This window comes from Cyanobium sp. LEGE 06113 (assembly GCF_015207615.1).
Map to the genome: position 1 here is coordinate 498682 of NZ_JADEWM010000001.1, position 221177 is coordinate 719858.

The following is a 221177-nucleotide window of genomic DNA, read 5'->3' on the forward strand; positions in this document are numbered from 1 at the left end:
CGCCGAAGCGCCCCTGGCGGCTGGCCAGCAGGGCCTGCTCGAACAGCCGCTCGTGGGCGGCGGGATCCGGCTCGGCACCTGCGGCCCCTGCACTCCCCAGCCAGACCAGCAGCACCAACCCGGTGGCCAGCAGAAGCCTCGACAGGCGGGTAGCGAGGGCTCGCCAGCTCATGCGATGGCGCCCTGGGCGTCGAGATGGGCGCGGCCGGCCGGTGTGAGCAAGCGCCCCCGGGGGGTGCGTTGCAGCAGGCCCTGCTGCAGCAGGTAGGGCTCCACCACCGCCTCGAGGGTGGCGGGGTCCTCGCCGAGGCCGGCGGCCAGGGTGTCGAGCCCCACCGGGCCGCCCCCGTAGGCCTCCAGCATCAGCCGCAGCAGGCGACGGTCGTGGGCATCGAGGCCGCGGCCGTCGACGCGGTGCAGGCTGAGGGCCTGGTCCACCAGGGCCGCCGTGATCAAGGGCTCACCGTTGACGGCCGCCACATCCCGCACCCGGCGCAGCAGCCGGTTGGCGATCCGCGGCGTGCCCCGGCAGCGGCGGGCCACCTCCAGGGCCGCCTCGGACTCGAGCTGCAGGCGCAGCAGCCCGGCCGCCCGCTGCACGATCGCCTGCAGGTCCTGCAGGCCGTAGAACTCCAGCCGCTGGATCAGGCCAAAGCGATCCCGCAGCGGCGAACTCAGCGAGCCCGCCCTGGTGGTGGCCCCCACCAGGGTGAAGGGCGGCAGCGGCAGGCTGCGGGTGCGGGCGGTGGTGCCCTTGCCCACGGTGAGATCGAGGCGGAAGTCCTCCATGGCCGGATAGAGCAGCTCCTCGGCAACCCGGCTGAGCCGGTGGATCTCATCGATGAACAGCAGCTCGCGGGGCTGCAGGTTCACCAGCAGGCCCACGATGTCGCGGGGGCGCTCCAGGGCCGGCGCGCTGGTGATGCGGCAGCGCACCCCCAGCTCCTCGGCCAGCACCAGGGCCATGGTGGTCTTGCCCAGGCCCGGGGGGCCGTAGAGCAGCACGTGATCGAGGGCCTCGGCGCGGGCCTGGGTGGCCTCGATGGCGATGCCGAGCACCTGCTTGAGTTCGCCCTGGCCGATGTAGTCGGCCAGGCGACGCGGCCGCAGCGAGTCCTCGCGGGCCTGGGGAGCCTCAGGCGCAGCCTCGGGCCGGGGGGCAGTCTCGGCATCAGCCTGGGGATCCACCAGCCGCTGCCCGGAGCCGGCGCCGCTGCGGCGGCGATCCTGGCCCTGGGATCCGGAGGAGACGATCGCCATGGCTGGAGGGTACCGGCCCCGCCCAGCCGCTGTGCCGCCTGGGGTGCCCTGCAGGGCACCTAGGGTCGGCAGTGGAGCAGGCGCGCAGCGAGAGCGAAACCATGGCCAAGGGCGGCACCAAGAAGCTGGCCGCCAGGGCCCAGCGGGATGCGGCTCGGCGCCTGCTGGCCGACAACCGCTTCGCCCGGCACCAGTACGAGATCCTCGACGACCTCGAATGCGGCATCGAGCTGCTCGGCACGGAGGTGAAATCGGTGCGGGCGGGGCAGGCGAACCTGCGCGACGGCTTCTGCCTGATCCGCAACGGCGAGCTGCAGCTGCACAACGTGCACATCTCCCCCCACAGCCATGCCGGCGCCTACTTCAACCACGAGCCGCTGCGGGTGCGCCGCCTGCTGGCCCACCGCCGCGAGATCGAGCGCCTGCGCGTGGCCCTGGAGCAGAAGGGCCTCACCCTGATCCCACTCAACCTGCACCTGCACGGCTCCTGGATCAAGGTGTCCCTGGGCCTGGGCAAGGGCCGCAAGCTGCACGACAAACGGCAGGAGGAGCGGCGCAAGCAGGAGGCCAAGGACACCCGCTCCGCCATCGCCCGGCTCTAGGCGCCCGGCTGGTTCGGCTCGTCGTCGCCGTTGGGGGTCCCGACGGGAGGGGGGGGCTCCCGGAGCAGCGGCGGCCCGCCGTCCGGGGGGGCCTCCGGTCGGGCGGCTGGAGGGGCCGAGCGCGGCGGCGGGTCCGCTGTCCCGCCAGGCTCCGGTGCTGCTTCAGGGGTCTGGGGAGTGGTGGGCTCCGGAGGGGCGCTGGGCACGGGCAGGTCGGCCCGCAGCGACAGGGTGATCAGGGCCGGAGCGACTCCCTCATTGGTCACCAGCAGCTGAACCGGGGAGGCCTTCTGGGCAGGCAGGCTCACCACCCGCAGCGGGCCCTTGGGCTCCAGCAGCGTGCCGTCGGCGCCGAACACGCTCATCGCCATCAGGGGCGAGCCGTTCACCCCGAGCACCAGGCGCTGGCCCGGGGTGAGCCGCACCGGGAACAGCCGCGCTCCACCGGCCTCCACCGAGGCCGAGATGGTCTGGGTCTGCAGGGGCCGGGCTTCGATCGCTTCGATCTGCATGCTGCCGAGGATCTGCTCAGCGGCGGCAAACCAGAGCTGGCGGAACGGCTCCGGTGGGATTCCCGAGTCCTGCCGGCCCCGCAGCAGGTTCTGGGCATTGCCCGACACCAGCTGACGCAGCACCTGGGGGCTGATCCCCTGGCTGGCCAGGCTCTGCTGGCGCCGTTCCCAGTCGGCGTTGCTGTAGCCGCCGAGACGGCGACGGATTCCCAGGGGCAGTTGCTCCACCCGGGCCAGCCACTCCTCGGCCAGGTCGTTCCACACCTTGCGCAGGGGCGCGTCTTCCAGGGAGTCGCTGGGCGGGCGTCCACCCCGCTCCGGGAACTGGGCCAGCAGGCTGGCATCCACCAACTTCAAAAACCAGCTGCGATCCACCTGCAGGGCGCGCAGCCGGTTGAGCAACTGCTGGCGCTGATCCACCTCTCCAGGCGGAAGGCTGCCGCTGGGCAGCTGCAGGCCCGCATCCGGGACCGTGGGCGCCGCCTGGCGGCCGCGGCTGAGCCACCACCAACCGAGCGCCGTGCCGATCACGGCGGAGAGCACCAGGGCCATCACCACTGGCCAGAGGCCACCCTCGGCGGCCTCATCCCTGGCCTCACCCCGGTTGCGGACAGGGGTGGCGGGCACGGGGGAGCGCAGGGGCGGCAGATCCGGCGGAGCGGCAGGGGCCGCAGAGGCGGCAGCGGCAGCGGCGGCAGCGGCGGGGCTGGCCGGCTGCCGCACCGGCGGCGGCACCAGCACCACGGTGCGGTCGGCCCTGGCCACCGGGCCGGTGGACTCAGGCATGGCCAGGGCCTGAAAGGCCGTGAGCGCCTGGCTGGCCGACGCGAAGCGCTGATCCGGTTGGCGCTGCAGCAGGCGTTGCAGAGTGTTCTGCAGGTCCGGCTCGGTGCTCAGGGCCGCGGGCATGCGCCACTGGGCCGTGACCGGATCCAGCAGGGTGGCCGGCGCATCGCCACTCAGCAGCACCAGAGCCGTCACGCCGAGGGCATGCAGGTCCATCCAGGCCTCGGGCCTGGAGCTGTGGGCCAGCTCCGGCGGCGCATAGCCGGGAGTCACCACCACGCCGCCGGCCACCAGCCCGTAGTCGAGCAGCACGGGCAGGCCGTCGCTGTCGCGGCGCAGCAGGTTGGCCGGACAGAGATCGCCGTGCACCAGCTCCTGGCCATGCAACACCGCCAGCACGGGCAGCAGCTGGCGCACCAGCAGCAGCACCTCGCCGGCACCGAACACCATCTGCCGCTCGGCCCGCACCTCGATCAGCTGCTGGTAGGTGCGCCCCCCCTGCCACTCCCGCACCAGCCAGAGGGCGTCGCCGTCCTGCACCGGGCTGCCCAGCCGCGGCACCTGGGGGTGGAGCACCCCCTGCAGCCGGCCCCAGCGGGCCAGGGCGGCGGCCTGGTCGATGCTGGGCTCCAGCCGCCGCAGAGCCACCAGGCCATCGCCGGCCAGCTGGTCGCGGGCGCGCCAGAGGCTGCCCTGGGCTCCCTGGCTGAGGCATTGATCCAGCCTGTAGCGATCGCCGATCAGCACACCCGGCTGCGCGGAAGGAGCGGAGTCAGGAGGCATCAGCCGGCGGCGGCCAGGGCCCGCTCAGGTTGCCGCAACCCCTTGGTGGCGAGCCACTCCCGGTCATAGAGCCGGGAGCGGTAGCGGTCGCCGCTGTCACACAGCACGGTGACGATCGTGTGGCCTGGGCCGAGGCGGCGGGCCGTCTCCACGGCCGCGGCCACATTGATGCCCACCGACCCCCCCAGGAACAGGCCCTCCTGCCAGAGCAGGCCATAGATGGTGTCCAGGGCGGCCTGGTCGACGATGCGCACGGCGTCATCCACCGGTGCACCCTCCAGATTGGCGGTGATGCGGCTGTTGCCGATCCCCTCGGTGATCGAGCTGCCCTCGCTGCGCAGCTCGCCGCTGCTGGCCCAGCTGTAGAGGGCGCTGCCCTCCGGATCGGCGAGCACACAGCGCACGGCGGGCTTGCGTTCCTTCAGGTACAGGGCCACGCCGGCGTAGGTGCCGCCCGTGCCGGTGGCCGCCACCCAGGCATCCACGCGGCCTTCGGTCTGCTCCCAGATCTCGGGGCCGGTGGAGCTGTAGTGGGCGCGGCGGTTGGCCAGGTTGTCGAACTGATTGGCCCACACCGCCCCGGGGGTTTCGGCGGCAATGCGGCCCGAGAGCTTCACGTAGTTGTTGGGGTCGCGATAGGGCACGGCGGGCACGGTGCGCACCTCGGCCCCGAGGCTGCGCAGCAGGCCGATCTTCTCGGCCGACTGGGTGTCGGGAATCACGATCAGGGCGCGGTAGCCGCGGGCATTGCAGAGGTGGGTGAGGCCGATGCCGGTGTTGCCCGCCGTGCCCTCCACCACGGTGCCCCCTGGCCGCAGCAGACCCTCCTGCTCAGCCTCCAGCAGGATGCCCAGGGCGGCTCTGTCCTTGACCGAGCCGCCGGGATTCATGAACTCCGCCTTGCCCAGAATCTCGCAGCCCGTGAGCTCACTCAGGGCACGCAGGCGGATCAGGGGGGTGTGGCCCACCGCCCCGACAAAGCCCTGAGTGATCTGCCCCATGCCGTGATCGCCGCGTGGCGGGATCGTAGGCAACCTCCCTAAGGTCGGGCCTGCACCCGGCACTCCCATGACCACAGGCCTGCCGGCCAGGCTCCGTGAGGTGCGTCAGCACAGCCTGGATCTGATCGCACCGCTGCAGCCGGAAGACCTCTGCCTGCAGGGCATGGCCGACGCCAGCCCGCCCAAGTGGCACCTGGGCCACACCACCTGGTTCTTCGAGACCTTCGTGCTCCGGCCCCAGCAGGCGGCAGGGGCGGAACTGGGCTTCACGGCGGCGCCCGAGGCCTGGGGCTTCCTGTTCAACAGCTATTACGACACGATCGGCGAGCGCCATCCGCGGCCCGAGCGGGGACTGCTGAGCCGCCCGCCGATCGAGGCCGTGCTGGCCTGGCGGCGGCAGGTGGATCAGGCCCTGGAGAGGCTGCTGGAGCAGCTCGGGCCCCTGGAGCAGGAGCCAGGCCCGGACCCGTCATCCAGCAGCCACGCACTGCTGGAACTGGGCCTGCAGCACGAGCAGCAGCACCAGGAACTGCTGCTGATGGACCTCCTGGACGGCTTCAGCCGCAACCCGCTCGAACCCAGCTACGCCGCCGTACCCGAGGAGCGCTTCCGCGCCGGCTGGCTCCCGGGCGGCGATGCCGGCCCGGCGCCATCCGGCTGGCTGGAGCATCCCGGCGGGCTGCTGGAGATCGGCCACGACGGCGCCGGTTTCCACTTCGACAACGAGGCGCCCAGGCATCGCCAGTGGCTTGAGCCCTTCGCCCTCGCCGAGCGGCTGGTGACCAACGGCGCCTACGCGGCCTTCATCGCCGATGGGGGCTACAGCCGAGCGGAGCTGTGGATGAGCGAGGGCTGGGCCCTGGCCAGGGCCGAGGGCTGGCAGGCCCCTCTCTACTGGCGCGACGGCACGGCCGAGCCCTATGCCTTCACCCTGGCGGGCCCGCAGCCGCTGCACCCCGAGGCGCCCGTGCGGCACCTGAGCTGGTTCGAGGCCGACGCCTTTGCCCGCTGGGCCGGGGCCCGCCTGCCCACGGAGGCCGAATGGGAAGCCCTGGCCGGGCACCTGCCCCAGGCCCATGGCCTGCTCTGGCAGTGGACCGCCAGCCCCTACCGCCCCTATCCGGGCTTCCACGCCGCCCCGGGAGCCGTGGGCGAATACAACGGCAAATTCATGAGCTCCCAGATGGTGCTGCGCGGCAGCTCCTACCTCACGCCGCCGGGCCATGCTCGACCCACCTACCGCAATTTCTTCCCGCCGGGCTGTCGCTGGATGGCCTCCGGCCTGCGGCTGGCCCAGGACCGCCCCGAAGCCCGCCCCGACCTGGCCAGCCCGCCCGATCACCCCAGCCCCTTCAGCCCCTCAGCCGCGTGACCGCACCGCCAACCGCCCCCGCCAGCCGCACCGCCAGCCGCACCGAACTGATCGACCTGCACCCCGAACCCGCCGACATGGTGCGCCTGGTGAGTGAGGGGATGGCCCAGCAGCCGCGCCAGCTGCCCGCCTGGCTCCTCTACGACGCCGAGGGCTCCCGGCTGTTCGAGGCGATCTGCGCCCAGCCCGAATACAGCCTCACCCGGGTGGAAACGGCCCTGCTGGAGAGCCGGGCCGCGGAGCTCGCCGCCGCCCTGGGCGAGGGCGTGCTGGTGGAATTCGGCGCCGGCAATGCCCGCAAGGTGGCGCCGCTGCTGAAGGCGCTGCGACCGCCGGCCTACGTGCCGATGGACATCAGCGCCAGCCACCTGGCCGGCGCCTGCGAGGCTCTGCAGGCCCAGCACCCGGCCGTGCCCGTGCTCGGCATCTGCTGTGACTACAGCCTGCTGGCCCAGCTGCCCGAGCACCCCCTGTTGCAGGGCCAGCGCCTGCTGGGCTTCTACCCGGGCAGCTCCCTGGGCAACTTCAGCCCCGACCAGGCCCGGCGGCTGCTGGAGCAGTTAAGCCGGCTGCTGGGCCCCGGCAGCTGCCTGCTGATCGGCATCGACCAACCCAAGGACAGGGCCCGGCTGGAGGCGGCCTACAACGATGCGGCCGGGGCCTCGGCCGCCTTCGGCCGCAACCTGCTGGTGCGCCTCAACCGCGATCTGGGCGGCACGTTCGATCCCGGCGCCTTCGCCTACCGGGCCCGCTGGGAAGCCGACCACAGCCGCATCGCCATGGCCCTGGTGAGCCAGCAGGAGCAGGAGGTGCAGCTGGCTGGCCGCCGCTGGCGGTTCGGGGCGGGCGAGGAGCTGATCACCGAATACAGCGTCAAGTACAGCCCCGAGGCCTTCACCGCCCTGGCGGCAGCGGCGGGCTGGCGGGCCGTGCGGCGCTGGAGCGACCCCGCCGGCGACCTGTCGCTGCACCTGCTGGTGCCGGCGGCGGCGGGCCGGGGCGGCCCCCAGGGAGCAGACTCGGCGTGGACTGCGCCAGTGCAGCGGGAGAGCTGACCATGAGCCGGGAAGAACAGCGGGCGGCGATGCGCCAGGTGCGCGAAGAGCTGGTGGGCGAGCTGGAGGAGCTCTACCGCCGGGCCTTTGACAGGATCGGCGACGCCAGCCTGGGGGAAGGGGCCGTGGCCCGCCTCACCCAGTTGCTGCTCTGCTCCCGGGAGGCCGCGATCACACCCCTGCAGCAGGAGATCGAGGCGCCGCTGCTCACCACCCCCGCCGGTGAGCCCACCCCGGTTCAGCCGCCGCTATGAGCTGGCTGGAGGATCTGGAGGCCCGGCTGGAGAGCCAGCTGGAGACCTTTCTGGCCGCCAACCCCGAACAGGAAGCGCTGCTGCGGGATCAGAACGACCGCGACCAGCGCCGCGACCTGCTGGCCCAGCGCCGGGCCCTCCAGAGCCAGGCGGAACGCCAGCGCCGGGGGCTGCTGCAGCTGGCCGAGGAGATCCGCTCCTGGCAGGCCCGCATCCTCAAGGCCCGCTCCGCCGGCGCCGACGCGCTGGCGCAGCGGGCTGAGGCGCGGGTGGAGGCGCTGATGCTGCAGGGTCGGCGCCACTGGGAGGAACTCGCCGCCCTGGGCAGCCGCTTCGCGGAGATCGAGCAGGGAATCGCTGAGCTGGCCGCCCGCCAGAGCCAGGCCCGCCGGGCCGCCGGCGGCGCCGACCTGGAGCAGGACTGGGCCGCCTTCGAAGCGGAGCAGGACCTGGAGCGCCTGCGTCGCCGCCAGGGCTGAGCGACCCGCCTAGGCCTGGTTACCGGCTCAAGCCTTTGGGGCGGGGGGCACCAGGCTGACGCCCTCGGGTGGCGGGGTGGGATCCGGATCGGCGATCAGCATGTGCTGCAGCACGATCTCGGGGCGTTCGCTGTCCCGCCAGCGGATCCGGTAGGCGGGCATCTTGGTGCCCCGGCTGGTCGTCTGTTCGACCGGCTCCATCACCCAGCCGCGACGCGAGCGGCCCTGGGGGTTGCGCTTCACCACCGCATCTGCGTGCTGGAAGCGAAAACCGACGCGCTCGCCACTCATGGAATCGCTGCCCCCATTGGGGAAGATTGCCTACCGTTCCAATTATCTCATTGCGCCTCGCCGCTCAGGCATCCTCGCTGTCTCGGCTGCGCTGCAACTCGGGTCGTAGCAGCGGAAAGGCGATCACATCGCGGATCGAGGCGCTGTCGGTGAGCAGCATCACCAGACGGTCGATGCCGATGCCGAGCCCGCCGGTGGGGGGCATGCCCACCTCCAGGGCCTGGAGAAAGTCCTCGTCCACGCCCTGGGCCTCCAGGTCGCCGGCGGCCTTGCGCAGCTGCTGCGCCTCCAGCCGCTGCCGCTGATCCACCGGGTCGATCAGCTCACTGAAGGCATTGGCGGTTTCCCGGCCCACGATGAACAGCTCAAAGCGCTCCACCAGGCCCGGCTTGCTGCGGTGGGCCCGGGCCAGGGGAGAGTTCTCCACCGGGTAGTCCAGCACGAAGGTGGGCTGGATCAGGCTCTCCTCCACCCGCTGCTCGAAGGCCTCCACCAGGAGGCGGCCCACTGAATCGGCCAGGGCCGGCACCTCGAGGCCCTGGGCGGCCATGGCGGCGGCGGCCTCCTCCCGACCGCTGAACAGGCTGAAGTCGAGCCCGGTGGCCTGCTGCACGAGCTCATGCATGGTGGCCCGCCGCCAGGGGGGGGTGAGGTCGATCGTGCTGCCCTGGTAGGGGATCACGGTGCCGCCGCACACCTCCTGGCACACATGGGCGATCAACGCCTCGGTGAGCTCCATCATGTCGGTGTAGTCGGCATAGGCCTGGTACACCTCCACCGAGGTGAACTCCGGGTTGTGGCGGGTGCTCACCCCCTCGTTGCGGAAGATGCGGCCCAGCTCATAGACCCGCTCGAAGCCGCCCACCACCAGGCGCTTCAGGTGCAGCTCCGTGGCGATGCGCAGGGTGAGCGGCAGGTCGAGGGTGTTGTGGTGGGTCTCGAAGGGGCGGGCATCGGCGCCGCCGGGCTGGCTCTGCAGCACCGGGGTCTCGATCTCGAAGAAACCGCGCTCGTCGAGCCAGCGGCGCAGGGCGCCGATCGCCCTGGCCCGGCGCCGGAAGGTCTCACGGGTGTGGGGGGAGACGATCAGATCGAGGTAGCGCTGGCGGTAGCGCTTCTCCACGTCCGCCAGGCCATGCCACTTGTCAGGCAGGGGCTGCAGGGCCTTGCAGAGCATGGTCCAGCCGGTCACCTTCACTGACAGCTCGCCGCGGTCGGTGCGGCGCAGGCTGCCCTCCACGCCGATCAGGTCGCCGGCATCCACCAGGGAGGTGAGCTGCTGGAAGGCCTCGGGATCGCTGGCCGCCAGGGTGGCCTTCTCGATGAACAGCTGAATCGGGCCGCTCTCATCGGCCAGGGTGAAGAAGGCGAGCTTGCCCATCACCCGGCGGGTCATCACCCGCCCGGCCACACACACCGGGGTCCCATCCTCGGCGCCATTGGCCAGGTCGGCGTAGGTGGCCTGCAGGTCGGCCGTGCGGTGGGTGGGGGCAAAACGCAGCGCATAGGGCCCCTTGCCGAGCTCAGCCAGGGTGTGGGCCTTCTCCAGGCGGGTCTTGCGCAGCTCCGACAAGGGGATGAAGATCTCAGCTGGCAGCCATCCTGCAGGAGTGGAGCCCAGCTGCGGCTGGGCTCAGCCCGCGGCGCTGAGGCCCACGTCGCCAAGGCGCTGGGAGGCGTAGCCGGTGCCCCGCACCGTGAGGATGAGCTCCGGGTTGCGGGGATCGGGCTCCAGCTTGCCCCGCAGGCGGGCCACGTAGACATCCACCACCCGCAGGTCCGCGGCGCGGCGGGGCGGATAGCCCCACAGCTGCTCGAGGATCTCGGCCCGGGGCACCACCCGGCCGGGTTCGCGGAAGAGCAGCTCCAGCAGGCTGAACTCCGTGTAGGTGAGGGCGATGCGGTCGCCTTCGCGGGTCACCTGGCGGCGGTTGGTGTCCACCACCAGGTCTCCGAGCCGCAGCACGCCGCTGCCGCTGGGCAGCTCCCTGGGCTCACTGGCGGCCGAGCCCCGGCCCACCCGCCGCAGGATCGTGGCGATGCGCGCCTCGAGTTCCTTGGGGCTGAAGGGCTTGGGCAGGTAGTCGTCGGCCCCCAGGTCGAGGCCGGACACCCGCTCGGCGATGGCATCGAGGGCCGAGAGAAAGATGATCGGCACGCACGACTCGGCCCGCAGCCGCCGGCAGACGGCGAAGCCGTCGAGCTTGGGCAGCATCACATCGAGCACCACCAGATCGGGCTGCTCCTGGTGGAAAAGCGTGAGGGCCTCTTCGCCGTCCTCAGCACAGAGAACGCGGTAGCCCGCCAGCTGGAGACGCATCAGCAGCACCCGCCGCACGGCCGCCTCGTCGTCGACTACGAGCAGCGTGGCCTTGGGCTCCGCTGGCGTGATCGACATGTCCGCGGAGGGCATGGGCGCAGCGCCTGGGGATGAAGAATCGCAACCATACCCCTGAGAGAGGCGAAAGGTCATCCCCCAGATCGGCTCCGGCAGTTCCGTTCTGCCCAGGCTTAAGCATTTCTGCAGAAACAGACAGAAGGGGGCGCTGCTGCTACAGGGCTCAGGGCCAGCGGGACGCCGCGTAGCGGTCCCACTCCTGCCGCGCCGCCGCCAGGGCGGTGTCGCTGTCGCTCTGGCCCAGCATGGCGCGCTGGAGCTGGGTGTAGACGATGGTCTGCAGTCGTTTGATGCCCGGGATCGCCGGCACCAGCACCTGGGCCCGCTCCAGGGTGGTGGCCGAGAGCAGGCGGGCGTTCTCCACCAGCTGCTGTTCGGCGGGGGCGCCACTCTCCTGCTGGCGCAGGCTGGCCTGCAGCCGTTCCAGGGCCGCGACGGCTGAGGGCAGCACCCGGGCCTCCTCGGCAAAGCGGTATTGGTTGTCGGCGTTGGTGAGAAACAGGCCGAAACTCACCGCCGCCGCCGCCATGGCGCTCTGCTTCGGCACCACCAGATTCATCACGGCCACGTTGGCGGCGCCATCGGCGCCGGTGAGGGGCGCGAAGGGGCTGGTGCGTGCGGCGATGCCGGGGGCGTTGGTCTGGAGGTTGCGCAGGAAATCCGGCCCGGTGGACACCTGGGCGAGATCGCCCGACTGGTAGAGCTCGATGGCGCGGCGGTAGCCCTGGCTCACCACCTCGCGGGGCAGCAGACCCCGGCGGTAGAGATCACTCCAGAACGCAAAGGCCCGTCTGCCGGCGGGGCTGTCGAAGGCGGCCCGGCGGCGGTCATCGAGCAGCCGCACACCCATCTGCACCATCGACTCGAGCAGCTCGGCCGAGTCGTCGGGCACCACGGTGGTGAACAGGGCATAGCGGCCCGTGCGGCGCCGCACCGCCTCGGCATAGGCGGGCACCTGATCCCAGCGGCTCGGTGGCGCCGGGTAGCCAGCCTGCTGCAGCAGCTCCCGGTTGGCCATCGTGATCCGGGCCGTGAGATACCAGGGAATGGCGAACTGGCTGCCGTCCTGCCGGCCCGCCTGCCAGATCCGTGGCAGGTAGCGCTGCTCGGCCCCCGCCGGCAGCACGGGCTCCAGGTCGAGCAGGCCCCCCTTGCTGGCCAGGTTGGCCGCGAAGGGGGGGTTGAGGTTCACCAGATCCGGAGCGGTGCGGGCGAACACGGCAGCCAGCAGCTTGCGCTCCACCGAGCCCCAGGGCACATCGGTCCAGCGCACCCGGATGCCGGGATTCTGGGCCTCCCAGGCCGCGATCACAGCCGCCAGGTAGTCGTTGAAGCGCGGGGCCAGATCCAGGGTCCACACGTTCAGCTCGCGCCGGCCATCGGGGCCGACTCCACCGCCGCCGCGGCCGCCGCAGGCCCCCAGGGCTCCGCTGAGCCCGGCCGAAGCGCCGGCCATCGCCAGCAGTCGCAACAGCTCTCGCCGCCTCAAGGCCATCGGGTTCCGCCTCCCATCACGTCACTGCGCAGTCCAGGAACCTGCAGGCGCCAGAGCAGCAGCTGCAGGGAGCACAGCATGGGCGCCAGCAGGGCGGTGAGCAGGGTCTGGGCCATGAGCACGTGCAGGGGAGCCGCGCCGAGCTGGCCCGCCAGGTGCTGCTGCAGCATCACGCTGAGGCCGAGCAGGGCCGTGCCGAGCAGGGCCAGCAGGCCGAGGTTGAAGCTGCGCTCCAGCCGGGGATGGCGGCGTCCCAGCCGACCCCACCACCAGCCCAGCAACAGCAGCGCCGGAATCTGGCTCACAGGGCCGAGCTGCAGGGCATCGAGCATCAGGCCCAGCATCAGCCCCGCCAGCATCCCCGACCAGGGCCCATCCACCAGGGACCAGGGCAGCAGCCAGAGCACCGCCCAGCTGGGACCCACGCCCGCCAGCTGCAACAGGGCCGGAGACCCCAGGCTGAGCAGGGGCACCAGCAGCAGCGTGGCGGCGCACCAGCGCTGGCGAGCCAGGCCGCTCATCGGCCGGCCTCCGCCCGGGCGCCGCTCACTGCGGCCTCACCTGCACCCAGTCCACCGCGTCCAGGGGGGCGCTGAGCTGCACCACGGCCTCCGGGGCCGGCACCGCGTCCTCATCCACCGTCTGCACCACTCCCACGGTGAGGTTGGGGGGCACAAGGGTGCTGGCCGGGGAGGTCACGATCACATCACCGGGCCGCACCGTGAGATCCCGATCGATGAAGCGCAGCACGGGCCTGGGGGTGCCGAGGCCCACCAGCAGCCCATGGCGCCGGACCCGGGCCACCCACACCCCCACCCGGCTGCTGGAATCGGTGAGCAGGGCCACCGTGGCCGTGCTGGGTGTCACGCTGACCACCCGCCCCACCAGACCGCCCGGGGCCACCACCGCCTGGCCCGGCGCCACCCCCTGTAGGGAGCCCCGCCCGAGCACCAGCTGGCGCCACCAGCCACCGGCGGTGCGGGAGATCACCGGGGCAGGAATCGCCTTGCCGCCGGCCTGCTGCAGATCCAGCAGCTCCCGCAGCCGCAGGTTGTCCGCCTCCAGCATCGAGAGGCGGGTCTGCTGGTCGAGCTGCTGGGCCGACCTGATCCATTCCCCCTGGGCACTGCCCGGCCAGAACGGACGGCTGAGCAGGGCATAGGCATCGCTCAGCCCAGCTCCCTTGCTGAGACGGACCCCCACCAGGGCCAGCAGCAGCAGCCCCCAGGGCCAGAAGGCCCTAAGCCGGCGCAGCGGCGGCAGTCGCGGCTGGCGGTCCGACGGCATGGAGCTCAGGCCGCCATGCGCACGAAGTCAGGAGTGTCCAGCACGCGCTCCAGGCGCTTGTAGTCCTCCAGGACCATGCCGCAGCCCATCACCACACAGAGGAGCGGGTCTTCGGCGATGTGGGTGAGGATGCCCGTCTCGTGGCTGATCAGGTCGCTGATGCCGCGCACCATGGCGCCGCCGCCGGCCAGCATGATGCCGCGATCAACGATGTCGGCCGCCAGTTCCGGTGGCGTGCGCTCCAGGGTGCGCTTCACGGCCTCCACGATCACGTTGAGGGGCTCGGCCATGGCCTCGCGGATGTCGCCGGCCCGCACATTGATGGTGCGGGGCAGGCCGGAGAGCAGGTGCAGGCCGCGCACGTCCATGGAGGTCTCGTCGTGCTCGTCGTCGGGGAAGGCCGAGCCGATCCGGATCTTGATGTCCTCGGCGGTGCGCTCACCCACCACCAGGTTGTGCACCTTCTTGAGGTACACGCCGATCGAATCACTGAGTTCATCGCCCGCCACGCGCACCGATTCACTCAGCACCGTGCCGCCGAGGCTGAGCACCGCCACCTCGGTGGTGCCGCCGCCGATGTCCACGATCATGGTGCCCACGGGCTCGGTCACCGGCAGACCGGCGCCGATGGCGGCGGCCACGGGCTCATCGATCAGGTGCACCTCGCGGGCCCCCGCCAACCCCGCTTCGCGCACGGCGCGGCGCTCCACGCCGGTGACGCCGCTGGGGATGCCGATCACCAGCCGCGGCGCCACGATGCCGCGGCCCTCGTTGCCCTTCTGGATGAAGGTCTTGATCATCTGTTCGGCGGCGTCGAAATCGGCGATCACGCCGTCGCGCAGCGGCCGGATGGCCCGGATGTTGCCGGGGGTGCGGCCCAGCATCAGCTTGGCCTCATCGCCCACCGCCAGGGGCACACCGCGCTCGAGATCCAGGGCCACCACTGAGGGCTCCTGCAGCACAATGCCCTTGCCCGACACATACATCAAGGTGTTGGCCGTGCCCAGATCGATGCCGATGTCGCGGGAGAACTGGAAACGACGAAAGAACACGGACATCTGTTGAGGCAGCCCCGCATCATACGGGGACCATCGGGGAGCGTTACAGCCGGCCCCCAGGGTGGAACTGAACCGCTGAGGGCGCCTCAAGGGGTGCCGCATCATTGATCCAATCGACCAAGGAGACCCGCTATGGGCGTCAATTCCATCACTCTCGTCGGCCGTGCCGGCCGCGATCCCGAAGTGCGCTACTTCGAGTCCGGCAGCGTGGTGGCCAACCTCACCCTGGCGGTGAACCGGCGCAGCCGCGACGACGAACCGGACTGGTTCAACCTCGAGATCTGGGGCAAGCAGGCCCAGGTGGCCGCCGACTATGTGCGCAAGGGCTCCCTGCTGGGGATCATCGGCAGCTTCAAGCTCGACCGCTGGACCGACCGCACCAGCGGTGAGGAGCGCACCAAACCGGTGATCCGGGTGGATCGCCTCGAGCTGCTGGGCTCCCGCCGCGACGCCGAGGGCGCCATGGGCGCAGGTGGCGGCAGCTTCGGCGGTGGGGGCGGCTACGGCGGTGGCGAACCCAGTGAGGAGGAAGTGCCGTTCTGAACGCACCCCAGTGCCCCCACGGAGGGGGCCCGACCGGGGCGCCAGACCGACGAAGCAGCTCAGTAGCGGTAGTGCTCGAGCTTGTAGGGCCCTTCCACCGGCACGTTGATGTAGGCGGCCTGCTCGGCGCTGAGCTCGGTGAGCCGGGCGCCTATCTTCTCGAGGTGCAGGCGGGCCACCATCTCATCGAGGTGCTTGGGCAGCACGTACACTTCCTTGCCGTAGTGGTCCCCCTTGGTGAACAGCTCGATCTGGGCCAGCACCTGGTTGGTGAAGGAGTTGCTCATCACGAAGCTGGGGTGACCGGTGGCGCAGCCCAGGTTCACGAGCCGGCCCTCAGCCAGCAGGATGATCCGGTTGCCGCTGGGCAGCAGGATGTGATCCACCTGGGGCTTGATGTTGTCCCAGCTGTACTGCTTCAGGGACGCCACATCGATCTCGTTGTCGAAGTGGCCGATGTTGCAGACGATCGCCTGATCCTTCATGCGGATCAGGTGCTCGTGGCGGATCACCTGGAAGTTGCCGGTGGCGGTCACGAAGATGTCCACGTCGGCCACCACGTCGTCGAGGCGCACCACGCGGTAGCCCTCCATGGCCGCCTGCAGGGCGCAGATGGGGTCGATCTCGGCAATCATCACCGTGGCACCGAGGCCTCTGAGCGACTGGGCCGAGCCCTTGCCCACATCGCCGTAGCCCATCACCAGGGCCACCTTGCCGGCCACCATCACGTCGGTGGCGCGCTTGATCGAATCCACCAGGGATTCGCGGCAGCCGTAGAGGTTGTCGAACTTGCTCTTGGTGACCGAATCGTTGACGTTGATCGCCGGGAAGGGGAGTTCAGCGGCCTTCTGAAGCTGGTACAGCCGCGCCACACCCGTGGTGGTTTCCTCGGTGACGCCCTGGATGGCGGCATGGATGCGGGAGTAGAAGCCCGGCTGGGTGGCGAGCTTCTGGCGGATGCTGTTGAAGAGAGCGGTTTCCTCTTCGTTGGAGGGGTGATCGAGAACGGAGGGATCCTGCTCGGCCTTGGTGCCGAGAATCACCAGACCGGTGGCATCGCCACCGTCGTCGAGGATCATGTTGGGCGTGCCGCCATCGCCCCACTCGAGGATGCGGTGGGTGAAGGCCCAGTACTCATCGAGGCTTTCGCCCTTGTAGGCGAACACAGGCACGCCGCTGGCGGCGATCGCGGCGGCGGCGTGGTCCTGGGTGGAGAAGATGTTGCAGCTGGCCCAGCGCACCTCGGCGCCGAGGGCCGTGAGGGTGTCGATCAGAACGGCCGTCTGGATCGTCATGTGCAGCGACCCGGCGATGCGGGCGCCCTTGAGGGGCTGCTGGGCACCGAAGCTGCGGCGCAGGGCCATCAGGCCCGGCATCTCCGTTTCGGCAATGGCGATCTCCTTGCGACCGAAGTCAGCGAGGTCGATGTCGGCGATCACATACGACGATGTGGTCTGCAGCGTGGGCGCAGTGGGGGTGGCCACCATGGTTGGGACTCCTGAAGAACAGCTCACTCCCGGCTGGGAGGGCATGGATGGGGAAATATCTGCAGAGACGCCGAGGCTTCGGGCTCGCTTGAGCGGCAATCTACAGACAGCTTCCGGATCCGCGTGAGCCCCTCCAGCCCGCCCTGGCGCCGCCAGCAGCTCGCCGATGCCTGCGCCACCCGGGCCCTGGGGGCGGCGCTGGCGCTGTGGCTGAGGCCCACGGGCCCGGGGGGGCTGGCGGCCCAGGCGCCGATGCTGCTGTTGCAGGGCGACCTCGGCAGCGGCAAGACCTGCCTGGTGCAGGGCCTGGCCGCGGCCCTGGGCATCGACGAACCGATCACCAGCCCCACCTTCGCCCTGGCCCAGCACTACCTGCCGCGGGGAGCCGATGCAGCGGCGCGGCCGCTGGTGCACCTCGATCTGTACCGGCTGGAGCAGGCGGGCGCGGCGGATGAGCTGCTGGCCCAGGAAGAGGAAAGTGCGCTTGAGCTGGGCGCCGTGCTGGCCGTGGAATGGCCCGAGCGGCTGAGCCTGCCCCCCAGCGAGGCCTGGTGGCTGGAGCTGCAGCTGCTGGATGGCGCCGACCCCGAGGCCGGGCGCCAGGCCCTGCTCTGGCGCCCGGCCAAGGCTCGCTAGCCCGACCTGAGCCCGGCTCTGCCGATCAGTGCGCAGGCCCGCTCTGCCGAGCCGCCAGAAAGGCCTCCACCTGAGCGGCAGTGGGCTGGGGATCGATGGCGCCGGCCCCCTGGCACACCAGGCGCCGCAGCCGCTGGCGAAGCGCATCAGCTGCTCCACCGCCAGCCCGTCCTGGCCACCCAGCAGATCAGGCCTGGCCACCAGGCCATGCAGCAGCCCGGCCGTGAACGCATCCCCGGCCCCGGTGCTGTCGAGCACCGGCACCCGGTAGGGGGCCATGACGCCACTGGATCGTCCCAGGCACCAGCGCAGCGGCGCCGCCCCATCGGTGACCACCACGGCCGGCTGTTGGGGCAGGGCCGCCCGAACCTGCTCTGGATCGGCACTGCCGAACAGCCACTGCGCCTCTTCGGCGGCGCACTTGAGCAGGGCGGCCCGCTGCAGCAGGGCGAGCATGGCAGCGGCCTGCTCCGGCCTGGGAGCCGCATCCGGCGGCGCCGTGTCATCCCAGAAGGTGGGTCGCCAGTTGACATCCACAGCCAGGGCCACGCCGGCGATTCCGGCCTGCTCCACGGCGCGCTCCAGGGCCACCGCGGCGCCGCCGGCCAGGGGCAGGGTGCCCACCAGCAACCAGCTGGCCTGCTGCGGCAGGGTGCCGGCCTGCAGGGCCTCGTCGGCGAAGCCATCGCCACGGTTGCCCGCGAAGCCACCGAACTGGCGCTCGCCGGCCAGGTCACGGCGCACCAGCACGATGCGGGTGGGCCGCTCGGCATCCCACTGCAGGCCGCTGGTGTCCACGCCCCGGGCCCGGAACAGCGCCGCCAGGGCCTCGCCAGCCGGGTCCCGGCCCAGCCGGCCCAGGAAGGCCGCCCGGCTGCCCAGGCGGGCCAGGGCGCAGGCCACGTTGGCGGGGGCGCCACCGAGGCGGTCGTCGCAGTCGCCGGCAGGGGCGCTGGCGTGATCGCCGCCCAGGGGGCCCAGGCGATCCACCAGCGCCTCGCCGAGGCAGAGCACCAGCGGTGGTGAGGCAGCCATGGGGGCGGGGCCAGCTCCCCCCAGGCTGGCCCAGGGCCGAGCCGGCGTCAGCCGGGCTCCACCAGCCCCCGGGCAAGCCGCTCCTGCAGGGCGGCAATGATGCGGGCATTCGCCGCCGGGAAGGGAAAGTCCGCCAGCTGCTCCGGCCGCACCCAGCGCAGCTGCTGGCTGGCCAGGGGCTGGGGCTCGCCACTGCTCCAGCGGCAGAGGTGCACCACGAAGCGCAGCCGCTTGTGGCTGTAGGCGTGCTCGAGGCGGATCAGCTCCTCACCCACCTGCACCTCGATGGCCAGTTCCTCGCGCAGTTCGCGGGCGATGGTGGCCGCAATCGCCTCGCCCGGCTCCTGCTTGCCGCCGGGAAACTCCCACAGCCCCCCCAGCAGTCCCTCCGGCAGGCGCTGATCGATCAGCACCCGGCCGTCGGCGTCGAGCACCACCCCCACCCCGATCACCTGGAAGGGCACGGTCTTGGCGGCATCCTTCACGGGGAAGCGGGCGGGATCGCCGGCAGCGTAGGCAGCGCAGTGGCCCTGCCAGGGGCAGACCCCGCAGCGCGGTTGGCGGGGGGTGCAGACGCTGGCGCCCAGGTCCATCAGGGCCTGGTTGAAGGCGCGGGGATGGCGGCGATCCAGGAGGGTGTGGCTCAGCTGCCAGTACGCCGCCTGCTGGCGGGCCGGGGGCTGGGGAGAGGCCAGCAGCCGCGCCAGCAGCCGCCGCACGTTGCCGTCCAGGATCGGGTGGGGCAGGTCGTAGGCCGAGGAGAGGATGCTGCCGGCGGTGCTGGGGCCCACCCCCGGCAGCGCCAGCCAACCCTCGAGCTGCCGCGGCCAGGGGTCCTGGGGGGCTTGTTTCAACAGCAGCTTGGCGCCCTGGTGCAACCGTCGCGCCCGGGCGTAGTAGCCGAGGCCCTGCCAGAGCAGCAGCACCTGATGCTGCTCGGCGCCCGCCAGGGCCTCCAGGCTGGGGAAGGCCGCCATCCAGCGCTGCCAGTAGGGGAGCGCCACCTGCAGCTGGGTCTGCTGCAGCATGATCTCGGCCACCCAGATCCTCCAGGGATCGAGGGTCTCGCCGGGCTGGGGCGGGCGGCCATCGGCATGGAGCTTCCAGGGGAGGTCATGGCGTCCCTCCAGGCGCCACCAGGCCAGCAGCCGGCTGCGCAGCAGCGGCGCCTGGCCGCTGAGCCGCTCCGTGGCCGCCTCCAGGCTCCACGCCACCGCCGAGCTGCCAGCCCCCATTCCCTGCTTCCCCCTACCGCGCCTGCTGGGAACTGGGAACAGACGCCTCCCGGTAGCGCTCAGGATCGGCCAGCAGCCTGGCCAGATCCGGCACCAGCGCCAGGGTTTCTCCGGTGCGCTGACGCAGCAGCCGGGAGTGGTAGGCACCGGGCTCCACGCCCTGGCGACGCCAGCGCAGCACCTGCCAGTCGAAGCCCAGCAGGCGATAGAGCAGCGCCTGCAGCCGCAGGCCCGGGGTCAGGGCGGCAGGCCGCTCACGCCGGCCGATGGGACGGCCGAGCTGGGCGGCGGTCTGGCGCAGCTTGCGCGGAAGCCGCTGGCGCAGCTGCTCGGGACTGAGCGATTCGAACAGGCGGATCAGCCGCTGGTGCTCCGGGGTGAGGGCGTTGTAGCGATGGCGGCTGCCGCGGTGGTTGTGGCTCACCACCCGGATGCCGGCGAGGTCTGGCGTGAAGACGAAACGGCCGCCCAGGCGCCAGGCACGCAGCAGCCAGTCGCGCAGGGAGGTGCGCCAGAGGCGGCTGGAATGGATCCAGGGGCCGACGCGGCGGGCGTAGGCCGTGCGCACCAGCCAGAAACTGCTGGGGTCGTAGTAGAGGTCTTCGGGGCGGAGCAGCAGGCGCAGATCCCTGAGCTCGGGGCCGATCGTGAGGCGCTTCATGAACACCGGCCGAATCGAACCATCGGGCGCTTCGTGACAGGTGGCCAGCTTCAGGGCCGGCGCCAGCAGCAGGTCGGCGCCGCTCTGCTCAAGCCGCTGCAGGCCCAGTTCCAGGTGATCCGGCAGCAGCAGGTCGTCGTGGTTGAGGAAACACACCACCGGCGCCCTGGCCAGGGCCAGCCCGAAGGAATTGGGACCCGACTGCTCCCCGAAGCGCTCGCTCAGGTTGTAGTAGCGCAGGCGGGCATCAGCCAGCTCAGCGAGCATGGCGCCCGTGTCAGGCGCGCAGCAGTCGCCCACCACCACGGCCTCCCAGTCGGCACAGGTCTGCAGCTGCAGCGCCCGCAGGGTGCTGCGCAGGGCATCCACCCGTTTGTAGGTGGCGATCACGAAACTGACGCGAGCGGCCGGGGGCAGCACGGCGCTCACAGGTAAGCCAGCAGCATCGAGATCAGGCTGCGCGCCTCATTGGAGAACACGCCCTGGCGCTTGAGCAGCCGCTCGATCTGGCCGAGGGTCATCCAGCGCAGTGATGGCGAGCTGGGCAGCGCATCGTCCTCCGCCATCAGGGCGATGCTGTAGCGGGCGACGGAGCGGTAGAAGCGCCCTCCCTCATCGGAATGGAGGCTGCTGAGCAAGGGGGTGGCCCGCCCCAGGAGCTCCCGCAGCACGAGCTCCTCAGCATCGAGTTCCGGCACCGGCGAGGGGGCTCCGCCGGCATCCTGCAGGGCCGGGCCGTACTGAAAACCCTCGCGGAAGCCGATCTCAGCGCGGCAGCGGAACAGCAGGTGCAGCACTCCGTTGACGTGGCGCCCCAGCAGCACCGCCGTGCCCTGGCGCTCCTGAGCCACGATCGGCTGATCCCAGCTCTGCACCTCGCGTTCGCTGGAGCGCACGGCCACCTGGCGCACATCGAAGCTGCCCGCTGGCCCCAGCAGGCGCGGCTGGCGGCCCTCCAGCCAGTCCAGCTCCCGATCCAGCGACACGGTGCGCACCTGGAAGGGGTAGGCCTGGCGCAGCTGCTCCAGCGCCGCCAGGATGGTCAGCTCGCTGCTGTGGGCCTGGCCGGCCGGCGCCGCGTGGGAGCCCAGCAGGCTCTCACCGATCCCCCCCTGACCGTGCCAGCGGCCGAAGGGCACCGAGCCGCCGGCCAGCAGCGACCAGTCGGAGCTGGCCAGCACCGAGCGGGCATCGGTGTTGATCTGGAAGTCGGTGCCCAGCAGGGCACACACCTCGGGTACCGGGGCCCAGTGATACCCCTCGGGCGTGTCGAGGGGCAGCTCCGGTGGCACTTCCACCGTCATGTTGCGGTTGTACTTGCCCAGGAAGCGGGTGCCCTGCTCGGATTGCAGGCTGTCGGCATGCACCAGGGCGGCCGCATGGCCGGTGAAGAAGTCGAGAAAGGGGGTGGCCTTGCCGTGGTGCAGGCGCTGGTAGTTGCTGCGGGTGGCCTGCACCGAGGGAGCGGCCTGACAGAGGCCGATGTTGCCCGGTTCCGGCTTGGCCTGGATCAGCAGATGGGGCACGCCGCCGCGGCGCTGCAGCAGAAAGCCGAGGATGCCGATCTCAGGCTGGTTGATCAGGGGCTGGCGCAGGGTGACGCCGGAGCCGGTTTCGGCCTGGACCCCCACGATGCTGAAGAAGCCACCCGAGTGGTGCTGCAGGGCGCCACCGCTGTAGTGCCACTCCCGCGACTGCCGCCAGGGGATCTCCTCCACATCCATGTCGCAGAGCCGGCGGCGATGGTCCAACCAGGACAGCAGCGACTCAGGCGGCATGGGCAGCGACGGGGACCGGGGGGCCGCAGGGCTTCGGGGCGACGCTAACCCTGCAGCTGACGAGCTCAGCAGCAGCCGAGCTCAGCTGGCCACATAGGCCTCCACGGCGCTGCCCAGACGGCGCAGGCCGGCCAGACCATCGCGCTCGAGGTTGCGCACGCGGTCGCGGCTGATGCCCAGCACGCGACCGATCCCGGTGAGGCTCATCGGCTCAGCCATCTCGGCCGACGCGGGATCGATGCCGTAGCGCATCTTCAGCACCCGGCCCTGCAGTTCAGGCAGCTGCTCCAGCAGTGCCCGCAGGTCCCCCTTCAGGCACTCTCCGTCCACCCGCTCCTCCGGCAGCTCCCCATCACCGGCCAGCAGGTCGAGCAGTTCCGTGTCCTCGCCGTCACCCACCTTCGTCTCCAGGCTCACCGGCTGCCGCGCCCGGCACAGCAGGTCCTTCACCTCCTCCTCCGGCAGCTCCACAAACACCGCCAGCTCGCTCACCGTGGGCGTGCGGCCCAGCTCCTGGCTCAGTTCCCGCTGACCCTTCTTCAGTTTGTTCAGCGTTTCGGTGATGTGGATCGGCAGCCGGATCGTGCGGCTCTTCTCCGCGATCGCCCGCGTGATCCCCTGCCGGATCCACCAGTACGCATACGTACTGAACTTGTAGCCCCGCGTCGGGTCGAACTTCTCCACGCCCCGCACCAGGCCGATCGTGCCCTCCTGGATCAGGTCCAGCAGCTCCATGTTCCGCTTGGTGTATTTCTTCGCCACGCTCACCACCAGCCGCAGGTTCGCCGCCACCATCCGCTCCTTGGCACGGCGGCCCGCCTGCAGACGCTTCTTCAGCACCGGCAGGCTCAGGCCCGCCGCCGCCGCCAGCTCCGGCCGCTCCGGCGCCGTACCCCCGGCACGCATCGTCAGCTCCTGTTCGATCTCCTCCAGGGCCATCAGCTCCTGCACCTGGCGGCCCAGGGTGATCTCCTGCTCATGGCTCAGCAACGGCACCCGGCCGATGTCCCGCAGGTAGCTGCGCACCAGGTCGGCGCCACCAGGCAGAGCAGACCCATCGGCAGCGGCCACGGGCAGGGAAGGCATGACGGAGAATTGCGAAACAGTTCTGTTTCGTAAACCTACCATCCTTTTCCCGGCCTCCTGCAGCATGGGTCCATGGCCCGAGAGCGCTTGCAGAAACTGATCGCGGCGGCTGGACTCTGCTCCCGCCGCCGGGCCGAAGACCTGCTGCGCGCCGGCCGGGTCCAGGTGAATGGAGCCACCGCCCGGATCGGTGACAGCGCCGATCCCGGCAGCGATCGGATCGCGGTGGATGGCGAACCCCTCGCCCCCGCGGCCGAGCCACTGCTGCTGCTGCTCAACAAACCGGTGGGCGTGCTGTGCAGCTGCAGCGACCCCCGCGGCCGCCCCACCGTGCTCGAGCTGCTGCCGCCAGAGCTGCGGCGGGGCCGGGGCCTGCACCCGATCGGCCGTCTCGATGCCGACAGCGGGGGGCCCTGCTGCTCACCAACCAGGGCGCCCTCACCCTGCGGCTCAGCCATCCGCGCCATGGCCACCGCAAGCTCTATCGGGTGCAGGTGGCGGGCCGACCCAGTGGGGCCACCCTGGCGCGCTGGGCCGGGGGCGTGCCGCTCGATGGCCAGGCCAGCCAGCCGGTGGGCGTGCGGGTGCTGCAGCACAGCGCCAGGAGCACCGGCCTGGAACTGGAGATGGGCGAGGGACGCAACCGCCAGATCCGGCGCACCGCCCAGCTGCTGGGGCACCCGGTGCTGGACCTGCAGCGCATCGGCATCGGTGCGCTGCGGCTGGGCCCGTTGCCGGAGGGAAGCTGGCGAGCCCTTGATCGCCGAGAATGGGACGCCCTGGTCGCCCCCGAGTCCTGAGCCCGCCATCAGCGCCCCGGCCCCCTGCCACCACGCCTCCAGCGGCACGGCCCATGCCCTTCCGGTGGCTGTGGCGCTGGCGGCGTCGGCGTGCGTCCCCCGCCAGTGCTCCGGCCAGGGAGGATCCGCTGGTGGCGGCAGGGCGTGCCCTGCGGCAGCGGCGCGAGGAACGCCAGCTCAGCCTGCGCCAGCTGGCCCTGGACACCCGCATCAGCACACCGGTGCTGGAGGCCCTGGAGCGCGGCTGGCGCGATCGCCTGCCCGAGGCCGCCTATCTGCGCACGATGCTGCCCCTGATCGAGCGGCATCTCGAGCTGCAGCCAGGCAGCCTGGAGGGGGTGCTGCCGACCTCGGCCGACCGGCTGCCGCCGCAGGAGCAGCCACGCGGGCTACTGCAGCGCTTCACGCCTGGCTCGATCGATGTCTTCACCACCTGGCAGGGCACCCTGCTCTACGGCGTGCTCACCCTCGGGCTCGTGTATGGCCTCAACCTGCAGCAACGCCAACTCGCCCAGGAGGGGCTCCTGGCCGTGAGCCCCATTCCGCCGCTGCCGATGCAGGAGCAGGGCGGCAAGCAGGGCAGTGACCAGGCCCTGCTCGCCATTGTTCCCAGCCTGCGGCCGCTGCAACAGGCCGGGGCGGGGCAGGCCCTGGCCCTCTGGCGGCGCCAGAGCCAAGCAGCCGCCCCACCGCAACAGGCCATCAGCCCACGGGGGGCCCTGGTGGTGACCCTGGCCGCGCCGGCCAGCCTCAACCTCGAGACCGCGGGCGGCGGCAGCACTGAGCTGAAGGCCGCCAGCGGCCGGCTCGAATTCAGCCTCAGCGCCCCCTGGACCCTGCGGATCACGCCAGCGCCCACCTCGCCTGGAGCTGTGCAGTGGCTCGGTCAATCGCTCCGCGCCAGCCCGGGCGAGCCGGGCCGGTTCCAGCCTCAGGCGCGCTGATAGCGGTGGGCCATCTCGCCCAGGCCCTTCAGCGGTCCGGCGAGGCTGGCCACCGGCTGGTTCAGCCGCCAGGTCCAGTTGCCGGAGGTGGTGCCTGGGGTGTTGAAGCGGGCGTGATCGTCAAGTTCGAGCAGGTCCTGCAGGGGCGCCACGGCCAGATCGGCCGGGCTGGCCAGGGCGGCTTCCAGCAGTTGCCAGGCCGGGGCGGTCACCGCCGCGCCCAGGGCATGCTCCACGCGCTGACGCGAGTCGTGGTCGAGGTCCTGCCACCAGCCGGTGGTGGTGGGATTGTCGTGGGTGCCGGTGTACACCACCCAGTCTGGGCCTTGGATGTTGGCGGGCAGGTAGGGATTGTCGCCATCGCCGTTGAAGGCGAACTGCAGGATCTTCATGCCGGGCAGGGAGAAGCGATCCCTGAGGGCCTCCACCGGCGGGGTGATCACGCCCAGGTCTTCGGCGATCAGGGGCAGATGACCATCGCGCAACTGGCCCTTGATCCAGCAGCGCAACCACAGCAGCCGCAACAGCAGGCTGCCCGGCGACCAGCGCCAGCACCCGTTCTCGGCGGTGGGATCGCCGCCGGGCACGCTCCAGAAGGCCTGCAGGGCCCGGAAGTGATCGAGGCGCAGGCGGTCGAAGAGCTCGAACTGACGATCCAGCCGCGCCATCCACCAGCTGAAACCACTGATCAGATGCCGGGGCCAGCGGTACACCGGCGTGCCCCACAGCTGGCCCGTGGCGGAGAAGTAGTCGGGCGGCACGCCGCTCTGCTGCTCCAGGCCACCCCCGCTCCCCAGGGAAAACAGCCAGGGGCGACACCAGACGTCGCTGCTGTCATGGGCCACATAGAAGGGCAGGTCGCCCACCAGGTCGAGGTCGCAGCTGTGGGCGCGCCGGCGCAGGGCCTGCCACTGGCGTTGCAGCTGCCACTGCAGCAGCGCCTGCTCCAGGAGCGCGCCGGCACCATCACGATCCAGCTGGCGCAGGGCCTGGGGCTGACGCCGGGCCAGCGGCTCGGGCCACTCCCACCAGGGGCGGCCGCCCTGCTGTTGCCGCAGCACGATGAAGCGGCAGTGATCCTCCAGCCAGTGGCGCTGGCTGTGGCGCCAGCTCGCGAACGCCTGCTGGGCGGCCTCGTCCTGCTGGGGCCAGCGGCGCGCCAGGGCGGCGGCCAGGGCGGCGCAGCGCTGGGGCATCACCTCCAGATCGAGGCGCTCGGTGCTGGCGTTGCCGGGCAGCGCCTGGCGATCGGCCTCCGTGAGCAGGCCCTCCTGCACCAGCTGGTCCCCATCCAGCAGCCAGGGGTTCAGGGCCGAGCCGCTGGGGGAGCTGTAGGGCGAGCCCGTGCCGTCGGTGGGGGCCAGAGGCAACAGCTGCCACAGACCGATGTGATGTTCGGCCAGGAGTTCGATCCAGTGGTGGGCCTCGGCGCCGAAGCTTCCGCAGGGGCCGGGCCCGGGCAGGGCCGTGGGGTGGAGCAACACACCACAGCGACGCCGGGCGGCGGAGAGAACCTGACTCACGCTGAGGGCAACCGGTAGCGACTCACGATCTTCTTGGCGAAGGCCGGGATGTGGGCCTCGGCCTTCTCAGGATGATGGCGTCGCACCCAGAGCGCGTTGCGGGTGAAATGGGAATCGATCGAGAAGCGGCCATACTCCAGGCCCTTCGGACCGAAGCGCTGCACGAACCCCCCGATCACATCAGCGAGCCAGCGCGGCAGCTTCACGGCCTTGTCGTAGGCCTCGATGCCCTGCTGCACGGCGGCGCGGCGATCGCCGCGGCTGGTCACGGGGGCCACCTCGAGCTCCGGCTCCACCAGGTCAAGCAGCCGCTGGCCCAGGGGGTTGCGCACGGTGATCCACTGCCGCCCGAAACTGGCCCCCATGTAGCCCACCACCAGGTCGCGCCGGCATTGGTGTAGTCGAAGCAGCTCAGGCAGCTGGGGGCGAACACATCCTTGAGCTTGGGCGTGTCGAGCCCGAAGAAGGGCACGGTTTCGGTGCGGCCGTCGCTGTGGCGGAAGTGGATGCGGAAATCCTGCATGAACTCGTAGTGCACCACCGTGTCGGGGGAGCTCACGGTGCTCTCCAGGAAGGTCTGCAGGCCCTCGCGGGACACGTTGTCGACGCAGGGCAGACCCAGCACGTAGAGCTCATCGAGGGGAAGGGTGGGCTGCACGGCACGCAACGCCTGGATCTGGCAGCCCACGCCGATGGCCAGCAGCCGGCGGATGCCACTGCCGGGCAGCTGCTCGAGCACCTCCAGGTTGGGCGAGAGGGTGGGCTTGTTCACCCGGGCGCTGAGCACCTCCTCGGGCGTACGGGCCAGGCGCGGCACAGGGGTGAAGCGATCCGTCTCGCTCTGGCCCACGCAGAGCACGGCGTCCACCAGCCCGGTCTCCAGGGCGCGCACGCCGATGCGGCTGACGATGCCGGTCCACTGGGCCCCCTCCAGGGGCTGGCGCAGGCGGGCGCTCAGCATCCGCTGATGCACGCCGAAGTAGAGCTCGTCCTCGTTGTCGAGATCCCGGCTGCGCCCGTGGGCGGCGGCCTCCATGGCCTCGAAGCGCTGGGTGAGGAAGGCGCAGCTCTGCCGCACATAGGCCACCCAGCGGCTGTCGCAGAGCCCGCACTGGCTGCAGAGCTCCTTGGCGGGATACACACTGCCCTTGGCAAGGGGACGGGCCCGTTCATGGGGAGCCAGGGAGCCGCCAGACGGGGATGGGGAACGGGCCGGCAAGGCAGGGCCTCTCGCTGGTGCTCAACCTATCGGGTGGGGCCCTGCAGAGGGTGAGTCAGAGTGGACGACCAGTGATGAGCGGGCGCCCAGCGATCCCGATGCCCCCCAGCCCCAGGTCCCAACCGGCCCCATCCCCCGCCCAGCGGCGCAGCTCCCCCCTGGGAGGCATCAAGCTTTTCGCCTGGCTGCGACCGGTCGTGCTGCTGCGCTTCGCCCTTGTGGGTGTGGGCGCCGCGGTTGGCCTCGCCCTGCTGGGGGTGCTCTGGCCCGAGTCAGACCCGAGCGGCGGCTCCGAGGCGCCTGACGCGCTCGCCGATCTGGCCAAGCCGCCCAGCCGCGCCGTCACGGTGCTGGTGATCGGGGTGGACGCCGATCAACTGCAGGACCCCAACAACAAGGCCGCCCCCGCCGGAGCCGCCAATGCCGACGCCCTGCTGCTGCTGCGCGTCAACCCCGGCGGCCCCCTGCAGGTGCTCAACCTGCCCACCGCCCTGGCGGTGCAGCTGCCCGGCAGCAGCGGGCTCAAGTCGCTCGGCAGCCTCTACCGCCAGGGCGGTGTCGCGCTCACGGCCGACGCCGCCCGCAACCTGGTGGGGCTCGCCAGCACCGAACCGGATCGCTATCTGGTGCTGAGCCGCGGCGCCCTGCGCAGCCTCGTGGATGGCCTCGGCGCCCTGGAGGTGAATCCCGGCAGCACCATGGTCTACGAGGACAAGCGCCAGGGACTCAAGATCGACCTCCAGAGCGGCGTCCAGCGGCTCAAGGGCGCCAAGGTGGAGCAGCTGGTGCGCTACCGCGACCCCAGCCGGCCGATCGAGAGCCGCAGCGCCAACCAGGAAGCGGTGATGCGCAGCCTGCTCAGGGAGCTCAACACCCCCGGCCGCAGCCAGGACATCCCGGCCCTGGTCCAGAGCCTCAGGGGTCAGGTGGAGAGCAACCTCACCCCCGCCGAGGTGCTCAGCCTGATGGCCGCCACCCTGAAGCCGGGCCAGAGCGTGAGCTTTGCCACCGTGCCCCTGGCCCCTCCCCCCAAGGATGCGGCCAAGGACGGCAACAAGGCAGCGGCCGGCGGATCAGACCTGCGGCAGGTCGCCAAGTCGGCGCCCAGTGACCTCTGGCCCCCACCGGCGGCGACCGCCGCCGGCTCCTGAACGCCTAGCCCAGCTTGGTGCAGGCCAGGCGAAGGGCCAGGGCCAGATGGCGCCCCAGGTCATGGGAATCGGCAGCGGCGGCGGCAGCGGTGCTGTCCAGGGCCCCGAGCCAGGGCAAGGCCTCGCGGCGACGGCGCTCCGGCTCCCAGGGCAGGCCCCACTGCACCAGGCCGGCCAGGGGCACCGCTGCTGGCGCAGCAGGGGGCGGATGGCCGCCGGCAGCCCACTGCGCAGCTGCTCGGCGCCCAGCACCGCCACCGTGGGCTGGCGCCAGGCCCCCAGGGCCTCGGCCCAGCAACTGCCGTTCTCCAGGCTGAACCCCGGATCGAGCCGCAGCGGCACCAGCACGGGCCCTGGCGCCGACCGATCAGATGCCGACTGGTTCATTGGCGACGGATCCATTAGCGAGTGATCGAACGGGGGCTCGCCGGCCAGCAGGGCGGCCAGTTCCCCGGCGGGCTCCCCACAGCCGGGCCCCTCAACCAGGCCCGGTGCGGCGCTCGTGCCCAGACTCGCCCCCAAACCCGTGCCCAGGCCAGCCCCCAGCACCCTCGCCAGGGCTGGAGCCGCCTGCTGCAGCAGGGCGCACACCGACTCGGGCGGGCCGGCCGCCACCAGCACCAGTCGGGGCGGCAGGGGCGGCAAGCCCAGAGCTGAACCCCGCTCCCCGGAGTGGAGCGCCTCGGAAAGCGTCATGGTTGTTTGCAGTTGTGGGGACCGGCTCGCTTCTACCATCAGACTTGAGCCGACGCGTCTGCGCCCGCCGTGACCAGTTTCATCACCGCCGATCGGCTGGCACAGGAGCGCACCGGCACCGAAGCCGCCCACGACACCAGGCGGCTGCGCCTGTTCAGTGGCACCTCCAACCACGACCTGGCCCGGGAGATCGGCGCCTATCTCGGCGTGCCGGACGGTCCGCGGGTGATCAAGCGCTTCGCCGACGGCGAGACCTACATCCAGATCCAGGAGTCGATCCGCGGCTGCGACGTGTTCCTGGTGCAGCCCACCTGCGCCCCGGTGAACGACCACCTGATGGAGCTGCTGATCATGGTGGATGCCTGCAAACGGGCCTCGGCCCGGCAGGTCACCGCCGTGATCCCCTACTACGCTACGCCCGCGCCGACCGCAAGACAGCCGGCCGCGAATCGATCACCGCCAAGCTGGTGGCCAACCTGCTCACCAAGAGCGGCGTGGACCGGGTGCTGGCCATGGATCTGCACTCCTCCCAGATCCAGGGCTACTTCGACATCCCCTGCGACCACATCTACGGCTCGCCGGTGCTGGTGGACTACCTGCGCACCCGCCATCTCGACGAGATGGTGGTGGTGTCGCCGGACGTGGGCGGCGTGGCCCGGGCCCGGGCCTTCGCCAAGCAGATGGACGACGCCCCCCTGGCGATCATCGACAAGCGCCGCGCCGCCCACAACGTGGCGGAGAGTCTCACCGTGATCGGCGATGTGGCCGGCAAGACCGCCGTGCTGATCGACGACATGATCGACACCGGCGGCACGATCGCCCAGGGCGCCCGGCTGCTGCGCCGCAACGGGGCTGCCCGGGTGTTCTGCTGCGCCACCCACGCCGTCTTCTCCCCCCCGGCGGTGGAGCGGCTCTCCGAGCCTGGCCTGTTTGAGGAGGTGGTGGTGACCAACAGCATCCCCCTGGCCGAGGAGCGCCACTTCCCCCAGCTCCGGGTGCTATCGGTAGCCAACATGCTGGGCGAGGCGATTTGGCGCATCCACGAAGAAAGCTCCGTGAGCTCGATGTTCCGCTGACCACTCCTGCCGTGGCCCCGCCGCCCCTGAAGCGGGGCAGCCGGCTCAAGGCCCTGCTGCCGGTGAGCCTCAACGTGCTCCTCGCCGCGGTGGTGGGCCTGCCGATCGGAGCGGCGGCCCGCAGCGCCACGCCCCAGCCTCGCCGTATCGGCGTGTGGCTCACCAACAGCCCCAGCACCCTCTACTACGACGGCGCACGCATCGATCGGGCCGTGGACGATCTGGCCAGGAGTGGCTTCACCACCCTTTACCCGAACGTCTGGAGCCGGGGCACCACGTTCCACCGCTCGCGCCACGCGCCGATGGAACCGGCTCTGGCCAAGGCCAACCCCAACCTCGATCCGATCTGCCGGCTCACCCGCAGCGCCCGGCGGCGCGGCATGGAGGTGATCCCCTGGTTCGAGTACGGCCTGATGGAGCCGGCCAATGCCGCCATCGTGCGGGAGCGGCCGGAATGGGTGCTGCAGCGCCGCAACGGCAGCACGGGCGTGGAGATGCACGGCACCACCATGGTGTGGCTGAACCCGGCCCACCCGGGAGTGCGCCAGCGCTTTCTCGGCCTGATCACCGAGATCGTGCAGCGCTGTGACGTGGATGGCATCCAGCTCGACGACCACTTCGCCTGGCCGGTGGAACTCGGCTACGACCCCTACACCCGCCAGCTCTACCGGGCCGAGAAGGGGGTGGAGCCGCCCGCCAACCACACCGACCGATTCTGGATGAAGTGGCGCCGCCAGCAGCTCACCAGCCTGCTGCGGGAGCTGCGGCAGCAATTGAATGAGCTGGATGCCAGCTCGGGCCGCGGCCGGCTGGGTCAACCGCCTGAGCGGGTGATCAGCCTCTCGCCCGGTCCGTTCCGCTTCGCCTACAACCGCTGGCTGCAGGACTGGGAGCTGTGGTCGGTGGGCGAGCTGGTGGACGACCTGATCGTGCAGAACTACGCCTACTCGGTGCGGGGCTTCGCCAAGGATCTCGACCAACCGGCCCTGGTGAAGGCCAAGGAGTGGGGCATGCCTGTGGAGATCGGCATCCTGGCGGGCTTCGGCGGCCGCACCCCCAACATGACCACCCTGCGGGAGAAGGTGAAACTGGCCACCGCCCGGGGCCATGGCGTGATCTATTTCTATTGGGAAGGGCTCTGGGGCGTCCACGCCGGCCCGGAGGGCGGCGCCTCCCGCAAGGCGGCTTTCCGCAAGCTGCACGAGGAGGTGAACCGCAGGGGCCGCTGATCAGTGCGGCAGGAGCCAGAAGCGGCTCAGCCAGCTCAGGCAGCTCCCAGGCACTGCTCCACCACCTCGCGGCTGTTGGTGGACAGCTCTGACGCCGCCAGGCTCTCGAGGGCCTGGCGCATCTGGCCGCCACGGCCGGGGCCATAGCTCTGCCAGCGGCTGAACACCTTGGCCAGGCGCGAGGCGGTGATCGGGTTGCGGCGGTCGAGGGCCGCGATCTGGCTGGCCATGAAGCGGTAGCCGCTGCCATCGGCGGCATGGAACACGGGCGGGTTGCCGGCCAGGCCACCGAGCACCGCCCGCACGGAGTTGGGGGCTGCCGGATCGAAGCGAGGGTGCTGCAGCAGCCGTTGCACCCGCTCCAGACCATCGGCGAAGGGGGCCGAGGCCTCCAGGGCAAACCAGGCATCCAGGATCACGGGCCTGGACTGCCAGCGCTGGTAGAAGGCGTCGACCGCCTCCTGCCGCTCGGGAATCTCCCGGGCCTGCAGGGCCCGCAGGCCGGCCCGCGCCAGAGTCATCGAGGGGCCATCCACGGCCGCCCGGGCCGCGGCGATCACCGCGGGATCCCCGGCCGCGGCGCGCCAGCTCCAGATCGTGCCGGTGAGCATCCGGGCACCACTGCCGTCCGGCCAGTCCAGACTCCATTGCGGGGTGCAACGCTCCAGGGCCGCCTGCAGGGGCGCCGCCAGGGCCGCCCCGAACAGGCTCCTCAGGGCCTCCAGGGCCGCAAACAGGGCAGGCGGATCGGGCACGCCTGGGCCGTCCTCGAGCTCCGCCAGCCCCGGCTGGGCCAGCAGCATGGCGCGGCTGGCCTCCGAGAGCCGCGGGTCGTGCAGGATGCGGGCAAAGGCCGTGATCAGGGCATCCTCCAGACCGCCATCGGGTTGGCCAGCGGCCCGGGCGAGCACGGCCTGGCGCAGCAGCCCCTGGCCGGCATCCCAGCGGGCGAAGGCCTCGCTGTCGTGGGCCAGCAGGTGCACGAGCTCGCTGCTGGGGCGGCCGATCTCCAGCTTCAGCGGCGCCGAGAACTGACGCAGCAGCGACAGGGCGGGGGGGTGGGCCTGGCGCGGCAGGCCCACCAGACGCAGCCGCTGCTGCTCGGCCTCCACCACCAGCAGGCGGGTGCCCTGCCCCCAGCTGAGGGGCCGCTGGGCCGCAGCCGCCGTGGCCTCGTCTTCCCCTTGCAGCCGCACGGTCAGGGGCTCCCCGGCCTGATCGATCAGGCCCAGGGCCAGGGGAATCACCAGGGGCTGCTTGTCGGGCTGGCCAGGGGTGGGAGGAGTGTGCTGCCGGATCACCAGCTCCAGCTCGCCCCGCTCGCCGTCCCAGTGGCGGTGGATCTGCAGCACCGGCGTGCCCGCCTGGTGATACCAACGCCGGAACTGATCCACATCAAAGCGGGCCGCCTCCGGGGTACCCGCGGCCCAGGCGGCTTCGGCGGCATCCTGCATGGCCTGCACGAAGTCGTCACAGGTGGCGGCGGAGCCGTCGTGGCGGCTCACGTAGAGCGCCATTCCCTGCAGGAACGTCTCCTCACCCAGCAGGGTGTGGAGCGCCCGGATCACCTCCGCGCCCTTCTCATAGATGGTGGTGGTGTAGAAGTTATCGATGGCCTGGTAGGCATCGGGCTGCACCGGATGGGCCGTGGGGCCGGCATCTTCTCGAAACTGGGTGTTGCGCAGCATCGACACGTTTTCGATGCGGTTGAGGGCCGCGCCGTGCAGATCAGCGCTGAAACTCTGGTCCCGGAACACCGTGAGGCCCTCCTTCAGGGAGAGCTGGAACCAGTCGCGGCAGGTGATGCGATTGCCCGTCCAGTTATGGAAATATTCATGGGCCACCACACTTTCGATTCGCTCAAGCTCAGCATCCGTGGCCGTTTCCTGATCCGCCAGCACCAGCTTGGAGTTGAAGATATTGAGGCTCTTGTTCTCCATAGCGCCCATGTTGAAGTGACGCACCGCCACGATGTTGAACTCATCGAGGTCGTACTCGAGCCCATAGCGCTGCTCATCCCAGGCCATCGCCCGCTTCAGGGAGGCCATGGCATGGGCCGTGAAGGGGCTGTCGCCCGCCTCCACATGCAGCCGCAGTTGCACCGTGCGGCCACTGGCGGTGGTGAAGCACTCGCGCACCTCCTCCAGCTGGCCCGCCACCAGGGCAAACAGGTAGGAGGGCTTGGGGAAGGGGTCGTCCCAGATGGCGTAATGGCGCCCGGGCTCGCCCGCCAGCGCGCCGCCCTCCACGCAGTTGCCATTGGAGAGCAGCACCGGGCAGGCCAGCCGATCGGCCTCGATCCGCACCTGGAAGCGGCTGAGCAGATCGGGGCGGTCGGGGTGATAGGTGATGCGGCGGAACCCCTCGGCCTCGCACTGCGTCGTGAACAGGCCACTGCTCACATAGAGCCCCTCCAGGGTGGTGTTGTGCTCGGGATGGATCCGCACCAGGCTGCGCAGCACGAAGGGGCGCTGGGGCGGTTGCCGCAGCACCAGGCCGTCGTCCAGAAGCCCATAGGCCGACGCCTCCAGGGGTTCGGCGTCGAGCTGGAGCTCCAGCAGCTCCAGGTCCAGGCCGCGCAGCTCCAGCGGCCCTGGCTCTGCGGCTGGGTTGGGCCGCAGCGCCAGGCGGGCCTCCACCTCGGTGTGGTCGTCGAACAGCCGCACCGTCAGGTCGGTGCGGTCCAGCAGGCAGGGGGCGGGGCGGTAGTCGCAGCGGTGCACCGTGGCCATGGAACCGGGAGACGGGGGGAGAGGGAGGAGCTGGCTGGGGATCAGTTGGCGGCGTCGCCGGGAGGGAGGGTCGCCGGCTGGGGCGGCGGCGGAATCGCCTCCGATCCGGTGACCCGCTGCACGGCCGCCTCCACATCACGGCGCACCGACTCGGGCAACTGGTCGGGACAGACCTCAGCAGCCCCCAGCACAGCCGAGTTGATCGAGCCCCGGCGCAGCTCATCAAGGCTGAGGGGCTGACTGCCCAGCTGCTCAATGGCACTGTCGTGCTCGCCCCGGATCACCCGGGCGATCGTCTCACCGGCAATCACCACGGCCTTGTCGAAGGGCACCTCTGCCACCAGGGCCACACAGACGTTGAGCGCCGCGATGCGGGTGTAGAGCAGCATGTCGGCCTCGGTGGCCGCAGCGGCCTGAAGCGGACGGGGCGCGGCCAGCAGCGCCAGCAGCGGCAGGGCCAGGAGCCCGGCGCGGCCCGATCGGCAACCCACAAGCAGCACGCACTGAGAATCAACCCATGCTGCATCACCGCTGCGGCCAGGGGCCTCAGATCTTCGGCGGCGTCTCAGCTCTGCAGCAGCTCCCCGGCCGGCTCCAGGTGCAGCTCATGGTGGTTTTCAGCGATCTCCAGGGCCCCATGACGCCAGGAGTAGATGGAGCGTGAGCGGTAGCGGTCCTGGTCCACGAGGCGAATGTGCTCGAGGATGGTCCAATCGCCATAGTGCGACGTGAAGATCAGCTCGTGCTCATCCACCTGCCGGATCAGGCTGGCGGCTGAACTCTGCTCCGCCGCACTCTCCTGCAGATAGCCGCTGCTGCGCTGCAGCTGGTGGCCACAGAGCACGGCCTCCATGGTGCCGGTGCGGGGGTACTGGGGCTTGCGCTCAAAGAAATCGAACTCCTTCTCCGGCCACCAGGTGAAGCGGTAGGCCGCATCCCCATCCAGAGGCGAATCAAAGGCCTGCACCCGCAGCATCATCTCCACCAGCAGGGTTTCGCCATCCGCGAAGAAATACACCCGGCGCGACTTCCAGAGTCCGAGATTGCGGGCAAACCAACGCTTCAGGTTGCTGTCCAGCTGGATGCGGGGCGGCGGGGTGCTCGGCATGGGTTCGGTGGCTCCGGAGGAGGCTCTCCAGCAAGGGGGATGGCTGTGGCGTCCTGGGCACAGGGGCATCCTGGGCACGGACCTTGAACCCAGGAGGTGCCAACACGCGGCAGGCCCTGCCCTTGTCCTAGCCACGCTGAGCCGCCACCGCCCAGACGCCATAACGTGGGAGCTGTGAACGAGGACTCCACGAGCACGGCCACGGGCGCGGGCACGACCACAGGCGCGAGCGCGACCCAGGTGGGCCCCCAGGTGCTGAACCTGCTGCTTGTGGCCACCGGCCAGCAGCTGGCCAGTGCCGATCTGCGGGCCCTGCTGCAGGTGCTCAAACGCGACGATCTGGGCTTCGAGGTGAAGCTGGAGATCGCTGATCCGCGCCGGCAGCCGCAACTGCTGGAGCTGCACCGGCTGCTCGCCACCCCGGCCCTGGTGAAGCTCTCCCCCGCGCCCCGCCAGGTGTTTGCCGGCAGTCCGATCAGCCCGCGGCTGCAGAGCTGGCTACCGCGCTGGCAGCAGCTGGCCGTGGTCAACGACCTCGGCATCAACCGCGGCAGCCTCGATCTCGAGGCCAGCCGCTCGCGGCGGGAGCTGCAACTGGAGGACCAGCTGCTGGTGATGCGCCAGGAGAACGAAACCCTGATCGAGCGCCTGGGCATCCAGGAACGGCTGCTGCGAATGGTCGCCCATGAACTCCGCACCCCCCTCACCGCCGCCAAGCTGGCCCTGCAGAGCCACCAGCTCGGCCAGATCGATGAGCGCCGCTACCAGGAGGTGGTGCGCCGCCGTCTCGATGACATCGAGGCCCTCTCCAAGGATCTGCTGGAGGTGGGCACCACCCGCTGGGAGGCCCTGTTCAACCCCAAGCGCCTGAGCCTCGGCAAGCTGGCCGCCGAGGCCATCCTCGAACTCGAGAAGCTCTGGGTGGGCAAGGCGCTGCGGCTGATCACCGACATCCCGGCCGACCTGCCGGACGCTACGGCGACGAGCGGCGGCTGCACCAGGTTCTGCTCAACCTGCTGGAAAACGCCTTCAAGTTCCCCTTCGGGGGGGAGGTGAGACTGACCCTGCTGCACCGCACCCAGCAGTGGCTGGAGGTGAGCGTGGGAGACAGCGGCCCTGGCATTCCCGCCGCCCAGCAGAAGCAGATCTTTCTCGACCGGGTGCGGTTGCCCCAGACCGCCGACACCACCTCCGGCTATGGCGTGGGCCTGTCGGTGTGCCGCCGCATCGCCGAGGTCCACGGCGGCCGCATCTGGGTGGTGTCGGAGCCGGGGGAGGGGGCCTGCTTCCACGTGAGCGTGCCGGTCTGGAGCGGGCAGGACCAACCTGCCTTGACGAAGGGTCACCCTGGCCCGTAGCTTCCTCCCATCAGCACTGCGGTTCAGAAACCGGTTCTGCCGTTGCTTCTGCTGTGGCCTCGCCCCCATCGTCTAGAGGCCTAGGACACCTCCCTTTCACGGAGGCGACAGGGGTTCGAATCCCCTTGGGGGTATTGATTCATGCTGCTGGGCAGCATGGAAGGTTGTGGGCTTGGGGATCGGAGTTTGAGCCGAGATGGTTCCACCCATCCCATAGAACTACAGCCCTTGGTTTGGCTTTGGGCTGCTTCAAGTCTGTCCAGCTCAGGTATGGCTGCATCGATTCCAACCCGATCGGGAGACACCGGATGGATCACGGGGCCGGTTGATCACACCAGAGGGTGACTCCCGCTGATGCGTTACTCCCAGCTCTGAGCAGAACACTCAGTTGATGGCGGCCCGGCGCATCGCCTCCAGCTGGACGCCGCGCAGGTTGCTGGCCAGGTCCTTGCGCAGGCGCTGCTCGATCAAACCCAGCGGCATGCCGGGCCGGCCCTGCACGATCAGCTCGTAGAGCAGGCTGCTTTCCGGGATGCTGCGCCCGGATTCCTGGCCGATCCGCCAGACCCCCTCGAAGCGCCGGAAGTCGCCCTGGCGCATCGCAAAGCGCAGCTCGCCGGCTTCACGGTGTTCCACCAGTTCCAGTTCCACCTTGGCACTGAAGCGCAGGCCACAGAACTGCTGGGTGCCCACCTGCTCCAGGCAGACCCGGTTACCGCGGCGCCAGAGCTGGCGGGAGCTGGCCAGGTTCGGGATGAAGCTGCTGAGGTTGGGATAGTCCGTGAGCACGGCCCAGAGGCAGTCGGCATGGAGCGGCAACCGCAGCTGCACAGCCAGGCGGCGGGTGCCGTTGGCCAGATACTCCATCTCCTGCTGGATGGTGTCGAGGCGACAGCTGCCCGTGTCGGCGGAACTGGTGGCAGGGGACCCGGTGGCGGAAGACATCGAACCACTCACCTCGGGTCCGGCAGCCACGGGAGTTGCGGCGAGAGGCGATGCCAGGCGCTGCGCCAATGGAGTCGGTGTGTGCTGCATCACAAACCTAAACGCAATCTCCTGAGATCGACGATCCGGTGTGTTTCCTATGATCAGCCGGATTTTTGCCAGGGCCCAGCCATCATGCGTGTTTCAACGGGCAGTGCCTCCCAGTCCGACAGCCGCATGGTGAGCGTGGTGGTCGAGGCGTTCGGCATCGGCCGCCAGCGCCAGGCCGAGCGTCGTTTCACCGTGCCCTTCGCCCAGCTCCAGACCATCTTCCAGACCATCGCCCGCCAGGGCGGACGGATCAAGGCGGTGGAGATGGCGGATGGGCTGTCTGCCGCCCCAGGCGACGCCGCCTCGGCTCCTGCCGCCGCAGCGGCCCCTGCCCCAGCCCCCAACCCCTCGAAACCAGCTGCCGTGTCCCACGCCGCCGTCCCGGTCAACCTCTACAAGCCCAAGGATCCGTTCGTCGGCACCGTCACCGAGAACTACAGCCTGCTGGCCGAAGGAGCCATCGGCCGGGTGAACCACATCACCTTCGACCTGGCGGGCGGCGATCCCCAGCTCCACTACGTGGAGGGCCAGAGCATCGGCATCATCCCCGACGGCACCGATGCCAAGGGCAAGCCCCACAAGCTCCGCCTGTACTCGATCGCCAGCACCCGCCACGGCGACAACATGGAGGCCCATACCGTGTCGCTGTGCGTGCGCCAGCTCCAGTACGAGCTGGACGGCGCCACCATCAACGGCGTCTGCTCCTCCTTCCTGTGTGACATCGACCCCGGGGCCAAGGTGAGGATCACCGGTCCGGTGGGCAAGGAGATGCTCCTGCCTGAGGATGAGGAGGCCAACGTGATCATGCTGGCCACCGGCACCGGCATCGCGCCGATGCGGGCCTACCTGCGCCGCATGTTCGAGCCGGCTGAGCGGGAGAAGAACGGCTGGCATTTCCGCGGCAAGGCCTGGCTGTTCATGGGCGTGCCCACCACCCCCAACCTGCTCTACGACGCCGACTTCGAGCACTACCTCAGCCAGTTCCCCGACAACTTCCGCTACACCAAGGCGATCAGCCGCGAGCAGAAGAACAGCAGGGATGGCCGCATGTACATCCAGGACCGGGTGCTGGAGCATGCCGATGAGATCTTCACCATGATCGAAGATCCCAAGACCCACGTGTACATGTGCGGTCTGCGCGGCATGGAGCCGGGCATCGACGAGGCCATGACCACCGCTGCCGCCGCCAAGGGCATCGACTGGAGCGAGCTGAGGCCCCAGCTCAAGAAGGCCGACCGCTGGCACGTGGAAACCTACTGACCCAGGTGCCCGCCAGCAGGCGGGCTTTTTTCTTGTTCGCTCACAGAGCGGATCACAAAGGCACCTCTGGTCTGGGCTTTGCCGCTGGCGCCGTTAAACCAGAGGGATCACTGGGTGCTCCATGGCCGCCGTTCTCACCAATCCGCTGCGGGTCGGCCTGCGCCAGGAGCGGGTCATCGCCCCCCAGATCATCGTGATCTTCGGGGCCAGCGGTGATCTCACCCACCGCAAGCTGATCCCGGCCCTGTTCGAGCTGCACCGCCAGCGGCGCCTGCCCAGTGAGTTCGCCGTGCTCGGCTGCGCCCGCCGCCCCTGGAGCGACGAGGAGTTTCGCTCACGCATGGCCAGCTCCCTCAGCGACGTGATCGCCGAGGACCCCGTCGCCTGGGAGAACTTCGCCGCCGGCCTGTTCTATGAGTCGGCCGACCTCTCCAACCCCGCCACGATCGTGACCATGGGGGAGCGGCTCGAAGCGATCGACCGGATGCGGGCCACCCGGGGCAACCGCACCTTCTATCTCTCCGTATCGCCCGCCTTCTACGGCAGCGGCACCCGCGCCCTGGCCGCCGCCGGCCTGCTCAGCGACAGCGAGCGCAGCCGCGTGGTGATCGAGAAGCCCTTCGGCACCGACTACCCCAGCGCCCAGGAGCTGAACCGGGTGGTGCTGGGCTGCGCCAAGGAGAAACAGATCTTCCGGATCGACCACTACCTGGGCAAGGAGACCGTTCAGAACATCCTGGTGCTGCGCTTTGCCAACACCATCTTCGAGCCGATCTGGAACCGCAACTACATCGCCAACGTGCAGATCACGGCCGCTGAAACCGTGGGGGTGGAAGAGCGGGCCGGCTACTACGAGACCTCAGGCGCCCTGCGGGACATGGTGCAGAACCACCTCACCCAGATGCTGGCGCTCACCACCATGGAGCCACCCGGCCGCTTCGACGCCGAGGCGATCCGCAACGAGAAGGCCAAGGTGCTGCAGGCCGCCCACCTGGCCCATGAGGATGAGCCCTGGAAGTGCTGCGTGCGCGGCCAGTACAGCGCCGGTGGCAGCCGCAGCAGTCCGATTCAGGGCTACCGCGAGGAGCAGGGTGTGGATCCGAACAGCACCACCGAGACCTACGTGGCCATGAAGCTGTTCATCAACAACTGGCGCTGGCAGGGGGTGCCCTTCTACCTGCGCACGGGCAAGCGCCTGCCCAAACGGCTCTCCGAAGTGGTGCTCACCTTCCGCAAGGCTCCGGTGCACCTGTTCGATGCCGCCGGCGCGCCCCCACCCCCAACCAGCTGATCCTGAGGATCCAGCCCGACGAGGGCGCCGAGATCAAGTTCGAGGTGAAGTCTCCGGGCTCCGGCATGCGCAGCCGCCCGGTGGACATGGCCTTCAGCTACGACGAGTCCTTCGGCGAGCCGAGTGATGAGGGCTACGTGCGCCTGCTCGCCGACGCCATGCTGGGGGAGCCCACCCTGTTCACCCGCAGCGACGAAGTGGAAGCCGCCTGGAGGCTCTACACCCCGCTGATCAAATTGATCGAGGATGCGCCCTGGCAACTGCCGGTGCAGCCCTACGAGGCCCGCACCTGGGGTCCGGCCGCCGCCGACAACCTGCTGGCCGAGGACGACCTGGTGTGGCGCCGCCCCTGAGCCCCACCCCCCGCTCAGCTGCGCCTCGCCTGTGACAGCTCCCGTTTCAGCCTCCACCGCCACCTGCTGATGTCCCCCCAGCTCACGCTTCAGGTCCCCACCGCCCTGCCGCCCGCCGATGTGGCCAGCTACCTGGAGCACCTCTGGGGAGAGGGGCTGCAGCATGCCAGCGGAGCGCCCACCTTCAGCCTGGTGGTGTACGAGCCCTCCTGGCTGCAGCAGCACCTGATCCGCACCGGCCGCATCCCTGGACCGCTCACCGGCCTGCTGGACCCCAACCTGATCGAGGCGGCCAAGGCCGCCGTGCCCGATCTGGACCTGCCCTTCAGCACCGCCGTGATGGACCAGCGCCTGGCCTGGCGCCTGGGCCAGCAGGCCGGCAGCGCCAGCGCCGAAGACCAGCGCGGCCAGTTCGTGGACGGGGCGATCAGCGCCCACATGCCGCGGCGCCTGATCACCCTGGCTCCCACCCTGGAGGAGTCGAGGCCGCTGGAAACCCTCGTGGCCGCCTACTGCCCCCTGCCGGAGGAGGGCGGCGGCGGCTCCGCCTGCGGCGATGTGGTGGTGCTGCGCGGCGGCCGCGAGGTGCTCAAGCAGCAGCTGGATCTGGTGCTGCCCCTGATCGCCGACGACCTGCCCTGCTGGGTGTGGTGGAACAGCAGCCTCGACGAGGCCCCCGAACTGCTGGAGGCCCTGGCACCGCCCACCAGGCGCCTGGTGGTGGACAGCTCCCTGGGCCGGCCCCGGCGCTGCATCGACCTGCTGGTGCAGCGGATCGCCGCCGGCCAGGCGGTGAACGACCTCAACTGGCTGCGGCTGCGCACCTGGCGTGAATCCCTGGCGATGGTGTTCGATCCGCCCTCGCGCCGCAATGCCCTCGACCACGTGGTGCAGCTGGACATCGATGTGGAGGGCGACCACCCGCTCAAGGGGTTGCTGTTGGCGGCCTGGCTGGCCGACCGGCTCGGCTGGGAGCTGGTGGAGTCCTACGCCGTGCCCGTGGACGGCTGCGGCAGCGGCGCCCATGAAGAGGGGATCGGCGCCGAGTTCCGCCGCAGGGATGGCTCGCCGGTGCAGTTCCGGCTGATGCCTGTGCCGGTGGGCAGCCCCAAGATCCATCCCGGCGCCCTGGTGGGCCTGCGCCTGATCTGTGCACCGGAAGGGCGGCCGCCCCTGTGTGTGATCCTCTGCTCCGAATCCGGGGGCTGCATGCGCCTGGAGGCCGGAGGCATGGCCTCGATGGAACTCGAGGAAGACGTGGTGCCGCTCCCCAATGAGAGCGAGGAGGAAGAGCTGGCCCGGCTGCTCTCGGGCGGCCACGACACCACCAACCCGCTGCTGGCGGCAGCGGCGCCGATCGCCGCCCGGCTGCTGCCCGCCTGAGGTGCCCTGTCTGATCGCCGCGCCCAGCAGCGGCAGCGGCAAGACCCTGCTGAGTGTGAGCCTGGCCGCCCTGGCCCGCAGCCGGGGCCTGCGGCTGCAGCCCTTCAAGGTGGGGCCCGACTACCTCGATCCGCAGTTGCTCAGCCGGGTGAGCGGCCTGCCCTGCCGCAACCTCGACCCGCTGCTCTGCGGTGAGCGCTGGCTGCAGGACAGCTTCCAGTGGCATGGCAGCCGGGCCGACCTGGCCCTGGTGGAGGGGGTGATGGGCCTGTTCGATGGTCGGGGGTCGAGCAGCGAGGGCAGCTCCGCGGCGGTGGCGGCCCTGCTGGATCTGCCCGTGGTGCTGGTGGTGGAGGCCTCCCGCCAGGCCGGCTCCCTGGCGGCCCTGGTGCGGGGCTTCCGCGACCACGGCCCGCCCCCGGTGCGGCTCGCCGGCGTGGTGCTCAACCGCGTGGGCAGTGCGCGGCACCGTCAGCTGCTGGCCGAGGCCCTGGAGGCGATCGAGGTGCCGCTGCTGGGGGTGCTGCCCAGCGAGGAGGCCCTGGAGTGGCCCTCGCGCCATCTGGGGCTGCTGACGCCCGATGAAATTCCGGACCTGCCGGAACGCGAGCGGGCCTGGTCCGCCCTGGCGGAACGCCATCTCGATCTCGACCAGCTCTGGCCCCTGCTGGCTCCGGTGCAGCCCCTGGCCAGGGCGGTGGATCCGATCGCCACCCTCGTGGCCTCCGAGCCCGCCCGCTCTCGGCTGCAGCAGCCAGGCGCCTCCTCGCCAGAGCCGCTGCCGATCGCCGTGGCCCGGGATGCCGCCTTTCACTTCGGCTACCCGGAGGCCGAGGAGCTGCTGCGCGCCTGGGGCCTCGAACCCCTGCCCTGGAGTCCCCTGGCCGATCAGCCGCTGCCGCCAGCCTGCCGGGCGGTGCTGCTGCCGGGGGGCTACCCGGAACTGCACGCGGAGGCCCTGGCGGCCAGCCGGCGCAGCCTCACCTCGCTGCGCCAGGCCGCCGCGGCCGGGATCCCGATCGCCGCCGAGTGCGGTGGGCTGCTGCTGCTGGGCCGGAGCCTGCTGGATCCCCAGGGCCGCTCCCATGCGATGGCGGGAGTGCTGCCCTTTTCGGCGCCCAGCGGCAGCCTCAGCCTCGGCTACCGCGAGGCCACGGCCCACACCGATGGACTGCTGGTGCGCCGCGGCGAACGGCTGCGCGGCCACGAGTTCCATCGCTGGCAGCTCCAGGATGTGGCCGACTCCGGCGCTTTATGGCAGCTTGAAGGCTGGGGTTGTCCGAGCCGGAGCGAAGGATGGTCAACAGCAACGCTGCACGCCAGCTGGCTGCATCTCCACTGGGCTGGCTGCCCGGCGATTCCCGCCCGGATCGCCGCCGCAGCCTCGAACGCCGTGCCGGTGCCGACCAGCGCCGCTTCATTCACCCTGGCGCACAGCCCCAGGGAATCGCCCTTGAGCGCTGGCGGCTGAGCGTGGAAGGGAAGGTGCAGGGTGTGGGCTATCGGGCGGCCTGCTGCCGCCAGGCCCAGAGCCTCGGCCTGGCGGGCTGGGTGCGCAACCGCTCCGACGGCCGGGTGGAGCTGGAGGCCGAGGGCAATGCTGAGCAGCTGCAGGCCCTGAGGCTCTGGTGTGAACGGGGCCCGTCCCTGGCCAGGGTGGGGCGGGTGACGACCCTGCCGATCGGCCTCACCGGCACCGACTGGTTTGAGGTGCTGTCCTGACCAACCTCACCACGGGGCACTTGCTGGGGGAACTCTCGGCCTTCGGGCTGGCCCTGGCCATTTCACCTCTGCACATCGGCTTGCTGCTGCTGCTGCTGCTCGGCGAACGCCCCCGGCTGCGGGGCGTGGGCTTCGTGCTGGCCTGGTGGGCCACCAGCACTCTGGTGGTGGCCGCCCTGCTCACGGTGGGCCATGGGCTGCTGCTCACCATGGAGAAGGGCACGGCCCACCGCACCGGCCTCGACCTGCTGGCCGCCGGGGCCCTGCTGGCCCTGGGCCTCAAGGAGCTGCTCAACCGCGGCGAAGAGAACGCTCCGCCTGGCTGGGCCGACAAGCTGGAGCGCTTCTGCGCCCTGCCCCTGCCCTTGCTGCTGGCCCTGAGCATCGGGTTGCAGATCATCAGCCCGGACGATCTGTTCCTGTTTGCCAAGACCGCCGGCAGCCTGCTGGAGGCCGGCCTGGCGCCGGGCCAGGAGGTGGTGGGCACGCTGCTGTTCAGCCTCGCCAGCAGCCTGCTGCTGCTGCTGCCGCTGCTGGCCCTGCTGCTGCTGGGCAGCGAGCGGGTGCTGCCGCTGCTGCGGGGAGGCAAGGCCTGGCTGCTGGCCAGGGGCGATGCTCTGGTGGGGCTGGTGAGCCTGGGCCTGGCGCTCTACCTGGGCTGGCAGGGGATCGAGGGGCTGCAGCTCAGCCTTTAGGAGCTGGAGAGCCACTGCTGCCAGAGCCGGGCATCCCCGCCACCTCTACCGCCACCACCACCACCGCCACCGCCGGCCACCAGAGCCACCCGCTGGCTGGCGCGGCTCACCGCCACGTAGAGCAGCTGGCGCCGCAGCAGCGGATCCCCAGGCCAGAACACGTCGCCATCCACGAACACCTCGGCGAAGGTGCTGCCCTGGCTGCGGTGCACGGTGAGCACGGCGGCCGGTCCGAGTGCGGCGAAGGCATCCCGCAGCAGAAAGAAGCGCCGCCACAGGGCGCGGCCCGCCTGCTTGTCGGCGCTGCGGGCCTGCTGCCGCAACGTGGCCAGCACCTGCTCGATGGCGGCGCGCCCGGCCGTGCCGAGCGGGGGAAGCAGGCGCAGGTTGAACTGGCTGTCGCCGCTGTCCACCGCCGCCATCAGGGTGTCCACCACGGGCACCGCCAGGCCCCCGCCCAGATCGGCCGAACTGAGACCGAACTCGCCCAGATCACAGCGCTCCGGCGTCACGTCGCGCACCAGCAACTCCCGGTTGGAGCCGAGCACCATGTCGGGCTCCTCGGCGGTCTCATCGCCCTCGCGGCAGGCTGGCGCCATCACGGCGCTGCGGGTGATCAGCACCTCGCCGGGCAGCACCGGCAGCTGGTCGGCCATGGCGCCATGCAGGGCGCGGCGGGCGATCGGCACCAGCTGCTCCAGGGAGCGATTCGTGTAACAGAGGATGCGGGCCAGATCGGGGTTGTCGGTGGCGGCGCTGCGGCGCAGGGCGTCCTGGGCCGCCTCCAGCCACTGCTGGCGGGGCAGCAGCGCCACCTCCCCCACCGCCGTGCGCACGGGCGGCAGGGCGGGGGGCTGGCGCGCGGGCAGCCGCTGCTCCCGGATGCCCTGGGCCAGCTGCAGCACCGGCCCCTGATGGCGCACCACTTCGGTGAGCTCCGCCGAAGTGGCCCGCCCCAGGCTGAACACGGGGCTGCAGGGCTCCCCCACCGGCGGCAACTGGGCCGGATCGCCCACGAACACCAGGCGGGTGCCGAAGGGATGGGCGCAGCGCAGGCTGATCTCCAGCAGGGTGCTGTCCACCATCGAGGCCTCATCCACCAGCACCAGGCCCAGGTGCTCGAGGGCCGCGGCGGTCTGCTCGGTTTCCTCGCAGCGCTCCCGGTCGCCCTGCCGCTTCAGGCGCAGGCGCAGCAGGCGGTGGATGGTGGAGGGGTACCAGGTGGGCTGGAGGGCGGCCCGGCCCAGGTGGTGGCGCAGCACGCCCACCGCCTTGTGGGTGGGGGCCACCACGGTCCAGCAGAGCTGCTGGGCCTCCACCAGCTGCAGGAACGCCATCGAGAGGAAGGTTTTGCCGGTGCCGGCGTAGCCGCTGAGCACAAAGGGCCGGCCCTCTGCCGGCTCGGCCAGCCAGGCGGCGAAGGCCGTGCAGGCCGCCTGTTGCCCCGCAGTGAACACGGTGCCAGGGACCGGCGGCTCAGCCGGGGCGGGAGGCTGGCTCAACCGAGCCCAAGCCACACACCCCAGGCGTGGGCCAGCTCCAGGGGCGAGCCCAGCAGCACCAGCCCGGGCAGAGCGATCGCCGGGCCCAGCAGGCTGCCCACCAGCACCTCCAGGCGGGTGTGGCCGAGGTTTTCCTTAAGCGGTCTGCGGCTCGAGGTTGGGCTCAGTGTTGAGGAATCGGCATCGGCGCTGCCGGGCTCAGGCGGCCAGAGCGCCTCGGGCAGCTGGTTGACCCGCCCGGCGGTGAGCCCGGCGGCCCGCCGCACCCCGGAGGCGTCGTAGAGCACCACGAAGCAGAGCGCGGCCGCCAGGGCGAACAGCGGATCGGCAAAGCCCTGCTGCCAGCCCAGCGCCGCCGTGGTGCCCGTGAGCAGGGCGGAATGGCTGGAGGGCATGCCGCCCGTTTCGAACAGCACGGCCGGGCGCCAGCGCCGGTGCAGCACCAGCTCGATCAGCAGCTTGGACGCCTGGGCCAGCCCGCAGGCCACCAGCCCCCACCAGAGGGTGCTGTTGGCGAGCAGGGCCGCCAGGGGCTGGGCATCGTGGAGCGCCGCCAGAGGCATCTCCATCATCGGTCGCGGCTGGTGATGTAGTCGGCGAGGGCGAGCAGGGGGGCCGCCTTGCCCTCGGCGGCGAAGGGCTCCAGGGCGGCCTTGGCAGCGGCCACCAGGGCTTCCGCCCGCTGGCGCGACTCCTCGAGCCCCAGCAGCTTGGGATAGGTGGTCTTGTCGGCGGTGAGATCCTTGCCGGCGGTCTTGCCGAGCACGTCGCTGCTGGCGGTGACATCGAGGATGTCGTCGATGATCTGGAAGGCGAGGCCGATGCCGCGGGCGTAGGTGCGGAGGGCCCCGAGCAGGGCTGCGGGAGCGCCGGCGATCAGGGCGCCGCTGAGCACGCAGGCCCGCAGCAGGGCGCCGGTCTTGTGCAGGTGGATGTACTCCAGGGTGTCGAGGTCCACGTCCTTGCCCTCACACTCCAGATCCACCACCTGGCCGCCCACCAGGCCCGGGGCACCGGAAGCCAGGCTCAACTCGCCCACCACCCGCAGCAGCTGCTCGGCCGGCACCTGGGGACTGCGCAGGGCGACCATCTCGAAGGCCCGGGTGAGCAGGGCGTCGCCGGCCAGGATCGCCTTGGCCTCGCCGTACACCTTGTGGTTGGTGGGCCGCCCCCGGCGCAGGTCGTCGTCATCCATGGCCGGCAGATCGTCATGGATCAGCGACATGGTGTGGATCATCTCCAGGGCGAGGGCCGTGGGCATGGCCAGGGCGCTGTCGCCACCGGCCAGCTCACAGGCCGCCAGGCAGAGGATCGGCCGCAGCCGCTTGCCCCCCGCCAGCAGCGAGTAGCGCATCGCCTCCCGCAGCGATTCGGGTCGCTCCGGCCCCAGGGACGCCTCCAGGGCAGTCTCCACCTGCAGTCGCGTCGCCTCCAGATAGGCCGGGAAATCAAAGCTGCCCGCCTCGGGGCCTGCACCGGTGCCGTCGGCGGGGCTGCCAGGGGTCGTGCTCACCGCCGCGGTCATGGGGAGATGGGGACTGGGAGCGATTCTCTCAGGTGAAGCCCCATTCCCCAGGCCTGGCGGGTCCAGGCCACACACATGGCAAGACCGGTGGGACCTGCCGTGCCGCTGCGGGACACTGGAGGACGCTGCCCGATGGACCACTCTGCATGGATCTGCCCCGCCTCCTCGATGTCAGCACGCGCCGGCAACGGATCGCCAGTGCCGCCGCCCAGGCCGTGCGCGACCACTGGGTGACCCTGCATGACGGGGCCGTCACGATCCCGGCCGCGCCGCTGGCCCAGGAGCTGCTGGTGTACCGGGTGGACAACGGCCGGCTGCTGGCTGATCTGGAGGAGCAGCTGGGCGGCGAGCCGGGGGCCCTGGCGCGGCTGCACGCCAGCGAGGACAGCATGGAGACCCAGACCCTGCTGCACGGGCTGCTGGTGACCAAGGCCGGCGACAGCCGCGGACCGATCCTGCAGGAGCTGCAGCGGCTCGCCGTGCAGACCGAGCCACTGCTGGTGGACAACAATGGGGTGGTGATCAATGGCAACCGGCGGCTGGCGGCGATGCGCCGTCTGCTGGCCGAGGATCCGCAGCGCTACCAGCGCTTCCACACGCCGCTGGTGGCGATCCTGCCCCCGGGCGTCAGCCGGGCCGACCTGGAGTTTCTGGAGGCGAGCCTGCAGATGGCGCCGGACACCAAGCTGGCCTACGGCTGGCTGGAGCGGCGCCTCAAGCTGCGGGAACAGCATGCTCGCCTCGGCCTGGCCGACGAATGGATCCAGGAGGCCTACCGGCTGGCCGATCCCGCCCAGCTGGAGCAGGAGCTGGCCGAGCTGGCCCTGGCCGAGACCTTTCTGGAGCAGTTCCAGGGGCAGCCGCGCCGCTATTCCAGCCTGGAGGATGCGGAGCCGTTGATCATGGGGCTGAGCGCCCAGCTGCCCCTGCTGCCAAAGCGGCTGCGCCCCTGCTGGCAGGCGCTGGGGTTCCTGCTGATCGACCGCCGCGCTGAGCTCGATGGGGGCATGGCCAAGCACTTCCCTTTCACGGCTCCACCAGTACCGCTATTCCCCGCCGAAGCGCTCTCACGGCTCGCCCAGGAGTGGGGGATGGAGCGAGAGTCCAGCGGGGACGAGCAGAACAGCAGTCCGCTGCTGGCGGTGGCTCCGCCGCAGGCCCAGCTGCGGGCGCTGGCGACGGCGACGGCGGACGGAAAAGACCGCAGCGCCAGGGCCAAGGAGCTGCAGGACGTGCTCGACACCCTGCGGATGCAGTGCCGGCAGGGTCAGACCCCCCAGCGGCTGCTGATCAACCTGCGCAACAGCCGTAAGCTGCTTGCCCGGGTGACCCCCGACCAGCTGAGCGCCGAAGAGCGCAGCCGGCTGCAGGGGGAGCTGGCGGCCATCGCCGCCCAGGGGGTCCAGCTGCTCGGGCCGGCCGGCGCCGACTCCATCGAGGCTCAGCCACCCTTACCTGGCTCCAGGCGCAAGCGCTCCCTGTGGAAGCGCCTGCTGGGGCGGGTGCGGGGTGGGCGGCGCTGACCGGCTCAGGGCACCAGATCACCCAGCCCATGCTCGAGCCCATGGCGGCGGCACCAGGCCACCACGGTGTTCACCAGCAGCATGGTCACCGTCATCGGGCCCACTCCCCCCGGCACCGGCGTGATCGCGGCGGCCAGGGGCTCCACCTCCTCAACGATCACATCGCCGCAGAGGCCGCCCTCAGGCCGGCGGTGGATGCCCACATCCACCACCACCGCGCCGGGCCGCACGTGCTCGGCCCCGAGCATGCGGGGGCGACCCGCCGCCACCACCAGCACCTCGGCCTCGCGGGTCAGGCTGGGCAGGTCACGGGTGCGGGAGTGGGCCACGGTGACCGTGGCATCGGCGGCCTGCAGCATCAGGGCCATGGGCTGGCCCACCAGGATGCTGCGCCCCACCACCACCGCCCGCCGCCCGGCCAGCTCCACGCCGGCCCGGGCCAGCAGGGCCATCACCCCGGCCGGGGTGCAGCTGCGCGGGCCGGGCTCCCGCTTCAGCAGGCGACCGAGGTTGAGGGTGTGCAGACCATCGGCATCCTTGGCGGGGTCGAGGGCCATCAGCAGGGGCGCCGCGTCGAGGCCGCCGGGCAGGGGCAGCTGCAACAGGATGCCGTCAACGGCCGGATCGGCGTTGAGGGCCTCGATCCTGGCCCGGATCTGCTCCGCTTCGGTGGCCGCCGGCAGGTGCGCCCCGAGGCTGCGGATGCCCACCCGGCCGCAGGCCTTCTCCTTGTTGGCCACGTAGACGCCGCTGGCCGGGTCATCGCCCACCCTGAGCACCGCCAGGCCGGGGGGACGTCCGAGACGGGGCTGGTGGGCGGCGATGGTGGCGGCGAGCCTCGTTTCGATCGCGGCGGCGAGCTCACGCCCATCGAGACGGGTGGCCATGGATCGAGGGGGCTGCGCAATCCCCAGCTTGCAATGCTGGCGCCCGAGCGGCCCTCGCTAGCGTCGAAGCATGCGTGGCCGGCTGTTGACGATCCAGATCCCCGGCCGGGTGCGCAGCCTGTGGCGCCAGTGGCTGCGCACCGAACGCCCGCGCCAGCCACCCGCCTGCTGGCGGGGTCAGGACAGTCTCGCGGTGCTGATGGTGTGTGCCCTGGTGGCGGTGCTGAGCAGTTGGTCGTGGCTGGCGGAGCCGAGCCTGCGCCCAGGCATGCTCGCCCCGTTCACGGTGCAGGCGCCCGAATCGGCCGAGGTGGTGGACAGCACCGCCCTGGAGGAGCGGCGCCAGCAGATGCTGCCCCGCACCACCGTCCAGGTGGTGGATGAGGAGGCCAGCCTGCGTCTGCGCGCCCAGCTGGGCGAACAGCTCAAGCTGATGCAAGACCAACTGGCCCGCGCCCGGGACCGGGTGGAGGCCCTGCCGCTCAGCGACCAGGAACGCCTCTGGCTGCGGGGGCTCAGCCCGGCCCAGCTCACCGCCTGGCAGGCAGAGGTGAGCCGGGCCCAGCTGCGCATGCTCAGCCAGGGGCTGGCGCCGGGGGTCTCCGAAGGCCAGCTGCTGGAGGCCGCCTCCTTGCAGCTGGATCAGCTCACCGGGCTGGGGCGCAACCTCGGCGCCCGGCTGGTGGTGCAGAGCCTGCAGGGCCAGACCAACCTGCGCAGCGACCCAGCCCTCAGCCAACGCCGCATCGAGGCGTTGATCAGCCAGCAGGGCATCCCCACGATCAGCGTCAGCAAGGGCGACCTGGTGGTGCGGCAGGGGGAGGTGATCAACGCCCAGGTGTTCGACGTGCTCGACCATTTCGGCCTGGTCAACCGCCGGCCCAGGCCGCTGGTGTGGCTGAGCCACTTCCTCGAGAGCCTCGCCGTCACCGGCGCATGGTGCTGCTGCTGCGCCGCTGGCGCTCCAGCCTCGAGCCGCGCCAGGCGATGCTCGCCCTGGGCACCCTGCTGGCGGTGCAGGGGGTGCACCTCTGGCTCGGCCCGGGCGCCAGCCCGATGGTGCTGCTGGTGCCGCCCACCCTGCTGCTCGCCCAGGGCCTCGGCACCGCCAGCGGCCTGGCCTGGTTGGCGGCGGCCACCCTGCTCTGGCCGGTGCCGATGAGCGGTCTGCTGGGCCTGCGGCTGCTGCTGGCGGCGGCCACGGCGGCGGTGGCGGCTGTGACCGCCGGCCGCCAGCGCAGCCGGGCCGAGCTGCTGCAGCTGGCCGTGCTGCTGCCGGGCGGGGCGGTGCTGCTGCAGTGGCTGCTGCTGCAGGGCCGGGGCCAGCCGGGGCAGTTCGACCTGCTCAGTGAAGCTCTGCTGCTGGCGGGGCTGCTGATGGCGGGCCTGCTGCTGGCGCCCCTGGTGGAGACCTTCTTCGGGCTGATGACCCGCACCCGGCTGCTGGAACTGGCCGACCTGGAGCGCCCGCTGCTGCGCCGGCTCTCCTGCGAGGCGCCCGGCACCTTCGAGCACACCCTGATGATCGCCGGCCTGGCCGAGGAGGGGGCCCGCAGCATCGGCGCCGACGTGGACCTGGTGCGCACCGGGGCGCTATATCACGACGTGGGCAAGCTGCACGGCCCCCAGTGGTTCATCGAAAACCAGGAGGAGGGAGCCAACCCCCACGACACCCTCGATGATCCCTACGCCAGCGCCGCCATCCTGCAGGCCCATGTGGATGAAGGCCTGAAGCTGGCCCGGCGCTACCGGCTGCCGCGGCCCCTGGCTGACTTCATCCCCGAGCACCAGGGCACGCTGAAGATGGGCTACTTCCTGCACCATGCCCGCGAACGCGACCCCTCGGTGCGGGAGGCCGATTTCCGCTATCGCGGCCCCACCCCCCGCAGCCGCGAAACGGCGATCCTGATGCTCGCCGACGGCTGTGAAGCCGCCCTGCGCTCCCTGCCGCCCGGCACCAATGAACACGAAGCACGCGCCATGGTGCGCCGCATCCTCGAAGCGCGGCAGCGGGACGGCCAGCTGGCGGGCAGCGGCATCAGCCGCGCCGAGCTGGAGCTGCTGATCCGGGCCTTCGTGCGGGTGTGGAAGCGCATGCGCCACCGCCGCATCCCCTATCCGATTCCCGCCCGCAAGGCCTTCAGTGCCTGAGGGGGAAGAAGGATGACGGCACTCAGCTTCGTGGAGCTGCAGCGGCAGCTGCAGCCCTCCTGGGGCCACACCACCGGCGGCATGGGCCCGGAGGTGGACGTGCTGCTGGTGCCCTCGCTCTCGATGGACCAGAGCCAGATGGCCCTGGTCACCGGGTCGCACCACTACGAGGAGCGCCAGCTGTTCGCCCTGATCGGGCTGCGCCACCCGGGGGTGCGCATGGTGTATGCCAGCAGCAAGCCCCTGGCCGAGCTGGTGGTGGATGCGGTGCTGGAGCTGCTGCCGGGGGTGCCCACCTCCCACGCCCGCCGCCGCCTGCACCTGTTCGACACCGACGACGCCTCGGGCCGCCCCCTCACCGCCAAGCTGCTGGAGCGGCCCGCCCTGCTGGCCCGCATCGGCGAACTGCTGCGGCCGGGCCGCAGTTTCATCAGCTGTTTCGTGGTGAGCGAGCTGGAACGGGAGCTGTCGGAGCGCCTGCAGGTGCCGCTGCTGGGCACCTCCCCCCACCTGCTGCAGTGGGGCAGCAAGGCCGGCAGCCGTGCCCTGTTTCGGCGTTGCGGTGTGCCCCACCCGGCCGGCAGCGAGCTGGTGTTCGACCTGGCCAGCCTGGCGGAGGCCACAGCCGAGCTCTGGGAGCAGCATCCCGAGCTGGAGCGCTGCGTGGTGAAGCTCAACGAGGGCTTCAGCGGCGAGGGCAACGCCCTGCTGGAGCTGGCCCCACTGCAGCTTCAGGAGCACTCAGCGCCACAGCGGCGGCAGCTGCTGCGCCGGGCGCTGGAGCAGCTGCCGATGCCGGCGCCGGCCTGGCGGGAGCTGATGGCCCGCCAGGGCGCCCTGGTGGAGGTCTGGCTGCAGGGGGGAGAGGCCCTGCGCTCCCCAAGCGTTCAGGGGATCATCCATCCGGGGGCGGACGGACGCCCCGGCGCCGTGGAGGTGCTCTCCACCCATGAGCAGGTGCTGGGGGGGCCGAGCGGCCAGACCTACCTGGGCTGCAGCTTCCCCGCCAGCGAGGACTACCGCCGCGAGCTGATGGCCCATGGGCTGGCCATCGGCCGGGCCCTGGCGGCCGAGGGGGCCCTGGAACGCTATGCCGTGGACTTCATCGCCCGGCGTTTCGGCGCACGATGGGAGCTGCAGGCGATCGAGATCAACCTGCGCCAGGGGGGCACCACCCACCCCTACATGGCCCTGCACGCCATCACCAGCGGCCGGCTCGACCCCGCCGACGGGCTCTACCGCTCCCCCACCGGCGCAGCGCTGCACTACCGGGCCACCGATAACTTCTGCGCAGCCCAGCTGCGCGGCCTGCTGCCGATCGACCTGATCGACATCGTGGCGGAAGCGGGCCTGCACTACGACCCGGCCCAGCTGCGCGGCAGTGTGTTCCACCTGCTGGGCTGCCTCTCGGAGTACGGCAAGCTCGGCATGACCTGCATCGGCCGCAGTGCGGCGGAGGCGGAAGCGGTGTACCGGGCCACCGAGCAGCGGCTGGTGGAGGCCGCCGCTGAGCGCCATGGAGGCTGGGTGCCGGGGGGCTGAGCCTCAGCCGCGGCGGCGCTGGTGCCAGGCCCAGGCGTCGGCAAGGATCGTGGCCAGATCGGAGCGCTGCGGCGTCCAGCCCAGCTCCGCCATCGCCAGGGAGGCATCGGCCACCAGCTCGGCGGGATCCCCCGGGCGGCGGGGCGCGTCCACAACCTGCAGGTTGCAGCCGGTGAGCTCGCAGGCGGCGTTGATCACCTGCTGCACGGAATAGCCGCTGCCGGTGCCGAGGTTGTAGGTGTGCTGGCCGCCCTGGGCGAGGAGCCGCTCCAGGCCGAGCACATGGGCGGCGGCCAGGTCGCCCACGTGGATGTAATCGCGGATGCAGGTGCCGTCGGGGGTGGGGTAGTCGCGGCCGAACACCTGAAGGCCCGTGCGGCGGCCGGCCAGGGCCTCGAGCACCAGGGGGATGAGGTGGGTTTCGGGGTCGTGGTCTTCGCCGATGTCGGCGGCGGGATCGGCACCGGCGGCGTTGAAGTAGCGGAAGATCACGCTGGGCTGGCCGTAGGCGGCGCCGAAGTCAGCCAGCAGCTGCTCCACCATCCACTTGCTGCGGCCGTAGGGGTTGATCGGCGCCTGGGGGCAGCGCTCGTTGATTGGAATCTGATCGGCAGCGGGGATGCCGTAGGTGGCGCAGGTGGAGCTGAACACCAGCGGGATCGGCTGGCCGCGGCGCTGGGCCTCGGCGTGCAGCGCTTCCAGCAACACCAGGGTGTCGCCCAGGTTGTTGCGGTAGTAGCGGGCGGGATCCACCACGCTCTCGCCCACGTAGGCGTAAGCGGCGAAGTGGAGCACGGCCCGCACCGGCCCAGCCGGCAGCTGCGGATGGGAGCCCTGCAGCAGGGCATCGAGCAGGGACCGATCACCCAGCTGCCCCATCGCCAGGGGCACCTGCAGCACCTGCTCGGCGATGGCCCGGTGGCCATACACCAGGTTGTCGAGCACCAGCACGGGCTGGCCGGAGCGCTGCAGGGCCCGCACGGTGTGGCTGCCGATGTAGCCGGCGCCGCCGGTCACGAGGATGGTCATGGCCCCGGAACGGTCAGTTGGTCGCAACCTACCCAGGGGGCATCGATCAACAGCTGGTCCGGACCGCCTTCCCCCTGAGAAGATGCAATCACCCGGCCGATCCGGCAGGATTGCTGGCGCGGTCCATCCTCAGCAGGAGACGTTCTCGATGGCCCCGTTCCCGGGTGCTTCGGCTTCCAAAATCCGGCCCCTGCCCCAGCTGCCCGACTGGGTGAACTGGCTGCAGGCGGGCAGCACGGTGCTGCTGGCCGTGCTGTTCCTGGTGATGGTGGGGAAGACGCGCCAGCAGGGCGTGCAGATCCTTGAGTTGCAGGAACGCCTGCAGGGGCTGGAAAACAGCCGTGCCCTGGATCGCACCACCGGGCTGGAGGAGCAGCTGCGCTCCACCGTGGAGCGGCTGCAGGTGGTGGAGCGCAACTCCTCCCGCATCGAGGTGCTCAGTGCTGAAGCCGCAGCCCTCAAGGCTGAACTGGGCCGGATCAAACAGAGAGCCGCCCCCAGCTCGACCGCCAGACCCACGGCACCGCCGCCGCCCGTCACCCCCCCGGCCAGCCCGGAACCGGCGGCACCGGAAACGCCCCAGCCCTGAACGCCAGGCTCGCCTGCCTCAGCCCTTCACCGCATCGCCACTGGCACTGGGCAGGATGTAGCGCTGCAGGCCGATGAACAGGGCCAGCACCGGCAGGATCGACACCACCGCCCCCGCCGCCACCAGGCGCCAGTCGAGCGAGAAGCTGCTGGCCAGCTGTTGCAGGCCCAGGGGCAGGGTGTAGAGGCTGGGCTCATCGAGGATCACCAGGGGCCAGAGGAAGTCGCTCCAGGTGCCGATGAACACGAACATCGCCAGGGTGATCAGATCGGCCCGGGCGGCTGGGATCATCACGTTCCACCATTCGCCGACGGGCGTGCAGCCATCACTGCGGGCCGCCTCCTCCAGTTCCACCGGCACGCCCAGGAAACTCTGGCGCAGCAGGAAGATGCCGAAGGCGGTGGCGGCCTGGGGAATGATCAGGGCCCAGAGGGTGTTGCGCAGGCCGATCTGCACCATCAGCAGGTAGAGGGGGATCATCACCACCTGGAAGGGGATCAGGATCGTGGCCACCACCAGGGCCAGCACCAGGCCCCGGCCCGCGAAGCGCAGGCGGGCCAGGGGGTAGGCCGCCAGGGAACAGAACAGCAGGTTGGCCAGCACCGCCAGGGCACTCACCACCGTGCTGTTCAGCAGATAGGTGAGCATGGGGTTGTCGGCGAACAGCCGCCCGTAGGCCTCCAGACTGGGTTCGGCGGGCAGCAGGGCCGGCGGGCTGGTGAAGATGTTCTCGGCGGGACCCTTCAGGGAGGTGCTCACCAGCCACAGCAGCGGCACCAGCATGGCCAGGGCCACCAGCAGCAGCAATCCCAGCTGCAGGGCGGAGGTGAGCAGCGAACGGCCCTGGCCGGCAGAGGTTGAGCCCATCGCCTACACCCTGGGCCGATCGGCCAGGGGCAGATCGCCGAGCTGGGGCAGGGGCGCCTTCTGGGGATGGAGCGGCTGGCTCTGGCTCCCCGACACCAGCCGGTTGAGGGCATTCACGAAGGCCTGGGCCGAGGCCACCACGATGTCGGTGTCGGCGGCATGGCCGGAATAGAGCACCCCGTCATGCCGCAGCCGGATCGTCACCTCGCCCATGGCATCGATCCCCTCGGTGACGCTCTTCACCGAGAACTCCACCAGGGCATTGGGCACCCGGGCCAGATTGTTGAGCGCCTGGCACACGGCGTCCACCGGTCCGGTGCCGATGGCGGCCTCGCTGATCTCGGCGCCGTCGGCGGTGAGCAGGGTCACAGTGGCGGTGGGCTGCAGGCCCGTGCCACAGCTCACCTGCACGCTCTTGAGGCTGAAGCGCCCCTCGTCGTACTGCTGCACCTGCTCGCTCACGATCGCCTCGAGGTCGCGGTCGGTGATCTCGCGCTTGCGATCGGCGAGCTCCTTGAAGCGGGCGAAGGCATCGTCGAGATCATCCCGGTCGAGCTCGTAGCCCAGCTCCTCCAGGCGGGCGCGGAAGGCACTGCGGCCGCTGAGCTTGCCCAGGGAGAGGCGGTTGTCCGCCAGGCCCACGGTGCGGGCGTCGATGATCTCGTAGGTGAGCGGGTTCTTGAGCACGCCGTCCTGGTGGATTCCAGACTCATGGGCAAAGGCATTGGCGCCCACAATCGCCTTGTTGGGCTGCACCGCCATGCCGGTGAGGTTGCTCACCAGCCGCGAGGTCTTGGTGATCTCCACCGTGCGCACCGCCGTGAGCGGCTCGCCGCTCTCGGCCGGGCGCCCCAGGAAGGGATTGAAGTAGGCGCGGCGCACATGCAGCGCCATCACCAGCTCCTCCAGGGAGGCGTTGCCCGCCCGCTCACCGATGCCGTTGATCGTGCACTCGAGCTGGCGGGCGCCGTTCTTGACGGCCTCGAGGAAGTTGGCCACCGCCAGGCCGAGGTCGTTGTGGCCATGCACGGAGATCACGGCCTGGTCGATGTTGGGCACGTGGGCGTTGATGCCGCCGATCAGCTCGCCGAACTCGGCCGGAGTGGTGTAGCCCACCGTGTCGGGAATGTTGATCGTGGTGGCGCCGGCGGCGATGGCGGCCTCGATCACCTCATACATGAAGGCGGGGTCGCTGCGCCCAGCGTCCTCGCAGGAGAACTCCACGTCGTCCACCAGGGAGCGGGCATAGTCCACCATCTCGGCGGTGATCGCCAGCACGTCAGCGCGGCTCTTGCGCAGCTTGTGCTCGAGGTGGATGTCGCTGGTGGCGATGAAGGTGTGGATGCGGCGGCGGGCGGCGGGGGCCACCGCATCGGCGCAGGCCTTGATGTCGCCGGCGGCGGCGCGGGCCAGGCCGCAGATCACCGGCCCCTCGGCGCTGCCGACGCTCTCGGCGATGCGCTGCACCGCGTTGAAGTCGCCGGGGCTGGCGAAGGGGAAGCCGGCCTCGATGATGTCCACACCGAGGCGGGCCAGCTGCTGGGCGATGGCCAGCTTCTCCTCCAGGTTGAGGCTGGCACCGGGAGACTGCTCGCCATCGCGCAGCGTGGTGTCGAAGATCAGGACACGGCCTGGGTCGCGGGCCATAACGGCGGCTCTATCCGTAGTGACTATGAGTTAATGCATTGTATGGGCTGGCAGGGCGCCGGCCCCCTCAGTTGCGCAGGAACACCGGCTGCTGCAGTGATTCGGCCTTCTCCAGCACGGGCCGCAGGCTGGACAGATCCACAAACCCGTCGGCGGCATTGCGCAGTTCCCGCGCCACCATGCCCTCGGTGCTGATCAGGGTGATGCGCAGCCCCTGGGCCCGCAGCACCTCCACCAGCCGGTCGAGATCGCGGCTGCCGCTGAGCAGCCACACCTCATCGGTGCGCGGCGCCACCATCATCAGATCCACGGCCACCTCCACGTCGAGATTGGCGCGCACGAACTGCTTGGGCTCCGCAGGCCGTGGCTCAAGCGACCTGGGTTCGGCAGGCCTGCGCGGGGAGTCCGGGGGCGTCAGCTCCCGCAGGGGCCGGGTCCGCACCGTGAACCCCAGGCTGGTGAGGGCATCGCGGAAGGGGCGCTGGTCGGAGGGGTCCTTGAGCCCCGCATACCAGAAGGCACCCGCCAGCTCCAGACCCGCTTGGGCCGCGGCATGCACCAGCAGCCGGCGCGGATCAAAGAACCAGCCCAGCTTCTGCTGGGCGTAGAACATGCTGTGGCCGTCCACGGCCAGCACCAGCTGCCGCAGTCGCGGTTCAAACCGGGCGCCGAGCGGGTTCTCCATCAAAAAACCCTAGGACCGCTGAGAGGGGTGCAACAGAGACTGCATCTACAGTGCCAATCTCGCAGTCAGGCCATGGCCACTGGGGAACTGGCCCTTGTTCTGCACGCGCATCTGCCCTACGTGCGCTCCAGCGAGCCGGGCTCCCTGGAGGAAGACTGGTATTTCGAGGCCCTGCAGGAGTGCTACCTGCCGCTGCTGGCCAGCCTCGAGGCCGGTGCGGCCGATCCGGCCCAGCACCCCCGGCTCACCCTGGGGCTCTCCCCCACCCTGCTCAGCCTGATGGCCGATGGCGAGCTCAATGCCCGCTTCAGCGGCTGGCTGGCTGTGCGCCTGCGGCTGCTTGAGCACGCGCCCCGGCACTTGCGCGGCGCCGCCACCGCTCTGGCTGAGCAGCTTCAGGGTGTGACTGCGCAGTGGCAGGCCTGCGGGGGCGATCTGGTGGCCCGCTTCCGCCGGCTGCAACAGCTGGGGGTGCTCGACCTGATCACCTGCGGCGCCACCCACGGCTACCTGCCCCTGCTGCGGCAGGTGCCGGAGGCCGTGCGTGCCCAGCTGATCAATGCCGTGCGCGAGCACCGGCGCCAGCTGGGGGAGGCCCCTCTGGGCATCTGGCTGCCGGAGTGCGCCTACTACGAGGACCTCGACCGGCAGCTGGCGGCCGTGGGCCTGCGCTATTCGGTGCTGGATGGCCACGGCCTGCTGCACGGCCTGCCCCGCCCGCGCTACGGCGTGTTCGCCCCGATCTGCAGTCCGGCGGGGGTGGCCTTCTTCGGCCGCGACGGCAACGCCACCTTGCCGGTGTGGAGCGCCCGCGAGGGTTACCCCGGCGACAGCGTCTACCGGGAATTCCACCGCGACCTCGGCTGGGATCTGGACGAGGACCTGCTGCGGGGCGAGGGCATCACCAGCCGCAGGCCCCTGGGCCTGAAGCTGCACCGCGTCAGCCAGCGGGGCAGTCGCCTGGATCAGAAACAGCCCTACGAGCCCGCGGCCGCCCTGGAGCAGGTGGAGGAGCATGCCCGCGACTACCTGCGGGGCCGCAGGCGGGAGCTGGTGGATCTGGCGCGGTCGATGCAGCAGACCCCGCTGTTGGTGGCGCCCTTCGATGCGGAGCTGTTCGGCCACTGGTGGTTTGAGGGGCCCCAGTTCCTGGCCGGCCTGTTCCGCCAGGCCGCCGCCATGGGCGTGCAGCTGGTGACCCTGCGGGAGGTGCTGGCCCAGGCACGGCCGCTGCAGGTGGTGCGCCCCTCCCCCAGTAGCTGGGGGGAGGGCGGCTATCACAACTACTGGCTCAACCCCGCCAATGCCTGGGTGGTGCCGCAATGGCAGCGCGCTTCTCGGGCCATGGTGCGGCGCGTGGGCCAGGGGGTGGGCAGCCAGCTGCACCGCCAGCTGCTCACCCAGGCGGGGCGGGAGCTGCTGCTCGCCCAGAGCTCCGACTGGAGCTTCATCCTGCGGGCCGGCACCACCACCGAGCTGGCGCAGGAGCGGATCGAACGCCACCTCGACCGCTTCTGGCGGCTGCTCAATGCGATCGAGAGCGGCGCCGAGCTGCCACCGGGCTGGCTGGAGGCGGTGCAGCGCGAGGACGCCCTGCTGCCGGAGCTGAATGCCGCCGACTGGCTGGCCCCGCCAGGCTGAAGGGCCCAGCTGAACGACCGGGGACCTGTTAGGGGCGCAGCAGGCGGGCGAGCAGGGCGAGCTCCCGCCCCTGCAGGTTCATCAGGCCCAGCCGCACGCCCGGGGGCGCCGTGAGAAACAGACGCACCATGGCCGCCACCAGCTCAGGCACGCTCAGGGTGTTGGTGAGAAAGCCATGCCACTGCTCGTTGGGCAGGGCGAAGAAGGTGGCGAAGAACTGGCGCAGCCGCTGCTCGGGGAAGCGCATCAGTTTCTCCAGGCCGAACTGATACAGCGCATGCTTGCGGCGCAGGGGCTGGGACCAGAGGGCCTGCCAGCCGGCGGCCGCCAGGCTGGCGGGGGAGGCGGCGGGATCGGCCAGAGCCCCGGCCAGGGCCTGAGCCAGCTCGGGAGCCCGGCGCAGCAACGCCCCCACCAGGTAGCCACTGGCCGGATGCACCATGGCGGCCGCGCCGCCGAAGGCCAGCAGGGGCTGCTGCAGATCCGGCAGCGGCAGGTTCATCGGAAACAGGCAGAACTCCTCGTGCTCCACGGCACGGATGGCCAGGCCCCGATGGGCCAGGCGCAGCTGCAGTCGCTGCCGCAACGTGTCAAACGACAGCGGCGGCGCCAGGGCCAGGGAGGTCTCTTCCACGAAGTGACGGCCGTCGCCCAGATCCATCGCGTAGAGAAACGTGGGCGGCTGCTGGCGCTGCTCAAGGGGGAGATGGTCACAGCGGAAGTCCATCAACACGAACTGGCCGGGCTCCACCGGGGGAGCCGTGAACCGCCCCACCACGCCATAGGCGGCCTGGCCGGCCACCGGTCCATCGCTGGGGCGACCGATCAGGGCGCTGCCATGGCCGCTGGCATCCACCACCAGCCGCGCCCGCAGCACCTCACCGCTGGCCAGGGTCACCACGCTGCAGCTCCCCGGGGGGGCGCCGGCACGGCCCGGCTCAAGGTTCTGCGCGACCTCAACGGCCACCGCCTCACCGCGATGCCAGGGCACGCCGCCGCGGCGGAGCTGCTCCAGCCAGTGGTGTTGGAGCTTCTGCTTGTCGAACAGCCCGTAGTCACGCCTGTGCGGCGTGGGGGCGTTGGCGGAGTCGGCGGCATCGGGGGATCCGGGGCCGAAGTAGCTCACGGTGTGCTGCCAACGGTGCTCCAGCAGGTGCCCCAGCCCGAGCGCATCCACCTCATCGCCCCAGACCCCATAGGTGTTGGGCCAGGCGGCCTGGGGATCGCCGGGGCAGAGCAGCGCCACCGCCACCCCCTGCTCGACCAGCGCCGCAGCGATCGCCAGGCGGCCGGTCCAGCCCCCAGCACCAGCACCTCAGCGCAGAGGGCGCCCTCGGCTGGCTCCGCCGCCAGCGGTAGAGCCATGGCCCCCAGCATCAGGTCAGCTCCTGGTCGCCGCCCTCTGATTCAGCAGCGTCCACCAGCTCGGAAGCGGCGTCAGCAGAGGTGGCCTGCTCCGTGCCGGGCTCTGCCAGCTCCTCCTCGTCCTCCAGGGCGGGAGGCACCAGCACCATCTCCACGAGGCGGTCGCCCCGATCCAGCCGCTGCAGCCGCACGCCGGTGGCCGCCCGCGACTGCTGAGGGATGGCATCGGCCTCGGTGCGCACGATCACCCCTCGCTCGGTCACGAGCAGCACCTCCTCGCCGGCTCCCAGCACCTTGAGCCCCACCAGCACGTCGCCATCCACCCGGAACTTGATCGCCCGCAGGCCCATGCCGGCCCGCTTCTGCAACCGGAACTGATCCACAGGCACCCGCTTGCCGAGGCCTCCGGCGCTGGCCACCAGCACCCAGGGCCCCTCACTCGGAGCCACCTCCACCGGCAGGTCATCGGCCGCCGGCTCCTCGTCGCTGCTGCTGTTGGCCACCCGGTCAGCCAGTTCGGCCGAGAGCACATCCATGCTCACCAGCTGGTCGCCGGCACGCAGCTGCATGGCCCGCACACCGCGCGCCGTGCGGCCCAGCGGGCGCAACTCCTCGTCGCTGAGACGGAAGTGGATCGTCATGCCCTTGAGGGAGCCGATCAGCACGCTGTCGCCAGGCAGGGCCAGGCGCACCCAGCGCAGGTCATCGCCGTCTTCCAGCGAGATGGCGATCAGGCCATTGGAGCGGATGTTGGCAAAGGCGGAGAGGCGGGTGCGCTTGATGTAGCCGCCACTGGTGAGCATCACCAGCACGGCATCCTCGGTAAAGGCACTCACGGCCTGCAGGGAGGTGATCTGCTCCTCCCGCGGGATCGGCAGCATCTGCACGATCGGCGTGCCCTTGGCCGCCCGGCTGCAGAGGGGAACCCGGTAGGCGGGCACCGCGTAGACCACACCGCGGTTGCTGAACAGCAGCAGATGGTCGTGGTCGTTGCAGCTGATGAACAGCTTCACGGCCTCCTCGCCCTGAGTGCGGGTGCCGGCCTTGCCGCGGGTGCCCCGGCTGGTGGCCTCGAACTCACTCACCGGCATCCGCTTGAGGTAGCCGGTTTCGGTCAGCAGCACCACCGAGCGTTCGTTGGCGATCAGGTCGATGTCTTCCAGGCCACCTTCGAGATCGAGGATCTCGGTGCGGCGCGGCGAGAGGTAGCGGCTGCGGATCGCCCCCAGCTCCGAGGTGATGATGCCGAACACCCGCTCGCGCCGGGCCAGGATGTCTTTGTAGTCGGTGATCTTGGCGAGCAGATCTTCGTGCTCCAGCCGGATCTTGTCGGCCTCCAGGGCCGTGAGCCGGCGCAGTTGCATCTGCAGAATCGCGTCGGCCTGAATCTCCGTGAGGCCAAACTGAAGCACCAATTCGGCACGCGCCGAGGCCGTGTCGGCGGCCGCTCGGATCAGGGCGATGATCGCATCGAGGCTGTCGAGAGCAATCAGCAGGCCGAGCAGGATATGGTCGCGTTCTTCTGCCTTGCGCAACAGGTATCTGGTGCGCCGCTCAATCGTTTCGACTCGAAAATCGAGGAAAACCTGCAACATCTTGTGCAGGGTGAGCACCACTGGTTCACCCTTGACCAGGGCCAGCATGTAGGCACTGAAATTATTCTGTAGTGGCGTGAGTTTGAACAGATTGTTGAGCACAACCTGGGGGTAGGCATCGCGTCTGAGCTCAATCACGATGCGCATGCCATCGCGATCCGACTCATCCCGGATGTCCGAGATCCCCTCCAGCTTCTTGTCGTTGACCAGTTCGGCGATCCGCTCGATCAGCGACGCCTTGTTGGTCTGGAAGGGCAACTCGGTGATGATCACCGCATCCCGGTCAGGACGTCCTTTGACTTCCAGCGTCTCCACCGAGGCGACACCGCGCATGGTCACCGAACCGCGCCCGGTGGTGTAGGTCTCGCGGATGCCGCGGCGGCCCAGGATCTGCCACCGGTGGGGAAGTCCGGCCCCGGCACGATGGCCATCAAGGCCTGCTCGCTGAGCGCAGGATCCTCGATCAAGGCCAGCAGGCCATCGATCAATTCAGTGAGGTTGTGGGGCGGGATGTTGGTCGCCATGCCCACGGCGATCCCCGTGGACCCATTCAGCAGCAGCTGGGGAATCCGCGCCGGCATCACCGTGGGTTCCTGCTGGGAACCATCGAAGTTGTCGGCAAAGTCAACCGTCTCGGCTTCGATGTCCTCCAGCAGAGCGTCTGTGGTAAGGGCCTGCAGGCGTGATTCGGTGTATCGCATGGCGGCCGGTGGGTCACCATCCACCGAACCGAAATTGCCATGCCCATCCACCAGCGGCATGCGCATGTTGAAATCCTGGGCCATGCGCACCAGGGCGTCGTACACGGCCGTATCCCCGTGGGGGTGGTACTTACCGAGCACCTCACCCACCACGCGGGCGCATTTGCGGTAGGGGCGGTCGCTGGTGAGACCCAGTTCGTACATCGCATAGAGAATGCGGCGATGCACGGGCTTGAGGCCATCGCGGGCATCGGGCAGGGCCCGGCCCACAATCACGCTCATCGCATACTCCAGGTAGGAGCGCGACATCTCGTTGCGAAGGTCCGTCTGGATGATCCGAGAATCACCGTTGGAGCCGGAGTCACCGGAGTTGTTCGGTCCGGTGGGATCCGCCATGCAGAGCAACCTTCAACACCCCCCATCCTATCGACAGCTGTGCCCGCTGTTCCGGGGCCCCGCCCGCCGCTGAGGCCACCGACCCCCGCCGCTGAGGCCACCGACCATGGAGCCACCGATCCGAAGCGAAGCCCAGCTGCAGCAGCGGCAGCAGCGCGGCGACCTGCGGGTGCGCCGTGCCAGCGCCTACCGCCGCCTGGTGCGGCAGGAGGGCCTCGAAGCGGCCTTTGCCAGCACCGATGTGGTGGTGGCCGCCGATGCGGTGTTCACCGACCAGGCGTCCCTGCACCTCTCCCTGGGCCCCAGTGATCCGCCGATCCGGCTGCACAGCGTCCAGTTGGGCGGCGTCAGCGGCCTGGCCAGCGGCGGCAGCGGCGAACTGGTGCTACCGATCGGCGGCGGCCTGGCGGACCCCGACCGGCTCAGTGGTGCCACCGTGCTGGATCGATTGCTGGCGGGGCAGACCCTCCCCCTCGATGCCAGTGGCGAGGCCACACCCCTGCACCCCAGGCGGGAGCTCCACACCGACCTCAACCTGGAGCGCATCGGTGCCGGACGTCTGCTGCTGCACCGCGCCATCGTCGAAAACGGCGTGGTGGCGGTGAGCAGCGCCCCCGGGGTGTGCCACAGCCCCTTCGGCCCGCTGCTGGGCCCCTTCACCACAGGCCTGTACAGCTGCGGTGGCGCCGGCAGCATCGGCCTCACCATGCCCGCCCTGAGCTTGCTTGGGCCGGGCTCCCCTGTGCTCGTGGCCGGCAGCATCGGCTGGGTGATGGGCAGTGGCAGCGGCCACCAGCCAAGCCCGCGGCGCCAGGCCAGCGGCCATGCCACCACCCCCGGAGCCGCCGTGGCGGTGGCGGTGGATCTGCATGGCCTCGATCGCCGCTGGCTCCGGGCCGCTCACTTCGAGGGCCATGGCGGTGCCCTGCTGGTGGCGATCGCAGCTCCGGTGCCCCTGCTCCACCTCAATGGCGCCCGCCAGGCTGCGGCCGGGGCCTCAGAGCTCGCGGCCACGGTGCTGGATCTGGCCTTGCCCAGGCGGGTCAAGCCGGCCTTCGGGCGCGTCAGCTACGCCGAGCTGACCCAGGGCAGCTTCCGGCTGCGAGACCGCCCCGTGCGCTGTGCGCCGACCCACAGCCCCCGCCTGGCCGAGGAGATCGCCCAGCAGCTGCTGGAGGCCCTGCAGGCCGGCCGTTTCCCGTTGCGTCTGCCCAGCCGGGCCCTGGGCAGCCGATCCGCCCAGCTGCCGCTCGATCCCTGATGTCTGACCACCACGGCAACCACGCTTAAGCTCCCCCCCACCACGATCACCGCACGGTTGCCGGAGGGCCATGGCTGAGGAGAACAAGACTGGGCAGAGCGGGGCTGAGCAGAGCGGGGCCGCAGACAGCTCGGCAGAGACGATCCCGCAGCCGCCTCAACCCGAGAGCCCCCCGCCTGCCGAGCCGGCGGCCATCCCCCCCGATGCGGGCGTCACCGCGGCAGCTCCTGGGGTGTCCCCGGAGCCCAGCCCCGCACTCGATCCCAGCATCGCCGCCACGATCACCGTGCCGCCGCTGGAGGGCGCGGACGCCGACGGCGCTGAGGGGGGCGAGTGGGCCCTGCTCAGCGGCAAACTGCAGGACTGGCTGGCCAGCGGCGAGCTGCAGCGGATCTGGCAGCAGTCCCGCACACCCCTCACGGCCCTGCTGGCTGTGGTGGCGGTTGTGCTGGTGCTGCGGATCTACGCCTCCCTGCTCGGCGCACTCAACGGCCTGCCCCTCGTGCCCGGCCTGCTGGAGCTGGTGGGGGTGATCTGGGTGCTGCGCAAGGGCCTGCCCAAACTGCTGCGCAGCAGCGAGCGCCGCGAGCTCGTGGCCGGCCTCAGGCAGCGCTGGGAGTCGTTCCTCGGCGGCGGCTGAAGGCCTGCCTGGCGGCGGCTGAGCTCGTCAGACCACTTGATAGCTTGACCCCAATACGTCAGTTTCCGGTGGACATCCAGCTGGGCCGCTCCCGAACCCTCCGTCGCGCCTACGGCATCGACGAGATCGCCCTGGTGCCCGGCGGCCGCACGGTGGACCCTTCGGTGACGGACAGCAGCTGGACTCTGGGGGGGATCAAGCGCGACATCCCGATCATCGCCAGTGCCATGGATGGCGTGGTGGACGTGGGCATGTGCGTGGAACTGACCCGCCAGGGGGCCCTGGGCGTGCTGAACCTCGAAGGGGTGCAGTGCCGCTACGACGACCCCAACCCCGTGCTCGACCGCATGACGGCCGTGGGCAAGAGTGAGTTCGTTGGGCTGATGCAGGAGCTCTACAGCCAGCCGGTGCGGGAAGACCTGATCCGCCGGCGGATCAAGGAGATCAAGGGCCAGGGCGGCATCGCCGCCGTGAGCGCCACCCCGGTGGCCGCCATCCGCTTCGGCAAGGCGATCGCCGAAGCTGGTGCCGACCTGTTCTTCGTGCAGGCCACGGTGGTGAGCACCGAGCACGTGGGGCCTGAGGGCCAGCAGACCCTCGATCTCGAGGCCCTCTGCCGCGACTTCGGCGTGCCGGTGGTGATCGGCAACTGCGTCACCTATGAGGTGGCCCTGAAGCTGATGCGGGCCGGCGCCGCCGGCGTGATGGTGGGGATCGGGCCGGGTGCGGCCTGCACCAGCCGCGGTGTGCTCGGCATCGGCATCCCCCAGGCCACGGCCGTGGCCGACTGTGCCGCCGCCCGCGACGACTACGCCGCCGAGACGGGCCGGATCGTGCCGGTGGTGGCGGACGGCGGCATCGTCACCGGCGGCGACATCTGCAAGTGCCTGGCCTGCGGGGCTGACGCCGTGATGATCGGCTCCCCCATCGCCCGGGCCAGCGAAGCCCCCGGCAGGGGCTTCCACTGGGGCATGGCCACCCCCAGCCCGGTGCTGCCGCGGGGCACCCGGATCCAGGTGGGAACCACCGGCAGCCTCGAGACGATCCTGCGGGGTCCGGCGGGCCTCGACGACGGCACCCAGAACCTGCTGGGCTGCATCCGCACCTCCATGGGCACCCTGGGGGCCCGCACCCTCAAGGAGATGCAGCAGGTGGAGGTGGTGGTGGCCCCGTCCCTGCTCACCGAGGGCAAGGTGTACCAGAAGGCCCAGCAGCTGGGCATGGGCAAGTAAGTCCTATCTTGAAACCGTGGGGGCTTCACAGCTCGCACACTCCTCACACCCTCCGGCCCGGCACGTCCGGGCCTTCTGTCCTTAACGCCCTGCAACGCTTGTCTGGCCTCGTCAGGGGAGATCAGACGGCCCTTGCTAGATTGCAGAAACCCGATCACCACAAGGATGTCCAGCGCAGCCGCCGTTACCGACGCCTCCTTCGAACAGGACGTGCTCAAGAGCGACGTGCCCGTGCTGGTGGATTTCTGGGCGCCCTGGTGTGGCCCCTGCCGGATGGTGGCGCCGATCGTGGACGAAATCGCCAAGGAGTTCGAGGGCCAGATCAAGGTGTTCAAGCTCAACACCGACGAGAACCCCAACGTCGCCAGTCAGTACGGCATCCGCAGCATCCCAACCCTGATGGTGTTCAAGGGTGGTCAGAAAGTGGACACGGTCGTGGGGGCCGTCCCCAAGACCACCCTCTCCGGCACCATCTCCAAATACCTCTGAAGCGGGCCCGCTTCGAGCCCCTCAGGGGCCTCGCCCCTGTGTTGAGTTCCAACCCATGAGCGGTTCCGGGCCCATCCAGCCCGCCACCAGGGCCGGTGGCCTGAGCCCCCTGGATGCGATCGCGGCCGTGAGCCGGAACCATCCCCAGCGGCGCCTGATCGACCGGGCCCTCGTATCCCTTCTGGACATCTGCCGGCAGGAGCAGGAGCCCGAGGCCTGGCGCATTGTCGAAGGCACCCTGGCTGACATCAGTGAAGCCCTGGCGGTGTTCCGTCCTCGCCGGGATGTGCGCAAGGTGTCGGTGTTCGGCTCTGCCCGGACCGAGCTGGATGATCCCAGTTACCAGCTGGCTGAGCAGCTGGCCGAAGCCGCCGTGGCCTCAGGGTTTGAAGTGATCACCGGCGCCGGCAGCGGCATCATGGAGGCCGCCAACCGGGGCGCGGGCTGTGAGCGCAGCATCGGCCTCAATGTGGACCTGCCCTTCGAGCAGCATCCCAATCCGATCGTGAGCAGTTGTGACGGACGGCTGCTGCACTTCCGTTACTTCTTCACCCGCAAGTTGTTCTTCCTGCGGGAGAGCGATGCCCTGGTGGTGCTGCCCGGTGGCTTCGGCACCCTCGACGAGCTGTTCGAGTCGCTCACGCTGATCCAGACCGGTCGCACCCCTCCGATCCCGCTGGTGCTGCTGGCCGCCCCGGACGACCCCTTCTGGCTCAGCTGGCAGGAGCACAGCCTCAACGCGATGCAGGAACGGGGGCTGATCTCCCCGGAGGACACCTCCCTGCTGTTTCTCACGGACAGCGCCGAGGCGGCCATGGCCCAGATCGAGCGCTTCTACCGCCGCTTCCACGCCGCCACCCTGGAGCGGGACCGGGTGGAGCTGCTGCTCAACGCCTCCCTCACGGCGGAGCAGCTGCGCCAGCTGAACCTCAGCTACGACGACCTGGTGGACCAGGGCAGCATTCAGGCCGCCGAAAGCATCGATCAGCGCGGCTTTCTGCGGCCCTGTCTGCGCTTTCATTTCGACAGGCGGCGGATGGGGCGGCTGTATCAGCTGATCGATAGCCTCAACGCCATGGACGTTCCCTCAGACCTCCCGGTGGAGCTGCCGAGCCAGGAGCCGGCATGACCCGCATCGGCCTGATCGACTACGGCATGGGCAACCTGCACTCGGTGCAGCGGGGCTTCGAGCGCCTGGGGGCCGCCGTGGTGCCGGTGCAGGCCGCCGAGCAGATGCAGGGCTGTGACGCCTGGTGCTGCCGGGCGTGGGGGCCTTTGATCCGGCCATGGAACGGCTGGAGAGCAGCGGGCTCGCCGCCGCCACCCGCCACTGGTGCGGCGCAGGACTCCCCCTGCTGGGCATCTGCCTGGGCCTGCAGCTGCTGTTCGAGACCAGTGACGAGGGCCGTTCCCGGGGCCTGGGGCTGATCCCCGGCCGGGTGCGGGCCCTGCCCCGCAAGCCGGGCCATCCGATCCCCCACATGGGCTGGGAGCCGCTGGTGCCAGGCCGGGCCAGTCCGCTCCTGCCCGCCGAAGCCCCTGAAGCCTGGGTCTATTTCGTGCACTCCTACGCCGCGGATCCCCTGGACCCGGCCTGCACCACCGCCTGGGTGAGCGTGGCGGGGGAGCTGGTGAGCGCGGCGGTGTGGCAGGGAGCGATCGCCGCCTGCCAGTTCCACCCCGAGAAGTCGGCGGAGGCGGGCGAGGCGATGCTGCGGCGCTGGCTGGAGTGGCTGGAGCAGGCCCGTGGCGTGGAGCGGACACCGTGAGCCTGCGCCTCAGCGGCGGCCGCAAGCTCGAAAGCCCTCCTGGAGCCAAGGCCCGCCCCACGCCGTCGCGGGTGCGGCAGGCCGTGCTCAATCACCTGGCCCCCGAGCTGGACGGCTGCCGCTGGCTTGATCTCTGCACCGGCAGCGGCGCCATGGCCTGCGAGGCCCTGCAGCGCGGTGCCCGGCTGGTGGTGGCCGTGGAGCAGGATCGCCGCCTGGCCTCCCTGGCCCGGCGCAACCTGGAGCTGGTGCTGGGCGGTGTGCCCGTTGTAGAGGGCGGGCCTGAGCCCGGCATGGGCCGGGTGCAGGTGCACTGCTGCGAGGTGGTGCGCTGGCTGCAGCGGGGCTGCCAGGGCCAGCCCTTCGACCTGATCTACGCCGATCCGCCCTACCGGGCCGGGCTGTACCCAGCCCTGGCGCAGGCCATCTCCAAAGGGGGGTGGCTCAGCGGCCACGGCAGGCTGCTGCTGGAATGCGCCAGCGACGATGCACCTGCCGTGCCACCGACATGGAGCCTTGATCAGCAGCGGCGCTACGGCTCCACCAGCGTGATCATCCTGAGGCCCTGGGGCCCGTCAGGCGTCGAGGGCGCTGCCGCGGCGGTATTGGTTCCAGGCGGCCACGAACAGACCCAGCAGCGTCACGGGGACCAGGCCGAGCACGATGCCGCAGAGCAGGGGTTCGATCATGGGGACGCGCAACAGGCCTCAGTCCACAATCTTCCCATGGGCAGCGCCATTGTTGGGGAAGGCAATGGCAACGTTGATCCTGCCTCGCCACTCCCCTAGACCCGCTTTCCTGTCCTGCAGCCCCCACCCGCCTCGATGACCGGCCAGATCGCCCAACCCGCCATCCCCCGGGGCCTGGTGGCGGCCCTCGTGCTGGCGGCGGCGGCGGCCTGCGTGGTGGTGGCTCTGCTGGTGCTGCCGGCCTCCAGCCGCGACCCCTACACCCGCCAGACCCTGGAACTGCGCGGGTCGGTGGAGCACGGCGCCCAGCTGTTCAGGCTCAACTGCAGCGGCTGCCACGGCATTGCCGCCCAGGGCCTGGTGGGCCCCGACCTGCACGGCGTGTCCCAGCGCAAGAACCAGCGCCAGCTGATCCAACAGGTGGTGAGCGGCCGCACGCCGCCGATGCCGCGCTTCCAGCCCGAACCCCAGGCCATGGCCGACCTGCTGGCCTACCTGAACGGGCTGGTGTGACGCAGCCCCCCGAGGCGAGCCCTCCCCGGCAGGGGATCTCGCCGCTGGCGGTGGTGCTGGTGGAGCCTGCCGGCCCCCTCAACGTGGGCAGCGTGGCCCGCCTCTGCGCCAATTTCGACGTTCAGGAACTGCGGCTGGTGGCCCCTCGCTGCGATCCTCTCGGCGAGGAGGCCCGCCGCATGGCCGTGCACGGGGTGGCCCATCTGGAGCGGGCCCGGGTGTTCCCCCACCTGGCGGCAGCCCTGGCCGACTGCCACCGGGTGGTCGCCACCAGCGGTCGCGGCGAGGGGGAGCCCCTGCCGCTGCTGGGGGCCATTCCGGCCCTGACCTGGCTGGCCGATGGGCCCGCGGACAAGCTCGTGGCGCTGGTGTTCGGCCGGGAAGACCGGGGCCTCAGCAACGATGAACTGCTGCAGGCCGGCTGCCTGCTGCAACTGGACACCGCCACCCCCTACCGCTCCCTCAACCTCTCCCATGCGGTGGCGCTCGCCCTGCAGGCCTGGCGGGGCCTCGGCGGAACCCCGGCGGCAGGCCAGCCCAGCCGGGAGCCCTGCCGGCGCGGCGAGCTCGAGGATCTGCTCAGCGATGCGGAGGCTCTGCTCCTGGCCGTGGGCTTCCTCTACCCCCACACCGCCCGGGCGCGGATGGCCAAGCTGCGGGCCCTGCTGCAGCGCGCCACCCCCAGCAGTGAAGACACCGCGCTGCTGCGGGGGATGGTGCGCCAGCTGCGCTGGGCCAGCCAACAGGGCGCCATCCCCCCGGCTGGCAAGGGCGGGCCAGACCCCTAGCGTCGGGCCACCCGTTCCGAACCGCGTTGACTGCTGGCCGACCCCCCCAGGCCCCCCGCGCGGGGTGGGGACAACCGCTCCGGCTGCTGCTGCGGCTCACCGTGATGGGAGTGGGTCTTGGAATTCTGGCCGGCACGGGCCTGAAACTGCTGGCCCCCTACGTGGTCAACGGCACCCTGCCCGTCTTGATCCCGAGTGGGGGCTCAGCCCCTGGCGGCTCTGCCACCACGCCAGGCGCCCTCCCGGCGGGCGCACCACCAGCCGGGAAGGCGCTCAAGCCGGGACGCTTCCAACCGAAGCAGGAGCTCACCGCCCTCAGCAAGAGCTGGGCCCAGCTGGCGGCGGCCCAGAAAGGTCTGCAGGCCAGCGGTTTTCTGCTGGTGCTGGACGATGGGCGCTTCGCCCAGCTGGCGGCGGATCAGCCCCTGCCGGCGGCCAGCTCGATCAAGACACCCATCTTGCTGGCGGGCCTGGAGGACGTGGATGGCGGCAAGATCCGCTGGAATGAGCCCCTGCCCCTCACCAAGGAGCTGGTGGGCGGCGGTGCCGGCTGGATGGCGAGCAAGCCCGTGGGCACCCGCTTCCCATTCTTCGAGGCGGCCACCGAGATGATCCGGGTGAGTGATAACAGCGCCACGAACCTGCTGATCAAACGGCTGGGGGGCAAGACCAGCCTCAACACCCGCTTTCAGGCTCTCGGACTGCCCGCCACAGTCGTGAACAACTGGCTGCCGGATCTCGATGGCACCAACACCACCAGCGCCCGGGATCTGGCCCGCTCGATCGCCCTGGTGGACACGGGCGAGAAACTGAGCCCCCGGGCCCGGGATCTGTTTCGCGAAATCATGGCCACCTCCCGCACCGACACTCTGATCCCCCTGGGCCTGCTCCAGGGCCTGGGCAAGGACGCATCCGATCCCGACAGCGAACTGCTCAGCTTCGGCGTGACCGCCTACAACAAGACCGGCGACATCGGCATCGCCTACTCCGACGCCGCCCTGATCCACCTGCCCACCGGCCAGCGCGCCGTGGCCGCCTTCATGGTGAAGGGGCCGTTCAACGACCCCCGCTCCGCCGATCTGATCCGCTCCATGGCCGCTGAGGCCGCCAAAACCCTCGTGGGCCGCCGATGACGATGACCTCTCTGATCCGTTCCCTGCTCACCGTCAGCAGCGCCAGCGCCCTGCTCCTGGGGGCCGCAGCACCGGCCCCAGCTCCAGCCGCCCCAGCCCCAGCCGCTCCTGCGGCGGCGGAGCCCCCCCGGCCCATGCTCCGGCCCCAGACCGTGGCGCCGCTGCCGGGCGGCCTCGATGCGGTGCTGGTGGTGAACGACAACAACCCCGAACTGATCACGGGGCCCGGCATCCTCATCTCCACCTTTGCGGGCAGCGAGCGCTCCGTGCAGGAGGCCCACCTGGATGTGCCCCTCAGCGGCCGCTTCGACCTGTTCAGCCACCACGTGTATGCCGGCAAGCCGGAAGCCCTCGATTCCACCCTCTGGCTGGCGGTGGTGGCCGAGCCCCGGGGGCCGGCGCCGGTGACGCTCACCCTGTTGGGGGGGTCCACCGCCCTCTCGCAGTCGCTCGATCCGGCCATGGCGGGGGCGCCGTTCCTGCCCCTGCCGCCGCTGCTGGCGGAAACCACCAGCCCGGCCTATGCAGGCCCTGGCAGCCGGGTGGCCACCGAGCTGCTGGCGCGCACGGTGAGCCCGGAGATTCCGCGCCAGTGGACCCTCCCCGCCGGCAGCCCCAGCACCCTGCTGGTGCTGCCCCTGCCCGTGCGCGGCCTCGATCCCCTGCTCAACGGCCGCAACCTGCAGCTGCGGCTCCAGAGCAGCGGCCCGGTGAGCCTGGCCACCCTGGCCGCCTTCGGCCCCAACGACACCCCGCCGCCGGCGGACACCTGGGCCAGGCTGCTCGATGGCGGCCTCAGCCCCAAAGAGCACACCCCCACGCCCCGGGGTGCAAAGGGCCGGATCATCTATTCCCGCGTCGCCGGGGTGCAGATCGGCAGCACCTGGCGCGGCACCATCACCGATCCCGGCCAGCGCTGGCTGAGCACCTCCTCTGCGCCGATCTCCTGGCCGATCGCCTCCCTGGAGCGGGGCCGCCTCGGCACCGACCAGATCCAGACCGCCGAACTCAAGGCCTTCTACCCGGGCACCGCCTGGGCCGCCCACGGCAACTACGGCGTGGAATACGACATCACGCTGCCGCTGCGCAACACCAGCCCAGACCAGGTGACACTCCAGCTGGCCCTGGAATCGCCGATCAAGGGCGACCAGGCCCAGGGGGGCCTGCGCTTCAACGTCACCCCCTCCAGGGCGGTGATGTTCCGGGGACCGATCGAAGTGAGCGGGCTGGATGGCCCGGGGGGCCGCCCCAGCAGCCGCCGTCGTTTTCACCTGGTGCAGCGGGCCGGCGAGGAGGGTCCGGCCCTGGGCACGGTGAGCCTGGCTCCTGGGGCCCAGCGCAACCTGCGGGTGCGCCTGATCTACCCGGCCGACGCCACCCCGCCCCAGGTGCTCAGCCTGTTGCCTGTGAAACAATCCCCTCCGACCCCAGCCAGCAGCCAACCGTGACGCAAGCCCGCAAGCGCCGGGTCTTCCCCTTCACCGCCATCGTGGGCCAGGAGGAGATGAAGCTGGCCCTGCTGCTGAATGTGATCGACCCGCGCATCGGCGGCGTGATGATCATGGGCGACCGGGGCACGGGCAAGAGCACCACGATCCGGGCCCTGGCCGATCTGCTGCCCGGCATTCCCGTGGTGGAAGGCGACCCCTACAACAGCTCTCCGGAGGACCCCGACCTCCAGAGCGCTGAGGTGCGCCAGCGGGCCGAGGCCGGCGAGCAGCTGCCGGTGGAGCAGCGCCAGGTGCCGATGGTGGATCTGCCCCTGGGGGCCACCGAAGACCGGCTCTGCGGCACCATCGACATCGAACGGGCCCTCAGCGAGGGGGTGCGGGCCTTCGAGCCCGGCCTGCTGGCCAAGGCCAACCGCGGCCTGCTCTACGTCGACGAGGTGAACCTGCTCGACGACCACCTGGTGGACGTGCTGCTCGATTCGGCGGCCTCGGGCTGGAACACGGTGGAGCGCGAGGGGGTGAGCGTGCGTCACCCCGCCCGCTTTGTGCTGATCGGCTCCGGCAACCCCGAGGAGGGCGAGCTGCGGCCCCAGCTGCTGGATCGCTTCGGCATGAGCGTGGAGGTGCGCACCGTGCGGGATCCGGAGCTGCGGGTGCAGGTGGTGGATCAGCGCACCGCCTTCGACCAGGACCCCGATGGCTTCAACGACGCCGTCCAGGCCCGTCAGGAGGCCCTGCAGGCCAGGGTGGTGGAGGCTCAGCAGAGGCTCCCCCAGGTGCGCATCGACGATGACCTGCGCATCCGCATCTCAGCCATCTGCGGCGACCTCAACGTGGATGGCCTGCGCGGCGACATCGTGACCAACCGGGCGGCCAGGGCCCTGGCCGCCTTTGAGGGGCGCACCGAAGTGGACGACGATGACGTGGCCCGGGTGGCGGCCTGCTGCCTGCGCCACCGCCTGCGCAAGGACCCCCTGGAACAGATCGACTCGGGCGATCGGGTGGTGAAGGTGTTCTGCAAGGTGTTCGAGCGGGCCGAACCGAGCGACCGCAGTCAGTTCGAACTGGCCCTGGCGGCCTAGGCGGCCGCGGCTGTGCGCATCCTCGGCATCGATCCCGGGCTGGCCAGGGTGGGCTACGGCGTGATTGATGTCGAGGAGTCCGGGCCGGCAGGGCAGCCCAGGCAGCAGCTGCTGGACTGCGGCATCGTGCGCACGGCCCCGGGGCGCAGCGAGGGCGAGCGGATGGTGGAGATCGCCGGCGATCTGAGGCAGTTGCTGCGCACCTGGCGGCCCGATCTGGCCGTGGTGGAGAAGTTCTTCTTTTACCGCTCCAGCACCACGATCGCCGTGGTCCAGGCCCGGGGCGTGGTGATCATGACCCTGGCCCGTTTCCGGGTGCCGGTGGTGGAGCTGCCGCCGATGCAGATCAAGCAGGCCCTCACGGGCCATGGGCATGCCGACAAAGCGGAGGTGCTGGAGGCCGTCATGCGGGAGCTCGGCCTGGAGACTCCACCCCGCCCGGATGATGCCGCCGATGCCCTGGCCGCGGCGCTCACCGGCTGGTTCCAGCGCTGAGACGGCCGGCAGATGCAGCAGCCCCATGGCGCCGGCAAAGAGACTCTGAGGGCGAGCTTCCGGGTGCGCCGCCGAGAGCTGCTGGCCGGCTGCGGCGCAGGGTTGCTGCAGCACCTGGAGGTCCTGCTGGCCCAGGCCGGCTCCTGGCCGCAGGATGGCGGAGCCCCTGTCCTGGCAACGAGGCGGGGCCGGCTGGGCCTCTACTGGCCCCTGGCGGGGGAGCCGGACCTGCGTCCCCTGCTGACCACAAGCCCCACCTGGTGCCGGCACCTGGCCCTGCCGGCCATCGCCGCCGGCCGCCTCGACTACCGCCCCTGGCAGCCGGGGGAGGCCCTGGCCGCTGACGCCTGCGGCATCCCCGCACCGCTGGAGCGGGCGGGCAGGCTGGAGCCCGAAGCCCTGGCGTTGCTGCTGGTGCCGGCCCTGGCCATCGACAGGCAGGGCGTGCGGCTGGGCTATGGCGGCGGCTGGTACGACCGCCTGCGCGGCCAGGAGTGCTGGCGGCGGGTGCCGGCCCTGGCCGTGCTGCCCTCCGGCTGCCTGTGCGACCAGCTCCCCAGGGATCCCTGGGACGTGCCCCTCGATGGCTGGCTGACGGAGCGGGGCCTGCACTGGCTGGGCAAGACTGAGCCGGCTGCTCCGCATCTGGACGGTCACGACAAACCTTGACAAAGCCTCGGCAGGCAGCTCATCTGCCGGAGGGATTTGCGAAGATCTCGCCAGCGGCCACACCGAATTCTGTGACTTTGTCTGTGAAGCTGTCTGCCCCCGCCACAGCCCCGAGTGCCGCCGATCGCGTCCTCGCCTCCGAGCTGGCTGGTCGGGGTGATACCCACGACGCCCTCTCGATGATGGTGAGCTCGATGGTGCGGATGGTGCAGGCGGGCCAGAGCCGCGACAGTCGCTGGCAGGATTCCTGACCTCGTTGTTCCACGCCTTCAGCCCCCATGCCACTGGACCCCATGGCTGCTGCCTCTGAGCTTCGTGTCGCCCGCTGGCGAGCCAGCACGTCGCTGTCCTGCCTGGCTCCCGCGCTCGCCGCCGCCACGGCCCTGGTTCTGGGGGCGGCCAGCAGTGCTCCGCCGGCCAGGGCCCACGCCATCGAGAGCAGCCTGGATCGGGTCCAGGCCCTGAACAACGACTTCCTGCTGGAGAGCCGCTTCGGCACCGGGGAGCCCGCCGACGACGCCATCGTTCGGCTGATGCCCCCCGGCGGCGAGCCCATCGAAGTGGGCCGCACCGATGGAGAGGGGCGCCTGCGCTTCAGCCTGCCCAGCCAGGCCAGCCCCGACTGGGAGGTTCAGGTGGACCGGGGCCCGGGCCACCGCGACTATCTGGAACTGCCGGGATCCCAGACACCGCCGCCCGGCCTCGAACCCAGCGCCCCAAGCCGCCCGATCCGTCCGCTGGCGCTGCGGCCCTCCACGGGCTGGCTGCTGGGCATGAGCGCCATCGGTGGGGGCGCAGCCGCCATGCTGGCCCTGCGTCGCCGCCGCTGACTGAATGGCCGAGCCCACCCCCGGGGCCACGGGCAGCCCCGCCCTCGATCAGATCGTGGCGCGCCTGGCCGGCACCACCGACCCCAGGCGCCGCTACGAGTACGTGCTCTGGCTGGCCAAGAAGCTCGAGCCCCTGCCGGAGGCCTTCCGCACCGACGCCTTCAAGGTGAAGGGCTGCGTGTCCCAGGTGTACGTGGTGGGCACGCTCCAGGACGGCCGCCTGCACTGGCAGGGCGACTCCGACGCAGCCATCACCAAGGGGCTGCTGGCGCTGCTGATCCAGGCCATGGAGGGGCTCACCCCCGAGCAGGCCGCCGCCATCGATCCGGGCTTCATCGCCGCCACCGGACTGCAGGCCAGCCTGACGCCCTCGCGGGCCAATGGCTTTCTGAACATCCTCAAGCTGATGCAGGCCCAGGCCGGAGCCCTGGGGGCCTGATTTCTAGGATCCCTCTTTCGCAGCGCACGGCATGACCATCGGCATCGGCTTGCTCGGTCTGGGCACGGTGGGAGCCGGTGTGGCCAGCATCCTCAGCACCCCTGAGGGCCGCCACCCCCTGGTGGCCGACCTGCAGCTCCGCCGCATCGCCGTGCGCGATCTGGAGCGGCCCAGGCCCCTCAACCTGGCGCCAGGGCTGCTCACCACCTGCCCCGAGGCCGTGGTCGATGATCCAGCCGTGGACATCGTGGTGGAGGTGATCGGCGGCCTGGAGCCGGCCCGCAGCCTGATCCTGCGGGCGATCGCCGCCGGCAAAGCGGTGGTCACCGCCAACAAGGCCGTGATCGCCCGGCATGGAGATGAGATCGCCGCCGCGGCAGCCGAAAAGGGGGTGTATGTGCTGATCGAGGCGGCCGTGGGCGGCGGCATCCCGATCATCGAACCGCTGAAGCAATCCCTGGGCGGCAACCGCATCCAGCGGGTGAGCGGGATCATCAACGGCACCACCAACTACATCCTCAGCCGGATGGCGGCCGAGGGGGCCGCCTACGGCGAGGTGCTCGCCGATGCCCAGCGGCTCGGCTACGCCGAGGCCGATCCCGCCGCTGACGTGGAAGGTGGCGATGCCGCCGACAAGATCGCCATCCTCACGCGCCTGGCCTACGGCGGCACGGTGCCCCGCCCGGCCATTCCCACCGAGGGCATCCACCAGCTCGACGCCCGGGACGTGGACTACGCCGCCCGGCTCGGCTTCGTGGTGAAGCTGCTGGCCGTGGCCCAACGGGTGGGGAGTGAGCCGCCGAAGCCAGCCGACACCACCGCTGCGGGGCTGCAGCTCGATGTGCGCGTGCACCCCACCCTGGTGCCGCGGGGCCATCCCCTGGCGGGCGTGAACGGGGTCAACAACGCCATCCTGGTGGAGGGCGACCCCGTGGGCCAGGTGATGTTCTACGGCCCAGGGGCCGGAGCCGGACCCACTGCCTCGGCCGTGGTGGCCGACATCCTCAACATCGCCGGCATCCGCCAGGCCACCGGCGGCGGCTCGGGAACCCAGGGCGGCGGACTGGATCCCCTGCTGGCAGCGGGTAACTGGCGCCAGTGCTCCCTCGTGGATGGCGCCCTCACCACCCACCGCAACTACGTGCGGCTGCGCACCAGCGACCAGGCGGGGGTGATCGGCCAGATCGGCAGCTGCTTCGGCCAGGCCGGCGTCTCGATCCAGTCGATCGTCCAGTACGCCGGCGAGGGTTCCGGTGCTGCGGGCGAGGCAAGCAGTGCCGAAATCGTGGTGATCACCCACGAAGTGCTGGAGGCCCGCTTCCGCCACGCCCTCGATGCCATCGAGGCCCTGGCCGAAGTCCACCAGGTGGCCGCCTGCCTGCGCACCCTTTAGCCCCCGGCTGGGACAGGGCGGCTGATCACGTCAATCAGACACGCCAATGCCTTGCCCCTGGCGTCGGGTGGGGTCGAGGCGCCAGAGTGCCCGCATCCAACGAGACCCTGAACGGCACAGCTGGCCCCAGTTGGCTGACATCTCTTTGATCCGCGTCTCCGCACCCCAGCAGACGTTTGTATCACCACAAACATTTCAACCTGGACCCGTTTCGGAGCATGGGCCCAGTTCCAACCCACAGGCCCAGCGTTTCCAGTTCCAGATCCTGACGTCACGTCCCCTATGACGGCCATCTCCTGCCTCAAGCCAGCCACCATTCCCCATCAGGGGGAATGCGTTCAGCTTGATTTCGATGAGCAGCTCTACCAAGTGATCGGCGTGGACGATCGCCACGACCGCTGCTGGCTGCGGCGCTGGCCCCTGGCCCGCCACGGTTCGGAAGTGTTTGAAATTTCCCTGCAACAGGTGCGTCCTGCCAGGCCCCACCGCTCTTGAATGAGCGCCGACCGTCGACGATCCGTGTGACCACAACGCTCTGCAGCGGAGCCAGCGCTCCGCCGCTGCCCTGACGGTGCCGGCCCGAAGGATCCGTGCCATGCCCCAACGGCTCTGCAGCGGGCTGCTGCAGGCCTGCCTGGCCGTGGCCATGGCCGGCTGCCTGCCGCAGCAAGGCGGGGCACCGGGGGCAACAGTCCGCCCCGAGGACACGCCCGATCGCCTTGTGGTGGCCAGCAGGAACCGCGTCGACACCGTCGACCCTGCCGGCGCCTTCACCTTCGGCGCCATGCAGCTGCTGAGCGCCCTCGGTGATCCGCTCTATGCCGTCAGTGACACGGGCGAGCTGGAGCCGAGGCTGGCCCTGGCGCCGCCGCAGCTGAGCGCCGATGGTCGCACCGCCACCATTCCCCTACGCCGCGGTGTGCGCTTCCACGACGGCACCCCGTTCGATGCCGCGGCCATGGTGTTCAGCCTTGAGCGCTTCCTGGCCATCGGCAAGCTCAGCTACCTGCTCGGCGACCGGGTCAGCGATGTGCGGGCTCTGGACTCCCACACCCTGGAGTTGGAGCTGCGCCAGCCCTTCGCTCCCCTGGCGGAACTGCTCAGCGCCGTGGCCCTCACCCCGCTCTCCCCCACCGCCTACCGCCAGCACGGCGACAGCCTGCTCAACGAACGCTTCGTGGGCACCGGCCCCTACCGGCTCACCTTTTTCAGCAAGCAGCAGCAGCGGCTGGAGCCCTTCGAGGGCTACTGGGGTGAGCAGCCGGCCAACGACGGCCTTGACCTGGTCTCCCTCAGCAACTCCACCGCCCTGTTCGGTGCCCTGATCAGTGGCGAAGTGGACGTGCTGCTCTCCACCAGCCTGGAGATCGACCAGCAGGCCGCCCTGCGCAGCCGCGCCCGCCGCGGCGAGCTGCAGGAGAGCAGAGGGCCGGCACTGGAGATCAGCTACCTCACTCTGCTCAGCGACCAGCCCCCCTTCGACGACCCCAGGCTGAGGCAGGCCCTGGCCCTGAGCCTGGATCGGGCCACCATCAGCGAGCGCGTCACCCTGGGCCTGCGCGCTCCCCTGCGGGAGCTGGTGCCGCCCAGCCTGCCGGGCTCCGATCCCACCGCCTGGGTGAGTTACGACCCCGAGCGCGCCCGGGAGCTCTACCGCCAGGCGGGCTACTGCCAGGGCAAGCAGCTGCCCCTGCCGCTCACCTTCCGCTCCAACATCCCCAGCGACCGCCTGTTCGCCCTTACCTGGCAGGCCCAGCTGCAGGAGGATCTGGGCGATTGTGTGCGGCTGGAGGTGAGCGGCATGGAATCCACCACGGCCTACCGCCAACTCGGCGAGGGGGCCTTCACCCTGATCCTGCTCGACTGGATGGGCGACTTCCCCGACGCCGACAACTACCTGATCCCCCTGCTGGCCTGCAGCCAGGAGGAGGGGGAGCGCTGCCTCGAGGGCGCCAGTGCCGCCAGCGGCAGCTTCTGGGCCCATCCAGGGCTGCAGCCCCTGCTGCGCCGCAGTGAGAGCAGCCAGGGCGAGGAGCGCCATGCCGTGCTGCAGCGGATTCAGCGGATCACGGCCGCCGCCAACCCCTACGTGCCCCTCTGGCTGGTGTCGCCCAAGGCCTGGGCCCAGCCTGGGGTGAGTCAGCCCCGCTTCGACGGTTCCGGGCGCCTGCTGCTCCAGGCCCTGGCGCCGGCGGGGGCTGGGCCCGTGGGGGCAGCCCGATGAGCCGCCGCCGCGCCCTGGTCCAGTACGTGGGAGCCCGGCTGGCCCTGGCCCCGGTGATGCTGTGGCTGATCGCCACCCTGGTGTTCCTGCTGCTGCGGCTGGCCCCCGGCGATCCGATCGACGCCCTGCTGGGCACCCGCGCCCCGGAGGCGGCCCGGGCCGCTCTGCGCAGCCGCCTCGGCCTCGACCAGCCGCTGCTGCACCAGTACGGCCACTTTCTGGGCGATCTGCTGCGCGGCGATCTGGGCGACTCCCTCACCAACCAGGAGCCCGTGAGCGGCGTGATCGGCCAGACCCTGCCGGCCAGCCTGGAGCTGGGCAGCGTGGCCCTGCTGCTGGCGGCCGTGGTGGGCCTGGCGGTGGGCTTTTCCGGGATCGCCCGGCCCGAAGGCAAGCTCGACCTGGCCGGCAGGCTCTACGGCATCGGCACCTATGCCCTGCCCCCCTTCTGGGCGGCCATGGTGGTGCAGCTGGTGTTTGCCGTGTGGCTGGGCTGGCTTCCGGTGGGCGGCCGCTTTCCCCCCACGCTGCTGCCGCCGGAGGGGAGCGGCTTCTATCTGCTCGACAGCCTGCGCAGCGGCCTGGCCAGCGGCCAGTGGCAGGCCCTGCAGGGCACCCTGCGGCACCTCACCCTGCCGGCCGGCACCCTGGCACTGCTGCTGAGCGGCATCTTCGCCAACGCCCTGCGCCTCAACCTGCGCCGCAGCCTCGGCAGCGACTATGTGGAGGCAGCCCGCAGCCGGGGCCTGGGAGAGGCGCGGGTGATCCTGCGCCATGCCCTGCCCAATGCCCTGTTACCGGTGCTCACGATCACGGGCATCACCGTGGCCTCCCTGATCGGCGGTGCCCTGCTGATCGAGGTCACCTATTCGTGGCCCGGGATCGCCTACCGGCTGCAGGAGGCGATCAGCCAGCGCGACTACCCCCTGGTGCAGGGCATCGTGGTGGTGGTGGCGGCCCTGGTGGTGCTGGTCACGGTCACCGTGGACGTGCTGGTCGCCCTGCTGGATCCCCGCATCCGCTTCTGAGCCCCTGAGCTCAGGGGCTGTGGATGGCACGGCGCCAGCGCTCGGCCTGGTCTGGATCGAGCACGTAGCCCGTGATGCCGTTGTGCACCCGCCGCTGGGGGGAGAGCAGGGAGGGGTGCTGGGTGCTTTCCAGGAACTCGATCGTGAGCGCCAGCAGCAGCTCCTGCACCCGCTCGGGCTGCTCCCCCACCAACTGGTCACCGAGGCGGAACAGCGGCTCGTTCTGCGCCGCCAGCCGCACCGGCGAGAAGTGGCTCCCCCCATCCACCACCACCAGGCGACTGCGGGGATCGCTGCTTCCGTTGAACAGGCCCAACTGCTCGGTCACGGGCGGGGTGACCAGATCGAGGCTGCCGCCCACCACCAGCACCGGCACGGCCAGATCGGCCAGGCCGCGGCTGGGCCACAGCAGACTGCCGAAGCCGTTGAAGGTGATCACCCCACGCAGGGGGATGGCGTCCGGCAGCGACGAACCACTCACCGGAAAGGAACTGCTGGCGCCATCGCCGGTGATGTCCGGGAGCTGGCACTGCAGGAGGCGCGAGAGGTTCGTCACCGGCAGGGAGGAGAGGGCCTGCTGACAGCGCTGCCGCAGCCCCTGCTCGGGCACCAGGCCCGCCGCCATCAGGGCCGCCAGGCCACCGAGGGAGTGGCCGATCAGCACCAGGCCGTCCTCCCCTGAGGGCTGGGGACCGAACGACGGCAGGCTGCCCTCGCGGCGTGCCGTCAGCACGGCCTGCAGATCCGCCAGCCGGTCGGGCAGCGACTCCGCTCCCGGTGGTGGGCCCTCCCCCCTCAGGGAAGCCTGCACCGCCTGCTCGTCGCTGCCGGGATGTTCGATCACCAGCACCGGCCAGCCCCGCTCCGCCAGGGCCGCCGCCAGCCAGCTGAGCTGCTCGGTGTTGCCGCCCAGCCCGGGCATCAGCAGCAGCCAGGGGCCCCGCTTGGCCCGGCGAGCCGGCCAGAGCTCCAGCGGCAGGGGCTCGGAGCGGTGGGCCACGGTGAGCTGAATCTGCTGGGGGGCCCCGAGCTGCTGGCGGCCGATCAGCAGGCTGCGGGAGCTGCGCCTGGGCAGCGGCAGCTGCCGCAGCCGCTGGATCGCCAGCTCCTGGCCCTGGAGCTGGCGACGCCAGTCAGCTGCCAGGTCCAGCAGGCCATCGATGCGCAGATTCAGCCTCTCTGGAGGCAGGGCCTGCAGCAGGTCGAGGGTGGTGATCGTGCTCTGGCGCTCCAGCAGCTGCTGCAGGGTCTCCAGCAGCAGCACGCCGGTGTTCTCGCCGGCGGCGGTGGTGATCAGGCCCCCCACCTCGCGCAGCATCGGCTCCCCGGTCCAGCTGCTCAGCAGCTGGAGGCCGAAACCACGGTCCCGCAGCAGAGGGGCCCGCAACAGCCTGATCAGCCCCTGTCTCGACTCGGCATCGAGCAGATTGAGCCAGAGACCGAGGCTGCCGCTCTGGCCATCCGGCTGCAGGGTCCAGGCCGCCAGCTCATCGAGATCGATCGGCAGCCTCAGCCCATCCAGTTCCACCACCACCTCCCCGGAGGCGCGCACCGGCTGGGGGGCGAGGGCAGGCACCAGGAGGGGGGGGAGCAGCAGCAGACTGGCCAGCAACCGCGGCAGGCAACGAGCAGGTGATGGCAGAGGCCGAGGGGGCAACGGAGGGGACGCCGCGGCGTCGGGGCTGGTGGTTCCAGTTTCCCGCGCCGCTGCGCGAAGTGGCCTGGGTGCGGCTGGTGGGATCGATCGGGGCCGGTGGCGTGCTCTATCTCACACCGATGGTGTTTCACCAGCAGGCCTTCAGCGCCGCCAGCGTCACCCAGGGGGTCGCCCTGGCAGCCCTGGCGGGCACGGGGGGGCGTTTTCTGAGCGGCTGGCTGCTGGATCGCGGCCTCAACTGCTCAGTCCCCGTGCTGCTGGCGGCCCTCACCGCCCTGCTGGCCGATGTGCGCCTGCTGGGAGCCCTCGACCTGCCGGCCTACCTGCAGGGCCAGCTGCTGATGGGCGTGTCCATGGGCCTGTACTGGCCGGCGATTGAGCTGGCCGTTCCCCTGAGCTGCCAGCAGGGGGCTCACACCATCCCCTCGGCCCGTGGCTATGCCCTGGTGCGGAGCGCCGACGCCGCCGGCATCGCCACCGGGGCACTGCTGGGGGCTGGACTGGCCGCAGCCGGCCAGTTGCGCTGGATCTATGGGGTGGACATGGTCTGCCTGGCGGCCATGGCGCTGCTGCTGGTGCTGCGACCGCTGCCCAACCCGAAGCGGCGCGCCGTGGGCAGTGGCCTGGAACTCGGCAGCGGCTGGTGGCGGCCACTGCTGCCGGTGCTGGCCGTGGCCCTGCTGGCCACCGCCCTGCCCGCCCTGATGCAGAGCGCCCTGCCCCTGGACCTGGTGCGGGGCGGCCTGGAGCGCCAGGCGCTGCCCGAGAGCGTGGGGGCCCTGTTGATCGGCCTGAAGCTGGGTCTGCTGCTGCTGATCCAGTGGCCGGTGGGTCAGGCCCTGGCCCGGCGCCCCGTGCGGGTGGGGCTGGGGCTGAGCCTGGCGGCCTTTGCCCTGGGCACGGCCCTGCTGGGGGCCTCAGCCCTCAGCGGGGCCGGCCTGGTGTTGGTGCTGCTGGCCCAGATCCCGCTGGCCTTCGGCGAGGCCGCCTTTCTGCCGGTGGCCAGCGAGGCCGTGGTGGAGATCACCCCGCCCCAGCACAGGGGCCTGGCCATGGCCCTGTTCTCCCAGTGCTTTGCCCTCAGCGCCCTCACCGCTCCGCTGCTGGCGGGTCTGGCCCTGGATCGCCAGGGTCACGGCGTGGGGGTGTGGTTCACGGCGGCAGCCCTGTGTCTGGGGGGCCAGCTACTGGTGCAGAGGATCAGGCCGAGGTCTCTGGTGGCTGCCTGAGGGCCCAGGCCTCATGGGGCAGCGGTTCGGTGCCGTACTCCCAGTCGTCGTAGTCGGGATCGTTGCGGATCTTGCGGTGCAGCTCCTTCTGGGCGTCGAAGTTATGGGGGTGGTCGGCGGGGAGATCTGGAGTAGGGCCGGCAGGTTGGGCCTTCTCGGGGGCCGCCTCGCCCGGACCTGATGTCTGGCTCATGGTGTCCTCCGTTGGGGGTCTTGATTCTGACCGATGCCAGGCCCTAGGCCCCCCGCCATGGAGGCTGCCTGGGGGTGTGCATCAGCTCAGACATTGAACAGGAACTCCATCACGTCGCCCTCGACCACCACATAGTCCTTGCCCTCACTGCGCAGCCAGCCCCGGGTGCGGGCCTCCGCCAGGGAGCCGGCCTCCAGCAGCTGGCCGCAGCCGATGGTCTGGGCGCGGATGAACCCCCGCTCGAAATCGGTGTGAATCACTCCGGCCGCCTGGGGGGCGGTCATGCCGGCGGTGATCGTCCAGGCGCGGGTCTCCTTCTCGCCGCTGGTGAAGTAGGTGCGCAGGCCGAGCAGCGAGTAAGTGGCGCGGATCAGGCTCTGCAGGCCCCCCTCGCTCACCCCGAGGCCCTCGAGGAATTCGGCGCGATCCTCCAGGGGCAGCTCGATCAGCTCGGCTTCCACCTGGGCGGAGATGCGCACGGTTTCGGCGCGCTCCCGGGCGGCCAGGGCCACCACGGCCTCCCCATGGACATTGCCGCCGGCGAGATCGTTCTCGCTCACATTGGTGGCGTAGATGATCGGCTTGGCACTGAGCAGACCGAGCGGTTTGACCAGGGCCAGCTCCTCAGCGCTCAGGTCGAGGTTGCGGGCGGCCCCTCCGGCCTCCAGCTCCGCCTGGATGCGCGCCAGCACGGCATCTTCCTGTTGGGCCTCCTTGCTGGTGCGCACCTGCTTCCTGAGCCGTTCCCGGCGCTTCTCCACCTGGCTGAGATCCGCCAGCCCCAGCTCGAGATTGATCACCTCCGCATCCCGCTCCGGCCCCACCGAGCCCGACACGTGAATCACGTCGTCGTCCTCGAAGCAGCGCACCACGTGCACGATGGCGTCCACCTCGCGGATGTTGGCCAGGAACTTGTTGCCGAGCCCCTCCCCCTGGCTGGCCCCCGCCACCAGGCCGGCGATGTCCACGAACTCCACCCGCGTGGGCACGATCTCCTTGCTGCGGCTCAGCTGGGCCAGCTGATCGAGGCGTGGGTCAGGCACTGACACCACGCCGCTGTTGGGCTCGATCGTGCAGAACGGATAGTTGGCCGCCTCCGCCTGGGCGTTGGCCACCAGGGCGTTGAACAGGGTGGACTTGCCCACGTTGGGCAGCCCGACGATTCCGGCTTTGAGCATGGGGGAAATCTACGGGCCGCAGCCCGGCCCCCTCGGCCGCGAGACTGGGGGCAGATGCTGGCCAGGCCGATTCCGATCCTTACCCCCCGCCGGCCCAGGACTCCGGCCGACTCCAATCCCTCCACCGACGCTCCAGAACCAGCTCAGAACGGCGATTCAGGCGCCCCTGCCCCGGCATCCAGATGGTGGCAACGGCGGCGCCTCTGGGCTGTGGCCGGCGTGGCCATCGTGCTCGTGCTGGCGGCGGGGGTGGTATGGCAGCGCCAGCGCAACGCGGCGTCGGCCAACCTTGAGCCCTACACCGTGCTGGCCCAGTCCGGTGACCTGCCCGGCGTGGTGAGCGCCTCCGGGGAGCTGGAGGCCGTCAAGCGGGTGAACGTGAGTCCCAAGCGCCAGGGCGTGCTCCAGGAACTGTTCGTGGAGGAGGGCGACCAGGTGCAGGCCGGCCAGGCCCTGGCCCGCATGGACAGCGGCGATCTCGCCGACCGCCTCAATGAGCTCAGGGCCCAGTTGCAGTCGGCCCAGGCCCAGCTGATGCGCAGCCGCAGCGAACTGGAGCGCAACGAAAAGCTGTTCGAGGAAAACGCCATCAGCCTCAGCGACTACAACACCGTGCGCAGCACCTTCCTGGTGGATGAGGCTGCCGCTGAAGCCGCCCGTCAGCGCCTGGCGGCCCGCAAGGTGGAGCAGGCCGACCTGATCGTGCGCGCCCCGTTCGCCGGCGTGATCACCCAGCGCTTCGCCGATCCAGGCTCCTTCGTGACCCCCACCACCGCCGCCTCGGCCACAGCAGGCGCCACCAGCTCCTCGATCGTGGAGCTGGCCCAGGGCCTCGAGGTGGTGGCCAAGGTGCCCGAGAGCGACATCGGCCGCATCCGGCTCGCCCAGCAGGCCAGCGTGCGGGTGGATGCCTTCCCGGACCGCCGCTTCGAGGTGGTGGTGAAGCGGATCACCCCCCGGGCGGTGAAGCTGAACAACGTGACCTCCTTCGACGTGGTGCTGCGCTTCCTCGAGCCCCAGCCCGATCTGCGCATCGGCATGACCGCCGACGTGGACTTCAGGACCGGCCAGGTGCAGGCCGAGACCCTCGTGCCCACCGTGGCGATCGTGACCGAGGACGGCCGGCCCGGCGTGCTGCTGGTGGACAAGGATCGACAGCCGCTGTTCCAGCCGGTGGAACTGGGCATCAGCGGCGGCAAGGACACCCAGATTCTCTCCGGCCTGGAAGCCGGCACCAGGGTGTTCATCGACCTGCCCCCCTGGTCGAACAAGCAGCGCTGAGGGCGCGGCCCGCGTGGGCTCAGGCGTCCTGGCCGGTCAGGAATTGCCGCGCCGCCGCCACGATCCGGCCGCTGGCCTGCCCGTCGCCGAAGGGGTTGTGGGCCCGGGCCATCGCCTCATAGGCCGCCGCATCGCTCAGCAGGGCTGAGGCCTCTGCCAGGATGTCGCTGCTGGCGGTACCGATCAGCTTGGCGGTGCCGGCCTGGATCGCCTCGGGCCGTTCGGTGGTGCGGCGCAGCACCAGCACCGGCTTGCCCAGGGCGGGCGCCTCCTCCTGCAGCCCGCCGGAATCGCTGAGCACCAGAGTGCAGCCCCGCATCGCCGCCACCAGCTCGTCGTAGTCGAGCGGTTCGGTGAGGAAGGCCCGCGGGTGAGTACCCAGCAGCTCCTGCAGCGGCTCCCGCACCGTGGGGTTGCGGTGCAGGGGCAGCAGCAGGGCCGTGTCGGGGAAGCGTTCCAGCAGCGCCAGGAATCCCTGGCCGATCTCGCGCAGGCGTTCACCCCAGTTTTCGCGCCGGTGCACCGTGGCCAGGATCACCCGCTGCCCTTGCCAGTCGAGGCCGTCGAGCCCATAGGCCGGGGCCCGCTCGGCCATCTGCAGCAGGGCATCGATCACGGTGTTGCCCGTGGTGAAGATGCGGCCCACCACCCCCGAGGCCCGGCAGTTGGCGGCCGCTTGCTCGGTGGGGGCGAAGTGGAGCTGGGCCAGCTGGGAAATCAGCCGCCGGTTGGCCTCCTCCGGGAAGGGATCAAGGATGTTGTCGGTGCGCAGGCCGGCCTCCACGTGCCCCACGGGGATCTGGCCGTAAAAAGCGGCCAGGGCCGAGGCGAAGGCGGTGGTGGTGTCGCCCTGAACCAGCACCAGATCGGGAGGGTGCTCGGCGAACTCCCGTTGGAGACCCTCGAGGGCGGCGCAGGTGATGTGGGTGAGGGTCTGCTGCGGTGCCATCAGGGCCAGGTCGCAGTCGGCCGTGAGGGCGAACAGCTCCATCACCTGACTCACCATTTCGCGGTGCTGGCCGGTGAGCACCACCCGGGTGCGGAAGTCGTGGGCCTGCTGGAACGCCAGGATCACCGGGGCCAGCTTGATCGCCTCTGGCCTGGTGCCCAGCACGATGCTCACGAGGGGCTTGGTCAAGGCGGGTCTGCGGACGGCGGGATCCTAGGAAGGGGCCCTCCAGCGGCCAGTCAAACCGCCCTGCGGGCCTCGATGCACGAAGACCCCGACGTGACCTGATCGGCGAGATCCGCGACCGCGAGACCCTCTCCACCGCCATCGAGGCCTCCCACACGGGCCAGTTGGTGTTCGGCAGTCGCAAGCGCTGCTGGCTGTGGTATCCCAGAGCCTGATCAAGACCAGGGAGGGGCAACACACCGCCTACCTGGACATCCTGCTGAACACTGATGCCTGCAGGGATGACATCCAGCGCGGCGAACTCGATGCGATTGAGGAGATCATGAGGCGTAGCCGCTTCGGCGGCATGCAGACCATCAACCAGTCGCTGCTGGATCTGGTGAACGCCGGCAGGGTGGAGGAGGGGCCTTCAGGGGTAGAACCTGACTCCGGCTCAGCCCATGGCCAGCCTGGCCAGCAGCAGCACCGTCAGCCCCACAGACAGGCCGAGCATGGCCAGACGTCCGTTCCAGATTTCGGCCTGGGGGGTAAAGCCACGCCGCCAGGCGTTCAGCTCGGTGGGGCTCACCGGCTCATGGTCGGGCTCGCTCGGCTTCAGCGCATGGCCGTCCTGAACGGCGGCCTCGACTTCCGTGCCCACCACGGCCCCTGGCTCGCTGTCCATTTCAGCGTCTGCGGGGGGCATTGGAAATCCACCGGTTGCTGTTCAGAATAGGGCTGTTGTGTTGACGCCCTGTCTCGCAGCCTCCAGGCTCCACTCTGCTCAGAAACAGGCCGCAGCTTCATAGAGCCTGTCCGCCTGCTCGAGGGGCCAACGGGCCGACACACCGAGGTTGGCGCAGCTGGTCTGGCCCAGGTCCAGGCGCTGACAGGCCGCCACCCCGATCATGGCGGCGTTGTCGGTGCAGAACGGCAGGGGAGCCACCCGCCACTGGAGGCCATCGCGGCTGGCCCGCTCCTGCAGCAGGGCCCGCAGCCGCCGGTTGGCGGCCACGCCGCCCACCAGCACCAGGGTGCCGAGGCCCAGGTCGCGGGCACAGCGGCAACTGCGCTCCACCAGCACCTCCGCCACCACCTGCTCGAAGCTGGCGGCCAGGTCGGCCAGCGGCAGCGGCTCTCCGCTCTGCTGCAGCGACCGCACCAGCCGCAACATCGCCGTCTTGAGCCCGCTGAAGCTGAAGTCGTAGGGGTGGTAGCCGCCCTCAGGCCTCGACACCCTGCCCTTGGGCAGAGCGAAGCGATGGGGATCCCCCGCGCCCGAGACGGCCTGAATGGCAGGTCCACCGGGATAGCCCAGCTCCAGCAGGCGGGCCACCTTGTCGAAGGCCTCGCCGGCCGCGTCGTCGTGGCTGCGCCCCAGCCGCCGGTAGAGCCCTGGGCCGCTCACCTGGATCAGCTCCGTGTGCCCGCCGCTGACCAGCAGCACCAGGTAGGGACCTGGCGGCAGCGGATCGCCGAGCTGCACCGAGCAGAGATGACCCTCCAGGTGATGGATGCCCAGGAAGGGCCGGCCATGGAGCCGGGCCAGGGTACGACCGGTGAGCGAGGCCACCAGCAGGGCCCCCAGCAGCCCAGGTGTGGCGGTGGCGGCGATGGCATCCATGGCGGCGGGGCCAAGGCCGGCCTGGCGGCAGACCCGATCGATCAGGGCGGGGAGGGCCTCCACATGGCGCCGCGAGGCAATTTCGGGCACCACGCCGCCCCAGCGGGCATGCTCCTCCACCTGGGAGGCCACGGCGCTGGCCAGCACCGTGCGATCGCGCACAATCGCAGCCGCTGACTCGTCACAACTTGTTTCGAGGGCCAGAACCGTTGGCATGGCGCCCGGGGAGCTCCCCTACTGTCCGCGAGTGACATCCTGCCCTGCGGCCCCACGCCGATGCAGGGCTCCGCAGGGCACTCTTCCCGGCTTCTACCCAGGCTTTCCATGCGACGTCTTCTCCCCCGCCTGTGTGCGGTTCTGCTCTCGGCCTTTCTGCTCATCGGCCTTGCCCCCGTGGCTTCGGCCGCGGAATCGGTGGCCGGCCTGACCCCCTGTGCCGAGAGCCCCCGCTTCCAGCAGCGGGCCTCGGCTGCCAGCACCGACCAGGCCAAGTCCCGGTTCAACGTGTACAGCCAGGCCCTCTGCGGCGATGACGGCCTGCCCCGCCTGATCGTGGATGGCCGCTTCAGCCACGCCGGTGATTTCCTCATCCCAGGCCTGCTCTTCCTCTACATCGCCGGCACGATCGGCTGGGCCGGCCGCTCCTATCTGATCGCGATCCGCGGCAGCAAGGACGCCACCATGCGTGAGATCCAGATCGACATGCCACTGGCGTTCAAATCCACCCTCGCCGCCGCTGTCTGGCCTCTCGCTGCCTTCAGTGAGTTCGCCGGCGGGAAGATGATTGAAGCCGATTCCAAAGTGACCGTTTCCCCCCGCTGATTCCTGGAACCATGAAAAAATTCCTCACCACCGCCCCTGTCGTGGCCGCGATCTGGTTTACCTTCACGGCCGGCCTCACCATTGAGATCTTTCGCGCCTTCCCCGACCTGATCCTTCATCCGCTCTGAAAGCGAACCTTCAGCCCCTCATGGTCTGACCTTCAGATCCTTTAACGGCCCTCCGGGGCCGTTTTTTCATGACGGCGCTCGTTGGGTGCCGGGCCGTTGGCGTGTTGTCCCCTGGGGTGCAAGCACCACCGCCGCATCAGCCGGGGCCAGGCCAAGGGCCGCCTCCAGCTCAGCCACGGCCGCTTCAAGGTCGCCGTTGACCAGCACCCCATCGAACTCCTCCTCAGCGGCCAGTTCCACCGTGGCCCGCTGCAGCCGGCGGCGGATCGCCTCCTCGCTGTCGGTGCCCCGCCCACGGATGCGGCGCTCCAGCTCCTCCAGGGAGGGGGGCTTGATGAACAACTGATAGCCAGCCTGGAAGGTCTGCCGCACCTGGCGGGCCCCCTCCAGTTCAATCTCCAGGAGCACGGAGCAGCCTGCCTCCAGATGCTCCTCCACCGGCCGCCGCGGCGTTCCGTAGCGGTTGCCGGCAAACTCGGCCCACTCCAGAAATCCCCCCTCCTGCACCAGCTGCTCGAAGCGCTCGCGGCTGAGGAAGAAGTAGCTGCTGCCCTCCTGTTCGCCGGGCCTGGGGGGCCGGGTGGTGGCCGACACCGACAGCCAGAGTTCGGGATGGCGCCGCAACAGCTCGGCCACCAGCGTGCCCTTGCCCACCCCGCTCGGACCGGTGATCACGGTGAGTCGGGCCATGGAACGCGCGCAGGCAGGGCTGCAGAGTAGAAGCCACACGCGGAAGGGCTGGAGCGCAGCCATGGCGAGCCTCCAGGCCCAGGACGTGACCAGCCTCAAGGCGGTGCTGGCCGAATGGCGGCGCCTGCTGCTGCCCAGCCGCCTGGAAAAAGCCCAGCAGGCCGGCCCGGGCACCATCCAGCTGGGGCTGCGCCACCTGCAGGGGATGCAGTGGCTGGAGCTGAGCTGGCAGGCCGAGGCGGCCCGGGTGCACGCCATCGCCCCCCCGCCGCGCCAGGGTGAGGGCAGCACCCTGGCCCAGCAGCTGCAGCACGGGCTCGGTGGACTGGCCCTGGTGAGCCTTCAGCAGGTCGGCTGGGAGCGGGTGCTGGAGCTGGGCTTCGCCCGCCGCCCCGGTGAGGCTCCGCAGCGCTGGCTGGTGGCTGAGCTGATGGGCCGGCACAGCAACCTGCTGCTGCTGGAGCCCGATGGCGACGGCCGCCAGGTGGTGGCTCTGGGGCGCCAGGTGAAGACAGCCCAGTCGCGGCTGCGGCCGATCGGCACCGGTGATCCCTACCAGCCACCCCCGCCCCTGGACGGGGCCCCGCCCAGCCGCGCCGAGAGCTTCGAGCGCTGGCGCCAGCGCGTGGCCCTGCTGCCCCTGCCGCTGGAGCAGGCCCTGCGCAGCGCCTACCAGGGCATCAGCCCGGCCCTGGCCCGCCAGCTCGCCCCGCCGCAGTGGCTGCAGCAACCTGTGACCGAGCTGCAGAGTCACCAGTGGGAGCTGCTCTGGCAGCGCTGGCAGCTCTGGCTGGCGGCGGTGGAGGCCGAGCGCTTCTGCTGGCAGGGCGACGCCGAGGGCTACCGCTGCTGGAGCGCCGAGCCCCATGCGCAGCCACCAGCCAGCGCCGCGATGCCGATCAACCGCGGCCTGGCTGCGTTCTATGGCCGCGCCCTGGCCCAGCAGAGCCTGAGCCAGCAGCGCCGGCAGCTGCAGCAGCAGCTGGAGCGGCTGCTGCGGCGCGAGCAGCAGCAGGCCGGCAGCCAGCAGGCCCTGCTCGATGCCGTACCGGAGAGCGACGCCCTGCAGCTGCAGGCCGATGCCCTGCTGAGCCAGTTCCAGCCCAGCCGCAGCTGCATCGACACCGCCCAGAAGCTCTACCGCCAGGCCCGCAGGCGACGCCGCTCCGTGGCGGCCATTCAGGAGCGGCTGGCCTGGCACGGGCAGCGCCTGGCCTGGCTGGAGGCCAGCCTCACCTACCTCGACCAGGCAGAGGATCTCGAGGCGCTCCAGGGCCTGGGCCGGGATCTGGAGGAACACCTCCACCCCGGCGGCAGGCCAGCCCGGCAGTCCCGGCGGGGCAGCGGCCAGGGTCGGGAGGGCCAGCCCCTCGAGCTGATCAGCCCGGGGGGGCTCACGCTCCAGGTGGGCCGCAACCACCGCCAGAACGAGTGGATCGCCTTTCGCCAGGCCCGGCGCGGCGACCTCTGGTTCCATGCCCAGGAGCTACCGGGCAGCCACGTGGTGCTGCGCAGTTCGGCGGCAGCGGCAGGGGAGGACGATCTGCAGGCTGCGGCCGATCTGGCAGCCCACTTCAGCCGCGGGCGGGGCAACCGCCGCGTGCCTGTGCTGATGGTGCCCACGGCAGAGCTGCAGCGGATTCCGGGCGCCGCCCCCGGCACGGTGCGGCATCGCGGCGGCAGCCTGCTCTGGGGGGAACCGGAGCGGGCTCTTAGCCTGCTGGCAGCACGGCAACCATGACGGACACCTCCCCCCAGGATCCCGGCCGTGCCGGGCCACCGCCGCCGATCCGGATCGAGGTCGGTCGGGGTGAGCGGGAACCCCGTCCCGCCACCCCCGGCGGCGCCCTTGCTGGCGAGGAGTTCCCAGGCGAAGTGGAGATGAGCCTGGTGGACCACATCGAGGAGCTGCGGCGCCGGGTGCTGCGGGCCCTGCTGGCCCTGCTGGCGGGGGCGGCCCTGTGTCTGGTGTTCGTCAAACCGCTGGTGCGGCTCCTGGAGATGCCGGCCGAGGGCATCCGCTTCCTGCAGCTGGCGCCGGGCGAGTTTCTGTTCGTGTCTCTGAAGGTGGCGGCTACGCCGGGCTCACCCTGGCCCTCCCCTACGTGTCTACGAGGGTCTGGCCTTCGTGCTGCCGGGTCTGAACCGGCGGGAACGGCGGCTGGTGGCGCCGGCGGTGGCGGGCTCGGCGGTGCTGTTCGCCGCCGGGCTGGCCTTTGCCTGGTGGGCTCTGGTGCCGGCCGCCCTGCGCTTTCTGGTGAGCTATGGCGCCGATGTGGTGGAGCCGAGCTGGTCGATCGAGCGCTACCTCGACTTCGTGCTGCTGCTGATGGTGGCCACCGGCCTGGCCTTCCAGCTGCCGGTGCTGCAGCTGCTGCTGGGCGCCCTTGGGCTGGTGCGCTCCGGCGCCATGCTCTCGGGCTGGCGCTGGGTGGTGCTGCTGGCGGCCCTGGCTGGAGCGGTGCTCACCCCCTCCACCGATCCGGTCACGATGCTGCTGCTCACCGGCGCCATCAGCGCCCTGTATCTGGTGGGCGTGGGCCTGGTGGCCTTCAGCGAGCGGCTTCGGGCCTGGCCGGCCGGGGCCCAGCCCCTTGGCTCGGAGGAGGCCTGAGCTCAGAGAAAGAACTCACTGGCCCGCTCTGGCGGCAACTCCAGGGCCAGGCCCAGGGCCCGACCCAGTCTGGGCTTATCGGAGGTGGTCTCCAGCCAGGCCCTCACCTGGCCCGCCACGCCCAGCCCATTCAGCAGCCCCGTGAGCTCCTCCAGCTTGGCCGCGTAGGCCTCGGCGGAGAGCGGGAACGACTGCTGTTCCAGATAGGCCCACATCACCTGGAGATAGAGGCGGCCGCGGCGCTGCACCAGCTGCAGGTCGTAGCTGGCCTGCCAGCGCCGGCGCAGCAGGCCGAGCAGCTCCTCGGCGCTGAGGGGAGACGAAGGATCCACAACCACAGACGCTCAGGCCCCTATGCCAGTACCAGGGAATCCGGGCCGAGCCAGAAATCCGCAACGGGTTGTTGCAGAGCCCCCGCCAGGGCCCATGGGCAGCCCGGCTCAGGTGGAGTCAGGTCTTAGGGTGGCCGCCACGTTGCTGTGGCTTCCAGGCCGCCCTGTATGACCCAGATGCCAGCGAGTGCTTCGAGCGGTGATGTGCCCGGCATGGGCCGTCGGCAGTTCATGAACCTGCTGACCTTCGGCTCCCTCACGGGCGTGGCCCTCGGAGCGCTCTACCCGGTGGTCAACTACTTCATTCCGCCCAAGGCCGCCGGCGGTGGTGGGGGCACCTCCGCCAAGGACGAGCTCGGCAATCCCGTCACCGGCAGCGGCTGGCTCAGCTCCCACAAGGAAGGGGACCGCAGCCTGGTGCAGGGTCTCAAGGGCGATCCCACCTACCTGATCGTGGAGGGCGACGACGCCATCGGCAGCTATGGCATCAATGCCATCTGCACCCACCTGGCTGCGTGGTGCCCTGGAACGGCGGCCAGAACAAGTTCATCTGCCCCTGCCACGGCTCCCAGTACGACGCCACCGGCATGGTGGTGCGAGGACCGGCTCCCCTCTCCCTGGCCCTGGCCCATGTGTCCGTCGAAGACGACAACGTGTTCCTCAGCCAGTGGACCGAAACCGACTTCCGAAACGGCGACAAGCCCTGGTGGGCCTGATCCGCTTTCCCCGTTCGCCCCTGTCGCCCCACCCCTGATGCGCCGCTCCCTCTCCCTGCTGCTCGGTTGCCTTCTCAGCGTCACCGTGCTGCTCGGTGCCGCTTCCCCCAGCTGGGCCTACCCCTTCTGGGCTCAACAGAACTACGACAGCCCCCGTGAAGCCACGGGCAAGCTGGTCTGCGCCAACTGCCACCTGGCCAAGAAGGCCACCCGCATCGAACTTCCCCAGGCCGTCTTCCCGGACACGGTGTTCAAGGCCGTGGTGGAGATTCCCTACGACACCTCGGTGCAACAGCTCTCCGGCGATGGCAGCGGCACCGGCCTCAATGTGGGCGCCGTGGTGATGCTGCCCGATGGTTTCACCCTGGCCCCCCAGGATCGCCTCAGTGAGGAGCTCAAGGAGGAAACGGCGGGCATCTACTACACCCAGTACTCCGACGACCAGCCCAACATCCTGCTCGTGGGTCCTCTGCCTGGCGACCAGCACCAGGAGATCGTCTTCCCCCTGCTCTCCCCCGATCCGGCCCAGGACAGCAGCATCCACTTCGGCAAATACCAGCTGCACGTGGGTGGCAACCGTGGCCGCGGCCAGGTGTATCCCACCGGTGAGAAGTCGAACAACACGATCTTCAACGCCACGGCCGCCGGTACCGTCTCCGCTGTGACTCCCGCCGATGGCGGCGCCACCGTGGTGGAGATCACCACGGCAGACGGCTCCGTGATCAGCGAAACCATCCCGGCCGGTCCGACCGTGACCGCCGCCGTCGGTGAGACCGTGGCGGCCGGCGCACCGCTCACCAACGACCCCAACGTGGGGGGCTTCGGCCAGATCGACACCGAGGTGGTGCTGCAGGATCCCGTGCGGATCTACGGCCTGCTGGCGTTCTTCGCGGCCATTGCCGTGGCCCAGATCTTCCTGGTGCTGAAGAAGCGCCAGGTGGAGCGAGTGCAGGCCGCCGAAGGCATTGTCTGAGCTGGTCGGCCCCGAGCTCTCTCTCAGGCCCTTGAACGTGCTTCTTGTGTTCACCTCCCCGGGGCCCCTGGTGTTCCAGCTGGGCCCCCTTTCCGTGCGCTGGTACGGCCTGCTGATCGCCCTGGCGGTGCTGGCGGGCCTCACCCTGGCCACCCGGCTGGGCCGGCTGCGCGGCATTGAGCCCACCCTGATCGCCGACCTGCTGCCCCTGCTGGTGCTGGGAGCCGTGATCGGCGCCAGGATCTATTACGTGCTGCTCGAATGGCGCCAGTACGAGGACAACTGGGTTGAGGCCCTGGCGATCTGGCGGGGCGGCATCGCCATCCACGGCGCCCTGATCGGCGGCGGCCTCACCACCGTGCTCTATTGCCGCTGGCGTCGCCAGCCCTTCTGGCCCCTGCTCGACGTGCTGATGCCGGCCGTGGCCCTGGGCCAGGCGATCGGTCGCTGGGGCAACTTCTTCAATTCCGAGGCCTTCGGCCTGCCCACCGACCTGCCCTGGAAGCTGCAGATCCCCCTCGCCAACCGGCCCACGGAATTCCTGGATCAGGTGGATTTCCATCCCACCTTCCTCTACGAATCGCTCTGGAACGTGGGCGTGTGTGTGCTGCTGCTGGTGCTGTTCCGCCAGGGCCAGAAGGGCCGCATCTCCCTGCCGGCCGCAGCCTCAGCTGCATCTACCTGATGGCCTACAGCGCCGGCAGGGTGTGGATCGAGGGCCTGCGCATCGACCCGCTCTGTCTGTTCTCCCAACCGCCCTTCTGCGAGGGCGGTCTGCGCATGGCCCAGGTGGTGAGCCTGCTGCTGATCGTGCTGGGTGGCCTGGGCCTCTGGTGGCTCTACGGCCGCCAGCGCCGCCTGCCTGACCCCAGCGGGTGGTGCAGTGACGCCACGCGTCTCGATCGTGGGGGCCGGCCCCGGCGCCGTGGACCTGCTCACCCTCAGGGCGTTACGGGCCATCGAGCAGGCCGAGGTGCTGGTGTGGACCGACTCGCTGGTGAGCCCCGAGATCGCGGCCCTGGCCCCCGAAGGCTGCGAACGCATCCGCACCAGCACCCTCACCCTGGAGCAGGTGATGGCGCTGGTGCAGGAGCGGGCCGCAGCAGGCAAGCAGGTGGTGCGCCTGCACGATGGCGATCCCTGCCTCTATGGCGCCCTGCACGAGCAGATCTGCCGCCTGGCCGATGCTGAGCTGGCCGTGGAGGTGGTGCCCGGCCTCAGCGCCTATCAGGCCACAGCCGCAGCCCTGCAGCAGGAGCTCACCATTCCCGGCCTGGTACAGACGATCGTGCTCGGGCGCGCCGGCGGGCGCACCGGCGTTCCCGAGAAGGAATCCCTGGGCCGGCTGGCGGCCCTCGGGGCCTCCCTCTGCCTCTACCTCAGTGCCCGCCACGTTCAGGAGGTGCAGCAGGAGCTGCTGCAGCACTACCCCCCGGACACCCCCGTGGCGATCGGCTACAGGGTGAGCTGGCCGGACCAGTGGCTGCAGGTGGTGCCGCTCACGGCCATGGCCCAGGCCAGTGAGGAGCGGGGCCTGATCCGCACCACGCTCTACGTGGTGAGTCCGGCCCTGGCTGCCAGTGCCGAGGCCCGCTCCAAGCTGTACTCAGCCAGCCACCACCACCTCTTCCGCGGCGGAGCCTGAGGCTGCGGCGGGGCCTGAAGCCTCGGCCGTGCCGTGCAGCTCCCGCTCCAGCCTGGCCCGATCGAAGCCGCAGCCCAGCCGCGCCACGATCTGCTCCAGGTCGCGGGCGGCATTGCCCAGGCAGCAGCTGCCGCCGGGGGAGGGCGTCACGTTGAACACCAGCCCGGGGCGGGCGGGGATGCTGGCCTCCCCGAGCAGCAGGCGGCGCTGGCGCTTGTCGATCAGCTGGGGACGCACCCCGCCGTAGCCCTCGGCAAAGCGCAGGTCCTCGAGCTGCATGCCCGGCACGATCTTGCGGGCATCGGCCAGGAACAGGCGCCGCCGCAGCCAGGGCACCTCGAACAACAGATTCCTGAGGATGTAGCGGCGGATGTCGCCCACCCGCAGCAGCTGCCAGGCCACCGCCAGCACGGCCCAGTCCAGGCGCAGCACCTTGAGGAACTCCCAGAAGGAGGCCAGGCGGTAGCGCTCCAGCAGCGGCAGCGGCAGGGCCGTGGGGCCGAAACGGGTCTTGCCCGGAGCCCGCACATCCGGATCGCCGTGGATGGCCGCGAAGGGAAGTTTGTCGTTCTGAACGGTGTAGACCTTGCCGTTGAGCAGATCTGGGGTGAAGTAAAAGCTGCCGGCCACCGGCAGGCAGGAGTACTCCAGGCCGTAGCCCATCTGCTGAGCCATCAGCAGGCTGTGGGCCCCGGCGTTCACCACCACATGGCGGGCCCACAGCTGCCGTTCCGCCTGGTCTGCCGCCGCAGAGCAGCCCGGGGTGGGGGTGAGCAGCACCCGGAAGCCCTCCCCCTCGGGCGTGATCGCCGCCACGGTGGTACCCAGTTGGAGCTCCAGCTGGCGTTCGCTGCCCGCTACCGCAGCGCGAGCTTCGGCCACGAAGGAGGCCGAGAGGGCCTCGTAGTCGACAGCGGTGTAGCTGCCGCGAATGCCGATCGCCGCCAGCTCTTCAGGGCGCGGCTGGCCGTTCAGCAGGGCGACCCGGGGCTCCCAGGCCGCGATCGCTTCGGCATCCAGCAGCTCCATGGCCGGGAAATGGGGCGAGAAGCGCTGGAAGCGCTCCCGCAACAGGGCGCACTCCTCGCTCCCCACCCCGAGCACCATCTTGGGTGTGCGGAACACGCAGCGCTCCCGGCTGGCTGGATCGAGCAGCTCGGCGTAGCGCACGATCATCTCGGCGGTGCGCTTCACCTTCAGGGCCTTCTCCAGCGTGTAGTTGGTCTCGATGTCGCCGCAGTGGATCGTCTGGCTGTTGTTGGTGGCGCGGGAGTTGACGCTGGCCAGGGCGTCGTAGCGCTCCACCAGGGCCACCCGGCCCAGGTCGGTGTAGCGGGCGAGCTCGAACAGCAGGGCCGTGCCGCACACTCCTCCGCCCACGATCAGCACGTCCACGCTGGCGTCACTGGAGCGGGGAGCCTGCTCAGCTGCCGGGCCTGCGGCAGTGGGCGGGAACTGAGGGGCGCTGCTCACAGGCACATCGGAACGGCCCACCATTTTGGCTGATGCCAGCAGGCACAGGATTGGCCGATGCCGGCAGAGACAGGTTCCGGCGGTGTTTTAAGCTCCCAGGACGGCACCGGATCCGCAGGGTCAGGGCCGAATCAACGGGCGATTAGCACAGCGGTAGCGCACTTCCTTCACACGGAAGGGGTCACTGGTTCGAGTCCAGTATCGCCCATGTCAGCGAGCCCCCAAGCGGGGGCTTAGGACGGGAAGGCTCCGTGGGCTGCCGTCACCACCGGTGCATCACTGGGGCACCAGTGGTGACAGTTGGCAGCCATTCCCTGCAGAATCTCCACCATTCTGGTTCCGGGGTGAATCGGCGCCCCTGCCCGCCGCCCTACCTGGATCCCTCGCTGACATGAGCGCAGACCCCATGTCCGATCTGCAACGGCTGGCCTCATGCCTGCAGCAGGCCAGGCTGAGCCAGGGGCTGAGCCTCGAAGATCTGGCCGACCGCCTGCACATGGGCCGTGAGCAACTACAGAGCCTGGAGAATGCCGATTCCGACAGCCTGCCCGAACCGGTGTTCGTGATCGCCCAGGCCAGGCGGGTGGCCTCAACCCTCGGCGTGTCGATCGACCCTGAGATCCAGGCGCTGCGCGTCAGCCTTCAGGGCCGAAAACCCGCTCCGCAGCCGGCCGAAGCGTCCAGCACCCCAGCCCAACCGCAGGCGATGACTTCAGCCCCCAGCCGGTCCAGCCAGGCAGCCCGATGGCCCCTGCCCCTGGCCGCCGCAGGGCTGCTGGTCGCGCTCGGCGGCGTTGGGCTGGTCGGGTACCAGAGGCTGGTGGCGCCTGACGGCGGCAGCGGCAGCACCGCCCTGGCCCCAGCCGGCACGCCGCAACCAGCTGCCGCCTCGGCCCCAGAAAGCGCTGTCGGCGGCCCAGCACAGGCGCTGGAACCCTCAGGCGCCAGCGGTGCCGGCTCCGGCCAACTGCTGCTGCGGGCCGAGCAACCGAGCTGGCTGGAAGTGCGCAGCGCCGACGGAACCACCCTCTTCCGCGGCACTCTGGAGGGGGAGCAGTCCTTCCCGCTTGAGGCGGACCTGCAGGTGCTGGCCGGCCGGCCGGACCTGGTGGAAGTGGTGCCCCCAGGCCAGCCCAGACGCCTGCTGGGCACGATCGAGCAGGTGCGCTGGCAGCGCTTCAGGGCTCCCTCACCCTGAGTTCAAGCCCGCAGGCTTCCGCCACCACCTCACTGCAGGAGCGCAGGCTCCAGCGCTCCAGGCTCAGATCGATCGCCGGCTCTCGAGGCTCGGGAGCATGGGGCACCAGCTCCAGGTCGAGCACCCCAGCCGCGGCCGGATGCACGCGGATGGCAGCGATGCCCGCCGCGGGCCGGCGATCGAGGGCAGCGGCCAGCCTCAGCAACAGGGCCATGGAGAACACCATGCTGCGCTGATCGCGCTCCTCGATCAGCTGCCACGACTCATGGCGTTTCTTCGGCAGGCTGCGGCGGTGATAGCGGGCCATGGCCGCCACCATCAGGTGCTCCGCCTGGGAGAAGCCCAGCAGTTCGCCGTGGCGGATCAGATACCAGGTGTGCTTGTGATAGGCGGAGATGTTGATGCTCTTGCCGCAGGTGTGCAGCTGGGCCGCGGCCCAGAGCAGTTCACGCCCAGCGCCGCTGTCGTGATGGAGCAGGCCCTTGCCCTGGTCGTAGAGGCTGAGGGCGTGGCCCGCCACCCGATCGGCCCGCTCCCGGTCGATGCCATAGCTCTGGGCCAGGTGCAGCACGGTGCGCTCGCGGATCGTGCTCTGGAAGCTGAAGCGATCGCCCAGGATCTGGTTGCGCAGCATCCAGTCCACGATCAAGCCCTCCCGCAGGGCCCGGTCGCACACCACCAGCTCGGGAGCACCGACCATCTCCATGGCGGTCTGCAGGATCAGGGAGCCGGGCACGATGATCTCGGCGCGGCGCTCGTTGATGGCCGAGAGCTCACGGCGCTGCTCCGGGGTCATCGCCACCAGGGCCTCAACGAGCTCATCGATGCGCTGCTTGGGCAACCGGTAGCCCTGCAGCTTGAGAGGTGGCTTGGCTTCTGCCGCTGCCGCCAGGGAGGCCAGGGCCATCGCCGTGCCACTGGTGCCCACCAGCCGGGGCTGCTCGCCAGGCTGCAGGGCCCGCTTCAATTCGGACACGGCCGGGTCCAGCGCCCCCTGGATGTAGGCCTTCAGGAAGCGCTGCCGCTCCAGGGGAAGGGGCTCCTGCTGGCAGAACTCCCGCTGCAGCCGCACAGCGCCGATGCGGGTGCTGGTGAGCACCCGGGCGTCGCGGCCGTCACCGAGCACCAGTTCGGTGGAGCCACCGCCGATGTCGAGGATCATGTGGGGCTGCTCGCCGAAGCCCATCCCCGAGAGCACCCCCAGGTAGATCAGACGGGCCTCCTCCGGGCCGCTCACCAGATCCACCGACAGGCCCAGCTGGTCGTAGAGGGCCTGCACGAAGTCGCGGCCATTGGGCGCTTCGCGCACGGCGCTGGTGGCCGCCGTGACGATCTGCTCCACCTGGTGGCTCTCGGCCAGCTCCTTGTCGTGACGCAGGGTGCGGAAGGCCCGCTCGATCGAGGCAGGGCTGAGATCACCGGAGTCGGGGTCGCGCTCGCCCAGGCGGGTGGTGGCCTTTTCGGCCAGTAGCACCGAGAAGCTGCGCAGCTCCTCATCCACCTCGGCGATCAGCAGATGGATCGAGTTGGTGCCGATGTCGATGGCCGCGACCCGGCGTCGATCGGGGCGCTGGGAGGGAGGGCTCTGGGCCATCGAACCGGGGCAGCCAGGGCGCAGCCAGTTTGCCACTGACCCCGGGGCCCCTGGCCCCAGACGCCTAGCGTTCCTCTCTCAACACGGTTGCATCGTCAGGGGAGGCGCATGGCAGGCTCGGCGGTGGGCAAGGAGAGCAACGCGGCGGCAGGCCCCGCAGGGTTCGGCGCCGACCTGGGCGCCTGGCTGCAGCTGCTGCGCTGGGACAAGCCGAGCGGCCGCCTGATCCTGCTGATTCCGGCGGGCTGGAGCCTGTGGTTGCTGCCGACAACCCCGCCGCCGGCCTCGCTGCTGCTGGCCCTGGCGCTGGGAGGCCTGGCCGTGAGTGGGGCCGGCTGCATCGCCAACGACCTCTGGGATCGCCGCATCGATCCCCAGGTGGAACGCACCCGGCGGCGGCCGCTGGCCTGCGGCCGGGTGGGCGTGGGCACGGCCCTGGCGCTGCTCACGGTCTGCCTGGGCCTGGCCCTGGGGGTGGTGCTGTGGGGCCTGCCCGCCGGCAGCCGGGGCCTCTGCCTGCTGCTGGCTCTCGCCACCCTTCCCCTGGTGCTGCTCTACCCCTCGGCCAAGCGTTGGTTCGGCTATCCCCAGCTGGTGCTGGCCCTCTGCTGGGGTTTCGCCGTGCTGATCCCCTGGGCCGCCGCCACGGGCAGCCTGGCCGGGGGCTGGCCGCTCGCCCTGGTCTGGCTGGCCACGCTGCTGTGGACCTTTGGCTTCGATACGGTTTATGCCATGGCCGACCGAGACGACGACCGGGCCATCGGGGTGCGCAGCAGCGCCCTCAGCCTGGGGCGCCGGGCGCCGCAGGTGGTGACCCTCTGCTACCTGGCAGCATCCCTCTGCCTGGCCGCGGCCGCCTTAACCCTGACGGCCGCGGGGGAGGGCCTCAACCTGCTCGGCTGGGGGCTGGCCGCAGGGGCGAGCCTCGGCATGGTGCGTGCCGGGGTTCTGCTGCAACGGCCGGGTCAGTCGCGGGGGGCCTTCGGGCGCCATTTCCGCCAGCAGGTATGGCTGGGCGGGCTGTGGTGGCTGGCCCTGGTGCTGGGGCGACTGGCGTGACCCTCCCGCCCAGGCAACCTCCTCCCCTGCGTCCAGGAGCCCGGGTGGCCCTGGTGGCGGCCAGCTCCGCGCTGGCGGCCAGCGATCACCTGGAGCGCCTGGAAGCCGGCATCGCCGTGCTCGAGAGCTGGGGCTTGGAGGTGGAGCGCCGCGCCCTGCATGAGCGGCGCTGGGGCTATCTGGCCGGCCGCGACGCCGAGCGCCGCGATGATCTGCTGCGGGCTGAAGGGGTGGGGGCCGAGCTGCTGGCCTGCCTGCGGGGGGGCTGGGGGGCGGCCCGGCTGCTGGAGCAACCGCTTGCTCTTCCTCCACGCTGGCTGCTGGGGTTCTCCGATGTCACCTCCCTGCTCTGGGCCCAGCTGGCCCAGGGCCACGGCGGCGCCATCCACGGCCCGCTGCTCACCACCCTGGCGGCGGAACCCGCCTGGAGCCAGGAGCGGCTGCGGGCCCTGCTGTTCGGTGAACCGGTGGCCGACCTGGCGGGCACCGCCTGGCGGGGCGGTGTGGCCGAGGGGCCCCTGCTGGTGGCCAATCTCACCGTGGCCACCCACCTGTTCGGTACTCCCCACCTGCCCAACCTGCGCGGCGCCATCCTGGTGCTCGAAGAGGTGGGCGAAGCTCCCTACCGGATCGATCGCATGCTCACCCACTGGCGGCTGAGCGGTGCCCTGGGTCAGCTGGGGGGCATCGGCCTGGGCCAGTTCAGCGGCTGCGACGATCCCGCTGGCGATGGGCCCAGCGTTGCCAACCCGGCCCGCTTCAGCCTCGAGCAGGTGCTGCGGGAGCGCACGGGGGATCTGGGCGTTCCGGTGCTTGCCGGTCTGCCGGTGGGCCATGAGGCCGGCAATGGGGCCCTGCCCCTGGGCGCCCGGGCCCGACTCGACGCTGAGGCGGGGTTGCTGAGGCTGGTGGGGTAAGGCATTACCGCCCGGCAGTACCACTGCCTTTGCTGCTCTGGAGCGAAACCAGGGCCGTCTTTAGGGTGAAGAGTGCCCTTTCTCCCTGTGCAGCTGATGGCCGTGCGCCTGCGTTGGTTCTGGACTGGGGCTGCTGCACTGGCGCTCTGCACGTCTCTGGCCCCTGCTGCCCCTGCTCAGCCGCTGCAGAACGGCAACCGTGCGGGCTCAGAGCCGAGGCGGCCCGTGACCACGAACTACCTCAAGGACCCGAAACACCACTACAGCTTTTCGCAGTGGTGCCTTAATCAAGTTCCAGGGATTACCGAAGAAGAGCAGTACACCGTTTTAACAATAATCGATAGCATCATTGATGAAGGGTTTTCCGGCAGCTGCCAGGATATGGAAGTCTTCCTCATGAACAAGCAGCACAAATTGGTCTTAACCCAAACCGATGTCTTTGATGTCTCGCCGCTGTTATCGATCCGAGGCGCCAAGAACCTCATGGGCGTCTACATGGAGAACCTCGGTGTTCCCCAGTCTGAAGTCGACAAGATGGATGTGCTGGAAACCCTGCCCCGGTTGAAACGCTTCACCTTGCCCAATTCAGCTGGTGCACGATCCAAATGCCCGCTCAGCAACCCAAGGATCTGCGTTTAGGGCCGGCTGGGTTCACCGCGGCCAGTCCCGGCCCTGGCCGCCAGCACCGCCGCCGCCACCGTGAGGTCAAAGGGGGTGGTGAGCTTGATGTTGGAGGCGGGAGCCTCCAACACCTGCACCGGCAGGCCGAGCCGCTCGAACAGGGCAGCGTCATCGGTGACGCTCCAGCCTTCGCGCCGGGCGCGGGCATGGGCCGAGCGCAACTGGTCCACCGGGAACCCCTGGGGGGTCTGAGCCGCCCAGAGTCCGGCCCGATCGGGGGTGGCCAGGATCGCCCCGGCGGCGTCCACCTGCTTGATCGTGTCGGTGACGGGGGTGGCGGCAATCACCGACCGCCCGGCGGCCACCGCCGCGGCGCAGCGCGCCAGCAACTCCGGCTGCACCAGGCAGCGGGCGCCATCGTGGATCAGCACGCCTGTGGCCTCGGCAGGCAGGGCCTCCAGGCCGCGGCTCACCGACTCCTGGCGGCTGTCGCCGCCCAGGATCCACTGCACCGGGCGATCCGGCCTGGCGGCCTCGATGATCGCCGCCACCGCTTCGGCATCCACCGCCTGGCCCACGATGCCGATCCAGCGGATGGCCGCGCAGGCCAGGGCGGCCTCGAGGGTCCAGGCCAACGCAGGGCGCCCGGCCACCTGCAGCAGCAGCTTGTTGCCGGCGGCGCCCATGCGGCGGCCACTGCCGGCGGCGGCGATCAACAGATGCACAGGCGTCTCCCGCGGCCAGGCGCGTCCGGAACCGCTCCATACAATCAGTCCGCCGTGACTGCCCCTCGATGCGCGCCCTGTTCCTGCTGCCCGGCGACAGCAGCCGGCAGCTCCAGGCCTTCCCTGCCGTGGCCGCGGTGGCGGACCAGCTCAAGGCGGTGGTGCAGGTGGTCTGCCCCGCTGAAGCGGTTGGTCTCTGGCGCCTGCACCCCGGCGTCAGCCGCGCCCTGCCCTTCAGCTTCGCCAACGCCACCCTCGCCGACTGGGCCAATCTGCTGGGCTCGGTGCGGGAGCCCGATTTCCAGCTCTGCATCAACCGCGCTCCCAGTCGGGCCATGGACCTGATGCTGTCCATGAGCCACATCCCCACCCGGGTGGCCAGCCAGGGCTTCTCGGCCACCGCGCTGGTGCAGGAGCCTGCAGGGGGCTGGCCTTCCCAGGCCTGGGAAACCTGGCTGCGCCCCCTGGGACTGAGCCTGAACGCCGAGGCTTCCGCCTGCCGATCCCCCCGGCCGATCTCCAGGCCGCCGCCGCCGCCCTGCCCGCCGGCGATGGGCCCCTGCTGCTGCAGGCCCCGGCGGGGGGCGTTGGCGACTGGCCACCGGAATGCTGGCAGGAGCTGCCCGCCCTGATCGCCGCCCAGCTGCCCGGGCTGCGCAGCGCCAGCGCCGGAGAGGGTTCCTGGAGCCAGCGGGCCGCACGGCTGGCCTGCGCCGATGTGGTGCTGGCCAGCGATCCGGCCAGTGTGGAGCTGGCCCTGCTGCTGGGCCTGCCGCTGGTGGCCCTCGGGGCTGCAGCCGGCGACCTCCCCCAGCGCGAGGGAGTCAAAGCGCTGGGCAATCCAGACGAGCTGTCCCAGCTCGGCAGCGCCGCCGTGCTGAGCGCCCTGGGGCTGGCCTGAGCGGCCCCCAGCCCAGCGGGTGATGGGCCTCGCCATACGATCGGCGCCACTCACCCCTCCCCCTCGATGGCCGTCGCCGCTCCCCTCACCGGTCAGGTCGCCCTGGTCACCGGCGCCAGCCGCGGCATCGGCGCGGCGATCGCCCTGGAACTGGCCGCCAACGGCGCCACCGTGGTGGTGAACTACGCCAGCTCCGAAGAGGCCGCGGCCGATGTCGTGGGTGCCATCGAGGCCGCCGGTGGCAGGGCCTGGGCCCACCGGGCCAACGTGGCCGAGGAGGCCGAGGTGGAGGCGATGGTGAAGGCGGTGCTGGAGCGCGAGGGCCGCCTCGACGTGCTGGTCAACAACGCCGGCATCACCCGCGACGGGCTGCTGATGCGCATGAAGACCGCCGACTGGCAGAGCGTCATCGACCTCAACCTCACCGGCGTGTTCCTCTGCACCAGGGCCGTGAGCCGGCCGATGCTGAAGGCCAGGAGCGGCCGCATCATCAACATCACCTCGGTGGTGGGGCTGTGCGGCAATGCCGGCCAGGCCAACTACAGCGCCGCCAAGGCCGGGGTGATCGGCCTCACCCGCAGCAACGCGGCCGAGTTCGCCGCCCGGGGCGTCACCGTGAATGCCGTGGCCCCCGGCTTCATCGAGAGCGACATGACCGCCTCCCTCGACAAGGAGCCGATCCTCAAGGCCATCCCCCTGGGTCGCATGGGCAGCGCCGCCGAAGTGGCCGGAGCGGTGCGCTTCCTGGCCGCCGATCCCAGCGCCGCCTACATGACCGGCCAGGTGCTTCAGGTGGATGGCGGCATGGTGATGCGCTGAGCGCCGCGGCACAACCCACCGCGCCATCCGCCGGGCTCAGCCGCCGATCGGCTGGCCCAGCTCCTCCCGCAGCCGGCGGATCCGCTGCAGCAGCCGCAGCCGCCGGCTGCGCGCCGTGAGCGTGAGGTAGAGCCGCAGCGGCACATAGATGAGCGCCATGAGCAGCCCTAGGGCCGTGACCAGCACGAACACCATGGCGTTGGCGCCGCTGGCGGTGCTGAGGGGCATGGCTTCGGCTGAAGCCGTGTCAAGGGCGCTCTGAAGCAACTCGTCCAAGACCTCTGTGCGGCTCCAGGCCCCCTCACCAGACCTTATCGGTCCGTCAGGGCAGCCCGACAGTCTTTTCGGCTTTCCCTACCGGACCAGGCCCCAGGCCGCGTGGGAACCTGAAGCATTGGAACTCCTGTGAGCCGATGACCAAGCTGGTCAGCTTTTCCGACGCCTCCCGCGCCGCCCTGGAGCGGGGTGTCAACGCCCTCGCCGATGCCGTGCGGGTGACCATCGGTCCGAAGGGACGCAATGTGGTGCTCGAGAAGAAGTTCGGCGCCCCCGACATCGTCAACGACGGCGTGACGATCGCCAAGGAAATCGAACTGGAGGATCCCTTCGAAAATCTCGGCGCCAAGCTGATGCAGCAGGTGGCGAGCAAGACCAAGGACGAGGCCGGTGACGGCACCACCACCGCCACCGTGCTGGCCCAGGCCCTGGTGCGGGAGGGCATGCGCAACGTGGCCGCCGGCGCCAGCCCCGTGAACCTGCGCCGCGGCATGGAGCGGGCTGCCGCCCTGGTGGTGGAGGGCATCGCCGCCCGGGCCGTGCCCGTGGAGGGCGACGCGATCCGCCAGGTGGCCAGCGTCAGCGCCGGCAACGACGACGAGATCGGCGCCATGATCGCCCAGGCGATGGACAAGGTGAGCGTCGATGGCGTGATCACGGTGGAGGAGTCCAACTCCCTGGCCACCGAGCTCGAGATCACCGAAGGCATGGCCTTCGACCGCGGCTACAGCTCCCCCTATTTCGTGACCGATCCGGAGCGCCGGGAGTGCGTGTTTGAGGGTGCTCTGATCCTGATCACCGATCGCAAGATCAGCAGCATCGCCGATCTGGTGCCGGTGCTGGAAGCCGTGTCCAAGAGCGGCCGCCCGCTGCTGATCCTGGCCGAGGAGGTGGAGGGTGAAGCCCTGGCCACCCTGGTGGTGAACAAGAACCGCGGCGTGCTCCAGGTGGCCGCCGTGCGCGCCCCCTCCTTCGGGGATCGCCGCAAGGCCTACCTGCAGGACATCGCCACCCTCACCGGCGCCACGGTGGTGAGCGAAGACCAGGCCATGACCCTGGAGAAGGCCACCCTGGCCGACCTGGGCCAGGCGCGCCGCATCACCATCACCAAGGACAGCACCACGATCGTGGCCAGCGAGGAGCATCAGGCCGCCGTGGCCGACCGCATCGCCTCGATCCGTCGCCAGCTGGCCGCCACCGACTCCGACTACGACCGCGAGAAGCTGCAGGAGCGGATCGCCAAGCTGGCCGGCGGTGTGGCCGTGATCAAGGTGGGGGCCCCCACCGAAACCGAGCTGCGCAACCGCAAGCTGCGTATCGAGGACGCCCTCAACGCCACCCGGGCCGCCGTCGAGGAGGGCATCGTGGCCGGTGGCGGCACCACCCTGCTGGAACTGGCTGAAACCCTCTCTGAGCTGGCTGGCCGCCGCCAGGGCGATGAGCGCACGGGAGTGGAGATCGTCAAGCGGGCCCTGGCTGAGCCGGTGCGCCAGATCGCCGTGAACGCGGGCATCGACGGCTCCGTGGTGAGCGCCGAGATCCTGCGCGGCGGCAAGGGATACAACGCCTTCAGCGGTGAATACGAAGACCTGCTGGCCGCCGGCATTCTCGATGCCGCCAAGGTCACCCGGCTGGCGCTCCAGGACGCTGTGTCGATCGCGGCCCTGTTGATCACCACCGAAGCCGTGATCGCCGACAAGCCCGAACCGCCCGCGGCCGCAGGCCCCGGCGACGACATGGGCGGCATGGGAGGTATGGGCGGCATGGGTGGTATGGGAGGCATGGGCGGCATGGGGATGCCCGGCATGATGTGAGCCGGGCTGCGCTCCCCGCCTCCCCTCAGGGCTGGGCGAGCGCCCGCAGGTAGGCCGCCACCTGCAGATCGATCCCCGTGATCGCCGTGCCCACCACCACCGCATCGGCCCCGTGCGCCAGCGCCGCGCGGGCCTGGGCTGCCGAGTGAATCCCTCCCTCACAGATGAGGGCCACCTCGTTGGGGAGAGAAGCCCGCAAGGGCGCCAGCAGGTCCATGGCAGGAGGGGGGCAGCTGGCGGTGTCCTCGGTGTAGCCGAACAGGGTGGTCCCCACCCAGCCGCAACCCAGCTCGGCGGCCCGCAGGCCGTGGGCCACGGAATCCACATCGGCCATCAGGGGCGCCCCCAGCTCCTGAGCGGCCCGGCGGATCAGCTCCGCCAGATCTTCGCCGCAGGGCCGCGGTCGGCTCGTGGCATCGATGGCCACCACATCGGCCCCAGCCGCCCACACGGCCTGGATGTCGATCCAGGTGGGGGTGATGTACACCGCACTGCCGGGGTAGGTGCGCTTCCAGAGCCCCACGATCAGGGCCTCCGGGCAGCGCCGACGCACCGCACCGATGTGTTCGGGACTCTCCAGCCGCACCCCGCTGGCGCCCTGGTTGAGGCTGGCCTCCGCCATGGCCGCGATCACCTCGGGGTGACGCATGGGTGATCCCTCCGGGGCCTGCACCGACACGATCAGCCCCTGGGGCCATGGCGCGGTGGCCATGCTCAGCTCGCCTCCGGCAGCTGATCGTCATGGAGCCACGAGCGCAGGCGTGCCAGCGAGGCCGGCACCGGCGCGGGCCCTACGGTTCCAGGGGCCTGGCCGTTGGGGGTAGCCACCAGCTGGAGGCGGCGCAGCAGGGGGTCAGGATCGACCTGCTGCGCCGGCAGCGGGGCTGCATGGGCCGGGGACGAAGCTGCAGATCCGCCCCCTGCGAACACCATCAGGTCGGAAGCCTGGAGGGCAGCCAGCTTGGGCTCGCCCGGCCGGGGATCAGCCACCTCGGGCTCAGCATCAGCGAGCTGCTCAGCAGCGGGCTTCCAGGCCTCAGCAAGCTGGCCCAGCTCTGCCTGCTCTTGTTCCAGATCCTCCAGCCAGGACGCGATCAGAGCCGCGCCTGGCTCAACCCCCATGGAGTCCAGCGGTGGGGCGGAGCTGTCAGCGGCGCTGAAGCTGCCAACCTCCTCCACACCGGAGCAACCGGGGCCCAGGGATCAACCGCAGGTGCTGCGACCACGACGGGCGCCAGTGGCTCCACCCCCACCAGGGCGGCTAGCCAGCTGCAGGCCTCGGCGCCTTGGATGGGTTCCAGCTTGCGCTGCAGCAGGCTCTCAAGGGCGACCACGCCGCGGCGGTGCACGAACCGCTCACCCAGGCGGCGGGCCAGGGGGCCATCGCGCTCAGCCACGGCGGCCAGGAGCCGCGCCTCCGGATCGGGACGGTCCGGGGCGGGGAAGCGGGGGGTACGGGGCACGGGGACCGGGAATCAGGTGAGCTTGCGATCCAGCAGGGGCCGGATCAGGGCGAACAGTCCAGCGGCCAGGAGGGCCAGCACGGCCAGGCAGGTGCCGGCGGTGAGGTCTCCGTACGGAGCCTCGAGCACCACGGCGGTGAGGCAGAAATGGCCGGCGTAGGCGGCGCGGATCGGTTCAATCGCGAAGGTAAGGGGATTCAGGGCCGCAAGCCAGCCCAACCAGGCCGGCATGAAGGAAATCGGTGCCAGGGCAGTGCTGGCGAACAGCAGCGGCAGGTTGGCCACGAAGATCACGGCGATCAATTCGATGTGACCCGGCAGGGCGAACGCCAGCCCGAGGCTGAGTGCCGTGACGGCGAACACCAGCAGCAGCAGCGTGACCAGCACCAGCAGCAGGCCACCGGCGCCCGGCCAGCCGTAGCCCAGCAGGGCAGCGGCCGCCATGATCGCCAGGCTCTGCACCAGGCTCAGGGCCGTGATGAACAGCACCGAGGCCAGCACGATCGAACTGCGCGCCCGCAGCGGCGCCACCAGGAGCCGATTGAGGAAGCCGAACTCCCGATCGAACATCACCGGCAGCCCGGCGTTGAGGGCGCCGCTGAAGGCGGTGAACACGATCACGCCGGCCCCCAGAAAGCGGCCGTAGCTCATGCCGCCCGGCAGCAGGCCGGCGGGGGCCTTGGCAAACAGAGCCCCGAACAGAATCAGCCAGATCAGGGGCTGCAACACTCCGGCGATCAGGGTGGAGGGGCGGCGCTGCAGCTGCAGGAACAGGCGCTTGGTGAGCGCCAGGGTTTCCTGGCTGATCTCGGCCAGGGCGGAGGCCTCGGGGCCGAGGGGCAACGGCGACGGAGGGCTGACCTGGCTGGACAGCGAGGCGCCGGAAGAAGAAGCAGAAGAAGTGGTGGTCATCACGGATCAGCGCATGCTCTGTTTGCGTTCGGCCTTGGGATCCCGGCTGCCGGCCACAGCCAGCTCCGCATCCATCAATGTGCGGCCCGTGGCCTGGAGGTACACATCATCGAGGCTGGGCCGGCTCTGGGCCAGGGCGAACACCGGCAGCTGGGCCTCGGCCAGCTGATGCCTCAGCTGTTCCACCACCCCCTGGTGCTCCACCACCAGGTTGAGCGAATAGCCCTGGGCGCGGTTCACCACCACCTGACGCACCCCCGGGCAGGCCCTCAACAGCTCCTGCACCTGGCTGGCCTCCGCGGCATCACTGAACTCCCGCACCCGCAGGGTGACGCGATCGCCACCGAGAGCATCCTTGAGCTCCGATGGGGTGCCCTCAGCGATCAGCTGGCCCGCCTCGAGGATCGCCAGGCGGTCGGCCAGGGCATCCACCTCCTCCAGGTAGTGACTGCTCAGCAGGATCGTGGTGCCGCCATCGCGCAGCTGGCGCAGCACGGTCCAGATCGCCGCCCGGCTCTCGATGTCGAGGCCCACAGTGGGCTCATCCAGCACCAGCACCCGCGGGGCATGCAACAGACCGGAGGCCAGATCGAGCCGGCGGCGCATGCCACCGGAATAGGTGCCGCAGCGCCGGTCGATCCAGTCGCCCATACCCAGGAGATCCACCAGCTCGGCAATGCGGCTGTTCCGCAAGGCCGGCTGCAGGTGGTAGAGGTCGCCCTGGAGCTGCAGCAGCTCGCGGCCGCTGAGGATCTTGTCGATCGCCACCTCCTGGGCCACGTAGCCGAGCAGCCGCCGCACCTGGCGGGGGTCCTGCAGGGCATCCACGCCGGCCACCCGGACGCTGCCCCCGTCTGGGGCCAGCAGGGTGCAGAGGATCCGCAGCGCGGTGGTCTTGCCGGCGCCATTGGGGCCCAGCAAGCCATAGAGCGTGCCCGCCGGCACGTTCAGGCTGAGGCCATCGAGGGCAGCCACCCTGGACGTGCCACTGCCGTAGGCCTTGCTCAACCGATCGATTTCGATCACCAGCCCCTCTCTCCCGTGGCCATCAGAGCGGTTGTGCGTCGATCAGCCGCCCAATGTAGGCAGCATCCCCAGCCCGATGGAGAACGGCTCCGCCTGGGGGAGGCGTGCCATCAGCAGCAGCAGCTCACGCCGAACAGATAGAAGATCGACCAGCGGAACAGGGCCTTGGCGGAGGAAGGGTCGTTGGGATTGCGGCTGAGCTTGCTCACCAGTTGCAGCAGCCTGCCGTTGAAGGGCAGCACCAGCAGGCCGTAGAACAGGCCGCCACTGGGCAGCATCCAGGCCCCCAGCAGGCTCAGCGCCACCGTCAGCCAGGCATAGCTGCTGATCGCCCGGGCCGTCACCTGCACGCCTTTGACCACTGGAAGCATGGGGATGCCGACGGAGCGGTAGTCGTCCTTGAGCAGCAGCGCCAGGGCCCAGAAGTGGGCCGGGGTCCACACCATCACCAGTGAGAACAACCACCAGCTGGAGGCACCGAGTTCGCCGCTGGCCGCCGCAGCTCCCACCAGGCTGGGATGGCGCCCGCCACCCCGCCGATCACGATGTTCTGGGGCGTGCGGGGCTTGAGCAGGGCGGTGTACAGGAGCACATAGCTGCACAACCCCAGCAGGGCCAGGCTGGCGGCCAGGGGGTTCACCCCCAGCACCAGCACCGTCACCGAGACCAGGGTGAGCGCCACGGCGAGTCCGAAGGCCTGGCGCTGGGCCAGCCGTCCCGAGGGCAGGGCCCGGCGGCTGGTGCGCTGCATGCGGCCATCGAGTTCCTGCTCCCAGAGGCAGTTGAGCACCCCTGCCGCTGCGGAGGCCAGGGCGCCGCCCAGCAGGGTGCAGAGCACCACGGGAGTGGTGATGCTGGAGCCACTCACGGCCATGCCGGCCAGGGTGGTGGCCAGCAACAGCGGAATCAGCCGGGGCTTGGCCACCTCCAGCCAGGCCGGCAGGCGCACAGAGGGGCGCACCGCAGGGGGCTGGGCCATGGGCAGGGCAGAGAGGCTCACCATGGATCAGCTCAGGGGAGAGGGGGATGGGGATGTTGAGGGGGGCCGGCCGGCCAGGCCAGGCAGCTGGCCCAGCAGGCCGGCGAGCACGGCCACCAGCAGGGCCGCACCGAGCTGGTGAGCGATGGTCACGGCGGGCACGGCGAGGGCCAGCCTCAGGGTGGTGACGCCCAGGGCCAGCTGGGCCACCACCAGCAGGGCGCCGCCGAGGGCCAGCAGGCGGGCCGAGCGCGGCAGGGCAGGACGGAGGGCGGCTAGGGCGGCCACAGCAGCACGGCACCCCCGGCCCCAGGGGCCAGCTGGCGATGCAGCAGCAGCCAGCGGCAGTCATCGCCGGAAGCCAGACAGCGATCAGCGGCCCAGTGGCTGGCCATCCAGGCCCCGAGCAGGCTCTGGCAGAACACCAGCAGCAGGGCAGCGCAGACAGCCAGGCCCCAGACGAGTCGCCAGGGCCGCTCCAGGGGAGCCGTGCTGGGCTGAGAGTGCCGCTTGAGAGCCTGCTGCAGCTTCAGGGCCTGGTGCAGCCCACTGAGCAGGGCCAGCAGGCTGAGGGCCGCAGCCAGATGAGCCGTCACCATCGAGGAGGCCAGCAGCCGGGTCACGGTGAGGGCACCAAGACCTCCCTGCACGGCCACCAGGGCCAGGGCCAGGCCGGAGGCCCAGGGAAGCCAGCCGGGCAGCTGACGGCGGCCCACCAGGCTGGCGGCGGCCATCACCAGCAGGGCGACCCCCACCACGAAGGCGTCGAGCCGGTGAAACCACTCCAGAAACACCTGCAGGTTCATCTGCCGGCCAGGCAGCAGCACGCCGTAGCAGAGCGGCCAGTCAGGGCAGGCCAGGCCGGCCTGCATGACCCTGGTGGCCCCACCGATCACCACCAGGGCCACCAACGCCACCACCAGGTGGCCACTCAGGCGGCTGAGCTGCCCGAGCCGATCGGCCTGCCGTGGGGTCAGCTGATCAGCAGGGGAGCCGGCCTGGATGGGGCCTGCCTGAGGGGCCTCGGCCTCGGCCGGGGCCCCAGAGTCGGGCGTCTGGGATGGCCGCAGGCCTGTCTGCATCGGAGCGAGCGCCCCAGAGTCGCTGCACGGTAGCGATGGTGCGGGGAGCGAGGGATGAGGATTCGCTCACATCGTCAATTCACAACATGGCCAGCCGCCAGCAACACCAACACCCCGCTGAGATGCGCTGATCACAACTGTGCAGGCGCAATGGCTCGCATCGGCAAGGCCCTGCCCATAGGCTGATCCTCAGTACTTCCAATGCCGTGCAGATCCGCACAGCCCTCACCACCGTGCTGGCCACGACTGGCCTTGTGGGAACAGGGCTCCTGGTGGGCAATCGGGTGAACATGCTGCCGCTCGATGCGAGCAGCAACGCCGCCACCTACGATTCCCTTTTTAAGGTTTTATTCAGCATTGGCACGATGCTGTTCCTCGGCATCACCATCGTTTTGGTGTACAGCCTGCTGCGGTTTCGCCGCACCGCCGGCGACACCAGCGACGGTGTGGCCATTGAGGGCAACCTGCCCCTGGAAATCGTCTGGACTGCGATACCAGCGGTGGTCATTCTTTTCGTTGGTATCTATAGCTACGACATCTACGAGCGCATGGGCGGCATGGCCCCCTCATGGACCATGCCGCCATGGATCACAGCGCCATGGATCACAGCACCATCGACCGGGCCGCCCTCGTCAGTGACAGCCCCGGCCCAGACCCGGAGCGCATCTGGGGGGGCATCGGCGCTGCCGCCACCCCTGATCAGACAGGCGTGGTTCCCCCGACCCTGCCGGTGGAGGTGACGGCCATGCAGTTCGCCTTCATCTTCCATTACCCCCAGGGCGACATCACCAGCGGCGAGCTGCATGTGCCGCTGGGCCAGCCCGTGGAGCTGCGCATGGAGGCCCGCGATGTGATCCACGCCTTCTGGGTGCCGCAGTTCCGCCTCAAGCAGGATGTGATTCCGGGCCAGACCACCCAGCTCTCCTTCACCCCCACCCGCGCCGGCACCTTCCCGATCGTCTGCGCCGAACTCTGCGGGGCCTACCACGGCGGCATGCGCTCCAACGTGGTGGTGCATGAACGCGAGAGCTTCGACGCCTGGCTGGCGCAGAACACCCCCACCACGAGCACCTGAACTGGCGTGTTGACCGTGACCCCGACCTTTCCCCCGCAGCGTTCCCGCCGATGACGATCGCCAGTCCAGGCCCTCTGCCCCAGGAGGGTCTGCAGCCCACCGGGTGGGCCCGCTATCTCAGCTTCAGCCTCGATCACAAGGTGATCGGGCTTCAGTATCTGGTGTGCGGCTTTGCCTTCTATCTGGTGGGAGGGGCGCTGGCCGGTGTGATCCGCACCGAGCTGGTCAGTCCGATGTCCGACTTTGTGAGCCGTGACACCTACAACGAGGTGCTGACGCTGCACGGCACGGTGATGATCTTTCTGTGGATCGTGCCCGTGGTCAATGGCGGCTTCGGCAACTATCTGATTCCCTTCTACGTCGGCGCCCGGGACATGGCCTTCCCGAGGCTCAATGCCGTGGCCTTCTGGATGATTCCGCCGGCTGGCATCCTGCTGATCAGCAGCTATTTCCTGGCGGGCGCCGCTGCCCAGTCCGGCTGGACAGCTACCCACCCCTCAGTCTCACCACCCCGGCTGCCGGCCAGGTGGTGTGGATTCTGAGTGTGCTGCTGCTGGGGGGCAGTTCCATCTTCGGCGCCATCAATTTCATCGCCACGGTGCTGAAGCTGCGCCGTCCTGGCCTGAAGATGATGCAGTTGCCGATGTACTGCTGGGCGATGCTGGGCACCAGCCTGCTGGTGGTGCTCTCAACCCCTGTGCTGGCCGGCGTGTTGATCCTGCTGAGCTTCGACATCGTGGCCCACACCGGCTTCTTCAACCCGGCCCTGGGCGGCAACGTGGTGGTCTACCAGCACCTGTTCTGGTTCTATTCCCATCCAGCCGTGTACATCATGGTGCTGCCGGCCTTCGGCCTGGTCAGCGAAATCCTGCCGGTGCACGCCCGTAAGCCCCTGTTCGGCTACACCACCATGGTGTACTCGATCATGGGCATCGTGGGGCTGGGCCTGATCGTGTGGGCCCACCACATGTTCACCAGTGGCACACCCCCCTGGATGCGGCTGTTTTTCACCATTGCCACCTCATTCATTGCGGTGCCCACGGGCATCAAGTTCTTCAACTGGATCGCCACCCTGTGGGGAGGCAAGATCGCCCTCAACTCGGCGATGCTGTTTTCATGCGGCTTCATTCTGAACTTTGTGTTCGGCGGCATCACAGGTATCAGCCTGGCCCAGGTGCCTTTCGACATCCATGTTCATGACACCTACTTTGTGGTGGGTCATTTTCACTACATCGTCTACGGAGGCACGGTGTTTGTGATCTTCGCCTCGCTCTACCACTGGTATCCGAAGTTCACGGGCCGTCTGCTCAACGAGGATCTGGGTCGCCTGCACTTCGTGCTCACCCTGATCGGCTTCCAGCTCTGCTTCCTGCCCCAGCACTGGCTGGGGCTGAATGGCATGCCCAGGCGCGTGGCGGAATACGACCCGGCCTTCACCACGCTCAACCAGGTGAGCAGCGTGGGGGCCCTGATCATGGCGATCAGCATCCTGCCGCTGCTGATCAACGTGGTGATCACGGCCAGGAACGGTGAGCCGGCGGGCGACAACCCCTGGAACGCCCTGACGCCGGAATGGCTCACCTCCTCGCCCCCTCCGGTGGAGAACTGGAAGGGGGAGGCCCCCCTCGTCACCGAGCCCTACGGCTACGGCACCCGTCCTGAGGCCCAGTCATGACCACCACCAACTCCTCCGACAGCTCGCTGCTGAGCAGCCCTGCAGCGGCTGCCCCAACCGCTGAGGCCAGCGCCGAGGCCGACCTGCACGCCGACGTGCGCATGTTCGGCCTCACCACCTTCCTGGTGGCCGATGGCATGACCTTTGCTGGCTTCTTCGCGGCCTACCTCACCTTCAAAGCGGTGAATCCGCTGCCCGAGGGCAGCATCTACGAGCTGGAGCTGCTGCTGCCCACGATCAACACCGTGCTGCTGGTGCTGAGCAGCTTCACCTTCCACCGCGCCGGCCGCGAGATCCGCGCCAATCGCCGGGCCGCCTGCCGCACCTGGTTGCTGGTGTCCGCCGGCCTCGGAGCCACCTTTCTGGCCGGCCAGATGGTGGAGTACTTCACCCTGCCCTTCGGCCTCACCGACAACCTCTTTGCCAGCACCTTCTATGCCCTCACGGGCTTCCACGGTCTGCACGTGACCCTGGGGGTGATCTGCATCCTGATCGTGGCCCTGCAGACCCGCAGCGGTGGTCGGATCAGCGCTGAGAAGCATTTCGGCCTTGAGGCCGCAGAGCTCTACTGGCACTTTGTGGACGGCATCTGGGTGGTGCTCTACGGCATCCTCTACGTGCTCTGAGCCCCTTCCAGCCCCGGGGTTGTTGCCGATCAGCCTGCGGACTGGGCACAATTCAGCTCATGACCTGTCGCCAGGATCTCCAGGCATGAGTCCCAGCAGTGGCGGTGGTCCGGGCGGGATGCTCGAAGGCAAGGCCCTGCTCGACAGGGCCAGAGCCCTCAGCGACCAGCCTGAGGACCTGATTGCCCGCGCCTGTGGGTACGTCGGCCCCAGTGGCCGCGTGCTCAGGAAGAGTTTCCACAAGGCCCTGGTGGCCGCCAAGGGCTACCCCGTTCCCGAGGCGAGCGCCGGTCGCAGCGCCGCCGCCCCAGGCCCCGGCAAGGGGCGGCAGGCGGAGTTCCGCACCCGCGTGCACGGCAACGGCAATCTGCTGATCGGCAACGCCTACACCCGCCGGCTGGGGCTGCAGCCCGGCCAGGAATTCCGCATCGAACTGCAGCGGGACAGCCGCTCCATCCGGCTGCTGCCGCTCCAAGACGGCGAGTTCCCCGAGGGCGAAGCGAGCGACGACACCGCTTAAGCGGGGTGCGAGTGAGCACGTTTCGCCCGGGGTGGCTCTCCAGCGGTTCAGGACCTCAGCTGCCGGGGGGGTTCGGGCTGGCCGGCTGTGTGCTGATCGGGGCCGTGGAAACTGGCGCTGAAGCTGAGCAGGTCGAGGCCACTGAACACGAAGCTGATGCCCACCAGCAGGCCCAGCACCTGCAACAGCACAGGGCCGGGCAGCAGCAGGATCGTCGTGCCCAGGGCCAGGGTGATCAGGCCGTTGAGCAGGCCCCAGCCCCAGCCCCGAATGCGCCGGTGGGCCAGGGACACCCCCAGGGCCACCAAACCCTCCACCACGAACACCACTCCGATGGCCAGGGCCAGGGTGGCGATCGGGGCCGCCGCCTGGGTCGGTCCCGAACCGAGCTGCAGCAGCATCGACAGCCCCGCTGCCACCAGCAGGGTGGACACCACCAGACGCCAGAAGGCCAGCCAGCGGCCGAGCAGCCGGGCCCGCATCAGGTTGTTGATCCAGCCGAGCAGGCCTCCCACCAGAAAGATCAGCGCCACCATCGCCGTGACCCAGAGGGAGGCGGCCAGCGGAAAGATCATCGCCAGCAAGCCGAGCACCAGCATCAGCACCCCCTCCCCGAGGGTGAAGGTCCTCAGAGCTGCCGCATCCCGGGCTGGGCTGAGCTGGACCATGGCAACGCAAGAGGCAGAGGCTGGACCCTAGGCCTGCCAGCCGTGTTCAGCCAGCCAGGCGCGGTCGAGGTCGGGCTGGGCGCCGCCAGCCAGCAGCCGTTCGGTGTATTTGGCCAGCAGATCGGCCTCCAGGTTCACCCCATCGCCCTGGCGCAGGCCCTGCAGGGTCGTGCCCCTCCAGGTGTGGGGAATCACGGCAATCCAGAAGCTGGCGCCATCGGGGCTGCAGCCCGCCACGGTGAGACTGATGCCGTTCACGCAGACGCTGGCCTTGTCGCACACGTAGCGGCCATAGGCCGGATCCTGCCAGGCCAGATCCAGCCGCCACGACTCCCCCTCGGCCGCCACCGCCAGCACGGTGCCGAGGCCATCGACATGACCGCTCACCAGGTGGCCGCCGAGGCGATCGGCCAGCCGCAGCGCCGGCTCCAGATTCACGGCGCCCCGGCGTTCCGCCCGGGCCGCAAGCGTGCTGCGGCGCAGGGTTTCGTCACTGACATCGGCGCGGAAGCCATCGCTGAAGCGCTCCGCCACCGTGAGGCACACCCCATCCACGGCCACGCTCTCGCCCAGGGCCAGATCGTGGGCCGACCAGCCGCCCTCGCTGGCGGCCCAGCGCAGCCGCACACCACCCTGCACCCGTTCGATCGTGCCCGTGGCCTGGACCAGTCCGGTGAACATCGGCGTGGGCTCCAGTTCCTCCTGGCCATAATCAGACACGGGTTCATCGCTGCCTAGCGGCACTGCCGGCCATGGTCGAAATGCGCGTCGCCGGCATCGCCCTAGATGCGGCCAGCCGCAGCCCGATCGTGCTGCTGCGGGACCCGGCGGGCCGGCGCCAGGTGCCGATCTGGATCGACCAGGCCCAGGCCCAGAACATCCTGGTGGGGCTCGGCCATGACCGCCCCCCCCGGCCCCTCAGCCACGACCTGATGGTGGCCCTGCTCGAGGCCGGCGGACTGCATCTGGAGCGGGTGATCATCCACGCCATCGAGGAGAGCACCTTCCGCGCTGTGCTGAAGCTGCGCAGCCAAGACAACCCGGGCCCCGAAGGCCTGAGCGAGATCGATGCCCGGCCGAGCGATGCCATCGCCCTGGCCGTGCGCACCGGCACGCCGATCTGGATGCTGGAGGAGGTGGTGGCGGATGCCTCGATTCCGGTGGACGCCGAGGCCGACGCCGCCGACCAGGCCCATTTCCGCCGCTTCCTCGACTCGGTGAGCCCCGCCGAGCTGGTGCGGCAGCTGGGCCGGGCCCAGCCCGAGAACGACCCCAGCCCCAGCGACCCCGGCGAACCGGACACCCCGGATGAGCCGCGTGAACCCAGCTAGACGGCCGTTCGGGCGGGGGCCGGCGGTGTCGGCCTTCAGCCTGGGCACAATGCGCGCCCTGGGCAGCCCCGGCCAGATGGAGGCGGTGCTGGGCGCGGCCCTGGCCGCCGGCATCAACCATCTGGAAACCGCCCCCGCCTACGGGCCGGCGGAGCGCTTTCTGGGGGAGGCTATCGCCGCCCTGGCGCGGCGGGGCCTGGCGCCCCAGGGGGGCTGGCTGATCACCAGCAAGCTGCTGCCGAGCGGCGACCTGGCCAGCAGCCAGCAGCAGCTGCGGGGCATCCTCAAGCGCCTGGGGGTGCCGCGGCTGCACGGCCTCGCCGTGCACGGGCTGAACACGCCCGAGCACCTGGCCTGGGCCTGCCAGGGGCCGGGCGCCGAACTGCTCGCCTGGGCCCTGGAACAAGGGCTGGTGGGCCAGGTGGGCTTCAGCAGCCACGGCAGCCAGGCCGTGATCGAGCAGGCCCTGGCCAGCGGTCGCTTCAGCTTCTGCGCCCTGCACGTGCACCTGTTCGACCAGAGCCGCCTGCCCCTGGCGCGGGCCGCCCTGGCGGCAGGCCTGGGGGTGCTGGCCATCTCCCCCGCCGACAAGGGCGGCCAGCTCTATGCCCCCTCGACCGAGCTGCTGGCCGACTGCGCGCCGTTCCAGCCCCTGGAGCTGGCCTACCGCTTTCTGCTGGAGCAGGGGATCTCCACCCTCAGCCTGGGGGCGGCCCAGCCCGGGGATCTGATCTGGGCCGAGCGCTGGCAGGCGGGCATACTGGGGGGCGGCGGCCCGCTCGGCCAGGCCAGCCCCGAGGGTCTCAGCCAGGAGGTCAGGGCGGCCCTGGCCCGGCTGAGCGAGGGGGCGGCGGAGCGGCTCGGCGCCGAGCGCTGCGGCCAGTGCCGGGCCTGCCTGCCCTGCCCCAGTGCCGTGCCGATTCCCGAGCTGCTGCGGCTGCGCAACCTGGCCGTGGGCCATGGCATGGAGAGCTTTGCCCGGGAGCGCTACAACCTGATCGGCCGGGCGGGCCACTGGTGGGAGAGCCTCAATGCCGAGGCTGCCGGGAGTGCGGCGCCTGCCTGCCCCGCTGCCCCCACGGGCTGGCGATTCCCGAGCTGCTGGCCGATACCCACCGCCGCCTGGCGGCCGCGCCGCGGCGGCGGCTCTGGGGTTGAGCGGGCCGCCGGGTGTTCGGGGGCTGGGCTTCAGGTTCCGGGCCGCGGCGCCGCGCGTCCCAGCGGCTCTGCAGGGCCAGGCGCTCGGCAGTGTCGAGGGGGGGCAGGCTCCAGCAGCGCTCGAGCAGACCCGCTGGCGGCAGCAGCAGATTGGCGGTGGCCGCCGGGAAGCGGCTCACCAGCGGCTCCAGCTGCTCTCGCGGCAGGGGCGGCACCCAGCCGGCCGCCAGCAGGGAGGCCAGCAGCGGCCCCTCCAGCAGCTCCGCCAGCCAGGCCAGGGGCACGGGCTGCTCCACACCGGTGGGCCTCAGCAGCAGCTGCCAGCTGAGCGGCGCCCCGCTGGCGGGCCACAGCTCGGCCAGGCGCAGGTCGCGGCGCAGCAGCGGCACCAACCGGCGCAGCGGCAGCACGGCGGCCTCGGCCTCGCCGCTGAGCACCAGGTTGAGGCCATCGCGTTCGTCGTAGGCCAGGGCCTGGCGCCGCAGCTGTTTCAGCTGCTCCGGCTCGGAGCCCACCAGGGCCATGCACACCCTGGGGCTGGAGGGCAGCACCAGCCGCCCGCGCAGGCTCGGATCCAGCAGCAGCGACCAGCCCTCCTGAGCCCGTTCCTGCAGGTCGGGACGGGAGCGCAGCAGGATCACCCAGGGCGTGAACGACCACGGGTAGGCCAGCGCCGGCTGCCCCTCGGGCGCGAACAACCTGCTGGCCGACGCCGCCAGGGGGGTGAGGCGGGCCAGCAGCTCCGGGGCCCCGAAGGGCTGCCAGCTGGAGGATGCCACCGAGCCGGCCCAGCCATCACTGAGGGCCAGCAGGGCGGCGACGGGGTCGCGCCGGCCCTGCTCCAGCACGGCCTGGGGCGCCTCGAGCTGGCGCGCCCGCCAACCGTCGGGCAGGCCCTTGAGCCAGGCAGCCGGCAACTCCTGGGCCGTGAGCGCCAGCACCGCTGCCTGGGGTGCAGCCCGGCAGCCGCCGAGCAGCCAGGGGGCTCCCACCGCCGCCGCCCCCACTCCCAGGCGCAGCAGCTCTCGGCGGGAGAGGAACTCCGGTGAACAGGCCATGGACCGACCGTAGGAGCCGGACCAACCCGGCCCATGGGGCCGGTCAGCCCCCGAGCAGCTGCTGGCAGGCCAGGTCACAGGCCTGGGCGAGGGCCTCAGGGCTGTGGCCCAGCTGCTCCCAGAGCACGGCCAGACCACCGGCGCCCACGCCCTCCTTCACGTAGCCCCGTTCGTAGTCGCGCAGGGCAGCGCTGCGGCAGGCCGAGAAGCGCAGCCCCGCGGGCGCCAGCTGCGGCACCACCTGCCAGCGATGCCCCAGGCGTTGCAGCAAGAGGGCCAGATCGCTGCCGGGCTCATCGGCCACCCAGGCGGTGGTGGCCACCGTGATCCGGGCCACCAGACCCAGCCGCTCCCGGGGGGCGGCCAGGGCCAGCACCAGGGCCAGCACCGCCGCCATCTGGCTGCCGCCGGCCAGCAGCACGGTGCCGCCGCGGCGGGCGAAAGCCAGGGCGAGGCCAGCCGCCAGCGGCTGCATCGGATCCCCCACGGCGGCCAGCACGGCCAGCGGATCAGTCCCACTGCCAACGGCTCCTCCAACCGCTCCTCCAGCCACCCCGGCGTCCCCCAGGGCTGCCCGGGCCAGGCCCTGCCCCACCAGGCGGGCCTTGAGGGGATGGTCGCTGTGGAGCAGGCTGCCGCTCACCAGCCCATCGGCAGCCACCCCCAGCCCGCGCAGCACCCCGAGGGCCGTGGTGGTGCCGCCGGGCACACACTCCGCCAGCAGCAGGGGGCAGTCCGGCGCGCTGCGCTCCCCCCAGCGGCGGCCGCGCTGCAGCAGCGCCCGCACCCGTTGCAGCGGCAGCGCCCGGCCGCTGCTGACGCAGCGCGCTGGCCCCGCTCCCTCCAGGGCCGGCAGGCGCAGGTGCGGCACGGCGGGAGCCACGGCGCAGCCCAGGTCCACCACCTGCAGGCGCTCCAGCAGCCCCAGACGCTCCAGCACCACGTGACTGATCAGGGCAGGACTGACCCCCGCCGGCAGGGGCGGCAGGGCATGGGGGCGAGGCCCAAGCGGTCCGTGCACCACCAGCTCGGCATCGGCGGCGGCCGTGGCACGCCGGGAGGCGGGAGTGGCCCCGGCGGCGGAGATCCCCTCCACCGCCGCCGTGGCTGTGGCCGCCAGCAACAGCACTGGCCGGCTGCGCCCCCAGGCGACCGCCTCCGCCGGCGGGACCGGCATGGTCAGAGGGGATCGAGGGCCACCAGGGCCCTGAGGGCTGCGGGCGGTTCGCTGATGGGGGCCTGCAGGCGCGGAAAGATCCAGTAGGCCACGGCGTGCAGGGTGAGCACCACGATGGCGTTCTGCACCAGCACCAGCAGCAGCGCCGCCACCTGCACCTGGGCCAGGTCGATGGCGGACACCAGGTCCACCAGCCCCGCCAGGCGCTCCAGCAGGCCGGCCGCCGCCGTGGTGATCACCACCCAGAGATTTTCCCCCACCAGCACAGAGAGCACCGCCACCCGCACCAGGAAGCCGGCGGCGCCGATCAGGCTGCCCACCGACCAGCTGAGCCACCAGTTCAGCTTGCGCCGCCAGCACCAGCCCAGCCAGAGGGCCAGCAGGCCGTAGGGGAAGAGGAGCAGCGGGCCGCGGATCGGCCCCATCAGCGCCACCGCCAGCAGGCAGGCCACCGCCTGCCCCTCCACGGCGCAGCGCCAGCCGTGGCGCAGCTGCAGCAGGGCCAGGGGCAGGGGCAGGGCCAGGCGGAACAGGGGACTGCCCACCGGCAGGTAGTAGAGCGCCAGCCAGAGCAGCCCGGTGGCCGCGGCCAGGTAGGCGGTGTCCATCAGCTGGCGGGCCTGGCGGCGGCTGAGGCTGGGCAACGGGCCGGGGAGCCATCAGCGGGTCGCCGGGGCCGGAGGCGTCGCGGGGGGCGTGGCGCTTGGGGCCGGAGCGGGAGTGGTTGTGGGGGCAGGGTCGGCGGCACCGCCGGAGGACAGCACCCGCTCGATCATCTCCACTTCGAAGGGCACCCCGGCCGCCCGCAGGGCCTCGGTGAGGGCCTCAGCGGGCGCAGCCGGATCAGCCCCGGCCAGCTTGAGCGTGATCCGGTAGGGAGCCGGGGAGAGCACGGGCGCCCGGGGGGTGGCTGCCCCCGGCTCCGGTTTCGGCTGGGCCGCCGTTGGGGCCGTGGCCCCTCCGGGCGGGGTTGCAGCGCCGGGGGCCGCGGTGGGGGATCCAGGGGTGGCCGGCGCTGTGGTCTCCTGCGTGGCAGCAGGGGCCCCATCACCTGGTGTGGCGGGGTCGGGGGCCGAGAAACTGCGCGAGAGCTGTTCCCCCAGGGGAGTCCCACTGCACCCGCCCAGCAGCACGCCGATGAAGCCGGCGCACAGAACCGGCCCCCAGCGGCGGCCATCGGGGCGGGGCCGGAGCATCAACTCTCCGCCGCTTTGATCACGCGCACGGCGCTGGCCCGCAGCCGACCGGTCTTGGTGGTGGTGGGAGGCTTCTTGGCGGCGGCCTGCTGGCTCTTGGCCGCCGCAGCGGCTTTGGTCTTGGCGGTCTTGGCGGAGGCGGCGCGCTTGCCGGTGGCTGTCGTGCCAGGGGAGGCTTTGCCCCTGGAGGTCTTGCCCGTGGCGGCCTTGGCCGCCAGCAGCTCGATCGCCTGCTCCAGGGTGATGGTGTCGGCCGTGGTGCCCTCCGGCAGGGAGGCGTTCACCTTGCCCTGCTTCACGTAGAGGCCATAGGGACCATCAAAGAGCTGCACCGGTTCGTCGCTGCCCTCCGGCAGCCCGAGCTGCTTGAGGGCGGTGCGGCCACCGCGGCCACGCTTGGGCATCGCCAGCAGTTCCAGGGCGCGGCTCAAGGGCACCATGAGCACGTCATCTTCAGCCTTGAGCGAGCGGTAGTCCTTCTCGCCCTTGCCCTTGTGGTGCACCACGTAGGGCCCGAAGCGGCCCAGGCCTGCCTCCACCCTTCCGCCCTCGGGATGGTCGCCGAGGGTCCGGGGCAGGCGCAGCAGGCCCAGGGCATCGGCGAGGCTGAGCTCCTCGGGCTTCTGGCCCTTGGGCAGCGAGGCGCGCTTGGGCTTGGGAACGGCCTCACTCACCTGGCCGCGCTGCACGTAGGGGCCGTACTGGCCGAACAGCAGGTACACCTGCTCACCCGTCTCGGGGTCCTCGCCCAGGGACTCGGGACCTTCCGCCTTCTGGCGCAGCAGCAGCTCGGCCTTGTCGGCATCGAGATCGGCCGGGGTGATCTCCAGGGGCAGGGTGGCCTTGAGCAGCTCCTCGGTGCCGTCCTCGGCCACCCGCTTGGTTTCCAGGTAGGCCCCGAAGCGGCCGATCCGCACCACACAGGGCAGCCCCTCCAGCGACACGGTGCGGGAGACGCCGGGGTCGATGTCACCCTCGCGCTGCTGCACCTGGGTTTCGAGACCCTTCTCGCCTCTGTAGAACGACTCCAGGTAGGGCAGCCAGGCCACCTGGCCATGGGAGATCTCGTCGAGGCTCTGCTCCATCCGGGCGGTGAAGCTGGTGTCCACCAGATCGGGGAAGTGCTCCTCCAGCAGGGCCGTCACCGCGAAGGCCGTGAAGCTGGGGGTGAGGGAGTTGTTCAGGAGCGTGGCGTAACCCCGGTCCACGATCGTGCCGATGATCGAGGCGTAGGTGGAGGGCCGGCCGATACCCTCCTTCTCCAGCATCTTCACCAGGGCGGCCTCGCTGTAGCGCGCTGGAGGCTGGGTCTGGTGGCCGAGGGCCTCCACCCCCTGGCAGGCCGGAGCATCGCCCACCGCCAGGGCGGGCAACAGCACTTCCTGGCCCTCCAGGGCCGCATCGGGGTCGTCGCTGCCCTCCACGTAGGCACGGAAGAAGCCGGGGAAATCGATCCGCTTGCCGCTGGCGCGGAAGCGCGCCGTGCCGAGCTACCGCCCTCCACCTCCAGATCCACGGCCAGCATCGTGAGCCGCGCCTCAGCCATCTGGCTGGCCACAGTGCGCTTCCAGATCAGCTCATAGAGGGCCAGATCCCTGCCTTCCAGGCGGGTGTCGCCTGGATCGCGGAAGCTCTCCCCGGCTGGTCGGATCGCCTCGTGGGCCTCCTGGGCGTTGCGGGCCTTGGTGGAGAACTGCCGCACCGCGGGACTCAGGTAGGTGTCGCCGTACTTGGCCGCCACGCAGCTGCGGGCCGCCTGAATCGCCTGGTCGCTGAGGTGCACCGAATCGGTGCGCATGTAGGTGATGAAGCCCCGCTCGTAGAGCCCCTGGGCGGCGCGCATCGTCTCGCGGGCCGAGAGCCGCAGCTTGCGGTTCGCCTCCTGCTGCAGGGTGCTGGTGGTGAAGGGCGCCACCGGCTTGCGCACACTCGGCTTGGCCTCCACCTGCGCCACCGACCAGGCTCCGCTCTGCACGGCGGCCTGGAGGCTGCGGGCCTCGTCCTCGGCCAGCAGCCGCACTCGGCTGCCGGCCTTGAGGGCACCGGTGGTCTCGTCGAAGTCGGAGCCGCCGGCAATGCGCTCCCCCTTGAGGTGGCTGAGTTTGGCCTCGAAGCGGCCACCGGCCTGCTCCAGCTGGGCCTTGAGGTCCCAGTAGCTGCCGCTGTGGAAGGCCCGGCGGGCCCGCTCGCGCTGCACCAGCAGGCGCACCGCCACCGACTGCACCCGGCCGGCCGACAGGCCCCAGGCCACCTTCTTCCAGAGCAGCGGCGAGAGGGTGTAGCCCACCAGCCGATCGAGGATCCGGCGTGTCTCCTGGGCGTGGACGAGCTCCATGTCGAGCTCCCGGGTGTCGTCGAGGGCGCGGCCGATGGCGGCCTTGGTAATCTCGTGGAACACCATTCGCTTGACGGGAACCTTGGGCTGTAGCAGCTGCAACAGGTGCCAGCTGATGCTTTCACCCTCCCGGTCCTCGTCCGTGGCCAGGAGGAGCTGATCGGCGCCCTTGAGGGCGTCCTTGAGTTCCTTCACCACTTTCTTCTTGTCCTTCGGCACCACGTAGAGCGGCTCGAAGTTGCTGGCGGTGTTCACGCCCAGGTTCGCCCACTTCTCACCCTTGTGAGCGGCAGGGATCTCACTGGCGTTGTTCGGCAGGTCCCGCACGTGTCCCATGGAGGCCTCCACGCGGAAGTCCTTGGGCAGGAATCCACGGATGGTGCGGGCCTTGGTGGGGCTCTCAACGATGACGAGGGTGTGACCCACAGACAGGCGAACGACCTCCCCCCTCTTTATCGCATCGGCGGCCGGCACCGCATCCCGCCGCTGGGGAACCGGGGCAACGCCGCTACAGTTCCGGCACCAAATCTGGCCGCATCACCCCCGTGATCTCCCTGCTCGGTGCTCTCCCAGCCGTGGCCGCTGCCACGCTCGCAGAGGCGGCCCAACCCGCCACCCAGGCCATCGGGGCGGGGTTCGGCAGTGGTGGGCTCAGCCTCCAGCTCAATGCCGGCGCCATCGCCCCTGAGGTGGCCGTGCTGCTGGCCCTGATCGCCTGTCTGCTGGTGGATCTGGCCGGCGAGCAGGCCGCCAGCCGCTGGGTGCCGCCCCTCTGCTACGCCGGTCTCGGCGGCGCCCTGGTGCTGCTGGCCCTGCAGTGGAACACCCCGGCGCTGGAGCCGTCCTTCCTCGGCTCCTTCCTCGCCGACAACCTGGCGATCGCCTTCCGCGGCGTGGTGGCAACCTCCACCTTGATCTCGCTGCTGTTGAGCTGGCGCTACGTGGAGCGCAGCGGCACGCCGGTGGGCGAATACGCCGCCATCCTGCTGGCCGCCACCCTGGGCGCCATGTTCCTCTGCGGCGCCACCGATCTGGTGAGCATCTTCATCTCCCTGGAAACGCTCTCGGTATCGAGCTACCTGCTGGCGGGCTACATGAAGCGCGACGCCCGCAGTTCCGAGGCGGCACTCAAATACCTGCTGGTGGGTTCTGCCGCCGCGGCGGTGTTCCTCTACGGAGCCTCCCTGCTCTACGGCCTCACCGGTGGTGCCACCGGACTGGATGCCGTCGCCCTGGCCCTGCAGACCAGCGCCTCGCCGGTCACCGCCCTGGCGCTGGTGTTCGTGCTGGCCACCGTGGCCTTCAAGATCGCCGCCGTGCCCTTCCACCAGTGGACGCCCGACGTCTACGAGGGCTCGCCCACCCCAGTGGTGGCCTTCCTCTCGGTGGGTTCCAAGGCGGCAGGATTTGCGCTGGCCGTTCGCATCCTGGTGGGCTGCTTCGAGAGCTTTGATGCCCAGTGGAAGCTGCTGTTCACCGTGCTGGCCATCCTCAGCATGGTGCTGGGCAACGTGGTGGCCCTGGCCCAGACCTCCATGAAACGGATGCTGGCCTACAGCTCGATCGGCCAGGCCGGCTTCGTGATGATCGGGCTGGTGTGCGGCACCGAGGACGGCTTCGCGGCCATGGTGCTGTACATGGCCGCCTACCTGTTCATGAACCTGGGGGCGTTCGCCTGCATCATCCTGTTCTCTCTGCGCACCGGCAGCGACCGTATTGCCGACTACGCAGGCCTCTACCAGAAAGATCCCCTGATCACCCTGGGGCTCAGCCTCTGCCTGCTCTCCCTGGGCGGTATCCCGCCGATGCTGGGCTTCTTTGGCAAGATCTACCTCTTCTTCGCCGGCTGGGCTGATCAGCAATATCTGCTGGTGGTGGTGGGCCTGGTCACCTCCGTGGTCTCGATCTACTACTACATCTCCGTGATCAAGATGATGGTGGTCAAAGAGCCCCAGGAAGCGTCCGATGTGGTGAAGGCCTACCCGGAGATCTCCTGGTCGATTGCCGGCATGCCGGAGCTGCGCACGGCGCTGGTGGGCTGTGTGATCGTCACCGCGGTGGGAGGGGTGCTCTCCAGCCCGCTGTTCACCTGGGCCAGCGAGGCGGTGGTGGGCACGCCGATCCTGCAGCAGGCCATCGCCAGCGCCACAGCTCCACCGATCGGTTGATGCCGTGATCCAGCCCGTTGCCCAACTCGAGGCCGTGGAGAAGGTCTACGGCTCAGGTGACACGGAGGTGCGGGCCCTCGATGGCCTCAGCCTCACCGTCAACCGCGGTGACTATCTGGCCGTGATGGGGGCGTCCGGTTCGGGCAAGAGCACGGCGATGAACATCCTCGGCTGCCTGGATCGGCCCAGTGCCGGCAGCTACCGCCTCAGCGGCACCCAGGTGAACCAGCTCAATGACGACCAGCTGGCCGATCTGCGCAACCGCGATCTGGGGTTCGTGTTCCAGCAGTTCCACCTGCTGCCCCAGCTCTCGGCGCTCGACAACGTGATGCTGCCGATGGTGTACGCGGGAGTGCCAGCCCCGGAACGGCGGCGGCGCTCCGAGGAGGCCCTCGGACGGGTGGGGCTGGCGGATCGGCTGAACAACAAACCCAACCAGCTCTCCGGCGGCCAGCAGCAGCGGGTGGCGATCGCCCGGGCGATCATCAACCAACCCGCCCTGCTGCTGGCCGATGAACCCACGGGCGCCCTCGATTCCCGCACCACCGAGGAGGTGCTGGCCATTTTCGATGAACTGCACCGAGGCGGCATGACCGTGGTGATGGTGACCCATGAAGACGATGTGGCCGCCCGCGCCGACCGGGTGGTCCATTTCCGTGATGGCCGGATCACCGAGACGACCACCCAGACACCGGCCCTTGCCGCCCGCTAGCCCGCTGGAGGGGCTGGGGCCAGGGGGGCGACGGGCCGCTCCAGGCTCTGCAGCAGCTGGCCCATCAACAGGGCGATGGCATCGCTGCCGCCGGCGGCCCGGCCGGGGTCGAGATCGCCGGGATCCACCGCCAGCCAGCCGCCATCGGCGGGTAGCCGCAGCTCGAAATGCAGGTGAGGGCCAGTGCTGAGGCCCGTGCTGCCCACCCGGCCGATCACCTCCCCCTGCCGCACCCGATCGCCGGGCTTCACGTAGAGCTCGCTGAGATGCCCGTAGAGCGTGCGCCGCCTGGGGCGCTCATGTTCGATCTCGATGGCCAGGCCGTAACCGCCTGCCACGCCGCTGCTGATCACCTGGCCGCTGAGGGAGGCCACCACAGGCGTGCCCTCCGGCGCCGCCAGGTCACGGCCGGCGTGCATCAGCCAGCTGCCCAGCACGGGGTGGACGCGGAAGCCGAAACCACTGCTGGTGACGGCCGAACCGATCAGGGGAAAGAGCAGACGGCGATTGCCGTTGCCACCGATCGGCGAGGGGCGGGGCGTGACCGCGAACACATCGGCAAGGCGGAAGCCGCCGCCGCCGCCGGCCAGCAGGGCCGCCACGGGGACCGTGAGCGGCGTGGTGAGCGGGGCCCCGCCGATCAGCCGTTGTCCGGCTCCGGTGATGCCGCTGCCGGCGTCGCCGCCAAGAAGGCCGCCGGGGGCCGACGTGCTGCTGCCAGGGCGACCCCAGCCCCGCACCACCACGCCCCGGCGGCACTCCTGGGCTGAGAGAGCGCCGCTGCTGCAGGCCTGGACATTCGCGGGGCTGTTGAACGGGATGGCGCGGCTGCCGGAACGCACCCGCTCCCGTTCGGCCGGGGTGACAACGCCCTCGCGTACGAGGGCATCGAGGGAGCTGTCGAAGCTGGCCGCTGGAGGGGAGTCCCGCGCTGAGGCAGGGGGCACGGAGCGAGGTGCCGGGACTGCGGCAGCGGGGGTGGGCGGGCGGCGCAGCGGCCGCCCGGCTCGAGGCTCCGCCCCGGCAGCGCTCCCGGCCTCAGAGGAGGTGGCGGCGGCGCCGGCGCGGCGGCAGGAGCCTCTGAGGCCGTGGGGGCCGGGGAGGGCGCCGCAGGTGCCGCCGCATCGGCTGGGGATCGCTCCTGGGCGATCCCCAGGCCCACCAGCCCGATCAGGGTTCCACCCGTCACCAGGGCGGCAGGAAGGAGATGGAGGTGGATCAGACGTGCCATGGAGCGGATCAGAGCAGGCAGAGGAGCGAGCGTCAGCGCAGGCGTCAGGGCTCCCAGGGCAGCCGGGAGGCCCCATTCTCACCCGCGAACCGACCAGCTGCCGCTACCCATGCTGTCGCAGGCGCGACAGGCTCAGAAGCTACGGCTGAGCCAGGTGAGGGCCGCCCCCCTCTGCAGCCGCAGGCGACCATCCAGCTCCAGACCGGCCACCTGCCACGGCTCCTCCCCCACCAGCACTCCCTCGGGCGGCTGCCAGAGCCGCTGTTCGGCCTGGTCCCGCACCAGTTCCGCTTCACCCGCCTGGGCCATGGCCCAGCGAAGCGCGCTCCACACCCTCGCCTCCAGTCGTCTGGGGCAGGCCTGGGGATGCCAGCGGCCGGGGCCTGGTCCCCGCCGCCCTCCTGATCGGGCCAGGGCCTGAGCCACCGAGACCGCCCCGGGCGGCACCCGGTTGGTGCCGTTGAGGCCGATGCCGGCCTGGGCCCAGAGCAGGCGGCCCCCACGCCAGCGCTGGCGCGGCAGCAGGCCCGCCAGCTTGCCGCCATGCACGAGCAGATCGTTCGGCCACTTGATCCGCACCGGCAGACCCAGCCCTTCCAGCTCCCGCGCCAGGCCCACGGCCAGAGCCAGGGGCAGGTTGGCCGGCGCCCGCGATGCTCCAGGCCAGGGGAAGGCGGCACTGAGCCACACCCCGCCAGCGGGCGCGCACCAGGGCCGCCCCCTCTGCCCCTGGCCGTGGCGCTGCCGCCTCGCTACCACGGCCCGCCACGGATCGGGGCCCTGGGGGCCGGGGGGGCTGTGCCGCAGCCAGCGGTCCAGCTCCCACTCGGTGCTGGCGCACACGGGCAGCCGCCGGATCTGCCAGCCGCTCACCGGGCGCCCCGGCGGCCAGCCAGGTGCCGATGCGGGCGGCGCCCTGCTGCAGCTGTTCCGTGGGGTGGACCAGGGCCAAGCGGGCCCAGCCCTCACCACCGGGGCCAAAGCCGTTGCCGGGGGTGAGGGCCACCCCGGTGGCCTGCAGCAGGGCGGCACAGAAGGCTTCTGAGCCCTCGCCCTGGTCCTCGCCGGGCTGGCTCTGCCATTGGGGCGGCAGGGCCAGCCACAGATACAGGGCCATGCTGGGGCGCCGCACCGGCCAGCCCACAGCTTCCAGGGCCGCGGCCATGTGGTCGCGTCGCTGGCGGTAGGTCCGGCCCAGCTGGGCCGGCCAGTGGGGGGCCTGTTCCAGGGCGGCGATCGCCCCGGCCTGCAGGGCGAGGGACTGGTTGAAATCCACCACCCCCTTGAGCTGCCTCAACGCGGTGATCAGCCACTCGGCACCGATGGCGAAGGCCAGCCTGAAGCCCCCCAGGCACCAGCTCTTGGAGAGGGAAAAGAACTCGATGCCATGGCTGCGCCAGCCCGGGTGGCGCAGCAGGGCCGGGGCCTCCCCGTCGAGGGCCAGGTCCACGTAGGGGTTGTCATGGGCCAGCACCACGTCGTGGCGCAGGGCCTTGTGCATGGCCGCATCCACCCAGGCCTGCTCCCCGGTGGTGGCCGTGGGGTTGTGGGGGAACCCCAGCACCATCAGCTTGAGGGCCTCCCACTCGGCGGTGGACACCCGCTCGAAATCGGGACGCCAGCCGCTTGCCGCATCGAGGCGCAACAGCTGGGGCCGGGCCGAGGCCAGCTGCAGGCCCCCCAGGTGGGAGGGGTAGTAGGGGTCGAGCAGGAGGGCGGCATCGCCGGGATTCAGCACCGCCAAGGGCAGGTGGGCCGTGCCCTCCTGGGATCCCACCAGCAGCAGCACTTCGCGCTGCGGATCGACGGCCACCCCGAAACGCCGCTGCGCCCAGGCCGCGGCGGCCTCCCGGAAGGGCAGCGTGGCGTGGTGCAGGCAATAGGCCGCACTTGAGGGGGCGTCGAGGACGCGCTGCATCGCCGCGATCGCCTCGGGCGGCGGCAGCAGATCGGTGGATCCCAGGGAGAGATCGAGCAGGGGGTCCAGGCCGCTGTCGGCAACGGCGGCCCTCAGGCTGTAGGCGCTCTTGCGGCGGTCGTTGCGGGCGAAGACGCCACTGCCCAGCTGGGCCAGGCGCTCAGAGATGGGCATCCAGGAAGGCCTTGAGCTGGGCCTTGGCCATGGCGCCCTCATGGCGAGCCACCGGGGCGCCGGCCTTGAACAGCACCAGGGTCGGCAGGCCCTGCACCTGCAGGCGGTCGCGGCTGCCGGGGTTGGGATCGGCCTCGAGCTTGCCCACCTTGAGGCGGCCGGCGTAGTCGCTGGCAGCCCAGTCCATCAGCGGTGCCATCAGGCGGCAGGGGCCGCACCACTGGGCCCAGACATCCACCAGCACCGCCTCGCTGCAGGCGATCACTTCAGCGTCGAAGTTGGCGTCGGTGAGATGAACGACGGACACGGCAGTGGACACGGGAACAGCAGAGGGAAAGAACGGGAGCGTGGAGGGAGGGAACCCTTCGGAGCGAGGCTTCAAGGTAGGGGCCCGCCGGCACCGCTCAGGGGCAGCCAACGGATCAGGCCATGACCCCCGCGGGTGGTTCAGGGCCCATGGCGAGCAGAACGGGCGATCAGAGCTTGTCGATCGAGCGCTTGAGCTCTTCGAGTTCGGCATCCACTTGGGCCACCTTCACCGGCTCCAGCTGGGGCACCGGATCGCTGTCCTTGGGCAGGGCCACAGGTTCCGGGCCGGCGGCGCCGGAGAGCCGGTTCTTGAGAGCGGCGAGCTCATCGTCCACATCGCTGCTCTCAAGCGCAGCGAACTGGCTCTCGAGGTCGGCGCCGGCCAGCTCGGCCGCCGCCTGGCTGCGGGCCTCCAGGTTCTGCACCTTTTCCTCCATGCGCTCGAAGGCCGCCATCGAGGAGTTGGTGCCGAGGTTGCCCACGGCGCTCTGGAGCTGCTCCTGGGCCTGGGCGGCCTGGGCCCGGGCCTTGAGCATGTCCTTCTTGGTCTTGGCCTCGGCGATCTTGGCCTCCAGCGCCACCAGGCTCTTCTTGAGCGCGTCCACCTGGCCGGCCTGGCTGTTGAGCTGGGCGTTGAGGGCGGTGGCGGTGTCGTCGTAGGTCTTGCGGCGGGTGAGGGCCTCGCGGGCGAGGTCGTCCTCCCCCTTCTGGAGGGCCAGTTCGGCGCGCTGATACCAGGTCTTGGACTGGCTCTCGGCCTGTTCGGCCTGGTTGGCGATCCGCTTCTGACTGGCAATGGCCGTGGCCACCGCCTGGCGGAGCTTGATCAGGTCGGACTGCATGTCCGCGACGGACTGGTCAAGGATCTTGGAGGGATCCTCCATGCTGCCGATCGCCGCATTGGCGTTGGCACGGAGCAGTCGGCTGAGGCGGTCAAAAAAGCCCATGGCGCAGCTGGGGGCAAGGCCAGAGGCTAACCATGAACGCCACCGGCGTCTGATCGGAGCGGCACCATCGCGCTCAGGACTCAGAATGGAGGCAGGATCTGATTGGCGGCAATGGCAGGGTCGCAGCGACAGCGGAGCCACGGCAATGCCCCGGCCACGGGTCAGCGCCGTATCGGCAGCATCACGGTGATGGTGCCGGCCAGCCATCCGCCGGCCACGGCCCTGGCCCAGTGCCTCGACACCCTGCAGCAGCAGTGGCAGCGCCAGGGCAACCTCGGGGCGCTATGGCAGCGCTGGCCGACGCTGGCCGGTCCCCAACTGGTCCCACACTGCCGCCCCCTGCGCCTGCAGGGCTCGGTGCTCACGGTGGGAGCCGCCCCCGGCCCCTGGCTGCAGGCCCTGCAGTACAACCGCCACCAGTTGCTGGGCAGCCTGCGGGCCGCCGGCTTTGCCGTGCGGGAGGTGCGCCTCACCCAGCACCATCCAGTCACCCAGCCCGGTCTGGCCGCTGAGGAGACAGCAGGCAGCTGGGCCCGGCACCCCAGCCGGGTGGATGTGCACGGCATGGCCACCTGCCCCGGCTGCCACTGCCCAGCCCCCGCCGGGGAGATGGCCCGCTGGGGCAGCTGCAGCTTCTGCCGCCGTCAGCTCCTCGCCGAGAACCCCGTCAGCGGCAGCCCTCAGTAGCGCTCGGGCCGCGGATCCTGCCAATCGGGCCGTACACCGGCGGCGGCCAGTGCCGCGGCCCGGCGCTCCAGGCGCTGGCGATCCAGGCGCCAGAGTCGATAGATGCCGGAGGAGGCCAGCAGCTCGGGCTCCAGAGCGCGCCAGTGGGGCCGCTCAGCCGTGGCGGCATCGATCACCAGCAGCACCGAAGGCTGCTGCTCCGCCCCGCTCGGCTCCTGACCCCGGCGACGCTCCCGGCCCAGGCGATCGGCCAGGTTCACCAGCCCCGTGGCCGGTGCCCCCTCGTAGATCACCACACGGCGGCTGTAGTAGTGCAGCGAGGGCTTCAACATGCCCACCATGGCCAGGGGCTGGTCAGGCGTCTGGTGCTGCCGCACGGCGCTGGCCATGGCCCGCACCGGCAGGCCCCGCAGCCGATCCCCCAGCTGCCAGCTGGGCAGCAGCACCAGCGGCACGAACAGCAGCAGCGGCACCTGCAGGGCCGCCAGCCCCGGCAGCGGCTGACGCCGCCACCACAGCACCGCCCCCACCAGGGCGGCCAGGCCGTAACAGGCGGCGGCGAGGGCCAGCAGCCTCGACTCCAGCAGCTCCTGGGGCAGCGACGGCATCTCCGGCGTGATCACCAGCGGCAGCCACAGGGGGGCAGCGGCGAAAGCAAGGGCCATCACCAGGCTCAACAGCACCGTGCTGACCGCAGCCCAACCCCAGCCCCAGCGCTTCGCCTGAGCCCGCTGGGCCGCCAGGGCCGCCAGCAGCCCGGCGGCAGGCGTGGCGGGCAGCCAGTAGCTGGGCAGCTTGGTGGCCGCCAGGGTGAAGAACAGCAGCACCGCCAGCAGCCAGCAGGCGCTGTAGCGCTGCAGCGACAGGGCCGGGGGCAGCGGCGCCACCGGAACCGGGCGCCAGCGCCAGGCCTCGGGCCCCCTGAGGCCCTGCACCAGGCCCAGCAGCAGCACCGGGCTCCAGGGCAGGCTGGCCAGCAGCAGCACCGGCCCGAAAAACCACCAGGGCTGGGAGTGGTTGTTCACCGCAGCCGTGAAGCGCTGCAGGTTGTGGTAGCCGAAGAAACTGCGCCAGAAGGGCTCCCCCTCCACCGCCAGGGCCAGGCCGTACCAGGGCAGGCTCAGGGCCGCCGTGATCGCCAGGCCGGGCAGCGGCCGCAGCCGGCACCAGAGCCGCGCCAGGTCACCCTGCAGCCACCCGAACAGCAGCTGGGTGAGGCCGAGCAACAACACCGCCACCGGCCCCTTGGCGAGCACCGCCAGGCCCAGCCAGAGCCAGCCCCACCACCAGCCGCGGCCGCCCGCGGCGTAGCAGCGCCAGCAGAGCAGCAGGCTGAGGCCCAGGCAACCGGAAAAGAGGCCGTCGCTCACCGCGATCCGTCCCCACAGCAGCACCAGGGGCGAGAGGGCGAAGGCCACGGCGGCCGTCAGGGCAGCCAGGGCGGCACGGCGGCCGTGCTGGGGCCAGCGCAGCAGGGTGTCGGCCAGGGCCAGCATCAGCCCGATCGTGGCCAGGGCTGAGGGCAGCCGGGCCGCCCAGGTGCCCAGGGGGTTCCACCACCCCTGGCCGGGAAGGGCATAGACCAGGCCCATCCCCCAGTACACCAGTGGCGGCTTGTCGTAGCGCGGCAGGCCGTTGACCCACGGAATCAGCCAGTCGCCGGCCTCGGCCATCGCCCGGGCGGAGGCGGCGAACAGCGGCGGCGTCTCGTCCACCAGGCCGCTGACCCCCAGCTGCCACAGAAACAGCACCACCCCCAGGCCAAGACAGAGCAGCAGCACCCGGCGACGCTGGGAGGTGGAAACCGGAGCAGGGGTCACAGGGCCCAGGGAACTGGGGCGACCCTATCTGCGCCGGCCGGGGCCACCCGCCGCTGCAGCACCTGCCCCCTGCAGCCCCGCCTCCCGCCACACCTCCTCCAGCCAGCCCTCGATCCGCTCGGCGAACACCGCCCGCGAGCAGTGGCGCTCCGCCCAGCGTCGGCAGGCCGCCCGCTCCACCCCCAGCGCCCGTTCGGTGGCCAACGCCAGGGCCGCCCGGTCATCGGCAGCCGCGAGGGCACCGGTAAGCCCCTCCTGCACCAGTTCCCCCGGGCCACCGCGGGCATAGGCGGCCACCGGCACACCACAGGCCATGGCCTCCACCACCACGTTGCCGAAGGCCTCGTTCCACTTCGGGGTGTTGAGCAGCACCGCGCAGCGCCCCAGCTCGCGCTGCAACTGCTCGGTGGGCAGAAACCCCCGCCACTGCAGCGTGCCGGGGGGCACGGAGCTCTCCACCCAGCGGGCATAGGCCGGATCCTGGGGCAGACCCCACACCGCCAGGGGAATCTGCAGCTGGGCCGCCACGGCCGCCGCATCCTCCAGGCCCTTCTCGGGGGCGATGCGGCCGGCCCAGCCCAGCAGTCGCTCTGGCTCGGGATTGAAGCCGTACTGATCCAGATCAAAACCGTTGCCCACCAGCCGCGGCGCTGCCGGCAGGCTGAAATCGGCGGCCTGGGCGGCGGTGTGAAAGGCCAGGCGCCCCGGCTGGCGGCCCGCCACCTCAGCGATCACCGCATCCATCGCCTCGCCCACCGATCCCATGCTGATCAGGTGGGCCAGGGGTGTGGTCACGTGGGGCGTGAGCCAGAGCGGCAGCCAGTCGTAGGCGAGGTTCAGGATCACATCGGCGCGATGCTGCTCGCTCAGGGCCCGTCGCCAGAGACGGGGCAGCAGGCCATCGGCCGGGATCAGCACCGGGCTGTGGCGCTCCTGGTGCTGGCAGCTGGGCTGGGCCTCGCCCCGCTCCAACCAGAGCTCAGCGCCGCCGCAGCTGGGCGGCAGCCGGGAGCCCTCGGCGGCCAGCACCATCACCTGGTGGCCGCGCTGCAGCAGCCCCGCCACCAGGGAGAAGGCCGTGAGCTCCACACCGCCACCGGCGCCGCTGCCCAGGGGGCCCATCGGGGTGTTCACCACCAGGATCCGCATCAGAGCGGTCCTCCCCAGAGCTGCTGGCGGCGGTTGATCAGCAGCACCGACACCATCGCCAGGCCGGCCCCCAGCCACTGCAGCGGCGAGAGCCGCTCCTGCAGCCACACCACCCCACAGAGCACGGCAAACACGGGAGTCAGGAAGGTGAGAGCGGTGAAGCCGGTGAGATCACCGCTGCTCGCGAACCAGAAGAACAAGCCGTAGGCAGGGCGCTGCCCAGCAGGCTGGCGTAGGCCATCAGGCCCCACTGCAGCGACGACCAGGCCGGCAGCCAGGGGCCACCCGAGGCCAGCAGCGGCGCCCCGTGCAGCGCCAGCAGCGGCAGACCCCCCAGCAGCATGTGCCAGCCGGTGACCGCCAGCGGATCGCTGTGGCGCACGGCATAGCGGCAGAGCACCGTGCCCACCGCCATCGCCACCGCCGCGGCCAGCATCCAGAGCTCGCCATGGCTCCAGGCCCGCTGATCCAGCACCAGGGGTCCTTCCAGCCACCAGTGGCGCAGCACGGCGGCCGGCAGTCCCAGGCAGAGGATGCCCAGCAGCCCCAGCACCAGCCCCAGCCAGCCCACCGGGTTGATCGCCTCGCCGAACAGGCTGCGGGCCATCAGGGCCACCAGCAGGGGCTGGGAGTCGATCAGCACCGAGCCCAGGCCAGCCCCGGTCTGCACCAGGCCCCGGGCCAGCAAGCCCTGGAACAGGGCCCCGTCCACCAGGGCGAAGGCGAGCAGCCAGGGCCAGTCAGCGCGGTGGATAGCGAGGGGACGGCCCAGCAGCAGCGCCGCCAGCAGCAGCAGCACCCCGGCCGGCAGCAGCCGCAGGGTGGCCACCAGCAGGGGGCCGCCGTCGCTGAGCAGCGGGCGCATGGCCGCCATCGCCGTGCCCCAGAGGGCGAACGGCAACAGCATCAGCAGCCAGCGCAGGGCCTGGGGCATGGGGGCGGTTTTCAAGGCCGGTGGGGGCTTCTTTTTAAGATCCGGCAACCACACAAGAGTTCCATGGTCTGGCCCTGGCGCCGCAAGACACGCCGCACCATGGCGCGGATCGCCATCGAAGGCCCCATCGGCGGGGGCACGCGCACCAGGGTGCTGAAGGCCCTGCGCCAGGTGGAGCAACGGGAGTGCCCGGCCCTGCTGCTGCGGATCGACAGTCCCGGCGGCACGGTGGGCGACAGCCAGGAGATCCATGCCGCCCTGCTGCGGCTGCGTCAGAAGGGCTGCCGGGTGGTGGCCAGTTTCGGCAACATCTCCGCCTCCGGGGGGGTGTACATCGGCGTGGCGGCCGAGAAGATCGTGGCCAACCCCGGCAGCATCACCGGCTCGATCGGCGTGATCCTGCGGGGCAACAACCTCTCGAAGCTGCTGAAGCGGCTCGGCGTGAGCTTCGAAACGGTGAAGAGCGGCCTCTACAAGGACATCCTCTCGCCGGATCGGGCCCTGAGCGAGGCGGAACGGGAGCTGCTGCAGAGCCTGATCGACTCCAGCTACCAGCAATTCGTGGACGCCGTGGCTGAAGGGCGCCAGCTCGAGACCAAGGCGGTGCGGGCCTTCGCCGATGGGCGCGTGTTCAGTGGGGCCCAGGCCCTGGAACTCGGTCTGGTGGATGTTCTCGGGGATGAGGAGGCGGCCCGCCGCCTGGCGGCCGACCTGGCCGGGCTGGATGCGGAGAAGACCCGGCCGATCACCTTCGGGGCGCCACCCAGGCGCTTCGCCGGCCTGATCCCCGGCCGCAGCCAGGTGGATCGGCTGCAGCAGCTGCTCAGCCTGGAGCTCGGCTGGTGCGGCCAGCCCCTGTGGCTGTTCCGCCCATGAGCGGCGGGCTGCAGCTGCGGGCCCTGCGCGGGGCCACCACCTGCCAGGCGAACACGGCGGCTGCCATCGACGAGGCCGTGGCGGAACTGATGCAGGCGCTGGTGGAGCGCAATGGCCTGGAAGGCCATCAGGTGCTCTCGGTGACCTTCTCGGTGACCACGGACCTCGACGCCTGCTTCCCGGCCGCGATCGCCAGGCGCCGCGCTGGCTGGGAGCATGTTGCCCTGCTCGACTGTCAGCAGATGGCGGTGGCAGGGGATCTGACCCACTGCATCCGCCTGCTGGCCCACGCCTGGATGGATCCGGATCGCCAGCCCTGCCATCCCTATCTGCGGGGCGCGAGCCGCCTGCGGCCCGACCGCGCCAGCTAGCCCGCCGACCACCCCAGCCCGCAGCGCTCCGTCCGCTCTGCTGGGATTGAGGGATTGATCGGAGCAGGCCCCATGGGTTTCCACCCACCACGCCGCCCCCTGGCCCTCGCCCTGGCAGCGGGTCTCGGTACCGCCGCCCTCAGCGCCCTGAGTCTGCTGAGCCCTGCGGCCCTGCAGCCGCCGGCCCGTGCCCAGGGCACCCCTGGCTTGCTGGAGTTCCGCTGGGAGAACAGCCGCGACTACCGCAAGCTCTATTTCTTCATGACCAACACCCAGCGCCTGCAGCGCTCGGAGTACTACCTGGTGCTGCGCCCGAAGGACCGCAAGACGGCCATCCTCAAGCTCAGCGTCACGATCCCCGATCACTTTGACGCCAAGATCGATCCCAGCCGGGTGGAGCTCTGCAGGATGAGCAAGGGCGGCATGCTGTCGCGCACGCGCTGCCTGGAGACCATCCCCGCCACGATCGAGATCGCCGAGAACGGCGGTGCCATTGAGATCTTCCCCGACACGCCGGTGTCTGACACCGACACCATCGGTGTGTACATGCGTCTGTTCAACCCCTTTGATGTGGGGATGTACCAGTTCAATGCCCTGGCCCAGGCCCCCGGCGAGGTGCCGATCTCGGGCTACCTGGGCAGCTGGCTGATCCAGATCGACCCGCCCAGCAACTGAGTTCAGGCCAGGCGGCGCAAGCTGGCCTGATAGCTTGATCGATCACCAGTCAACACGCGACGGAAGGAGCGAACAGAGAGCCATGACCAAGCGAACCCTGGGGGGCACGAGCCGCAAGCGCAAGCGGGTTTCTGGTTTCCGGGTGCGCATGCGCAGCCACACCGGCCGCCGTGTGATCCGCACCCGTCGTCGTCGCGGCCGCTCCCGCCTCGCCGTCTGAACCCATGGCTCTGCCCCGCCGCCACCGCCTGAAGGGGCAGCGGGTCTTTGACGCCCTCTACCGCCGGGGCCGACAGCTCCACAGCCCCCACCTCAGCCTGCGCTGGCATCCCGTCAAGCCCGCTCTCGAGCCCGCCGCCGAGCGTGGCCATGCCCCGAGTCCCTGGCGCTGTGGGGTGGTGATCAGCTCCAAAGTGCACAAGCGGGCCGTGCGGCGCAACCACCTGCGCCGGCTGCTGCACAACCACCTGACCAACCAGGGGATCGCCCCATGCCAGGGGCCGATCTGGCTGCTGCTCAGCCTCAAGCCAGGCAGTGTCGATCGCGAAGACGACGCCCTGCTGGAAGAATGTGAACAGCTTCTGCACCGGGCAGGTCTGAGACGATGAGCAAGCAGAGCCCCACCGAGATCCAGGAAACGGTGTTCTACGAAGGGGGCCCGGCCAAGGGCGACCTGATCACCAACCTGCTCTTCGGCCTCACCGTGATCGGCCTGCCCTTTGCCGTGGGCGCCGTGGTGCGCGCCCTGTGGCTGCGCTTCCGCATCACCAGCCGCCGCATCGAGATCAACGGCGGCTGGCTGGGCCGCGACCGCACCCAGGTGGTGTACAGCCAGATCCGGGAGGTGCGCAGCGTGCCCCGGGGCTTCGGCGCCTGGGGCGACATGGTGCTGGTGCTCAACGACGGCGCCAAGCTCGAAATGCGCTCCATGCCCAGGTTTCGTGAGCTGGAGGCCTACATCGAGGAACGCCGTCAGGCCAGGCGTCCGGCCGCCCCCAAGGGCATGGCCGCCTGAACCCCCGCCTGCTCAGGCACACTGAGCCTCGCCCTCCTTCAACCCCCAGGCCCCCACCGCTGTGATCGGCTACATCTCCGACAACCTGCTCCTCCCGATCCTCGATTTCTTCTACGGATTGGTGCCGAGCTACGGGCTGGCGATCATTGCCCTCACGGTGGTGATCCGGCTCGCCCTGTTTCCGCTCAGCGCCGGATCGATCCGCAATGCCCGCCGCATGCGCATCGCCCAGCCGGTGATGCAGAAGCGCCAGGCCGAGATCAAGGCTCGGCACGCCAGCAACCCCCAGAAACAACAGGAGGAGCTGGGCAAGTTGATGAAGGAGTTCGGCAGCCCTCTGGCGGGCTGTCTGCCCCTGCTGGTGCAGATGCCGATCCTGTTCGCCCTGTTCGCCACCCTGCGGGGCTCACCCTTCGCGGATGTGCCCTACACCGTGAACCTCAAGGTGCTGCCCGCCGACCAGGTGGCCACGATCGAGACCAAGCCCTTCAACACGGCCAGCCACTCGATCTTCGTCACCAGCACCAGCCATGTGCCGGTGATCGCCAGCCTCGAGGCCGGCAACAAGCTGGCGGTGGGCAGCAGCGAAACCGTGACGCTGCACACCAAGACCGATGAGAGCTTCGCCTCGGTGCTGGCCGGGGTGGAGAACGGCGACGCCTTCCAGCCCAGCTGGAGCGTGACCAAGGGCGAGGAGGTGGTGCGGGTGGATCAGAACGGCACCATCACCGCCATCGCCCCCGGCGACGCCACGGTGGAGGCCAAGATTCCAGGCCTGGCGGCCCGCAGCGGCTTCCTGTTCATCAAGGCCCTGGGTCAGGTGGGCTTCATGAGCGAAGGCCAGGTGAACTGGGACATCGCCGGCCTGGTGGCCGGCTTCGGCGCCACCCTGTTCATCTCCCAGATCCTCTCGGGGATGGGCATGCCGGCCAATCCGCAGCAGTCCACGGCCAACAAGATCACCCCCGTGATGATCACGGCCATGTTCCTGTTCTTCCCCCTGCCGGCCGGCGTGCTGCTCTACATGGTGGTGGCGAATATCTTTCAGGCTCTGCAGACCTTTCTGCTCAGCCGCGAGGCCCTGCCCGACAACCTGCAGGCCATCCTCGATCAGCAGCGGTCGCAGCAGGCCATCACCGTGGCAGCCGGCGGCGTCGGCATCGGCGAGCGGGGCGGCCGGCTTCCCTTCGAGCCCAAGGGCAAGAAATGATCCCGCGCCGGTGATGCCAGCGGGTCCACCGCAGCGGCATGGAGGACTGCGGCCACCGGTGCTTCCCGCCCCACCAACCCCCGATGGATTCTCCCCACGCCACCCCCCCTGCGCCGCCACGGCTGCGGCCCGTGCCGATCCGTGAGCTCCAGGCCCTCAAGGGCGGCCTCGAATGGCCTCTGGAGCACCACCTCAACGGCCTGGACAGCCTCACGCCGGTGCGGGGCGTGGTGCGGGCGGTGCACCGCGGCGACGCCCTGGAGGTGGAGGGGGAGGCGGCCACGATCGTGACCCTCTGCTGCGACCGCTGCCTGGGCCACTACAACCACTCCCTGGAAGCCAAGGCTCAGGAGCTGATCTGGCTGGGGTCGGCCGACCCCCAGAGCCTGGATGTGGCCCTGACCCGGGCGCTGGATCCCCGCCTCGATCTCGACGCCGACAGCCTCAGCGAATCGCTCGATCCCCGCGGCGACTTCGACCCGGCCCACTGGATCTTCGAGCAGCTGAGCCTGCAGCTGCCCCTGGTGAATCGCTGCGGTGCCGACTGCCCGGGCCCGGCCCACTGGGGCAGCGGCCCACCCGTGGGGGAGCCCGCTGGCGAGCTGCCTGGCGAGGCCGCCGGCGGCGACCCCCGCTGGGCAGCCCTGGCCGCTCTGCGCCAGAACGCCGCCAAGGGGCCAAACCATCCCAGACCGCAACCATGAGCGAAACCAGCTGGGCCGACCACCTCGACCTGATGATCCGGGCCCGCACCCCGATCATCTGGATCCGCAGCCTCGAGGAGCAGCGGGTGGAGGCCCTGCTGGAGCAGGCGGCGCGGCGGCTGGGCAACCGCACCCTGCTGCGCTGGGACTTCGTGGATGGCCTGCGCGGCGCCCCGAACCGCGAGGGCGAGGCCAGCCGCAATCCGATGGCAGCCCTGAGCTGCCTCGATTCCCTGCCTGCTGAGCAGGGCGCGATCCTGCTGCTGCGCGACTTCCACCGCTACGGCGAGGATGCCGGCATCTGCCGCCGCCTGCGCAACCTGGCCGGCAGCCTGCGCCAGACCCCCCGCACCCTGATCATCACGGCGCCGGACTGGAAGGTGCCGCCGGACCTCGATGACTGCATCACCCTGCTGGATCTGCCGCTGCCGGATGCCGAGGAGATCGGCCAGCTGCTGAGCTCGATCGCCGCCGCCAGTGGCCGGGCGCTCGATCCGCCGGTGCTGCGCCAGCTCTCGGCGCCTGCCACGGCCTCAGCGAACAGCGCGTGCGCCAGCTGGCGGCCCGCGCCCTGGCCCGCCGCGGCCAGCTGGGTGCCGACGACCTGGCCGAGGTGCTGGAGGAAAAGCGCCAGGCGATCGCCAAGAGCGACCTGCTGGAGTACTGCCCCAGCAGCTCCAGCCCGGCCGACATCGGCGGGCTCGAATCCCTCAAGCACTGGCTGGAGCAACGGCGCCGGGCCTTCAGCGAGGAGGCCCGGGCCTACGGGTTGCCCCTGCCCCGGGGAGTGCTGCTGGTGGGCCCCCAGGGAACGGGCAAGTCGCTCACGGCCAAGGCCATTGCCCACAGCTGGTCGATGCCCCTGCTGCGGCTGGATGTGGGGCGCCTGTTCGCCGGCCTGGTGGGGGCCTCGGAGGCCCGCACCCGCGACATGATCCAGAGGGTGGAGGCCATGGCGCCCTGCGTGCTCTGGATCGATGAGGTGGACAAGGGCTTCGGCCTCGGGGCCAGCAGCGACGGCCGCAGTGACGGCGGCACCAGCCAGCGGGTGCTGGGCACGGTGCTCACCTGGATGGCGGAAAAGACCAGCCCGGTGTTCGTGGTGGCCACGGCCAACGCGGCCGAGAGGCTGCCCCCCGAACTGCTGCGCAAGGGTCGCTTCGATGAGATTTTTCTGCTGGCACTGCCGGGAGCGGAGGAACGGCGCGCCATCCTCGACCTGCAATTGCGCCAGCGCCGGCCGGGCCACAGCCTGCCGCTGGAGGTGTTGGTGGATCGCACGGCGGGCTTCTCCGGAGCGGAGCTGGAGCAGACGGTGATCGAGGCCATGCACCTGGCCTTTGCCGAGCGGCGCGAGTTCGGCGAGGCCGACCTGATCGCCGCCGCCAGCCAGGTGGTTCCCCTCAGCCGCACGGCCCGCGAGCAGCTCGAGGCCCTGGAGCAATGGGCCAGCACGGGGCGGGCCCGCCCCGCCTCCAGGTTGCGGGGCGTAACGAACTCCGACGCCAGGTAACAAGCCCGTGGTTCCAGCTGGGTCGGCCTGTCCACCCCCCTTACGGTCTGCTGACGACCTTGGCAGCGCCATGACCCCCAGCCCCACGCCTCGTGACCGCGGTGAACTGTTCACCCAGCTGGCCGTGGCCTGCATCGGTGCCGGGGTGGTGACCACCGTCGCGGTGGCCCAGGGACAGAACCCGATCACCGCGCTCGGCATCACCCTGTTCTCAGCCATCGCGGCCGTGGCTCTCGGCCAGGTGCTCTGAGGCTGAACGCCGCTGAGTGGTTGGCCTCTGCGGCTGCCACGCAGCGGCGTTACTTCAGAACACAATCAGCACCACCTTGAGAACTGGAAAGCCAAGGTTGTCAAGCCCCCACCAGGCTGTCCATAGTGCCTTCATCGCCAATTTGACCTTGGCATGACACTCCACTCAAAACACAAGGCTGGTCTGAGTCTGCCCGCCATCAGCATGGCTTTGCTGATGGCGGGCGCCACCGCCCTACCCTCCGTGGCTGCTCTGCGGCAGTCCCAGCAGCAACCCTCAGTCCAACGGGCCATCCCTGCCATGGTGGACGGCGGCGACAGCGGCCCAGTGCTGATCGCCAAGGAGAAAAACAAGGATAAAGACCGGGATAAGAAAAAGAAGAAGAACCGCGATCAGAAATCTGAGAAGCGCCAGAATAACAACCGCAAGACAAGCGACAGGAATCAGAAAAACAACGGCAATCGAAAGACCAGCAACAACCAGAAGAACGATCGCAAGGAGCGAGCCGAACGGAAAGAGCGAGCCGAACGGAGGCAGAAAAACGATCGAGCCAGTGATCGGAACGCCAAAAACAACAACAACGGCAACAACAAAAAAGACAGAACACCAAGATCCGATCGCAGCCTCACCAAGGCTGAACGCGATCGTATCTATCGCCAGGGTCTGCGCGAAGGCAAAGACCGTGGCTACAACAAAGGCGTCAAGACCGGCTATCGCGAGGGGGTCGACAAGGGACGCAAGCGCGGCTACGACCGGGGCTATGACCGCGGCTACCGCAAGGCCGAAAACCGCTACAGAGGCTGGGACAGCAACCGCTGGCGCAGTTACAACCGCAGCAAGCGGAACCAATGGCGCCGTCCGGTGGTGGTCAACAACTACTACGGACGCGGCGGCTGGGCCGGGCAACGCGGCTGGTACAACTCCCGTCCCTGGGGCGGTGGCTGGTACGGCGGTTGGTCCAGTTCACCACCGTGGGGCTGGTGGCTCGGGCAGTCCGTGGTGTGGGGCGTGACCACCCTCACCACCGCAGCGATCATCAACGACTCCATTGATCGGGCCATCGAGCGCCGTCAGCCCACCGTGCTGGTGCCCGATACCAATTGGCAGCTCTACTACGGCAGCGTTGAACCTGTGGAAGACACGGGAGTCACGTTTGCCGTCTACAACGGTTCAGGCACCTATGAGATGGAGGCCGACTGCGAAGAGGGGCTGCTGAACGGCGAGGTGCCCACCACCCCAGCGGAAGCCCAGCTGATCAATGCGGCCTGCCAGGTGACCTTCGGCACCCAGGCCTGAATGACCAGCGGCTTTCGCGACCAGCTGCCTGCCCTGGCCAACAAGACCTACTTCAACTACGGCGGCCAGGGGCCCCTGCCGACCACGAGTCTTGAGGCCATGGTTGCGGCCTGGGGCCAGTTGCAGGAGCTGGGCCCATTCACTGGGGATGTGTGGCCCTTTGTGGAGTCAACGGTGGCCGGACTGCGCAGGCGCCTGGGCCGCTGGCTCGGGGTACCGCCTCAGCGCCTGGCCTTCACCGAGAACGTGACCAGCGGCTGCGTGCTGCCCCTCTGGGGCCTGCCCTGGCAGCCGGGAGACGTGCTGCTGCTGAGCGATTGCGAGCACCCCGGCGTGGTGGCGGCCTGCCAGGAGCTGGCCCGACGCCAGCAACTCACGATTGAGCGCTTCAAGGTTGCTGACCTGCGGCAGGACCCGGCGGCCACCGACGCCGCAGTGCTGCAGCGGCTGGAGAACGCCCTCGGCCCCCGCACCCGCCTGGTGGTGCTCTCCCACCTGCTCTGGAACACCGGGCAGGTGATGCCGATCGCCGCTGTGGCCAGCCGGCTGGACCAGCACCCGCAGCGACCCTGGCTCCTGGTGGATGCTGCCCAGTCACTGGGCAGCATCCCCGTGGCCGAGGCAGCCCATGCGTCCGACATCTACGCCTGCACAGGTCACAAGTGGTGCTGTGGGCCGGAGGGCCTGGGCGTGGTGGCCCTCTCTGAGCGGCTGCTGGCGGAAGCCCAGCCCACCCTGATCGGCTGGCGCAGCCTCAGCCATGAGGGCAGCGCCACCAGTGGCTTTCACACCGACGGGCGCCGCTTTGAGGTGGCCACGTCCTGCATCCCCCTGTTCGCCGGCCTGGATCGCTCCCTGGAACTGCTGGAGGCGGAGGGGTCGCCGGAGCAGCGGCTGCAGCGGATCAGCCTGCAGGCTCGCCGCCTCTGGGAGTCCCTGGCCGCCCTGCCAAACCTGAAGACCGCCCTGCAGACACCGCCTCCCGCCGGCATTGTGAGCTTCACGCTGGAAGGGGAACAACCTGGCGATGTGGTGCGACGGCTGGGGGAGCAGAGCCTCTGGATCCGCAGCCTCGAAGAACCGGCTTGCCTGCGGGCCTGCACCCACGTCTGCACCGTTGAACAGGACAGCGACAGGCTGGTCGCCGCCCTGAGAGATCGGTGATCAGTCGGCAGCTGGGTCGCTGAGCATGGTGCTGTAGACCCAGCCGGCGAGCAGGGCACCGACGATCGGGGCCACCCAGAACAGCCAGAGCTGACCAACGGCCGCTCCGCCCACCCAAACGGCAACGCCAGTGCTGCGGGCCGGGTTCACCGAGGTGTTGGTGACCGGGATGCTGATGAGGTGAATCAGGGTGAGTGCCAGGCCGATGGGCACCCCGGCAAAGCCGGCGGGGGACAGCTTGTCGGTGGCACCGAGGATCACGAGCAGGAAGAAGAAGGTGAGCACCACTTCCACCACCAGGGCGGCGAAGAAGCTGTAGCCACCTGGGGAGTTGGCGCCGAAACCGTTGGTCGCAAGGGCGTTGGCACCCTCCACCACGAAGCCGGCGCGGCCGCTCGCCACCAGCTTGATGACGCCGCCGGCAATGACGGCACCGACCACTTGGGCCGCGATGTAGGGGAGGAGTTCAGCCTGCTTGAAGCGCCCGCCGGCCCAGAGGCCGAAGCTCACCGCGGGGTTGATGTGACAGCCCGAGATATGACCAATGGTGTAGACCATGGTCAGCAAGGTGAGTCCGAAGGCCAGGGACACCCCCAGGAAGCCCAGTCCCAGTGGGTTCGCTGCAGCGTTGTCATAGGGGAAGTTGGCCGCCAGCACGGCACTGCCGCATCCGCCCAGGACAAGCCAGAACGTGCCGAACATCTCGGCGAGACATTTTCTAGACAGTGGAATGGCTCGGGCCATTGCATCAAAAGTTACAACTCTGAAAACCTACCGGTCCATGGGCCATTTACCCTCACTCTGTGATCAATCAACGATCAATCAACACCATGCCGTAACAGGCACCCCGACCTAAGCCTCAGCAAGGTGCTCCGCCGCCAGCCTCGAGCCAAGGGCCTTCTGGGCCTCTTCCCTGTCGTCGAAGTGGACCTTGGTGGTGCCCAGGATCTGGTAATCCTCATGGCCCTTGCCAGCGATCAGCACCAGATCCTCGGGCTGCGCTGCCCTGATCGCCGCGGCGATCGCGCCGGCCCGGTCGCCTTCCACCTCCAGGTCGGTGCCGGCGGGGATGCCGGCCACCACGTCGTCGAGGATGGCCTGGGGATCCTCCGTGCGGGGATTGTCGGAGGTCACCACGACGCGATCGGCCAGGCGAGCGGCGATGGCGCCCATCTGGGGGCGTTTGCTGCGGTCGCGGTCACCGCCGCAGCCGAACACGCAGATCAGTTGCCCCCTGGTGAAGGGCCGGCTGGCCTGCAGGGCATTGTCCAGACCATCGGGCGTATGGGCATAGTCCACCAACACCACCGGCTGGGGCTGGCTGCCGGCGGCGCTCACCCGCTCCATGCGTCCGGGCACCCCGCGGAAACCGGCCAGTCCAGGCAGCAGCAGGTCCAGGGGGATCCCCTGCTGCACCAGGGCTCCCACGGCCTGCAGCAGGTTCATCAGGTTGAAGCGGCCCAGCAGCGGCGACTGGAAGCGGCCCTCCCCCAGGGGCGTCACCAGCCGGCCGCGCACGCCGCTGCTCTCCATCTCGAGGGAATCGATGAACAGCTCGGCGCCGGGGTCGAGCAGGGAACTGCGCCAGCAGCGCGGCCCCAGCTGGCGGGCCAGTTGGGCACCCCAGGGGTCGTCGCCGTTCACCACCACGGTGGGGCTGGCACTGGCCCTGAGCAGGGGGGAGGTGAACAGCAGCGCCTTGGCGGCGAAGTAGGCCTCCATTGAGGCGTGGTAGTCGAGGTGGTCCTGGGTGAGATTGGTGAACACCGCCCCGGCGAACTGGCAGCCGGCCACCCGCTGCTGATCGAGGGCGTGGGAGCTCACCTCCATGGCCGCGATCCGGGCGCCGGCCTCGACCGCGCGGGCCAGCTGGGCCTGCAGCAGATCGGCGAAGGCGGTGGTGTGCTGGGCCGTGACGCTGTAGCCGGGCCAGCGGTTCTCCAGGGTGCCGAACAGGGCGGTCGGCAGACCCGCCGCCCCCGCCAGATGCTCGATCAGATGGGTGGTGGTGGTCTTGCCGTTGGTGCCGGTGACCCCGATCAGGCCCAGGCGGGCGCTGGGTTGTGCCCAATAGGCGGCGGCCAGGGCTCCGGCCCAGCGGGCCACGGGTTCCTCCACCACCAGCACCGGATCGCCGTCGCCGGGGCGGTCGTCGAGAATCGCCCCGGGACCCACCACTGCAAGGCAGGCTCCCGCTTCGAGGGCAGCACGCCAGTAGCGGCCGCCATCCACCTGGGTGCCGGGCAGACCGATGAACAGGGTGGCGGGACCCACCCGGCGCGAGTCACAGCTGATCGAGCGCACCGTCGCGTCGGGAAGGCCCTCAGGCACCTGCAGTCCCACTTCGCTCAGCAGGGGGTGAAGCAGGGTGGGCATGGCGGGGCAACGGGTGGGCTGGCGCCGTTCTAGACGCTTCCCCCAGGAAAACCGTTCTTGCCCAACCAAACCAGCAGGGCCGTGTCCACCAGGCGAGGCGGCACCCGGGGCAGCAGCTGCTCGCCCGTGACCGTACGCCAGCCCAGCACCGGCACCTCCAGCCCGAAGCGGGCCTGCAGGGAAGGATCGTCGTCCACATTCACCACCACCAGGCGCGGCGGCGGCGTCAGCCGGCGCAGCTTCTCCTCCAACCCCTCACACAGGCAGCAGCCCGGGCGGGAGTAGAGCACCAGGTGATCGGCCATGGGGGACGCAGGGCGAGACAGGAAGGACGAAACAGGAAGGGGAGAGCAGGGTTGAGAGGAACCCTCGGTCCGGTTCAGTCGGGCACCGGATCACAGCCGCAGGGCGTGAACGGGTGGCAGCGCAGCAGCCGCCGCAGGGTGAGCCAGCCGCCGCGCCAGGGTCCATGGCGGCTGATCGCCTCCAGGCCATAGGCACTGCAGCTGGGAATGAAGCGGCAACGGGGGCCCAGCAGGGGGGAGAGAAAGCGGCGGTAGAGGCCGATCAGCCCCAGCAGCAGCCAGGCCAGCCAGCGGGAGGGGCCCGCAGGCCCGGGCAACTCAGGGGATGGGGCCAGTCCGAGGGCCACGGGGCCAACCGATAGGATCGATCGTTGGCGCGTCAAGGCGCGGGCAGCGGACTTGATCCAGCATGCCCCAGCTGCGGCCGCCATGGGACCCACCTGGGGTCCCGTTCCGTCCCACCACCTTGTTTTCATGTCTCGTTACCGCGGCCCTCGTCTGAGGATCACGCGGCGCTTGGGAGACCTTCCCGGTCTCACCCGTAAGTCCGCCAAGCGGTCTTATCCCCCCGGTCAGCACGGCCAAGCCCGTCGCAAGCGCTCCGAATACGCCATCCGCCTGGAAGAGAAGCAGAAGCTTCGCTTCAACTACGGCATCTCCGAGCGCCAGCTGGTGCGCTACGTCAAGAAAGCGCGAGCCCAGGGAGGCTCCAGCGGCACCAACCTGCTCAAGCTGCTCGAGAGCCGTCTCGACAACATCTGTTTCCGCCTCGGCTTCGGGCCCACCGTGCCCGGCGCCCGCCAGTTCGTGAACCATGGCCACGTGACCGTCAACGGCCGCGTCGTGGACATTGCCAGCTTCCAGTGCAAGCCCGGCGACGTGGTCGCCGTGCGCGAGCGCAAGCAGAGCCGCAAGCTGGCGGAGGGCAACCTGGAATTCCCGGGCCTGGCCAACATCCCGCCCCACCTGGAACTGGACAAGGGCAAGTTCACCGCCAAGGTGATCAGCCGCTGCGAGCGCGAATGGGTCGCCCTCGAAATCAACGAGCTGCTGGTGGTGGAATTCTATTCCCGCAAGGTGTAGAACGCTCAGTCCGAGGCACAGCAAGGGGTCTGGGGGCTGTGGTCAGCCTGCTCATCGGGCAGCTCTGACCATGGCTCCCAGAGCCCTTTGCTCGCCCTTTGCGTGAGCACGTGCAGGTGTATCTCCTGATCACCAAGTCCAATAATCCTTTGGCTTGCCGATGTAGGAGAGAAAGGCTTCCGCATCAGGACGGAGCCGTTGAATCACAGAGGCACGCATCGGGCCTGGCCAGTCGGGCTCCGATACATGGGCACGGCCCTTTTGTCCCACCTTGTTCAGCTTGGGCAACTCTCCTGCTTCCAGAATGCTGTGCGTCTGAGGCGGAAGCCCCAGAAAAACCAGCAGCTCCCCGAGCACGGCAGCAGGATCAGCGATCAGATCCTCAAACGTCAAGCAATGGATCTGCTGATCCGGGAAATATTTTCGATAGGCGTTGATTCTTTCGTAGTAACTGGAACAACCGATCAACAGGCGGGCGGCTCGACGATCGGAAAGAATTCGCTCAAATGCCACATAGTCAGGGCATCGTCCTTTGACGTGGCGCCACTGAGACACGAGCCGATCAAGCGGATGACGCACGACATAGACGATTTTCATTCCTGGAAAGTATCGATGCATCAGCCCAGGAGCATCCCGAAATTCCCTCAGCGGGCTGGCATACATTGTGCTCGCCTCACCGCGCCAGGCAAAGCCACATCCGGCCCTGAAGATGCTCCGATACCATGGCCATCCCTTACCGTAATGGCGCCCAAAAAACTTCGGCTCTTTTGGCCTGCTGATGAAAATATCGGCATGGCTTGAGAGCACGGCTGCAAGTGTCGTCGTGGCCGACTTGGCGGCACCGATGATGATGAAATTAGGCAAGTATCTCCTGCCCATTCTCACCTGTCTGGCGTGTAACCCAGCAAGACCATCTGCAATTTCGGCGTAAGGCTTCCCATCAAGTCTTAATCCCATAAGGCCCCCGACGACTCATTGCCACAATGGCACTCCAGCCAGGACTCTCAAGCGTGGAATTCTATTCCCGCAAGGTCTGATCTCCGGGATCAATCCCAGCTTGTCTTGTTTCACCTCGCCCCGCCTCCGGCGGCTTTTTTCATGGGCGAGCAGCCAACACCTGTTCAAGCCCCGGCCTCTCATCCCAGGCGCAGGACGCGCCGCGCATTGGTACAGCACACCCTGATCCGCTGGTCTTCTGTGATGGCAGCCTGCTCGATCCAGTCAGCCGCCAACTGAATGTCTTCATAGGGATAATCGGTGGAAAACATCACCGCGTGGTCGCCCATGGCTTCAAGGGCGCAACGCAGGGGGGCATCCGCACAGACTCCAGACGTCGTCACTGTGAGATGACGCTTGAGGGTCTCTGATGGGGGGCGGATCAAGGCGCGACCGACGGTTGTCACAGCAGCCCTGCTGTCCAAGCGCCAGAGCATGTAGGGAAGGGTTTCCCCCATGTGACCCAGGATCAGCCGTGCCCGAGGGTGGCGATCCAGCAGCTGAGCAAACACCAGACGGAGTAAGTGGGTGGCGGTGTCACAGGTCCAGCTCCACACGGCACCTTCGAGCTCTGGATGGCCGCGGAAAGCCTCATCGCGCTCACTCACCAGGCCAGGGTGGAGATAAAGCGGTACATCAAGCTGTTCCAAGACATGCCAGAAAGGAGCAAAATGGGGCTCGTCCAAGTAGACGCCATTAGTGGCACCGTTCACAAGCACGCCGACAAATCCAAGTTCCTGAATACAACGTTTGAGCTCGTTGCAGGCGGCATCCACATCCTGTAAAGCCACACACGCGAAGCCACGAAACCGCGCCGGGGCCAGCGCCATGCGTGTGTGCAGGAAATCATTCACCCGTTGGGCAAGCTCCACCGCCAGGGCTTGATCCCTGATGGACTGCACACCCGGTGCCGTCTGGGACAGCACGGCGATCGCGATGCCGGCCCTGTCCATGGCGAGGAGGCGCTGTTCGGCCAGCTCCGGCAAAGCCGCCTCAATACCCGCAAGCACACCCGGATCAAAAAAGGCCACCTCGTTGATCGTTGGCTCAAGGCCCGGGGCGCTGAAGTGTTCCTCCAGAGCAATCTTGTTGAGGATCCTTGGCATGGGGGTGCAGTGCAGCAGAGACCTGAACAGGCCGCCTTCAGCCGCCGATCAGGGCCTCCAGCGCGGCGGTCACATCGTCCTGGCGCATCAGCGCTTCGCCCACCAGCACCGCATCCGCCCCGGCGCTCTGCACCCGATCGAGGTCATCGCGGCTGAACAGGCCCGATTCGCTCACCAGCAGGGCGCCCTTGGCGCGCAGCGCCGCGCCGTGGCGCGCCATCAGCTGCTCGGTGGTGGCCAGGTCGGTGTGGAAGGTGGCGAGATCCCGGTTGTTGATCCCGATCAGCCGCACCCCCTCCAGGGCCAGCACCCGCTCCAGCTCGGCCTTGTCATGCACCTCCACCAGCGTGGCCAGGCCGAGGCTGCGGGCCGCCTTGAGCAGGTAGGTCAGATCCTGATCCGTGAGGATGGCGGCGATCAGCAGGGCGGCATCGGCGCCGGCGGCGCGGGCCTGGTAGAGCTGGTAGGGGCTGAGGATGAAGTCCTTGCAGAGCAGGGGCAGCTCCACCACCTGGCGCACCTGCACCAGCACCTCAAAGCCTCCCTGGAAGAAGGCTTTGTCGGTGAGCACCGACAGACAGCTGGCCCCTCCGGCGGCGTAGCCGCGGGCAAGGGCCTCGGGGTCGAAGTGCTCGCGGATCACGCCCTTGCTGGGGCTGGCCTTCTTGATCTCGGCGATCACGGCCGGCTTGCGGCAGCTGGCCCGCAGGGCGGCCTCGAAGTCGCGGGTGGGGGGCAGATCGGCCACCTGGCGGGCCAGTTTCTGCAGGGGCACCCGATCGCGGGCCGTGGCCACCTCCCGGTCCTTCTCCCACACGATCTCCTCGAGGATGTGGCGCGGCGCCGCCTCGGCGTGGGGCACGCCGTACTCCAGGAAGGCCACCTTCACCTTGGGGTTCGGGGGGCGGCGACGAATCTGCATGGATCAGCGGACGAGAGGAAGGGACAGAAGGGAGCGGCCCTCAGGCCACGGCCATGGCGGCCTGCTTGTAGGCCACCTCCACCACCTCACTGAGGGTGGGATGGGTGTGCACTTCGTTCACGAGCTGGATCACACTCTGGCGACGCGCCACCGCGTTGGCGATCTCCTGGATCAGGTCGGCGGCGTGCAGCCCGTAGATGTGGGCGCCCAGCACCTCACCGGTGCTCTTGTTGAACAGCAGCTTCATCAGCCCGTCGCTCTCCAGCTCCGCCAGGGCCTTGGAGTTGGCCTTGAAGTAGCTGCGCACGCTGCCCAGCGCGAAGCCCTCAGCGGCCGCCAGCTCCTTGGCCTCAACCTCACTCAGCCCCACCGAACTGATCTCCGGATGGGTGAAGGTGGCCGCGGGAATCGAGCGGTAATCGATACGGCGGACATGGCCCAGGATGTTGTCCACCGCCACGCTGCCCTGGGCGGCGGCGGTGTGGGCCAGCATCATCTTGCCGGTCACATCCCCCACGGCCCAGAGGTGGGGCACGGGCTCGCCGTTCAGCAGCACCTGCATCCGCTCATCCACGGGGATGAAGCCCCGGTTGGTCTCCACCCCAACGGAGGCCAGGTTGAGCTGCTTGCTGCTGGGCACCCGGCCGGTGGCCACCAGCACCGCATCCACCTCCAGGGTTTCCACCAGCTCGCGGCTCTGCATGTCGGCCAGCTCGATCGTCACCGGGCAGCCCGGCGTCACCTTGCGGGCCAGCAGGCCGGCGCGGGCGTCGATGTCGCGGCCGTCGATCAGATGGCGGGCGGCGATCTTGGCGATGTCGGGATCGAAGGTGGGCATCACCCGATCCAGGGCCTCGATCATGGTGACCTCACAGCCCAGGGCGGTGTAGACGTCGGCGAACTCCAGGCCGATGTAGCCGCTGCCCACGATCGCCAGCCAGCGCGGCAGCCACTCCAGGCTCACCGCCTCGTCGCTGGTGAACACGGTGCGGCCGTCGGTCTCGATGCCGGGGGGCACGAAGGGCTCCGACCCCGTGGCCAGGATCACGTCGCGGGCGCTGTAGGTGCGCTCCACGCCGCCACCGCTGGCCCGCACGGTCACCTGCTGGCTGCCGGTGAGGCGGCCCTGGCCCCGCAGGATCGTGGCGCCGGCGCGCTCCAGGGTCTTGGTGAGGTTGGTGCGGATCGTGGCCACCAGCTGGTTGGCGTGGTCGGCGATCTTCTGGCGCTCAAAGCGCACCGGCGCGGCGTGGATGCCGAAGCCGGCCAAGTGCTCGGCATCGGCCAGTTCCCGCACCCGGCCGCTGGCGGCGAGCAGGGCCTTGCTGGGCACGCAGCCGCGGTTCACGCAGGTGCCGCCCATCTCCGCCGCTTCCACGATCGCCACCGAGAGGCCATGCTCGGCGGCGTGCTTGGCCGCATCGAAGCCGCCGTAGCCGGCGCCGATCACGATCAGGTCGAAGTCGAAGCTGCGGTCGTCAGGGGCGTCGCTCACCAGGGGCCGTGCACAGATGGCGGCATTCTCCCTCGCCAGCGGTCGCCTGTCTGCCGCTCGGGCCTCAGGCCGTGAGGCGCTGGCGCGCGCGTTCCAGCAGCAACGGCGCCGCCGCCACAGCCACGTTCAGCGACTCCACTGCCGGGCTATGGGGAATCGTGGCGCAGTGGCTGGCGCAGGCCAGCAGCTCAGGCGCCAGACCCGAGCCCTCCTGGCCCAGCAGCAGCACGGTGGGGCGTTGCCAGTCGAGCTGCCAGTAGGGCAGGGCGGCGGGACCGGGGGGCACGGCGGCCACCACCTGGGGGGGCTGGCTCCCATGGTGAGCAGCGACGGCGCCCAGCTCCTGCAGGCGCGCCAGCAACTGGCGTGGCTGCAGCGCTGCAGTGGCAGGGCCAGGGCGGCGCCGGCCGAGGCCCGCAGCACCTTGGGCTGGAACGGGTCGGCACCCTCCACCAGCCACAGCGCCTCCACGCCGCTGGCCAGGGCGGTGCGCATCAAGGTGCCGAGGTTGCCTGGATCCTGAAGCCGATCCAGGGCCAGCACCAGCGACGGGACGGGCGGCCCCCAGCCGAGCCCTGGCATGGACAGGCTGAGCACCACGCCGTCGGGGTGCTCCGTGGTGGCCACCGCCGCCAGCACCTCCGGCGTCACCGGCACGGGCTGCAGGGGCAGCGGCAGGCTGTCGAGCCAGCTCCGGTGCGTCTCGAGCCAGGCCTGCGTGGCCAGCAGGTCGACGGGCTGCAGACCGAGGCGCACCGCCTCCTGCAACAGGTGGGTGCCCTCCAGCAGCAGCAACTGCAGCTCCCGGCGGCCCTTGCCCGCGTGCAGCTGGCGCAGGCGACGCACGAGGGGATTGCGGCGGCTGCTGATCAGCTCCGGGGGCAAGCGGCCGGCCTCAGAAGCGCTCGTGGCGGCGCACGCGCATGGCGTCCTGCATCACGATCTCGGCCTCCTCCAGCTCCATCCCCTTCACCGCCGCCACTTCACCCTTGATGCCCTCGGCCCTCAAGTTTTCAATGAGCTTGCCCACCACGATGTCCTCAACGGTGGTCTGATCCATGGCGTCAGGCGTGAGACTCTCCAGAAACTTGCCTACCTTCGAAGCAACCACTTCGGAGGAATTGGTGATTTTTAGAAGAATCATGGAATCTCAAATGCGGATGGGGAGACTTGAACTCCCACGACATTGCTGCCACTAGTACCTGAAACTAGCGCGTCTACCAATTCCGCCACATCCGCGTGGCCGTCGCTCTGCGACTTCGGAACCATACGGCATCGGCCCGACGCGCCGCTCCCGGGGCCCTTGCCCCGCAGGACACCCCATCTCCCCGTGTGCGCACGGGCACATCCACCTGGCCACACCCAAGCGCCCCGTTGCGCCTGCCGCTGCAGCCCCCTGGGCCAGCAAGCCGGATGGCGCCAGGGATCGCCCTGAATCAGCCGGTAGCGGGTCTCCCCCCCTGACTACCGGGGGCGTGGTGCAGTTCCCGCAGCGGCCACCTAGACGATCTGGCCTTTTGTTGTCAAAATCCCCAGACAAAAAGGCCGGGGATGTCCGGGAATTCATGACAGCCCTATCCCTGCCATCCCTCGCGACCGACCTGAGCAAGGCCCAACCGGAGCTCCAGATCACCGGTGGCCGGCGTCTTGAGGGTGAGCTGCGCGTCGATGGCGCCAAGAACTCGGCCCTGGTGCTGATGGCCGCCTGCCTGCTCACCCGCGATCAGATCAGGCTGCGCAACGTGCCTCCCCTCACCGACATCGTGGGCATGGGCGAGATGCTGCAGAGCCTGGGCGGCCAGGTCAGCCGCGAGGCGAACAGCCTCGTGCTGGACGGCTCCGGCATCCACAGCACCACGGCTCCCTATGAGCTGGTGAACAGCCTGCGGGCGAGCTTCTTCTGCATCGGTCCCCTGCTGGCCCGGATGGGCATGGCCAAGGTGCCCCTGCCTGGCGGCTGCAAGATCGGCACCCGGCCAGTGGAGGAGCACGTCAAGGGGCTCAAGGCGCTTGGAGCCCAGGTCACCATCGAGCATGGCGTGGTCACGGCGGTGGTACCCGGCCGCGGCCAGCGCCTCAGAGGTGGCCGCATCTATTTCGACTGTCCCAGCGTGGGCGCCACCGAAACCCTGATGATGGCCGCCGTGCTCGCCGAGGGCGAAACGGTGATGGCCAATGCCGCCCAGGAGCCTGAGGTGGCCGACCTGGCCGGCCTGCTGATCGCCATGGGCGCCCGCATCCGCGGCGCCGGCACCCAGACGATCACCATCACGGGGGTGGAGCGCCTGCATGGCGCCGACTACGCCGTGATCCCTGACCGCATCGAGGCCGGCACCCTGCTTCTGGCTGCGGCGATCACCCGTTCGCGGCTGCGCGTCACCCCCGTGATCACCGACCATCTGGGGGCTGTGCTCACCAAGCTGGAGGCGGCGGGCTGTCGCCTCGAGCACGACGGCGTCGGCATGACCATTGAGGCCAGCGACATCCAGGCCGTGGACCTGCGCACCCAGCCCTTCCCCGCCTTCCCCACCGATCTTCAGGCCCCCTTCATGAGCCTGCTGGCCACGGCCCGTGGCACCAGTGTGGTCACCGAGAACATCTTCGAGAATCGGATGCAGCACGTGGCTGAGCTGCAGCGCATGGGGGCCGCCATCCGCCTGCAGAGCAACATCGCCTTTATCGAGGGGGTGGCCCAGCTCAGCGGCGCCCCGGTGCAGGGCACCGACCTCAGGGCTTCGGCCGCCATGGTGCTGGCCGGCCTGGCGGCTGAGGGGGTCACCAGCGTGCGTGGCCTGGAGTACCTCGATCGCGGCTACGCCGGCCTGGAGCACAAGCTGGCCTCCGTGGGCGCCTGCATCCAGCGGATCGGCGGCGGGCCGGCGCCGGCTGAGCGCGATCTCCTGACCCAGGGGAGCAGCGCCGCCTAAGCTCCACTCCAGGGGAGCGTGCCGGAATTGGTAGACGGACTCGACTCAAAATCGAGCGCCTTCGGGCATGTGGGTTCAAGTCCCACCGCTCCTATCGCCACGGCCACCGACCCCGGGTCGCCGTTGATGGAAACCTACGCCCGCCTGCCGGTGAGCCTCTGCCGCGGCCGCGGCGTGTGGGTGTGGGACAGCGAGGGCCGGCGCTATCTCGATTGCGTCGCCGGCATCGCGGTGTGCAGCCTGGGCCACAGCAACGGCCGTCTGCGGCGTGCCCTGACCCGCCAGCTGGGCAGGCTGCAGCACGTGTCCAACCTCTACCGGATTCCGGAACAGGAGCAGCTCGCTGCCACGATCACGGCCCGCAGCTGCTTCGATCGCGTCTTCTTCTGCAACTCCGGCGCCGAGGCCAACGAGGCCGCCATCAAGCTGGCCCGCAAGCACGCCCAGGTGGTCCGGGGCCTGGTGGGCACGGTGGAGCGGCCGCCGCTGATCCTCACGGCGGAAGCCAGTTTTCACGGCCGCACCCTGGCCACCGTGACGGCCACGGGCCAGCCGAAATACCACCAGGGGTTCACCCCCATGGTGCAGGGCTTCCGCTACTTCCCCTACAACGACACCGCCGCCTTCGAAGCCCTGCTCGAGGCCTCCGAGGCCGAGGGACCACGGGTGGCGGCCGTGCTGCTGGAGCCCCTGCAGGGGGAAGGGGGCGTGCACCCTGGCGAGCGGGCCTTCTTCCAGAGGGTGCGCCAGCTCTGCGACGCCCATCAGATCCTGCTGATCTTCGATGAGGTGCAGATCGGCGTGGGCCGCAGCGGCCGCCTCTGGGGCTACGAGCGCCTGGGGGTGGAGCCCGATGCGATCACCCTGGCCAAGGGTCTGGGAGGCGGCATCCCCATCGGTGCCCTGGCCGTGAAACGGGCCGTGGATCACTTCCGCCCGGGCGATCACGCCAGCACCTTCGGGGGCAATCCCTTCGCCTGCCGGGCCGCTCTCACGGTGCTGGCCGAAATCGAGCGGCGGCAGCTGCTCCAGCACGTGCAGGCGATGGAAGCGCTGCTGTGCCAGGAACTCTCCGCCCTGGTGCAGCGCCACCAACACCAGCTCACCGGGGTACGCGGCTGGGGCCTCCTGCAGGGACTGGTGCTCAGCGGGAACGGGCCCAGCGCTCCGGAGCTGGTGAAGGCGGCCCTGGCCCAGGGGCTGCTGGTGGTGCCGGCCGGACCGACGGTCGTGCGCTTTGTACCCCCGCTCACCATCCGCCCCCGGGAGCTGCACCAGGCGGTGTCGCTGCTGGAGCGGGCCCTGCTCAGCCTTGCCTGACGTCATCCCTCGAGCCGGGTCCGCCGGGACCCTGCCCAGCTCCGATCCGTTCGCCGACCTGATCCAGCCCTTCAGCCACCGGGGCGTGGAGCTCGGCCTGGAGCGCCTGCAGGCTGCCCTGGCGGAGCTCGGCCACCCAGAGCGCCGCTTCGCCGCGGTTCAGGTGGCGGGCACCAATGGCAAGGGGTCGATCTGCACCCTCGTGCATGCCGCCCTGCTCGCCGCCGGCATCCGCGCCGGCCTCTACACCTCGCCCCACCTGAGCAGCTGGACCGAGCGCATCCAGCTCGGCGGCGCACCGATCTCGGAGCTGCAGCTGCGGGCCCAGCTGCAGGCGGCGCGGCCCGTGGCCGAACGCCACCGGCTCACCCCCTTCGAACTGGTGACGGCCGCCGCCTTCCTGGCCTTCGCCGAGGCGGATCTGGAGCTGGTGGTGCTGGAGGTGGGCCTGGGGGGCCGGCTCGATGCCACGAGCTGCCATCCGGATCGGCGCGTGGTGGGCTTCGCCAGCATCGGCCTCGATCACCTGGAGGTGCTGGGCCCGGATGCGGCCAGCATCGCCCTGGAGAAGGCGGGCGCCCTGGGGGCGGGGGTGGAAGCCGTCAGCGGCCCCCAGATGCCGGCGGTGGAAGCGGTGCTGCGGCAGCAGGCGGCCCGGCTGGGCGTGCGCCTGAGGTGGGTGACCCCCCTGGATGACAACACCTGGACGCTGGGGCTGCCGGGGCAGGTGCAGCAGCTCAATGCCGCCGTGGCCCTGGGCATGCTGCAGGCCCTGGGGCGCCAGGGCTGGGATCTGCCCGAGCAGGCGATCCGGGAGGGCTTTGCCGCGGCCCGCTGGCCGGGGCGGTTGCAGCGGCTCCAGTGGCAGGGCCTGCCGCTGCTGATCGACGGCGCCCACAACGCGCCGGCGGCCCAGCGACTGAGAGCAGAGCTCGATCAGCACGGCCGGCGCCACGGCCTGCCCCCCGGTGCCCGCCGCTGGGTGCTGGGAATGCTGGCCAACAAGCAGGGGGCCGAGATCCTCCAGGCCCTGCTCGGCCCGGGGGATCAGGCCTGGATCGTGCCGGTGCCCGGCCATGCCTCGTGGCGCCAGAGCGCACTGCTGGGCGGTCTGGGCCCAGGCCAGGCCGCCCGGCTGCACAGCGCCCCAGACCTGCCCACCGCGCTGCGGGCCGCCGCCCGGCAGGGCCGGGGGCCGGTGCTGGTGGCGGGATCCCTCTACCTGCTGGGCCACCTGCTCGCCAGCGCGGCAGCGCCAGGGTGACGGCAGCGCCCCGTGGGCCCAGAGTGAAGACCACCGCCCCGCTCGCCATGGCCCCCCGCCTCCGCACCATTTCACCGGCAGGGCTGGGGGACCAGCTGCTGAGCCAGCTGCTGAGCCGTGGCCACCAGCTGCTGCAGCCATGGCGGCGGCGGCGGCCGTTGCTGCGCATGGCCCTGGGGCTCGGCCTGATGCTGGGCCTGCTGGCCGGCGTACTCACCGCCGGGGCAGGGCCAGCAGCAGCGGACTTCTCCGGTGTGGACTACACCCTCACCAACCAGAGCGGTAAGGACTTCAGCGGCCAGGACCTGGCCAACACCTCCTTTGCGGGCGCCTCCGGCCGCCAGGCCGACTTCTCCAGCGCCAACCTGCATGGCGCCATCCTCACCCAGGCCGCCTTCCCCGAGGCCAGCTTCGCCGGGGCCGACCTCAGTGGCGTGCTCATGGACAAGGTGGACTTCAGCGGCGCCGATTTCAGTGGCGCCAACCTCAGCGACGTGATCGCCGCCGGCAGCAATTTCAGCGGCGCCACGGTGACCGATGCCGACTTCAGCGGCGCCCTGCTCGACCGGGTCGACCAGCGCCTGCTCTGCCGCGACGCCGAGGGAACTCACCCCGTGACCGGCGCCGACACCCGGCTCAGCCTGGGCTGCTAGGGCTGGGGCTGCTGGCGCTGACGCTCCAGCCAGCCCCTGAGTTTGCCGGGGTTGAGCAGGCCGCCCGGGTCATAGGCCGCCTTGGCGGCCACCTGGTCGGCGTCGATGGCGCCCAGGCCGCCGTCCTCCACCGTGATCGCATGGGGGTTGAAGATCACCGCCCCCAGCTGGCGCGCCTGCTGCATCAGGGCCGCCAGGGGAGCTTCCCCCTGCCAGCGCAGCAGGGGCAGGGCCGCCAGGCGGGCCCGTCCCTGCTGGCGCACCGCCTCCAGATGCCAGAGCAGGTCGTCGCCCCAGCGCTCGCTGAGGGCCGCCAGGCAGGGGGCTTCCGGCTGGGGCAGCAGCATCTGCAGGTAGGTCCAGCCCTGCTGCTGGGCACGCCAGTGCAGGGTGGTGTGGTTCCAGCTGAGCTCGCGCAGCGGCAGGCCCCGGCTCTCCCCCTGGGGGGCCTGCCAGCGCAGGCAGCCGCCCCTGGCCTGCAGCCAGCCCGGCAGCAGCTCCAGGCTCTCGGCGCGGCCAGCAGCAGCAAGCGGTGTTCCCCGGGCGCGCGGCCGGGCAGCCCGCCGGCCAGGGGGAGCGGGCCGCAATTGGTGCCTCCAGCAGGGTGATGGCCTGGAGCAGCAGGGCGGTGCCGGCCAGAGCGGACGCCGCCGCCACGGCCTGCTGCCAGGACTCGAAGCCCACCACCAGCTGCTGCCAGGCCACGGCCTCGGTGGTGGGCAGCCGCAGGGCCGTGAGGATGCCGTTGGTGCCATAGGCATGGTTGAGCGGCTGGCTGGCCGTCGCATCCAGCCGCAGCAGCCGCGGTTCAGGCTCCACCGTGACCACCTCCAGACCCAGCAGGTTGCCCGGATCCCGCAGGAAGCCCCAGCGCAGCGAGCCGATCCCGCCGGATCCCCCCGCCACGAAGCCGCCGATGCTGGCGCTGCGGGCGGTGCTGGGCTGCAGCCGCAGGGCCCGGCCGTGGGGAGCCAGCTGCTGCTCGAGGGTCGCCATCACCAGGCCCGCCTCCACCTCGATCACGCCGCTGCGGGGATCCAGGCTGCGCAGGCGATTCAGCCCCATCAGCTCCAGCACCACGCCACCGGCCAGGGGCACGCACTGGCCGTAGTTGCCGGTGCCGGCCCCCCGCACGGTGAGAGGCACCCCCAGCCGGGCGCAGCCGGCTGCCACGGCCCGCACCTGCCCCACCGTCGAGGCCCTTACAGCGAGCTGGGCCCGCTGAGCCTGGAACACCGGCACCAGCAGGGGGGAGTAGTCGAAAAAATCCCGCGACAGGCGCTCGAGCTCCGCCGGCTGCCCCTCCCCCACCAGCTCCAGGCCAGCACCAGCAGCGGCCTGGTCTGGGGCCTGCTCTGGGGCCAGCTCACCAGCGAGCTCCTCTGCCAACTGGGCGATCACGGCCGGATCCGGCCTCGGCGGCAGCCCCTCCAGGCAGAGAGCCGATCCAGCAGCGGGGGGAGGTGATGCCATCGCAGCGCAACCCAGGGGAGCCCACAGGCCCCGAGCTCACCATCATTGGCGCGGCGTTGGCCCCACTGCGCGGAGCAGAGGGGAGGGCTGCTCCATCGGTGGCGGCTCCAGCCACACCCCGGCCCGCAGCACCCGGCGCTGGGGGCTGCGGGCCAGCAGCTCGCCCTGCTGCGCGCCGCCAGCACCACCAGGTCGGCCGGGGCGCCGGTCCGCAGCACCCCATCCCACTCCAGCCCCAGCAAAGCGGCGGCCGCGGTGCTGAAGGGCGCCAGGCCCTGGCGGCGGCTGGGCACCACGTGGCTGGTGATGGCTGCCAGGCGCAGCAGCTCGATCGGATCGAAGTCACCGCCTGGGAACCAGGGATCCTGCACGTTGTCGGCCCCGATCGCCACCCGCACGCCGGCCCGCTGCAGCGTGGCGATCGGGGCCTGCACCCGTCGGTCCGGCGTGCGGCCAGGGCGCCGGCCCAGCAGCCAGAGGTTGGTGAGCGGCAGTGCCACCACGCCGATGCCGGCCTGGGCCAGCCGCTCCGCCAGCCGGTCGGCGCGGCGATCCGACAGCAGGGCCAGGCTGGCGGCATGGCTGCAGACGATCGGCACCTCGCAGCGCTGCTCCAGGGCCAGGCGCACCACCAGCTCCACCCCCCGGGCGGGCTGGGTGTCGGCCTCGTCCACGTGCAGATCCACCGCCGCCCCATGGCGCTCGGCCAGGGCCAGCAGGGCCGCCAGGGCCTCGCGGTCGGAGAGGCTGGCGCCGTAGGGCGGGCTGAGCACCCCGCCGAGCAGGCCACCCCGCTCGGCCACCCAGCGGGCCAGCTCCTCGCCCTGGGGGGTGAGCCAGTGCAGCAGGGGCGTCAGGGCCACCAGCTGCAGCTCCACCCGGCCGGCCCAGCGGCGACGGATCTCGAGCAGGGCCTCCCAGCTCGCCACGGCCCCTGGACCGACGCTGTCCACATGGCTGCGCAGGGCCCGAACCCCCTGGCGCCAGGCCAGCTGCAGGGCGCGCTCGGCCCGCTCCAGCACCTGGGCCTCGCTGCGCTCGCCGTACTCCCTCTGGTTCTGGGCCAGGGCGCCGGCCATGGTGCCGTCCCAGTTGGGGAAGCGCGGGGCCGAAAAGGCCTTGTCGAGATGGGCGTGGGGCTCCACCAGGGGGGGCAGGGCCAGGGGCAGCGACTCGGCAGCGGCTTCCGGCCCCAGGGGGCGCAGACCGGTGATCCGTCCCTCCTGCCAGCTGAGCTCCACGGCCACCAGGCCCTCGGCATCCACCGGAGCGAGATCCGACTGCCGCGCCTCCAGCAGGGCCCTGGGCAGGCGCAACTCCAGACGGCCCGCCCTGCTCCCGAGGGCGCTGGCGGGGGTGGCGCCGGGTGGATGGGCGCTCATGAACCAGGCTCCCGCGCCTGCACGATCACGAACCGTCCTGCCACACCCACAACGGTGGCCTCGAAGCGGGGCACCCGCCAGTGCAGCACCTGCTGACCACCCAGCTGGCTGTGATACACGCTCAGCACCCCGAAATTGGTGCGGCGGGTCTGTCGCTGCACCACCGCGCCCAAGGCGGTGCGCTGGGAGGCCACCAGGGCGGCGCAGTCGGCCACCGCCAGGCCCAGCACCGAGGGGAGCGTGCTGCTTTCACACACCCGGCTGGAGATCTCCTCCACCAACCGGCCCGCGGCGAAGTCGGCGAACTCGGCAGGGCCGGGGTTGGTCCAGGCCAGCATCCCCCCGGCCCCAGCGAGCAGGACGGCGCCTCCCACCAGGGGTGCACACCAGGCGGAGCTGCGCGGGTCAGGCAGGGCGGAGGAGGCCGGAAGTGCTGCCAGCCTGGCACCAGGAGGAGGCGTTCAGCGCAGGACCGGAGCCCCGGGCCAGCCCCGGACGCCAGCGCACGACTTGGTACATTGGCCCAGGCCATGGCGGGCGTCGCCAAGTGGTTAAGGCAGCGGCTTGTGGCGCCGCCATTCGGGGGTTCGAATCCCCTCGCTCGCCCTTCCATCCCCGCTCAGGGGGCCGTCAGGAGGCCAGGAGATCAGCCCCGGCTGACCCATCCAGGGCCTCCAGAAGCATCCCGGCGCCCTGGCGTACGGGATCGGCGCAGGCAAGCCCCAGCTGCTCCGCCGTGCGGGCGGTGGCCGCAACGGCCTCCTGCTCCGCCAGCTGCATGGTGTTGAGGGCCACCGCCCGCACCCTGGGCCGCAGGCCGTCGGCACGACCCAGAGCCGCCAGGCCCTCCACCACGGCGATCAGCTCCTGCAGCGGCGGGATCACCAGGTGGGGCAGACCCTTGATGTGGCGCTGCCCGGCCCGGTGCACCAGCAGCAGCTCGGTGGGCTGACTGCCCCGCAGCAGCGGCAGGGTGGCGGTGGAGCCCGGGTGGCAGAGAGAGCCCTGCCCCTCCACCAGCAGCAGACCGTCCGGGCCGAGGCCAGCGCCCGCCTCGAGCACGGCGGCCTCCACGGCACCGGCGGCATAGTCCACCCGCACAGCGTCCAGGGGCACACCGCCACCGGCGATCAGGATGCCGGCCTGGCCGGTGCCCACGAAGCGCGCCGCGCGGCCGCGCCGCCGGGCTTCCGTCCAGCAGCTCCAGGCTGGCGCCTCATCTTGCCCACGGCCATGTCGCTGCCCACGGCCAGCAGGCGCCGGCAGGGCAGATCGGCCGCCCGCGCCGACGCCACCGCCAGCCCGGAGGGCTCCTGACGCAGGTCCCAGATCCAGGCCCCAGGCGCCAGCAGGGCCGCCAAGCCGGGGTCGTCGCCGATGCGGCTGTGCAGGCCACTGGCCACCGACCAGCCCGCCCCCAGGGCGGTCGCCAGGTCGGCCCGCAGCGCCGCGGCATCAGCCCCCCGGAGGGCGCCAGCCCCACCACCGCCACCGCCGGCCCCAGGGGCAGGGCTGCCGCCACGCTCTCCAGCACCGGCACGGCGCGATCGATGCCGGTCACCTCCTTCAGGCTGCGGCCGGCATGGGCCGGATCCACCACGGCCAGCAGCGGCCCGGGCCGGTAGCGCAGCATCGCCAGGCCGGTCTTGCCGGAGAGGTTGTCGAGGCCGTCGTGAAGCAGCAGCACCACCGGATCCTGGGGCTGCAGGAAGGTGCGGGCGCCCCCCCCTGGCGGCTCGGCTCTCACGGCAGCCCCTCCGGCGCCAGCCCCGCAGCCACCCTGGGCACCAGCCCGGGCCAGGCCTCCGCCACACCGATCCCCAGGCCCGGCCCACCGGGCAGCAGCAGCTGATCGCCCTGGCAGTCCAGGCCCGTGAAGGGGTCGTCCACCAGGTTGAGGTGGCTGTCGAGATCGGGCCAGCGCACCAGCGGCAGCAGCTGGGCCGCGGCGCCGTTCAGCAGGGCGCCGTCGGAGTAGCAGCCCAGCATCACCCCCAGCCCCAGACGCCGCGCCGTCTGGGCCATCAGCAGGGCCTCCGTGAGCCCGCCGCTCTTGAGCAGCTTGATGTTGACCCCATCGGTGTGGGGGGCCAGCCGCAGCAGATCCTCGAGGTTCCAGCAGCTCTCATCGGCCACCAGGGGCAGGGGGCAGTGGGGATGCAGGGCCGCGAAGCCGGCCGTGTCGCGCGTCGGGTCAAGCTGCGGCGCCAGCGGCTGCTCCAGCAGCACCACCCCATGGGCCTGGAGCTCGGGCAGCAGACGCAGGGCGTCCTCCAGGGTCCAGCCCCCGTTGGCATCCACCTGCAGCTCACAGGCCGCGCCAGCCTGCTGCCGTTTGCGCTCCAGGGCCTCCGCCACCGCCTGCAGCAGGGCGCGGTCGTGATCGAGGCCCTCCGGGCTGCCCAGCTTGAGCTTGATGCGGCTGGCGGGCAGCTGCTGCCACCAGCGCTCGAGCCGCGCCAGCACCGCCGTGGGCGTGCCCAGCCCCAGGGTGACGCTGGTGGCGACACAGGCGCCTGGATCCAGGCCCCAGAGCCGCCAGAGGGGCTGGCCGAGGCGCTTGCCCCGCCAGTCGTGCAGGGCCAGATCGAGGCCACAGCGGGCGGGGGGCGAGAGCTGCGCCAGCAGCGGTTCCAGGCTCTGCGACCCCAGGGGTGAGGCCCCCTGCAGATGCGGGGCCAGGGCCTCCAGTTCGGCGGCGACGGCGGCGGTGTCGTAGTGGCGATGGCCGGTGTCGAAGCCGCCGGTTTCCCCCAGGCCCGTGAGGCCCTCGTAGCTCACCTCCACCAGCAGATGCTCCACCGCGCTGGTGCTGCCACGGCTGATCGCCAGGGGCACGGCCTTGGTGAGGCGGAACGGGCGCAGGCGGCAGCGCATCGGTTCGGGCCCCTGGCGGGTGCGGCGTGAAACCACGCTGGCACGGGGTCGGTCGCAGCGAAGGGCCTGCGGGCCAGCGGGGGGCTGGGGCTGGGCGGGGCTCCAGACTCCAGGCGTCGGCCGGCCCCGGCATCGGCCCCCTCCCCGCAGCCTCGCGATGGCTCCGTCCAGCGTCAACGCCACAGCGATCCAGGAGATTCTCAACGAGGCCCACGCCCGCTTCTCAGACCTGAAGGATGGCCAGCCGGCCCGCTACATCCCGGAGCTGGCCAAGGCCAACCCCGACCATTTCGGCATTGCCCTGGCCACCACCAGCGGCCATGTGTACAGCGTCGGAGACGCCGCTGAGTGCTTCACGATTCAGTCGATCTCCAAGCCGTTCACCTACGCCCTGGCCCTGAAACTGCTGCCGGCGGGCCAGCTGCTGCAGACGGTGGGGGTGGAGCCCTCGGGGGATGCCTTCAACGCCATCAGCCTGGATGGGGCGTCAGGCCGGCCGCGCAACCCGATGATCAATGCCGGCGCGATCGCCACCACGGCCCAGGTGATGGCCCAGGCCCCGGACCATGCCGCGGGCCTGCTGCTCGACTTCTATTCCAGCCTGGCCGGCCGGCCCCTGACGGTGGATGAGGCCGTGTTCCGCTCCGAGCGGGACAGCGGCCACCGCAACCGCGCCATCGGCCACCTGCTGCGCCAGTTCGGGATCATCGGCAGCGACCCTGAGCCCAGCCTGCAGCTGTACTTCCGGCAGTGCGCCGTGTCGGTGAGCTGCCTCGATCTGGCCAGCATGGCCGCCACTCTCGCCTGCCAGGGCCGCCATCCCCGCACCGGCGTCAGCGTGATCGAGCCGCAGACCACCACCAACGTGCTGGCCGTGATGGGCAGCTGCGGCATGTACAACTACGCCGGCCAGTGGCTGCATGATGTGGGCATGCCGGCCAAGAGCGGCGTGGCCGGCGGCCTGCTGGCCGTGGTGCCCGGCCGTCTTGGGCTGGCGGTGTACTCCCCGCCCCTGGACAGTCTGGGCAACTCCGTTCGGGGCGTTGCGGTGTGTGAGTGGTTGTCCCGGCAGCTGGATCTGCACCTGTTCAACCAGCCAGCCCCGGCGGGGCGCTGCCTGCGCTCCAGCAGCGACGGCTGCCGGCGCCATTCGCGCCGCTGGCGCCAGCAGGGGGAGCGCGACTGGCTCGATCGCCAGGGCGCCCGGCTGAAGCTGCTGGAGGTGCAGGGGGTGCTCGATTTCGCCGCCGGCGAGGAGCTGCTGGCGGAGATCGACCGCCAGGCCACGGCGGGGTCCGTGCTGGTGCTCGACCTGACCAGGGTCAGCAGCCTGCCCGCCGTGGGCGCCAGGTTGATGCGGCAGCAGCTCGGCAGCCTCGGCCCCCGGCACAGCACCGTGTTGCTCTGCATGGGCAGGCACGGGGAGGCGCTGTGGCCGGAAGGCCTGGGCATGGCGACGCCAATCCCCTGGCTGCAGACCTTCAGCAGCCTGGATGAGGCCTTGGAGCACGCCGAGGAGCTGCTGCTGGCGGAGCGGCTCGCTCCGGCCGCTCCACCCCTGGAGCAGCGGCCGGGGCTGCTGGAGCGCTTGCCACAAGCGAGTCGCAGGGTGCTCGAGCCCCTGCTGCAGCGGCGGAGGTTCCAGGCCGGAGAGCTGGCCTGCCGTGGCGGGGGCCCCGGCAGCGATCTGTTTCTGATCGAATCGGGCCGCTTCAGCGTGCTGAACGCCGTGGGCTCCGACGGGCGCCAGGATCGTCTCGCCAGCTTCGGCGCCGGCTGCTGGTTCGGGGAAGTGGCCTTCCTGGGCAGCGGCGAGGGCAGTGCCGATGTGCTGGCCGAGGCCCCCGGAAGCTGCCTGGTGCTGGGCCGCGCGGGCCTCGAGCAGCTGGAGCGGCAGCATCCCGCCGTGCTGATCCAGCTGATGCGGTTGCTCCACGGCGAGCTGGCCTGCAAGCTCGAGCGCACCAACCAGGAGCTGGTGCTGCTGGAGGAGGGCTGAAGCCGGCCCCGGCCGCCATGGGTTAAAGGCGGCCCCGGCCGCCATGCGGGAAAATGGCGTGATGACGGCAACCCACTCCCTCCAACTGGCGCCCCCAGCTGCCCAGAGCCCCGCGGGGCCGGGCCGGGGCAGCTACTGGATCACCACCTTCGGCTGCCAGATGAACAAGGCGGATTCCGAGCGCATGGCCGGAATCCTCGAGACCCTGGGCTACCGCGAGGCCAGCGCCGAGCTCAGCGCCGATCTGGTGCTCTACAACACCTGCACCATCCGCGACAACGCCGAGCAGAAGGTGTACAGCTACCTGGGCCGCCAGGCCCAGCGCAAGCGCCTCAACCCCCACCTCACCCTGGTGGTGGCGGGCTGTGTGGCTCAGCAGGAGGGTGAGGCGCTGCTGCGGCGCGTGCCTGAGCTGGATCTGGTGATGGGCCCCCAGCACGCCAACCGGCTCGACACCCTGCTGGCCCAGGTGGAGCAGGGCCAGCAGGTGGTGGCCACCGGGGAGCACCACATCCTTGAGGACATCACCACCGCCCGCCGCGACAGCGCCGTGTGCGCCTGGGTGAACGTGATCTACGGCTGCAACGAACGCTGCACCTACTGCGTGGTGCCCTCGGTGCGCGGCCAGGAGCAGAGCCGCCGGCCCGAAGCCATCCGTCTGGAGATGGAGGGGCTGGCGGCGCGGGGCTTCCGCGAGATCACCCTGCTCGGGCAGAACATCGATGCCTATGGCCGCGACCTGCCCGGCATCACCCCCGAGGGCCGCCGCCAGCACACCCTCACCGACCTGCTGCACCACGTCCACGACGTGGAGGGCCTGGAGCGGATCCGCTTTGCCACCAGCCACCCCCGCTACTTCACCGAGCGGCTGATCGATGCCTGCGCCGCCCTGCCGAAGGTGTGTGAGCATTTCCATATCCCCTTCCAGAGCGGCGATGACGCCGTGCTGAAGGCGATGGCCCGGGGCTACACGGTGGAGCGCTACCGCCGCATCCTCAGCCGCATCCGTGAGCGCATGCCCGATGCGGCGATCAGCGCCGATGTGATCGTGGCGTTTCCAGGCGAATCCGAGGCCCAGTTCCGCCGCACCCTGGCCCTGATCGAGGAGATCGGCTTCGATCAGGTGAACACCGCCGCCTACTCGCCACGCCCCAACACCCCTGCCGCTGACTGGCCTGACCAGCTCAGCGAGACCGTGAAGGTGGAGCGTCTGCAGGAGCTCAATGCCCTGGTGGAGCGCACGGCACGGCGGCGCAGCGCCCGCTATCAGGGCCGTCTCGTGCAGGTGCTGGTGGAGGGCCCCAACCCCCGCCAGGCCAGTCAGTGGATGGGCCGCACCCGCACCAACCGGCTCACCTTCTTCAGCGCTGATCAGCCGGCCGGGGCCGGCCCTGGCTCAGGGGCTCCGGCCGTGCAGGCCGGCGATCTGGTGAACGTGCGCATCGAGGAGGTGCGGGCCTTCTCGCTGAGCGGCACACTGGCCTGAGTTACAGCCCGGGATGGCTGCCCGCCGCGATGACCCCTGCCCCAAGCCAAGGCCGGATCCATGTGGGCCTGATCTTCGGCGGGGCTTCCGGCGAGCACGCCATCTCCATCCGCTCGGCCGCCACGGTGGCCGCCGCCCTGCGGGCTGAAGCCAATGCCGCTCGCTACGCCCTGAGCTGTTTCTATATCGACCAGCGCGGCCGCTGGTGGGGTCCGGAACTGGCCGACCGGGTGCTGGCCCAGGGCACTCCGGCGAACGCGACCCAGCTCGCTCCCGGCACGGAACGCTCTGGCTTTCAGGGCTTTCCCGATGCAGCCCTGGCGGTGCAGGTGTGGTTCCCGGTGCTGCACGGCCCCAACGGCGAGGACGGCACGATCCAGGGCTTGTTCGCCCTCATGCAGGTGCCGTTCGTGGGCTCCGGGGTGCTCGGTTCGGCCGTGGGCATGGACAAGCTGGCCATGAAGGCCGCCTTTGCCGCCTCAGGACTTCCTCAGGTGCCCTATGCCGCCGTGAGCGCCGCCGAAGTCCAGAGCGATGCCGAGGCCGTGCTGGATCGGCTGGAGGCCCAGCTCAGTTACCCCTGCTTCGTGAAGCCCGCCAACCTGGGCTCCTCCGTGGGCATCAGCAAGGCCAGGGATCGGCCCTCGCTGCTTGAGGGCCTGCGCGATGCCGCCGACCTCGATCCGCGGGTGGTGGTGGAGCAGGGCGTCACCGCCCGGGAGCTGGAGTGCGCCGTGCGCGGCGGCGGCCCCAGGCCCTTCAGTGCCTCGGTGCTGGGGGAAATCCGCTTCGACGCCGACTGGTACGACTACGAGACCAAGTACAGCGATGGCAGGAGCCGCACCCTGATCCCCGCACCGGTGCCGGAGGCGGTGGCGGAGCGGGCCCGCAGCATGGCCGTGCAGGCCTGCGAGGCCCTGAACGCCTCGGGGCTGGCCCGGGTCGATTTCTTCTACGCCGAGGGCGAGGTGGGGAGCAAGGCTGAGGGCGAGGCGGGGAGCGAGACGGCGGGTGGCGGCCTCTGGCTCAATGAAATCAACACCCTGCCTGGCTTCACCAGCCTCAGCATGTACCCGATGCTGTGGCAGGCCACGGGCGTCGACCTGGACACCCTGGTGGATGAACTGATCCAGGCCGCCCTGGAGTGGCCTTCCCCTGCCGACCCGGCCCCAGGACGCTTCAAAGGAGTCTCCCCATGATTCACGGCTTGCTCTGGCTGCCCCTGCTGCTCGTCTTCGTGCTGCTCACGTCCCTGGGCTGGCTGGAGCGGCGGCGGCAACAGCTGTTCCGGGACTGGGCCGAGGGGTCTGAACTGGCCAAGCTCGACGGCTGCGGTGCCGCCCGGCTGGTGGACGGGGTGCTGAGCTGGAGCACCTTCGATGCCGGCGCCCTGGTGGAGCAGGACTCCTTCAGCATCAAGCAACTGGAGCTGGTGGAACTGCTGGCGCTCGGATCGGGCGAGGCGCCCCTCACCGAGGAATCCCAGGGGGCCTGCCGGCTGCGCCTGGTGGGGGGCGGCGCCCAGAAGGATCTCCCCTTCGCCGATGCCGAGCGAGCCCGGCGCTGGATGGATGAACTGATGGCCAGTTCCCGCTGCGAGCTGTGAGTCCGTCCAGGCCCCTTCCCCCAGGAGCTGAGCGCAGACGCCAGCTGCGCCTTGAGCGCCGCCGCGAGCGGCTGCGCAACGGCTGGCGGCTGCTGGTGCTGCTCGGCCTCGCCGGCGGCCTGGGCTACACCCTGCTGCGCCAGGGCTGGACCCTCAGCGACCCGCAGCAGGTGGAGGTGCTGGGCAGCAAGCAGGTGGGCGCCGAGCAGGTGATCGAGGCTGCGGGGCTGACCTTCCCCCAGACCCTGCTCAGCCTGGAGCCCAGCCAGGTCGCCGCCTCCCTCGCCGAGGCCCTGCCCGTGGAGGAGGTGCGGGTGACGCGGCTGATGGCACCGCCGCGGCTGCAGGTGCAGCTCACCGACCGCCAGGCCGTGGCCCGCGCCCGGCGGCGCACCGCCCAGGGCAACGAGACCGGCTTCGTGGATCGCTCCGGCTACTGGATGAACAGCCGCCAGGGGGCGCTGATGGCCGATGCAGCGGCTTCGGGCCTGCTGGTGAGCGGCTGGCAACCGCGGCTTCGGCCGGTGCTGGCTGAGGTTCTGGAGCGCCGCGACGCCCTGGGCAGCGATCTGCTGGAGATCCGTTTTGCTCCTGATGGAGGCCTGTGGCTGCGAAGCGCCAGCCTGGGGCTGGTGCGCCTGGGGCCAGCCGACGCCCAGCTCCCCCGCCGCCTGGAGGTGCTGGCTCACCTCGTCAAGACCCTCCCAGCTCAGCTCAAGGGCAAACCACTCAGAACTCTCGACCTCACTGATCCGGAACAGCCCGAGCTCGCCCTCAAGAAAGCGCCCACTGCCAAGCCAGCCTCCCCTTGAGCCTCTGCTCAGCACCGGTTGATCGGGCCTTCAACCGGCTTGGCCCACGACACGGGCTCACCGATGTCTGTCGGCAAAAGAGCAAAGGGTCGCCATCGAACAAAGTCATGGTGGCCACTTGCGGACATAATGCGCCCAGCTCACCGGCATTCCAGCCCCATGGCGCAAGACGACGGCCCCAATTCCGTGCCGCCGATCCAAACGGGTGATTCGATTACTCTGCCTGCGAGCCCGACGGCCAATGGTGCCCTCGCCAACCGCGACGCGATGACCCATACCCCGACCCATGCCGCCGGCATTGTTCCCAGCCAGACGGCCCGGATCGAGGTGATCGGTGTAGGTGGTGGCGGCAGCAACGCCGTGAATCGGATGATTGCCTCTGAGCTGCACGGGCTGGGCTACAGGGTGCTGAACACCGATGCCCAGGCGCTGTTGCAGTCGGCGGCCCAGAAGCGCACTCAGCTGGGGCAGAAGCTCACCCGCGGTCTCGGTGCCGGCGGCAACCCGGTGATCGGCCAGAAGGCCGCGGAGGAATCCCGGGCTGAACTGCAGGAGTCGCTCCAGGGTGCCGATCTCATCTTCATTGCCGCCGGCATGGGCGGCGGCACCGGCACGGGCGCGGCACCGATCCTGGCGGAAGTGGCCAAGGAGGTGGGGGCGCTCACCGTGGGCATCGTCACCAAGCCGTTCGGATTCGAGGGCCGTAAGCGGATGCGCCAGGCCGAGGAGGGCATTGCCCGGCTGGCCGAGCATGTCGATACCCTGATCGTGATTCCCAATGACCGCCTGCGGGACGAGATCGCCGGCGCTCCCCTCAATGAGGCCTTCCGCGCCGCCGATGACGTGCTGCGCATGGGCGTGAAGGGCATCAGCGACATCATCACCAAACCCGGCCTGGTGAACGTTGACTTCGCTGACGTGCGCTCGGTGATGGCCGATGCCGGCACCGCCCTGCTGGGCATCGGCGTGGGCTCGGGTCGCAGCCGCGCCAGCGAGGCGGCCCAGGCCGCCATGAGCAGCCCGCTGCTGGAGTCGGCCCGCATCGATGGCGCCAAGGGCTGCGTGATCAACATCAGCGGCGGCATCGACATGACCCTGGAGGACATGACCACGGCCTCGGAGGTGATCTATGACGTGGTCGACCCCGACGCCAACATCATCGTGGGCGCCGTGGTGGACGAGCGGCTGGAGGGCGAGATTCATGTGACGGTGATCGCCACCGGCTTCGCAGGTGGCACCACCTACCGCCCCGAACGACCGGCGGTGAGCTTCGCCACCAGCCCGCCGTTCACCCCCACTCCCACACCCGAAGAGCGCGGCGCCAAGATCCCGCCGTTCCTGCTGAACCGCCAGACGCGGCCAGGTGATCAGGAGAGCTGAGGTCTACCGCCGCCATCGCTTAGCAGCTCCAACAGAGAGCCCAATCAGACGTGAGTGGTGGAACTCCGCCGGCCGATCCATTCATGGCCGCTCTGGCGGTGCGGCACGGCTGCGGATGGGCAGCCCGAAGGGGGTGACCCGGATTCCACGCCTGCCCTGAGCATCCCGTGTGGCTGCTGCCTTCCGGTCCTGACCAGGTTTGGGCGTCTGGGCCGCGTGGGTCCGAGTCGAGTGGATGCTAGCAATGGCCCCCTCCCTCTCGCCCTGCGCCCCGTGCCCGTGCGCCCCGCCGATCTGGCCCGTCGCAAACAGGCGGGCCTGCCGATCACCGTGCTCACCGCCTGGGATGCCCTCTCCGGTGCCCTCGTGGCCGAAGCGGGGGCTGATGCGGTGCTGGTGGGCGATTCGCTCGCCATGGTGGTGCTGGGCCACCCCACCACCCTGCCGGTGACCCTCGACGAGATGCTGCATCACTGCCGCGCCACGGCGCGCGGCATGGCCAGCGCCTGCGCGGCGGGCCATGAACCCCTGCTGATCTGCGATCTGCCTTTCCTCAGCTATCAGTGTCAACCCGATGACGCCGTGGCGGCCGCCGGCCGGGTGCTCAAGCAGAGCCCCGCAGCGGCGGTGAAGCTGGAAGGTGCTGAACCCGAAACCCTGGCGGTGATCGACCGCCTGGTGCGCAGCGGCATTCCGGTGATGGGCCATGTGGGGCTGACGCCCCAGTCCGTGCACCGCACGGGCTACCGGCGCCAGGCCACCGATGCCGCCAGCCGTGAACGACTGCGGACCGCGGCCCGCGCCCTGGAGCAGGCCGGCTGCTTCGCCCTGGTGGTGGAGCATGTGCCGGCGGAGGCCGCCACAGAACTCAGCCACACGCTCACCATCCCCGTGATCGGCATCGGTGCCGGCGACAGCTGTGACGGACAGGTGCGGGTGACCGCCGACCTGCTCGGGCTCACCGGCAGCCAACCGCCCTTCAGCCCGCCGCTGCTGCAGGGTCGCTCCCTGGCGCTGGAGGCGCTGCGCCTGTGGCTGGCAGCCCAGAGTCGTCCATCCAGCACCACAGCTCCCGCAGCACCGCATTGCTGAGGGCCAGGCCCTGGGGATCACTCAACCGCCAGCGCTCCCCTTCCAGCAGCAGCAGCTCCCGGGCCAGCCAGGGCTGCAGCCGTTGCCTGAGCTGGCCAAGCTCGGCCCTGATCCTCTGCTCCTGCCAGCCCTCAGCCCGCAGCAGCTGGGCAGGCCGCACCCCCTCCCGCCGCCGTAACCCCACCATCAGGCGCTCATCGAGGGGCATCCCCGCCGCCTGGAACGCGCCGGCCTGGCCCAGCGTCCCGACCTGAGCCAGCGACGCGGCCTGCTGCTCCAGCCAGCGGGCGTAGGCCTCCCGCGTGCGGGGCCTGGCCTGGCGCTCCCCCCAGGGGGCCGCCGTGGCCCCCATGCCAAAGCCCCACCAGCCCGCCCCGCTCCAGTACACGCGGTTATGGCGCGAGGCGTGGCCGGCCAGGGCGTAGTTGGACACCTCGTAGTGGCCATAGCCGGCCGCCCCCAGCGCGGCGCTGCTGAGCTCCATCAGGTCGGCGGCCAGATCGTCATCGGGCAGGGCCAGCCGGCCCTGCTCCAGGCGCCTCGCGAACACGGTGCCCGGCTCGATCGTGAGGTCGTACACCGAGAGGTGGGGAGCGCCCGTGGCAACCGCCTGGCGCAGCTGGTCTCGCCAGCCCTCCAGGTTCTGGCCGGGCACCGCCTGGATCAGATCCAGGCTCCAGCTGGCCAGGCCGCCGTCGCGCCGGGCCTGGGCCAGCCAGCGGCAGGCCTGGCGCAGGTCGTGGCCGCTGTGGCGTCGCCCCAGCTGCTGCAGCACGGTGTCGTCAAAGCTCTGGCCACCGAGGCTCACCCGGTTCACGCCGGCGTCCAGGTAGGCCAGCAGGCGGGCGCGATCGAAGCTGGCGGGATCCAGTTCCAGGCTGATCTCCGCCCCTGGCACCAGCCCGAAGCGCCGCTCCAGGGCCCCCAGCAGCGCCCCCACCTGCTGCGGCTCCAGCAGCGAGGGGGTGCCGCCGCCCAGATACACCGTCGACAGAGGCGGCGGCGGCGGGCCCAAGGGCCAGGGGGCCAGGGCGATCTCCCGCAGCAACAGTTCCAGGTAGGCCGCAATCGAGGCGGAACCGGGCTGGCCCTGGGCCGCCCCGGCCCGGTCGCCCAGGGGCACCACCGGAAAGTCGCAGTAGAAGCAGCGCCGGTGACAGAAGGGGATGTGCAGGTAGGCGCTGCGGGGGGGCAGGGCGGCGGACCCCAGCGGCCGCACCAACGGTGTGGAGGCGATCAAGTGCGGTTACCTCCGCAGGCCAAACCGGCGGGTTTCAGCCATGCTGCGCACTGGATCGCCCGGAGCTCGCCACACAGCGTCAATGGTGGACTCCCTCATCCTCATCCTGTTCATGATCTCCGGTGCCGCCGCCGGATGGCTGGGGGTGGACCTGCTGCCCAGGGCGATGCTGGCCGAGGTGGACAACCCCGAGGGCCTGCGCACGGTGCTGGGCGGCTTCGGGGCCTTCTTCGGGCTGATCGCCGGGGTGTTCTTCGGCCAGCTGCGCCGCAGCCTGATGCGCCAGGTGCGCAGCATGCCCACCGACCTGCTGGTCAGCCGCGCCGTGGGGCTGATTCTCGGCCTGCTGGTGGCCAACCTGCTGCTGGCACCGATCCTGCTGCTGCCCCTGCCCTGGGAGGTGGTGTTCGTGAAGCCCCTGGCGGCGGTGCTGAGCAACGTGTTTTTCGGCGTGTCCGGCTACAACCTCGCCGAGGTGCATGGCCGCACCCTGCTGCGCCTGTTCAACCCCAGCAGCACCGAGGCCCTGCTGGTGGCCGAAGGGGTGCTGCAGCCAGCCAGCGCCAAGATCCTCGACACCAGCGTGGTGATCGATGGCCGCCTGCGCGGCCTGCTCGACTCCGGTGTGCTGGAGGGCCAGGTGATCGTGGCCCAGTGCGTGATCGACGAACTCCAGGCCCTGGCCGATTCCAGCAACGCCGAGAAGCGCGGCCGCGGCCGCCGCGGCCTCAAGCTGCTCACCGAGCTGCGCGAGCAGTACGTGCGCCGCCTGGTGGTGAACAGCACCCGCTACGAGGGCAAGGGGGTGGACGACAAGCTGCAGGCCCTCACCGCCGACACCGGCGGCACCCTGCTCACCACCGACTACAACCTGGCCAAGGTGGCCGAGCTGAAGAGCCTCAAGGTGCTCAACCTCAGTGAGCTGGTGATCGCCCTGCGGCCCGAGGTGCAGCCCGGCGATGAGTTCCAGCTCAAGATCGCCCGTGAGGGCAAGGAGGCCGACCAGGGCGTGGGCTACCTGGATGACGGCACCATGGTGGTGGTGGAGGGAGCCCGCGAGAACATCGGCGAGCGCCTGCCGGTGGTGGTCACCGGCGCCCTGCAGAACCCAACCGGCCGCATCGTCTTCGCCCGGCGCGAGCCCGTGCTCCATGCCAGCGCCACCGAGGCGGGCAGCCATGGCAACGAGCGGGGGGGGGAGCGATCCACACCTCCCGCCAGCAAGCGCAAGCCGAGGGCCTCCCGCTAGGCTCCGATCCAGTGCCTGTCAGGGTCAACGGATGTCGGTGTCAGCTCCTTACTACGGCGATTCCGCCGTGATGCGCACACCGCCGCCGGACCTCCCCTCCCTGCTGCTCAAGGAGCGGATTGTGTATCTGGGCTTGCCGCTGTTCAGCGACGACGAGGCCAAGCGCCAGATGGGCATCGATGTGACCGAGCTGATCATCGCCCAGCTGCTCTATCTGGAGTTCGACAACCCAGACAAGCCCATTTTCTTCTACATCAACTCCACCGGCACCTCCTGGTTCACAGGCGATGCGATCGGCTTCGAAACCGAGGCCTTCGCCATTGCTGACACGATCAGTTATGTGAAGCCACCGGTGCACACCATCTGCATCGGCCAGGCGATGGGCACCGCGGCGATGATCCTCAGCGCCGGCACCAAGGGGCAGCGGGCGGCCCTGCCCCACGCCACGATCGTGCTGCACCAACCCCGCAGCGGCGCCCGCGGTCAGGCCAGCGACATCCAGATCCGGGCCCAGGAAGTGCTGCACAACAAGCGCACCATGCTGGGCATGCTGGCCACCAACACCGGCCGCAGCGTTGAGGAGCTCTCCCGCGACTCCGACCGCATGACCTACCTCACCGCCGACCAGGCCCTGGAGTACGGCCTGATCGACCGCGTGCTCACCAGCCAGAAGGACCTCCCCAGCGGCACCCCTCTGGCCGCCCAGCGCAGCCCCGCCGGCATCGGCTGATCCGGGCCCAGGGCCCACCCCCCAGTTCACTCCACCACCAACACCCGCCGCCTCCCAGCCATGCCCATCGGCACCCCCAGCGTTCCCTACCGCCTGCCCGGCAGCCAGTACGAGCGCTGGGTTGACATCTACACCCGCCTCGGCGTGGAGCGGATCCTCTTCCTCGGCTCGGAAGTGAATGACGCCGTGGCCAATGCGCTGGTCGCCCAGATGCTCTACCTCGACTCCGAGGACAACTCCAAGCCGATCTACGTGTACATCAATTCGCCGGGAGGATCGGTGACGGCGGGTCTGGCCATCTACGACACGATGCAGTACGTCAAGAGTGACGTGGTGACCATCTGTGTGGGTCTGGCCGCCTCCATGGGGGCCTTCCTGCTGGGGGCTGGCACCAAGGGCAAGCGGCTGGCTCTGCCCCACAGCCGGATCATGATCCACCAGCCGCTCGGGGGCACCAGCCAGCGCCAGGCCAGCGACATCGCCATCGAGGCGAAGGAGATCCTGCGGATCAAGGACATGCTCAACCACAGCATGGCCGACATGACTGGCCAGAACTTCGAAAAGATCCAGAAGGACACCGATCGCGACTACTTCCTCAGCGCCGCCGAGGCCAAGGAGTACGGCCTGATCGATCGGGTGATCGCCCACCCCAGCGAGGCCTGAGCCGGCCGGCCGGCGGCCCTTGCGTAAGCTCGAACACTGCTCCCCGCCCTCAGCTTCAGCCCGGATGGCCCAGCTCTTCTACGACTCCGATGCCGATCTCAGCCTGCTGGCGGGCAAGACGGTGGCCATCATCGGCTACGGCTCCCAGGGCCATGCCCACGCCCTGAACCTCAAGGACAGCGGCGTGGCCGTGGTGGTGGGCCTCTACGAGGGCAGCCGTTCCGCCGAAAAGGCGAGGGCCGATGGCCTCGAGGTGCTCAGCGTGGCCGCTGCCTGCGCCAAGGCCGACTGGATCATGGTGCTGCTGCCCGATGAGATCCAGAAGGCGATCTACGAGGCGGAGATTGCTCCCCACCTCAGCGCCGGCAAGGTGCTGAGCTTCGCCCATGGCTTCAACATCCGCTTCGGGCTGATCCAGCCCCCGGCCGAGGTGGACGTGGTGATGATCGCCCCGAAGGGTCCCGGCCACACCGTGCGCTGGGAATACCAGAACGGCATGGGTGTGCCGGCCCTGTTTGCGGTGCAGCAGGACGCCAGCGGCAACGCCCGTGCCCTGGCCATGGCCTACGCCAAGGGCATCGGCGGCACCCGCGCCGGCATCCTCGAAACCAACTTCAAGGAGGAAACCGAAACCGACCTGTTCGGCGAGCAGGCCGTGCTCTGCGGTGGCCTCAGCGAACTGGTGAAGGCAGGCTTTGAAACCCTGGTGGAGGCGGGCTATCAGCCCGAGCTGGCCTATTTCGAGTGCCTGCACGAGGTGAAGCTGATCGTGGATCTGATGGTGAAGGGCGGCCTCACCGCCATGCGCGATTCGATCTCCAACACCGCCGAATACGGCGACTATGTGAGCGGCCCGCGCCTGATCACCGCCGCCACCAAGGCCGAGATGAAGCGCATCCTGGCCGACATCCAGGACGGCACCTTCGCCCGCAACTTCGTGGCCGAGTGCGAGGCCGGCAAGCCCGAGATGGCCAAGATCCGCCAGCGGGACGCCGAGCATCCGATCGAGCAGGTGGGCACAGGTCTGCGGGCCATGTTCTCCTGGCTCAAGGCAGCCTGATTCCCCCCTCCCTGCTCTGGGGCAGCACCCAGGCAGGGGGCAGCCTCACCCTGGCTTCCACGGCCTGGCTGGTGAGCGGGCTCAGCCCCTCACCGCTGCTCAACAGCCTGCTGCCGGCCCTCGGCACCCTGCCGGCCCTGCTGCCGCTGCGGCGTCGTGCCTGGGCCTATGCCCTGCAGCTGCTGGCGGTGCTGGCACTGCTGGCGGTGGCAGCGGCCCAGGCGCTGCAGTGGCTGCCTGCGCCGTTGCTGCTGGCGGCATCGCTGCTGGCCGTGCTGCTGTTCGCCCTCGGCGCTGAACTCTCCGGGCTGCCCCTGCAGCGGCGACTGCTGCGCCAGCCGGGCAGCTCGATCGAGCAGCTGCGGCGCGGCTCCGACCTGGGCTCCCTGGTGGGCTATCTGCTCACGGCCCTGCTGTTCCCGGCAGCCCTGCAGTTCGGGCCGGCCCTGCTGCTGTTGCTGCCACTGGGGCTGCTGCTGGCCGTGCGGGGCCGGGGCACGGGCCCCGCGGTCGCCGAGGGTGAGCTCCCGAAGGCTCCGGCTCAGACCATCCCCTTCAGCCGGCTCTGCGCACTGCAGGGCCTGCTCTTCGGGGGTCTGTTCGCCCTGTTACCCCTGTGGGTGCGGGCGGTGGGCGAGGGCGACTGCTTTGATTTCGCCATGCTGCTGGCGGCCTACGGGCTCGGCCGGGGCTTCACGGGACTGCTGCCGCCCCTGAACGGGCCGCTGCGCTACGGCCTGATGGCGGTCCTGCTGGGGACGGCCCAGCTGGTTCCGGGCTGGAGCGCGGTGCTGCTGTTCCTGCCCCTGGGGGGGCTGGCCGCGGCCAGTGATGCCGCCCTGGTGGGAGCCCTGGGCCCCCTGGGAGACGCCCCCCTGCGCTGGACGGTGCTGCAGCGCTCCGGGGCGGTGGGCGGCCTGGCCGGCAGCCTCGGCATGGGTCTGCTGAGCCAGCTGCTCGGCCTCGGCCTGGCCCTGCCGCTGCAGCTGCTGGCCTTCGCGGCGCTGGCCTGGCCCCTGGGCCGCTGCCGCTGATCCCGTTGATCCCGTTGATCCCGCCGATCCCACTTTCACGCTGATGCCGCTGCTGCTGGTGTTGCAGGTGCTCACGGCCGCCCTGCTCGATCGCGGCTTGGGCGATCCCCAGCGCTGGCTCCATCCGGTGCAGGTGATGGGCTGGGGCATTGCCCGGCTGCGACGGCTGGCCGAGGGCTGGGCCGCCGGCCGCCCCGGCCGGCTGCGCCTGGCCGGGGCGGCGATCACGCTGCTGGTGGTGGGGCTCAGCGGTGCTGCCGGCTGGCTGCTGGAGCGCTGGGCGGACCAGAGCGCCCTGGGGGTGGCGGTGCTGGTGGTGGGGCTGGCCAGCGCCCTGGCCGGCCGCAGCCTCGAGGAGGCCGTGAACGGGGTGCTGGCGCTGCTGCCGGAGGCGGATCCGGAGCCGGCCCGGCGGCAGCTGGGGCGCATCGTGGGCCGCGACACCGACCAGCTCAGCAGGGAGGAGATCCTGCGCGCCCTGGCAGAAACCGCCAGTGAGAACGCCGTGGACGGCCTGTTCGCGCCCCTGTTCTGGATGCTGGCCGGGGCGGTTCTGAGCCCGTTGGCACCGGTCCTGCCTGGTCCTCTGGCCCTGGCCTGGAGCTTCAAGGCGGCCAGCACCCTGGATTCGATGCTGGGCTACCGCCGCGGCAGCCTGGCCTGGCTGGGCACGGCCGGAGCCCGGCTCGACGACCTGCTGGTGTGGCTGCCCTGCCGCCTGGTGGCCGTGAGCCTGCCGCTCGCCGCCGGCCAGGAGCTGGCGGGAGCCTGGCGGGGGCTGGAGCTCGCCCTGCGGGATGGGGCGCCCGATCCCTCGCCGAATGCTGGGGTGTCCCAGGCGGCCTATGCCCACGCCGTGGGGGTGCAGCTGGGGGGCAGCAACCGCTATGGCGGCTGCCTGCGCCGCAAACCGCTACTGGCGCAGGGCCGGCCGGCAGCGGATGCCGCTGCTGTGCGGCGCATGCTGCGGCTGTCGCTGCGGCTGCAAGCGCTCTGGCTGGCCGCAGCCCTTCTGGTGGCGGGGCTGCCGCCTTTCATCACGAAAGCTCTCAGCTGATTGCCCGGATGGACGGATCCTGCCGAAGCTGCGGGCACGTCCCAGGGCCCATGCCGATTCGCGACCTCCTTGAAGAAGCCCTCCAGGAGCCGGACATCGGGACCACAGCCTGCTTCCGGTGGCATGCCACACCCGTGGGCATCGCCGCGCTCTGGCACGCCGGCACCGCACCCTCGGCCCCGCCCTATGAGGACGCCCTCAAGGAGGCCCTGCAGGTGGGGCTCGACCTCAGCCGCGAGGAGCGGGAATTTCACCAGATCAGCTCAGGACTGGTGCTGCTGTTTCATTCCTGAGGCAGCGGCGGTGGCTGGCGGCGAGACCGGAGCCGGAACGCCGAACACCGGTGCCCATTCGTGCAGGGTCCAGCTCACACATCCCTGCTCGATCAGGGGATCGTGGCGCACCAGCCGGGAGGCCTCATCCCACGACCCGGCCCAGAACAGCAGCATGCCGCCGGCACCCTCAGCACCACGGCGGTCGGCCCAGTAGCCACTCACGGGGCGATGGCCCTGGGCTTCGAGCTCAGCCAACCAGGCCAGATGCAACGGCACCACCGCATCGAACTGGGCCTTGTCCACCAGACCCTCCTCCAGCTTCACAAACCAGGGCATCGCTCCGCCCACCTGCGACTTCGGGCACTCTGCTACCCCTGAGCCCCAGCGGAGGCGTCACTCCACACTCGCCTGGCTGCGCAGACCTTCCAGCAGATCGGCCAGCAGAGACGTCATCTCAACGGGCAAGGGCACGGCGGGTTCAGCATCGGCGGCCAGCACCACCACCGCGCAGGTGTCCATCAGCCTGGAGGCCTCCTGGGCACTGAGGGCCATCAGAAACTGACCGTCGTACTGGGTGATGCGCATCGCCCTCGACGAGCAACCTGGCCATCCAGACGCTAGGGCGTTCAGCAGGAGGCCGCCACGAAAGCGGCGACCCACCAGAGCCCACCCCGGGACGGGCCTGATCCTGAGAGAGCCCGTTCACGCTCTGTAATACAATCTTTCACGAAGACGTTCCTCTGGGCGGGCACCCTCTTGGGTACCGCCTTTTTTCTTGCCTGGTGCTGGGGCGCCGTTGGGCACGCCCAGCGGTGCTGGCTCAGGGGGTTGGTGGGGCTGCCTTGAACAGCAGCAGCGTGCGCCCCTGTCCGTCCTGGAGCAGCAGGTTGCGCTTGTCGATGCTCCAGCGGCGCACCTGGCCCAGCGCCTCCATGTAGCGCTGCTCCATGGCCATCAGTGCAGCTGGGCAGGCCATCTTGGTGCTGGCCAGCTCGGAAAAGCGGAGTTGCTCGCCCTCGAGCTGGAAGCCGCCGATGAGCCGGTTGCAGCCGCCGCTGCCACTCACCCGGTCGGCGTCGGCATCGAGCCGCAGCTCAGGGCCATCCCCATCCTGCAGGGCCTGCAGCCTCCAGAGCGTGCCCCTCAGGCTGGGCCCGGGCGCTGGGGCAGCCGCAGGCATGGCGGCGCCATCGGTCTTCGGGCAGCCCTCGCCGGGGTGCACCCCCACGAAACGCTCCACCACCAGGGTGCGCCGCAGCCCCTGACCGGGCTCGGCGGAGGGGCGCTGGCTGATCAGGCCCTCCAGATTCACCAGCAGCGGCTGGCCGGCCGATCCCCCCGCCTGGGCCCCCAGGTAGGCCCGCTCCAGCGCCAGATAGTCGGCCTCCATCGACACCGGCAGGCGCGCGCCGGTGGCACAGAGCCGGATGCTGGCGGCATCGGCCAGGTAGCGGAACATCCCCTGCAGATGGAGGCGGGGCTCAATCGGCTCCGCTGCCGGCAGCCGCATCAGGCGATCGTTCAGGGATGAGCGGATCGGCTCACCCTGCAGGTCGAGCTTGCGCAGGGCGGCACCGCCGTCGATGGGTTGCAGCAGCACGGGTGCTTCCCGGCCGCCCCGCAGCACCAGGCGAGGCCCCTGCGGCTCCAGGCGCCAGCGGCCGATGTCATCAAAGCTGTTGGGGGCAGGGCGATCCAGAAAAGTCTGGCGCAGCTGGAAGCTGCCATCGCTGAACAGGTCCACCTGCCAGCGGCTGCGGCCGCTGGCGGCGGGCAGATCGCCGCGCCAGCTGGCCGGCAGACGGCCGAGGGCTGCCTGCGCGGATGGCTGGCGGCCCGTGGGGCTCAGATCACCCTCGCTGTAGGGGATGGAGAAACGAAAAGGCGGCTGGCCGGCGGGCTCCAGGCGCACCCGGCCCAGCAGCGTGGCGGGGGCATCGGCCCGGGCGATGTCCTCGATCACCACCTCAAACACCGCATCAGGAGGCAGGGCGATCCGCTCCCGGTCACTGGCCGTGCCCGAGAGCGTGCCGGCTTGGGCGGGGGCCTGCAGCACCAGCGCCGCCGTGAGGATCCCTCCAACCAGGCAAACAGGGCTGTGATGCTTCATGGCCAGGCTGATGGACAACGGGGTCTCGGAGCGGAGCCTGGAAGTCGGGCGGGAAACGGAGAGGGTGGGATTCGAACCCACGGAAGGTTGCCCTTCAAACGATTTCGAGTCGTTCGCTTTCGACCACTCAGCCACCTCTCCAGCCAGGAGCCCGAAGCTCCGGCCACGAGTTTACGGACCGCTCAGCCCCAGCCCTGCTGCAGCCAGCCCCGCGGGCCGCTGGCGCTCCAGCCGGCGGGGCATCGGCCGGCCCGCCGCCGCTCAGCCAGATGGCTCCCCGGCTGGCGGCGGTCACGGCCTGGCGCTCGGGCCGCCGCGGCAGCACCCCCAGCCAGATGCCGTCCCAGCCTTGGCTTCGGTGGCCCGCCAGGCCCTGAGGGCCTGGCGGTCGGGTAGCAGCAGCCAGCGCCGCTGCCCCAGTACGAGGCTGATGGCCCGGCTGTCGGCGCTGAGGGGCTCGGCCACCAGCCCTGGGCTGCCCAGCCACTGGCCAGGCTGCAGCGGCAGGCTGCCATCGGCACTGGCCAGCACCAGCCCCGCCTGGGCCTGCCAGCAGGCGGGCTCGGCCGGGGCCACGGGATCCAGCAGCAGAGCCCAGTCCAGGCGGGGGATGCCGAAACCGGTGGCGAGCTGGCGGGCCTGACGGCAACTGAAGCCATCGGCCTGGAGGCTCACCAGCGCCGCCCGGCCCTGGTGGCGGGCCAGCAGCAGGTCGCGGTGGCCCTGGTGCACCAGCACGAGCTGGTCGGCCCGCAGCAGGGCCAGGTGGCCCAGGCCGCCAGCAGCAGCAGCGCCGGCGCCGGCCGCGGCCCAGCCGCGGCAGACCGGCGGGGCCCGGCACACTCAGCCCCAGCAGACCTGCGGCGAGCAGCAGCACCAGCAGGGGCTCCGGCCTGCCCAGCTGCCACTGGGCCATGGGCAGCGCCGCGAAGCCCTTCACCACGATCACCAGCAGGCCAGAGCACCAGGCCACCGGCGGCAACAGCAGGCCGAGCAGGGGAGGCACCAGCACCGCCACCAGGGCCAGGGCCATCGCCCCCAGGGTGAGGGGGGTGAGCAGCGGCGCCGCCACCAGATTGGCCGGCACGGCGTAGAGGGGCACCACGCCGAAGTGGAACAGCTGCAGCGGCAGGGTCCAGAGCGAGGCGGCGAGGGGCACGGCGCTGGCGGCGGCGAGCCAGCCCGGGCACCAGGGCGGCAGCCGGCGGCGCAGGCCCTGCTCCAGGGGAGAGGCGCAGACCACGAGGGCGGCCGTGGCCACCACGCTGAGCTGGAAGCCCACATCGGCCAGCCACTCGGGCCGCCACAGCAACAGAATCAGGGCACTGGCCATCAGGATCCCGAAGGGCCGCCCGCGGCCGCCGCTCTCCAGCACCGCCAGGGCCAGGCCGCCCATCAGCACGGCCCGCAGCACCGAGGGCTGCGGGCCGGCCAGCAGCACGAACAGCAGCATGGCCGCGCCAGCCAGCCCCAGCCGCGGCCAGCGCGGCAGCCGGCGCCCCAGGGGGAGCACCGCTCCCAGCAGCACGCTGAGATGGAAGCCGGAGGCGGCCAGGGCATGGGAGAGTCCCGCGGCGCGGAAGGCCTCCTTGAGCTCCAGCGGCAGGGGCACCCGGGCGCTGCCGAGCACGAGGGCCGCCAGCAGCCCGCCCCGCTCCGCTCCCGCGCCCGCCAGCAGCCGCTGGGCCAGCTGGCGGCGCAGGTCGGCCAGGGGAGTGGGGGGACGGGCGAGCACCGTTGGCCTGCTCCACCTGCAGCTGGGTGGCCGCCCCCTGGCGCCGCAGCCGCTCCGCCGGCCCGGCCAGCAGCGGGTGGGGAGCCGGCTGAGGTTGTCTGAGCCGGCCACGGGCCTCGACGCGCCAGCCCTGCTGCAGGCCGCCGCAGGAGGCCAGGCGCAGCTCGGTGCGCCCCTGGGGCAGCTGCAGCAGGGCCCGGCAGGTCCCATCCGGCCCCGTCGGCTGGGGATCACTGAGCAGGGTGCCGCGCAGGGTCACGACCAGTGGAGCGCCGCCACCAGCCCCTGGGGCATCGAGCTGCCACACCGGATCCCCGGGGGCCGCCGGGGGCGGCGTGAGCGACACCCACAGGGCCCGCAGCAGCACCAGCGCCACCAGGGCCGCCCAGACGATCCGCCGCCGCCTGGGGCGCGACCGCGATGGTGGCACTGGCACGGGCTCTCGCAGCGGGCCTGAGGGCAATCCCATGGCCCCAGCGTTGCCACAGCAGCGTCATGCCCTCTGCTGCCCCCGGGCCAACCCTCAGCTGCCGGGCAGCCGCAGCAGCAGGTCGCACAGCTGCTCGCTGGGGAGCTCCCTCTGCAGCAAGGGTTCCACCAGGGCGGCCAGAGGCCGCAGCCGGCAGGGCCAGATCTGGCGCTCGCTGCTGCGCCCCAGCTGGAAACTGCCCAGCAGCAGCACCGCCAGCAGCAGGCGCCGACGCAGGTGCGTCACGCCACGGGCTGCGGGGCCTGGGCCTCGAGCCAGGCCCGGCGCCGCTCGGGGCTGAGCAGCGGGAAGCCCAGCGCCGTGCGCTCCGCCAGCCAGGCCTCGGCCACCTGGCGGGCCAGCACGCGGATGCGGCCGATCGTGGCCGTGCGCTCGGTCACCGAGATCACGCCGCGGGCCTCCAGCAGGTTGAAGGTGTGGCTGCACTTGAGCACGTAATCCAGCGCCGGGGCCGGCAGGCCCCGCTCCACCAGATCACCGGCCTCGGCCTCGTAGAGGGCGAACAGCTGCTGCAGCCGCTCGGGGTTGGAGGCCTCGAAGTTGTAGGTGCACTGGCCCTTCTCGAAGGGCAGCCAGATGTCGCCGTAGCTGCGCACGCCGTTCCAGGAGAGATCCCAGATGCTCTCCACGTCCTGCAGATACATGGCCAGACGCTCGAGGCCATAGGTGATCTCGATCGACACCGGCCGGCAGTCGAGCCCGCCGCACTGCTGGAAGTAGGTGAACTGGGTCACCTCCATGCCATCGAGCCAAACCTCCCAGCCCACGCCCCAGGCGCCGAGGGTGGGGGATTCCCAGTTGTCCTCCACGAAGCGGATGTCGTGGTCGGCGGCGCGGATGCCCAGGGTCTCCAGGGAGGCCAGGTAGGTCTCCTGGATGGCATCGGGCGACGGCTTGATCAGCACCTGGTACTGGAAGTAGTGCTGGGCCCGGTTGGGGTTGTCGCCGTAGCGGCCGTCGGTGGGGCGGCGGCAGGGCTCCGGGTAGGCCACGGCCCAGGGCTCGGGCCCGATCGCCCGCAGCACCGTGTGGGGACTCATCGTGCCGGCGCCCTTCTCGGTGTCGTAGGGCTGCAGGATCAGACAGCCCTGCTCAGCCCAGAAGCGGTTGAGGGTGCTGATGATGTCCTGGAAGTGCATCGGGGCCTGGTGCCCGGCGGAGGGGGCAGAGAGGGAAGGGGCTTGGCCAGCGAACCGGCGCCGAACAACGTTGCCATGGCACAGCACCCTCTGGAGGCGGCGCCAGCCCCGGCAGCCATTTGACAAGGGCAGGCCGGAGCTCGACAGTGAGCCGACCAGATCGGCCCTGAGCGTTGAAGTTCGTCGTCGGCACCCACCACAAGACCGGCTCGAAATTCTTCAGCAAAGCCCTCAAAACCCTGAAGCGCCTCACGGACCTACGGCTCTGGCTCGACACCAAGCACAATCAGCGCCAGCTGCGCCTGCCGGAGCAGTGGGATTGCTATTTCCAGAACAACTGCCACTGGCGCCTCAATCTCGACGCTCTTGACTTCAGGGGAATCCACAGCACCCGCAACCCGGCCCGGTTGATTCTCTCCTCGGTGCGCTACCACCTCAGAACAGACGAGCGCTGGGCACATAAGCCGCAGCAGGAATTTTCTGGCCTCACCTATGCCGAAAAACTCAGATCCCTGAACTCACTGGACGACCAGATCTGCTTTGAGATCGAGCATGTGGCCGGCCGCACGATCCGCCGCATGCTGGAGGTGAACGCCGATCCGCGCTTCCTGCCTGTGGATCTCGATCGCATCTCCAGCGACCCCGAAATGGACGACCTGAAGACCAGCCACCGCTTCTGCGGCCTGCAGCGCTGGTTTGCACTGACACCTGGCTGGAGGCCTGCCCAGCCATCTGATCTCCAGCCCCGCTGACCTGGCCGAGAGCCTGGAGCTGTTCGGCCCCGGGGCCCGGCGACCCACTCAGGCCTGCAGCTCCAGCAGGCCCATCAATCCAGCCGCCAGGGGACGGTGATGCACCCGGCGGAAGCCGAGCCGGCGGGCCAGGCGCTCCTGCTCGGCGCCTGTGGGCAAGCGGGCCAGGCTGGGCTCGAGGTAGGCGTAGTGCTCCTCCAGGCCGGCCAGCCTGGCGGCCGGCACCACCAGGCCACGCAGGCAGAGCTTCTGCAGGCCCGCCGTGAGCCGCCCCTGCAGGCCAGCGCCATCCGGGCGGTTGAAATCCAGCACGGCGGCCCGGCCGCCGGGCCGCAGCAGGCGCCGCACCTCCGCCAGCCCCGCGGCGGGATCTGCCAGGTTGCGCAGCCCGTAGGCCATGGCCACGCCCGCCGCCATCCCGTCCGGCAGACCACTGGCCAGGGCATCACCCTGGCGCCACTCCAGGACCAGCCAGGGGGCGCGGGCGGAACGGCGGGCCGCCAGCTGCAGCGGCGCCGCGGCGGCATCCAGACCGATCACCCTGCCGGCAGGGCGCACCCTTGAGGCCAGCACCAGGGCCAGATCACCCGTGCCGCAGCAGAGATCGAGCAGGGTCTGACCCGGACGCGGGCTCAGCCAGGCGATCGCCTGGCGCTTCCACACCCGGTGCAGGCCGAGGCTGAGCAGGTCGTTGAGGAGGTCATAGCGCGGGGCAATCTGCTCGAACAGGCTCTGCACCTGCTGCGGCTGCCCCGGCTCAAAGCTGCCCATCCCAGGGGAACACCAGTGAATCCGGCAGCATCTCAGGCAGTGACACGGCGTCGAGGCTGACGCCACCAGGCGGCGACGACTCCAGACTCAGCACCGGCAGCCGCTGGGGGGCCGTCACCATGATCACCGTCACGGTGGCCAGGCCCACGGCGGCGGAGCACACCATGCAGCCGGCCAGCATCAGGGAGAACTCCTGGCGGTCATTGGCGGCCTGCATCAGCTGCAGCGCCCAGGCCACCAGGGCCACCACGGCCACCAGCATCACCAGCGGCAGCACGGTGGCGTAGGGGGGTGGCAAGGGGTGGAAGAACATCTCTGGCGCTGGCCTGCCGTGGAGGGAAGCACGAGCGGGACGCCACGCCATCTTCCTTAACCAAAGTAACAAGCCGTTACGTCCCGGCGTGACGATGTAGCAGGGGCCTGATCGGCAGGCCCCTGGCCAGCAGATCGGTCTTGATCGCCTCCATGCTGAGAATACCGTCGTGGAGCAGGGAGGCCAGCAGGGCCGCCGAGGCGCCGCCGCCGCCTGGCCCGTCCGACAGCGCCGCAGCGATGTGGTCGAGACAGCCGGCCCCGCCGGAGGCGATCACGGGCACCGCCACCGCCTCGCCCACGGCGCGGGTGAGGGGCAGGTCGTAGCCGGCCTGGGTGCCGTCCCCATCCATCGAGGTGAGCAGGATCTCGCCGGCCCCCAGGGCCACCACCCGCCGCGCCCAGGCCAGGGCATCGAGCCCGGTGTTCTCGCGGCCCCCCTTCACGTACACATCCCAGCCCGGCGGCTCGCCGCCGCCGCGGCGGCGAGCATCGATCGCCACCACGATGCACTGCACCCCGAAGCGCTCGGCGCCGCGGCTCACCAGCTCGGGATCGCGCACGGCGGCGGAATTGAGGCTCACCTTGTCGGCGCCGGCCCGCAGCAGGGCCGTGATCCCCTCCACGCTGGCGATGCCGCCGCCCACGGTGAACGGGATCGTCACCGCCTCGGCGGTGCGCTGCACCAGCTCCACCAGGGTGGAGCGGCCCTGGTGGCTGGCGGCGATGTCGAGGAACACGAGCTCATCGGCACCGGCGGCGCTGTAGCGGCAGGCCAGCTCCACGGGGTCGCCGGCATCGCGCAGACCGACGAAATTGATGCCCTTCACCACCCGGCCATCGGCCACGTCGAGGCAGGGAATGATGCGCTTGGCAACCATGGCGGAGGGGCAGGCCGGTGGGTGCGCACCATGCTGGGCCAGTGCAGCCTCAGGGCAGCGGTCCAACGGCTCTTCGCTGTTAAGGTTGCTGGACTTTGACTGTCTCGACGGCGATGGTGCAGGCAGCCCCGATCACGATCGGCTCCAAGGTGCGCGTGCTGCGTGTGCGTGATCGCATCCCCGCCGTTCTGGTCGAGGCCCTCAAGAGTGACCCCACCGGAACCGTGACCGGCTTCCGCACCGTGGATGGCCAGGGCATCGGCCTGGTGGTGGATCTCGGCGCCGGCCAGAGCGCCTGGTTCTTCGACGATGAAGTCACCCTCGCCTGAAACCGGCCTTGACCAACAGCCCAAACCCTGAGGCCCCAAGGGGTTCGGCAGCCCGTCAGCTGCTGGGCATGAAGGGTGCCGGCGGCAGCAGCAGCATCTGGAAGATCCGGCTGCAGCTGATGAAGCCGGTCACCTGGATTCCCCTGATCTGGGGCGTGCTATGCGGCGCGGCCGCTTCGGGCCAGTTCAGCTGGACCCTGCCGAACGTGGCCGCTTCAATCGCCTGCATGCTGATGAGTGGCCCGCTGCTGGCGGGCTACACCCAGACGATCAACGACTACTACGACCGCGACATCGACGCAATCAACGAGCCCTACCGGCCCATTCCCTCCGGCGCCATTCCCCTGCCCCAGGTGAAGCTTCAGATCTGGGTGCTGCTGCTGGCAGGCCTGGCCGTGGCCTGGGGGCTGGACCGCTGGGCCGGCCACACCACGCCTGTGTTGCTGCTGCTGGCCCTGGGGGGCTCCTTCGTCAGCTTCATCTATTCAGCCCCGCCCCTGAAGCTCAAGCAGAACGGCTGGCTCGGCAACTACGCCCTGGGCGCCAGCTACATCGCCCTGCCCTGGTGGGCTGGACAGGCCCTGTTCGGCCACCTCACCTGGACCACCGCCCTGCTCACCCTGGCCTACTCCCTGGCCGGCCTCGGCATTGCCGTGGTGAACGACTTCAAGAGCGTGGAGGGCGACCGGGCCCTGGGGCTGCAATCCCTGCCTGTGGTGTTCGGCATCACCGGCGCGAGCTGGATCAGCGCCGCCATGATTGATGTGTTCCAGCTGGCCATGGTGGCGGTGCTGATCGCCATCGGCCAGCACTTCGCCGCCGTGCTGCTGGTGTTGCTGATCGTGCCCCAGATCACCTTTCAGGATGTGTGGCTGCTGCGCGATCCGGTGGCGTTCGATGTGAAGTATCAGGCCAGCGCCCAGCCTTTCCTGGTGCTGGGCATGTTGGTCACAGCCCTGGCCATCGGCCACAGCGCCCTGGTGGCATGAGGTGAGCACCGCCGTTCCTGCCAAAGCGCGCCAGCCCCGCCGTAGGGGAGGCAGCAAGCGCAACCTGGTGATCATCGCCGCAGTGGCGACCAGCCTCGGTTCTGGGGTGGCCGTGGGCCAGGCGGCGCTGGTGGCCAGCTTCGACAGCCTGCTTCCGGATGCCCGCGGCATCAACCACTTCAACCGGCCCGGCACCCTCACCATCCTGGCGGCCGATGGCCAGGTGGTGCACAAGGTGGGGCCGGTGTCACGGGAGAAGCTCTCCGCCAGCTCGATCCCGCCCCTGGTGGAGCAGGCCTTCGTGGCGGCGGAAGACCGTCGCTTCTACCAGCACGAGGGCATCGACCCCACCGGCATCGCCCGGGCCATGGTGCGCAACATCTCGCGCGGCTCGGTGGAGGAGGGAGCCAGCACGATCACCCAGCAGCTGGCCCGCACCGTGTTCCTCAGCCAGGACCGCACCATCGCCCGCAAGCTGAAGGAAGCGGCCCTGGCCAGCAAGCTCGAGCGCCAGCTCAGCAAACGCCAGATCCTCACCGAGTATCTGAATCTGGTGTATCTGGGCTCCAGCGCCTACGGGGTGGCGGATGCGGCCTGGATCTACTTCTCCAAGGCTCCCAGCGACCTCAACCTGGCGGAGGCCGCCCTGATCGCCGGGCTGCCCCCCGCCCCCTCGGTGTACTCGCCGCTGGTGAACCCCGATCTGGCCCTGCAACGCCGGGCGATCGTGCTGCGCCGCATGCGCGAGGAGGGCTACATCACGCTGGCCCAGCAGATGGAGGCCGAGGGCTCACCCCTGGCCCTCAAACCGGCCGACCCCAAATACTGGGTGAGCCAGGCCCCCTTCTTCAGCACCTGGGTGGAACAGGAGCTCACCGAGGTGCTCACCCCCGAGCAGCTGGAGGTGGGCGGGGTGACGGTGCGCAGCAGCGTCAATCTCGACTGGCAGGAGCAGGCCCAGAAGGCGATCACGGCATCCACCCCCGGCGGCCTGGAGGGGGCCCTGGTGGCCATGGAGCCCGGCACCGGGCTGGTGCGGGCCATGGTGGGCGGCCGCGACTACGAAGAAAGCCAGTTCAACCGGGCCACCCAGGCCCTGCGCTCCACCGGCTCCACGTTCAAGCTGTTCGTGTATCTCACAGCCCTCAAGGAGGGCATGCGACCGGAGCGCACGGTGGTGGACCGCAGGCGCTGTTTTGCCGGCTATTGCCCCAAGAACTTCAGCAAGGGCTTCCTGGGCAAGATCACGATGGTGCGAGCCTTCCAGAACTCGGTGAACACCGTGGCGGTGGGGCTGCTGCAGGAGGTGGGCTTCGACAAGGTGATCGCCATGGCCCGCAGCCTGGGCATCACCCAGCCCCTGGGCAAGTTCTATCCCCTCGCCCTGGGCGCGGAGGAGGACAGGGTGCTCGACATGACCGCCGCCTATGCCGCCATCAACAACCGGGGCGTGTTTGTGAAGCCCACCCCGTTCGAGGAGATCCTCGGCCCCGATGGTGAACTGCTCTGGAGCCGCCGCACCGACGGGGACCCCGGCCGCAGGGCCGTGGACAGCACGATCGCCGATGCGATGACCTGGATGCTGCAGCAGGTGGTGCGCGGTGGCACCGGCGGCCCCGCCTCCCTCGGCCGGCACCCCGTGGCCGGCAAGACCGGAACCTCGGAAGGGGGCCGCGACCTCTGGTTCATCGGCTCGATCCCCCAGCTCACCACCGGCGTGTGGCTCGGCTACGACAACAGCCGCGAGACCAAGAGCACCAGCGTGGTGGCCGCCTATGCCTGGCGGCGCTTCATGGGCGCGATCAGCAAAGACCTGCCGGTGCAGGCGTTCCCGCCCAAACCCGCCCTCGCTGACACCTTCAAGAAGCCCGCCAAACCCACCAAGCCGGCCCGGCCGACCAGCCCGCGCCAGGCCCCCAGGTCCGATGCGCCGCCGGAGCGTGCCCCCAGGAATGAGGCCCCGCAAGATCCCGCCTCCACGGGCGAACCGGAATCGTCCTGGACCCCGCCGCCCCGCTCGGCCGAACCACCGGCCCGCCCGGCAGCACATCCAGCACCAGCCGCCGCACCAAGGCCTGCCCCCGCCCCTTCTCCAGCTCCGGCGCCCGCTCCAGCCCGAGCCCCCAGCAGCGGCGCTACGCCTGCACCAGCCCCGGTGGCTGCGCCTGCACCAGCGCCCGCCCCGGCTCCTGCGCCGCCGCCACCGCCGCCACCACCACCGGCCCCCGCACCGCCACCGCCGCCCTGAGGCCCTTCAGCGCTACCCCCCTGGTGCCCGCAACAGGGCGGCAAAGAAGCCATCGCCGCCGCCGGGCCGGGGCCAGGCCTGCCACTGCCGCAGCAGCTCCCAGCCGGGATGGGCCGCCAGCAGGGCCTTCACCTGCTCGTCGTTCTCGGCCGGATGCACGGTGCAGGTGGCGTACACCAGTTGGCCGCCGGGCCGCAACAGCGGCAGCACCCCCTCCAGCAGGGCCCGCTGCAGCCGCACCAGCTCCGGGATCGCGGCGGGCTGCAGCCGCCAGCGGGCATCGGCGTGGCGGGCCAGGGTGCCCAGCCCCGAACAGGGGGCGTCCACGAGGATGCGATCAAAGTGGCCCAACCAGTCGGGACGCACCACCGCCAGCTCGGCCGCATCGGCCGCCAGGCTGCTGACACAGCCCAGACCCAGCCGGGCGGCATTGCGCTCCAGCCGCTGCAAGCGCGCCGCGGAGCGGTCGATGGCCCACACCTCGCCCCGATCCCCGATCCGCTCCGCCATCTGGGTGCACTTGCCGCCAGGGGCGGCACAGGCATCGAGCAGCCGCTCGCCGGGCTGGGGATCGAGCAGGGCCACCACCTGCTGGGCGGTGCGGTCCTGCACGCTCCAGTGGCCCTGCTGAAACCCGGGCAGGCGGCGCAGATCCCCCACCCGCCCCTCCAGGGCCAGGCCGTCATCGTTCCCTGGCAGCACCGCCGCCGCCAGCCCCGCCGATTCCAGGGCCTCAAGCAGGGCGTCGCGGCTGCAGCGTAGGGGGTTCACCCGCAGGTCGAGGCCAGGGGGCTGGTTGGCCGCCAGGGCAAAGGCCTCGGCCTGCTCGGGCGGCAGCCACTGCAGCAGCAGCTCAGCCAGCCACACGGGCAGCGACTGGCGCAGGGCGAGGCTGGCGGCCGCCCCGGCAGGCAGCTCCAGGCCGCTCCAGGGCTCCAGCTCCAGGCCGGGCCCGCCGGCTCCAGCGCTGCTGGCGAGCCCGGCCCGGCGGCGCAACAGCTGGCGGAGCATGCCATTGGCCACCGGCGCCAGGCGGGCCAGGCCACCCCGCTTGGCCAGCTCCACGGTGGTGCTCACCGCCGCTGAGGCCGGCACCCGCCCACTGAACAGCAGCTGGTAGAGCCCCAGGTGCAGCAGCCAGCGCAGCTTGGGCGGCTGGCGCAGGGCCGGCACCCGTCCGAGGCCATCGAGCCAGGCATCGAGCAGCAGCCGCTGGCGGATGGCGCCGTAGGCCAGCTCGGTGGCGAGGGCTCGGTCCACCCCCTCCAGGCTGCTGCGCTGCAGCGCCCGCTCCAGGGCCACATCGGCGTAGGCGCCGCCGCCCACGGCCAGCAGCACCTCCCAGGCCAGCCGCCGCGACGCCAGACCGGCCGCCGCTGGGGAGTCGGAGCGGGCGGCTCGATCGGCGGCGTCAGCCGGGACAGCGGAGACGGGCTCAGGCAAGCAGGGGTGGGTCGAGGGGGGGCACCCACAGATAGCGCCCCAGGGGCAGACGGCCTTCCCCGTCCACCGGGATGCCCTCGGCCAGCAGCAGCTGCCGCTGGATCCAGTCGCTCCCCTCCCGGCTGGGGTTGAAGCTGATCCGCCCCTGGGCGTTCACCACCCGGTGCCAGGGCAGCTCGGAGGGCAGGGGCAGCCGGCGCAGGGCCCAGCCCACCTGGCGGGCGCAGCCGTAGGCACCGATCGACTCGGCGATGTGGCCGTAGGTGGCGAGGCGCCCTTGCGGGATGCGGGCCACGGCGGCGTAGACGCGCTGGTCGAAGCTGGGAGCCTCCATGCCGCCATCGTGCCCATGCCGCTGCTGCCCCGCCGCTTCGAGCGCCTCAAGGCTGTGCTGAATCACCGCATGGCCGACCTCACGGTGCTGCTGGAGGAGGTGCACAAACCCCACAACCTCTCGGCGATCCTGCGCAGCTGCGATGCGGTGGGGGTGCTGGAGGCCCACGCGGTGTGCCTGGAGGGGCGCCTGCCCCTGTTCAACACCACGGCCCAGGGCAGCCAGAAATGGGTGCCGCTGCAGCGCCACGCCAGCGCCGCCGATGGCCTGCAGACCCTGCGGCAGCAGGGCTTCCGCCTCTACGGCACCCACCTCAGCGCCACGGCGGTGGACTACCGCAGCTGCGACTTCACCGGCCCCACCGCCTTCGTGCTGGGGGCCGAGAAGTGGGGGCTGAGCCCGGCGGCGATTGCCCTGGTGGACCAGGCGATCATGATTCCGATGAGCGGCATGGTGCAGTCGCTGAATGTGAGCGTGGCCACGGCCACGCTGCTGTTCGAGGCCCTGCGCCAGCGCCAGGCCGCCGGGCTGCTGCCCAGCCAGGGCGAGGGGGTGGGGCCGGAGCGCTACGGGCGGCTGCTGTTCGAATGGGCCTACCCGGAGGTGGCCGCCTGGTGCCGCCAGCAGGGCCGGCCCTATCCCCCCCTCGATGCCGAAGGCGCCATCAGCGAAGCCCTGCCCCGCACGGTGCGGCTGCGCTACTAGGCGGCTGGCATGCAGCGGCTTCAGGTTCAGCCGTCACAGCCTCCGAGAGGCCTCTGAGCACAACCGATCTGGGCAGAATTGTGATCTCGGAACGTCACTGATCACGCACCAGAGAGTTGACAACAAATCACTTCGTGCTAGGTTCGAAATAACGGACGCAACGTTCGCTTCCGACTTAACAGTCACATCCAGCTCGTCTCTCTGCGCTTGCCAACAGCTCTGGCAATGACGCGTTGACAGTGGATTTGGGAAGCACGTCTCCCCTCAGCCTTCACGCCTTGTGGCGCTGCTCTGGTGTTTCCTTCCAGACACTCCCCAACAGGAGAGAGCAGGGGCGCATCCGTTGTTGCACTTCAGGAACCATCCATGACCCCCACCAACACCACGATGCAGGCCAGCCGCAGCGAGCTGGATCAGCGCCTTGCCGATGAGCAGCTCCGCCAGGCAATCCTCGACAAGAAGCAGGCCCAGATCGAAGCCTGGTCTGCCCAGATCGACCAGCTGCAGCAGGGCCTGCAGAACGCCGCCGAAAGCGTGCGCGCCGAAACCGAGAAGCGGCTCGCCGAACTGCGCCAGGCCCGCGACCAGGCCCAGGTCCAGCTGGAGAGCCTCCAGCTGGCCACCAAGGACAGCTGGGACTCCCTGCTGCAGCAAAGCGACAGCTTCTTCCAGGACCTTGCTGGGCGTTTCCACGAGTTCGTGAGCAGCCAGAGCTGAGCAGGCCGTCGTGCCCTGTCCAGCTGTTCCGCTTTCCTCACGATGACGTTGACCCCCACATCCACACCCACAACCACCCGCCCGACCCAGACCGATCGGCACACCCCGCTGTTCGATCTCAGCCAGGCCCTGCCGATCGCCTCCAGCGCCGACAGCCCCGCCGCCCTCACTGAGGCCATGCTGCCCAGAATCAGGGACTCTTTCTGGTTGCTGGTCTCCAGCAATTCAGTGATCGAGGCCCAGCACGCCCAGGCGGTGAGCATGATCCTGGAACGGGCCATCCCCAGCGGTGTCTCGGTGGCCCTCGATCTGGACTGGCAACCGCAACGCTGGGGCCTGCCGCCCCAGGCGCCGCCGAGCGCCGAGGTGCTGCGGCGTGTCCAGCCGCTGGCCTGGAGTGCTCAGCTGATCCGTTGCAGCCGTGAGGAGGCCGAGGCCTTTTTCGGCAGCGCGGATCCGGTGCGGGTGCATCGCCACGACAGCCTCCCCCAGCGGCCCGCTGTGCTGATCCGCGCTGACAGCGGCGCTCTCGATTGGTGCATCGGCGGACGCCAGGGCAGTCTGGAGGCCTCGATGCTGCAGGACCACGACCTGTTCCTGACCCGGCTGCTTGACAACCTCTCCAGCCACCCCGAGCTGTTGGGGAATGCCGGCCCGGGCCTCGACGCCGTGGCCGACCCGGATGGCATGGCGGAACAGCTGCTCAGCGCCGCCCTGGCTGGCTCTGCACCCCTCAGCGACGGCTGAGACGGGCTGCATCGCCGCTCGAGAGGCGGCGGCTGCCGGCACTGGGCAGCCACAGGGCCACCCCCAGGGCCAGCAGTTCCAGGGGGATCTGGCGCCCGCCCAGCAGCACCACCGCCACCGACACCACCGCCAGCATTCGCTGCAGCAGGCTCCAGACGTCGTCGCGATCGGCGCTGCCACTGAACCAGAGCGTCGCGGCGAGGCTGAGCAGCACCAGATCCAACCACCAGGGCATCGCCAGCGCCCGACCCGGGCCACGTGAGAGATCCCATTCTGATGCCGGTGGGCGATCGGCGCTGCGGCGAGCTGGGCCTCAGCGCGCCGCGCGGCCGGTCTGGGCGTTGCCGCTCAGCCAGCTCTCCAGGCCCTCCCCCAGAAACGACAGCCCCAGCACCAGCACGAACATGGCCAGGCCGGGGTAGAGGGCGGTCCACCAGATACCGGTGGGCAGGGCCGTGAGGGCCTGCTGCAGGTCGCCGCCCCACTCGGGAATGGTCTCCGGCAGGCCGAGCCCCAGAAAGCCCAGACCCCCCAGCACCAGCACGGCATCGGCGGCATTGAGCGTGAGCAGCACCGGCACCGAGGTGATCACGTTGCGGAACAGGTAGTTGCGCAGGATCCAGGCGGGTCCGGCGCCCAGCGAGCGGGCCGCCTCCACGTAGAGCTCGGCCTTCACCTGGGCCGTCTGGTTGCGCACCACGCGGAAGTACTGGGGGATGTACACCACGCAGAGGGCGGCGGCGGCATTGGGCAGGCCGCGCCCCAGCAGGAAGGCCAGCACCACCGAGAGCAGCAGCACCGGCAGGGTGTAGAGGGTGTCCATCAGCAGCACCAGCAGCCGGTCCACCCAGCCGCCCAGATAGCCGCTCACCATGCCGAGGGGCACCCCCACGATCAACGCCACCACCAGGGCCAGAGCCACCACCTGCAGGGCCACGCCGCTGGCCGAGAGGGTGCGCACGCACACGTCCCGGCCGAGCCGGTCGGTGCCGCACCAGTGGGCCGGCGACGGCGGGGCGTAGATGGGGTTCTGCAAGCCGGCGTTTGGATCCGGTAGCCAGCCGAGCTGCACCAGCAACGGCGTGAGCACGGCCACCAGGACATAGGTGAGCACGATCACCACCCCCCAGCGGGCCATGCGGGCCGAGAGGGTGGTGGGTTGCCAGCGGAACGGCACTCAGGCGCGGATCGGGTGGGCCCATTCAACCCCCGCCCCCCCTGGCCCGCTTGCGCGGCGGCTCCTGACTAACAGACTTCAACTCCTCAGGCTTCAACTCAACACCCAGAGTTGAGACTCATGCTCAGGGCAGACCGAGCCGCTGACTGGCGAAGCGTGATTAGCTCCACGGATGAGGCAACAGCCTCAAAAGTCTTTGCTGCCAGAGCTGCAACCGCTTGATCCGCTGTCTCTGGCAGCCCCATGGTCACGCTGAAAGACGGTCCTCAGGGAGTCCTTCGTCACAGTGACTTGGCAAACGCGCCGTGCGTGTCAACACTGAATGACGTTCGTGCTACCTGAAGCAGATCCTCACCATGACCACGTCCCTTCAGCCCAGGTTCCTGGCCCAGCGCTCCCTGATCCAGGTTCTTAGCAGTGCAAACAAAAAACACAAAGGCCTGAAAACCGGCTTCACCCTGATGGAGCTGTTGATTGTTGTGATCATCATCGGCGTACTGTCAGCGATTGCGATTCCAGCCTTCCTCAACCAGCAAGGCAGAGCCCGCATCAACGCGGCCCAGATAGCTGTCATGGATATGGCGCGAGCCTGCACGGCAGCCCAGGTGACGGGTGAACAGGCTGACTTAGTGATTCCTGCAAACATCACCGGCGGCCCCTGTCCTGCCGCAGGAACCCAGGTTGACTTCACAGCAAGCGTAGCTGACTTCAACCTGACCACAGCACCTGTCGCCACGGTCACATCAGCTGGTGCGACAAGTCTCACAACCTGCGCAGCTGCAAGTGGCTGGACGGCAGGAACCGCACCTTCGTGCAATCCCACCCGGAGCTGACGCCAACCGGATCGGCCTTCAGGTTTGCCACCGAAGTTGACCCATGATGTGGCCTGAAACGTTCGACTCCAATCGACGTTTCAGGCTGTTGTGCATCTAAGTTCGCAAGCCTCCGGCGAGGGTTGCCGCATCCGTCTTGATCGTGCCAGCAGGCGATGAGATCATGGGACTGCGTCGCTCCCGCGGCTGATCGCCTGGATCACCTGATGGCCGCCGAGCCGATCCAGCCGCACCTGCACCACCCCCTGCTGCGACACCGCCGCTAATCCCGCGCCCGGCGGCAGGGCATCGATCAGCACCCGGGTCTGGGGAGCAGCGGAGGTGAGGGCTCCCAGGCGGTCGTAGGCGGGGCCGCAGCGCCACACCACCTCTCCGCGCCAGATCGGATCTCTGGCGGGGCCGCGGGCGTAGGTGATCGTGCCGGCGGTGGAGTGGAGCTGCAGCACCAGCTGCCGCCCGGCCGTGGCGCAGCTGCCGGCCAGGCCGGCCTGGATCTCCCCGCCCAGCCGCACCTCCCTGGCCTGCTGCAGCTCGGCGCGGATCAGCTGCACGGCCCGGGCGCTGCTCTGACGCTCCCGCAGCAGCCGGGCCAGCTTCTGGCCGTGGCGGCCCTCGCTGAGCAGCAGCTGCAGCATCAGGGCGCTGAGCACCGAGCCCAGCAGCAGCGTGAGTGAGAGATCCACCAGGGAGAACCCCCCGGCCAAGCGGCGGGCGAGCGGGTTCAGGCGGCAGCGGCGGCGCAGGACCATGGCTCAGACTCAGAGGCTGGCGTCTGGCAGGCAGGCGTCACTGGCCAGGGCGCCGGGATCGCCGTGGTAGCGGCCCACCCGCACAATCCCCAGCGGCGGAGACATCACCAGGCAGCGGCGCAGGTCGGTGCCGGCGCTGCCGATCACCACGGTGCCGCCATCGATCGCCAGGCCATTGGCCGTGAAGCGCAGCTGCGAGGGCAGAGTGTGGTGGAGCCGCAGGCTGCTGTCGCCCTCCAGCACCCGGGCCTCCAGGCCCTCCTCCCCGTGCAGGGGCAGATCCAGGGGCTGGCGGCGATCCTCGGCCCGCTCGCGGCTGTGCTCCAGCAAGGTGCCGAGCCGCCGGGCGGCGGACTCCACCTTCACCGCCGCCAGCTGGCGGCGGCCGCTGTCGATCACCAGGGCCGCCATCAGGCCCAGGAGGGTGAGCACCACCAGCGCCTCCGCCAGCGAAAAGCCGCCGCTGCTTCGGCAGGTTCTGCAACAGCGTGGCCGGCAGTGGCTCCTGATCACAGCTCCTCCGCCTCCGGGGCAGGGGCCCCTGCGTCGTGATCGGCGTTCTCACCGCCGCAGAGGCCGTAGGCGGCGGGATCGAGCTGGCGCTCGCGGCTGAGGCCCAGGCCTGGCAGCTCGGCCCTCACCAGGAATCGGCCCTCGTTGCCCGCCTGGCGCAGCGTCACCTGAACGGCGCTGCCCTCAAGGGCATCGGGCCGGGCGGTGGTGGTGGTGGGCAGCAACCCCGCGATCAGGCTGCAATCAGCCCGCAGCGGCTCCTCCGCCTGCTGCCTGCCCGCCCAGCTCTGCAACGTGGCCTCCACCGCCAGCAGCTCCTGATCGAGCTGCTGCAGGGCCTGCAGCTGGCGCTCCGAGCCCAGGCTCCAGCGGCTGGTGACACTCCACAGCTGCAGCGAGGAGCTGGCTGAGGCGGTGAACACCGCCGCCGATACGATCAGTTCCACCAGGCTCATGGGTTCGCCTCGGAGCTGGCCAGAGGGCAGGGCGGCAACGCCCCCGCGGCGCTGCGCAGCCCCAGATGCTGGAAGCCCCTCAGCCGCGGCGTGGGGCCAGGCCCCCAGCTCCACAGCAGCCTGGAGGCGGAGCGATAGGTGGCGCCGTCCTCCTCGATCTCCAGGAGCAAATGGGCCTCCAGCACAGGTGCCGGGGCCGGGGCCGCTGCGGGCGCCGCGGGTGGTTCCGCCTCCTGCGGGCAGTACTGCAGCAGGGTGTAGGAAGCGCTCTGCGGGGCTGGCTGGCTGGCCAGCAACGGCCCTCGCAGCAACGCTTCAACCTCCCCCGACTGGGCGCAGCCACCCGGCTGCTCGCTCTGCCACTGCCAGGCCGACACGGGCAGGGCAATCAGGCAGCGGTGGCGGCGTTGCAGGCTGCCGGCCACGGCCTGGGCGGCAGCCTGCAGACGGTCCTCCCGGGCCTGCAGGCGTTGGCGCACAACCAGCTGGCGACGCTCCTGCAGGGCCATGGCCTGCAGCGACAGGCTGCTCAGCACCAGAAACAGCGAGGCCGTGGAAGCCAACGGCAGCAGAAAACCGGCCGAGGCAGCCGCCCTGGGGGCGGGCTGCCATCGGCGGCTAAAAGGGCGGGAACGCCGTCGTGACCAGAGAGCCACGGGCGAGCAGGCGCAGGGCACGGCTCAGCGTTGCCACACTCCCGCCGCGCGGCTCTGGCGAGGGATCAGAGCCCCGCAATCGGCACCACCCGCAGCTTGGTGGGATCCACGCCGGCAAAGCCCATCACGCCGTTGCCGTAGGACACCAGATCGTTGTAACCGAAACTGCGGCCGATGTTGCGCAGGGTCACCCGATCTTGGCGGCCGAAGTTGCGGATCACGAAGCGCTGCATGTGATTGAACGGTCCGTGGGTGCGTGTGTTGTTGGTGAAGAAGAAGCGATCACGCACCTCATCTCTACCGAAATTGATCACACTCTGGGAACGCTTGGTGATCGCTCCGGCCGTCGACTGAAAGTCGATCAGATCACTGCCCCTGGATCCCTGGAAGATCCAGTTGCGGGCCATGGCGTTGTTCACCCGGAAGCCGGTGACGATGTCCCGGGGATTCGCCCTGCCTTCGGCAGCGGCTTGCCGTTGCTTCAACGACGACACCTTCATGGTGGCGGTCCATGAAACCGGCTGATTCAGCCAGCTGGAGCCTCCTGTGAGCTGAATGATCGACGATTTGCGACCTTTGACCCGTCGGGCCGAGATCCAGTCAGGCTTGCTGACGAAAGTCGAGAGTGCGGCAGACACGCATGGCGTCCAGTGGAGCAGAATTTGTAACGCTGGCGGCGCGACTGGCAAGAGTGGCCGCAGCCAGATCGGGAACTGACTGCCACCTCTTGCGCCAGGCTGCAGCGATCAGCTGTTGAGCTTGAGCACGGCCATGAAGGCCTCCTGGGGTACCTCCACCTTGCCCATGGCCTTCATGCGTTTCTTGCCCTTGGCCTGTTTCTTCAGCAGTTTTTTCTTGCGGGAGATGTCCCCGCCATAGCACTTGGCGAGCACGTCCTTGCGCATGGCACTGATGCTCTCCGAGGCGATCACACGGCTGCCGATCGAGGCCTGGATGGGAATCTTGAACTGCTGGCGGGGGATCAGTTCCTTCAGCTTCTCCACCAGCCCCTTGCCCACGTTGTAGGCCTTGTCGCGGTGCACGATGGTGGTGAGGGGATCGGCCTTCTCGCTGTTGATCAGCACATCGAGGCGCACCAGCTCATTGCGGCGGTAGCCGATCAGTTGGTATTCCATGGAAGCATAGCCCTTGGTGCGGCTCTTCATCTGATCGAAGAAATCCGTTACCACCTCAGCCAGCGGCATCTCGTAGTGGAGCGTCACCCGATCGGTGGTGATGTACTTCATGTCCACAAACTCGCCGCGCCGCTCCTGACACAGCTCCATCAGGGTGCCGTTGAAGGTGTTGGGGGTATAGATCTCGAGCTTCACATAGGGCTCTTCGATCGATTCACGCTTCTGCGGATCCGGCAGGGTGGCGGGATTATCCACCATCAGCATCGAGCCATCCAGCAGGTTCACCTGATAGATCACCGATGGGGCGGTAACAATCAGATCGAGGTTGTATTCCCGCTCCAGCCGCTCCTGCACGATCTCCATGTGCAGCAGCCCCAGGAAGCCGCAGCGGAAGCCGAAGCCCATGGCACTGCTGGTTTCCGGCTCGTAGCGCAGGGCCGCATCGGAGAGCTGGAGCCTGTCGAGGGCCTCGCGCAGATCGGGGTATTGATCGGCATCGGTGGGGAACAGCCCGCAGAACACCATCGGCTTCGCCTCGGTGTAGCCCGGCAGGGCCGCCGCCGCCGGGTTGGCGGCCAGGGTGATCGTGTCGCCCACGCGGGCATCGGCCACGGCCTTGATCGAGGCGGCCAGGTAGCCCACCTCGCCGGCGTGGAGGCTCTCCACCTGGCGCTGATCCGGCGCCATCACACCCACCTCATCGAGCTCGTAGCTCTTGCCGGAGGCCATCAGCAGCACTTTGTCCTTGCGGCTGATCGAGCCGGCCATCACCCGGAAGTACACGATCACGCCGCGGTAGGCGTCGTAGTAGGAGTCGAAGATCAGGCCTGCAGCGGCTCGGCCATCCGGTTGGCCGGAGGCGGCACCCGCTCCACCACCGCCTCCAGGATGTCCGGCACGCCGAGGCCGGTCTTGGCCGAACAGGCGATCGCCCTGGAGCAATCAAGGCCGATGATCGCCTCGATCTCCTCCTTGATCCGCTCCGGATCGGCACCGGGCAGATCGATCTTGTTGAGCACCGGAATGATCTCCAGATCATTCTCCAGGGCGAGATACACATTCGCCAGGGTCTGGGCCTCCACCCCCTGGCTCGCATCCACCACCAGCAGGGCCCCTTCGCAGGCCTGCAGCGAGCGACTCACCTCATAGGAGAAGTCCACATGGCCGGGGGTGTCGATCAGGTTGAGGATGTAGTCGGTGCCATCGGCGGCGGTGTAATCCATCCGCGCCGCCTGCAGCTTGATCGTGATGCCCCGTTCACGCTCCAGCTCCATGTTGTCGAGAAACTGCTCCTGCATGTCGCGAACGGCCACGGTGCCGGTGTCCTGCAGCAGTCGATCGGCGAGGGTGGATTTGCCGTGGTCGATGTGGGCAATGATGCAGAAGTTGCGGATGCGGGAAACAGAAACGTCGGTCATGCGCTCAGATTCAGCCGCTCCCGCAGGTCGAAGCCAGGGGCGGAGGCAGCATGATCCTAGGCAGGGGCAGGGGACCCCCTGGAGAAGCCCCACTCAGGAGGGCTTCCTAAAGGCGGGGGTGGGGGGTGGTATCACGAACATTCACCTACCAGCCCGCCCAGGACCAATCCACTGAACCTGACAGCCGAGCTCGCTTGCGCGAGCCCTAAAAGGGCCGTCGAGCAGGATTGGCATGCCACCAGCAGCTGGCTTGCCGGAGCATGCGGCAGCCCAAGCTCTGGTCAACCCAGCCTTGGCTGCTTCATCAGCCAAACGCCCCGGGCCCTGGCCAGGAAAATCGGCTTCGGCAAACGCTTTCCCTGGGCCCTGACATGGGCAAACCCCAGATCTAGCCACCCAGAGGAGCCCCTCATTAGGATGGAGCTGATTCCCGAACTGACGTCATGACCACTGAGACGCCCACTCTTGATCCTCGTGCCCTCACCGTGGAGAACGTGGAGCGCACCCTTGATGAGCTGCGCCCTTACCTGATGGCCGATGGGGGCAACGTCGAGGTGGTGGAAATCGAGGGGCCTATTGTGAAAGTGCGGTTGCAGGGAGCCTGTGGGAGCTGCCCGAGCAGCACCATGACCCTGAAGATGGGCATCGAACGCAAGCTGCGGGAGGCCATTCCTGAAGTCAGCGAGGTGGTGCAGGTGCTCTGAAGCCGACCCTGTCGACATAAGGGCTCACAAGAGGCTCTGGGGACAATCACGATTATTGTCACCATACAACTATTGAATGGATCAAAACGCATTTTGTCGAAGCTCTAGCCAAGTAGCAGCCGGATTCCCTCTTGAAATAACTATCAAATCAAAACCAAATCAAATTAAACGCACAATGCAGGCGTAGCTACAAGCTCTCAATCTCTGGATTTATCGCCCCCGCCTGATCGAGTGGATCATTTCAATTGGCCATCATCCCCACCGGGCTCGCGGTGCTGTTGAAGTCAGGCACCTGCATGATCATCTTGATCAGCCCACTAAAATTGGCAGCCTGAATGGGGTTCAGCTTCGGTCCCAACCCCCAACTTTCGGCACACGATCAAACAGACACACCGATGCCTCCGCCCGGCTCGCCGGCCAAGCCGAGGCAGCCTCGCTGTTCCATACCAGAGAGAAGGACGCCGGCCTCAGCCTGTACCCGCGCCCACCTGGTCCTCACGGTGGCGTCGTAGGCCGCCACCGCGATCCCACTCACCCCGTGACCCTGCCCCCCGCGCTACCTCATCCTGCGCGCCGGCGTGCAGCTCTTCATCGACTGAAGGCCCACGGGGTCATGCCCCAAGCCGCTGCCAGGCCTGCTTTTAGGCTGCCTCGATCCGCCCCCCTGCCGTGCTCGATCAGCGCCTGCTGCGCAGCCATCCCGACCAGATCGTGAGCCAGCTGGCCCGCCGCGGCCTGAGCGTGGATCTGATCGGCCTGCAGCTGGTGGCCACCGAGGAGCGCGACCTCGAGCAGCGCCGCAGCGGCCTGCAGGCCGAGGGCAACCGCATCGGCAAGGAGGTGGGCCAGCTGATCCGCGGCGGCGCCGATCCGGGCGGGCCGGAGGTGGCGGCCCTGCGGGAGCAGGGCAACCGGGTGAAGCAGCAGGTGGCGGTGCTGGAGGAGGAGGAGAAGGCGCTGCAGAGCCAGCTGCGCGAGCAGCTGCTCACCCTGCCCAACCTGCCCGCCCCCGAGGTGCCTGAAGGCCGCAGCGAGGCCGACAACGTGGAGGTGAAGCGCTGGGGCGAGCCGCGGCCCCCCGCCGGCCTGCAGGAGCACTGGGAGATCGGCGAGCGCCTGGGCCTGTGGGAAACCGAGCGCTCGGTGCGCATCGCCCAGAGCCGCTTCATCACCCTGCTGGGGGCCGGCGCGCGCCTCGAGCGCGCCCTGATCGGCTTCATGCTCGATCACCACACCGCCTGCGGCTACACCGAGGTGCTGCCGCCGGTGCTGGTGAACTCCGCCAGCCTCACAGGATCGGGCCAGCTGCCCAAGTTCGCCGAGGAGAGCTTCCAGTGCGCCGGCGACGACCTCTGGCTCACCCCCACCGCCGAGGTGCCGCTCACCTCCCTGCACCGCGATGAGGTGATCCCCGCCGAGCAGCTGCCCCTGCGCTACTGCGCCTACACCCCCTGCTTCCGCCGTGAGGCCGGCTCCTACGGCCGCGACACCCGCGGCCTGATCCGCCTGCACCAGTTCAACAAGGTGGAGCTCTACTGGTTCTGCCATCCCGACCAGTCGGCGGCGGCCCTGGAGCTGATCACCGCCCAGGCGGAATCAATCCTCGAGGCCCTGCAGCTCCCCTACCGCCGCATCGAGCTCTGCGGCGCCGATCTCGGCTTCTCCGCCGCCCGCACCTTCGACCTGGAGGTGTGGCTGCCCGGCGCCGGCGCCTACCGCGAGATCTCCAGCTGCTCCCTCTGCCACGACTTCCAGGCCCGCCGCTCCGCCATCCGCTTCAAGCAGGGCAAGACCACCCAGCTGCTGCACACCCTCAACGGCAGCGGCCTGGCCGTGGGCCGCACCATGGCCGCCCTGCTCGAAAACGGCCAGCAGGCCGATGGCTCGGTGATGCTGCCCGCCGCCCTGGCGCCCTACTTCGGAGGCGAGCGGATCGCTTGAGCCGCAGGCACCTGAACAGCCCCCCACGCCATGAGACAGAGGCCCACCAGCACCTGGTACGACCAGCAGCAGCGGCGCCGCCGCTCACCCTTCTTCCGCCAGCTCGATCGCTCCTTCCAGTTCCGGGTGCTGATCGCCGCGGCCTGCTCGTTCGTACTGTTGTCGGCGGTGAACCGCTTCGAGAACTGCCATCGCGCCCGCCTGGAGCCCGATTGCCTCACCAGCAACTATCTCGAGATCATCAGCATCGACAACGCCGAAGCGTTCAGCATCGTGGCCGCCGCCTTCGTGTTCATCTTCGAGGCGGGCAAGCGCCGCGAGCGCGAGCACCACGAGATGCTCGATCTGCTGCTCTCTGACCGACAGGCCGGCACCACCAACAGCCTCGGCCGCATCCGCGCCCTGGAGGATCTCTCAGCCGCTGGGATCTGGCAGGACGACTTCGATCTGCAGCGCGCCAACCTCGAGGGCCTGCACATTCCCTTCAGCCGCTGGCGGGGCGCCAACTTCTCCGGCACGGTGCTGCGCCATGCCGACCTCCACGGCGTGGACCTGCAGGGGGCCGATTTCAGCGACGCCGACCTCAGCGGCGCCGATCTCTCCGCGGCCGATCTCCGTGGCGCCAGCTTCCTGCGGGCCCGGCTGCACCAGGCCGATCTGCGCGGCGCCCGCCTCACCGGCACCGACTTCCAGGATGCCGATCTCAGCCAGGCCCTCTCCGATCAGCCCCTGCCGCCAAGCGGTACCGCCGCCAGCGGCCCCACAATGGATGTTCTCAGCGACACGACCTGAATGGGCGTTCTCACGGCACTGGCGATCCTGGCGGGACTGATCGTGGTGCACGAGGCCGGCCATTTCTTCGCGGCCACCTGGCAGGGCATCCGGGTGAGCAGCTTCTCGATCGGCTTCGGGCCGGTGCTGCTGGAGCGCCAGCGCCGGGGCGTGCAGTTCGCCCTGCGGGCCATCCCCCTGGGTGGCTTCGTGGCCTTCCCCGACGACGACGAGGACAGCCCGATCGCCAAGAACGATCCCGACCTGCTCACCAACCGCCCCCTGCACCAGCGCGCCCTGGTGATCGCCGCCGGGGTGCTGGCCAACCTGCTGCTGGCCTGGCTGGTGCTGGTGGCTCAGGGGGTGGTGGTGGGCCTGCCGGCCGGCTTCACCTCCGCGCCTGGGGTGCTGGTGTCGGGCGTGCTGCCCGGCCAGCCCGCCGCCGTCGCCGGCCTGCAGCCGGGCGATCGGATCGTGGCCCTGGCCGGTGAGGACATCGGCGGCGGCCAGCAGGCCGTGGCCTCCCTGGTGGAGCAGATCAAGGCGGCGCCGGAGCGCGATCTCACGCTGGTGGCCGAACGCGGCGATCAGCGCCTGGCCCTGCGGCTCACCCCCAGCGATCTCGATGGCGTGGGCCGCATCGGCGCCCAGCTCCAGCCCAACGGCACCGAGCTGTTCCGCCCGGCCCGCAGCCCCCTGGAGGTGATGGGCCAGGCCAGCCGCGACAGCTGGCTGCTGCTGAAGCGCACCGCCGGCGGCTTTGTCACCCTGGTCACCCACTTCGGTGAAACGGCCTCCCAGGTGTCCGGACCCGTGAAGATCGTGGAGATGGGCGCCACCCTGGCCCAGCAGGGCGGCGGCAGCCTCTTTCTGTTCACCGCACTGATCTCGATCAACCTGGCGGTGCTCAACGCCCTGCCGCTGCCGCTGCTCGATGGCGGCCAGCTCGCCCTGCTGCTGCTGGAGGGCGTGCGGGGGCGGCCGCTGCCGCAACGCTTCCAGATGGCCTTCATGCAGTCGGGCTTTGTGTTCCTGGTGGGCCTCAGCATGCTGCTGATCGTGAAGGACACCTCCCAGCTCCCCGCCGTGCAGCAACTGCTCGGGCGCTGATCGGGCCACCCCATGCCGCGCCTCGCCACGGCCCGCCAGCGGGCGCCCCAGATCCTGGAGCGCCTCGGCGTGCTCTACCCCGATGCCACCTGCTCCCTCGACTGGCGCACGCCCTACGAGCTGCTGGTGGCCACCATGCTCTCGGCCCAGTGCACCGATGAACGGGTGAACCGGATCACCCCGGCCCTGTTCGAGCGCTTCCCCGACGCCGCCAGCGCCGCCGTGGTGGATGCCACCGAAGTGGAGCCCTACGTGCACTCGGCAGGGTTCTTCCGCAACAAGGCGAAGAACATCGTGGCCGCCTCACGGCTGCTGATCGAGCGCCATGGCGGCGAGGTGCCGCGCACGATGGAGCAGCTGCTGGAGTTGCCGGGCGTGGCCCGCAAGACCGCCTCGGTGGTGCTGGCCTGGTGCTACGGCATCAACGCCGGCGTCACGGTGGACACCCACGTGAGCCGCCTGGCCCAGCGGCTGCGCCTCAGCCGCCACAGCGAACCGCGCCGCATCGAGCCGGATCTGATGAAGCTGATCCCCCAGCCCGAGTGGCAGACCCTCTCGATCCGGCTGATCTTCCATGGCCGCGCCGTCTGCACGGCCCGCAGCCCCCGCTGCCCCAGCTGCCCGATCGCCGACCTCTGCCCGATGGGGGCAGGGGCCACGCGGTAGGCTCAACGATTCCTGACCGCTACCACTCCGGCCCGCATGGCGAAGAAGTCGATGATTGCGCGCGACGTGAAGCGCAAGAAGATGGTGGAGCGCTTCTCCGTCAAGCGCGCTGCCCTGAAGGCCGCCTTCGAAGCCGCCGCCGATCCGATGGAGCGGCTGGAGATCCACCGCAAGATCCAGTCCCTGCCGCGCAACAGCGCCCCCAACCGGGTGCGCAACCGCTGCTGGGCCACCGGCAAGCCCCGCGGCGTTTACCGCGACTTCGGCCTCTGCCGCAACCAGCTGCGCGACCGCGCCCACAAGGGTGAACTGCCCGGTGTGGTCAAGTCGTCCTGGTGAGCCTCACCTCCAGCCGTGCTGGCGGGGCGCTGCCGCACCCCAGCACGGCTGAATGCGAGAATGGTGGTTGACAAAGAGAGATAAGGCCAAGTGCAAGGACAAACTCAGTCGATCTCCTTCGATGGTCGGGAGATCCGGCTGACCACCGGGCGATTTGCTCCCCAGGCAGGGGGTGCTGTGATGGTGGAGTGTGGTGATACGTCGGTTCTGGTGACCGCCACCCGCTCCAAAGGCCGTGAAGGCATCGATTTCCTCCCCCTGATCTGCGACTACGAGGAGCGCCTCTACGCCGCCGGGCGCATCCCCGGCAGCTTCATGCGCCGCGAGTCGCGCCCCCCCGAGCGCGCCACCCTGATCTGCCGCCTGATCGACCGCCCGATGCGGCCGCTGTTCCCGAACTGGATGCGCGACGACCTCCAGATCGTGGCCACCTGCCTGTCGCTGGATGAACGGGTGCCGCCCGATGTGCTCGCCGTGACCGGCGCCTCGATGGCCACCCTGCTGGCCAGGATTCCCTTCAACGGCCCCATGGCCGCCGTGCGCGTGGGCCTGCTAGGTGACGACTTCGTGCTCAACCCCACCTACCGCGAAACCGAGCGCTCCGAGCTCGACCTGGTGGTGGCCGGCACCCCCCAGGGCGTGATCATGGTGGAGGCGGGCGCCAACCAGCTGCCCGAGCAGGATGTGATCGAGGCCATCGACTTCGGCTACGAAGCGGTGTGCGAACTGATCAAGGCCCAGCAGAACCTGCTCAAGGAGCTGGGCATCGAGCAGGTGATCCCCGAACCGTTGGAGGAAGATCCCGCCCTGCCCGGCTTCCTGGCAGCGGAGTGCAGCCAGCCCATCGGCGAGCTGCTCAAGCAGTTCAGCCTCAGCAAGGCCGAGCGCGATGAGAAACTCGACGCCATCAAGGCCGAGGTGGGCCAGAAGATCGCCGGCCTCGGTGAGGACGACCCCATCCGCAAGGCCTCCGGCGGCAAGGCCCTCGGCAACGCCTACAAGCGCCTCACCAAGCAGCTGATGCGCGCCCAGATCGTGGGCGAAGGCAAGCGCGTCGATGGCCGCAGCCTCGATGAGGTGCGTCCGATCCAGGCCGCCGCCGGCGTGCTGCCCAAGCGCGTGCACGGCTCGGCCCTGTTCCAGCGCGGCCTCACCCAGGTGCTCTCCTGCGCCACCCTCGGCACCCCCAGCGACGCCCAGGAGATGGACGACCTCAACCCGTCCACCGAGAAGACCTACCTGCACCACTACAACTTCCCCCCCTACTCCACCGGCGAAACCAAGCCGATGCGCTCCCCCGGCCGCCGCGAGATCGGCCACGGCGCCCTGGCGGAGCGGGCGATCATTCCGGTGCTGCCCGCCAAGGAATCCTTCCCCTACGTGCTGCGCGTGGTGTCGGAGTGCCTCAGCTCCAACGGCTCCACCTCCATGGGCTCGGTGTGCGGCAGCACCCTGGCCCTGATGGATGCGGGTGTGCCCCTGAAGGCCCCCGTGAGCGGCGCCGCCATGGGCCTGATCAAGGAGGGCGAGGAGGTGCGCATCCTCACCGACATCCAGGGCATGGAGGACTTCCTCGGTGACATGGACTTCAAGGTGGCGGGCACCGAGAAGGGCATCACCGCCCTGCAGATGGACATGAAGATCACCGGCCTGGCCGTGAGCACCGTGGCCGAGGCCATCAACCAGGCCCGTCCGGCCCGGCTGCACATCCTCGAGAAGATGCTCGAGGCGATCGACAAGCCCAACCAGAGCCTCAGCCCCCACGCCCCGCGCCTGCTCAGCTTCCGCATCGATCCGGAACTGATCGGCACCGTGATCGGCCCCGGCGGCCGCACGATCAAGGGCATCACCGAGCGCACCAACACCAAGATCGACATCGAAGACGGTGGCGTGGTGACCATTGCCAGCCACGACGGCGCCGCCGCCGAGGAGGCCCAGAGGATCATCGAGGGCCTCACCCGCCGCATCACGGAAGGGGAAGTGTTCAGCGGCGGGGTCACCCGCGTGATCCCCATCGGCGCCTTCGTGCAGATCCTGCCCGGCAAGGAGGGCATGATCCACATCTCCCAGCTCAGCGAATCGAGGGTGGAGAAGGTGGAGGATGTGGTGAATGTGGGCGATCAGGTGACCGTGCGCGTGCGCGAGATCGACAACCGCGGCCGCATCAACCTCACCCTGCGCGGCGTGCCCCAGGCCGACACCCCCGTGCCCGTCTGAGCCGGGGCCCGTCTGAGGGGCTGGGGTCAGAGCGGGAAGCCAGGGTCGATCACGGCCATGGCCGCCGCGGCCCGCTCACACAGCTGGCCGTGGGCCAGGCCATGGCTGGCAATCAGGCAGCCGGCCTGGCGCACGTCGCCGCTGTTGTAGGTGAGCGGCGCGCCATCGGCGTGGCTGAAGCTGCCGCCGGCCGCCCGCAGCACCGCCTCGGGCGCGGCCATGTCCCAGTCCTTCGGGGCACTCTTGCCCGAAAGCGAGATGTAGAGGTCGGTCTCGCCCCGCAGGATCGTGGCCACCTTGCCGCCCACGCTGCCGATCGCCTTGGTGTCGCCCAGCTCCAGGGCGCCGAGCAGCTGCTCCAGCCGCTGGTCGCGGTGGTTGCGGCTGGCCACCAGCACCAGCTCCCCCAGCTCGCGCCGCCCGCTGAGCCGGGCCGGGCTGCGCTCACCGCTGCGGCTCTCGCACCAGGCCTCACTGCCATCAGCTGCCACCACGCCGATCCAGAGCTCCTCCATCTCCGGCAGCAGCACCACCCCCAGCACCGGCGCGCCAGCGCGCACCAGGGCCAGGTGCACGGCGTACTCGCCGGTGCCCTGCAGAAAGTCCTTGGTGCCATCGAGGGGATCGAGGATCCAGATCCACTCGGCCGCCAGGGGCTGGCCGGCCGTGAGCTGCTCGCTGGCGGTCTCCTCGCTGAGCAGGGTCCAGTCGGCGTCAGGGAAGGCGCCGCCCAGGCCATCGAGCAACCAGCGGTTCACGGCCAGGTCAGCGGCACTCACCGGCCCCTCGCCGCCGGAGTCCACGCTGAGGGCGGCGGCAAAGCCGTAGGGGGGTTGCTCGCCGCGGGCATAGGCGCGCAGGATGTCGGCTGCGCCCCAGCTCAGCCGCCGCAGCACCGCCAGCAGCTCCTCCAGGGCGATGCCTGAGGGCAGGGTGAGGGTGGTGGCCAACATGCTGGTGCTGCAGGGGGCATTGTGCAGGAGAACCCAGCTGATCCCCGAAGCGACCTGATCCCGTGACCCAACAGCCAGAACCGGCGCCGGGGGTGCTCTACCTGGTGGGCACGCCGATCGGCCATCTCGGCGACCTCTCGCCCCGGGCCCGGCAGGTGCTGGCGGGGGTGAACCGCATCGCCTGCGAAGACACCCGCCGCAGTGGCCTGCTGCTGCACCAGCTGGGCCTGCGCGGCCGCGACCATGGCCCGCGGCTGCTGTCGTTCCATCAGCACAACCAGGCCGCCCGGCTGCCCGAACTGCTGGCCGCCCTGCAGGCCGGTGAGGCCATCGCCGTGATCAGCGATGCGGGCCTGCCGGGCATCTCCGACCCCGGCGAACTCCTGGTGGCCGCCGCCCGCGCCGCCGGGCTGGCCGTGATCTGCGTCCCCGGACCCAGCGCCGTGACCACCGCCCTGGTGAGCAGTGGACTGCCCTGCGGCCGCTTCTGCTTCGAGGGCTTCCTGCCGCCCCGGGCCAGCCAACGCCGCCAGCGCCTGCAGGAGCTGGCCCAGGACGAGCGCACACTGGTGCTCTACGAAGCGCCGCATCGCCTGCTGGATCTGCTCGAAGACCTGCTGGCCACGGTCGGAGACCGGCCCCTGCGGGTGGCCCGCGAACTCACCAAGCGCCACGAGGAGCAGGTGGGCCCCACGGTGATGGCGGCCCTGGAGCACTTCCGCCGCACCCCTCCCCAGGGGGAGTGCACTCTCGTGCTGGGTGGCGCCCCGGCCGCGGCTCCAGCCGCCTGGGATGAGGCAGCGCTGCTCCAGGAGCTGGAAGCCCTGGTGGCCGGCGGCCTCAGCGGCCGCGATGCGGCCCGGAACCTGGCGGAGCGCAGCGGCCACAGCCGCCGCGATCTCTACGCCCTGCTGCACCGCGGCAGCTGAGCAGGCAGACTCCTGCCAGATCGCGCTCCGCTGCCATGCTCGTGCGCCTGCGCCTGGTGCTGGCCAGCCTCTCCGGCGGCGCTCTGCTGCTGCTGCTGCTCTGCCTGGGCGCCCAGAACCTGGAGCAGCGCCCGAAGCTTTGGGTGGGGGCGGGCAGCACCGCCCCCCTGCCAGCCGGCTTCCTGGTGGGGCTGGCCCTGGTGGCCGGGGTGGTCAGTGGCGGATGCTCGGCGGCCCTGCTCTGGCCGGGGCCCCGGAACTAGGCCTCGGAACCGCTGGCCGGGGGGTTCGCCGCGGCCTGGGTGCCTGGCTCCGGCAGGGCGTAGAGGCTGCCATCGATCACCACGCGGCTGATGCCCTGGGCGCTCAGGTAGGGGGCGGTAAGCAGCAGCAGGCTGGGATTCGGCAGCGGGATCACCCGCTGGTTGCGGCCGCAGTGGCGCTTGGCCAGGCGCTGATTGCCGAACACGCCCACCGCCTGGCGTTCCTCCTCGTCCTGGGGAAGGGGCCCCAGCTCGGTGAACTCCCGCAGCGGCCTGGCCAGCAACTCCACCATCTTGTCCACCAGCAGGAAGGCGGTGCTGGGCAGCTCCGCCTCGGAGAGGGGCCGGCAGCTGATCGGCTCGGGCGGATGGTCGAGGGCCAGCACCGGCACGGTCACGAAGGTCTCATGGCCGTCGTCCTCGCTGCCTGCGTCCTCGCCGTCGGGGTCGTCGGCGTTGGTGTCGTCCGTGTCGGGGTCGTCGCCGAAGTCATCGGCGTCGTCGATGGCCCACACCCGCCGTCGACCGCCATCCACGGGGTCTTCATCCGGATCGAAAATGCTCTCTGCTGGCTCGGATCCGGCGGCCGGCTCAGCCGCTGGTGGCGCCGGCTCGGCCTCTGGGGGCTTCTCCTGCAGGCGGATCGGCGGAGCAGCAGCGGCGGCGGCCGGGGCCGGCTGCGCTGCGGCAGCAGCCTGCCTGCCGCGCCGCTGCTTGAGCTGCTCATACTCAGCCGAATCGAGGCACGCCTTCAGGGTGCGGCTGATGGTGTTGGCACTGCAGCCATACAGCTTGCCCAGCTCCGTGCTGGTGTCTCCCGCCCGGTAGCGCGCCACGATCTCCTTCTTCTGGCCCTCGGAAAGCCGGCTAGCCACCATCCACCGTCCATCCAGAGCAGCAGAACACTTTAAGGGCCTGTCCAGGAGCTGCTGGCACAATGGCCCCAGCCGGCCCACCGGGCCGACCCGCTCCCTTAGCTCAGCTGGATAGAGCAGCTGCCTTCTAAGCAGCCGGTCGATGGTTCGAATCCATCAGGGGGCGCTGTCACAGCTCAGCAGGGCCGCTTCAAGCTCACCCAGGCGCCGGAGCTGGGCGCCTTCGAGCGGAAGCTCGCCGCCGATGGGGTGCGTGCCACGCAGTTGTTGTGGATGTGGAGCCGTGCAGCGTCAATCACGATTCCAGCGGGCTCTTCTGCCTCTTTCCGAGACGGCCCGGGAGCGCTGGCTGAGGCCTCTGGCCTGGCGAGAACACACAGCTAAGCCACCTGCAGCGCATCGAGCAGGGGATAGGCCTGGGCAATCGGATCGCCTGTGAACTGCGCCACCCAGCCCTCGGGGTTGACGAAGAACCGCAGCGCACAGAAGTGGGGTTCGGGACCCATGTCGAACCAGTGGCGGGTGCCGGCGGGCACGGCGATCCAGTCGCCGGCTTCACACAGCACCTGGGCCACCTCCTCGCCCAGGTGCAGGCAGAAGAGGCCGCGGCCCTCCACGAAGAAGCGCACTTCGTCTTCGCTGTGGGTGTGCTCGGCCAGGAACTTCTGACGCAGGGCCTGGCGATCGGGGTGGTCGGGGGCCAGGCGGATCGCATCCACGCTGGGGTAGGCGCCCCCCTCCTGCACCCGGGCCACCTCGGCGGCATAGGCGGAGAGGATCTGGGCCTGGTCGGCGCCGGCGGGCAGCTGGGCCCGGGCGGGCCAGCGCTGGAAGGTGATGCCGCGCTGGGCCAGGGCAGCGGCGATGCTGGCGCCATCGCTGCTGCGCAGGGCCAGCTCGGGCTGGCCGCCTGGGGTGGCAGGGTTCCGATAGATGGCCAGGAGAGTCATGGCGTCCGCGCCGCTGGGCGACAGCCTAGAAACCGCAGCAGCAGGCCCTGCCCCTGCCACACCTGGTCTCACCCTGGTGGGCGTGGGCCCCGGCGACCCGGAGCTGCTCACCGTGGCGGCGGTGCGCAGCTGCGGCAGGCCGCCGTGGTTGCCTACCCGGTGGCCCGCGAGGGCGCCGAGGGCATGGCCGCAGCGATCGCCGCCCCGTGGCTGAGTCCGCAGCAGCGCCGCCTGCCGCTGCTGTTCCCGATGGTGGCGGAGGCGGCCCCCCGCATCGCCGCCTGGCACGCCGCCGCCGATGCCCTGGCGGCGGAGGTGGCCGCCGGCCTGGCGGTGGTGCTGCTGTGTGAGGGCGACGTGTCGCTGTTCGCCAGCAGCAGCTATGTGCTGCTGGCCCTGCGCCAGCGCCATCCCGGCTGCCCACTGCGGCTGATCCCCGGCATCGCGTCGGTGGCGGCGGCTGCAGCGGCCGGCGCCTGGCCCCTGGCCCTGCAGCAGGAGAGCCTGCTGATCCGGCCCACCCCCGAGAGCCCCGCCGAGCTGGAGGCGCTGCTGGCGCAGGCAGCGGCCTCCGCCACGGTGCTGGCCCTGCTCAAGCTGGGCCACCGCTGGCAATGGGTGCGCCCCCTGCTGGCGGCCCGGGGCCTGCTGGAGGCAGCCCTGTTCGCCCAGCGGGTGGGCTGGCCCGACCAGCAGGTGGCCCCGGCCCTGGCGCTGCCGGCGGCGGAGCAGCCCTACTTCTCGCTGCTGCTGATCCGCCAGGGCTGGCCGGCGGTGCTGCCGTAGGCGTCCTCCAGCAGGGCCAGGGCATCGGCCGGCGTCGGCGCCCGCATCAGGGCATGGCGCAGCCGCGGCGCCCCCGGGAAGCCCTGGCAGGTCCAGCCCATGTGTTTGCGGGCGATCAGCAGGCCGTGATCCCCCCGGGCCGCCACCAGGGCCTGCAACTGCTCGGCGGCCAGCAGGATGCGCTCACCGGCGTCCGGGCTGGGGGGGATGGGCCGGCCGCTGAGGGCGGCGTCGATCTGGCCCACCAGCCAGGGCGCCCCCATGGTTCCCCGGCCCACCATCAGGCCATCGGCGCCGGTGGCGGCCAGGCAGCGCAGGGCATCGGCGGGGCTGGCCACATCGCCGTTGGCGATCACCGGGATGGTCAGAGCCCGCTTCACCGCGGCGATGGCCCCCCAGTCGGCACGGCCCCTGAAGGCCTGCTCGCGGGTGCGGCCGTGCAGGGTGAGCAGCTGGGCGCCGGCCTGCTCCAGCCGGCGGCACCACGCCACGGCGGTGTCAGCCCCGCCGCCGCACCAGCCCAGCCGCGTCTTCACCGTGACGGGAATGGACACCGCCGCAGCCACCGTGTCCACGATCCGGGCGGCCAGCTCAGGGTCGCGGATCAGGCCGCTGCCGCCGCCCTTGCGGGCGATCTTCTTCACGGGGCAGCCCATGTTGATGTCGATCAGGAAGGCGCCCGCCGCCTCGGCGCGCCGGGCCGCATCGGCCATCGCCTGCGGCCGGTGGTCGAACA

The 221177-nt window shown here is 70.3% G+C and carries 207 protein-coding genes, 7 tRNA genes, 1 other RNA gene and 29 pseudogenes (2 of these 244 only partly in view); 130 read left to right on the plus strand and 114 right to left on the minus strand.

The genetic code is table 11. From position 1 onward, the window contains the following. On the minus strand, positions 1 to 172 hold the start of the coding sequence (locus IQ220_RS02535) for a tetratricopeptide repeat protein (RefSeq protein WP_193912970.1). The gene continues 641 nt to the left of window position 1, outside the view; 172 of the gene's 813 nt are visible here — the first part of the coding sequence; it begins with the start codon at positions 170 to 172; its stop codon lies beyond the left edge, outside the window. Then, a complete protein-coding gene (gene ruvB / locus IQ220_RS02540; RefSeq protein WP_193912968.1) occupies positions 169 to 1260 on the minus strand; it encodes a Holliday junction branch migration DNA helicase RuvB in 1092 nt (363 codons plus the stop codon). The genes IQ220_RS02535 and ruvB overlap by 4 nt, the downstream gene beginning before the upstream one ends. 101 nt (positions 1261 to 1361) lie before the next feature. Between ruvB and smpB the strand changes: the two genes are divergently transcribed. Next, on the plus strand, positions 1362 to 1862 hold the full coding sequence (gene smpB, locus IQ220_RS02545; RefSeq protein ID WP_193913186.1) for an SsrA-binding protein SmpB: 501 nt from the start codon (positions 1362 to 1364) through the stop codon (positions 1860 to 1862). Here the strand turns inward: smpB and IQ220_RS02550 are convergent. Both IQ220_RS02550 and IQ220_RS02555 read right to left on the minus strand, forming a co-directional pair. After that, positions 1859 to 3943 carry a serine/threonine protein kinase gene (locus IQ220_RS02550; RefSeq protein ID WP_193912966.1) on the minus strand — a complete coding sequence of 695 codons (2085 nt, stop codon included), beginning with the start codon at positions 3941 to 3943 and terminating at the stop codon, positions 1859 to 1861. The genes smpB and IQ220_RS02550 overlap by 4 nt on opposite strands. Next, positions 3943 to 4944, minus strand: a complete 1002-nt coding sequence (locus IQ220_RS02555) for a cysteine synthase A (RefSeq protein ID WP_193912964.1) — start codon at positions 4942 to 4944, stop codon at positions 3943 to 3945. The genes IQ220_RS02550 and IQ220_RS02555 overlap by 1 nt, the downstream gene beginning before the upstream one ends. A 67-nt stretch (positions 4945 to 5011) precedes the next feature. Here IQ220_RS02555 and egtB point away from each other — a divergent pair, with 67 nt between their 5' ends. The 4 genes from egtB (at position 5012) to IQ220_RS02575 (ending at position 8104) form a co-directional block, all read left to right on the plus strand. Beyond that, complete coding sequence (egtB, locus tag IQ220_RS02560; protein WP_193912962.1) at positions 5012 to 6316, plus strand: ergothioneine biosynthesis protein EgtB; 1305 nt, start codon at positions 5012 to 5014, stop codon at positions 6314 to 6316. A gap of 77 nt (positions 6317 to 6393) precedes the next feature. Continuing rightward, on the plus strand, positions 6394 to 7371 hold the full coding sequence (gene egtD, locus IQ220_RS02565; protein WP_193913177.1) for an L-histidine N(alpha)-methyltransferase: 978 nt from the start codon (positions 6394 to 6396) through the stop codon (positions 7369 to 7371). A 2-nt stretch (positions 7372 to 7373) separates the two neighbouring features. Then, positions 7374 to 7625, plus strand: a complete 252-nt coding sequence (locus IQ220_RS02570; RefSeq protein WP_186698042.1) for a hercynine metabolism small protein — start codon at positions 7374 to 7376, stop codon at positions 7623 to 7625. After that, positions 7622 to 8104 (plus strand): hercynine metabolism protein, encoded by a 483-nt coding sequence (locus tag IQ220_RS02575; RefSeq protein WP_193912960.1) that lies wholly within the window; start codon positions 7622 to 7624, stop codon positions 8102 to 8104. Before IQ220_RS02570 ends, IQ220_RS02575 begins: the two co-directional genes overlap by 4 nt. Positions 8105 to 8131: 27 nt before the next feature. Here IQ220_RS02575 and IQ220_RS02580 read toward each other — a convergent pair whose 3' ends face one another. The 7 genes from IQ220_RS02580 to IQ220_RS02610 all read right to left on the minus strand — a co-directional run bounded on the left by IQ220_RS02580 (position 8132) and on the right by IQ220_RS02610 (position 14627). After that, positions 8132 to 8395 carry a hypothetical protein gene (locus tag IQ220_RS02580; protein WP_186698038.1) on the minus strand — a complete coding sequence of 88 codons (264 nt, stop codon included), beginning with the start codon at positions 8393 to 8395 and terminating at the stop codon, positions 8132 to 8134. A gap of 64 nt (positions 8396 to 8459) precedes the next feature. Next, positions 8460 to 9968 (minus strand): lysine--tRNA ligase, encoded by a 1509-nt coding sequence (gene lysS / locus IQ220_RS02585; RefSeq protein ID WP_193912958.1) that lies wholly within the window; start codon positions 9966 to 9968, stop codon positions 8460 to 8462. A gap of 60 nt (positions 9969 to 10028) precedes the next feature. Beyond that, the gene (gene rpaB / locus IQ220_RS02590) at positions 10029 to 10808 is read right to left on the minus strand and encodes a response regulator transcription factor RpaB (RefSeq protein ID WP_228008795.1); all 780 of its coding nucleotides are present in this window, start codon (positions 10806 to 10808) and stop codon (positions 10029 to 10031) included. A 148-nt stretch (positions 10809 to 10956) separates the two neighbouring features. Beyond that, entirely contained in the window at positions 10957 to 12288 is a 1332-nt protein-coding gene (locus tag IQ220_RS02595; RefSeq protein ID WP_193912956.1) for a sugar ABC transporter substrate-binding protein, read from the minus strand. After that, the gene (gene mreD, locus IQ220_RS02600) at positions 12279 to 12809 is read right to left on the minus strand and encodes a rod shape-determining protein MreD (RefSeq protein ID WP_186698033.1); all 531 of its coding nucleotides are present in this window, start codon (positions 12807 to 12809) and stop codon (positions 12279 to 12281) included. The genes IQ220_RS02595 and mreD overlap by 10 nt, the downstream gene beginning before the upstream one ends. A gap of 25 nt (positions 12810 to 12834) precedes the next feature. Beyond that, positions 12835 to 13575 (minus strand): rod shape-determining protein MreC, encoded by a 741-nt coding sequence (gene mreC, locus IQ220_RS02605; protein WP_186698032.1) that lies wholly within the window; start codon positions 13573 to 13575, stop codon positions 12835 to 12837. 5 nt (positions 13576 to 13580) lie between these two features. Beyond that, the gene (locus IQ220_RS02610) at positions 13581 to 14627 is read right to left on the minus strand and encodes a rod shape-determining protein (RefSeq protein ID WP_304523750.1); all 1047 of its coding nucleotides are present in this window, start codon (positions 14625 to 14627) and stop codon (positions 13581 to 13583) included. A gap of 138 nt (positions 14628 to 14765) precedes the next feature. Between IQ220_RS02610 and IQ220_RS02615 the strand changes: the two genes are divergently transcribed. Further along, entirely contained in the window at positions 14766 to 15176 is a 411-nt protein-coding gene (locus IQ220_RS02615; RefSeq protein ID WP_193815533.1) for a single-stranded DNA-binding protein, read from the plus strand. Between the two features lie 59 nt (positions 15177 to 15235). Here the strand turns inward: IQ220_RS02615 and ahcY are convergent, their stop codons facing one another. After that, complete coding sequence (gene ahcY / locus IQ220_RS02620; RefSeq protein ID WP_193912953.1) at positions 15236 to 16663, minus strand: adenosylhomocysteinase; 1428 nt, start codon at positions 16661 to 16663, stop codon at positions 15236 to 15238. A gap of 123 nt (positions 16664 to 16786) precedes the next feature. On the opposite strand from ahcY, the gene tsaE reads away from it, so the two are divergent. Then, on the plus strand, positions 16787 to 17299 hold the full coding sequence (gene tsaE, locus IQ220_RS02625; RefSeq protein WP_370566303.1) for a tRNA (adenosine(37)-N6)-threonylcarbamoyltransferase complex ATPase subunit type 1 TsaE: 513 nt from the start codon (positions 16787 to 16789) through the stop codon (positions 17297 to 17299). 25 nt (positions 17300 to 17324) lie between these two features. On the opposite strand, the pseudogene IQ220_RS02630 reads toward tsaE, so the two are convergent. The 5 genes and pseudogenes from IQ220_RS02630 to IQ220_RS02650 all read right to left on the minus strand — a co-directional run bounded on the left by IQ220_RS02630 (position 17325) and on the right by IQ220_RS02650 (position 23094). Continuing rightward, positions 17325 to 18334: pseudogene (locus IQ220_RS02630) on the minus strand (carbohydrate kinase). Between the two features lie 47 nt (positions 18335 to 18381). Further along, positions 18382 to 19569, minus strand: a complete 1188-nt coding sequence (gene mutT / locus IQ220_RS02635) for an 8-oxo-dGTP diphosphatase MutT (protein WP_193912951.1) — start codon at positions 19567 to 19569, stop codon at positions 18382 to 18384. 13 nt (positions 19570 to 19582) lie between these two features. Next, entirely contained in the window at positions 19583 to 20659 is a 1077-nt protein-coding gene (locus tag IQ220_RS02640) for a glycosyltransferase family 2 protein (protein WP_193912949.1), read from the minus strand. Continuing rightward, positions 20656 to 22008, minus strand: coding sequence for an NDP-hexose 2,3-dehydratase family protein (locus IQ220_RS02645; protein ID WP_193912947.1), 1353 nt, complete (start codon positions 22006 to 22008; stop codon positions 20656 to 20658). Before IQ220_RS02645 ends, IQ220_RS02640 begins: the two co-directional genes overlap by 4 nt. An 81-nt stretch (positions 22009 to 22089) precedes the next feature. Further along, positions 22090 to 23094, minus strand: coding sequence for an RpoD/SigA family RNA polymerase sigma factor (locus tag IQ220_RS02650; RefSeq protein ID WP_193814340.1), 1005 nt, complete (start codon positions 23092 to 23094; stop codon positions 22090 to 22092). Positions 23095 to 23166: 72 nt separating this feature from the next. Here IQ220_RS02650 and IQ220_RS02655 point away from each other — a divergent pair. Both IQ220_RS02655 and IQ220_RS02660 read left to right on the plus strand, forming a co-directional pair. After that, positions 23167 to 23894 (plus strand): annotated as a pseudogene (locus IQ220_RS02655) (pseudouridine synthase). Positions 23895 to 23947: 53 nt separating this feature from the next. Beyond that, positions 23948 to 24838 carry a helix-turn-helix transcriptional regulator gene (locus IQ220_RS02660; protein WP_193912945.1) on the plus strand — a complete coding sequence of 297 codons (891 nt, stop codon included), beginning with the start codon at positions 23948 to 23950 and terminating at the stop codon, positions 24836 to 24838. Here the strand turns inward: IQ220_RS02660 and malQ are convergent. Together malQ and IQ220_RS02670 are read right to left on the minus strand one after the other, a co-directional pair. Continuing rightward, complete coding sequence (gene malQ / locus IQ220_RS02665; RefSeq protein WP_186696917.1) at positions 24826 to 26361, minus strand: 4-alpha-glucanotransferase; 1536 nt, start codon at positions 26359 to 26361, stop codon at positions 24826 to 24828. The genes IQ220_RS02660 and malQ overlap by 13 nt on opposite strands. Then, positions 26358 to 27544: pseudogene (locus IQ220_RS02670) on the minus strand (Coenzyme F420 hydrogenase/dehydrogenase, beta subunit C-terminal domain). Before IQ220_RS02670 ends, malQ begins: the two are co-directional and overlap by 4 nt. Positions 27545 to 27678: 134 nt before the next feature. Here IQ220_RS02670 and IQ220_RS02675 point away from each other — a divergent pair. Continuing rightward, positions 27679 to 28731, plus strand: coding sequence for an LCP family protein (locus tag IQ220_RS02675; protein ID WP_193912943.1), 1053 nt, complete (start codon positions 27679 to 27681; stop codon positions 28729 to 28731). A 4-nt stretch (positions 28732 to 28735) separates the two neighbouring features. Here the strand turns inward: IQ220_RS02675 and IQ220_RS02680 are convergent, their stop codons facing one another. Further along, positions 28736 to 28915, minus strand: a complete 180-nt coding sequence (locus IQ220_RS02680) for a hypothetical protein (RefSeq protein ID WP_193912941.1) — start codon at positions 28913 to 28915, stop codon at positions 28736 to 28738. A 24-nt stretch (positions 28916 to 28939) separates the two neighbouring features. Between IQ220_RS02680 and IQ220_RS02685 the strand changes: the two genes are divergently transcribed. From IQ220_RS02685 to IQ220_RS02695, 3 genes and pseudogenes are all read left to right on the plus strand, one after another. Then, positions 28940 to 29143, plus strand: a complete 204-nt coding sequence (locus tag IQ220_RS02685; RefSeq protein WP_193912939.1) for a hypothetical protein — start codon at positions 28940 to 28942, stop codon at positions 29141 to 29143. A gap of 353 nt (positions 29144 to 29496) precedes the next feature. Next, a pseudogene (locus tag IQ220_RS02690) lies at positions 29497 to 30503 on the plus strand (ribose-phosphate pyrophosphokinase). Positions 30504 to 30514: 11 nt separating this feature from the next. Then, positions 30515 to 31732, plus strand: a complete 1218-nt coding sequence (locus IQ220_RS02695) for a family 10 glycosylhydrolase (protein ID WP_193912937.1) — start codon at positions 30515 to 30517, stop codon at positions 31730 to 31732. Positions 31733 to 31767: 35 nt separating this feature from the next. Here IQ220_RS02695 and pepN read toward each other — a convergent pair whose 3' ends face one another. The 3 genes from pepN to IQ220_RS02710 all read right to left on the minus strand — a co-directional run bounded on the left by pepN (position 31768) and on the right by IQ220_RS02710 (position 35572). Further along, complete coding sequence (pepN, locus tag IQ220_RS02700; RefSeq protein WP_193912935.1) at positions 31768 to 34464, minus strand: aminopeptidase N; 2697 nt, start codon at positions 34462 to 34464, stop codon at positions 31768 to 31770. A 41-nt stretch (positions 34465 to 34505) separates the two neighbouring features. Next, complete coding sequence (locus IQ220_RS02705) at positions 34506 to 34964, minus strand: cAMP phosphodiesterase (RefSeq protein WP_193912934.1); 459 nt, start codon at positions 34962 to 34964, stop codon at positions 34506 to 34508. 65 nt (positions 34965 to 35029) lie between these two features. Beyond that, positions 35030 to 35572, minus strand: a complete 543-nt coding sequence (locus tag IQ220_RS02710; protein ID WP_193912932.1) for a hypothetical protein — start codon at positions 35570 to 35572, stop codon at positions 35030 to 35032. A 240-nt stretch (positions 35573 to 35812) separates the two neighbouring features. On the opposite strand from IQ220_RS02710, the pseudogene IQ220_RS02715 reads away from it, so the two are divergent. Both IQ220_RS02715 and IQ220_RS02720 read left to right on the plus strand, forming a co-directional pair. Beyond that, positions 35813 to 36930: pseudogene (locus IQ220_RS02715) on the plus strand (histidine kinase). Positions 36931 to 36991: 61 nt separating this feature from the next. Then, a tRNA-Glu gene (locus tag IQ220_RS02720) sits at positions 36992 to 37064 on the plus strand. Positions 37065 to 37314: 250 nt separating this feature from the next. Here IQ220_RS02720 and IQ220_RS02725 read toward each other — a convergent pair. Continuing rightward, on the minus strand, positions 37315 to 37875 hold the full coding sequence (locus IQ220_RS02725) for an SRPBCC family protein (protein ID WP_193912930.1): 561 nt from the start codon (positions 37873 to 37875) through the stop codon (positions 37315 to 37317). A gap of 174 nt (positions 37876 to 38049) precedes the next feature. On the opposite strand from IQ220_RS02725, the gene IQ220_RS02730 reads away from it, so the two are divergent. From IQ220_RS02730 to IQ220_RS02755, 6 genes and pseudogenes are all read left to right on the plus strand, one after another. Beyond that, complete coding sequence (locus IQ220_RS02730) at positions 38050 to 39225, plus strand: FAD-binding oxidoreductase (protein WP_193912928.1); 1176 nt, start codon at positions 38050 to 38052, stop codon at positions 39223 to 39225. A gap of 121 nt (positions 39226 to 39346) precedes the next feature. Then, a pseudogene (zwf, locus tag IQ220_RS02735) lies at positions 39347 to 40869 on the plus strand (glucose-6-phosphate dehydrogenase). Positions 40870 to 40938: 69 nt separating this feature from the next. Beyond that, positions 40939 to 42252 (plus strand): glucose-6-phosphate dehydrogenase assembly protein OpcA, encoded by a 1314-nt coding sequence (locus tag IQ220_RS02740; RefSeq protein ID WP_186696927.1) that lies wholly within the window; start codon positions 40939 to 40941, stop codon positions 42250 to 42252. A 1-nt stretch (position 42253) separates the two neighbouring features. Beyond that, positions 42254 to 43723, plus strand: a complete 1470-nt coding sequence (locus tag IQ220_RS02745; protein ID WP_193912926.1) for a cobyrinate a,c-diamide synthase — start codon at positions 42254 to 42256, stop codon at positions 43721 to 43723. Positions 43724 to 43725: 2 nt separating this feature from the next. Next, complete coding sequence (locus IQ220_RS02750; protein ID WP_370566302.1) at positions 43726 to 43974, plus strand: acylphosphatase; 249 nt, start codon at positions 43726 to 43728, stop codon at positions 43972 to 43974. Between the two features lie 20 nt (positions 43975 to 43994). Beyond that, on the plus strand, positions 43995 to 44669 hold the full coding sequence (locus tag IQ220_RS02755) for a GAP family protein (protein WP_228008794.1): 675 nt from the start codon (positions 43995 to 43997) through the stop codon (positions 44667 to 44669). Here IQ220_RS02755 and IQ220_RS02760 read toward each other — a convergent pair. Genes IQ220_RS02760 through crtE form a run of 3 tightly spaced genes read right to left on the minus strand, consistent with a single transcriptional unit; the run spans position 44666 to position 47696 of the window. Beyond that, positions 44666 to 46171, minus strand: coding sequence for an ATP-dependent RecD-like DNA helicase (locus IQ220_RS02760; RefSeq protein WP_228008793.1), 1506 nt, complete (start codon positions 46169 to 46171; stop codon positions 44666 to 44668). The two genes, IQ220_RS02755 and IQ220_RS02760, sit on opposite strands and share 4 nt — an antisense overlap. Then, entirely contained in the window at positions 46168 to 46740 is a 573-nt protein-coding gene (locus IQ220_RS02765) for a divergent PAP2 family protein (RefSeq protein ID WP_370566301.1), read from the minus strand. The genes IQ220_RS02760 and IQ220_RS02765 overlap by 4 nt, the downstream gene beginning before the upstream one ends. Then, positions 46740 to 47696 (minus strand): geranylgeranyl diphosphate synthase CrtE, encoded by a 957-nt coding sequence (crtE, locus tag IQ220_RS02770; RefSeq protein ID WP_193912924.1) that lies wholly within the window; start codon positions 47694 to 47696, stop codon positions 46740 to 46742. Before crtE ends, IQ220_RS02765 begins: the two co-directional genes overlap by 1 nt. Before the next feature lie 146 nt (positions 47697 to 47842). Between crtE and IQ220_RS02775 the strand changes: the two genes are divergently transcribed. Then, complete coding sequence (locus IQ220_RS02775; RefSeq protein ID WP_193912922.1) at positions 47843 to 49219, plus strand: hypothetical protein; 1377 nt, start codon at positions 47843 to 47845, stop codon at positions 49217 to 49219. Positions 49220 to 49224: 5 nt separating this feature from the next. Here IQ220_RS02775 and folD read toward each other — a convergent pair whose 3' ends face one another. Further along, on the minus strand, positions 49225 to 50106 hold the full coding sequence (gene folD / locus IQ220_RS02780) for a bifunctional methylenetetrahydrofolate dehydrogenase/methenyltetrahydrofolate cyclohydrolase FolD (RefSeq protein WP_193912920.1): 882 nt from the start codon (positions 50104 to 50106) through the stop codon (positions 49225 to 49227). Positions 50107 to 50176: 70 nt separating this feature from the next. Here folD and IQ220_RS02785 point away from each other — a divergent pair. Continuing rightward, positions 50177 to 52257 (plus strand): annotated as a pseudogene (locus IQ220_RS02785) (HDIG domain-containing metalloprotein). A 12-nt stretch (positions 52258 to 52269) separates the two neighbouring features. Next, entirely contained in the window at positions 52270 to 53799 is a 1530-nt protein-coding gene (locus tag IQ220_RS02790; protein WP_193912918.1) for a peptide ligase PGM1-related protein, read from the plus strand. A 3-nt stretch (positions 53800 to 53802) separates the two neighbouring features. On the opposite strand, the gene galE is transcribed toward IQ220_RS02790, so the two are convergent. Then, positions 53803 to 54828 (minus strand): UDP-glucose 4-epimerase GalE, encoded by a 1026-nt coding sequence (galE, locus tag IQ220_RS02795; RefSeq protein WP_193912917.1) that lies wholly within the window; start codon positions 54826 to 54828, stop codon positions 53803 to 53805. 148 nt (positions 54829 to 54976) lie between these two features. Here galE and IQ220_RS02800 point away from each other — a divergent pair, with 148 nt between their 5' ends. Then, positions 54977 to 55417, plus strand: a complete 441-nt coding sequence (locus tag IQ220_RS02800; protein WP_193912915.1) for a hypothetical protein — start codon at positions 54977 to 54979, stop codon at positions 55415 to 55417. A gap of 18 nt (positions 55418 to 55435) precedes the next feature. On the opposite strand, the gene IQ220_RS02805 is transcribed toward IQ220_RS02800, so the two are convergent. The 3 genes from IQ220_RS02805 to IQ220_RS02815 form a co-directional block, all read right to left on the minus strand. After that, complete coding sequence (locus IQ220_RS02805) at positions 55436 to 56284, minus strand: carbohydrate ABC transporter permease (RefSeq protein ID WP_186696992.1); 849 nt, start codon at positions 56282 to 56284, stop codon at positions 55436 to 55438. A gap of 3 nt (positions 56285 to 56287) precedes the next feature. Continuing rightward, the gene (locus IQ220_RS02810; protein WP_193912913.1) at positions 56288 to 57931 is read right to left on the minus strand and encodes a 2-isopropylmalate synthase; all 1644 of its coding nucleotides are present in this window, start codon (positions 57929 to 57931) and stop codon (positions 56288 to 56290) included. 67 nt (positions 57932 to 57998) lie between these two features. Then, on the minus strand, positions 57999 to 58616 hold the full coding sequence (locus IQ220_RS02815) for an NYN domain-containing protein (protein ID WP_193912911.1): 618 nt from the start codon (positions 58614 to 58616) through the stop codon (positions 57999 to 58001). Positions 58617 to 58688: 72 nt separating this feature from the next. Here IQ220_RS02815 and IQ220_RS02820 point away from each other — a divergent pair, with 72 nt between their 5' ends. After that, on the plus strand, positions 58689 to 60257 hold the full coding sequence (locus IQ220_RS02820; RefSeq protein WP_193912908.1) for a glycoside hydrolase family 57 protein: 1569 nt from the start codon (positions 58689 to 58691) through the stop codon (positions 60255 to 60257). 28 nt (positions 60258 to 60285) lie between these two features. Here IQ220_RS02820 and crtL read toward each other — a convergent pair. Together crtL and gyrA are read right to left on the minus strand one after the other, a co-directional pair. Further along, positions 60286 to 61622: pseudogene (gene crtL, locus IQ220_RS02825) on the minus strand (lycopene beta cyclase). 11 nt (positions 61623 to 61633) lie between these two features. Further along, positions 61634 to 64314: pseudogene (gene gyrA, locus IQ220_RS02830) on the minus strand (DNA gyrase subunit A). 106 nt (positions 64315 to 64420) lie between these two features. Here gyrA and IQ220_RS02835 point away from each other — a divergent pair. From IQ220_RS02835 to IQ220_RS02865, 7 genes and pseudogenes are all read left to right on the plus strand, one after another. After that, complete coding sequence (locus IQ220_RS02835; protein ID WP_193912906.1) at positions 64421 to 65575, plus strand: homocysteine biosynthesis protein; 1155 nt, start codon at positions 64421 to 64423, stop codon at positions 65573 to 65575. Between the two features lie 70 nt (positions 65576 to 65645). Beyond that, positions 65646 to 66215: a CAAD domain-containing protein gene (locus IQ220_RS02840; RefSeq protein WP_193912904.1), complete on the plus strand. Its 570-nt coding sequence runs from the start codon at positions 65646 to 65648 to the stop codon at positions 66213 to 66215. Positions 66216 to 66283: 68 nt separating this feature from the next. Beyond that, entirely contained in the window at positions 66284 to 67447 is a 1164-nt protein-coding gene (locus IQ220_RS02845) for a GuaB3 family IMP dehydrogenase-related protein (RefSeq protein WP_193913155.1), read from the plus strand. Positions 67448 to 67612: 165 nt separating this feature from the next. Further along, entirely contained in the window at positions 67613 to 67936 is a 324-nt protein-coding gene (gene trxA / locus IQ220_RS02850; protein WP_186697001.1) for a thioredoxin, read from the plus strand. Between the two features lie 55 nt (positions 67937 to 67991). Beyond that, positions 67992 to 69065: an LOG family protein gene (locus tag IQ220_RS02855; protein ID WP_193912902.1), complete on the plus strand. Its 1074-nt coding sequence runs from the start codon at positions 67992 to 67994 to the stop codon at positions 69063 to 69065. Beyond that, positions 69062 to 69705, plus strand: a pseudogene (hisH, locus tag IQ220_RS02860) (imidazole glycerol phosphate synthase subunit HisH). Before IQ220_RS02855 ends, hisH begins: the two are co-directional and overlap by 4 nt. Beyond that, positions 69702 to 70202, plus strand: a pseudogene (locus IQ220_RS02865) (RsmD family RNA methyltransferase); the annotation flags it as partial. The pseudogenes hisH and IQ220_RS02865, both read left to right, overlap by 4 nt. A 78-nt stretch (positions 70203 to 70280) precedes the next feature. Here the strand turns inward: IQ220_RS02865 and petG are convergent. Further along, the gene (gene petG / locus IQ220_RS02870) at positions 70281 to 70394 is read right to left on the minus strand and encodes a cytochrome b6-f complex subunit V (protein ID WP_186700639.1); all 114 of its coding nucleotides are present in this window, start codon (positions 70392 to 70394) and stop codon (positions 70281 to 70283) included. Between the two features lie 135 nt (positions 70395 to 70529). On the opposite strand from petG, the gene IQ220_RS02875 reads away from it, so the two are divergent. From IQ220_RS02875 to IQ220_RS02940, 14 genes are all read left to right on the plus strand, one after another. Continuing rightward, positions 70530 to 70907, plus strand: coding sequence for a cytochrome c (locus IQ220_RS02875; protein ID WP_193912900.1), 378 nt, complete (start codon positions 70530 to 70532; stop codon positions 70905 to 70907). Continuing rightward, positions 70904 to 71695 (plus strand): RNA methyltransferase, encoded by a 792-nt coding sequence (locus IQ220_RS02880; RefSeq protein ID WP_370566300.1) that lies wholly within the window; start codon positions 70904 to 70906, stop codon positions 71693 to 71695. Before IQ220_RS02875 ends, IQ220_RS02880 begins: the two co-directional genes overlap by 4 nt. Before the next feature lie 104 nt (positions 71696 to 71799). After that, complete coding sequence (locus tag IQ220_RS02885; RefSeq protein ID WP_370566313.1) at positions 71800 to 72828, plus strand: serine hydrolase; 1029 nt, start codon at positions 71800 to 71802, stop codon at positions 72826 to 72828. Positions 72829 to 72830: 2 nt separating this feature from the next. After that, the gene (locus tag IQ220_RS02890; RefSeq protein WP_193912898.1) at positions 72831 to 74276 is read left to right on the plus strand and encodes a DUF3370 domain-containing protein; all 1446 of its coding nucleotides are present in this window, start codon (positions 72831 to 72833) and stop codon (positions 74274 to 74276) included. Next, complete coding sequence (gene bchI / locus IQ220_RS02895) at positions 74273 to 75361, plus strand: magnesium chelatase ATPase subunit I (RefSeq protein ID WP_186697005.1); 1089 nt, start codon at positions 74273 to 74275, stop codon at positions 75359 to 75361. Before IQ220_RS02890 ends, bchI begins: the two co-directional genes overlap by 4 nt. A gap of 12 nt (positions 75362 to 75373) precedes the next feature. Further along, the gene (gene ruvC, locus IQ220_RS02900; protein WP_186697006.1) at positions 75374 to 75856 is read left to right on the plus strand and encodes a crossover junction endodeoxyribonuclease RuvC; all 483 of its coding nucleotides are present in this window, start codon (positions 75374 to 75376) and stop codon (positions 75854 to 75856) included. Between the two features lie 12 nt (positions 75857 to 75868). Then, positions 75869 to 76525, plus strand: a complete 657-nt coding sequence (locus IQ220_RS02905; protein ID WP_186697007.1) for a 5-formyltetrahydrofolate cyclo-ligase — start codon at positions 75869 to 75871, stop codon at positions 76523 to 76525. 83 nt (positions 76526 to 76608) lie between these two features. Next, positions 76609 to 76776, plus strand: a complete 168-nt coding sequence (locus IQ220_RS02910) for a hypothetical protein (RefSeq protein ID WP_193912897.1) — start codon at positions 76609 to 76611, stop codon at positions 76774 to 76776. Positions 76777 to 76818: 42 nt separating this feature from the next. Further along, positions 76819 to 77355 (plus strand): hypothetical protein, encoded by a 537-nt coding sequence (locus IQ220_RS02915; protein ID WP_193912895.1) that lies wholly within the window; start codon positions 76819 to 76821, stop codon positions 77353 to 77355. A 4-nt stretch (positions 77356 to 77359) separates the two neighbouring features. Beyond that, positions 77360 to 77794: a SufE family protein gene (locus IQ220_RS02920; RefSeq protein WP_193912893.1), complete on the plus strand. Its 435-nt coding sequence runs from the start codon at positions 77360 to 77362 to the stop codon at positions 77792 to 77794. A gap of 31 nt (positions 77795 to 77825) precedes the next feature. After that, a complete protein-coding gene (locus IQ220_RS02925) occupies positions 77826 to 79187 on the plus strand; it encodes a homoserine dehydrogenase (RefSeq protein ID WP_193913094.1) in 1362 nt (453 codons plus the stop codon). A gap of 282 nt (positions 79188 to 79469) precedes the next feature. Further along, positions 79470 to 79682 carry a hypothetical protein gene (locus IQ220_RS02930; RefSeq protein WP_186697012.1) on the plus strand — a complete coding sequence of 71 codons (213 nt, stop codon included), beginning with the start codon at positions 79470 to 79472 and terminating at the stop codon, positions 79680 to 79682. A 100-nt stretch (positions 79683 to 79782) separates the two neighbouring features. After that, positions 79783 to 81411 (plus strand): ABC transporter substrate-binding protein, encoded by a 1629-nt coding sequence (locus tag IQ220_RS02935; RefSeq protein ID WP_193912890.1) that lies wholly within the window; start codon positions 79783 to 79785, stop codon positions 81409 to 81411. Continuing rightward, a complete protein-coding gene (locus tag IQ220_RS02940; RefSeq protein ID WP_186697014.1) occupies positions 81408 to 82439 on the plus strand; it encodes an ABC transporter permease in 1032 nt (343 codons plus the stop codon). Before IQ220_RS02935 ends, IQ220_RS02940 begins: the two co-directional genes overlap by 4 nt. Before the next feature lie 10 nt (positions 82440 to 82449). Here the strand turns inward: IQ220_RS02940 and IQ220_RS02945 are convergent, their stop codons facing one another. Then, positions 82450 to 84051, minus strand: coding sequence for an alpha/beta fold hydrolase (locus IQ220_RS02945; RefSeq protein WP_228008790.1), 1602 nt, complete (start codon positions 84049 to 84051; stop codon positions 82450 to 82452). Between the two features lie 23 nt (positions 84052 to 84074). Here IQ220_RS02945 and IQ220_RS02950 point away from each other — a divergent pair, with 23 nt between their 5' ends. Then, the gene (locus IQ220_RS02950) at positions 84075 to 85325 is read left to right on the plus strand and encodes an MFS transporter (RefSeq protein ID WP_228008789.1); all 1251 of its coding nucleotides are present in this window, start codon (positions 84075 to 84077) and stop codon (positions 85323 to 85325) included. Here IQ220_RS02950 and IQ220_RS02955 read toward each other — a convergent pair. Further along, positions 85297 to 85518 carry a hypothetical protein gene (locus tag IQ220_RS02955; protein WP_186700887.1) on the minus strand — a complete coding sequence of 74 codons (222 nt, stop codon included), beginning with the start codon at positions 85516 to 85518 and terminating at the stop codon, positions 85297 to 85299. The genes IQ220_RS02950 and IQ220_RS02955 overlap by 29 nt on opposite strands. Before the next feature lie 86 nt (positions 85519 to 85604). Next, complete coding sequence (gene ychF / locus IQ220_RS02960) at positions 85605 to 86696, minus strand: redox-regulated ATPase YchF (protein WP_193912888.1); 1092 nt, start codon at positions 86694 to 86696, stop codon at positions 85605 to 85607. Between the two features lie 219 nt (positions 86697 to 86915). Between ychF and IQ220_RS02965 the strand changes: the two genes are divergently transcribed. After that, positions 86916 to 87977, plus strand: coding sequence for an efflux RND transporter periplasmic adaptor subunit (locus IQ220_RS02965; protein ID WP_370566298.1), 1062 nt, complete (start codon positions 86916 to 86918; stop codon positions 87975 to 87977). A 19-nt stretch (positions 87978 to 87996) separates the two neighbouring features. Here the strand turns inward: IQ220_RS02965 and wecB are convergent, their stop codons facing one another. Then, positions 87997 to 89115: a non-hydrolyzing UDP-N-acetylglucosamine 2-epimerase gene (wecB, locus tag IQ220_RS02970; protein ID WP_193912886.1), complete on the minus strand. Its 1119-nt coding sequence runs from the start codon at positions 89113 to 89115 to the stop codon at positions 87997 to 87999. Between the two features lie 57 nt (positions 89116 to 89172). On the opposite strand from wecB, the pseudogene IQ220_RS15495 reads away from it, so the two are divergent. Next, positions 89173 to 89512 (plus strand): annotated as a pseudogene (locus tag IQ220_RS15495) (ATPase, T2SS/T4P/T4SS family); the annotation flags it as partial. Between the two features lie 33 nt (positions 89513 to 89545). Here IQ220_RS15495 and IQ220_RS02975 read toward each other — a convergent pair. Both IQ220_RS02975 and tsaD read right to left on the minus strand, forming a co-directional pair. Beyond that, positions 89546 to 89710: a high light inducible protein gene (locus tag IQ220_RS02975; RefSeq protein WP_186700653.1), complete on the minus strand. Its 165-nt coding sequence runs from the start codon at positions 89708 to 89710 to the stop codon at positions 89546 to 89548. 165 nt (positions 89711 to 89875) lie between these two features. Further along, positions 89876 to 90931, minus strand: coding sequence for a tRNA (adenosine(37)-N6)-threonylcarbamoyltransferase complex transferase subunit TsaD (gene tsaD / locus IQ220_RS02980; RefSeq protein WP_186697017.1), 1056 nt, complete (start codon positions 90929 to 90931; stop codon positions 89876 to 89878). A gap of 108 nt (positions 90932 to 91039) precedes the next feature. On the opposite strand from tsaD, the gene IQ220_RS02985 reads away from it, so the two are divergent. Continuing rightward, positions 91040 to 91537, plus strand: a complete 498-nt coding sequence (locus IQ220_RS02985) for a Photosystem I reaction center subunit III (protein ID WP_193815442.1) — start codon at positions 91040 to 91042, stop codon at positions 91535 to 91537. Between the two features lie 11 nt (positions 91538 to 91548). Further along, positions 91549 to 91665, plus strand: a complete 117-nt coding sequence (locus IQ220_RS02990; protein ID WP_193815443.1) for a Photosystem I reaction center subunit IX — start codon at positions 91549 to 91551, stop codon at positions 91663 to 91665. A 66-nt stretch (positions 91666 to 91731) separates the two neighbouring features. Here the strand turns inward: IQ220_RS02990 and gmk are convergent, their stop codons facing one another. Further along, positions 91732 to 92355, minus strand: coding sequence for a guanylate kinase (gene gmk, locus IQ220_RS02995; protein ID WP_193815444.1), 624 nt, complete (start codon positions 92353 to 92355; stop codon positions 91732 to 91734). A 61-nt stretch (positions 92356 to 92416) separates the two neighbouring features. Between gmk and IQ220_RS03000 the strand changes: the two genes are divergently transcribed. Together IQ220_RS03000 and tatC are read left to right on the plus strand one after the other, a co-directional pair. Next, on the plus strand, positions 92417 to 94096 hold the full coding sequence (locus IQ220_RS03000) for an NFACT RNA binding domain-containing protein (RefSeq protein ID WP_228008788.1): 1680 nt from the start codon (positions 92417 to 92419) through the stop codon (positions 94094 to 94096). Between the two features lie 140 nt (positions 94097 to 94236). Continuing rightward, positions 94237 to 94969 (plus strand): annotated as a pseudogene (gene tatC / locus IQ220_RS03005) (twin-arginine translocase subunit TatC). A 2-nt stretch (positions 94970 to 94971) separates the two neighbouring features. Here tatC and IQ220_RS03010 read toward each other — a convergent pair. Next, a complete protein-coding gene (locus tag IQ220_RS03010) occupies positions 94972 to 95301 on the minus strand; it encodes a DUF3067 family protein (protein ID WP_370561503.1) in 330 nt (109 codons plus the stop codon). Between the two features lie 168 nt (positions 95302 to 95469). Between IQ220_RS03010 and petC the strand changes: the two are divergent. From petC to cobM, 4 genes and pseudogenes are all read left to right on the plus strand, one after another. Further along, a pseudogene (gene petC / locus IQ220_RS03015) lies at positions 95470 to 96017 on the plus strand (cytochrome b6-f complex iron-sulfur subunit). Positions 96018 to 96054: 37 nt separating this feature from the next. Beyond that, on the plus strand, positions 96055 to 96990 hold the full coding sequence (gene petA, locus IQ220_RS03020; RefSeq protein ID WP_186697024.1) for a cytochrome f: 936 nt from the start codon (positions 96055 to 96057) through the stop codon (positions 96988 to 96990). Positions 96991 to 97021: 31 nt separating this feature from the next. Beyond that, a pseudogene (gene lgt, locus IQ220_RS03025) lies at positions 97022 to 97866 on the plus strand (prolipoprotein diacylglyceryl transferase); the annotation flags it as partial. A gap of 7 nt (positions 97867 to 97873) precedes the next feature. After that, the gene (gene cobM / locus IQ220_RS03030; protein ID WP_186697026.1) at positions 97874 to 98635 is read left to right on the plus strand and encodes a precorrin-4 C(11)-methyltransferase; all 762 of its coding nucleotides are present in this window, start codon (positions 97874 to 97876) and stop codon (positions 98633 to 98635) included. Here cobM and IQ220_RS03035 read toward each other — a convergent pair. Further along, positions 98597 to 100132, minus strand: a complete 1536-nt coding sequence (locus tag IQ220_RS03035; RefSeq protein WP_193912882.1) for an FAD-dependent oxidoreductase — start codon at positions 100130 to 100132, stop codon at positions 98597 to 98599. The two genes, cobM and IQ220_RS03035, sit on opposite strands and share 39 nt — an antisense overlap. Before the next feature lie 112 nt (positions 100133 to 100244). On the opposite strand from IQ220_RS03035, the gene IQ220_RS03040 reads away from it, so the two are divergent. Both IQ220_RS03040 and IQ220_RS03045 read left to right on the plus strand, forming a co-directional pair. Then, a tRNA-Val gene (locus tag IQ220_RS03040) sits at positions 100245 to 100316 on the plus strand. Between the two features lie 183 nt (positions 100317 to 100499). Then, the gene (locus IQ220_RS03045; RefSeq protein WP_193912881.1) at positions 100500 to 101306 is read left to right on the plus strand and encodes a helix-turn-helix domain-containing protein; all 807 of its coding nucleotides are present in this window, start codon (positions 100500 to 100502) and stop codon (positions 101304 to 101306) included. Here the strand turns inward: IQ220_RS03045 and IQ220_RS03050 are convergent. Then, positions 101287 to 102900 (minus strand): Ppx/GppA phosphatase family protein, encoded by a 1614-nt coding sequence (locus IQ220_RS03050; protein ID WP_186697029.1) that lies wholly within the window; start codon positions 102898 to 102900, stop codon positions 101287 to 101289. The genes IQ220_RS03045 and IQ220_RS03050 overlap by 20 nt on opposite strands. A gap of 108 nt (positions 102901 to 103008) precedes the next feature. On the opposite strand from IQ220_RS03050, the gene IQ220_RS03055 reads away from it, so the two are divergent. From IQ220_RS03055 to IQ220_RS03065, 3 genes are all read left to right on the plus strand, one after another. Further along, a complete protein-coding gene (locus IQ220_RS03055) occupies positions 103009 to 103959 on the plus strand; it encodes a 4-hydroxybenzoate polyprenyltransferase (protein ID WP_193912879.1) in 951 nt (316 codons plus the stop codon). Then, positions 103956 to 104876: an LD-carboxypeptidase gene (locus IQ220_RS03060; RefSeq protein ID WP_370566297.1), complete on the plus strand. Its 921-nt coding sequence runs from the start codon at positions 103956 to 103958 to the stop codon at positions 104874 to 104876. The genes IQ220_RS03055 and IQ220_RS03060 overlap by 4 nt, the downstream gene beginning before the upstream one ends. A 96-nt stretch (positions 104877 to 104972) precedes the next feature. Then, positions 104973 to 105515: a hypothetical protein gene (locus tag IQ220_RS03065; protein WP_193912875.1), complete on the plus strand. Its 543-nt coding sequence runs from the start codon at positions 104973 to 104975 to the stop codon at positions 105513 to 105515. Here the strand turns inward: IQ220_RS03065 and ispD are convergent. Continuing rightward, positions 105512 to 106222 (minus strand): 2-C-methyl-D-erythritol 4-phosphate cytidylyltransferase, encoded by a 711-nt coding sequence (gene ispD / locus IQ220_RS03070; protein WP_193912873.1) that lies wholly within the window; start codon positions 106220 to 106222, stop codon positions 105512 to 105514. The two genes, IQ220_RS03065 and ispD, sit on opposite strands and share 4 nt — an antisense overlap. 68 nt (positions 106223 to 106290) lie before the next feature. On the opposite strand from ispD, the gene IQ220_RS03075 reads away from it, so the two are divergent. From IQ220_RS03075 to fabG, 3 genes are all read left to right on the plus strand, one after another. Continuing rightward, complete coding sequence (locus IQ220_RS03075; RefSeq protein ID WP_370566296.1) at positions 106291 to 106854, plus strand: hypothetical protein; 564 nt, start codon at positions 106291 to 106293, stop codon at positions 106852 to 106854. An 89-nt stretch (positions 106855 to 106943) separates the two neighbouring features. After that, positions 106944 to 107123: a hypothetical protein gene (locus IQ220_RS16340; RefSeq protein ID WP_370566295.1), complete on the plus strand. Its 180-nt coding sequence runs from the start codon at positions 106944 to 106946 to the stop codon at positions 107121 to 107123. 66 nt (positions 107124 to 107189) lie between these two features. Beyond that, a complete protein-coding gene (gene fabG, locus IQ220_RS03080; RefSeq protein WP_193912871.1) occupies positions 107190 to 107942 on the plus strand; it encodes a 3-oxoacyl-[acyl-carrier-protein] reductase in 753 nt (250 codons plus the stop codon). Between the two features lie 36 nt (positions 107943 to 107978). Here the strand turns inward: fabG and IQ220_RS03085 are convergent, their stop codons facing one another. Continuing rightward, on the minus strand, positions 107979 to 108170 hold the full coding sequence (locus tag IQ220_RS03085; RefSeq protein WP_186700889.1) for a hypothetical protein: 192 nt from the start codon (positions 108168 to 108170) through the stop codon (positions 107979 to 107981). Between the two features lie 185 nt (positions 108171 to 108355). Between IQ220_RS03085 and groL the strand changes: the two genes are divergently transcribed. Next, positions 108356 to 110032, plus strand: a complete 1677-nt coding sequence (gene groL / locus IQ220_RS03090; RefSeq protein ID WP_193912869.1) for a chaperonin GroEL — start codon at positions 108356 to 108358, stop codon at positions 110030 to 110032. Between the two features lie 25 nt (positions 110033 to 110057). Here the strand turns inward: groL and IQ220_RS03095 are convergent, their stop codons facing one another. The 8 genes and pseudogenes from IQ220_RS03095 to IQ220_RS03125 all read right to left on the minus strand — a co-directional run bounded on the left by IQ220_RS03095 (position 110058) and on the right by IQ220_RS03125 (position 115494). Next, complete coding sequence (locus IQ220_RS03095; protein ID WP_193912867.1) at positions 110058 to 110744, minus strand: N-acetylmannosamine-6-phosphate 2-epimerase; 687 nt, start codon at positions 110742 to 110744, stop codon at positions 110058 to 110060. Between the two features lie 2 nt (positions 110745 to 110746). Next, a complete protein-coding gene (locus tag IQ220_RS03100) occupies positions 110747 to 111154 on the minus strand; it encodes a hypothetical protein (RefSeq protein WP_193912865.1) in 408 nt (135 codons plus the stop codon). Continuing rightward, complete coding sequence (locus tag IQ220_RS03105) at positions 111127 to 111495, minus strand: hypothetical protein (RefSeq protein WP_193912864.1); 369 nt, start codon at positions 111493 to 111495, stop codon at positions 111127 to 111129. The genes IQ220_RS03100 and IQ220_RS03105 overlap by 28 nt, the downstream gene beginning before the upstream one ends. 12 nt (positions 111496 to 111507) lie before the next feature. Continuing rightward, positions 111508 to 112407 carry an ABC transporter permease gene (locus IQ220_RS03110; RefSeq protein ID WP_193912862.1) on the minus strand — a complete coding sequence of 300 codons (900 nt, stop codon included), beginning with the start codon at positions 112405 to 112407 and terminating at the stop codon, positions 111508 to 111510. 6 nt (positions 112408 to 112413) lie between these two features. Then, positions 112414 to 113436, minus strand: a complete 1023-nt coding sequence (locus tag IQ220_RS03115) for an ABC transporter ATP-binding protein (protein ID WP_228008824.1) — start codon at positions 113434 to 113436, stop codon at positions 112414 to 112416. Positions 113437 to 113475: 39 nt separating this feature from the next. Further along, positions 113476 to 114436: pseudogene (locus IQ220_RS03120) on the minus strand (heme o synthase). Positions 114437 to 114439: 3 nt separating this feature from the next. Then, positions 114440 to 114700: a hypothetical protein gene (locus tag IQ220_RS16345; RefSeq protein ID WP_370566294.1), complete on the minus strand. Its 261-nt coding sequence runs from the start codon at positions 114698 to 114700 to the stop codon at positions 114440 to 114442. Next, positions 114688 to 115494, minus strand: a complete 807-nt coding sequence (locus IQ220_RS03125) for a heme A synthase (RefSeq protein ID WP_370566293.1) — start codon at positions 115492 to 115494, stop codon at positions 114688 to 114690. The genes IQ220_RS16345 and IQ220_RS03125 overlap by 13 nt, the downstream gene beginning before the upstream one ends. A 206-nt stretch (positions 115495 to 115700) precedes the next feature. Between IQ220_RS03125 and IQ220_RS03130 the strand changes: the two are divergent. The 4 genes and pseudogenes from IQ220_RS03130 (at position 115701) to IQ220_RS03145 (ending at position 119390) form a co-directional block, all read left to right on the plus strand. Next, positions 115701 to 116569, plus strand: a pseudogene (locus IQ220_RS03130) (cytochrome c oxidase subunit II). A gap of 50 nt (positions 116570 to 116619) precedes the next feature. After that, a pseudogene (ctaD, locus tag IQ220_RS03135) lies at positions 116620 to 118244 on the plus strand (cytochrome c oxidase subunit I). Next, positions 118241 to 118870 (plus strand): cytochrome c oxidase subunit 3, encoded by a 630-nt coding sequence (locus IQ220_RS03140; protein ID WP_193912858.1) that lies wholly within the window; start codon positions 118241 to 118243, stop codon positions 118868 to 118870. The pseudogene ctaD and the gene IQ220_RS03140 overlap by 4 nt, the downstream one beginning before the upstream one ends. A 118-nt stretch (positions 118871 to 118988) precedes the next feature. Continuing rightward, a complete protein-coding gene (locus IQ220_RS03145) occupies positions 118989 to 119390 on the plus strand; it encodes an AbrB family transcriptional regulator (RefSeq protein WP_193913144.1) in 402 nt (133 codons plus the stop codon). Positions 119391 to 119437: 47 nt separating this feature from the next. On the opposite strand, the gene IQ220_RS03150 is transcribed toward IQ220_RS03145, so the two are convergent. After that, a complete protein-coding gene (locus IQ220_RS03150) occupies positions 119438 to 120058 on the minus strand; it encodes a DUF308 domain-containing protein (protein WP_193912856.1) in 621 nt (206 codons plus the stop codon). A 27-nt stretch (positions 120059 to 120085) separates the two neighbouring features. After that, positions 120086 to 120739: a riboflavin synthase gene (locus tag IQ220_RS03155; protein WP_193913142.1), complete on the minus strand. Its 654-nt coding sequence runs from the start codon at positions 120737 to 120739 to the stop codon at positions 120086 to 120088. A gap of 71 nt (positions 120740 to 120810) precedes the next feature. On the opposite strand from IQ220_RS03155, the gene IQ220_RS03160 reads away from it, so the two are divergent. Then, positions 120811 to 121389 (plus strand): bifunctional nuclease family protein, encoded by a 579-nt coding sequence (locus IQ220_RS03160; RefSeq protein WP_193912854.1) that lies wholly within the window; start codon positions 120811 to 120813, stop codon positions 121387 to 121389. Next, positions 121367 to 122547: pseudogene (locus IQ220_RS03165) on the plus strand (aldo/keto reductase). The gene IQ220_RS03160 and the pseudogene IQ220_RS03165 overlap by 23 nt, the downstream one beginning before the upstream one ends. A gap of 1101 nt (positions 122548 to 123648) precedes the next feature. On the opposite strand, the gene cobT reads toward IQ220_RS03165, so the two are convergent. The 4 genes and pseudogenes from cobT to topA all read right to left on the minus strand — a co-directional run bounded on the left by cobT (position 123649) and on the right by topA (position 128739). Continuing rightward, positions 123649 to 124782 (minus strand): nicotinate mononucleotide-dependent phosphoribosyltransferase CobT, encoded by a 1134-nt coding sequence (gene cobT, locus IQ220_RS03170; RefSeq protein ID WP_193912852.1) that lies wholly within the window; start codon positions 124780 to 124782, stop codon positions 123649 to 123651. Between the two features lie 2 nt (positions 124783 to 124784). Continuing rightward, on the minus strand, positions 124785 to 125390 hold the full coding sequence (locus IQ220_RS03175; RefSeq protein ID WP_193913140.1) for a DUF2232 domain-containing protein: 606 nt from the start codon (positions 125388 to 125390) through the stop codon (positions 124785 to 124787). 51 nt (positions 125391 to 125441) lie between these two features. Continuing rightward, the gene (locus IQ220_RS03180) at positions 125442 to 125978 is read right to left on the minus strand and encodes a hypothetical protein (protein WP_193912850.1); all 537 of its coding nucleotides are present in this window, start codon (positions 125976 to 125978) and stop codon (positions 125442 to 125444) included. After that, a pseudogene (gene topA, locus IQ220_RS03185) lies at positions 125978 to 128739 on the minus strand (type I DNA topoisomerase). The gene IQ220_RS03180 and the pseudogene topA overlap by 1 nt, the downstream one beginning before the upstream one ends. A 149-nt stretch (positions 128740 to 128888) precedes the next feature. On the opposite strand from topA, the gene IQ220_RS03190 reads away from it, so the two are divergent. Then, positions 128889 to 130481, plus strand: a complete 1593-nt coding sequence (locus IQ220_RS03190) for an NAD(P)H-quinone oxidoreductase subunit N (protein WP_370561834.1) — start codon at positions 128889 to 128891, stop codon at positions 130479 to 130481. 4 nt (positions 130482 to 130485) lie between these two features. Further along, positions 130486 to 131193 carry an ABC transporter ATP-binding protein gene (locus IQ220_RS03195; RefSeq protein ID WP_186697051.1) on the plus strand — a complete coding sequence of 236 codons (708 nt, stop codon included), beginning with the start codon at positions 130486 to 130488 and terminating at the stop codon, positions 131191 to 131193. Here the strand turns inward: IQ220_RS03195 and IQ220_RS03200 are convergent. The 6 genes and pseudogenes from IQ220_RS03200 to IQ220_RS03220 all read right to left on the minus strand — a co-directional run bounded on the left by IQ220_RS03200 (position 131190) and on the right by IQ220_RS03220 (position 135772). Then, the gene (locus tag IQ220_RS03200) at positions 131190 to 132140 is read right to left on the minus strand and encodes a M23 family metallopeptidase (protein WP_370566292.1); all 951 of its coding nucleotides are present in this window, start codon (positions 132138 to 132140) and stop codon (positions 131190 to 131192) included. The genes IQ220_RS03195 and IQ220_RS03200 overlap by 4 nt on opposite strands. A gap of 416 nt (positions 132141 to 132556) precedes the next feature. Beyond that, on the minus strand, positions 132557 to 132733 hold the full coding sequence (locus IQ220_RS15500) for a hypothetical protein (protein WP_228008852.1): 177 nt from the start codon (positions 132731 to 132733) through the stop codon (positions 132557 to 132559). Positions 132734 to 132970: 237 nt separating this feature from the next. Then, positions 132971 to 133396 (minus strand): annotated as a pseudogene (locus IQ220_RS16350) (biotin--[acetyl-CoA-carboxylase] ligase); the annotation flags it as partial. After that, a pseudogene (locus IQ220_RS03210) lies at positions 133314 to 134516 on the minus strand (aminotransferase class I/II-fold pyridoxal phosphate-dependent enzyme); the annotation flags it as partial. The pseudogenes IQ220_RS16350 and IQ220_RS03210, both read right to left, overlap by 83 nt. Then, positions 134503 to 134835: a co-chaperone YbbN gene (locus tag IQ220_RS03215; protein ID WP_186697055.1), complete on the minus strand. Its 333-nt coding sequence runs from the start codon at positions 134833 to 134835 to the stop codon at positions 134503 to 134505. The pseudogene IQ220_RS03210 and the gene IQ220_RS03215, both read right to left, overlap by 14 nt. A 157-nt stretch (positions 134836 to 134992) precedes the next feature. Beyond that, on the minus strand, positions 134993 to 135772 hold the full coding sequence (locus tag IQ220_RS03220; RefSeq protein WP_186697056.1) for a PspA/IM30 family protein: 780 nt from the start codon (positions 135770 to 135772) through the stop codon (positions 134993 to 134995). A gap of 111 nt (positions 135773 to 135883) precedes the next feature. Between IQ220_RS03220 and IQ220_RS03225 the strand changes: the two genes are divergently transcribed. After that, positions 135884 to 136459, plus strand: a complete 576-nt coding sequence (locus IQ220_RS03225) for a DUF721 domain-containing protein (protein WP_193912848.1) — start codon at positions 135884 to 135886, stop codon at positions 136457 to 136459. Here IQ220_RS03225 and IQ220_RS03230 read toward each other — a convergent pair. The 3 genes and pseudogenes from IQ220_RS03230 to IQ220_RS03240 all read right to left on the minus strand — a co-directional run bounded on the left by IQ220_RS03230 (position 136453) and on the right by IQ220_RS03240 (position 140362). After that, entirely contained in the window at positions 136453 to 138279 is a 1827-nt protein-coding gene (locus IQ220_RS03230; protein WP_370566291.1) for a glycosyltransferase family 39 protein, read from the minus strand. The genes IQ220_RS03225 and IQ220_RS03230 overlap by 7 nt on opposite strands. A 24-nt stretch (positions 138280 to 138303) precedes the next feature. Next, positions 138304 to 139428 (minus strand): glycosyltransferase, encoded by a 1125-nt coding sequence (locus IQ220_RS03235; RefSeq protein ID WP_193912846.1) that lies wholly within the window; start codon positions 139426 to 139428, stop codon positions 138304 to 138306. Next, positions 139428 to 140362, minus strand: a pseudogene (locus tag IQ220_RS03240) (DMT family transporter). The gene IQ220_RS03235 and the pseudogene IQ220_RS03240 overlap by 1 nt, the downstream one beginning before the upstream one ends. A gap of 63 nt (positions 140363 to 140425) precedes the next feature. Here IQ220_RS03240 and sppA point away from each other — a divergent pair. From sppA to IQ220_RS03300, 12 genes and pseudogenes are all read left to right on the plus strand, one after another. Then, positions 140426 to 141238, plus strand: a complete 813-nt coding sequence (sppA, locus tag IQ220_RS03245) for a signal peptide peptidase SppA (RefSeq protein ID WP_193912845.1) — start codon at positions 140426 to 140428, stop codon at positions 141236 to 141238. Beyond that, complete coding sequence (gene aroH / locus IQ220_RS03250) at positions 141235 to 141609, plus strand: chorismate mutase (protein ID WP_186700667.1); 375 nt, start codon at positions 141235 to 141237, stop codon at positions 141607 to 141609. The genes sppA and aroH overlap by 4 nt, the downstream gene beginning before the upstream one ends. Positions 141610 to 141681: 72 nt before the next feature. Then, positions 141682 to 142284 (plus strand): DUF2808 domain-containing protein, encoded by a 603-nt coding sequence (locus IQ220_RS03255; protein WP_193912843.1) that lies wholly within the window; start codon positions 141682 to 141684, stop codon positions 142282 to 142284. Between the two features lie 82 nt (positions 142285 to 142366). Then, entirely contained in the window at positions 142367 to 142504 is a 138-nt protein-coding gene (gene rpmH / locus IQ220_RS03260) for a 50S ribosomal protein L34 (RefSeq protein ID WP_186697062.1), read from the plus strand. A 4-nt stretch (positions 142505 to 142508) separates the two neighbouring features. Further along, the gene (locus tag IQ220_RS03265; protein ID WP_193912841.1) at positions 142509 to 142892 is read left to right on the plus strand and encodes a ribonuclease P protein component; all 384 of its coding nucleotides are present in this window, start codon (positions 142509 to 142511) and stop codon (positions 142890 to 142892) included. Then, positions 142889 to 143299 carry a PH domain-containing protein gene (locus IQ220_RS03270; RefSeq protein WP_186697064.1) on the plus strand — a complete coding sequence of 137 codons (411 nt, stop codon included), beginning with the start codon at positions 142889 to 142891 and terminating at the stop codon, positions 143297 to 143299. The genes IQ220_RS03265 and IQ220_RS03270 overlap by 4 nt, the downstream gene beginning before the upstream one ends. Positions 143300 to 143360: 61 nt before the next feature. Beyond that, positions 143361 to 144509, plus strand: a complete 1149-nt coding sequence (gene yidC / locus IQ220_RS03275; RefSeq protein WP_186697065.1) for a membrane protein insertase YidC — start codon at positions 143361 to 143363, stop codon at positions 144507 to 144509. Between the two features lie 83 nt (positions 144510 to 144592). Next, positions 144593 to 145213, plus strand: a complete 621-nt coding sequence (locus IQ220_RS03280; protein WP_193912839.1) for a DUF177 domain-containing protein — start codon at positions 144593 to 144595, stop codon at positions 145211 to 145213. Further along, a pseudogene (locus tag IQ220_RS03285) lies at positions 145210 to 146726 on the plus strand (AAA family ATPase). The gene IQ220_RS03280 and the pseudogene IQ220_RS03285 overlap by 4 nt, the downstream one beginning before the upstream one ends. 70 nt (positions 146727 to 146796) lie before the next feature. Continuing rightward, positions 146797 to 146976, plus strand: a complete 180-nt coding sequence (locus tag IQ220_RS03290; RefSeq protein WP_186697068.1) for a hypothetical protein — start codon at positions 146797 to 146799, stop codon at positions 146974 to 146976. Between the two features lie 300 nt (positions 146977 to 147276). Beyond that, entirely contained in the window at positions 147277 to 148272 is a 996-nt protein-coding gene (locus tag IQ220_RS03295) for a hypothetical protein (RefSeq protein ID WP_228008787.1), read from the plus strand. Next, positions 148273 to 149436, plus strand: coding sequence for an aminotransferase class V-fold PLP-dependent enzyme (locus tag IQ220_RS03300; protein WP_193912830.1), 1164 nt, complete (start codon positions 148273 to 148275; stop codon positions 149434 to 149436). On the opposite strand, the gene aqpZ is transcribed toward IQ220_RS03300, so the two are convergent. The 4 genes from aqpZ to yidD all read right to left on the minus strand — a co-directional run bounded on the left by aqpZ (position 149437) and on the right by yidD (position 152452). Further along, the gene (gene aqpZ / locus IQ220_RS03305) at positions 149437 to 150180 is read right to left on the minus strand and encodes an aquaporin Z (RefSeq protein ID WP_193912828.1); all 744 of its coding nucleotides are present in this window, start codon (positions 150178 to 150180) and stop codon (positions 149437 to 149439) included. A gap of 108 nt (positions 150181 to 150288) precedes the next feature. Continuing rightward, entirely contained in the window at positions 150289 to 151812 is a 1524-nt protein-coding gene (locus IQ220_RS03310; RefSeq protein WP_193912826.1) for a UDP-N-acetylmuramoyl-L-alanyl-D-glutamate--2,6-diaminopimelate ligase, read from the minus strand. Between the two features lie 29 nt (positions 151813 to 151841). After that, positions 151842 to 152117 carry a glutaredoxin family protein gene (locus tag IQ220_RS03315; protein ID WP_193912824.1) on the minus strand — a complete coding sequence of 92 codons (276 nt, stop codon included), beginning with the start codon at positions 152115 to 152117 and terminating at the stop codon, positions 151842 to 151844. A 74-nt stretch (positions 152118 to 152191) separates the two neighbouring features. After that, positions 152192 to 152452 (minus strand): membrane protein insertion efficiency factor YidD, encoded by a 261-nt coding sequence (yidD, locus tag IQ220_RS03320; protein WP_193913132.1) that lies wholly within the window; start codon positions 152450 to 152452, stop codon positions 152192 to 152194. A 139-nt stretch (positions 152453 to 152591) separates the two neighbouring features. On the opposite strand from yidD, the gene rpsD reads away from it, so the two are divergent. After that, complete coding sequence (gene rpsD / locus IQ220_RS03325) at positions 152592 to 153200, plus strand: 30S ribosomal protein S4 (protein ID WP_186697074.1); 609 nt, start codon at positions 152592 to 152594, stop codon at positions 153198 to 153200. Between the two features lie 129 nt (positions 153201 to 153329). Here the strand turns inward: rpsD and IQ220_RS03330 are convergent, their stop codons facing one another. The 7 genes and pseudogenes from IQ220_RS03330 to IQ220_RS03360 all read right to left on the minus strand — a co-directional run bounded on the left by IQ220_RS03330 (position 153330) and on the right by IQ220_RS03360 (position 158958). Beyond that, on the minus strand, positions 153330 to 154064 hold the full coding sequence (locus tag IQ220_RS03330) for a sulfotransferase (protein WP_228008786.1): 735 nt from the start codon (positions 154062 to 154064) through the stop codon (positions 153330 to 153332). A gap of 272 nt (positions 154065 to 154336) precedes the next feature. Continuing rightward, the gene (locus tag IQ220_RS03335) at positions 154337 to 155302 is read right to left on the minus strand and encodes an amidohydrolase family protein (protein WP_193912820.1); all 966 of its coding nucleotides are present in this window, start codon (positions 155300 to 155302) and stop codon (positions 154337 to 154339) included. Positions 155303 to 155339: 37 nt separating this feature from the next. After that, entirely contained in the window at positions 155340 to 156224 is an 885-nt protein-coding gene (gene trpC / locus IQ220_RS03340) for an indole-3-glycerol phosphate synthase TrpC (RefSeq protein WP_193912818.1), read from the minus strand. A gap of 40 nt (positions 156225 to 156264) precedes the next feature. After that, on the minus strand, positions 156265 to 157719 hold the full coding sequence (lpdA, locus tag IQ220_RS03345) for a dihydrolipoyl dehydrogenase (protein ID WP_193912816.1): 1455 nt from the start codon (positions 157717 to 157719) through the stop codon (positions 156265 to 156267). A 64-nt stretch (positions 157720 to 157783) separates the two neighbouring features. Further along, a pseudogene (locus tag IQ220_RS03350) lies at positions 157784 to 158592 on the minus strand (TrmH family RNA methyltransferase). Positions 158593 to 158614: 22 nt separating this feature from the next. Then, positions 158615 to 158863, minus strand: coding sequence for a hypothetical protein (locus IQ220_RS03355; RefSeq protein WP_186697079.1), 249 nt, complete (start codon positions 158861 to 158863; stop codon positions 158615 to 158617). Between the two features lie 11 nt (positions 158864 to 158874). Beyond that, a tRNA-Leu gene (locus tag IQ220_RS03360) sits at positions 158875 to 158958 on the minus strand. A 326-nt stretch (positions 158959 to 159284) separates the two neighbouring features. Here IQ220_RS03360 and murA point away from each other — a divergent pair. From murA to IQ220_RS03385, 5 genes are all read left to right on the plus strand, one after another. Next, positions 159285 to 160646 (plus strand): UDP-N-acetylglucosamine 1-carboxyvinyltransferase, encoded by a 1362-nt coding sequence (murA, locus tag IQ220_RS03365; RefSeq protein ID WP_193912814.1) that lies wholly within the window; start codon positions 159285 to 159287, stop codon positions 160644 to 160646. Positions 160647 to 160658: 12 nt separating this feature from the next. Beyond that, positions 160659 to 160740, plus strand: a tRNA-Leu gene (locus IQ220_RS03370). 32 nt (positions 160741 to 160772) lie between these two features. Then, positions 160773 to 161966, plus strand: a complete 1194-nt coding sequence (locus tag IQ220_RS03375; protein WP_193913130.1) for an aspartate aminotransferase family protein — start codon at positions 160773 to 160775, stop codon at positions 161964 to 161966. Continuing rightward, positions 161959 to 163230, plus strand: a complete 1272-nt coding sequence (locus IQ220_RS03380) for a folylpolyglutamate synthase/dihydrofolate synthase family protein (RefSeq protein ID WP_225875643.1) — start codon at positions 161959 to 161961, stop codon at positions 163228 to 163230. Before IQ220_RS03375 ends, IQ220_RS03380 begins: the two co-directional genes overlap by 8 nt. 167 nt (positions 163231 to 163397) lie before the next feature. Continuing rightward, complete coding sequence (locus IQ220_RS03385; RefSeq protein ID WP_193913128.1) at positions 163398 to 163883, plus strand: pentapeptide repeat-containing protein; 486 nt, start codon at positions 163398 to 163400, stop codon at positions 163881 to 163883. Here IQ220_RS03385 and IQ220_RS16355 read toward each other — a convergent pair. Beyond that, positions 163880 to 164470 (minus strand): hypothetical protein, encoded by a 591-nt coding sequence (locus IQ220_RS16355; RefSeq protein WP_370566318.1) that lies wholly within the window; start codon positions 164468 to 164470, stop codon positions 163880 to 163882. The genes IQ220_RS03385 and IQ220_RS16355 overlap by 4 nt on opposite strands. 20 nt (positions 164471 to 164490) lie before the next feature. On the opposite strand from IQ220_RS16355, the gene IQ220_RS16360 reads away from it, so the two are divergent. Next, a complete protein-coding gene (locus IQ220_RS16360) occupies positions 164491 to 164640 on the plus strand; it encodes a hypothetical protein (RefSeq protein ID WP_370566317.1) in 150 nt (49 codons plus the stop codon). A gap of 122 nt (positions 164641 to 164762) precedes the next feature. Here the strand turns inward: IQ220_RS16360 and IQ220_RS16365 are convergent. The 3 genes and pseudogenes from IQ220_RS16365 to IQ220_RS03400 form a co-directional block, all read right to left on the minus strand. Continuing rightward, positions 164763 to 165356: pseudogene (locus tag IQ220_RS16365) on the minus strand (FAD-binding oxidoreductase); the annotation flags it as partial. Then, positions 165281 to 166738 (minus strand): amidohydrolase family protein, encoded by a 1458-nt coding sequence (locus tag IQ220_RS03395; protein ID WP_370566290.1) that lies wholly within the window; start codon positions 166736 to 166738, stop codon positions 165281 to 165283. The pseudogene IQ220_RS16365 and the gene IQ220_RS03395, both read right to left, overlap by 76 nt. Then, positions 166735 to 167112 (minus strand): DUF4359 domain-containing protein, encoded by a 378-nt coding sequence (locus IQ220_RS03400; RefSeq protein WP_193912812.1) that lies wholly within the window; start codon positions 167110 to 167112, stop codon positions 166735 to 166737. The genes IQ220_RS03395 and IQ220_RS03400 overlap by 4 nt, the downstream gene beginning before the upstream one ends. A gap of 159 nt (positions 167113 to 167271) precedes the next feature. Here IQ220_RS03400 and IQ220_RS03405 point away from each other — a divergent pair. Beyond that, positions 167272 to 167344: transfer RNA gene (locus tag IQ220_RS03405), tRNA-His, on the plus strand. Between the two features lie 24 nt (positions 167345 to 167368). On the opposite strand, the gene IQ220_RS16370 is transcribed toward IQ220_RS03405, so the two are convergent. The 3 genes and pseudogenes from IQ220_RS16370 to IQ220_RS03415 all read right to left on the minus strand — a co-directional run bounded on the left by IQ220_RS16370 (position 167369) and on the right by IQ220_RS03415 (position 169615). Continuing rightward, positions 167369 to 167896 (minus strand): DUF1611 domain-containing protein, encoded by a 528-nt coding sequence (locus tag IQ220_RS16370; protein WP_370566289.1) that lies wholly within the window; start codon positions 167894 to 167896, stop codon positions 167369 to 167371. Next, a pseudogene (locus IQ220_RS16375) lies at positions 167869 to 168371 on the minus strand (DUF1611 domain-containing protein). Before IQ220_RS16375 ends, IQ220_RS16370 begins: the two are co-directional and overlap by 28 nt. Positions 168372 to 168481: 110 nt before the next feature. Further along, positions 168482 to 169615: a dipeptide epimerase gene (locus tag IQ220_RS03415; protein WP_193913126.1), complete on the minus strand. Its 1134-nt coding sequence runs from the start codon at positions 169613 to 169615 to the stop codon at positions 168482 to 168484. Between the two features lie 157 nt (positions 169616 to 169772). On the opposite strand from IQ220_RS03415, the gene glsA reads away from it, so the two are divergent. From glsA to ftsZ, 6 genes are all read left to right on the plus strand, one after another. Continuing rightward, positions 169773 to 171614, plus strand: coding sequence for a glutaminase A (gene glsA, locus IQ220_RS03420; RefSeq protein WP_193912810.1), 1842 nt, complete (start codon positions 169773 to 169775; stop codon positions 171612 to 171614). A gap of 61 nt (positions 171615 to 171675) precedes the next feature. Next, positions 171676 to 173100: a tRNA (N6-isopentenyl adenosine(37)-C2)-methylthiotransferase MiaB gene (gene miaB / locus IQ220_RS03425; RefSeq protein ID WP_228008785.1), complete on the plus strand. Its 1425-nt coding sequence runs from the start codon at positions 171676 to 171678 to the stop codon at positions 173098 to 173100. 29 nt (positions 173101 to 173129) lie between these two features. Then, positions 173130 to 174299, plus strand: a complete 1170-nt coding sequence (locus IQ220_RS03430) for a D-alanine--D-alanine ligase family protein (RefSeq protein WP_186697086.1) — start codon at positions 173130 to 173132, stop codon at positions 174297 to 174299. Next, positions 174296 to 174706, plus strand: coding sequence for a hypothetical protein (locus IQ220_RS03435; RefSeq protein WP_186697087.1), 411 nt, complete (start codon positions 174296 to 174298; stop codon positions 174704 to 174706). Before IQ220_RS03430 ends, IQ220_RS03435 begins: the two co-directional genes overlap by 4 nt. Then, positions 174703 to 175518 carry a cell division protein FtsQ/DivIB gene (locus IQ220_RS03440; protein WP_186697088.1) on the plus strand — a complete coding sequence of 272 codons (816 nt, stop codon included), beginning with the start codon at positions 174703 to 174705 and terminating at the stop codon, positions 175516 to 175518. The genes IQ220_RS03435 and IQ220_RS03440 overlap by 4 nt, the downstream gene beginning before the upstream one ends. A 267-nt stretch (positions 175519 to 175785) precedes the next feature. Continuing rightward, positions 175786 to 176898 carry a cell division protein FtsZ gene (gene ftsZ / locus IQ220_RS03445; protein ID WP_225875646.1) on the plus strand — a complete coding sequence of 371 codons (1113 nt, stop codon included), beginning with the start codon at positions 175786 to 175788 and terminating at the stop codon, positions 176896 to 176898. Between the two features lie 132 nt (positions 176899 to 177030). On the opposite strand, the gene ffs is transcribed toward ftsZ, so the two are convergent. Continuing rightward, positions 177031 to 177127: signal recognition particle sRNA small type (ffs, locus tag IQ220_RS03450), an RNA gene on the minus strand. Between the two features lie 50 nt (positions 177128 to 177177). Here ffs and panB point away from each other — a divergent pair. Further along, positions 177178 to 177990 (plus strand): 3-methyl-2-oxobutanoate hydroxymethyltransferase, encoded by an 813-nt coding sequence (panB, locus tag IQ220_RS03455; RefSeq protein ID WP_193913120.1) that lies wholly within the window; start codon positions 177178 to 177180, stop codon positions 177988 to 177990. Here panB and hemW read toward each other — a convergent pair. After that, complete coding sequence (gene hemW / locus IQ220_RS03460) at positions 177878 to 179230, minus strand: radical SAM family heme chaperone HemW (RefSeq protein ID WP_228008784.1); 1353 nt, start codon at positions 179228 to 179230, stop codon at positions 177878 to 177880. The genes panB and hemW overlap by 113 nt on opposite strands. Positions 179231 to 179312: 82 nt before the next feature. Here hemW and IQ220_RS03465 point away from each other — a divergent pair, with 82 nt between their 5' ends. The 7 genes from IQ220_RS03465 to IQ220_RS03495 all read left to right on the plus strand — a co-directional run bounded on the left by IQ220_RS03465 (position 179313) and on the right by IQ220_RS03495 (position 185316). Next, positions 179313 to 180479 (plus strand): PIN/TRAM domain-containing protein, encoded by a 1167-nt coding sequence (locus IQ220_RS03465; protein ID WP_228008783.1) that lies wholly within the window; start codon positions 179313 to 179315, stop codon positions 180477 to 180479. Positions 180480 to 180510: 31 nt separating this feature from the next. Further along, positions 180511 to 181209: an ATP-dependent Clp protease proteolytic subunit gene (locus IQ220_RS03470; protein WP_186697090.1), complete on the plus strand. Its 699-nt coding sequence runs from the start codon at positions 180511 to 180513 to the stop codon at positions 181207 to 181209. 60 nt (positions 181210 to 181269) lie between these two features. Then, positions 181270 to 181872: an ATP-dependent Clp protease proteolytic subunit gene (locus tag IQ220_RS03475; RefSeq protein WP_193912809.1), complete on the plus strand. Its 603-nt coding sequence runs from the start codon at positions 181270 to 181272 to the stop codon at positions 181870 to 181872. Between the two features lie 64 nt (positions 181873 to 181936). Beyond that, positions 181937 to 182932, plus strand: a complete 996-nt coding sequence (gene ilvC, locus IQ220_RS03480) for a ketol-acid reductoisomerase (RefSeq protein WP_186697092.1) — start codon at positions 181937 to 181939, stop codon at positions 182930 to 182932. Positions 182933 to 183003: 71 nt separating this feature from the next. After that, positions 183004 to 183966, plus strand: coding sequence for a hypothetical protein (locus IQ220_RS03485; RefSeq protein ID WP_370566288.1), 963 nt, complete (start codon positions 183004 to 183006; stop codon positions 183964 to 183966). Between the two features lie 43 nt (positions 183967 to 184009). Next, on the plus strand, positions 184010 to 185023 hold the full coding sequence (gene cbiB, locus IQ220_RS03490; RefSeq protein ID WP_193912807.1) for an adenosylcobinamide-phosphate synthase CbiB: 1014 nt from the start codon (positions 184010 to 184012) through the stop codon (positions 185021 to 185023). A gap of 50 nt (positions 185024 to 185073) precedes the next feature. After that, complete coding sequence (locus IQ220_RS03495) at positions 185074 to 185316, plus strand: hypothetical protein (RefSeq protein ID WP_186697094.1); 243 nt, start codon at positions 185074 to 185076, stop codon at positions 185314 to 185316. Here the strand turns inward: IQ220_RS03495 and IQ220_RS03500 are convergent. The 5 genes from IQ220_RS03500 to IQ220_RS03520 form a co-directional block, all read right to left on the minus strand. After that, positions 185287 to 185634 (minus strand): YciI family protein, encoded by a 348-nt coding sequence (locus IQ220_RS03500; RefSeq protein WP_193912805.1) that lies wholly within the window; start codon positions 185632 to 185634, stop codon positions 185287 to 185289. The genes IQ220_RS03495 and IQ220_RS03500 overlap by 30 nt on opposite strands. 57 nt (positions 185635 to 185691) lie before the next feature. Beyond that, entirely contained in the window at positions 185692 to 185883 is a 192-nt protein-coding gene (locus IQ220_RS03505; RefSeq protein WP_193912803.1) for a hypothetical protein, read from the minus strand. 235 nt (positions 185884 to 186118) lie between these two features. Continuing rightward, positions 186119 to 187408, minus strand: coding sequence for an META domain-containing protein (locus IQ220_RS03510; protein WP_193912801.1), 1290 nt, complete (start codon positions 187406 to 187408; stop codon positions 186119 to 186121). A 56-nt stretch (positions 187409 to 187464) separates the two neighbouring features. Beyond that, positions 187465 to 187549: transfer RNA gene (locus tag IQ220_RS03515), tRNA-Ser, on the minus strand. Further along, on the minus strand, positions 187536 to 189143 hold the full coding sequence (locus tag IQ220_RS03520; protein WP_370566287.1) for a ComEC/Rec2 family competence protein: 1608 nt from the start codon (positions 189141 to 189143) through the stop codon (positions 187536 to 187538). The genes IQ220_RS03515 and IQ220_RS03520 overlap by 14 nt, the downstream gene beginning before the upstream one ends. Before the next feature lie 94 nt (positions 189144 to 189237). Here IQ220_RS03520 and IQ220_RS15510 point away from each other — a divergent pair, with 94 nt between their 5' ends. Next, positions 189238 to 189600 carry a hypothetical protein gene (locus IQ220_RS15510; protein WP_228008851.1) on the plus strand — a complete coding sequence of 121 codons (363 nt, stop codon included), beginning with the start codon at positions 189238 to 189240 and terminating at the stop codon, positions 189598 to 189600. A 66-nt stretch (positions 189601 to 189666) separates the two neighbouring features. Here the strand turns inward: IQ220_RS15510 and IQ220_RS03525 are convergent, their stop codons facing one another. Continuing rightward, positions 189667 to 189858, minus strand: coding sequence for a hypothetical protein (locus IQ220_RS03525; protein ID WP_370566286.1), 192 nt, complete (start codon positions 189856 to 189858; stop codon positions 189667 to 189669). Beyond that, positions 189855 to 190772: a glycine--tRNA ligase subunit alpha gene (gene glyQ, locus IQ220_RS03530; RefSeq protein WP_193912800.1), complete on the minus strand. Its 918-nt coding sequence runs from the start codon at positions 190770 to 190772 to the stop codon at positions 189855 to 189857. The genes IQ220_RS03525 and glyQ overlap by 4 nt, the downstream gene beginning before the upstream one ends. A gap of 173 nt (positions 190773 to 190945) precedes the next feature. On the opposite strand from glyQ, the gene IQ220_RS03535 reads away from it, so the two are divergent. Further along, positions 190946 to 191524, plus strand: a complete 579-nt coding sequence (locus IQ220_RS03535) for a hypothetical protein (protein ID WP_193912798.1) — start codon at positions 190946 to 190948, stop codon at positions 191522 to 191524. Positions 191525 to 191572: 48 nt separating this feature from the next. Here IQ220_RS03535 and ubiE read toward each other — a convergent pair whose 3' ends face one another. From ubiE to hisF, 3 genes are all read right to left on the minus strand, one after another. Beyond that, a complete protein-coding gene (gene ubiE / locus IQ220_RS03540; RefSeq protein ID WP_193912796.1) occupies positions 191573 to 192295 on the minus strand; it encodes a bifunctional demethylmenaquinone methyltransferase/2-methoxy-6-polyprenyl-1,4-benzoquinol methylase UbiE in 723 nt (240 codons plus the stop codon). Next, positions 192282 to 192608, minus strand: coding sequence for a hypothetical protein (locus IQ220_RS03545; RefSeq protein WP_186697103.1), 327 nt, complete (start codon positions 192606 to 192608; stop codon positions 192282 to 192284). Before IQ220_RS03545 ends, ubiE begins: the two co-directional genes overlap by 14 nt. Positions 192609 to 192684: 76 nt before the next feature. After that, positions 192685 to 193488 (minus strand): imidazole glycerol phosphate synthase subunit HisF, encoded by an 804-nt coding sequence (gene hisF, locus IQ220_RS03550; RefSeq protein ID WP_193912794.1) that lies wholly within the window; start codon positions 193486 to 193488, stop codon positions 192685 to 192687. Positions 193489 to 193601: 113 nt separating this feature from the next. Here hisF and IQ220_RS03555 point away from each other — a divergent pair, with 113 nt between their 5' ends. Genes IQ220_RS03555 through IQ220_RS03565 form a run of 3 tightly spaced genes read left to right on the plus strand, consistent with a single transcriptional unit; the run spans position 193602 to position 197054 of the window. Next, complete coding sequence (locus IQ220_RS03555) at positions 193602 to 193817, plus strand: DUF2862 domain-containing protein (RefSeq protein ID WP_193815085.1); 216 nt, start codon at positions 193602 to 193604, stop codon at positions 193815 to 193817. Positions 193818 to 193825: 8 nt separating this feature from the next. Then, complete coding sequence (gene chlG, locus IQ220_RS03560; protein ID WP_193815086.1) at positions 193826 to 194806, plus strand: chlorophyll synthase ChlG; 981 nt, start codon at positions 193826 to 193828, stop codon at positions 194804 to 194806. A 1-nt stretch (position 194807) separates the two neighbouring features. Continuing rightward, positions 194808 to 197054 carry a PBP1A family penicillin-binding protein gene (locus IQ220_RS03565; protein WP_193912793.1) on the plus strand — a complete coding sequence of 749 codons (2247 nt, stop codon included), beginning with the start codon at positions 194808 to 194810 and terminating at the stop codon, positions 197052 to 197054. Between the two features lie 12 nt (positions 197055 to 197066). Here IQ220_RS03565 and IQ220_RS03570 read toward each other — a convergent pair whose 3' ends face one another. Further along, on the minus strand, positions 197067 to 198497 hold the full coding sequence (locus IQ220_RS03570) for a 16S rRNA (cytosine(967)-C(5))-methyltransferase (protein WP_193912791.1): 1431 nt from the start codon (positions 198495 to 198497) through the stop codon (positions 197067 to 197069). Then, a complete protein-coding gene (locus tag IQ220_RS03575; protein ID WP_186697107.1) occupies positions 198490 to 198831 on the minus strand; it encodes an MGMT family protein in 342 nt (113 codons plus the stop codon). Before IQ220_RS03575 ends, IQ220_RS03570 begins: the two co-directional genes overlap by 8 nt. Positions 198832 to 198846: 15 nt before the next feature. Between IQ220_RS03575 and trmH the strand changes: the two genes are divergently transcribed. From trmH to IQ220_RS03590, 3 genes are all read left to right on the plus strand, one after another. Next, positions 198847 to 199536, plus strand: a complete 690-nt coding sequence (gene trmH / locus IQ220_RS03580) for a tRNA (guanosine(18)-2'-O)-methyltransferase TrmH (RefSeq protein WP_193912789.1) — start codon at positions 198847 to 198849, stop codon at positions 199534 to 199536. Positions 199537 to 199902: 366 nt separating this feature from the next. Further along, positions 199903 to 200253 (plus strand): hypothetical protein, encoded by a 351-nt coding sequence (locus IQ220_RS03585; RefSeq protein ID WP_193912787.1) that lies wholly within the window; start codon positions 199903 to 199905, stop codon positions 200251 to 200253. Between the two features lie 48 nt (positions 200254 to 200301). After that, the gene (locus tag IQ220_RS03590; protein WP_193912786.1) at positions 200302 to 201000 is read left to right on the plus strand and encodes a fructokinase; all 699 of its coding nucleotides are present in this window, start codon (positions 200302 to 200304) and stop codon (positions 200998 to 201000) included. On the opposite strand, the gene IQ220_RS03595 is transcribed toward IQ220_RS03590, so the two are convergent. Continuing rightward, positions 200987 to 201235, minus strand: a complete 249-nt coding sequence (locus IQ220_RS03595; RefSeq protein WP_193912784.1) for a hypothetical protein — start codon at positions 201233 to 201235, stop codon at positions 200987 to 200989. The two genes, IQ220_RS03590 and IQ220_RS03595, sit on opposite strands and share 14 nt — an antisense overlap. Positions 201236 to 201313: 78 nt before the next feature. Next, a complete protein-coding gene (locus IQ220_RS03600) occupies positions 201314 to 202138 on the minus strand; it encodes an ABC transporter permease (RefSeq protein WP_186700701.1) in 825 nt (274 codons plus the stop codon). Positions 202139 to 202533: 395 nt separating this feature from the next. Here IQ220_RS03600 and IQ220_RS03605 point away from each other — a divergent pair, with 395 nt between their 5' ends. After that, entirely contained in the window at positions 202534 to 203010 is a 477-nt protein-coding gene (locus IQ220_RS03605; protein WP_193912782.1) for a type IV pilin protein, read from the plus strand. Positions 203011 to 203171: 161 nt separating this feature from the next. Here IQ220_RS03605 and IQ220_RS03610 read toward each other — a convergent pair whose 3' ends face one another. The 6 genes and pseudogenes from IQ220_RS03610 to lepA form a co-directional block, all read right to left on the minus strand. Continuing rightward, positions 203172 to 203759: a prepilin-type cleavage/methylation domain-containing protein gene (locus IQ220_RS03610; RefSeq protein WP_193912780.1), complete on the minus strand. Its 588-nt coding sequence runs from the start codon at positions 203757 to 203759 to the stop codon at positions 203172 to 203174. A 9-nt stretch (positions 203760 to 203768) separates the two neighbouring features. Beyond that, positions 203769 to 204272 (minus strand): Tfp pilus assembly protein FimT/FimU, encoded by a 504-nt coding sequence (locus tag IQ220_RS16200; protein ID WP_370566285.1) that lies wholly within the window; start codon positions 204270 to 204272, stop codon positions 203769 to 203771. Continuing rightward, positions 204269 to 204727, minus strand: coding sequence for a hypothetical protein (locus IQ220_RS03620; protein WP_193912777.1), 459 nt, complete (start codon positions 204725 to 204727; stop codon positions 204269 to 204271). The genes IQ220_RS16200 and IQ220_RS03620 overlap by 4 nt, the downstream gene beginning before the upstream one ends. Then, positions 204724 to 205290, minus strand: coding sequence for a hypothetical protein (locus IQ220_RS03625; RefSeq protein WP_193912775.1), 567 nt, complete (start codon positions 205288 to 205290; stop codon positions 204724 to 204726). The genes IQ220_RS03620 and IQ220_RS03625 overlap by 4 nt, the downstream gene beginning before the upstream one ends. Positions 205291 to 205448: 158 nt before the next feature. Next, entirely contained in the window at positions 205449 to 205883 is a 435-nt protein-coding gene (locus IQ220_RS03630; RefSeq protein ID WP_193912773.1) for a hypothetical protein, read from the minus strand. Positions 205884 to 206129: 246 nt separating this feature from the next. Continuing rightward, positions 206130 to 207937 (minus strand): annotated as a pseudogene (gene lepA, locus IQ220_RS03635) (translation elongation factor 4). Positions 207938 to 208380: 443 nt separating this feature from the next. On the opposite strand from lepA, the gene IQ220_RS03640 reads away from it, so the two are divergent. From IQ220_RS03640 to IQ220_RS03670, 7 genes are all read left to right on the plus strand, one after another. Beyond that, positions 208381 to 208641, plus strand: coding sequence for a NifU family protein (locus IQ220_RS03640; RefSeq protein WP_186697118.1), 261 nt, complete (start codon positions 208381 to 208383; stop codon positions 208639 to 208641). 669 nt (positions 208642 to 209310) lie between these two features. After that, positions 209311 to 210582: a serine--tRNA ligase gene (gene serS / locus IQ220_RS03645; RefSeq protein ID WP_186697119.1), complete on the plus strand. Its 1272-nt coding sequence runs from the start codon at positions 209311 to 209313 to the stop codon at positions 210580 to 210582. Positions 210583 to 210612: 30 nt separating this feature from the next. Next, positions 210613 to 211374 carry a pentapeptide repeat-containing protein gene (locus IQ220_RS03650; RefSeq protein WP_186697120.1) on the plus strand — a complete coding sequence of 254 codons (762 nt, stop codon included), beginning with the start codon at positions 210613 to 210615 and terminating at the stop codon, positions 211372 to 211374. Then, positions 211375 to 212463, plus strand: a complete 1089-nt coding sequence (gene rseP / locus IQ220_RS03655) for an RIP metalloprotease RseP (protein ID WP_186697121.1) — start codon at positions 211375 to 211377, stop codon at positions 212461 to 212463. It abuts the gene before it with no gap. A 12-nt stretch (positions 212464 to 212475) separates the two neighbouring features. Then, positions 212476 to 213129 (plus strand): endonuclease III, encoded by a 654-nt coding sequence (nth, locus tag IQ220_RS03660; protein WP_186697122.1) that lies wholly within the window; start codon positions 212476 to 212478, stop codon positions 213127 to 213129. 36 nt (positions 213130 to 213165) lie between these two features. Continuing rightward, a complete protein-coding gene (rpsN, locus tag IQ220_RS03665; protein ID WP_186697123.1) occupies positions 213166 to 213468 on the plus strand; it encodes a 30S ribosomal protein S14 in 303 nt (100 codons plus the stop codon). Between the two features lie 90 nt (positions 213469 to 213558). After that, a complete protein-coding gene (locus IQ220_RS03670) occupies positions 213559 to 215685 on the plus strand; it encodes a polyribonucleotide nucleotidyltransferase (protein WP_186697124.1) in 2127 nt (708 codons plus the stop codon). 26 nt (positions 215686 to 215711) lie between these two features. Here the strand turns inward: IQ220_RS03670 and IQ220_RS03675 are convergent, their stop codons facing one another. Then, a complete protein-coding gene (locus IQ220_RS03675) occupies positions 215712 to 216638 on the minus strand; it encodes a 3'(2'),5'-bisphosphate nucleotidase CysQ (RefSeq protein WP_186697125.1) in 927 nt (308 codons plus the stop codon). Between the two features lie 62 nt (positions 216639 to 216700). Here IQ220_RS03675 and rsmI point away from each other — a divergent pair, with 62 nt between their 5' ends. Both rsmI and IQ220_RS03685 read left to right on the plus strand, forming a co-directional pair. Next, on the plus strand, positions 216701 to 217567 hold the full coding sequence (gene rsmI / locus IQ220_RS03680; protein WP_193912771.1) for a 16S rRNA (cytidine(1402)-2'-O)-methyltransferase: 867 nt from the start codon (positions 216701 to 216703) through the stop codon (positions 217565 to 217567). Between the two features lie 35 nt (positions 217568 to 217602). After that, the gene (locus tag IQ220_RS03685; RefSeq protein WP_186697127.1) at positions 217603 to 217830 is read left to right on the plus strand and encodes a hypothetical protein; all 228 of its coding nucleotides are present in this window, start codon (positions 217603 to 217605) and stop codon (positions 217828 to 217830) included. Here the strand turns inward: IQ220_RS03685 and IQ220_RS03690 are convergent. Further along, positions 217827 to 218708, minus strand: a complete 882-nt coding sequence (locus tag IQ220_RS03690) for a hypothetical protein (RefSeq protein ID WP_193912770.1) — start codon at positions 218706 to 218708, stop codon at positions 217827 to 217829. The genes IQ220_RS03685 and IQ220_RS03690 overlap by 4 nt on opposite strands. A gap of 89 nt (positions 218709 to 218797) precedes the next feature. Here IQ220_RS03690 and IQ220_RS03695 point away from each other — a divergent pair. After that, positions 218798 to 218871, plus strand: a tRNA-Arg gene (locus tag IQ220_RS03695). 214 nt (positions 218872 to 219085) lie between these two features. Here the strand turns inward: IQ220_RS03695 and IQ220_RS03700 are convergent. Further along, complete coding sequence (locus IQ220_RS03700) at positions 219086 to 219655, minus strand: acireductone dioxygenase (protein ID WP_193912768.1); 570 nt, start codon at positions 219653 to 219655, stop codon at positions 219086 to 219088. A 76-nt stretch (positions 219656 to 219731) separates the two neighbouring features. Between IQ220_RS03700 and cobI the strand changes: the two are divergent. After that, positions 219732 to 220441: pseudogene (cobI, locus tag IQ220_RS03705) on the plus strand (precorrin-2 C(20)-methyltransferase). Here cobI and dusB read toward each other — a convergent pair. Next, positions 220390 to 221177: the 3' portion of a tRNA dihydrouridine synthase DusB gene (gene dusB, locus IQ220_RS03710; RefSeq protein ID WP_193912766.1), read on the minus strand. 250 nt of this gene lie beyond the right edge of the window; only the last 788 of its 1038 coding nucleotides appear in the window; its start codon lies beyond the right edge, outside the window; the stop codon is at positions 220390 to 220392. The pseudogene cobI and the gene dusB sit on opposite strands and share 52 nt — an antisense overlap.

Bases quoted from the DNA above. Each gene is read 5' to 3' on its own strand.
- ruvB (WP_193912968.1), bottom strand. From the start codon at position 1,260: ATGGCGATCGTCTCCTCCGGATCCCAGGGCCAGGATCGCCGCCGCAGC.
- smpB (WP_193913186.1), top strand. From the start codon at position 1,362: ATGGCCAAGGGCGGCACCAAGAAGCTGGCCGCCAGGGCCCAGCGGGAT.
- IQ220_RS02550 (WP_193912966.1), bottom strand. From the start codon at position 3,943: ATGCCTCCTGACTCCGCTCCTTCCGCGCAGCCGGGTGTGCTGATCGGC.
- IQ220_RS02555 (WP_193912964.1), bottom strand. From the start codon at position 4,944: ATGGGGCAGATCACTCAGGGCTTTGTCGGGGCGGTGGGCCACACCCCC.
- egtB (WP_193912962.1), top strand. From the start codon at position 5,012: ATGACCACAGGCCTGCCGGCCAGGCTCCGTGAGGTGCGTCAGCACAGC.
- egtD (WP_193913177.1), top strand. From the start codon at position 6,394: ATGGTGCGCCTGGTGAGTGAGGGGATGGCCCAGCAGCCGCGCCAGCTG.
- IQ220_RS02570 (WP_186698042.1), top strand. From the start codon at position 7,374: ATGAGCCGGGAAGAACAGCGGGCGGCGATGCGCCAGGTGCGCGAAGAG.
- IQ220_RS02575 (WP_193912960.1), top strand. From the start codon at position 7,622: ATGAGCTGGCTGGAGGATCTGGAGGCCCGGCTGGAGAGCCAGCTGGAG.
- IQ220_RS02580 (WP_186698038.1), bottom strand. From the start codon at position 8,395: ATGAGTGGCGAGCGCGTCGGTTTTCGCTTCCAGCACGCAGATGCGGTG.
- rpaB (WP_228008795.1), bottom strand. From the start codon at position 10,808: ATGCCCTCCGCGGACATGTCGATCACGCCAGCGGAGCCCAAGGCCACG.
- IQ220_RS02595 (WP_193912956.1), bottom strand. From the start codon at position 12,288: ATGGCCTTGAGGCGGCGAGAGCTGTTGCGACTGCTGGCGATGGCCGGC.
- mreD (WP_186698033.1), bottom strand. From the start codon at position 12,809: ATGAGCGGCCTGGCTCGCCAGCGCTGGTGCGCCGCCACGCTGCTGCTG.
- mreC (WP_186698032.1), bottom strand. From the start codon at position 13,575: ATGCCGTCGGACCGCCAGCCGCGACTGCCGCCGCTGCGCCGGCTTAGG.
- IQ220_RS02615 (WP_193815533.1), top strand. From the start codon at position 14,766: ATGGGCGTCAATTCCATCACTCTCGTCGGCCGTGCCGGCCGCGATCCC.
- ahcY (WP_193912953.1), bottom strand. From the start codon at position 16,663: ATGGTGGCCACCCCCACTGCGCCCACGCTGCAGACCACATCGTCGTAT.
- mutT (WP_193912951.1), bottom strand. From the start codon at position 19,569: ATGGGGGCTGGCAGCTCGGCGGTGGCGTGGAGCCTGGAGGCGGCCACG.
- IQ220_RS02645 (WP_193912947.1), bottom strand. From the start codon at position 22,008: ATGCCGCCTGAGTCGCTGCTGTCCTGGTTGGACCATCGCCGCCGGCTC.
- IQ220_RS02650 (WP_193814340.1), bottom strand. From the start codon at position 23,094: ATGCCTTCCCTGCCCGTGGCCGCTGCCGATGGGTCTGCTCTGCCTGGT.
- IQ220_RS02660 (WP_193912945.1), top strand. From the start codon at position 23,948: ATGCCCTTCCGGTGGCTGTGGCGCTGGCGGCGTCGGCGTGCGTCCCCC.
- IQ220_RS02675 (WP_193912943.1), top strand. From the start codon at position 27,679: ATGCCCCCCAGCCCCAGGTCCCAACCGGCCCCATCCCCCGCCCAGCGG.
- IQ220_RS02685 (WP_193912939.1), top strand. From the start codon at position 28,940: ATGGCCGCCGGCAGCCCACTGCGCAGCTGCTCGGCGCCCAGCACCGCC.
- pepN (WP_193912935.1), bottom strand. From the start codon at position 34,464: ATGGCCACGGTGCACCGCTGCGACTACCGCCCCGCCCCCTGCCTGCTG.
- IQ220_RS02710 (WP_193912932.1), bottom strand. From the start codon at position 35,572: ATGCCGAGCACCCCGCCGCCCCGCATCCAGCTGGACAGCAACCTGAAG.
- IQ220_RS02725 (WP_193912930.1), bottom strand. From the start codon at position 37,875: ATGTCTTCCGCCACCGGGTCCCCTGCCACCAGTTCCGCCGACACGGGC.
- IQ220_RS02730 (WP_193912928.1), top strand. From the start codon at position 38,050: ATGCGTGTTTCAACGGGCAGTGCCTCCCAGTCCGACAGCCGCATGGTG.
- IQ220_RS02740 (WP_186696927.1), top strand. From the start codon at position 40,939: ATGTCCCCCCAGCTCACGCTTCAGGTCCCCACCGCCCTGCCGCCCGCC.
- IQ220_RS02765 (WP_370566301.1), bottom strand. From the start codon at position 46,740: ATGGAGATGCCTCTGGCGGCGCTCCACGATGCCCAGCCCCTGGCGGCC.
- crtE (WP_193912924.1), bottom strand. From the start codon at position 47,696: ATGACCGCGGCGGTGAGCACGACCCCTGGCAGCCCCGCCGACGGCACC.
- IQ220_RS02775 (WP_193912922.1), top strand. From the start codon at position 47,843: ATGGATCTGCCCCGCCTCCTCGATGTCAGCACGCGCCGGCAACGGATC.
- folD (WP_193912920.1), bottom strand. From the start codon at position 50,106: ATGGCCACCCGTCTCGATGGGCGTGAGCTCGCCGCCGCGATCGAAACG.
- IQ220_RS02790 (WP_193912918.1), top strand. From the start codon at position 52,270: ATGACGGCACTCAGCTTCGTGGAGCTGCAGCGGCAGCTGCAGCCCTCC.
- galE (WP_193912917.1), bottom strand. From the start codon at position 54,828: ATGACCATCCTCGTGACCGGCGGCGCCGGCTACATCGGCAGCCACACC.
- IQ220_RS02800 (WP_193912915.1), top strand. From the start codon at position 54,977: ATGGCCCCGTTCCCGGGTGCTTCGGCTTCCAAAATCCGGCCCCTGCCC.
- IQ220_RS02805 (WP_186696992.1), bottom strand. From the start codon at position 56,284: ATGGGCTCAACCTCTGCCGGCCAGGGCCGTTCGCTGCTCACCTCCGCC.
- IQ220_RS02810 (WP_193912913.1), bottom strand. From the start codon at position 57,931: ATGGCCCGCGACCCAGGCCGTGTCCTGATCTTCGACACCACGCTGCGC.
- IQ220_RS02815 (WP_193912911.1), bottom strand. From the start codon at position 58,616: ATGGAGAACCCGCTCGGCGCCCGGTTTGAACCGCGACTGCGGCAGCTG.
- IQ220_RS02820 (WP_193912908.1), top strand. From the start codon at position 58,689: ATGGCCACTGGGGAACTGGCCCTTGTTCTGCACGCGCATCTGCCCTAC.
- IQ220_RS02835 (WP_193912906.1), top strand. From the start codon at position 64,421: ATGGAGCCACCGATCCGAAGCGAAGCCCAGCTGCAGCAGCGGCAGCAG.
- IQ220_RS02840 (WP_193912904.1), top strand. From the start codon at position 65,646: ATGGCTGAGGAGAACAAGACTGGGCAGAGCGGGGCTGAGCAGAGCGGG.
- trxA (WP_186697001.1), top strand. From the start codon at position 67,613: ATGTCCAGCGCAGCCGCCGTTACCGACGCCTCCTTCGAACAGGACGTG.
- IQ220_RS02855 (WP_193912902.1), top strand. From the start codon at position 67,992: ATGAGCGGTTCCGGGCCCATCCAGCCCGCCACCAGGGCCGGTGGCCTG.
- petG (WP_186700639.1), bottom strand. From the start codon at position 70,394: ATGATCGAACCCCTGCTCTGCGGCATCGTGCTCGGCCTGGTCCCCGTG.
- IQ220_RS02875 (WP_193912900.1), top strand. From the start codon at position 70,530: ATGACCGGCCAGATCGCCCAACCCGCCATCCCCCGGGGCCTGGTGGCG.
- IQ220_RS02885 (WP_370566313.1), top strand. From the start codon at position 71,800: ATGGGAGTGGGTCTTGGAATTCTGGCCGGCACGGGCCTGAAACTGCTG.
- IQ220_RS02890 (WP_193912898.1), top strand. From the start codon at position 72,831: ATGACCTCTCTGATCCGTTCCCTGCTCACCGTCAGCAGCGCCAGCGCC.
- IQ220_RS02905 (WP_186697007.1), top strand. From the start codon at position 75,869: ATGCAGCAGCCCCATGGCGCCGGCAAAGAGACTCTGAGGGCGAGCTTC.
- IQ220_RS02915 (WP_193912895.1), top strand. From the start codon at position 76,819: ATGGCTGCTGCCTCTGAGCTTCGTGTCGCCCGCTGGCGAGCCAGCACG.
- IQ220_RS02920 (WP_193912893.1), top strand. From the start codon at position 77,360: ATGGCCGAGCCCACCCCCGGGGCCACGGGCAGCCCCGCCCTCGATCAG.
- IQ220_RS02925 (WP_193913094.1), top strand. From the start codon at position 77,826: ATGACCATCGGCATCGGCTTGCTCGGTCTGGGCACGGTGGGAGCCGGT.
- IQ220_RS02930 (WP_186697012.1), top strand. From the start codon at position 79,470: ATGACGGCCATCTCCTGCCTCAAGCCAGCCACCATTCCCCATCAGGGG.
- IQ220_RS02935 (WP_193912890.1), top strand. From the start codon at position 79,783: ATGCCCCAACGGCTCTGCAGCGGGCTGCTGCAGGCCTGCCTGGCCGTG.
- IQ220_RS02940 (WP_186697014.1), top strand. From the start codon at position 81,408: ATGAGCCGCCGCCGCGCCCTGGTCCAGTACGTGGGAGCCCGGCTGGCC.
- IQ220_RS02950 (WP_228008789.1), top strand. From the start codon at position 84,075: ATGGCAGAGGCCGAGGGGGCAACGGAGGGGACGCCGCGGCGTCGGGGC.
- IQ220_RS02955 (WP_186700887.1), bottom strand. From the start codon at position 85,518: ATGAGCCAGACATCAGGTCCGGGCGAGGCGGCCCCCGAGAAGGCCCAA.
- ychF (WP_193912888.1), bottom strand. From the start codon at position 86,696: ATGCTCAAAGCCGGAATCGTCGGGCTGCCCAACGTGGGCAAGTCCACC.
- tsaD (WP_186697017.1), bottom strand. From the start codon at position 90,931: ATGCCAACGGTTCTGGCCCTCGAAACAAGTTGTGACGAGTCAGCGGCT.
- IQ220_RS02985 (WP_193815442.1), top strand. From the start codon at position 91,040: ATGCGACGTCTTCTCCCCCGCCTGTGTGCGGTTCTGCTCTCGGCCTTT.
- IQ220_RS02990 (WP_193815443.1), top strand. From the start codon at position 91,549: ATGAAAAAATTCCTCACCACCGCCCCTGTCGTGGCCGCGATCTGGTTT.
- gmk (WP_193815444.1), bottom strand. From the start codon at position 92,355: ATGGCCCGACTCACCGTGATCACCGGTCCGAGCGGGGTGGGCAAGGGC.
- IQ220_RS03000 (WP_228008788.1), top strand. From the start codon at position 92,417: ATGGCGAGCCTCCAGGCCCAGGACGTGACCAGCCTCAAGGCGGTGCTG.
- petA (WP_186697024.1), top strand. From the start codon at position 96,055: ATGCGCCGCTCCCTCTCCCTGCTGCTCGGTTGCCTTCTCAGCGTCACC.
- IQ220_RS03035 (WP_193912882.1), bottom strand. From the start codon at position 100,132: ATGGTGGGCCGTTCCGATGTGCCTGTGAGCAGCGCCCCTCAGTTCCCG.
- IQ220_RS03045 (WP_193912881.1), top strand. From the start codon at position 100,500: ATGAGCGCAGACCCCATGTCCGATCTGCAACGGCTGGCCTCATGCCTG.
- IQ220_RS03050 (WP_186697029.1), bottom strand. From the start codon at position 102,900: ATGGCCCAGAGCCCTCCCTCCCAGCGCCCCGATCGACGCCGGGTCGCG.
- IQ220_RS03055 (WP_193912879.1), top strand. From the start codon at position 103,009: ATGGCAGGCTCGGCGGTGGGCAAGGAGAGCAACGCGGCGGCAGGCCCC.
- IQ220_RS03065 (WP_193912875.1), top strand. From the start codon at position 104,973: ATGGCCGTGCGCCTGCGTTGGTTCTGGACTGGGGCTGCTGCACTGGCG.
- IQ220_RS03075 (WP_370566296.1), top strand. From the start codon at position 106,291: ATGCGCGCCCTGTTCCTGCTGCCCGGCGACAGCAGCCGGCAGCTCCAG.
- fabG (WP_193912871.1), top strand. From the start codon at position 107,190: ATGGCCGTCGCCGCTCCCCTCACCGGTCAGGTCGCCCTGGTCACCGGC.
- IQ220_RS03085 (WP_186700889.1), bottom strand. From the start codon at position 108,170: ATGCCCCTCAGCACCGCCAGCGGCGCCAACGCCATGGTGTTCGTGCTG.
- groL (WP_193912869.1), top strand. From the start codon at position 108,356: ATGACCAAGCTGGTCAGCTTTTCCGACGCCTCCCGCGCCGCCCTGGAG.
- IQ220_RS03095 (WP_193912867.1), bottom strand. From the start codon at position 110,744: ATGGCCACCGCGCCATGGCCCCAGGGGCTGATCGTGTCGGTGCAGGCC.
- IQ220_RS03100 (WP_193912865.1), bottom strand. From the start codon at position 111,154: ATGGGGGTTGAGCCAGGCGCGGCTCTGATCGCGTCCTGGCTGGAGGAT.
- IQ220_RS03110 (WP_193912862.1), bottom strand. From the start codon at position 112,407: ATGACCACCACTTCTTCTGCTTCTTCTTCCGGCGCCTCGCTGTCCAGC.
- IQ220_RS03125 (WP_370566293.1), bottom strand. From the start codon at position 115,494: ATGCAGACAGGCCTGCGGCCATCCCAGACGCCCGACTCTGGGGCCCCG.
- IQ220_RS03140 (WP_193912858.1), top strand. From the start codon at position 118,241: ATGACCACCACCAACTCCTCCGACAGCTCGCTGCTGAGCAGCCCTGCA.
- IQ220_RS03145 (WP_193913144.1), top strand. From the start codon at position 118,989: ATGCTCGAAGGCAAGGCCCTGCTCGACAGGGCCAGAGCCCTCAGCGAC.
- IQ220_RS03150 (WP_193912856.1), bottom strand. From the start codon at position 120,058: ATGGTCCAGCTCAGCCCAGCCCGGGATGCGGCAGCTCTGAGGACCTTC.
- IQ220_RS03155 (WP_193913142.1), bottom strand. From the start codon at position 120,739: ATGTTCACCGGACTGGTCCAGGCCACGGGCACGATCGAACGGGTGCAG.
- IQ220_RS03160 (WP_193912854.1), top strand. From the start codon at position 120,811: ATGGTCGAAATGCGCGTCGCCGGCATCGCCCTAGATGCGGCCAGCCGC.
- cobT (WP_193912852.1), bottom strand. From the start codon at position 124,782: ATGCCGGTCCCGCCGGCGGAGGCGGTCGCCTGGGGGCGCAGCCGGCCA.
- IQ220_RS03175 (WP_193913140.1), bottom strand. From the start codon at position 125,390: ATGGACACCGCCTACCTGGCCGCGGCCACCGGGCTGCTCTGGCTGGCG.
- IQ220_RS03180 (WP_193912850.1), bottom strand. From the start codon at position 125,978: ATGCTCCGGCCCCGCCCCGATGGCCGCCGCTGGGGGCCGGTTCTGTGC.
- IQ220_RS15500 (WP_228008852.1), bottom strand. From the start codon at position 132,733: ATGGCCCAGGCGGGTGAAGCGGAACTGGTGCGGGACCAGGCCGAACAG.
- IQ220_RS03220 (WP_186697056.1), bottom strand. From the start codon at position 135,772: ATGGGCTTTTTTGACCGCCTCAGCCGACTGCTCCGTGCCAACGCCAAT.
- IQ220_RS03225 (WP_193912848.1), top strand. From the start codon at position 135,884: ATGGCAGGGTCGCAGCGACAGCGGAGCCACGGCAATGCCCCGGCCACG.
- IQ220_RS03235 (WP_193912846.1), bottom strand. From the start codon at position 139,428: ATGCGGATCCTGGTGGTGAACACCCCGATGGGCCCCCTGGGCAGCGGC.
- sppA (WP_193912845.1), top strand. From the start codon at position 140,426: ATGGTCTGGCCCTGGCGCCGCAAGACACGCCGCACCATGGCGCGGATC.
- aroH (WP_186700667.1), top strand. From the start codon at position 141,235: ATGAGCGGCGGGCTGCAGCTGCGGGCCCTGCGCGGGGCCACCACCTGC.
- IQ220_RS03255 (WP_193912843.1), top strand. From the start codon at position 141,682: ATGGGTTTCCACCCACCACGCCGCCCCCTGGCCCTCGCCCTGGCAGCG.
- rpmH (WP_186697062.1), top strand. From the start codon at position 142,367: ATGACCAAGCGAACCCTGGGGGGCACGAGCCGCAAGCGCAAGCGGGTT.
- IQ220_RS03265 (WP_193912841.1), top strand. From the start codon at position 142,509: ATGGCTCTGCCCCGCCGCCACCGCCTGAAGGGGCAGCGGGTCTTTGAC.
- IQ220_RS03270 (WP_186697064.1), top strand. From the start codon at position 142,889: ATGAGCAAGCAGAGCCCCACCGAGATCCAGGAAACGGTGTTCTACGAA.
- IQ220_RS03280 (WP_193912839.1), top strand. From the start codon at position 144,593: ATGGATTCTCCCCACGCCACCCCCCCTGCGCCGCCACGGCTGCGGCCC.
- IQ220_RS03290 (WP_186697068.1), top strand. From the start codon at position 146,797: ATGACCCCCAGCCCCACGCCTCGTGACCGCGGTGAACTGTTCACCCAG.
- IQ220_RS03295 (WP_228008787.1), top strand. From the start codon at position 147,277: ATGGTGGACGGCGGCGACAGCGGCCCAGTGCTGATCGCCAAGGAGAAA.
- IQ220_RS03300 (WP_193912830.1), top strand. From the start codon at position 148,273: ATGACCAGCGGCTTTCGCGACCAGCTGCCTGCCCTGGCCAACAAGACC.
- aqpZ (WP_193912828.1), bottom strand. From the start codon at position 150,180: ATGGCCCGAGCCATTCCACTGTCTAGAAAATGTCTCGCCGAGATGTTC.
- IQ220_RS03310 (WP_193912826.1), bottom strand. From the start codon at position 151,812: ATGCCCACCCTGCTTCACCCCCTGCTGAGCGAAGTGGGACTGCAGGTG.
- IQ220_RS03315 (WP_193912824.1), bottom strand. From the start codon at position 152,117: ATGGCCGATCACCTGGTGCTCTACTCCCGCCCGGGCTGCTGCCTGTGT.
- rpsD (WP_186697074.1), top strand. From the start codon at position 152,592: ATGTCTCGTTACCGCGGCCCTCGTCTGAGGATCACGCGGCGCTTGGGA.
- IQ220_RS03335 (WP_193912820.1), bottom strand. From the start codon at position 155,302: ATGCCAAGGATCCTCAACAAGATTGCTCTGGAGGAACACTTCAGCGCC.
- trpC (WP_193912818.1), bottom strand. From the start codon at position 156,224: ATGCAGATTCGTCGCCGCCCCCCGAACCCCAAGGTGAAGGTGGCCTTC.
- IQ220_RS03355 (WP_186697079.1), bottom strand. From the start codon at position 158,863: ATGATTCTTCTAAAAATCACCAATTCCTCCGAAGTGGTTGCTTCGAAG.
- murA (WP_193912814.1), top strand. From the start codon at position 159,285: ATGACAGCCCTATCCCTGCCATCCCTCGCGACCGACCTGAGCAAGGCC.
- IQ220_RS03375 (WP_193913130.1), top strand. From the start codon at position 160,773: ATGGAAACCTACGCCCGCCTGCCGGTGAGCCTCTGCCGCGGCCGCGGC.
- IQ220_RS03385 (WP_193913128.1), top strand. From the start codon at position 163,398: ATGGCCCTGGGGCTCGGCCTGATGCTGGGCCTGCTGGCCGGCGTACTC.
- IQ220_RS16360 (WP_370566317.1), top strand. From the start codon at position 164,491: ATGGCCTGGAGCAGCAGGGCGGTGCCGGCCAGAGCGGACGCCGCCGCC.
- IQ220_RS03395 (WP_370566290.1), bottom strand. From the start codon at position 166,738: ATGAGCGCCCATCCACCCGGCGCCACCCCCGCCAGCGCCCTCGGGAGC.
- IQ220_RS03415 (WP_193913126.1), bottom strand. From the start codon at position 169,615: ATGCGCTGCCGCCTGCGCCCGTTCCGCCTCACCAAGGCCGTGCCCCTG.
- glsA (WP_193912810.1), top strand. From the start codon at position 169,773: ATGGCTCCGTCCAGCGTCAACGCCACAGCGATCCAGGAGATTCTCAAC.
- miaB (WP_228008785.1), top strand. From the start codon at position 171,676: ATGACGGCAACCCACTCCCTCCAACTGGCGCCCCCAGCTGCCCAGAGC.
- IQ220_RS03430 (WP_186697086.1), top strand. From the start codon at position 173,130: ATGACCCCTGCCCCAAGCCAAGGCCGGATCCATGTGGGCCTGATCTTC.
- IQ220_RS03435 (WP_186697087.1), top strand. From the start codon at position 174,296: ATGATTCACGGCTTGCTCTGGCTGCCCCTGCTGCTCGTCTTCGTGCTG.
- ftsZ (WP_225875646.1), top strand. From the start codon at position 175,786: ATGACCCATACCCCGACCCATGCCGCCGGCATTGTTCCCAGCCAGACG.
- IQ220_RS03465 (WP_228008783.1), top strand. From the start codon at position 179,313: ATGGTGGACTCCCTCATCCTCATCCTGTTCATGATCTCCGGTGCCGCC.
- IQ220_RS03470 (WP_186697090.1), top strand. From the start codon at position 180,511: ATGTCGGTGTCAGCTCCTTACTACGGCGATTCCGCCGTGATGCGCACA.
- IQ220_RS03475 (WP_193912809.1), top strand. From the start codon at position 181,270: ATGCCCATCGGCACCCCCAGCGTTCCCTACCGCCTGCCCGGCAGCCAG.
- ilvC (WP_186697092.1), top strand. From the start codon at position 181,937: ATGGCCCAGCTCTTCTACGACTCCGATGCCGATCTCAGCCTGCTGGCG.
- cbiB (WP_193912807.1), top strand. From the start codon at position 184,010: ATGCCGCTGCTGCTGGTGTTGCAGGTGCTCACGGCCGCCCTGCTCGAT.
- IQ220_RS03495 (WP_186697094.1), top strand. From the start codon at position 185,074: ATGCCGATTCGCGACCTCCTTGAAGAAGCCCTCCAGGAGCCGGACATC.
- IQ220_RS03500 (WP_193912805.1), bottom strand. From the start codon at position 185,634: ATGCCCTGGTTTGTGAAGCTGGAGGAGGGTCTGGTGGACAAGGCCCAG.
- IQ220_RS03505 (WP_193912803.1), bottom strand. From the start codon at position 185,883: ATGCGCATCACCCAGTACGACGGTCAGTTTCTGATGGCCCTCAGTGCC.
- IQ220_RS03510 (WP_193912801.1), bottom strand. From the start codon at position 187,408: ATGAAGCATCACAGCCCTGTTTGCCTGGTTGGAGGGATCCTCACGGCG.
- glyQ (WP_193912800.1), bottom strand. From the start codon at position 190,772: ATGCACTTCCAGGACATCATCAGCACCCTCAACCGCTTCTGGGCTGAG.
- ubiE (WP_193912796.1), bottom strand. From the start codon at position 192,295: ATGGGCAGCTTTGAGCCGGGGCAGCCGCAGCAGGTGCAGAGCCTGTTC.
- IQ220_RS03545 (WP_186697103.1), bottom strand. From the start codon at position 192,608: ATGTTCTTCCACCCCTTGCCACCCCCCTACGCCACCGTGCTGCCGCTG.
- hisF (WP_193912794.1), bottom strand. From the start codon at position 193,488: ATGGTTGCCAAGCGCATCATTCCCTGCCTCGACGTGGCCGATGGCCGG.
- IQ220_RS03555 (WP_193815085.1), top strand. From the start codon at position 193,602: ATGGTGCAGGCAGCCCCGATCACGATCGGCTCCAAGGTGCGCGTGCTG.
- IQ220_RS03575 (WP_186697107.1), bottom strand. From the start codon at position 198,831: ATGGAGGCTCCCAGCTTCGACCAGCGCGTCTACGCCGCCGTGGCCCGC.
- trmH (WP_193912789.1), top strand. From the start codon at position 198,847: ATGCCGCTGCTGCCCCGCCGCTTCGAGCGCCTCAAGGCTGTGCTGAAT.
- IQ220_RS03585 (WP_193912787.1), top strand. From the start codon at position 199,903: ATGACCCCCACCAACACCACGATGCAGGCCAGCCGCAGCGAGCTGGAT.
- IQ220_RS03595 (WP_193912784.1), bottom strand. From the start codon at position 201,235: ATGCCCTGGTGGTTGGATCTGGTGCTGCTCAGCCTCGCCGCGACGCTC.
- IQ220_RS03600 (WP_186700701.1), bottom strand. From the start codon at position 202,138: ATGGCCCGCTGGGGGGTGGTGATCGTGCTCACCTATGTCCTGGTGGCC.
- IQ220_RS03605 (WP_193912782.1), top strand. From the start codon at position 202,534: ATGACCACGTCCCTTCAGCCCAGGTTCCTGGCCCAGCGCTCCCTGATC.
- IQ220_RS03610 (WP_193912780.1), bottom strand. From the start codon at position 203,759: ATGGTCCTGCGCCGCCGCTGCCGCCTGAACCCGCTCGCCCGCCGCTTG.
- IQ220_RS03620 (WP_193912777.1), bottom strand. From the start codon at position 204,727: ATGAGCCTGGTGGAACTGATCGTATCGGCGGCGGTGTTCACCGCCTCA.
- IQ220_RS03630 (WP_193912773.1), bottom strand. From the start codon at position 205,883: ATGAAGGTGTCGTCGTTGAAGCAACGGCAAGCCGCTGCCGAAGGCAGG.
- IQ220_RS03640 (WP_186697118.1), top strand. From the start codon at position 208,381: ATGACCACTGAGACGCCCACTCTTGATCCTCGTGCCCTCACCGTGGAG.
- IQ220_RS03650 (WP_186697120.1), top strand. From the start codon at position 210,613: ATGAGACAGAGGCCCACCAGCACCTGGTACGACCAGCAGCAGCGGCGC.
- rseP (WP_186697121.1), top strand. From the start codon at position 211,375: ATGGGCGTTCTCACGGCACTGGCGATCCTGGCGGGACTGATCGTGGTG.
- nth (WP_186697122.1), top strand. From the start codon at position 212,476: ATGCCGCGCCTCGCCACGGCCCGCCAGCGGGCGCCCCAGATCCTGGAG.
- rpsN (WP_186697123.1), top strand. From the start codon at position 213,166: ATGGCGAAGAAGTCGATGATTGCGCGCGACGTGAAGCGCAAGAAGATG.
- IQ220_RS03675 (WP_186697125.1), bottom strand. From the start codon at position 216,638: ATGTTGGCCACCACCCTCACCCTGCCCTCAGGCATCGCCCTGGAGGAG.
- IQ220_RS03685 (WP_186697127.1), top strand. From the start codon at position 217,603: ATGCTCGTGCGCCTGCGCCTGGTGCTGGCCAGCCTCTCCGGCGGCGCT.
- IQ220_RS03690 (WP_193912770.1), bottom strand. From the start codon at position 218,708: ATGGTGGCTAGCCGGCTTTCCGAGGGCCAGAAGAAGGAGATCGTGGCG.
- IQ220_RS03700 (WP_193912768.1), bottom strand. From the start codon at position 219,655: ATGACTCTCCTGGCCATCTATCGGAACCCTGCCACCCCAGGCGGCCAG.